General features: G+C 43.4%; 186 protein-coding genes and 1 pseudogene (1 of these 187 running past the window's edge). 113 read left to right on the plus strand and 74 right to left on the minus strand.

Annotated elements, in window-relative coordinates:
• The 16 genes from GZN30_RS17250 to GZN30_RS17325 all read left to right on the plus strand — a co-directional run.
• On the plus strand, positions 1-9,676 hold the 3' portion of the coding sequence (locus GZN30_RS17250) for a retention module-containing protein (protein ID WP_075648945.1). Its footprint begins 8,987 nt before the window's first position; only the last 9,676 of its 18,663 coding nucleotides appear in the window; the start codon falls outside the window, past its left edge; its stop codon occupies positions 9,674-9,676.
• 471 nt (positions 9,677-10,147) lie between these two features.
• Positions 10,148-10,357 (plus strand): Flp family type IVb pilin, encoded by a 210-nt coding sequence (locus GZN30_RS17255; RefSeq protein ID WP_075648946.1) that lies wholly within the window; start codon positions 10,148-10,150, stop codon positions 10,355-10,357.
• A gap of 13 nt (positions 10,358-10,370) precedes the next feature.
• Positions 10,371-10,799 carry a prepilin peptidase gene (locus tag GZN30_RS17260; RefSeq protein WP_075648974.1) on the plus strand — a complete coding sequence of 143 codons (429 nt, stop codon included), beginning with the start codon at positions 10,371-10,373 and terminating at the stop codon, positions 10,797-10,799.
• Between the two features lie 9 nt (positions 10,800-10,808).
• Positions 10,809-11,612, plus strand: a complete 804-nt coding sequence (gene cpaB / locus GZN30_RS17265) for a Flp pilus assembly protein CpaB (RefSeq protein WP_075648947.1) — start codon at positions 10,809-10,811, stop codon at positions 11,610-11,612.
• Positions 11,613-11,670: 58 nt separating this feature from the next.
• On the plus strand, positions 11,671-12,960 hold the full coding sequence (locus GZN30_RS17270) for a type II and III secretion system protein family protein (protein ID WP_075648948.1): 1,290 nt from the start codon (positions 11,671-11,673) through the stop codon (positions 12,958-12,960).
• Positions 12,957-13,448: a hypothetical protein gene (locus tag GZN30_RS17275; protein WP_075648949.1), complete on the plus strand. Its 492-nt coding sequence runs from the start codon at positions 12,957-12,959 to the stop codon at positions 13,446-13,448. The genes GZN30_RS17270 and GZN30_RS17275 overlap by 4 nt, the downstream gene beginning before the upstream one ends.
• A gap of 14 nt (positions 13,449-13,462) precedes the next feature.
• A complete protein-coding gene (locus tag GZN30_RS17280) occupies positions 13,463-14,689 on the plus strand; it encodes an AAA family ATPase (protein WP_075648950.1) in 1,227 nt (408 codons plus the stop codon).
• A 14-nt stretch (positions 14,690-14,703) separates the two neighbouring features.
• Positions 14,704-15,990: a CpaF family protein gene (locus tag GZN30_RS17285; protein WP_075648951.1), complete on the plus strand. Its 1,287-nt coding sequence runs from the start codon at positions 14,704-14,706 to the stop codon at positions 15,988-15,990.
• Position 15,991: 1 nt separating this feature from the next.
• A complete protein-coding gene (locus tag GZN30_RS17290; RefSeq protein WP_075648952.1) occupies positions 15,992-16,915 on the plus strand; it encodes a type II secretion system F family protein in 924 nt (307 codons plus the stop codon).
• Positions 16,912-17,787: a type II secretion system F family protein gene (locus tag GZN30_RS17295; RefSeq protein WP_075648953.1), complete on the plus strand. Its 876-nt coding sequence runs from the start codon at positions 16,912-16,914 to the stop codon at positions 17,785-17,787. The genes GZN30_RS17290 and GZN30_RS17295 overlap by 4 nt, the downstream gene beginning before the upstream one ends.
• Positions 17,780-18,706, plus strand: a complete 927-nt coding sequence (locus GZN30_RS17300) for a tetratricopeptide repeat protein (RefSeq protein ID WP_139312230.1) — start codon at positions 17,780-17,782, stop codon at positions 18,704-18,706. Before GZN30_RS17295 ends, GZN30_RS17300 begins: the two co-directional genes overlap by 8 nt.
• The gene (locus GZN30_RS21345) at positions 18,693-19,343 is read left to right on the plus strand and encodes a TadE/TadG family type IV pilus assembly protein (protein WP_174855909.1); all 651 of its coding nucleotides are present in this window, start codon (positions 18,693-18,695) and stop codon (positions 19,341-19,343) included. The genes GZN30_RS17300 and GZN30_RS21345 overlap by 14 nt, the downstream gene beginning before the upstream one ends.
• Entirely contained in the window at positions 19,318-19,863 is a 546-nt protein-coding gene (gene tadF, locus GZN30_RS17310) for a tight adherence pilus pseudopilin TadF (RefSeq protein WP_139312231.1), read from the plus strand. The genes GZN30_RS21345 and tadF overlap by 26 nt, the downstream gene beginning before the upstream one ends.
• Positions 19,864-19,865: 2 nt before the next feature.
• A complete protein-coding gene (locus GZN30_RS17315; RefSeq protein ID WP_075648957.1) occupies positions 19,866-21,434 on the plus strand; it encodes a TadE/TadG family type IV pilus assembly protein in 1,569 nt (522 codons plus the stop codon).
• A 14-nt stretch (positions 21,435-21,448) separates the two neighbouring features.
• Positions 21,449-22,066 (plus strand): OmpA family protein, encoded by a 618-nt coding sequence (locus GZN30_RS17320; RefSeq protein WP_083627152.1) that lies wholly within the window; start codon positions 21,449-21,451, stop codon positions 22,064-22,066.
• 176 nt (positions 22,067-22,242) lie between these two features.
• Positions 22,243-23,526 (plus strand): DEAD/DEAH box helicase, encoded by a 1,284-nt coding sequence (locus GZN30_RS17325; protein ID WP_075648959.1) that lies wholly within the window; start codon positions 22,243-22,245, stop codon positions 23,524-23,526.
• Between the two features lie 71 nt (positions 23,527-23,597).
• Here GZN30_RS17325 and GZN30_RS17330 read toward each other — a convergent pair whose 3' ends face one another.
• Positions 23,598-24,119 (minus strand): DUF2058 domain-containing protein, encoded by a 522-nt coding sequence (locus GZN30_RS17330; protein ID WP_075648960.1) that lies wholly within the window; start codon positions 24,117-24,119, stop codon positions 23,598-23,600.
• Between the two features lie 287 nt (positions 24,120-24,406).
• Between GZN30_RS17330 and GZN30_RS17335 the strand changes: the two genes are divergently transcribed.
• Positions 24,407-24,715: a DUF2834 domain-containing protein gene (locus tag GZN30_RS17335; RefSeq protein ID WP_075648961.1), complete on the plus strand. Its 309-nt coding sequence runs from the start codon at positions 24,407-24,409 to the stop codon at positions 24,713-24,715.
• A gap of 2 nt (positions 24,716-24,717) precedes the next feature.
• Here the strand turns inward: GZN30_RS17335 and GZN30_RS17340 are convergent, their stop codons facing one another.
• Positions 24,718-25,542, minus strand: coding sequence for a GGDEF domain-containing protein (locus GZN30_RS17340; protein WP_161987099.1), 825 nt, complete (start codon positions 25,540-25,542; stop codon positions 24,718-24,720).
• Between the two features lie 574 nt (positions 25,543-26,116).
• Between GZN30_RS17340 and GZN30_RS17345 the strand changes: the two genes are divergently transcribed.
• A complete protein-coding gene (locus tag GZN30_RS17345) occupies positions 26,117-26,374 on the plus strand; it encodes a hypothetical protein (protein WP_075648963.1) in 258 nt (85 codons plus the stop codon).
• A 57-nt stretch (positions 26,375-26,431) separates the two neighbouring features.
• Here the strand turns inward: GZN30_RS17345 and GZN30_RS21330 are convergent, their stop codons facing one another.
• From GZN30_RS21330 to zwf, 4 genes are all read right to left on the minus strand, one after another.
• Positions 26,432-26,575, minus strand: coding sequence for a hypothetical protein (locus GZN30_RS21330; protein ID WP_167521320.1), 144 nt, complete (start codon positions 26,573-26,575; stop codon positions 26,432-26,434).
• Positions 26,576-26,797: 222 nt separating this feature from the next.
• Complete coding sequence (gene gnd / locus GZN30_RS17350) at positions 26,798-28,246, minus strand: decarboxylating NADP(+)-dependent phosphogluconate dehydrogenase (protein ID WP_075648964.1); 1,449 nt, start codon at positions 28,244-28,246, stop codon at positions 26,798-26,800.
• Between the two features lie 34 nt (positions 28,247-28,280).
• Complete coding sequence (gene pgl, locus GZN30_RS17355) at positions 28,281-28,997, minus strand: 6-phosphogluconolactonase (protein ID WP_075648965.1); 717 nt, start codon at positions 28,995-28,997, stop codon at positions 28,281-28,283.
• Positions 28,994-30,496: a glucose-6-phosphate dehydrogenase gene (gene zwf, locus GZN30_RS17360; protein ID WP_075648966.1), complete on the minus strand. Its 1,503-nt coding sequence runs from the start codon at positions 30,494-30,496 to the stop codon at positions 28,994-28,996. The genes pgl and zwf overlap by 4 nt, the downstream gene beginning before the upstream one ends.
• A 564-nt stretch (positions 30,497-31,060) precedes the next feature.
• Here zwf and GZN30_RS17365 point away from each other — a divergent pair.
• The 3 genes from GZN30_RS17365 to GZN30_RS17375 all read left to right on the plus strand — a co-directional run bounded on the left by GZN30_RS17365 (position 31,061) and on the right by GZN30_RS17375 (position 32,741).
• On the plus strand, positions 31,061-31,444 hold the full coding sequence (locus tag GZN30_RS17365; RefSeq protein WP_232060521.1) for a cytochrome b562: 384 nt from the start codon (positions 31,061-31,063) through the stop codon (positions 31,442-31,444).
• A gap of 97 nt (positions 31,445-31,541) precedes the next feature.
• Entirely contained in the window at positions 31,542-32,048 is a 507-nt protein-coding gene (locus GZN30_RS17370; RefSeq protein WP_075648967.1) for an opioid growth factor receptor-related protein, read from the plus strand.
• Between the two features lie 42 nt (positions 32,049-32,090).
• On the plus strand, positions 32,091-32,741 hold the full coding sequence (locus tag GZN30_RS17375; RefSeq protein ID WP_075648968.1) for a Qnr family pentapeptide repeat protein: 651 nt from the start codon (positions 32,091-32,093) through the stop codon (positions 32,739-32,741).
• 69 nt (positions 32,742-32,810) lie between these two features.
• On the opposite strand, the gene msrB is transcribed toward GZN30_RS17375, so the two are convergent.
• A complete protein-coding gene (gene msrB / locus GZN30_RS17380) occupies positions 32,811-33,947 on the minus strand; it encodes a peptide-methionine (R)-S-oxide reductase MsrB (protein WP_075648969.1) in 1,137 nt (378 codons plus the stop codon).
• Between the two features lie 217 nt (positions 33,948-34,164).
• On the opposite strand from msrB, the gene GZN30_RS17385 reads away from it, so the two are divergent.
• Entirely contained in the window at positions 34,165-34,884 is a 720-nt protein-coding gene (locus GZN30_RS17385; protein WP_075648970.1) for a class I SAM-dependent methyltransferase, read from the plus strand.
• 92 nt (positions 34,885-34,976) lie between these two features.
• Here GZN30_RS17385 and GZN30_RS17390 read toward each other — a convergent pair whose 3' ends face one another.
• From GZN30_RS17390 to GZN30_RS17400, 3 genes are all read right to left on the minus strand, one after another.
• Positions 34,977-36,725 (minus strand): formate--tetrahydrofolate ligase, encoded by a 1,749-nt coding sequence (locus GZN30_RS17390; protein WP_075648971.1) that lies wholly within the window; start codon positions 36,723-36,725, stop codon positions 34,977-34,979.
• A 215-nt stretch (positions 36,726-36,940) separates the two neighbouring features.
• Positions 36,941-37,126, minus strand: a complete 186-nt coding sequence (locus tag GZN30_RS17395; RefSeq protein WP_075648972.1) for a hypothetical protein — start codon at positions 37,124-37,126, stop codon at positions 36,941-36,943.
• Positions 37,127-37,164: 38 nt separating this feature from the next.
• Positions 37,165-39,522 carry a fatty acid cis/trans isomerase gene (locus tag GZN30_RS17400; protein WP_075648973.1) on the minus strand — a complete coding sequence of 786 codons (2,358 nt, stop codon included), beginning with the start codon at positions 39,520-39,522 and terminating at the stop codon, positions 37,165-37,167.
• Between the two features lie 714 nt (positions 39,523-40,236).
• On the opposite strand from GZN30_RS17400, the gene GZN30_RS17405 reads away from it, so the two are divergent.
• Together GZN30_RS17405 and GZN30_RS17410 are read left to right on the plus strand one after the other, a co-directional pair.
• Entirely contained in the window at positions 40,237-41,178 is a 942-nt protein-coding gene (locus GZN30_RS17405) for a porin (RefSeq protein ID WP_075652818.1), read from the plus strand.
• Positions 41,179-41,263: 85 nt separating this feature from the next.
• A complete protein-coding gene (locus GZN30_RS17410) occupies positions 41,264-41,902 on the plus strand; it encodes a DUF2057 family protein (protein ID WP_075652817.1) in 639 nt (212 codons plus the stop codon).
• A 79-nt stretch (positions 41,903-41,981) separates the two neighbouring features.
• Here the strand turns inward: GZN30_RS17410 and GZN30_RS17415 are convergent, their stop codons facing one another.
• The 5 genes from GZN30_RS17415 to GZN30_RS17435 form a co-directional block, all read right to left on the minus strand.
• Positions 41,982-42,884 (minus strand): siderophore ABC transporter substrate-binding protein, encoded by a 903-nt coding sequence (locus tag GZN30_RS17415; protein ID WP_075652816.1) that lies wholly within the window; start codon positions 42,882-42,884, stop codon positions 41,982-41,984.
• A gap of 14 nt (positions 42,885-42,898) precedes the next feature.
• Positions 42,899-44,812 carry a TonB-dependent receptor domain-containing protein gene (locus GZN30_RS17420; RefSeq protein WP_075652815.1) on the minus strand — a complete coding sequence of 638 codons (1,914 nt, stop codon included), beginning with the start codon at positions 44,810-44,812 and terminating at the stop codon, positions 42,899-42,901.
• A gap of 140 nt (positions 44,813-44,952) precedes the next feature.
• The gene (locus tag GZN30_RS17425; RefSeq protein WP_075652814.1) at positions 44,953-46,296 is read right to left on the minus strand and encodes a HAMP domain-containing sensor histidine kinase; all 1,344 of its coding nucleotides are present in this window, start codon (positions 46,294-46,296) and stop codon (positions 44,953-44,955) included.
• Positions 46,293-47,051 (minus strand): response regulator transcription factor, encoded by a 759-nt coding sequence (locus GZN30_RS17430; protein ID WP_075652813.1) that lies wholly within the window; start codon positions 47,049-47,051, stop codon positions 46,293-46,295. Before GZN30_RS17430 ends, GZN30_RS17425 begins: the two co-directional genes overlap by 4 nt.
• 257 nt (positions 47,052-47,308) lie before the next feature.
• Positions 47,309-48,874, minus strand: a complete 1,566-nt coding sequence (locus tag GZN30_RS17435) for an arylsulfatase (protein ID WP_075652812.1) — start codon at positions 48,872-48,874, stop codon at positions 47,309-47,311.
• Between the two features lie 398 nt (positions 48,875-49,272).
• Here GZN30_RS17435 and GZN30_RS17440 point away from each other — a divergent pair, with 398 nt between their 5' ends.
• The 9 genes from GZN30_RS17440 to GZN30_RS17480 all read left to right on the plus strand — a co-directional run bounded on the left by GZN30_RS17440 (position 49,273) and on the right by GZN30_RS17480 (position 61,166).
• A complete protein-coding gene (locus tag GZN30_RS17440; RefSeq protein ID WP_075652811.1) occupies positions 49,273-50,820 on the plus strand; it encodes an arylsulfatase in 1,548 nt (515 codons plus the stop codon).
• A gap of 111 nt (positions 50,821-50,931) precedes the next feature.
• On the plus strand, positions 50,932-53,220 hold the full coding sequence (locus GZN30_RS17445) for a multiheme c-type cytochrome (protein WP_083627270.1): 2,289 nt from the start codon (positions 50,932-50,934) through the stop codon (positions 53,218-53,220).
• A 93-nt stretch (positions 53,221-53,313) separates the two neighbouring features.
• Positions 53,314-54,297: an AAA family ATPase gene (locus GZN30_RS17450; protein WP_075652810.1), complete on the plus strand. Its 984-nt coding sequence runs from the start codon at positions 53,314-53,316 to the stop codon at positions 54,295-54,297.
• 11 nt (positions 54,298-54,308) lie between these two features.
• Positions 54,309-55,271, plus strand: a complete 963-nt coding sequence (locus GZN30_RS17455; RefSeq protein WP_075652809.1) for a DUF58 domain-containing protein — start codon at positions 54,309-54,311, stop codon at positions 55,269-55,271.
• Complete coding sequence (locus GZN30_RS17460; protein ID WP_075652808.1) at positions 55,271-55,840, plus strand: DUF4381 domain-containing protein; 570 nt, start codon at positions 55,271-55,273, stop codon at positions 55,838-55,840. The genes GZN30_RS17455 and GZN30_RS17460 overlap by 1 nt, the downstream gene beginning before the upstream one ends.
• Before the next feature lie 2 nt (positions 55,841-55,842).
• Positions 55,843-56,970 (plus strand): vWA domain-containing protein, encoded by a 1,128-nt coding sequence (locus tag GZN30_RS17465; protein WP_075652807.1) that lies wholly within the window; start codon positions 55,843-55,845, stop codon positions 56,968-56,970.
• Positions 56,963-58,723, plus strand: a complete 1,761-nt coding sequence (locus GZN30_RS17470; protein WP_083627268.1) for a vWA domain-containing protein — start codon at positions 56,963-56,965, stop codon at positions 58,721-58,723. The genes GZN30_RS17465 and GZN30_RS17470 overlap by 8 nt, the downstream gene beginning before the upstream one ends.
• Positions 58,720-60,108 carry a BatD family protein gene (locus tag GZN30_RS17475; RefSeq protein ID WP_075652806.1) on the plus strand — a complete coding sequence of 463 codons (1,389 nt, stop codon included), beginning with the start codon at positions 58,720-58,722 and terminating at the stop codon, positions 60,106-60,108. The genes GZN30_RS17470 and GZN30_RS17475 overlap by 4 nt, the downstream gene beginning before the upstream one ends.
• Positions 60,109-60,263: 155 nt before the next feature.
• Entirely contained in the window at positions 60,264-61,166 is a 903-nt protein-coding gene (locus tag GZN30_RS17480) for a LysR family transcriptional regulator (RefSeq protein ID WP_075652805.1), read from the plus strand.
• Between the two features lie 116 nt (positions 61,167-61,282).
• Here GZN30_RS17480 and GZN30_RS17485 read toward each other — a convergent pair whose 3' ends face one another.
• The 3 genes from GZN30_RS17485 to GZN30_RS17495 all read right to left on the minus strand — a co-directional run bounded on the left by GZN30_RS17485 (position 61,283) and on the right by GZN30_RS17495 (position 63,622).
• Positions 61,283-61,624: a YgiW/YdeI family stress tolerance OB fold protein gene (locus GZN30_RS17485; RefSeq protein WP_075652804.1), complete on the minus strand. Its 342-nt coding sequence runs from the start codon at positions 61,622-61,624 to the stop codon at positions 61,283-61,285.
• Between the two features lie 261 nt (positions 61,625-61,885).
• The gene (locus tag GZN30_RS17490) at positions 61,886-62,866 is read right to left on the minus strand and encodes an HAD family hydrolase (protein WP_075652803.1); all 981 of its coding nucleotides are present in this window, start codon (positions 62,864-62,866) and stop codon (positions 61,886-61,888) included.
• Between the two features lie 87 nt (positions 62,867-62,953).
• Entirely contained in the window at positions 62,954-63,622 is a 669-nt protein-coding gene (locus GZN30_RS17495) for a formylglycine-generating enzyme family protein (RefSeq protein ID WP_408646843.1), read from the minus strand.
• Positions 63,623-63,915: 293 nt separating this feature from the next.
• Here GZN30_RS17495 and GZN30_RS17500 point away from each other — a divergent pair, with 293 nt between their 5' ends.
• Together GZN30_RS17500 and GZN30_RS17505 are read left to right on the plus strand one after the other, a co-directional pair.
• Positions 63,916-65,250 carry an anaerobic sulfatase maturase gene (locus GZN30_RS17500; RefSeq protein ID WP_075652802.1) on the plus strand — a complete coding sequence of 445 codons (1,335 nt, stop codon included), beginning with the start codon at positions 63,916-63,918 and terminating at the stop codon, positions 65,248-65,250.
• Between the two features lie 45 nt (positions 65,251-65,295).
• Positions 65,296-66,360 carry a tetratricopeptide repeat protein gene (locus GZN30_RS17505; protein WP_408646844.1) on the plus strand — a complete coding sequence of 355 codons (1,065 nt, stop codon included), beginning with the start codon at positions 65,296-65,298 and terminating at the stop codon, positions 66,358-66,360.
• A 395-nt stretch (positions 66,361-66,755) separates the two neighbouring features.
• Here GZN30_RS17505 and GZN30_RS17510 read toward each other — a convergent pair whose 3' ends face one another.
• Positions 66,756-68,438, minus strand: a complete 1,683-nt coding sequence (locus GZN30_RS17510) for a VRR-NUC domain-containing protein (protein ID WP_075652801.1) — start codon at positions 68,436-68,438, stop codon at positions 66,756-66,758.
• Positions 68,439-68,500: 62 nt separating this feature from the next.
• Complete coding sequence (locus tag GZN30_RS17515) at positions 68,501-69,733, minus strand: L-lactate MFS transporter (RefSeq protein WP_075652800.1); 1,233 nt, start codon at positions 69,731-69,733, stop codon at positions 68,501-68,503.
• Between the two features lie 392 nt (positions 69,734-70,125).
• Between GZN30_RS17515 and GZN30_RS17520 the strand changes: the two genes are divergently transcribed.
• Both GZN30_RS17520 and GZN30_RS17525 read left to right on the plus strand, forming a co-directional pair.
• Positions 70,126-70,665 (plus strand): DUF3332 domain-containing protein, encoded by a 540-nt coding sequence (locus GZN30_RS17520; protein WP_075652799.1) that lies wholly within the window; start codon positions 70,126-70,128, stop codon positions 70,663-70,665.
• 368 nt (positions 70,666-71,033) lie between these two features.
• Entirely contained in the window at positions 71,034-71,690 is a 657-nt protein-coding gene (locus GZN30_RS17525; protein ID WP_075652798.1) for a response regulator, read from the plus strand.
• A 13-nt stretch (positions 71,691-71,703) separates the two neighbouring features.
• On the opposite strand, the gene GZN30_RS17530 is transcribed toward GZN30_RS17525, so the two are convergent.
• The 3 genes from GZN30_RS17530 to exaC all read right to left on the minus strand — a co-directional run bounded on the left by GZN30_RS17530 (position 71,704) and on the right by exaC (position 77,349).
• Positions 71,704-74,277 (minus strand): NahK/ErcS family hybrid sensor histidine kinase/response regulator, encoded by a 2,574-nt coding sequence (locus GZN30_RS17530; protein ID WP_075652797.1) that lies wholly within the window; start codon positions 74,275-74,277, stop codon positions 71,704-71,706.
• Positions 74,270-75,424, minus strand: coding sequence for a nitric oxide-sensing protein NosP (gene nosP, locus GZN30_RS17535; protein ID WP_075652796.1), 1,155 nt, complete (start codon positions 75,422-75,424; stop codon positions 74,270-74,272). The genes GZN30_RS17530 and nosP overlap by 8 nt, the downstream gene beginning before the upstream one ends.
• Positions 75,425-75,828: 404 nt before the next feature.
• The gene (exaC, locus tag GZN30_RS17540; RefSeq protein WP_075652795.1) at positions 75,829-77,349 is read right to left on the minus strand and encodes an acetaldehyde dehydrogenase ExaC; all 1,521 of its coding nucleotides are present in this window, start codon (positions 77,347-77,349) and stop codon (positions 75,829-75,831) included.
• A 176-nt stretch (positions 77,350-77,525) separates the two neighbouring features.
• Between exaC and GZN30_RS17545 the strand changes: the two genes are divergently transcribed.
• The 19 genes from GZN30_RS17545 to GZN30_RS17635 all read left to right on the plus strand — a co-directional run bounded on the left by GZN30_RS17545 (position 77,526) and on the right by GZN30_RS17635 (position 104,614).
• Positions 77,526-77,684 (plus strand): hypothetical protein, encoded by a 159-nt coding sequence (locus GZN30_RS17545; protein WP_161987101.1) that lies wholly within the window; start codon positions 77,526-77,528, stop codon positions 77,682-77,684.
• Between the two features lie 726 nt (positions 77,685-78,410).
• The gene (gene tssB, locus GZN30_RS17550; RefSeq protein WP_075652794.1) at positions 78,411-78,914 is read left to right on the plus strand and encodes a type VI secretion system contractile sheath small subunit; all 504 of its coding nucleotides are present in this window, start codon (positions 78,411-78,413) and stop codon (positions 78,912-78,914) included.
• A 40-nt stretch (positions 78,915-78,954) separates the two neighbouring features.
• The gene (tssC, locus tag GZN30_RS17555) at positions 78,955-80,430 is read left to right on the plus strand and encodes a type VI secretion system contractile sheath large subunit (protein WP_075652793.1); all 1,476 of its coding nucleotides are present in this window, start codon (positions 78,955-78,957) and stop codon (positions 80,428-80,430) included.
• Between the two features lie 2 nt (positions 80,431-80,432).
• Positions 80,433-80,870 carry a type VI secretion system baseplate subunit TssE gene (gene tssE / locus GZN30_RS17560; RefSeq protein WP_075652792.1) on the plus strand — a complete coding sequence of 146 codons (438 nt, stop codon included), beginning with the start codon at positions 80,433-80,435 and terminating at the stop codon, positions 80,868-80,870.
• A gap of 4 nt (positions 80,871-80,874) precedes the next feature.
• Positions 80,875-82,644 (plus strand): type VI secretion system baseplate subunit TssF, encoded by a 1,770-nt coding sequence (gene tssF, locus GZN30_RS17565; RefSeq protein WP_075652791.1) that lies wholly within the window; start codon positions 80,875-80,877, stop codon positions 82,642-82,644.
• Positions 82,608-83,621 carry a type VI secretion system baseplate subunit TssG gene (gene tssG / locus GZN30_RS17570; RefSeq protein WP_075652790.1) on the plus strand — a complete coding sequence of 338 codons (1,014 nt, stop codon included), beginning with the start codon at positions 82,608-82,610 and terminating at the stop codon, positions 83,619-83,621. The genes tssF and tssG overlap by 37 nt, the downstream gene beginning before the upstream one ends.
• Before the next feature lie 3 nt (positions 83,622-83,624).
• Positions 83,625-85,097, plus strand: a complete 1,473-nt coding sequence (gene tagH, locus GZN30_RS17575; protein WP_075652789.1) for a type VI secretion system-associated FHA domain protein TagH — start codon at positions 83,625-83,627, stop codon at positions 85,095-85,097.
• 2 nt (positions 85,098-85,099) lie between these two features.
• The gene (tssJ, locus tag GZN30_RS17580; protein ID WP_075652788.1) at positions 85,100-85,585 is read left to right on the plus strand and encodes a type VI secretion system lipoprotein TssJ; all 486 of its coding nucleotides are present in this window, start codon (positions 85,100-85,102) and stop codon (positions 85,583-85,585) included.
• Positions 85,586-85,591: 6 nt separating this feature from the next.
• Positions 85,592-86,926: a type VI secretion system baseplate subunit TssK gene (gene tssK / locus GZN30_RS17585; protein ID WP_075652787.1), complete on the plus strand. Its 1,335-nt coding sequence runs from the start codon at positions 85,592-85,594 to the stop codon at positions 86,924-86,926.
• 2 nt (positions 86,927-86,928) lie between these two features.
• The gene (gene icmH, locus GZN30_RS17590; RefSeq protein ID WP_075652786.1) at positions 86,929-87,702 is read left to right on the plus strand and encodes a type IVB secretion system protein IcmH/DotU; all 774 of its coding nucleotides are present in this window, start codon (positions 86,929-86,931) and stop codon (positions 87,700-87,702) included.
• A 39-nt stretch (positions 87,703-87,741) separates the two neighbouring features.
• Positions 87,742-90,357 carry a type VI secretion system ATPase TssH gene (gene tssH / locus GZN30_RS17595; protein WP_075652785.1) on the plus strand — a complete coding sequence of 872 codons (2,616 nt, stop codon included), beginning with the start codon at positions 87,742-87,744 and terminating at the stop codon, positions 90,355-90,357.
• Between the two features lie 2 nt (positions 90,358-90,359).
• The gene (locus GZN30_RS17600) at positions 90,360-91,907 is read left to right on the plus strand and encodes a sigma-54 interaction domain-containing protein (protein ID WP_075652820.1); all 1,548 of its coding nucleotides are present in this window, start codon (positions 90,360-90,362) and stop codon (positions 91,905-91,907) included.
• Between the two features lie 8 nt (positions 91,908-91,915).
• Positions 91,916-92,554 carry a type VI secretion system-associated protein VasI gene (gene vasI, locus GZN30_RS17605; RefSeq protein ID WP_075652821.1) on the plus strand — a complete coding sequence of 213 codons (639 nt, stop codon included), beginning with the start codon at positions 91,916-91,918 and terminating at the stop codon, positions 92,552-92,554.
• A 10-nt stretch (positions 92,555-92,564) separates the two neighbouring features.
• Entirely contained in the window at positions 92,565-93,983 is a 1,419-nt protein-coding gene (tssA, locus tag GZN30_RS17610; protein ID WP_075652784.1) for a type VI secretion system protein TssA, read from the plus strand.
• Between the two features lie 15 nt (positions 93,984-93,998).
• The gene (tssM, locus tag GZN30_RS17615; RefSeq protein ID WP_075652783.1) at positions 93,999-97,544 is read left to right on the plus strand and encodes a type VI secretion system membrane subunit TssM; all 3,546 of its coding nucleotides are present in this window, start codon (positions 93,999-94,001) and stop codon (positions 97,542-97,544) included.
• Positions 97,545-97,661: 117 nt separating this feature from the next.
• Complete coding sequence (locus tag GZN30_RS17620) at positions 97,662-99,749, plus strand: type VI secretion system Vgr family protein (RefSeq protein ID WP_075652782.1); 2,088 nt, start codon at positions 97,662-97,664, stop codon at positions 99,747-99,749.
• The gene (locus GZN30_RS17625) at positions 99,737-100,543 is read left to right on the plus strand and encodes a DUF4123 domain-containing protein (RefSeq protein ID WP_075652781.1); all 807 of its coding nucleotides are present in this window, start codon (positions 99,737-99,739) and stop codon (positions 100,541-100,543) included. The genes GZN30_RS17620 and GZN30_RS17625 overlap by 13 nt, the downstream gene beginning before the upstream one ends.
• A gap of 130 nt (positions 100,544-100,673) precedes the next feature.
• On the plus strand, positions 100,674-103,616 hold the full coding sequence (locus GZN30_RS17630; RefSeq protein ID WP_139312294.1) for a hypothetical protein: 2,943 nt from the start codon (positions 100,674-100,676) through the stop codon (positions 103,614-103,616).
• Positions 103,613-104,614 carry a tetratricopeptide repeat protein gene (locus GZN30_RS17635; RefSeq protein ID WP_083627266.1) on the plus strand — a complete coding sequence of 334 codons (1,002 nt, stop codon included), beginning with the start codon at positions 103,613-103,615 and terminating at the stop codon, positions 104,612-104,614. Before GZN30_RS17630 ends, GZN30_RS17635 begins: the two co-directional genes overlap by 4 nt.
• A gap of 148 nt (positions 104,615-104,762) precedes the next feature.
• On the opposite strand, the gene GZN30_RS17640 is transcribed toward GZN30_RS17635, so the two are convergent.
• Complete coding sequence (locus tag GZN30_RS17640; protein ID WP_075652779.1) at positions 104,763-105,155, minus strand: VOC family protein; 393 nt, start codon at positions 105,153-105,155, stop codon at positions 104,763-104,765.
• Positions 105,156-105,592: 437 nt separating this feature from the next.
• Between GZN30_RS17640 and GZN30_RS17645 the strand changes: the two genes are divergently transcribed.
• Entirely contained in the window at positions 105,593-106,180 is a 588-nt protein-coding gene (locus GZN30_RS17645; RefSeq protein WP_075652778.1) for a hypothetical protein, read from the plus strand.
• A 61-nt stretch (positions 106,181-106,241) separates the two neighbouring features.
• Here GZN30_RS17645 and GZN30_RS17650 read toward each other — a convergent pair whose 3' ends face one another.
• From GZN30_RS17650 to GZN30_RS17685, 8 genes are all read right to left on the minus strand, one after another.
• Positions 106,242-106,577 (minus strand): zinc ribbon domain-containing protein YjdM, encoded by a 336-nt coding sequence (locus tag GZN30_RS17650; RefSeq protein ID WP_075652777.1) that lies wholly within the window; start codon positions 106,575-106,577, stop codon positions 106,242-106,244.
• Positions 106,578-106,742: 165 nt separating this feature from the next.
• Positions 106,743-109,043 carry a carboxypeptidase-like regulatory domain-containing protein gene (locus tag GZN30_RS17655; protein WP_083627264.1) on the minus strand — a complete coding sequence of 767 codons (2,301 nt, stop codon included), beginning with the start codon at positions 109,041-109,043 and terminating at the stop codon, positions 106,743-106,745.
• 128 nt (positions 109,044-109,171) lie between these two features.
• A complete protein-coding gene (locus tag GZN30_RS17660; RefSeq protein WP_075652775.1) occupies positions 109,172-109,861 on the minus strand; it encodes a fimbrial biogenesis chaperone in 690 nt (229 codons plus the stop codon).
• Positions 109,858-110,280: a DUF4402 domain-containing protein gene (locus tag GZN30_RS21490; RefSeq protein ID WP_075652774.1), complete on the minus strand. Its 423-nt coding sequence runs from the start codon at positions 110,278-110,280 to the stop codon at positions 109,858-109,860. Before GZN30_RS21490 ends, GZN30_RS17660 begins: the two co-directional genes overlap by 4 nt.
• 30 nt (positions 110,281-110,310) lie before the next feature.
• Positions 110,311-110,757, minus strand: a complete 447-nt coding sequence (locus GZN30_RS17670) for a DUF4402 domain-containing protein (RefSeq protein ID WP_075652773.1) — start codon at positions 110,755-110,757, stop codon at positions 110,311-110,313.
• A gap of 455 nt (positions 110,758-111,212) precedes the next feature.
• Entirely contained in the window at positions 111,213-112,268 is a 1,056-nt protein-coding gene (locus GZN30_RS17675; protein ID WP_075652772.1) for a porin, read from the minus strand.
• 1 nt (position 112,269) lies between these two features.
• The gene (locus GZN30_RS17680) at positions 112,270-112,749 is read right to left on the minus strand and encodes a hypothetical protein (RefSeq protein WP_075652771.1); all 480 of its coding nucleotides are present in this window, start codon (positions 112,747-112,749) and stop codon (positions 112,270-112,272) included.
• A gap of 16 nt (positions 112,750-112,765) precedes the next feature.
• Positions 112,766-115,849, minus strand: coding sequence for a response regulator (locus GZN30_RS17685; RefSeq protein ID WP_075652770.1), 3,084 nt, complete (start codon positions 115,847-115,849; stop codon positions 112,766-112,768).
• A gap of 302 nt (positions 115,850-116,151) precedes the next feature.
• On the opposite strand from GZN30_RS17685, the gene GZN30_RS17690 reads away from it, so the two are divergent.
• On the plus strand, positions 116,152-116,391 hold the full coding sequence (locus tag GZN30_RS17690) for a YdcH family protein (RefSeq protein ID WP_075652769.1): 240 nt from the start codon (positions 116,152-116,154) through the stop codon (positions 116,389-116,391).
• A gap of 65 nt (positions 116,392-116,456) precedes the next feature.
• Here GZN30_RS17690 and tkt read toward each other — a convergent pair whose 3' ends face one another.
• Positions 116,457-118,448, minus strand: a complete 1,992-nt coding sequence (gene tkt, locus GZN30_RS17695; protein ID WP_075652768.1) for a transketolase — start codon at positions 118,446-118,448, stop codon at positions 116,457-116,459.
• Positions 118,449-118,529: 81 nt separating this feature from the next.
• Positions 118,530-119,480, minus strand: a complete 951-nt coding sequence (gene tal, locus GZN30_RS17700; RefSeq protein ID WP_075652767.1) for a transaldolase — start codon at positions 119,478-119,480, stop codon at positions 118,530-118,532.
• A gap of 474 nt (positions 119,481-119,954) precedes the next feature.
• Here tal and GZN30_RS17705 point away from each other — a divergent pair, with 474 nt between their 5' ends.
• Positions 119,955-120,950 (plus strand): sugar-binding transcriptional regulator, encoded by a 996-nt coding sequence (locus tag GZN30_RS17705; protein ID WP_075652766.1) that lies wholly within the window; start codon positions 119,955-119,957, stop codon positions 120,948-120,950.
• Between the two features lie 82 nt (positions 120,951-121,032).
• On the opposite strand, the gene GZN30_RS17710 is transcribed toward GZN30_RS17705, so the two are convergent.
• The 4 genes from GZN30_RS17710 to moeA are packed head-to-tail and all read right to left on the minus strand — an operon-like array spanning position 121,033 to position 124,286.
• Positions 121,033-121,863, minus strand: coding sequence for a sulfurtransferase (locus GZN30_RS17710; protein WP_075652765.1), 831 nt, complete (start codon positions 121,861-121,863; stop codon positions 121,033-121,035).
• Positions 121,864-121,920: 57 nt separating this feature from the next.
• A complete protein-coding gene (locus GZN30_RS17715; RefSeq protein ID WP_075652764.1) occupies positions 121,921-122,241 on the minus strand; it encodes a hypothetical protein in 321 nt (106 codons plus the stop codon).
• 51 nt (positions 122,242-122,292) lie between these two features.
• Positions 122,293-123,042, minus strand: coding sequence for a molybdopterin-synthase adenylyltransferase MoeB (moeB, locus tag GZN30_RS17720; protein WP_075652763.1), 750 nt, complete (start codon positions 123,040-123,042; stop codon positions 122,293-122,295).
• Positions 123,043-123,050: 8 nt separating this feature from the next.
• Entirely contained in the window at positions 123,051-124,286 is a 1,236-nt protein-coding gene (gene moeA, locus GZN30_RS17725) for a molybdopterin molybdotransferase MoeA (RefSeq protein ID WP_075652762.1), read from the minus strand.
• Between the two features lie 181 nt (positions 124,287-124,467).
• Here moeA and folE point away from each other — a divergent pair, with 181 nt between their 5' ends.
• Complete coding sequence (folE, locus tag GZN30_RS17730) at positions 124,468-125,121, plus strand: GTP cyclohydrolase I FolE (RefSeq protein WP_075652761.1); 654 nt, start codon at positions 124,468-124,470, stop codon at positions 125,119-125,121.
• 139 nt (positions 125,122-125,260) lie between these two features.
• Positions 125,261-126,637: an ATP-dependent RNA helicase DbpA gene (gene dbpA, locus GZN30_RS17735; RefSeq protein WP_075652760.1), complete on the plus strand. Its 1,377-nt coding sequence runs from the start codon at positions 125,261-125,263 to the stop codon at positions 126,635-126,637.
• 112 nt (positions 126,638-126,749) lie between these two features.
• Here the strand turns inward: dbpA and dld are convergent, their stop codons facing one another.
• Together dld and GZN30_RS17745 are read right to left on the minus strand one after the other, a co-directional pair.
• Complete coding sequence (dld, locus tag GZN30_RS17740) at positions 126,750-128,456, minus strand: D-lactate dehydrogenase (protein ID WP_075652759.1); 1,707 nt, start codon at positions 128,454-128,456, stop codon at positions 126,750-126,752.
• 355 nt (positions 128,457-128,811) lie between these two features.
• Entirely contained in the window at positions 128,812-129,936 is a 1,125-nt protein-coding gene (locus tag GZN30_RS17745) for a fatty acid desaturase (RefSeq protein WP_075652758.1), read from the minus strand.
• Between the two features lie 178 nt (positions 129,937-130,114).
• Between GZN30_RS17745 and GZN30_RS17750 the strand changes: the two genes are divergently transcribed.
• The 4 genes from GZN30_RS17750 to GZN30_RS17765 all read left to right on the plus strand — a co-directional run bounded on the left by GZN30_RS17750 (position 130,115) and on the right by GZN30_RS17765 (position 135,684).
• The gene (locus GZN30_RS17750) at positions 130,115-130,663 is read left to right on the plus strand and encodes a GNAT family N-acetyltransferase (protein ID WP_075652757.1); all 549 of its coding nucleotides are present in this window, start codon (positions 130,115-130,117) and stop codon (positions 130,661-130,663) included.
• 123 nt (positions 130,664-130,786) lie between these two features.
• Positions 130,787-131,926 (plus strand): efflux RND transporter periplasmic adaptor subunit, encoded by a 1,140-nt coding sequence (locus GZN30_RS17755; RefSeq protein WP_075652756.1) that lies wholly within the window; start codon positions 130,787-130,789, stop codon positions 131,924-131,926.
• Positions 131,927-131,936: 10 nt separating this feature from the next.
• The gene (locus GZN30_RS17760) at positions 131,937-135,089 is read left to right on the plus strand and encodes an efflux RND transporter permease subunit (protein WP_075652755.1); all 3,153 of its coding nucleotides are present in this window, start codon (positions 131,937-131,939) and stop codon (positions 135,087-135,089) included.
• A gap of 229 nt (positions 135,090-135,318) precedes the next feature.
• Positions 135,319-135,684, plus strand: a complete 366-nt coding sequence (locus tag GZN30_RS17765; protein ID WP_075652754.1) for a HopJ type III effector protein — start codon at positions 135,319-135,321, stop codon at positions 135,682-135,684.
• 49 nt (positions 135,685-135,733) lie between these two features.
• On the opposite strand, the gene emrD is transcribed toward GZN30_RS17765, so the two are convergent.
• From emrD to GZN30_RS17785, 4 genes and pseudogenes are all read right to left on the minus strand, one after another.
• The gene (gene emrD / locus GZN30_RS17770) at positions 135,734-136,939 is read right to left on the minus strand and encodes a multidrug efflux MFS transporter EmrD (protein WP_075652753.1); all 1,206 of its coding nucleotides are present in this window, start codon (positions 136,937-136,939) and stop codon (positions 135,734-135,736) included.
• 186 nt (positions 136,940-137,125) lie between these two features.
• Entirely contained in the window at positions 137,126-137,434 is a 309-nt protein-coding gene (locus GZN30_RS17775; RefSeq protein WP_075652752.1) for a cysteine-rich CWC family protein, read from the minus strand.
• A gap of 162 nt (positions 137,435-137,596) precedes the next feature.
• Positions 137,597-138,073, minus strand: a complete 477-nt coding sequence (locus GZN30_RS17780) for a MarR family winged helix-turn-helix transcriptional regulator (RefSeq protein WP_075652751.1) — start codon at positions 138,071-138,073, stop codon at positions 137,597-137,599.
• A gap of 375 nt (positions 138,074-138,448) precedes the next feature.
• Positions 138,449-139,978, minus strand: a pseudogene (locus GZN30_RS17785) (IS3 family transposase).
• A 74-nt stretch (positions 139,979-140,052) separates the two neighbouring features.
• Between GZN30_RS17785 and GZN30_RS17790 the strand changes: the two are divergent.
• On the plus strand, positions 140,053-141,618 hold the full coding sequence (locus GZN30_RS17790; protein ID WP_075652539.1) for a BCCT family transporter: 1,566 nt from the start codon (positions 140,053-140,055) through the stop codon (positions 141,616-141,618).
• Positions 141,619-141,724: 106 nt separating this feature from the next.
• Here GZN30_RS17790 and GZN30_RS17795 read toward each other — a convergent pair whose 3' ends face one another.
• Both GZN30_RS17795 and GZN30_RS17800 read right to left on the minus strand, forming a co-directional pair.
• Complete coding sequence (locus GZN30_RS17795; protein WP_075652531.1) at positions 141,725-143,611, minus strand: DUF294 nucleotidyltransferase-like domain-containing protein; 1,887 nt, start codon at positions 143,609-143,611, stop codon at positions 141,725-141,727.
• Between the two features lie 106 nt (positions 143,612-143,717).
• Positions 143,718-144,914 carry an aromatic amino acid transport family protein gene (locus GZN30_RS17800; protein ID WP_075652532.1) on the minus strand — a complete coding sequence of 399 codons (1,197 nt, stop codon included), beginning with the start codon at positions 144,912-144,914 and terminating at the stop codon, positions 143,718-143,720.
• Positions 144,915-145,553: 639 nt separating this feature from the next.
• Here GZN30_RS17800 and GZN30_RS17805 point away from each other — a divergent pair.
• Positions 145,554-146,162 carry an acyl carrier protein phosphodiesterase gene (locus tag GZN30_RS17805; protein WP_075652533.1) on the plus strand — a complete coding sequence of 203 codons (609 nt, stop codon included), beginning with the start codon at positions 145,554-145,556 and terminating at the stop codon, positions 146,160-146,162.
• A 51-nt stretch (positions 146,163-146,213) separates the two neighbouring features.
• Complete coding sequence (locus tag GZN30_RS17810) at positions 146,214-147,473, plus strand: DEAD/DEAH box helicase (protein WP_075652534.1); 1,260 nt, start codon at positions 146,214-146,216, stop codon at positions 147,471-147,473.
• 57 nt (positions 147,474-147,530) lie between these two features.
• On the opposite strand, the gene GZN30_RS17815 is transcribed toward GZN30_RS17810, so the two are convergent.
• Positions 147,531-148,241 (minus strand): TetR/AcrR family transcriptional regulator, encoded by a 711-nt coding sequence (locus tag GZN30_RS17815; protein WP_075652535.1) that lies wholly within the window; start codon positions 148,239-148,241, stop codon positions 147,531-147,533.
• A 156-nt stretch (positions 148,242-148,397) separates the two neighbouring features.
• On the opposite strand from GZN30_RS17815, the gene GZN30_RS17820 reads away from it, so the two are divergent.
• The 14 genes from GZN30_RS17820 to GZN30_RS17885 all read left to right on the plus strand — a co-directional run bounded on the left by GZN30_RS17820 (position 148,398) and on the right by GZN30_RS17885 (position 167,054).
• Positions 148,398-149,474: an efflux RND transporter periplasmic adaptor subunit gene (locus GZN30_RS17820; protein ID WP_083627239.1), complete on the plus strand. Its 1,077-nt coding sequence runs from the start codon at positions 148,398-148,400 to the stop codon at positions 149,472-149,474.
• Between the two features lies 1 nt (position 149,475).
• Positions 149,476-150,531: an efflux RND transporter periplasmic adaptor subunit gene (locus GZN30_RS17825; RefSeq protein ID WP_075652537.1), complete on the plus strand. Its 1,056-nt coding sequence runs from the start codon at positions 149,476-149,478 to the stop codon at positions 150,529-150,531.
• A complete protein-coding gene (locus GZN30_RS17830) occupies positions 150,528-153,587 on the plus strand; it encodes an efflux RND transporter permease subunit (RefSeq protein WP_075652538.1) in 3,060 nt (1,019 codons plus the stop codon). The genes GZN30_RS17825 and GZN30_RS17830 overlap by 4 nt, the downstream gene beginning before the upstream one ends.
• A 603-nt stretch (positions 153,588-154,190) precedes the next feature.
• Positions 154,191-154,931 (plus strand): SDR family oxidoreductase, encoded by a 741-nt coding sequence (locus GZN30_RS17835; RefSeq protein WP_075652552.1) that lies wholly within the window; start codon positions 154,191-154,193, stop codon positions 154,929-154,931.
• 10 nt (positions 154,932-154,941) lie between these two features.
• The gene (locus GZN30_RS17840; protein WP_075652647.1) at positions 154,942-156,156 is read left to right on the plus strand and encodes an acetyl-CoA C-acetyltransferase; all 1,215 of its coding nucleotides are present in this window, start codon (positions 154,942-154,944) and stop codon (positions 156,154-156,156) included.
• Between the two features lie 24 nt (positions 156,157-156,180).
• A complete protein-coding gene (locus GZN30_RS17845) occupies positions 156,181-156,528 on the plus strand; it encodes a phasin family protein (RefSeq protein ID WP_075652553.1) in 348 nt (115 codons plus the stop codon).
• A gap of 60 nt (positions 156,529-156,588) precedes the next feature.
• Positions 156,589-158,388 (plus strand): class I poly(R)-hydroxyalkanoic acid synthase, encoded by a 1,800-nt coding sequence (phaC, locus tag GZN30_RS17850; protein ID WP_075652554.1) that lies wholly within the window; start codon positions 156,589-156,591, stop codon positions 158,386-158,388.
• 259 nt (positions 158,389-158,647) lie between these two features.
• Entirely contained in the window at positions 158,648-159,163 is a 516-nt protein-coding gene (locus GZN30_RS17855; RefSeq protein ID WP_075652555.1) for a lipocalin family protein, read from the plus strand.
• A gap of 160 nt (positions 159,164-159,323) precedes the next feature.
• Entirely contained in the window at positions 159,324-160,391 is a 1,068-nt protein-coding gene (locus tag GZN30_RS17860; RefSeq protein ID WP_075652556.1) for a S41 family peptidase, read from the plus strand.
• A 524-nt stretch (positions 160,392-160,915) separates the two neighbouring features.
• On the plus strand, positions 160,916-161,176 hold the full coding sequence (locus tag GZN30_RS17865; protein WP_075652557.1) for a FeoA family protein: 261 nt from the start codon (positions 160,916-160,918) through the stop codon (positions 161,174-161,176).
• A 161-nt stretch (positions 161,177-161,337) separates the two neighbouring features.
• Complete coding sequence (gene feoB, locus GZN30_RS17870; RefSeq protein ID WP_075652558.1) at positions 161,338-163,341, plus strand: ferrous iron transporter B; 2,004 nt, start codon at positions 161,338-161,340, stop codon at positions 163,339-163,341.
• Between the two features lie 9 nt (positions 163,342-163,350).
• The gene (locus GZN30_RS17875) at positions 163,351-163,494 is read left to right on the plus strand and encodes a FeoB-associated Cys-rich membrane protein (RefSeq protein ID WP_139312291.1); all 144 of its coding nucleotides are present in this window, start codon (positions 163,351-163,353) and stop codon (positions 163,492-163,494) included.
• Positions 163,495-163,636: 142 nt separating this feature from the next.
• A complete protein-coding gene (locus GZN30_RS17880; RefSeq protein ID WP_075652559.1) occupies positions 163,637-164,065 on the plus strand; it encodes an EamA family transporter in 429 nt (142 codons plus the stop codon).
• Positions 164,066-164,561: 496 nt separating this feature from the next.
• Positions 164,562-167,054: a sensor domain-containing phosphodiesterase gene (locus tag GZN30_RS17885; protein WP_075652560.1), complete on the plus strand. Its 2,493-nt coding sequence runs from the start codon at positions 164,562-164,564 to the stop codon at positions 167,052-167,054.
• A gap of 72 nt (positions 167,055-167,126) precedes the next feature.
• On the opposite strand, the gene GZN30_RS17890 is transcribed toward GZN30_RS17885, so the two are convergent.
• Positions 167,127-168,830 (minus strand): FAD-dependent oxidoreductase, encoded by a 1,704-nt coding sequence (locus GZN30_RS17890; RefSeq protein WP_075652561.1) that lies wholly within the window; start codon positions 168,828-168,830, stop codon positions 167,127-167,129.
• Positions 168,831-169,039: 209 nt separating this feature from the next.
• Between GZN30_RS17890 and GZN30_RS17895 the strand changes: the two genes are divergently transcribed.
• The 3 genes from GZN30_RS17895 to GZN30_RS17905 are packed head-to-tail and all read left to right on the plus strand — an operon-like array spanning position 169,040 to position 170,233.
• Complete coding sequence (locus GZN30_RS17895) at positions 169,040-169,363, plus strand: ArsR/SmtB family transcription factor (RefSeq protein ID WP_075652562.1); 324 nt, start codon at positions 169,040-169,042, stop codon at positions 169,361-169,363.
• Positions 169,360-169,779 carry a YeeE/YedE family protein gene (locus GZN30_RS17900; protein WP_075652563.1) on the plus strand — a complete coding sequence of 140 codons (420 nt, stop codon included), beginning with the start codon at positions 169,360-169,362 and terminating at the stop codon, positions 169,777-169,779. Before GZN30_RS17895 ends, GZN30_RS17900 begins: the two co-directional genes overlap by 4 nt.
• A 10-nt stretch (positions 169,780-169,789) precedes the next feature.
• Positions 169,790-170,233, plus strand: coding sequence for a YeeE/YedE family protein (locus GZN30_RS17905; protein ID WP_075652564.1), 444 nt, complete (start codon positions 169,790-169,792; stop codon positions 170,231-170,233).
• Positions 170,234-170,291: 58 nt separating this feature from the next.
• Here GZN30_RS17905 and GZN30_RS17910 read toward each other — a convergent pair whose 3' ends face one another.
• Positions 170,292-171,203 carry an endonuclease/exonuclease/phosphatase family protein gene (locus GZN30_RS17910; RefSeq protein WP_171972076.1) on the minus strand — a complete coding sequence of 304 codons (912 nt, stop codon included), beginning with the start codon at positions 171,201-171,203 and terminating at the stop codon, positions 170,292-170,294.
• 275 nt (positions 171,204-171,478) lie between these two features.
• Between GZN30_RS17910 and nrdD the strand changes: the two genes are divergently transcribed.
• From nrdD to GZN30_RS17930, 4 genes are all read left to right on the plus strand, one after another.
• Positions 171,479-173,599, plus strand: a complete 2,121-nt coding sequence (gene nrdD / locus GZN30_RS17915; protein ID WP_075652566.1) for an anaerobic ribonucleoside-triphosphate reductase — start codon at positions 171,479-171,481, stop codon at positions 173,597-173,599.
• A gap of 69 nt (positions 173,600-173,668) precedes the next feature.
• Positions 173,669-174,136, plus strand: a complete 468-nt coding sequence (gene nrdG / locus GZN30_RS17920; protein ID WP_075652567.1) for an anaerobic ribonucleoside-triphosphate reductase-activating protein — start codon at positions 173,669-173,671, stop codon at positions 174,134-174,136.
• Positions 174,137-174,409: 273 nt separating this feature from the next.
• Complete coding sequence (locus GZN30_RS17925) at positions 174,410-175,591, plus strand: amino acid aminotransferase (RefSeq protein ID WP_075652568.1); 1,182 nt, start codon at positions 174,410-174,412, stop codon at positions 175,589-175,591.
• Positions 175,592-175,649: 58 nt separating this feature from the next.
• Entirely contained in the window at positions 175,650-176,303 is a 654-nt protein-coding gene (locus tag GZN30_RS17930; RefSeq protein ID WP_075652569.1) for a putative ATP-dependent zinc protease, read from the plus strand.
• 69 nt (positions 176,304-176,372) lie between these two features.
• Here GZN30_RS17930 and GZN30_RS17935 read toward each other — a convergent pair whose 3' ends face one another.
• Both GZN30_RS17935 and GZN30_RS17940 read right to left on the minus strand, forming a co-directional pair.
• On the minus strand, positions 176,373-176,846 hold the full coding sequence (locus tag GZN30_RS17935) for an FKBP-type peptidyl-prolyl cis-trans isomerase (RefSeq protein WP_075652570.1): 474 nt from the start codon (positions 176,844-176,846) through the stop codon (positions 176,373-176,375).
• 17 nt (positions 176,847-176,863) lie between these two features.
• Positions 176,864-177,481, minus strand: coding sequence for a thiol:disulfide interchange protein DsbA/DsbL (locus GZN30_RS17940; RefSeq protein ID WP_075652571.1), 618 nt, complete (start codon positions 177,479-177,481; stop codon positions 176,864-176,866).
• A 228-nt stretch (positions 177,482-177,709) separates the two neighbouring features.
• Between GZN30_RS17940 and GZN30_RS17945 the strand changes: the two genes are divergently transcribed.
• Both GZN30_RS17945 and glpK read left to right on the plus strand, forming a co-directional pair.
• A complete protein-coding gene (locus GZN30_RS17945) occupies positions 177,710-178,333 on the plus strand; it encodes an OmpA family protein (RefSeq protein ID WP_075652648.1) in 624 nt (207 codons plus the stop codon).
• A gap of 182 nt (positions 178,334-178,515) precedes the next feature.
• A complete protein-coding gene (gene glpK / locus GZN30_RS17950; RefSeq protein WP_075652649.1) occupies positions 178,516-180,018 on the plus strand; it encodes a glycerol kinase GlpK in 1,503 nt (500 codons plus the stop codon).
• Positions 180,019-180,124: 106 nt separating this feature from the next.
• Here the strand turns inward: glpK and elbB are convergent, their stop codons facing one another.
• The 4 genes from elbB to GZN30_RS17965 form a co-directional block, all read right to left on the minus strand.
• Positions 180,125-180,775, minus strand: coding sequence for an isoprenoid biosynthesis glyoxalase ElbB (elbB, locus tag GZN30_RS17955; protein ID WP_075652572.1), 651 nt, complete (start codon positions 180,773-180,775; stop codon positions 180,125-180,127).
• 97 nt (positions 180,776-180,872) lie between these two features.
• Positions 180,873-181,049: a hypothetical protein gene (locus tag GZN30_RS21335; RefSeq protein WP_167521321.1), complete on the minus strand. Its 177-nt coding sequence runs from the start codon at positions 181,047-181,049 to the stop codon at positions 180,873-180,875.
• 155 nt (positions 181,050-181,204) lie between these two features.
• On the minus strand, positions 181,205-181,456 hold the full coding sequence (locus tag GZN30_RS17960) for a YgjV family protein (RefSeq protein WP_075652573.1): 252 nt from the start codon (positions 181,454-181,456) through the stop codon (positions 181,205-181,207).
• 272 nt (positions 181,457-181,728) lie between these two features.
• Positions 181,729-182,049 (minus strand): DUF496 family protein, encoded by a 321-nt coding sequence (locus GZN30_RS17965; RefSeq protein WP_075652574.1) that lies wholly within the window; start codon positions 182,047-182,049, stop codon positions 181,729-181,731.
• A 188-nt stretch (positions 182,050-182,237) separates the two neighbouring features.
• Here GZN30_RS17965 and GZN30_RS17970 point away from each other — a divergent pair, with 188 nt between their 5' ends.
• From GZN30_RS17970 to luxQ, 5 genes are all read left to right on the plus strand, one after another.
• A complete protein-coding gene (locus tag GZN30_RS17970; RefSeq protein WP_075652575.1) occupies positions 182,238-182,432 on the plus strand; it encodes a hypothetical protein in 195 nt (64 codons plus the stop codon).
• Between the two features lie 28 nt (positions 182,433-182,460).
• Positions 182,461-183,117: a YceH family protein gene (locus tag GZN30_RS17975; protein ID WP_075652576.1), complete on the plus strand. Its 657-nt coding sequence runs from the start codon at positions 182,461-182,463 to the stop codon at positions 183,115-183,117.
• Positions 183,104-183,424, plus strand: a complete 321-nt coding sequence (locus GZN30_RS17980) for a GIY-YIG nuclease family protein (protein WP_075652577.1) — start codon at positions 183,104-183,106, stop codon at positions 183,422-183,424. Before GZN30_RS17975 ends, GZN30_RS17980 begins: the two co-directional genes overlap by 14 nt.
• A gap of 79 nt (positions 183,425-183,503) precedes the next feature.
• Positions 183,504-184,610: an autoinducer 2-binding periplasmic protein LuxP gene (locus GZN30_RS17985; RefSeq protein ID WP_075652578.1), complete on the plus strand. Its 1,107-nt coding sequence runs from the start codon at positions 183,504-183,506 to the stop codon at positions 184,608-184,610.
• Positions 184,610-187,156, plus strand: a complete 2,547-nt coding sequence (gene luxQ / locus GZN30_RS17990; RefSeq protein ID WP_075652579.1) for a quorum-sensing autoinducer 2 sensor kinase/phosphatase LuxQ — start codon at positions 184,610-184,612, stop codon at positions 187,154-187,156. The genes GZN30_RS17985 and luxQ overlap by 1 nt, the downstream gene beginning before the upstream one ends.
• A gap of 108 nt (positions 187,157-187,264) precedes the next feature.
• Here the strand turns inward: luxQ and glpD are convergent, their stop codons facing one another.
• From glpD to yccS, 3 genes are all read right to left on the minus strand, one after another.
• Positions 187,265-188,752, minus strand: a complete 1,488-nt coding sequence (gene glpD / locus GZN30_RS17995; protein WP_075652580.1) for a glycerol-3-phosphate dehydrogenase — start codon at positions 188,750-188,752, stop codon at positions 187,265-187,267.
• A 94-nt stretch (positions 188,753-188,846) separates the two neighbouring features.
• On the minus strand, positions 188,847-189,068 hold the full coding sequence (locus GZN30_RS18000; protein WP_075652581.1) for a hypothetical protein: 222 nt from the start codon (positions 189,066-189,068) through the stop codon (positions 188,847-188,849).
• A gap of 113 nt (positions 189,069-189,181) precedes the next feature.
• Positions 189,182-191,353, minus strand: coding sequence for a YccS family putative transporter (gene yccS / locus GZN30_RS18005; protein WP_075652582.1), 2,172 nt, complete (start codon positions 191,351-191,353; stop codon positions 189,182-189,184).
• Between the two features lie 273 nt (positions 191,354-191,626).
• On the opposite strand from yccS, the gene helD reads away from it, so the two are divergent.
• Positions 191,627-193,696, plus strand: coding sequence for a DNA helicase IV (gene helD / locus GZN30_RS18010; protein WP_075652583.1), 2,070 nt, complete (start codon positions 191,627-191,629; stop codon positions 193,694-193,696).
• A gap of 63 nt (positions 193,697-193,759) precedes the next feature.
• Here the strand turns inward: helD and GZN30_RS18015 are convergent, their stop codons facing one another.
• Together GZN30_RS18015 and torT are read right to left on the minus strand one after the other, a co-directional pair.
• Positions 193,760-194,215: a methylglyoxal synthase gene (locus GZN30_RS18015; RefSeq protein ID WP_075652584.1), complete on the minus strand. Its 456-nt coding sequence runs from the start codon at positions 194,213-194,215 to the stop codon at positions 193,760-193,762.
• A gap of 9 nt (positions 194,216-194,224) precedes the next feature.
• Entirely contained in the window at positions 194,225-195,229 is a 1,005-nt protein-coding gene (gene torT, locus GZN30_RS18020; RefSeq protein ID WP_075652585.1) for a TMAO reductase system periplasmic protein TorT, read from the minus strand.
• Between the two features lie 80 nt (positions 195,230-195,309).
• Here torT and torS point away from each other — a divergent pair, with 80 nt between their 5' ends.
• Positions 195,310-198,210, plus strand: coding sequence for a TMAO reductase system sensor histidine kinase/response regulator TorS (torS, locus tag GZN30_RS18025; protein WP_075652586.1), 2,901 nt, complete (start codon positions 195,310-195,312; stop codon positions 198,208-198,210).
• A gap of 28 nt (positions 198,211-198,238) precedes the next feature.
• On the opposite strand, the gene GZN30_RS18030 is transcribed toward torS, so the two are convergent.
• From GZN30_RS18030 to fruB, 6 genes are all read right to left on the minus strand, one after another.
• The gene (locus GZN30_RS18030; RefSeq protein ID WP_075652587.1) at positions 198,239-198,868 is read right to left on the minus strand and encodes a lysoplasmalogenase; all 630 of its coding nucleotides are present in this window, start codon (positions 198,866-198,868) and stop codon (positions 198,239-198,241) included.
• Positions 198,869-199,142: 274 nt separating this feature from the next.
• Positions 199,143-200,291, minus strand: a complete 1,149-nt coding sequence (locus tag GZN30_RS18035; protein WP_075652650.1) for an iron-containing alcohol dehydrogenase — start codon at positions 200,289-200,291, stop codon at positions 199,143-199,145.
• Between the two features lie 338 nt (positions 200,292-200,629).
• A complete protein-coding gene (gene glgC / locus GZN30_RS18040) occupies positions 200,630-201,847 on the minus strand; it encodes a glucose-1-phosphate adenylyltransferase (protein ID WP_075652588.1) in 1,218 nt (405 codons plus the stop codon).
• Between the two features lie 387 nt (positions 201,848-202,234).
• Positions 202,235-203,959, minus strand: coding sequence for a PTS fructose transporter subunit IIBC (fruA, locus tag GZN30_RS18045; RefSeq protein WP_075652589.1), 1,725 nt, complete (start codon positions 203,957-203,959; stop codon positions 202,235-202,237).
• Positions 203,960-203,987: 28 nt separating this feature from the next.
• Entirely contained in the window at positions 203,988-204,941 is a 954-nt protein-coding gene (pfkB, locus tag GZN30_RS18050) for a 1-phosphofructokinase (RefSeq protein WP_075652590.1), read from the minus strand.
• 9 nt (positions 204,942-204,950) lie between these two features.
• Positions 204,951-206,105: a fused PTS fructose transporter subunit IIA/HPr protein gene (fruB, locus tag GZN30_RS18055; RefSeq protein WP_075652591.1), complete on the minus strand. Its 1,155-nt coding sequence runs from the start codon at positions 206,103-206,105 to the stop codon at positions 204,951-204,953.
• A gap of 229 nt (positions 206,106-206,334) precedes the next feature.
• Here fruB and cra point away from each other — a divergent pair, with 229 nt between their 5' ends.
• Positions 206,335-207,315, plus strand: coding sequence for a catabolite repressor/activator (cra, locus tag GZN30_RS18060; protein WP_075652592.1), 981 nt, complete (start codon positions 206,335-206,337; stop codon positions 207,313-207,315).
• A 91-nt stretch (positions 207,316-207,406) separates the two neighbouring features.
• Here the strand turns inward: cra and GZN30_RS18065 are convergent, their stop codons facing one another.
• The 4 genes from GZN30_RS18065 to GZN30_RS18080 all read right to left on the minus strand — a co-directional run bounded on the left by GZN30_RS18065 (position 207,407) and on the right by GZN30_RS18080 (position 212,629).
• Positions 207,407-209,287 carry a methyl-accepting chemotaxis protein gene (locus GZN30_RS18065; RefSeq protein ID WP_075652593.1) on the minus strand — a complete coding sequence of 627 codons (1,881 nt, stop codon included), beginning with the start codon at positions 209,285-209,287 and terminating at the stop codon, positions 207,407-207,409.
• A 319-nt stretch (positions 209,288-209,606) separates the two neighbouring features.
• The gene (locus GZN30_RS18070) at positions 209,607-211,487 is read right to left on the minus strand and encodes a methyl-accepting chemotaxis protein (RefSeq protein ID WP_075652594.1); all 1,881 of its coding nucleotides are present in this window, start codon (positions 211,485-211,487) and stop codon (positions 209,607-209,609) included.
• A gap of 166 nt (positions 211,488-211,653) precedes the next feature.
• Positions 211,654-212,172, minus strand: a complete 519-nt coding sequence (locus GZN30_RS18075; protein WP_075652651.1) for a hypothetical protein — start codon at positions 212,170-212,172, stop codon at positions 211,654-211,656.
• A gap of 88 nt (positions 212,173-212,260) precedes the next feature.
• On the minus strand, positions 212,261-212,629 hold the full coding sequence (locus tag GZN30_RS18080; RefSeq protein ID WP_075652595.1) for a YgiW/YdeI family stress tolerance OB fold protein: 369 nt from the start codon (positions 212,627-212,629) through the stop codon (positions 212,261-212,263).
• Between the two features lie 251 nt (positions 212,630-212,880).
• Here GZN30_RS18080 and GZN30_RS18085 point away from each other — a divergent pair, with 251 nt between their 5' ends.
• From GZN30_RS18085 to modC, 4 genes are read left to right on the plus strand one after another with little or no spacing between them, the layout of a single operon-like run.
• The gene (locus GZN30_RS18085; protein WP_075652596.1) at positions 212,881-214,344 is read left to right on the plus strand and encodes a cobyric acid synthase; all 1,464 of its coding nucleotides are present in this window, start codon (positions 212,881-212,883) and stop codon (positions 214,342-214,344) included.
• 5 nt (positions 214,345-214,349) lie between these two features.
• Positions 214,350-215,117: a molybdate ABC transporter substrate-binding protein gene (gene modA / locus GZN30_RS18090; RefSeq protein WP_075652597.1), complete on the plus strand. Its 768-nt coding sequence runs from the start codon at positions 214,350-214,352 to the stop codon at positions 215,115-215,117.
• Between the two features lie 4 nt (positions 215,118-215,121).
• Entirely contained in the window at positions 215,122-215,820 is a 699-nt protein-coding gene (gene modB, locus GZN30_RS18095; protein WP_075652598.1) for a molybdate ABC transporter permease subunit, read from the plus strand.
• Positions 215,817-216,923 (plus strand): molybdenum ABC transporter ATP-binding protein ModC, encoded by a 1,107-nt coding sequence (modC, locus tag GZN30_RS18100; RefSeq protein ID WP_075652599.1) that lies wholly within the window; start codon positions 215,817-215,819, stop codon positions 216,921-216,923. Before modB ends, modC begins: the two co-directional genes overlap by 4 nt.
• A gap of 87 nt (positions 216,924-217,010) precedes the next feature.
• Here the strand turns inward: modC and GZN30_RS18105 are convergent, their stop codons facing one another.
• Complete coding sequence (locus tag GZN30_RS18105; RefSeq protein WP_075652600.1) at positions 217,011-217,448, minus strand: DUF3069 domain-containing protein; 438 nt, start codon at positions 217,446-217,448, stop codon at positions 217,011-217,013.
• Positions 217,449-217,611: 163 nt separating this feature from the next.
• Between GZN30_RS18105 and GZN30_RS18110 the strand changes: the two genes are divergently transcribed.
• Positions 217,612-218,568 carry a GGDEF domain-containing response regulator gene (locus tag GZN30_RS18110; protein WP_075652601.1) on the plus strand — a complete coding sequence of 319 codons (957 nt, stop codon included), beginning with the start codon at positions 217,612-217,614 and terminating at the stop codon, positions 218,566-218,568.
• 70 nt (positions 218,569-218,638) lie between these two features.
• Here the strand turns inward: GZN30_RS18110 and GZN30_RS18115 are convergent, their stop codons facing one another.
• On the minus strand, positions 218,639-219,922 hold the full coding sequence (locus tag GZN30_RS18115) for a GGDEF domain-containing protein (protein ID WP_075652602.1): 1,284 nt from the start codon (positions 219,920-219,922) through the stop codon (positions 218,639-218,641).
• 268 nt (positions 219,923-220,190) lie between these two features.
• Here GZN30_RS18115 and GZN30_RS18120 point away from each other — a divergent pair, with 268 nt between their 5' ends.
• The 9 genes from GZN30_RS18120 to GZN30_RS18160 all read left to right on the plus strand — a co-directional run bounded on the left by GZN30_RS18120 (position 220,191) and on the right by GZN30_RS18160 (position 228,839).
• Positions 220,191-220,553 (plus strand): late competence development ComFB family protein, encoded by a 363-nt coding sequence (locus GZN30_RS18120; RefSeq protein WP_075652603.1) that lies wholly within the window; start codon positions 220,191-220,193, stop codon positions 220,551-220,553.
• A gap of 9 nt (positions 220,554-220,562) precedes the next feature.
• The gene (locus GZN30_RS18125) at positions 220,563-220,844 is read left to right on the plus strand and encodes an HlyU family transcriptional regulator (protein WP_075652604.1); all 282 of its coding nucleotides are present in this window, start codon (positions 220,563-220,565) and stop codon (positions 220,842-220,844) included.
• A 294-nt stretch (positions 220,845-221,138) separates the two neighbouring features.
• Positions 221,139-222,695 carry a Re/Si-specific NAD(P)(+) transhydrogenase subunit alpha gene (locus GZN30_RS18130; RefSeq protein WP_161987104.1) on the plus strand — a complete coding sequence of 519 codons (1,557 nt, stop codon included), beginning with the start codon at positions 221,139-221,141 and terminating at the stop codon, positions 222,693-222,695.
• A gap of 12 nt (positions 222,696-222,707) precedes the next feature.
• Positions 222,708-224,102 (plus strand): Re/Si-specific NAD(P)(+) transhydrogenase subunit beta, encoded by a 1,395-nt coding sequence (gene pntB / locus GZN30_RS18135; RefSeq protein ID WP_075652606.1) that lies wholly within the window; start codon positions 222,708-222,710, stop codon positions 224,100-224,102.
• Between the two features lie 383 nt (positions 224,103-224,485).
• On the plus strand, positions 224,486-225,940 hold the full coding sequence (gene vxrA / locus GZN30_RS18140; RefSeq protein ID WP_075652607.1) for a sensor histidine kinase VxrA: 1,455 nt from the start codon (positions 224,486-224,488) through the stop codon (positions 225,938-225,940).
• Positions 225,915-226,574, plus strand: coding sequence for a response regulator transcription factor VxrB (gene vxrB / locus GZN30_RS18145; RefSeq protein WP_075652608.1), 660 nt, complete (start codon positions 225,915-225,917; stop codon positions 226,572-226,574). The genes vxrA and vxrB overlap by 26 nt, the downstream gene beginning before the upstream one ends.
• Positions 226,571-227,446 (plus strand): DUF2861 family protein, encoded by an 876-nt coding sequence (locus tag GZN30_RS18150; RefSeq protein ID WP_161987106.1) that lies wholly within the window; start codon positions 226,571-226,573, stop codon positions 227,444-227,446. The genes vxrB and GZN30_RS18150 overlap by 4 nt, the downstream gene beginning before the upstream one ends.
• A 59-nt stretch (positions 227,447-227,505) precedes the next feature.
• Positions 227,506-228,636 (plus strand): conjugal transfer protein TraF, encoded by a 1,131-nt coding sequence (locus GZN30_RS18155; protein ID WP_075652610.1) that lies wholly within the window; start codon positions 227,506-227,508, stop codon positions 228,634-228,636.
• A 53-nt stretch (positions 228,637-228,689) separates the two neighbouring features.
• Positions 228,690-228,839: a YoaH family protein gene (locus GZN30_RS18160; RefSeq protein ID WP_075652611.1), complete on the plus strand. Its 150-nt coding sequence runs from the start codon at positions 228,690-228,692 to the stop codon at positions 228,837-228,839.
• A gap of 623 nt (positions 228,840-229,462) precedes the next feature.
• Here the strand turns inward: GZN30_RS18160 and GZN30_RS18165 are convergent.
• Both GZN30_RS18165 and GZN30_RS18170 read right to left on the minus strand, forming a co-directional pair.
• Positions 229,463-230,005, minus strand: a complete 543-nt coding sequence (locus tag GZN30_RS18165) for a DUF2726 domain-containing protein (RefSeq protein WP_075652612.1) — start codon at positions 230,003-230,005, stop codon at positions 229,463-229,465.
• 103 nt (positions 230,006-230,108) lie between these two features.
• On the minus strand, positions 230,109-230,324 hold the full coding sequence (locus tag GZN30_RS18170; protein ID WP_075652613.1) for a hypothetical protein: 216 nt from the start codon (positions 230,322-230,324) through the stop codon (positions 230,109-230,111).
• Between the last annotated feature and the right edge of the window lie 362 nt (positions 230,325-230,686).

The following is a 230,686-nucleotide window of genomic DNA, read 5'->3' on the forward strand; positions in this document are numbered from 1 at the left end:
GCAGTTTGAGCAGACCAGTAACGGTTTAATTGGTTTTATCGGTAGCGGTGATAGCAAGGAAACGGTGTTTGAAGCCACAGTTAATTCCGACTATACCAGTAATGATTTCGGCAAAGTGACGTTCACCTTACTTAAAGAGGTCGACCATCCAAATGCTGGCACAGATGCGCTGGTACTCAAACTGCCAATTATGGCAACAGACTTTGATGGCGACACAAGCCAGACAGGGGCTCAGCAAGCCTATGTTACTGTCAATCTGATTGATGATGTTTCTACTCTTAACGCGTCGATTCTATTCGATGACATTAATGAACCCACACTAGGCACTCAGGGCAGCACAACCGAGGTGAAAAACATCTTTGCTGATGTGAGTAAAGACGGCGATCAAGTGACTCATATCGTTTACGACAATAAGAGTTATGACTTGGATGACTACACGCCAGATGGTCAGGGTGTGTATGCAATTGCACTTGACGCCAAAGGTGCGGATGACAACGGTATCGGCACAGTGTACATCACTCGAGATGGCGATATCTCATTTAAGCCAAACTCCGATATTTTGCACACCGATGCGACTTCAGCAATGGATGTTCTCACTGCCAAGCTAGAAGTACACACCAAAGATGGTGACAACGATGTCGATTCCGTTGATGTGACCTTGAAAATCAAAGACGGCACGGATATTGGTTTTGCAGGTAAACTTGATGTTGCATGGACTGAAGTTAGTGCAATTAAGACCATTACTACCGATAGTGAGGGTGAAACACTTAACGTCAGTTTAACCAGTGGTAGTGACCATCTGGCGAGTCTCAAATTTGTCGCAGACAGCGACACTAATTCTGTACTGAATAATATCACTGTCGATGAAGCAGAGACTTTTGTCCATATTATCAATGGTGGCGATAGTATTGTCGTCTCTACCAACCAAAACCAGCCACTCAATGTTGCTGACTACATTTTGCAAGCGACGCTGAGCAAAGATACGCAAGGCAATGCCAACGGTGAGTACAGCATCACTCAATATAAACCGTTTGACCAAGCTCAGTCACCGATAGATGCTGCCGTTATACTGTTGCCACTAGTCGCAACAGATACTGATGGCGATCCAACCCCGGCAGAAATCAAGCTGACGGTTACAGATGGTCAAGATATCACTGTGGGTAACAGTACATCGTCAGTGCAACTTAATGAGACATTAACGCTTGATGGAACGGAAGAGAATGCGATCAGTCAACATGATAGCGTAAGTTTTGTCGCTGGCGTTGATGGTATTGACTCGGTTAAATGGCAAGATGATGCGGCGTTGCGAACTCTGTTGGATGGTATTACGACACAAGGCAAAGAGACCAAGTACAGCGTGAGCGATGATACGTTACGCGTGTATCTAGAAGATGGTGCTCAGGGACAAGATGTAATCACCTTTGTGCTAGATAGTGGCATCGGTGGTGGCTACACAGTCAAGCAGTACCTACCTATTGATAACGCCAACGATGACACGACCAATATCGACATACTTAATTTGGCAATTGTAGCGACGGATAAAGATGGTGACGATACGGTAGCTCCAATTAAAGTGAATCTCAAAGATGGCGTGAACACCACAATGAGTGACGCGTCTGAAGAGTGGACAGAAACCGATACTATTGCTGATGAGTTTGTCGTGGTAACTGAAAATGGCAACGTCAATCTTGCCCTAGGTTCTGATGGCGTGGAAACGCTTAAGGTGAATCTGACCACTGCGGATATAAACGCGATTGAGACTAATTGGACTAGCCAAGGCAAAGCGCTAGCGGTTGATTTTGATTCTGGTACCAACACGTACACCTTGGTTTATAAAGATAATCCTGCGACAGTAGTGCTGGAGTTCAAGCTAGATAGCAATGGCAGTTATGAAGTGAAACAATCACTTCCGTTAGATCAAGCAGGCGAGAAGAGCACCATAGTATTTAATATTATTGCCTCTTCAACCGATGATGCTGACGTGACGGCTAAAGTGACGTTAAACATCAAGGATGGCGTTGATACCACCATTCAAGATAGTACTGAAGCGCTAACTGAAACATTAGATGGTGATGGTAACTTTACCAGTTCAACCGTCAGTGGTGATACCCAACTAGACCCAGGTCCTGATGGTCACCAAACCACCATATCTCTTAAAAACTACGATGAAGTGCATGGTACCGCAGCCAATCAATTTAAAGGTTGGAGCAGTAATGGCAACGATATTGAAGTGACGGAAACGGATACAACGGTCACTTTGACGGACAAAGTCACCGGCGAGAAAGTGCTGGAGTTAACCTACTACCCAGAGGATGTGGGTGTATTTGGCGATGCCAATTTTAAAGCGGCGGGTACTTATGATGTGACTCAGTTTAGAGCCATAGACCAACCAGAAGATAATATTAGCCAGTTGCAAGTGACGGTTACCAGCCGTTCAACCGATGATACGCCGAAAACGGCGCAAATAACCATCAACATTACTGATGGTACTACCCCTACTATTATCGCAAATAACGATGCAAGTTTGACCGAAACGGTCGATATGGCTGCCAACACGCCAGCTAATGATTCCTTCACACAAATGTTGGATATTGATAGCGGCACTGATGCTGTTGATACCGTGATATTTGATTTAGCGGATAGCAGTGTTTATCAGCTTGCGGATTTAACCAGTAGTGGTCAAGAGTTAGTGGTACAAAGCCAAGATAGCTCTTACTCGCTGTTTATTAAAGGTACGACAACCGAGGTGCTCAACATCGCAGTGAATAAGGCGAATGGTGATGTAACGGTTGAGCAATATCAGCCACTGGATAACCCGTTAAGCAACGATATTGTGCTGACGCTTAACGCAACAGTGACAGATACTGATGGCGACAGTGCCTCAGACTCGTTTGATTTGACCCTAACTGATGGCATGGATCCGCGTATTGAAGGCATTGGTTCGATTAAAGTCAACGAGTATGGGATTGGTCACGGTAATCGAGGCGAATTTGGTTCAGCGACGATTACACTTGAACCAAGCTCAGACAATATTGAAAAATTTGAGATAGATACCACTGCGATTAGCGTGGCGGATAAAGATGGTAACCCAGTCAGCCCGTTAACGTCGGGCAACAAGTTAGTGCAATATGAGGAGATCAGTGGCGGATACCGTGGCTTTATTGAAAATGGCAACAAGAAGCTAACGGTATTTGAAGTGAAGATTAATTCTGATTACACCTCAGATGATCTTGGCAAGGTAGATTTCAAATTAGTGCGTGGAATAGATCATCCAGATGCAGGTACCGATTCGCTATTTTTAACGCTGCCTGTCATTGCATCTGACTTTGATGGTGATAGTAGTCCAGCGCAAGGTCTTAATGTCGAAATCAAAGACTACTTCTCCGATGCCAAAAATGTCACCATCAATTTAGTTGAAGGTAGCTCAACTTCGAATAACGGTTATACCGTTGTGAATTATAAGCAGGGCGACCGCTTAGATAACCTAGAAATCGAAGTTCCTGTTGACCAGCAAGGTAAATTTGCTTTCGGTGATATTGACAATCCAAGCAGTAAGTTTGATTTGGACACACTCGGTACTGGCAATGGTATTGCGGTATTAGCCAAAAACTCCAATGACCAATGGGCGGAAGTCGGTACGATAACTCTCATCACCAAGGGCAGTAATGTCCGAGTTAAATTTAGCGCGGCAGATAGCGTCGATCACCTTGATGGTCCGCTTAGCACCACATTTACGATGACGGCGATTGATAACGATGGTGATCAAGACAGTTCGAACCTGAACCTAACTATTCGAGATAAAGAGTCGAAGCTTGTCATCGACCCTGTTCGCGGTGATGAAGATACCGATATTGCTGTGACAATTGAAATAGACTTACATGATGCCGATGGCGAAGAGATTCAATCGCTGCTACTTGGCAATCCAGCAGGGGGCAGTTTTTACTACATTGATCCTAATGGTGGCGCGAAAATAGAAGTAAGTGGCAGGTTATCAAAAGATAAACTGGATGTTTCGGGAACCGATGTTCTTTCTATTAATAACATTTTCTACCAACCAGATGATCATTATTCAACTGATGCAAATGGCTTTGAAGTCAATGCTCAAGTTAAAGTTGAACGAGAGGGGCACCCAGTCGAAACGCGCAATGGCAGAATTGGCATTGTGGTGGACGGTATTGCCGATAAACCAGAGTTTTCTGACTCCTCTATTGCAGAAGCAAGCGGTGATGAAGACAGTTTAATCAAACTCGACTTTGCCTTTGAGACTGATGACCAGTCTGACGCCAGCGCAGAAACTATCACTTACGAGCTTACGTTTAACGATGCTAACGCAGTGGCAGAACATCAATTGGTTAAAGCGAATGGTTCAGTAATTACCCCTGATAATGATGGTGTGTACCACTTTACCAGTGCAGAAATTGGTAACGTGTATTTGGCAGCAAAAGGTGATTTCAGTGGTTCAGTGTTGGTGGATGTTAAAGCCACTTCCCATGAACCGTTTACCGATAGCACCAACTCTAGTGAAACCACGCTGACAGTCGATGTCGCACCAATTGTTGACGATATTACTTATCAAGTTGAGCGTGTGCGCGTAAATGAAGATACGGAGTTTAAGCTTAAAGATCATATCCAAGTGAATGATCTAAAAGACAGTGATGGCTCAGAAAATCGTTTTGTTTACATCAAAGATTTACCTAACGGCACCATTATTACTCATTTTAATGCTGATGGTGACAACGCGGTTATTCTAAATGGGGAAGCGTACTTGATAGTTGATCCTGATGATTACGCAACTGCCACTCTCATTGTATTGGATGATCCAGCGGACAAGAGTATCGATGCTGACGTTGACCTGATTGTCGATTACGCGCTGATTCAATCTGGTACAACCGGCATCATTCCTCCTAAAGACAGCAATGCTGACTTTGACTTTAAAGTTGAAGTTAAAGTGGTCGACACTGCAACTTACGCAGATGGTGAAGTGGTGTATGACAGCCAATCCATGGGCAATGATCAAACCATCGCGGTTGATATCAAAGGTATTGCTGACGCACCAATGATGGATGCTGATAACAACGACGTGTGGCAAGTTGTTACTGACAATCAAGGGGCGATCAGCGGTATTAAAACCACCACACCGATTGACGAAAACAGTTCCATCATGCTCGACTTCTCCGTGTTTAGTGGTGAGACTGGTTACGACAAATCTGGTCCTGATGGTTCAGAAACGGTTACGGTCGTGCTTTATGCGGAGAGTGGCAATCTAGCTGAGTACAAAATAGAAGACACCGATGGTAATGAAATCAGCTTGACCTACACCGGAATGAAAAACGGTCAAGCGCAATATGAGGCGGATATCGGTCAAGCTGATATTAAGATCACGCCGAAAACGAACAATACCGAAGATATTCAACTTAAAGCTAAAATTATTGTCACCGAAAATGACGGTAATGAGTTGGTTACGGAAAAAGATATCTTTATTGAAGTTAATCCAGTTATTTCAGGCTTTAATGATAACTTTATTGTCAATAGTAACGATAACAACTACACGCCACTCGAAGATCAGGTCAATAACGTTAAGTGGTATCCGGGCAAACTCACTGATCGCGAATCTGGCGGTGACCATGAGTTTGTTAGCAAATTAGTTATTTCCGGTAATGAGGCAGAGAGTAACGCTGAACTTAGCGACATTGCGCTTACTATTGAGGCGAACAGTGCCATAGCGCAAGTCTTAATTGATGGTGTTGCAACAGGTCTAGATGCAGGTAAGTACCGCTTTGATGCCACAAATGAAGTGACGATTATCGCCGCTGATGGTGCAGAACTGACAGCGGGTAATGTAGAAATTTCTGCATTGGTCACTCCAGAAGATTCGAGTGCAGACTTTGTGCTAGATAGCACGGTTTCTGTCACAGAAGTTGATGTGGATTCTAATTCAGGCTTTAGTAAAACCGTCGATTATAGCGGTAAACTTAATATCGATATCCAGCCAGTTGTGGAAGATGACGGTGAGCTGAATATTATTGATGGCGATGATGTAGGTATTGAAGCAACTCAAACCAATACCGCGGGCTCAGTGAGCTTTACCATCAATAAAGAGGCGAAAGGCGGCAGCTTTGCTAACGACAGTAATAACTCCGATTATTCGATTAACTTTATCGACCTTGACGCGGACTCCACTGGCGCACCGAACCCAGAAAATAACCAAGATGAGCGAGTGAGTCATGTCGTTATTGAGTTCGCAGGTGCAAGCCAAAACGTACTCGATCAGCTTTATGTACAAGGTGCGCTCAATAATGGTGACGGTACTTGGACGGTGACCAATGAAGATTCATTTATCGTGTTTGCACCCAATGGTGTCAATGAAACCGTGACCGTCAAGGTACATGCATTAGTGATAGACCGTGGTGAAGATGGCGAAGATAGTATCAATGAAAGCGAAGTCAGTTACGCGGTTAGAGATACTCAGTCGTTCCAAATTACCTTTGATGACCCGGAACCAAGCGGAACGGTCAGCGGAGAGGCGGCTTCTGCCAGCATAGATAACACGCAAGCCATCGAGGGAACAGAAGATACGAAAGTTCGATTGGATGATACCTTGCGCGAGAAGCTTATCTTTAGTGAGTTAGCGAATTTGGATGACAGCTCAACTAACGATCAAATTACCATCGTGTTTGATGTATCCAATATCCATGAGATCAAGCGAGTCACATCCGGTACAGGTGAAGAAAACTTCGTTAACGGCAAGTATGCCTTCACCATTGATGCCGAGGATGTTAACGACGACGGCAGTCTAAAAGAGGGGGCTTTGGGTAATGCCGCCATTACTTTAATTGAAGATTTTGCTGGTGATTTCACTATCCCTATTTCAGTAGTGATTACTGACATGGACAGTGGCGATGAAAATGTGGTTACTCAGCAAGTCAACTTTGAGATTACGCCAGTTGTCGATGGGGTAACTAAAGATAATGGTGTGGTGGTGCAAACTGTTGAGGCTGCGGACTTTACCGCAGGTGAGGAGTCGCCAAGCTCAATTCAAGCCAACACCGCGTATGAAGATAGCCAAGTAACTCTCAATCTGAACCGATTTAGCTTTAAAGATGAAGACACCGACTTATCGCAAGGCGTCGAATCGTTTGCCGCTATAGAGATCAGTTCAACTGTTGGTGCTGTCACCGCTGGTACAGTGTATAGCGGTGTCGAGGAAAAAGAGGATGGCACCCTTAGTATCACAGCGGCGCAATTACCAAATGGGGTCACGGTCGAGCAAGTGCTTGCTGAAGTGGTGTTCACGCCGAGCAAAGACTTTTCCGGCAAGGTAACGATTACTCTCGATGGCACCATCATTGATCAAACCGACAATGTTGGTTCGGTTACAGCACCGTTTAAACAAACATTTGATATCGACGTTAAATCGATAGTGGATGGTGTCACGACGCAATCGTTGGGCGACAAGGTGATTGATGGCAGTGAAGATACGCCAATGTCATTGTCAGTACTTGATTTCACCCTTGATGATAGTGATGGTTCAGAAGAGTTTGTATCGTTTAAATTGACGGATGTACCACAAGACTTCTTAGTTTCTTCCACTTCCGGTGATTTTGCAGTCAGCAATAATGGTAGTGGTGTATGGAGCATTAAAATTGCACAACCGGTCGGTGAAACGGTCGATTTGAGCGATATTCAAATTACGCCAGCAGAGAACTTTAGTGGCAGTGCCAATATTGGTTACGTGGTTTACACCCAAGAAGAAGCAGACAAACAGCCGAAACAGCAGGGTGGACGTATCACGCTTAATATTGCCCCAGAGGGCGACGAAATTGATACGCGAATTGATCAACATGCAACCGGCGCGGAACATAGTGGGGCAGATAGCGGGCTAGTGGATATTAAGATTGATGCTCGTATTTTGGATAAAGCTGATTCGATAAGCGCAGGGGCTCATAGCGAAAATAGTCCAGAAACGGTTTACATTAAGGTTGAAAACATCCCAGATGGAGTGTCGATTTTACTGCCTGAATATACCAAAGGTGCTGACCTAGCCAGCGGTGATTATATCGCCTATCAAGAGCTGGATAATGGCGTGTATACCGGTAATTGGATTGTAGAAACCAACTTGCAGCAGGTAGAAAACATCCAGTTAGACTTAACGGGTACCGATTACAATAGTGATTCTTGGCGTGGTGATAACCCGCAAATCACCCTTAAAGTGAGCTCTAACGACAATGGATCACTAGGTCCTGTTGCCGAGCAAATCGTATCTTTGGAAATTACACCTGACAACGATAAACCAGCCGTAGTTGCTCAAACATCATACTCTGTTGATGAAGACGTTCAGCTATCCATTAGCAGCATTCAAATTTCTGATGCGGATGTGATTGATGATCCTGATGCAAACATGACTGTTACTATTAGTCATACTACGGGTAACTTGTCGTTTGGTACCGAGTCGATTCAGTATGCCAATGACAACAACATTACGATTGGCAGTGATAGCGATGGCAATATCGTGCTCGATGGAACGATTGAGTCGATAAACAAACTACTTAGTGGCAGCGAGGTTACAACGGATAAAGGTCTGCTGTTTATTGGCGATGAAAATAGCCACGTTGATTCGCAGATCCAAGTGCAAGTAACTGATAACGGGAATAATGGCGATGTTAATGGTGACGGTACTATCGACATTAACGATGCATTAACCAGCGACCAGATCACCGTCGATGTTAAGGTGAATCCAATCAGTGATAAACCGACATTAGAGGCTGAGCGCAATCGCTACTTAGTGGCAGTCAATGATGCGCAACTGGCAGTGATACCATTGTTAGGCTTAATTCCGGCGTTAGCGGTGGCAGATGAGAGCCTATCTGTGCAGTTTGATAATGTACCTGCTGGCACCACTATTAAAGTGGGCGGCGTTACGGCAACGCTCAATGGTGATGGTCTGTTCCAAGCCGATGTTCCGCAAGGTGGTGATACGGATATCACCATTGAGGTGCCAGCTGGAATTACCGTTTCAGATACGGCTATCGAAATCAGAGCGGTCTCTACTGATGGTGATGCAGATCCTGCCTTGTCCGACCCGGTCACTATTAACGTCACAGCTGATTCTAGCCAATCAATTTTGGGTACGGTAGGGAACGACTACTTATTTAATCTTGATGATAGCGATGGAATCACTTTATCTGGCGGTGCTGGGGACGACATTATCATTGGCAGCGACGGGGCTGATATCCTCGAAGGTGGCGCGGGAGATGATCAAATCCTCGCAGGTGATGGCGACGATATAGTCCAAGGCGGTTTAGGGAGTGATATTCTGACCGGTGGTGGCGGGCAAGATATCTTTGTCTGGACAGCTGCAGATATTGATTTGACTAATCCACAAGTAGATAAAATTACCGACTTCAACGCGGATAAGTCCCTTGGGGCTGAGAAAGATATGATAGATCTATCTGAGGTATTCGAGAGTGATGATTCGATGGAAGATATTCTTAGTCGTCTAACTGCGGAGAAAGATGGCGATAAGATCAATATCGAAATTCTCGCCCAAGAGGGTGGAGAGACTGTGCAAACCATCGTTTTGGAAAACCAAGCGGGCTATACACTCGATGGAGGCAGTGCAAGTCTAATGGATGATTTGATTAATAATGAGTTTATTAAACTAACCAATCCAGATTAGTTTGATACATCTATTTCATACAAGCCCTATCAAAAACGATAGGGCTTTTTCTTTTAAGTAAGCAAAATAATCTCAGTATTGGTACTAAGTATTGTATTTGAGATGTTTTTAGGTTGTTGCAAGATAATAATGAAGACATTTCAATGAATTGTTTATTATGGTTTTCATGAATTAGTGATGCTCGTCGATTCGTTGATTTTAATTTTTTTGTTTCTAATTGTGTAGTGTGTCTATTTTTAAATGAACGTTGCATTTGGTTTTCTTTTCGTCGTGATGTTAATCAATATGTTTTGAGTGCATTATATGACAATGTGTTTTGTTTGTGAGAAATTAGTCTTTAGTTTGCAAGTTAAATAAGTTTTCCTGTCGTTCCGTTTAGATTGACTTAATTTCTTTGGCGAATAATATTTTTTGTGCTCGCACAGAAACGATAAGTCGAGCATGTCTAATCAGAATAACTAGGAGTAAACAATGTTTAATCAAATTTGCGTCAAGGCAAAAGTCGGCTTTGATAACTTTATGAACGATCAGAAAGGTGTAACAGCAATTGAATACGCAATTGTTGGTGTGGCAATTTCAGCAATCGTACTGGGTGTCGTAAGTACTAGCGACACTGGATTAGGTGGCGCTTTACAAGCTGCATTTGATCGAATCATTACCAATGTTAGACCTACACCATAATCTAACTTTATTCATGCACTTAGGATGGCTAATTTTAGCCGTCCTAGTTATGGTTGTGTCTGTTACAGATATTAGATTTAGATTAATTCCAAATAAAGTGTGCATACTAATTTTCTTTGTTTCTTTGGTTATAGGTTTTAAAAATATCTCATTGGCGTGGGGTATTAAATCGTTAGTGTTATCGATGTTTTTTGTGACTGTCTATATATTTTCAGTTTGGTCAGCAGGTGACGCAAAACTCGCAATGGCAATGATTCCAGCTATGTCTGAACATTATATTCTGGATTACCTATTGATGATTGGTCTCTTTGGTGGAGTCTTGGCAGTTATCTACTTGGTGATTGGATTGTTTAAAGGAATGGAGTTGGTTAAAACAAGAGGGTTACCTTTTGGCGTCTCTATTTCATTGGCAGGATTATTGATTTCACTAGTTTCATTGTAGGAAATTATTATGCGTTCTAAATTATTATTGGTGGTTGCCTTCATTGCTATTGGAATTGGAGTGGTTGGTGTATTTTGGTCTCAAGAAGAACCAGCGCCGCAACCAGTTAAGGTTGAAGAGAAACCAGTAGAGGAAGAAGTTTTAGTTAAAGCTTATGTGATTAATGGAACTTCAGTGGCTAAAGGGCAAAGTGTTCATCGTAGTGACTTCAAAGTGATAACGTTAACCGAAAGTCAGGCGAACGAGAGAGGACTTTTTGAAGATGAATTATTTGAGTTTGCCAATGGTTCAGTTTATCTCAATGATATGAAAGATAATCAGTTGGTATTTTTCTCCGATATTATCCAACCAACGGATAATGAATACGTTAATCTAGTGATTAATAAAAAATATGTTCCGTATCCAATAAAAGTTTCTCCAACATCAATTATTGGTGGCGTTATCAATCCAGGCTCTTATGTAGATGTGCTTGCATTGACAGGTGCTGAAAAAAGAATTGGTGAACTTTCAAGTAATAAACGAGAAAAAGTTTCTCTATCGCCAATACTAACCAATGTAAAGGTACTCAAAGTAGAGGTGAGTCAATCTGAATCACCGTACGAGTCGGAAATGATATCAAGAAACTATCTGGTATTAGAACTCGATAGAAAACAAGTGGCAATTCTAAAAGTAGCTGAAAATGTTTCGCAAATTGAGATACATAAATCGGTAGGGGACTATCCGGTAACGGAGTTAACCGCAGATGCTGGTGATGTACTGCCAAATTTTAAGGCAATAAAAGAGATGAGAGCCGAGAAGGTTGCGATTAATTAATCGATGAAGGTTGAATGTTATGCTTCGATTTATCTGTAGGTGGCTAGCTATAGTCGCAATGACAAGTTTTGTGACAGCAACACTGGCAAGTGATTTGATGTTTATTAAAGAGGGAGAAGCAAAACCTGTTTCGACCGACTCCGATGTAGATACCGTATTTATTTCCGATCCCGAAGTCGCAGACTATCAAGTTATTGATCGTCAAAAGGTAGTCGTGTTCGGGAAAAAAATGGGCACAGCGACTTTTATGTTGTTTGACGAGAATGCAAAAACATTAGTTAACCGACAACTAGTGGTAAATCGTAGTTTTACCGATATATCACAGCAAGTGAAGCTCCATTATCCTCACGCTAATGTCACCATCAGCAACATTGGTGAGCAAGTCGTCTTAACCGGTTTTGTATCTAGTGAAGCAGAAAAAGATGGGATTAACGATCTCGTTGGTGAAATGTTATTAAAAGACGTTGAAAAGCATCAATACACTTGGGTAAGAGAACTTCGTGATGATGAAGTTATTGACTTTATGACTAAGCGAGAATATCGAGGAATAGTTAACCAGATCGAAGTAAAAACGACAAAACAAGTCAATGTTAAGATTTCGATTGCTGAAGTTTCTCAGAGTTTTATGGAAAGTTTGGGGATTGAATACGGCACTGAAGCAGGCGAAGGCGTGTATGTTAATCCGATCCTCAATTTTAGTGCAGATAACATTCTAACTAGAATCAGTGCGTTGGGTGATGACACTATCGGGCAGGTATTAGCAGAACCAAATCTCTCTGTTATTTCAGGTGAAAATGCGTCGTTTTTGGTAGGTGGTGAAATACCCGTCGTGACCATAGTTGACGGTGGAACCAATGTACTGTTTAAAGAGTTTGGTATTCGTCTCGATCTCGTCGCCAAGGTGTTGCGCGATGACAAAATCAAATTATCGCTGCAGCCAGAAGTAAGTTCTTTAGATGCGCAATATGCTAATGAAAGGTATAGCCTGCCTGGGCTGAAGACACGACGCGCTAAGACTACCATTGAGCTTGCCAGTGGACAAAGTTTTATCTTAGGAGGCTTACTCAGTTCAGAGGATGTTGAGAGTCTTAGTAAAGTGCCGCTAATCGGTGATGTACCAATTTTAGGCGCCCTGTTTCGTCATACCGAAACATCTCGGACTAAGACCGAACTAGTCATAGTTGCGACAGTGAACCTGGTTAAACCGGTATCTCCTCACGTTGTTCAATTGCCTTCGATGACGAGAACTTCAAATTTATCACGCCTTTTTAATATCGATCAAAAAACTAATCCAGTGGTAATCAGACGAGCCAATGACATTCTCGCGACAGGAGGTTTTAAGAAATGAAGAAAGTAATCTTAATAACTTTAGTCATGATATTAGGTGTTGGTTGTGCTCCGAAAGGTTACGAAAATCAAAGTATCGATATTGATGTCTACCCTGTGCGTTATCAAATGTCGCTTATTGCTGACAAGAAACATTCGGCAAAAGTGAGTGATAAATGGAACCAATTTTACGCGAAAAATTCCGCGGAGTTGCTAAACCGTCCAGTCACTATTTTTTACAGTTCTTCGGCTGGAAAAAAAGTGGCGAAGCATTGGCTCGATTTATTGGTTGAAGGAGGGGCAAGAAAAAGCAATCTCAACCTTGAAGCCTCGGATGACTTAGGCGAGTTTGATGTTGCGATAGAAATTACAAAGTATAAAGTTGTCAGTCCAACTTGTGAATCAGTGAGTGTTGAGCGCTATATGCATCGCCCGATTGGTTGTGCGGTTAATAGTAACCTTTGGCACTCAATGTCTTATCCGGAAGATGCGTTGTTTTCAACCGACTAGACTAGGAATAAAGAATGCTGGATATCTTAGATTCTCTGAGCAAGGTCGAACACAAAAAACGAGAAGTTGTTAGTTTTTCGTGTGCCGCTTTTATTCAGACTAAAGCTTGCCGTGAGCAGTTAGAAGAAGCATTTCGGTTTGAAGGTATTACCTTGCCAAGTTTTGCGGTCAACCGTGATGATGCAATCAAAGAGTATGTGCGAGAGAAAGAAGTTGATATCGCCATTGTTGAACTAAGCAAGTCGCTGGATGTGTCGGCGGACATGCGTAGAATTAGCCCGCTGCTACCCAATGACTCTTCTGTAATTGTGATTGGACAAGAAGATGCAATTTCAACAATTCGCAACCTGAAAAATATGGGCTTTTACTATTTGTTCTGGCCTGCATCTAAGCAAGAAGTTGTCGATTTCATAAAAAATGTCTACAGAAATCGAGAGCAAATGAATGGCTTGGGTAAAAAGCGTGATGCTAAAAAAGTGGCAATTTGGGGATGCAGTGGCGGTACTGGTGCGTCAATGATTGCCTCAGAACTCTCTCTTTATCTCTCAAGAAAACGAGATGCTAAGTGTTTACTGGTTGATCATGATTACCATGCTGGCAACCTCGATATCATGCTCAAATTAGAAGGTTTTGAAAAGCGCGAGGCCTCTATTTCTGCGGTTGAAACCGAGTTAGATGAAACTTTTGCAGGAAGCATGACCCGAAAAGTGAATGATCTCCTGTCGGTACTTGCATTGACGTCTGATGAACATTCTAGTTATGAGCTCAAAGAATATACACGAGTGCTCGAAGGCTTACTGAGCGAGCAAAACAATTTTATTGTGTCTGACCTGTCTAAAGGGAGTCAAACCAGTTCTGATTATAAATATTTATTGGAGATGGTAGACACAGTCGTCCTCGTGTTTAGTCCAGCAGTATCAAGCGTGCGCCAATTAAAGAAAGTTTCCGAGCGTCTTACTGCACATGCACCGGAAGTGAGACAAATTGTTGTACTAAATAATGTGCAACCACCCAAAGCGACCGTACTAAATAGTAAAGATCTAAGGGACTTCTTGGGCAAGGACGTGGATATCGAGATTAGCTTTGATGCTGGTATTCTCAAACATATTATTAACGATGGTTATTTGGCTGATTCACGCCTCCCAGTGGCCAGCAGTCTTCAAGGCTTAGCCTCTATTGTACTCGGAGAAAACCGAGTCAGTAGTAAACAAGCAGTGAAAAGATGGTTCTCATTTGGATAGAGGGTACTTAACTTATGGTTAAAGTCCAGGCTAAAGGCGTTTATGTTGAGTTAAGGCAGCAGATCTACGAGGCTTTGGAAGCTGACGTCATCAATAACTTAACTCGTGAGCAGCTGACGGAACAGGTTAGTGGTGCTGTTGATGTGTTGATTAAACACAACGACTATTCTGTAGCGGCGGTCGTTCGTAGAGAGTACGTAAAAAGTATTATTGATGAGCTGTTAGGGTTAGGTCCGCTGCAACCACTGATGGATGATGAGTCCATTTCAGATGTTATGATCAATGGTTGTGAGAACGTTTTTATTGAACGTAATGGCTTGGTCGAAAAATCCAATGTTACCTTCATTGATGAAAAGCAGTTACTACAAACAGCAAAACGTATAGCAGCACGCGTTGGGCGCCGTGTTGATGATTCATCGCCAACTTGTGATGCCCGACTTGCAGATGGTAGCCGTGTCAATATCGTAATCCCACCGATCGCGATTGATGGAACTTCGATTTCAATACGTAAGTTTAAAAAGCAAAGCATAGATTTAGAGAAGCTTGTCGAATTTGGTGCCATGAGTACAGACATGGCAAAACTGCTGATGATTGCAGCTCGTTGCCGACTCAATATATTGATATCAGGTGGTACAGGTTCCGGTAAGACAACAATGCTTAATGCCCTCACTCAATTTGTTTCGGAAAAGGAGCGAATAGTTACGATAGAGGATGCTGCAGAACTTAAGCTGCTCCAACCACATGTGGTGCGATTAGAGACCCGAACTTCAGGCATTGAGGGTACTGGCGCAATCACCCAAAGGGAGCTCGTGATAAATTCGCTCCGTATGCGCCCAGATAGAATCATTGTCGGTGAGTGTCGTGGAGGCGAAGCATTTGAAATGCTTCAGGCGATGAATACGGGTCATGATGGCTCAATGTCAACTCTTCACGCTAATACGCCACGAGATGCGTTAGCTCGTGTTGAAGCCATGGTTATGATGGCAAACAACAACCTCCCACTTGAAGCCATTAGACGTACGATAGTTAGTGCAGTGGATTTAGTTATTCAAATAAGTCGTTTGCATGATGGCTCGAGAAAGGTGATGAGTATTTCTGAAGTGGTTGGTCTGGAAGGTCCCAATGTCGTGATGGAAGAGATATTTCGTTTCAATGCTAAATCAGGCAGCGGTCAAGATGGAAAGGTGAAAGGTGCATTTTCTACTGCTGGGCTAATGAAACGCTCAGTATTAGTGGAAAAAGCGCGCTTTTTTGGCTTAGAGAGCAACTTACAATCTCTGTTTGGAATTCAAGGGGAGTAATATGGCTTGGCTTAGTTTGGTCATTGGTGGGGTGCTACTACTATATCTTGCGAGGGGTGAAGATAAGAAGCAGTTGCTGCAGTTACTAGACAAAGATAAGGATGCCTATACAAGTAAAGAAACATTGCAGTTAGAGAATGCGATTAACCTAAGTTCACTAAATAAACAGTCGATAAAGCTAAAAATTCGTCGTTTTAAAAGAAACTTAATGACTCGCTTGGGTGATGGTGCGCCATATAAGTTACTGGTGTTTGTTTTTTTGCTGGCAGCGATATCTCTCTATATTAATGCTAATTTTTTTAGAGGGAATAGTTGGTTAGTATTACTTGTAACCGAAGTGTTCGGGTTGTTCATCCTTACTGTTTGGTTGAGAAATAAGGCACAAAAAGATTTCGAAGCTGCATTTCCTGATGCTTTAACAATGTTGACTAGTGCAGTAAGTTCCGGTGAAAGTTTAATGCATGCGATTATCTATGTTGGTAACACATTAGATAGTGAGGTAGGCAAAGAATTTAAATTGATGGGTGAAAGATTACAGATGGGCGAAGCACCTGAATCTGTATTTACTAAGTCCGCTAGGCGCTTCCCTTACGCTTCATTTAACTTTTTTATTATCACTATGAATGCCAACATTCAGCGAGGTGGACAACTAAAAGATGTAATGACACGATTGAATCGAATAATGTTTGATGCACGAGCGGTGGAAAAGAAGAAGTTTGCATTGACTTCAGAAGCGCGAATATCCGCTAAAATAGTCGGCGCTATTCCATTTATTTTTCTCTTTATCTTGCAATATCTGAGCCCTGAAAATTTTGAGTTTGTGATGACAGACCCTACAGGGAGATACGTTCTCTATTATGTTCTGGCAAGTGAATTTATTGGCATTTTTATTGTTTGGAGACTAATGAAAGGAGTGACTTCATGAGGAATGAGCTTCTTTTATTTTCATCATTAATGCTAATCGTTGGAGCGATTATATTTGTTGTGTATTTATATCAGTCTGGTCATAAGAAAAATATAGCCAAGTACATAAAGAATGACAAAAAGAAATCGAATAGTAAAAAGATCATAAAGGATTTCTTAGACATAATTGTACCATCATCGATTGTCATGAATGACCGTGAGATTAGCGATAAAATCGTTAGTGCGGGTTATTATACTTTTCAGTATGCGCATTTATACCTACCGATTAAGTACGTATTGCTAGTACTTGGGGCGATAGTTTTAGTTCTGATTTCATACTCTTCCTATTCCTCTATGACGATAGTTGCGATAGTCGCCAGCTGGACAGTGATTGTTTTGATTATTCCTGATGCGATTTTAGCGACTCGCATTAAGGCTTATCGCTCCCATGTCAGTAAGCAGTTGCCATATATAATTGACTTATTAGCGGTTTGTGTTCAGACCGGTATGACGATAGAAGCTTCACTGTCTTATCTAGCGAAAGAGATGGAGTCATTTGAACCGAAGTCATCGCTACTATTAAAAAGGCTAAACGACAGAGCCGCTATTGTGGGTATGAACGAAGCACTTGAGGAACTATATTCACATATTCCTACTTCTGAAATGCGTAGTTTTGTTATGACACTTAAACAAAGCCTACAGTATGGTGCTTCAATCTATCAGACGTTAACGGTTCTTTCTGCAGATATACGAAAAGTATCAATGCTCTTGGTTGAGGAAAGAATAGGGAAGTTAGCTGCAAAAATGTCGGTGCCACTAATTCTATTTATTATGATGCCGATCGTTATATTAATTACAGTTCCTGGAATATTGAGGTTGATGAGTGGTGCGTAAGTTAATCGTAATCTTATTTGGTTTTTTATCTCTTTCGTTAGTTGGCTGTAACTCGACAAAGATGGCTAACAACACCTCAATGAGCGGTAGTGAGGTAATTAAGCAAGAAAAAATACTTAATGCAATCAACAATAACGACAAGTTGATTGAGTTTTATAAGCAGCAACTAAAGAAAGAAGAAAGTGTTGAGTATCGTATCAAACTTGCTAACGCTTACATCGAAGCGATGGATGCTGAATCAGCTTTGTTTGTTATGCGACCGCTACTAGATAAACCTCGTATGTCGTATGAAGGTGCGTTGGTTGTCGCTAAAGCTTATTTAGAGTTGGTCGATTATGATCAAGCGCGCAAGTCGTTAAATACAGCAAAGTTCCTTCAACCAAAAAGTGGTGAAGTACATAACCTGTTAGGTATCGTTTATGTAAATCTTGGTGATTTGGATAAAGCTAGAAATATGTTTGAGAAATCGCGAGAATATTTTTACGATGACGTTAAAGTAAAAAATAATCTGGCGCTTTTAGATACCATAGAAGGTGACTATTATAGCGCGCTGAATAGGATTACATCCCTTACTCAAGAGCAGTTAAAAGACCAACAGATTAACTCTAATTTAATTCTAATAATGGCGAAAAATTCACATAAGCAATATGTGCTAGATGCCCTGTCATCTGATATATCTGAGTATCAGAAAGAACTTATTTACAGCGCATTGCGCAAAACTAATTATCAACGCTTGGCGAAAAGCGGTGACGGTGTGGCAGTTGTTTCAACATCAGAATCAACGGTGAAAGAAAAACCGTTAGCTATCGCAAATAATGAGAGTGAAACAGACCAGTTAAGGTCAGAAATAGAGCAATACAAGGAAAGTAATCTACAGCTCTCGCTAACGACAGGAAGTTCCGGTGATGAAAGTCAATAAACAACAAAGAGGTGTGGTAACGATAGAGTTCGCACTTGGATTTATCATATTTTGGTGGCTTTGTATTGCTTGGGTTGAAACGAGTTATATGTCCTATATTTCATCGGTTTCCGATCTAGTAGTAAGTGAGGCTTCTAGGAGTGCAAGACTCGAGCGTGCCGTGCATGAGCAGTGCAACAACAATAATAACAACAATAATAACAACGGTAATGCTAACGGTATTGGTAATGGTAACGCTAATGGAATTGGTAACGGCAATGGCAATGGCAACGGCAATGGTAACGGTAACGGCAATGCTCAAGCAATATGTGACCAAGACTACTTGTCCTTTTTTAAGCGGAGTATTCAAGACAACAACTCCATCTGGGCGAATTTAGTCGATATAAACAATTTCACGTTTACTGTTCAGTATTTAGAGGATGAGCAACAATTAAAGAATTTAGCTGTTGATTACTGTTCTCTAGCGCCAGGAGAGAGACAGAAAGCATGTGGAAACTCGCAGCACAGTGCTATCGCGGTTTACCGAATTAACTATAAATATCAACCGATGTTTAATTATTTTATTAACTCAGAGCAGTTATTTGCACGCGAGGTGATAGTAATACAGGAGTATGAGCGTGATAAATTTGCCATCTAAGCAAGCTGGGTCATATATGGTTGAACTTTCATTAGTTGCCATGGTATTTGCAATGTTATTTGTTTTCAGTGGTGATTTGACCATCAAACTAGGCTATCAAGGGAAATTGGATAGGTTGGCGTATTCAATGGCGAATATCGTTCGAGAGCGTACGCAGTTATATGATACCGATATGGCTTTAAATCAAGAGCAAGCTTTGACTATTGGGGGGATCGCCGAGTCATCGTTAGCGCGTACAGTGGCAGGATTTGACCCTAGCTTGTTTGGCTATGTTATTGAGTCACTACAGTTTGATGATGAAGGTGTCTCAACGTCAGCTGCGTTTCAATCCTCTCAGTCTGCATGTGTACTTAATGGCAATATATCTTCATTGGAACACATTTCTAAAATGACATCATGGGAGCGCCGAGCAACATTGTATCGCGTAACTTTATGTTATGAGACAGATAACTGGTTTGGCTCGCTATTCGGTGGTGGATTTAGAACCATTCAGTCAGATGCAATAACGTTGGGGAGATAGCTTTGAAACATCGTATTTATCGCCAAAAGGGTGTTGCGGGCATCATGTTTGTCCTGATGGTGCCGGTGTTGTTTGGAGTGTTTGCACTGGGGAGTGATGGTGCCAAAGTTTTGCAGCATCAAGCTCGTATTCAAGATGCTGCTGAAGTCGCCGCATTGGCACTTTCCGCTCATGCAGACCCGAACCTACTTAGTGAATCAGCAGTTCAAGCAAACAAATCGGCGGATTATGGTAGTGAGGTAAACCGAAAGATTGTTGCTGACATCTTTGCAGCCTATTTCCCAAAGCAAAACATAGTCACAGCAAATGATCTAAAAACACTTACGATAGAAAGAACAACATGTGAGAGTTGTGGCGCAAATTACTCAAAAGCAATGGAGTATAACGTCAAAGTTAGTTTGGATTTTGATACTTGGTTTCCGAGTAATAGTAGTAGTGCGGGTTTTACTGAAACCGTGGATATAGGAGGGCAAGCCACGTCAGAGAAATACGAAAGCCAACCCGTAGATTTAATGTTGGTAGCAGATTATTCAGGTTCTATGCTAGAGCCACATGATGATGAAAATATTCTTCCACGGTATAGGAGGCTTCAGAATATCGTAAAAGATGTGTTGACGGAGCTGGATATTAGTAACAATAACTATCGTATATTTAATGTGGAAGACAGAAACAGGGTTGGAATCGTTCCTTTCAACCACTATGCCCATCGTAGATATGCTGATGCGTTAGGGTGTGATGTTATACAGGCGTATCAACCATCAGGGTTGAATGAACAGTTAGTTAATATCGAGCATGTTGTGTTCGATAATAATGGCTACCTATTTGATAGAAGTGGAGGTAATGCCGATGGGGGGAGTATTGTCGCCGGGGATAACTCTTTTGTTAGTACAGTGAATAATATAGATGTGACTTTTGAAACAGATACGATCGCTGACGCTAATAGTGCTTTAAATCAATCAGAGAGTGTGTGTGCAAATCGAGACGAAAGTTATCTTACTAATTTCTATAGTATGGCATTGACTGATAATTTGGTCCCGCCTCGGAATGGGCAGCAGGCAACTAATACCTCTCTAGAGAGGCGATTCTCGGCGTTTTTGCCACAAGGTGGGACGGCAGCCTATCAAGGTCTCATTGAGGGGTATAAGCTATTAAAAAATGGTGTCAATAAGAAAAGGCTGCTCGTTATTCTATCAGATGGTGAAGATTCACCTGAACACTCTCCTGAAGGAGGGGGAGGTCCTGTCTCAACCACAAGTGATTCAGATTCAGACTCAGAATCAGGTGACTCTGAAGCAATACTTTCCTCATATCAACGCATCGGTGAAAAATTAATCAATGAATATGGGCTTTGCCGGGAAATAAAGGCTGGTTTGAGTGAAGGCGGTTATGACACGACATTGTACTTTATCGCGTTTGACTATCAGATTGATCCAACTTCTGGTCACGTAAATAGGAACAATGCGCTTGAAAACTGTGTAGGACCAGGGAATGTGATTTATGAAACCAGTGAGGATGTGATTAAAAAAACGATTCTTTCCCTAGTGAGTGAAGAAATTGGTCATCTTAAATAAGGCGGAATGTAATGATGAAAAAGCAACTAATTAATATGGTGCTCGTGGGTGCTTGCACAGTATGTTTACCAAATTTTGCCTTGGCTGATAATGACCTTGTAAGTATTTGTGGCAAATCTGACTTTAGCGTTAAAGAGCAAGTAACCGTTGAGACATCAAGACGTGTTTCGATACTTCAAGGTGGCATGCACCGTATTGAAGGCGAGGGTGAATTGGCTACAGACGCGCTACTAAAAACTGAAATGATGAATATTGGCGTGTCTAAAGAATGTGCTGAGTATTTTGTTTCTAAGGGAGAGCAGGGCGAAACGAACGGACGAGTATACTTTAAGTTTGATCGTTCCTCGTTGACACCTGCTTCTATAACCGTCTTGGATGCCATGCTAGACAAAATTCGAAATACCGAGAATAAGATTGTTTTAGAAGGTCACACTGACTCGATTGGCAGCGACGAGTACAATTTTGCATTGGGTATGAAGCGTTCATTGGCTGTTCAAGCATTTTTTACTGATAATCAGATAAATGAAAATAACATTGAGTCGGTGAGTTTTGGTGAGAAGCAACCTGTAGCCAGCAACAGTACAGCTGATGGTCGACAGCTTAATCGCCGAGTTGAAATCAAAGGCTTATAGACCTTAGCCCGTACAATTTTGGTAACATATACGAGAGTTTGTCTGAGTGACAAGCTCCCGGTGTTACCTAAACCAATAAATTAGTCCCATCCTCTGGCTACTTCGACTATAATCACCGGTCAAGTTTTTGGTAATGCCACGTTTTTGCATTCCCCGGTCGTTTTTAGGAACAAGTAATGTCATTTGCATCACAAAATTTTTCACCAGAAGTCGTTAAGGCATTAACAGAATGCGGTTACGAGAAATTAACCCCAATTCAGCAAAAAGCGATCCCGCTGGCTCGTCGTGGTCATGATATTCTCGCAAATGCGCAAACAGGTACAGGTAAAACTGCAGCCTTTGCATTACCGATTGTGCAAAATATTTTGGATAAGCCTAAAAATTCGAATCGTCACCAAACTCGCGCGGTAATTCTAGCTCCGACTCGCGAACTGGCAGCTCAAATTGCGCAGAATATTCAGGATTATACCAAGTACACCGAGTTGAAAACTGTCGCGGTATACGGTGGTGCCAAGATGGCATCGCAGGAGAAGGCTCTGCAAGCAGGTGTCGATATTCTAGTTGCAACGCCTGGTCGCTTGATTGAGCACCTAGAAATGAACAATGTATCACTCGCGAATCTTGAGTTTCTCGTATTTGATGAAGCTGACCGTATGCTTGATATGGGCTTCATTTCAGCGATTGAAAAGATCATGTCTGGTGTAACGACTAAGCCACAAACAATGCTGTTTTCGGCGACTTTCTCTTCTCAAATGAATACGCTAGCGGGCAAGATTCTTCGTCAGCCAAAACGCATTGCGATTTCACGCGAGAATGTTACCGCTGACACTATTGCGCACGTAGTATACCCAGTAGAGCAAGAGCGTAAACGTGAGCTGCTTTCTGAACTTATTGGTCGTAAAAACTGGCAACAAGTGTTGGTTTTTGTGAACTACAAAGAAACCGCGAACGAACTACTCAAAGAGTTAAAATTGGATGGTATTAAAGCGGTGCTCTGCCACGGTGACAAAGCGCAAAGTGCACGTCGTCGCGCGCTTGATGAATTTAAGCAAGGTAAAGCTCGAGTAATGATTGCGACAGACGTAGCAGCTCGTGGTCTAGATATTCAGAACTTACCTCATGTAGTCAACTTTGATATGCCTTTCCTAGCTGAAGACTATGTGCACCGTATTGGTCGTACAGGTCGTGCGGGACAAAAAGGTCATGCGGTATCTTTTGTTAACCGTGAAGAAGAGTTGACGTTGCAGCAGGTCGAATCTTTGATTGGTCAGCGTATTTATCGCAAAGAGTTGGAAGGTTATGAGCCGAAAAACCGTGATGCGCTTTTAGATAAGATGCATTCTAAACCAGCCTTTAAGAATCGTCGCTCACGTATGAATAATCCGAGCGATTCAAACCAAGGTGATGCAGAACGTCGCAGCCGCCTTTACCGCATGATCAAAGCGAAAAACGGTAAGTAGTTGAAGTAGCGAGAATAAAAAGAGCGAAGCATTGTCGGCTTCGCTCTTTTTTTATCTAGTAAGTGAATTGATTACCACATTAGATCATCAGGAACGACGAAGTCAGCGTATGGATCGTCTTCATCTACAATGTCTGCTTGCTTATCTTTCTGGTCAATAATGGCGTCTTCATCACGTTGGGCGATTTTATTAGCAACCGCACTTGGGATAACAACGTAGTTTTCTCCAGAGCGTGCAATGGCTAGAATACCTTTTGCTAACTGGTCACGTATAACTTGTTCAACATAAATCGCTTTGACAAGTGTGCCGTCAGTGAAGTTATATTTAATTTCACCATCACCTAGATCAATTTTATTCATTTCAATCAGTTGTTTGATTTGAGATTGAATTTCTTTGTTTAGGCGTTGCTCATTTTGTTGCGCGCTTAGTTCCTTATCACGTTCTTGCTGTAGGCGTTTGTTTTCTTCAACCGCAGCTTTCACTTCTCTTGCTTGGACGCGAGATTTCTTTGAACCTTTTTTTGCCTTTTTTAGCTTCTTTTCGTTAACTAAGCCCGCTTTGAGCATCTGCTCTTGAAGTGTCAGTTTTGCCATGATGTATCCGATTCAACCACAATTATATGTTTAATCTAAGCCCTCATTAGAGAGGCTTAGAGAGTTTAAGTCTTGTTATTCTACTCAGTAGGGTAGCGCAAATAAAGTAATACCTAGCCTTTGTGTCAATGAATGCAGAGTTCTATGGAGCCATCACTACCTTTGAGGATGATGGTTTTCGTTACTTTTGTCTTTTCGACTGGGTTACACGGTTGAGTTTTACATGTTATTTGGTAAGGTAATAAATGATTTTATAAAATAATTGAAATTTCACATAAGGAGGAGTGATGCTTAAATTTTATTTAATTTTGGCTATTGTTGGAACATTATTTCCATATGGTTTTTTTCTACCTTGGTTGTACGCTAACGGTCTAGATTTTCAGCGACTATTTAGTGATATTACTGTAAATGATTTGAGTACCTTTGCTTGGGTTGATGTGCTAATTGCAGCCATTGCTTTAATTGGTTTTATATTAGTTGATGGTAAAAAACATCAAGTCACAGGGCGATGGTTAGCGATATTTACGACTCTATCTATTGGTGTTTCATGTGGGTTGCCACTATATTTATACTTTAAGGAAAAGCAAATTACTTAAGATTAGACTTGAATGTTGTAGGGATACTGCGAATCTTTAAATTTCTTCATTTCATAGAGGTTTTCATCTGCATCACGAATCGCTTTATCGAAATTGTTGTCCTCGCAAAGCGCAGTGCCATAACTGAATTGGATATTTTCGATTTTACATGCTTGAGTAAATGTGTTGATGAATGATTCTGCTTTTTCCAAATCGACGATAGCAATAAACTCATCGCCACCGACACGAAACGCATAACCTAAATTGTCACAACAACGTATAAGTCTACGACCAAAAATAGTCAAAACGCGGTCACCAATGTTGTGTCCTTGCACGTCATTTATTTGCTTGAATTTATCAAGATCCAGATAGAAAAGTTGATAACTATTTTTGGGAATGAGTTTTAGCGCAGAGCGTGTATAGCATTGAGTTAGATTATCTGTAAGCGAAAGCTTGTTTATCTGGCTTAGATGATTGTATAGACCGATGATGATACAACCGTACGCGATGATAAGTATCGCTTCGTCAAGCAGGGCATCGGCAAAAGGGTAACGATTACTGACTATTCTTTCAAAGTACATGATCTCGGTGATCGCATCATAAGTACCGTTAAAAATAGCTAGCGCCAGTCCTAACCGAATTATTTTCGAATCGGCAATCCGTTCTGTAAAAGAAGCTAGGATAATGACAAAATAAAGGCGTGTTACTTCCAAAATATAATCATATACAGACTCCAGTTCAATTTGTAACGCAAATACTGGTGCCAGCGCTAAGATTGGTACAACGGAAAATTTTAACGCGCTGCGGGAAAGTTCATGGGTAATTTGATTGTTGAAGAGCGTTCTCATTTTATAGACCCGTCCGGTTATACCGCTTGTGATTATATCATGGAGATTTAAATGGTCATTGTATTAATTGCGTGGTTGTAAAATAAATATTTAGGTGACACAAATAAATGTGAGTTTACTTTAGCTTTTCACAAGTTTTTTATAAAAAGCTAAACATGAAGTAAGTGTTTTCTTACCTGATTAACTATGGAGGGGTTGAATTATAATCAATGTTGTCACTATTCTCACTAGGGGGAGGGACTTAAGCATCGTACTGTAAAATTATGGTCTATTGGGGTGGGCATCAGATCAACAATGTCATGATTGTAAAAAATAGAAATGACTGCGAATTAAGTTGGAGGTATTGACTAGATGAATTCCATAATGAAGTGTAGATGACTAAGTCTTCGCTTTGTACTTAGCGTACTTGATTGAGAAAATTATTCCGGCGAGTGTTAGGGTTCGTCCTGAATAATATAGATTTGTAATGGTAGGCGATATTGTGTGCAGTTAGGTGCATTTGGCTAAGTTTTTCTAGCAGAAAAGCGAGCTAAGGAATACAATTCTGTTTTTCCACTTTGTAGTATTTTGTTACATGAATAGAGCAAATGTTGCAGGGACAATCGTAGCCTTAACGGGCTTTGCGGCGTTTCTATTTTTATTTGCATCGGGAACCCATGTTCCAGTGATGTATTGGCCAAACGAAGCGTTGCAGGGACTTGCATTTACCTTCGCTTGGGGGTTAGGTGTACCGAGTTATTTAGCCTATGCATTGTCGATTGGTTTGATGGCGGCAGTGTTTTATAGTTTCTTTCGTATCGGGAAACGCTTGACCCAACTATTACTCAAGTAACTACGCTTAAGTAGCGATTATGATTAGAAAAGCCCAACTGAAAAGTTGGGCTTTTTGCTAGTTTTTAATCTCGCTCGCCTTTTGAGCTTGCTTAACGAGAGCTTGGCGTTCAGCTTCCTTGCCTGAAATCATTTGATTGTCCTTCGTTTCCTCTGCCTCAATGTGCTGAGGAGCAAATACATAGTATTTATTCACGATCATAAACAACCTCTATAGTGGCTTGTTGCTTGTATAGCTGAGAACCTTAATAGTTCGTGATGCTGACGATAGGCGATGTTGCAGAGCTATACATCATCCCCATGATATAAATTTTAGGCGTAGATCACAGGTTTAGATAGGGCGTCGGGGGGAGGAGATTTGATTGAAATGAGCAATAAAAAAGGCTGATATTCAATATCAGCCTTTGAATCGGTAACTTAACGGTTATACATCGTAAGTTGTTGAAGCAGTGTTACCACCAGTACCAGTCCAGTTAGTGTGGAAGAATTCACCACGTGCACGGTCTGTACGTTCGTAAGTGTGAGCACCGAAGTAGTCACGTTGAGCTTGCAGCAAGTTAGCTGGTAGACGTGCAGTCGTGTAACCATCTAGGAAGGTTAGTGCAGAAGTCGTACATGGCATTGGGATGCCGTTTTCTAGTGACTTAGCTGCCACTTTACGCCATGCGTTTAGGCTGCTTTGTAGGATGTTTTTGAAGTACTCATCTGAACCTAGGAATGCAAGTTCTGGGTTCGCTTCGTACGCATCACGGATGTTACCTAGGAATGCGCTGCGGATGATACAACCACCACGCCACATTAGTGCTACGTTACCGTAGTTTAGGTCCCAACCATTTTCGTTTGAAGCTTCACGCATTAGCATAAAGCCTTGTGCGTAAGAGATGATCTTAGACGCAAGTAGCGCTTGGCGTAGAGCGTCAACCCACTCTTGCTTATCACCTTCAACTGGCGCAATAGTCTTACCGAATAGTTGCTCAGCTTCAACACGCTGGTCTTTCAGCGCAGATAGGCAACGTGCGAATACTGACTCAGAGATAAGCGTTAGTGGAATGCCTAGGTCAAGTGCGTTGATACCTGTCCATTTGCCGGTACCTTTTTGGCCCGCTGTATCTAGGATCTTCTCAACTAGCGCTTCGCCGTCTTCATCTTTGTAGCCAAGGATGTCAGCAGTGATTTCTACAAGGTAGCTGTTTAGCTCAGTTTGGTTCCATTCAGCAAACACAGCCTGCATCTCATCAGCAGACATACCCAGACCATCTTTCATGAACTGGTAAGCTTCAGTGATAAGCTGCATGTCGCCGTATTCGATACCGTTGTGTACCATTTTAACGAAGTGACCAGCGCCATCGTTACCAACCCAGTCACAGCAAGGCTCGCCAGCATCAGTTTTTGCTGAGATAGCTTGGAAGATAGGCTTAACCGCTTCCCAAGCTTCAGGTGCGCCGCCAGGCATGATAGAAGGACCAAAGCGAGCACCTTCTTCACCACCAGACACGCCCGTACCGATAAAGTGGATGCCTTTCTCGCGAAGCGCTGCAACGCGACGGTTTGTGTCAGGGTAGTTAGTGTTACCACCATCAATGATGATGTCGCCTTTGTCTAGTAGCGGAGTTAGTGCGTCGATAAATGCATCAACAACGTCACCAGCGCGAACCATAAGCATCACTTTACGTGGTGTTTCTAGCTTCTCTACTAATTCTTCTAGTGAGTATGCGCCAACGATGTTGGTATCTTTCGCTGGACCTTCTAGAAACTCGTCTACTTTCGCAGCTGTACGGTTATGAGCTACCACTTTAAAGCCGTGGTCGTTCATGTTTAGGATAAGGTTTTGACCCATAACTGCTAGGCCAATTACACCGATATCACCTTTCATTGTCTTTCTCCAATTGTGTCGTACGACGCTCGCCTTACGCGATTTTTGCTGCTGCGTCTGAATCTAAGTACCACTCGGTTGCGCCAGCGTTAGACTGGATTTTTGCTGCAGGGTAAGGCAGCTCACTCGCCGGAGTAGTGTGAATTTCGTTTACGATGTCAACTTTACCTGCGCCAAGCACGAGGTAGCTGATGCGTTTCGCCGCTTCTAAAACCTTAGCCGTTTTTGAAACGCGGATTTGACCAGATTCTGGATGAGAAGCCAGTACTGATAGATTCTCATCTTGGTAGTTAGTTACGCCAGGGAACAGTGATGCTGTATGACCATCTGCACCAACACCAAGTAAGATCCAATCAAATACAGGCGTACCATTTTCGCATGGGATAACCGCTGCCATCTCCTGCGCAAAGCGCTCTGCTTCTACTTCAGGCTGTTCTTCACCGCGAATACGGTGAATGTTTTCAGCAGGAATAGCCACTTGGCTAAACAGGAGCGTGTTAGCTTCGCCGTAGTTGCTTTCAGCGTCATCCGGCGCAACACAGCGCTCATCACCCCACCAGAAGTGTAGGTTTTGCCACTGAATAGATTCAGCGTATGGCTGGCTTGCAAGCAGCTTAAACAGCATTTTTGGCGTGCTGCCACCTGATAGAGAAATATGCACTGGGCGACTTTGTTCGCTGTATGCTTTCATATCGTTTGCTAGGCTTTCAACAACCTGCTCGGCAGTATCAAAGATCTTATGGTTGATCATAGTTCACAGTAATCCGTGTCTGTAAGGTTTTTACAAGGGTAGCGCCACGCGCGTCCATCTCTTTGTAGTAAATCGTCGGACTCTTTTGGTCCCCAAGTACCACAAGCGTAACCAAATAGCGATTGTGGATCTTGTTTGAAATCGAGAATCGGCTGAACGTACTTCCAACAAGCTTCTACCGCGTCGCTACGTGCAAATAGAGTTGCATCACCGTTTAGTGCATCGAGCAATAGACGCTCGTACGCAGTCAGCATTTGCGTTTCTTGTAGATCCGCGTAGTGGAAGTTCATCTTCACTTCTTTCGCTTTGAAGCCCGCCCCCGGTTGTTTGAGACCAAAGCTCATTTGAATGCCTTCATCTGGCTGAATACGGATGATGAGTTTGTTCTCAGGTGCGTCCTGACCAAATACTGGGTGCGGCGTGTTCTTAAAGTGGATAACCACTTCAGTCACGCGAGTAGGTAAGCGTTTACCAGTGCGCACATAGAAAGGAACACCGTTCCAACGCCAGTTGTTGATATACGCTTTCAAGCCAACATAGGTTTCAGTACGAGAGTCTTCAGCAACACCTGGCTCTTCACGGTAGCCAACTAAGTGTTGACCACGGACATCAGAGGCGGTGTATTGACCCAGTACAAGGTTGTTGCGTAGGTCGTGCTCATCTAACGGTTTTAGACATTGCAGCACTTTAACCACTTCATCACGCATTGAATCAGCGTTGATTTGTGCTGGCGGTTCCATACCGACCATGGCAAGTACTTGCAGTAGGTGGTTTTGGAACATGTCACGCATCGCGCCAGAACCGTCGTAGTAACCGCCACGCTCTTCAACGCCTAAGAATTCAGCGCCAGTGATTTCAACGTAATCAATAAAGTTACGGTTCCACAGTGGCTCAAACATCGCGTTAGAGAAACGGAAAACAAGCAGGTTTTGAACCGTTTCTTTACCTAGATAATGGTCGATGCGGTAAATTTGGTGCTCTTGGAAGTGTTCGTGGATATCTTTATCCAACTGACGAGCCGACTCTAAGTCATAGCCGAATGGTTTTTCGATGATGATGCGTTTCCAGCCATCTTCTTCGCTGTTTAGACCGTGTGCGGCTAGGCTTGCAGGAATAACGCTGTAAAGGCTTGGTGGTGTCGCAAGGTAGAACAAAGTATTGCGTTGTTCGAATGCGTATTCGTTGCCAATTTCGTCTAGGCGTGCGGTTAGCTTGCTGTAATCAGCGCTATCCGAAGTGTTAATTGCTTGGTAATGCAGGTGATTAATAAAAGCGTCGAGTGTTGCAGGTTCGGTTTTTTCCATTTCCTGCAGAGAATGCTTTAGTTTTTCACGGTAAGACTCGTCGCTGTATTCAGTGCGGCTTACGCCTAAAATAGCGAAGTTGTCAGGAAGCTGCTTGTTCGCGTAGAGGTGGTATAAGGCTGGGATCAACTTACGGTATGTTAAGTCGCCCGAAGCACCAAAAATTACGATGCTACTGTTTTCTGGAATTACCATCATCTTTCCCTTAAAACGAGGTAGTAACTGCGTGCCTAAGATGGCTTTCTTATTCAAATTTCTAGGAAAGCAACCCTATCAACGACACCTCAAAATTGATAATCGATGATACCTATATGATTGATAGGTAAAACCGAATCGAATTGAGTCATCACTCAATCCGGCGCTGTATTGTCTACGACTATTTGATTTACATCAACTACCTAGCAATCAATTGGTCAATATATGACAGTTCTTTTTGCCTAGGTTTTTGACGGGCAAAAAATACCTTTTTATTATCAGTTAATTAGAACACGTCCAACCTGTACAAACGATTGCTCATATTTTGTATAAAAGAGTAATCTGTTGGTTAGTATAGGTAGAGCAAGGGCAATTATCTGCTTTAGTTTGGTGGTTAAAGCACATAATAAATAGGGTTATTGCAGGGGGGCAGACCAATTTTGAAACAATTGGGTGGTCGCTTTGTGGTGCGGAATTGTCTTTCTTTCCGGTAGAATTGTGTCCAATACGTTAACAAATACACCAAGTTTTCGAACATAAGCCCTTTAAGTAAAGGAATACACAATGATAAGAAAAATCGTATTGCTCTCCGCGTTATTTACCAGTCAAGCATTTGCCGCCGATTATGATTTAAAATCGGCAATGAAACAGATGAAGCTCGACTTTAAACAAGCGGCAGAGGCGCAAAGTGTTGAAGAGATGCAAACGGCTATCGACAGTTTTTCCCGTTTGATTACTCAATCTCAATCGGCTGCTTACCCACCAGAAAAGCAAAACTTATACATAGAGGGCTTTAATAAGCTTTCCTTATCAATCGAGGCTATCAATCAAGAGTTACAACAGGGTGATTTAAAAGGCGCGAAGCAAGAGCTTAAGGTAATCGATGGACTTCGTGAAGAGTACCACGATAAGCGCAACCCAAGTATTTGGAGCAAGATTTTTGGCTAAATCGCCCATATTTCATAGATTTAACCTGCGATGATTGCTTTTAGTTTTAAGTAGAGAGAATATCACAAGTTAATCTCTCTACTTTTTAGGTTATATCGTGGGCGAAATCGCAGCTTTTATGCTCGGCTTAAAGCAAGATAACTTGGGACGATCGATCAGCGATCTGCAAAGTTATAATTACTTTTGGCTTGAGCACGATCATAAATTTATCCAAGTTCTTTTCCCTATCGATCAAGGACATAAGTTCAACCGCCATGCGCCGTTAGTTGCAGATGCAGATATAGCAGAATTTGCCAGCAATCAAAATGCCAGAGAGGCTCATCTCGTCTCGCTTGATATGATGCTCGACTACTATGGCTTTATAAGAGAGGGTGCGCAGGTTCGCGTTCGCGATGAGTTAACTTTAGCTCGTCACGAGTGGCCTAAGCCGAAAAACCATAATCAGCTGCGTATCACACGCATACTTCGTAGTTTGTATTTACTTGGCAACCAAGAGACGGCGCACTCTTTCTATCAGGCTTTAGTTTCGGCGGCCAAGCAGTTTGACACTATTGACGATGTGGTTTTAGGGCATTGGTCTAGTGCGATTGAGCTAACCGATTAACCCAGAGCAATTTCGAGAAAGTTCCGACCAGAGAAAAACGCGATGAATTATCAAGAACAGATCTTTCAAAATCACAGCTTCGCCAGCCAAGATTTGAGCCAATACACGTTTGTGAAATGCAAATTCTTCAATTGTGACTTTAGCCGAGCACAATTGGTTGAAACTCAGTTTGAACAGTGTAGTTTCATTGAATCAGGTGAAGTTGAAGGGTGTAATTTCCGTTATGCCAATTTACAAGAAGCGAGCTTTAAAAACTGCCAATTGGCGATGAGTGAATTCGTTGGTAGTAACTGTTTTGGTATCGAGTTTCGCCAGTGCGACTTAAAGGGAACTAACTTTGCACAAGCGCAGTTTGCCAATCAGATCAGCCATAATGTTTATTTTTGTTCTGCCTACATTACCGGTTGCAACTTGTCGTACGCTAACTTTGAACGCGCGGTGCTTGAAAAATGTGACTTATTTGAAAATCGTTGGATAGATACCAATTTACAAGGTGCTTCGCTGAGAGGTTCTGATTTAAGTAACGGTGAGTTCTCCAGTGAGCTTTGGGGAGATTTCATTGTGCAGGATTGCGATTTATCAGATTGTGATCTAACAGGTTTAAACCCAAAGGAAGTGAATTTAACAGGGGTCAAGATTGCAACTTGGCAGCAGTCACAACTACTAGAGCAATTGGGAATCATTGTTTTGTAACATCAAAGTAAAGCCCAACATAGAGTTGGGCTTAAGCTTAGTTGCATTCGTTATCCCTAGCTGAAAGGGTTACCCTTCAAAAAGGTAGAGGTACTCCTGGTAGCCTTCTTTGGTTAAATCTTCTTTAGCGATAAAGCGCATCGCGGCAGAGTTCATGCAGTAGCGTAAACCGGTTGGCTTCGGACCATCTTTAAATACATGTCCCAAGTGTGAATCACCAAAACGGCTGCGTACTTCTGTTCTTGGATACACTAGCTTGTAATCGGTTTGAGTGACCACAAATGCATCGTTGATTGGTTTAGTAAAGCTTGGCCAGCCAGTGCCTGAGCGGTATTTGTCAGTCGATGAAAACAGGGGCTCGCCAGTTACCACATCGACATAGATACCTTCCGCTTTATTATCCCAATATTCGTTATCAAACGCGCGCTCAGTACCGTCTTTTTGAGTGACATAATATTGTAGTTCTGTGAGTGAGTTACGCAGTTCTGCATCGCTAGGTTTCGTGTAGATTTTGCCTTGCGTGAGTACTTTGTTGTCATCGATCATTTTCCGTAATGTCACAGGGTTAGCATTGCGTTCAGAGCCAAAGATTTCATCGAGATACGAATCACGACCCGACGAGTAACGGTAATATTTGTAGCGCACTGAATTACGCTTGTAATAGTCTTGGTGATAATCTTCCGCGAGCCAGAAGGTTTGGAATGGGCGCAGTTCTGTTTTCAACGGCTTTTTAAATACTCCAAGTGCTTCAATTTCAGTCATAAAGCTTTGAGCCACTTGTTGTTGCTCTGGGGTATGATAGAAAATCGCAGGGCGATACTGAGGACCGCGATCGACAAATGAGCCTTTATCATCCGTTGGGTCGATATGGCGGAAGAACTGATCCAACACTTGCTCATAGCTCACTTGCTCAGGATCGAACGTAACTTGTATGACTTCAATGTGATTGGTTTTTCCTGACGCAACCTGTTTGTAACTAGGGTTTTCAAGCGTTCCGCCTGAGTAGCCGGAGACCACATCTAACACGCCTGGCAATTTCTCAAGATCTGATTCTGTACACCAAAAACAACCGCCTGCGAGGGTGGCGATTTCCGTTTTTCCGCTGGCTTTTGCTTTTGACATTTCACTGTCTGCGTGACCAAAAAACGATGCGGCAATGAGTAATATTGCCAGTAGGGGGAGTATTAGCGATAGTTTATGTCTCATACCAACCTCTATGTTTGTTCCTATCTGTTACATCAGAACGGTCCAGTTAAGAAAAAATTTCCGCAACTTGTTAATTTATTGTTTATAGGGTGAGAGTAGGGGAAAAGATCTTAGAGAATTGAGAATTGAGAATTGAGAATTGAGAATTGAGAATTGAGAATTGAGAATTGAGAGGCGATAATCGCGACCAGCTTAATTTTACAAGAGTCGCACCAAGATGAAATCGCCAATGTATTCCACTTTCGCCAACCAGTATAACGAAGTGATTCAAGACAATATTTATAACGCCTACTTAGAGCGACCAAGTTTACAAGCCTTATTACCTGAATTAGCTGGGCTCAAAGTACTCGATCTGGGTTGTGGCTCGGGCGTTTATATGCAATATCTGTGTGAACATGGCGCCGCAGAAGTGACGTGTATTGATTATTCACCACAAATGGTGGATATCGTTAAGAGCAAAGCAACTCAGTTGGGAGCCGATGAACGTGTTAACGCGTACGCGCAAGACTTAAAAACAGGTTTGCCTGCTGAGCATGATAACAGTTTTGATTTGGTGATTTCACCCCTGATGATTCACTATCTTGACGATCTTAACCCATTGTTTAAAGATGTGTATCGCGTGCTCAAAAAAGGGGGACGCTTTGTGTTTTCGACTCATCACCCGTTTGCAGATTTTGAGTGTTCGACATCAGGTAACTATTTCTCCTGTGAGCAAGTTAAAGAAAAGTGGAATACCATTGGTGAACCTGTAGAAGTTACATTTTATCGACGTTCGCTGACAGAAATTACTCACGCTTTGACTCAACATGGTTTAGTTATCACTGCGCTTTCAGAAGGACAGGTGTCAGAGCAAGTGAAACAGATGGATGCAGAGCGATTTGAGTATCTGTCCAAGAATCCTAATTTCATTTTTATTCAGTGTCAGAAGATAGGCTAGGGCATTGGATTCGATGTAAAAAAGCCGAGATTTTTCATCTCGGCGGTTTAAATTAGTTCTCGTTTATGACTATGTCTAATTTAAGTTTTTTATTAGCTAAGCCCAATGATATTACCTTCATCATCTAAGTCTAAGTTCATGAAGGCAGGCCTCTCAGGTAAACCCGGCATGGTCATTACATTGCCACACAGAGCGTAGATAAAGCCAGCTCCTGCGCAGAGTTTGAGCTCGCGAATTGGAACATTAAATTGGCTTGGTGCACCTTTGACGCTGCCGTCGGTCGAGATCGAAAGCGGTGTTTTTGCTAGGCAAACAGCAAGGTTGTCAAAACCTTGCTTTTGATATTCTTCCAACTGGTGCCTTGCTTGGTAACTAAGTGTGACGCTGGATGCACCGTAGCCCACTTCTGCCACCGCCATTAGTTTCTCTTCGGTAGTTTGTGAGAAATTGTAGAGCGGCTTAAAGCTGCTTTCCTGTTCGCATTGCTTAATAACTTTGCTCGCAAGCTCGAGCGTACCTTCTCCGCCTTTTGCGAATCCTTCACTTAATGCGACTTCAACATTATGCGGTAAAGCCTCAATCATAGTGCGTAATTGTGCTAATTCAGCTTCGCTATCTTGTGGGAAGCGGTTGATGGCAACCACTGCTGGCACGCCATACTTGGCAACATTTTCAATATGCCACTTCAGGTTGGAAAAACCGGCTTCCAATGCATTAGCATCATCTTCAAACAGTGAGTCTGGAATCGCTTGCCCCGGCTTTAAGTCATATAAACCTGAGTTGGCTTTTAAGCCGCGTAGTGTCGCGACGATGACCGCACAATCAGGCGCTTTGCCTGCAACTTGTGCTTTGATGTTACACGCTTTCTCAAAGCCCATATCAGAGCCGAAACCGCCTTCTGTGACGGTGTAGTCAGCAAGATGTGTCGCGATATTGTCCGCGATAATCGATGAGTTACCATGAGCGATATTGGCAAAAGGTCCGGCGTGAATAAGAGTGGGTACTCCTTCCAGCGTTTGCATCAGCGTTGGCTCTATCGCGTCACGCATGCTTACTGCCATGGCGCCAGCTACTTGTAAGTCTTCGGTAGTAACAGGTTCGCCATCGAGTGAATAGGCGACCACTACACGACCAATGCGTTGACGCAGATCTTTAAGATCTGACGACAGTGCGAGAATCGCCATAAGTTCAGAAGCGGCAGAAATATCAAAGCCATCTTCGCGTTCGAAACCGTTAATGTCTTTGCCAAGCTCGTTTTTGCCCACTGTTACCATGCGCAAAGCGCGGTCGTTATGGTCCATCACACGCTTCCAAACCACGCGCTTATGGTCGATTTTTAGAGCCTTTAAGCCGCTACGGGCTTCAAAGTCATCATAACCATTGCGTTGCTCGTGGTAGATACGGGCATCGATCGCCGCTGCGGCTAGATTGTGTGCGGCTGTGACAGCATGAATGTCACCGGTTAGGTGGAGATTAAGCTCTTCCATTGGAGCGACTTGTGAATAGCCACCGCCTGCCGCGCCACCTTTAACGCCAAATACAGGCCCCATAGATGGTTGACGGATACACGCCATGACTAAGTGATTGAGTTTGGCAAGCCCCTGAGCTAAACCAATGGTTGTCACCGTTTTACCTTCACCTAATGGTGTAGGAGTGATAGCGGTCACCACGATTAATTTACCACTGCGGTTTTGATTAATACGTTTTAAGCAGTGAAGTGAAACTTTAGCTTTGTGTTTACCTTGGCTGTGAAATTCGTCTGGCAGTAAACCAGCGCGCAAGGCGATGTCATTAATTGGTGATAATGACGTAGTACGGCAAATATCTATATCCGACAGCATAAAACCCTCGATTATGCGAAAAACATGGACACGAAAACGTTTGCGCAAGAATGATAGCGCCAAAAAGTGCTTTGTAAAGGATTAGTTTGTAGCACACTGTCCAGTAAGGATGGCTACTATGCTCGGGAAATGGTGTTTATACAAGTCAAAAGTGAATAAGGGGTAAAACAAAAGCCCCTGGCGGGGCTTTTCATTACAGTGCGAGTAAGACGAGTTTACCACTCATCGTCGGGGAAAAGTTTTCCCTCTGGCGCGTAGGGGTCATCGTCAAAAGGGTGCTCCGCTTTAGTGCGTAGCATTTCTAACTGATGCTCGAGCATGTTGACTGTGTCGTAATCACCTTCGGAGCAAGCAACGTAAATCTGTTGCTCAAGGTTTCGCATTGTCTCTTTGCTGTTCATACACACCTCCTGAATTAGGATAGAAGGGTTAAAGATTTCTACCTATTCTCAAATCTATTGTAGTCAAGCAAACCAAATTCGATAGGTTGATCTTGCTGATACCAACGATGAACGTTATCGCTAAAAGACCAGAACTCTGGATTACTACGGCGAATCGCGAATGTATCCAACAACTTGACGTAATCTTCTTCGCCACGCATGTTTTTTAGCAAATTGACCAACAGTGGAATTTGATTCTCTTCGAGTGATAAATACGCGGCTGGATAACTACCGATCACTCCACGAACCAAAGTGAGATCGTCATGTTTGTAATCACGATTGCTCTCTTCGTCGAATAGGCTTGTAATGTTGGTATGCGCGTTGTTGTGTAGCAGAGTAAACAACTGCTGCTTGCCATTTTCTGATTCAATCATCAGCATCATGATTTGTGGAATTGGACGAAGTCCTTCTCCTTTGATTGCAGCGATTTGGCGCAAGAGCATTTCGTTTTCCTGCTTAAATCCACTATCAACAATGTCAAAGCGGTTATTGAGAACGGGTTCCAATTTGTCGCGCAAAATGTCATACAACTCGGCCTTTGGATTCGCCGTTGTGTAAGGAACCTGTGTTGGCTGGTCAAATGGCTTTACATTGCGTTGCAAGAAGTCGCTTAACTGAGTGCTTTGGTTTTGATACCAACTCGATTGCTCTTTATGGCGGACATCTCTTGGTAGCAGAGCAACGAAGTTACTCTCACCCTCAAGGCGCAAAAAGTCCATAAACATGCGAGTGATCAGCTGGTGACCAAAGTTACCATAGACATCAAACCCAGCCACCAACAGATAATGGATGCGCTCAAGAAGTGCATAATCAAGGATCCACGCAGTTTTAGGTGGGGTACCGACCATGCCTCGCACCACGGATGCACTATCAAAGTGACGGAAGATAGTTAAGGCTGCATTTGGGTTAGTGCCATTACCATCCCAGATAAGACCAGTATCGAGATGTTCACCATTCTTAAATGTAGCGTTAATGAACTCAGACTTGGCTTCTAAGTAGCGTGCCTGCTGGCGAGAATATTTAACCCAGTTAGTGACAGGTAGAGTATTGCTTTCTAGTTCACCAGGCAGCTTTAAATTGTCGGCTTGGCTACGATAGAAGTCGTTAACCTCAGGAATATCACTTTTGTCTGGATCAAGGAAGAATACCCAAAAGCGGTCATTAATCACATTAAGTGCCAATTGCCCTCGACATACCGGACCTTTGATATAGGCCGCGATGGTATTTTGAGCGTTATCCAGCATAAATTTAAAGCGCGATTTAACGGGCAAATCGATAAATGCTGTCATTGGGTTTGCTGCAACTTCAGGAGCGTAGCTTGGTAGTTGCTTAACTTGGTACTCGGTGTTGAAAAACCATTGTTGCCAATCGTTCATGCGTTTTTTGCTCAGTGCAAAAGGCATATGGGTCTTATCAACAATCGTTCCTTGCTCTGGAATGATTCGGTAGTAAACACGCTCAACCATCGGATCGTCATAGGGGCGTCTTGTTGCTATGCGCTTAACCGGCTCACCTGGTGGCGTGGCTGAACGAACCAGAGTAAAGAAGCGTGGTGTTGGTGTTTTTAAATCAGAGAAATAGAGGTGAGATAAAAACAGATGCTCATAGACATAGCGCGCCACCAATTGGTGTTTAAAGCTCTCTCCATTAAACAGAGCCTCATATTCATTGACCATGGCTTGCTGTTCAATCGTTAGAGGGATCTGCTTGTTCATCACGGCACCATCTTCTAACCAACTGAGCAGTGTGTTGTACTCTTGGTTGTTTAGATTTGGCATACCATAAGGCATCCCCCAAGTTGGGTAATCTTGTTGGTATTGATCCAGCTCTTCAATCGTCGGGCAAACTTGTTCACGATCGATCGAGAAATCAAACCCCTCAAGCTGAACTTGTTCAGGTAGCGGGTGTTGATCCTTCTGTATTAATAACCGAGCGACAAGACCCGCCTCCATATTTGCAGTCGGTGTCTGATTACGCTCGTTGAGTACTGGGTGAAAGCCTAACGCTCGCCATTCTTCAGTGGTCTGTGCATCTTCAAATAAGCGAGTTGGCGTTGCCGCGGTTAATCGCGTGCCTTCGTAGACCAATGCTTTAGTTGCACCGCGATCAATCCCCTCAACAGAAGTCATTTTCAATTGACAAGGGGCGTCATAACAGGCGTGGCAGACTACACAGCGGTTATCAATAATGGGTTTAACTGTTTCAAGAAAATCGACGCTTTGTTGCGAAACTAATTCGACACGGCGGTCACGTACTTGCTGCTCACCAAACAGTTGATCGTAGTTTAGACCGGCGTAGGTGGCACAACCAGCGAAGATGGAAACAAGGATTAGTAGAAGTATTGTTTTTAATTGCATTACTTATTTGATTTTTGGATTGAGCTGTAAGTATATACCGAACTGGCATCATATTGCGGCGTTTAAAGCATAGCGCTCTATAAAAACAGATGGTGTGGCAGGATTTTGAGGCGGTGACTAGGTGTGCACTTGCCTTTATAAGCAACCTCGGAACACAAGTCGTTCTGTCTATTTAATGTTTTATAGAATATTGGAAAATTCCGTAAGCCTCAGAATTTTGCGATTGAATTCACTAATAAAAACAGCTCTAGCCATCCTAACTCGCTCTTTTTTAGAACGAATAAATAAAAAAATCCTTGAACTAGCTCGAATTTATCACGCTTATAAATGAAAAAAGTCCAAATTTGATGGTTGGTTTTTTTATCTAACAATTATCTTTTTACTGAATTAATAATCTAAATTTACCCATTCCAGTTTTAATATCAAGCAAATAATTTTGTTTACAATTCGTTTACAGAATTCTAGTTCGTTAATCTGAAATCAGCTTATTTATGTTGATTTTCCTCGCAAAAAAATTGCAAGTCATTGTTTTTGTTTGGTTTTAACTCTCTTATTCTGAAATTGAACTAAATTGACACTTGTTATGTCGTTTTGTAATTCTAAATAGGAACCACAGGGGATGGGGAGCGTAAGTTCATCAAATCGTTGGGGTTTTTAATTCCAAATTTTGGAATCCAGGTAGGGGTTCCCTTTTAACAAGGTTGTAATAAATATATGAAAAAAACACTATTAGCATTGACAGTTGCAGCAGTGGCAACTTCAGCGCAAGCAAAAATCGAATTGTACAAAGACGACGTGAAATCAGTATCTCTTTCGGGTGAAGCTGAGGTTACTTTAAAACTGATTGATGAAAAAGATTCAAAAGTCAAAGCTGACCAGTATGATAATGATTACCATGTCGATACTACTGGTTCGATTGCTTTTGAAGGTACGCGTGTACTAACTGATGATATTACTGCTTTTGCTAGTTTCGGTGTAGAAAGAACAGATTCTCATGCCGAATTTAACGCAATCAAAGTAGGTGTTGAAGGTGACTTTGGTAAGATTTCTGGTGGTGACACTGGTAACTCTCTAGGTGAAGTTGCTGATATGACCAGCGACAACTGGGATAGCGTAAATGAGGATGACCGAGGTATCCGTTACGAGAAAAGCTTCGATGGTCTTTACCTATCTGCAGACATGCAGACTCAATCTGAAGATGAAACAGATGAAGTATGGAACCTAGGTGCTTCTTACTCATTCGACCATGTTAAATTAGCGGCAGCGTACTCTAATGCGGGTAAAACAGACGGTGTGACATCAGAACTAATCGGTGTTGGTGCTCAGGTTGAAATCAGCGACCTAACTCTTGGCGCTATTTACGCGGAATTTGATGCTGCAGATTCTGTGAATGCAGGTAAATATTCTACGTTCGCAAAAGGTGATTTATACAGCTTTAAAGCTAACTACCAATTTACTGACGAATTTAATGCTTATGCTTCAGTATTGGTTGCTTCACCAGACAGTTCTACAGATGAACTAAATATTAACTTGGCTGGTGTTAAATACGCAATTAATGAAGAGTTCAGTGTAGCTGCAGAATATAAAGAAACATCTTACGACTTAAATGATGTGGAAATTGTTACTGCAGAAGTTAGCGCAACATACACGTTCTAATTTAGCGGATAGCTAATTTCAAATTTCATACTGCCTAAAGCCAGCTAGTTAAGCTGGCTTTTATCGCTTTACAACAGGAGGATATATGGTTAAGTGGTTAACGACTGTGTTATTGGCGGTGTCTTCTTCAAGTTTTGCCACTCAAGTAGAACTGACCCGTGGTGTAGAGTTTAGTGTATTGAATCAACAGGATGTGGAAGGTAAAGATTCGGTATCCTTAGTTAATGGTGACAACCAATTAGTGATTCGGCTGGATAGAAGCTTTGGTGAGGGCGATAATCGACAAAAGATTTTAACGCCTCCTTTTCTTGTGACCATTCCAGCGCAAGCCAATACTCAATTGTTAGAAATTGGTTTGGTTTCAACCAAAGAGCGCAAGCTGCATAAGTTGATCAAGACTAATCAATCGGTTTTTACGATTAATTTAGATGGTCAAGAAATCGAGCATAGATTAGTTGAACTGCCGGGTAAAAATGGCTTTATGCCTTATGGTGATTTAGTTGGTTTGACGAAAAAGTATAATCAAGAAAATGGTTTGATCTATGAAACTGGTACGTTGCGAGACCTAAAACAAGAACTCAAAACCGTAAGTGAGGGTTCTTCTGATATCTCGACGGGTAATGAAAGCGAGGCAAGTTTGCAGCTAAAAATTTGGTTTAGCCGTGCGAGCGAAAAAGAGAAGAAACAGCATTTAGAATGGGTAATGTCTCAGCTCATTAACTGATAATTTCGCTATATCAACAATAGATAAAAATAGCCTGTCAAATAGATGACAGGCTATTTTTGCTATAACGCAATTTGATCTATTGAAGTGCCTTGGTCATATCTTCAATCATGATATTGGTTGCAGTAATGCCGCTTGCCGAGATATACCAAGCTTGAGAGTCTAATTCGGTGATACGGTCATTTCTCGCCGCATCTGTTTGCTTAATCAGAGCATTGTTAAAGCCTTTTTTGGCTTCGCCGGAATCTCGTCCTATTGCTTTATCACGATCCATAACCAGAAGGTATTCTGGGTTGGCTTTGGCAATAAATTCAAAGCTGATTAAATCACCGTGTGCTAGCGCTTTCTCATTGTGGACCAGTTGGGTAAAACCGAACTCATCAAAAATGGCGTTATAGCGTGAACCTAAGCCGTAGGTTGCGACATTACCACCATTAGTCATGACCATTAGCGCTTTGGCGTTCTTTGCCTGAGCTTTACTTTTCACTGATTCGATTTTTATCGAGGTCTGTGTGATTAGATCTTCGATCTTACTTTCAACGCCAAAGATTTCACCAAACATTCGCCAGCCTTGCTGAGTCGTTTCCCAAAACTTTTGGGAGTCAGCCATAAATACCACAGTAGGCGCTATTTTCTGTAGTTCATCATAAGCTCTTGAGCTGCGGTTGCTAGCAATAATTAAATCGGGTTTCAGAGAGAAAATTTTCTCGAAATCAGGCTCATGCAGTGTGCCAACGCTGGTGTATTTATCATCTTTATATTGAGTCAGATAATCAGGGATAGGTCTTTTGACCACGCCTACAGGCTCGATGTTTAAATGATCTAAGATATCTAATGTATCCATGCCCAGTACCACTACTCGTTCAGGTTTAGTCTCCAGTTTGGTTGAACCGAGTGGGTGCTCTACAGTAATTGTTTCGGCATGGGCTGTGAGTGAAACGGCCATAATAGTGCCAACGAGCCATTGTTTAAGATTTAGCATTTATGATCTCCATATTAAAATGCGTAACTTACGTTGAAGCGGAAGTCGCGACCAGGTGCTGCAAGCCCAGTTGTGTAGTCATATCCTACATACTTGGCATAGGTACCGTGGTCTTGATAATATTTGTCGAAAATGTTTTTGATAGAGAGGGTCAAGATTAAGTCTTCATTACTAAGCGGTAACCACTGAGCATATAGGTCATGCACTGCATATCCCGGTTTCTCTGAAGATACCGTTGGGTCTGAAATGTCGGTCATTCGTTCAACAAATGTTGAGGTCCATCCCAAGCTTAGGGCGCCATTCAAATCATAGTCGGTAGTTAGTACCCATGTGTCACCAATGGTTGTACCTAAAGATCGGTTCTCATCGCTTAGATACTCACCATTTAATTTTGGAGAGGATGAGTTGTAGCTTAGGTTGGCATCGAGACTATCGTATGATAAGCCAAAGAACGCGCTAATGCCTTTATTCTCGAGGGTGCCTCTGTTGCCGTAGACGCGGTTTGAACGAGACGATGTGATAACATTGTCAATCTCAGAGTGGAAGACAGTAATTCCCGCGTTAAAGATAGAACTACTAAACGTTGTACCAAATTCGAAATTCTCGGCTTCTTCTTTTTTCAGATCGCTAGCTGTTCCATAGCGATAAAGGTCAAATAACTGTTTTGTAACAGGACCTCTAATAGCTTCAGCATAGCTGGTGAACAATTTGATATTGTTTGTCAGAGCAATTTCTAAACCCACGTTGGGACTGAAACCAGACATTTCTATTTTTTTGCCATCATTGGAGTCTAATGAGTACCAATCATATCGACCACCGAATGAGAGTAATAGTCGTTCGATTGGCTGCCAATCGTTTTGCAGATAGACGCCCCAAACTGTTCCTTGCTCTGGGTAATCGACGCCACTAGTAGTAAAAATCACTTCGTCTTTACGATAGTCAGTGCCTGCAATCAGGGTTAGATTGCCAATTGTCGAGGTGTTTTGTAAGAATCCACCGAAAGTGTCAGTATCACCATAGCTGTGTCCATAATCTGGGTGTTTATGAGATATCGTTGACTTTGTCTGGTAGAGCGTCGTTTCTATATTAAGCTTTTCACTTTCGGAATATTTGTAGTTTGCTGTTGCAGTGTAACGATCCATTTCTTGATCAAAGGCTGGATTATAGAACCCATCGACAGACGGTGCCCATTCAGGGCGATGTGCTCGTTCATTGTGGTCGACATATACGTCGTAGGCTAGAGAAATATAATTCTTACTATCTAGCTGACCAGATAGTTTGATTAATGCAGATGTTTGTTCAAGAGCCGTTTTTTCATGAGTATCACCATTACCATCTACAAGGTCTCCCTGATCTAAATAGGAAAGTGTGCCCAATAATCCGAGACCTTCGGATATTTCACCATAAAGACTTACGTTTCCAGTGTACCCATCAGAGTTGCTTAAATAGCCTGTTTTAACTTGAGCACCAAATTTTTCGCTACCATTTAACAGGTCATGAGCGTCTTTAGTTTTAAATTTGATTGAACCACCCAAGGCACCTGGACCATTTGTCGCTCGACCCGCGCCGGCACTTACTTCTACCTGTTTCAGTAAATCAGGATCGACGGTAAGTCTGCCTTGGTGGTGGAAAAGTCGACCTGATTGTAGAGCGCCATCGATATAAATGTTGAGTAAAGAATCTTCTAAGCCTCTGACATAAAGCTTTTGTGTTGCTGGTGTCGCGCCACCTACAGTCACTTCGGGTGTTTTCCTGAAGATATCGTTTAAGTCTTGCGCTTGTTGCTTATCTAAGTCGTCAGTGGTGATGACAGCGTCAACGCCACTCAAAACCTGACCAGTGATCTCTATCACTTCAGGTTGTTCAGCGAGAGCTGAGAACGTAACAATAGCCAAAGCTACGGGGCTTAATTTAAAAACGGCGTCCATTTACCGTTACTCCTTTGGTAATGAGAATGATTATCAAAGGAATTCTGCTTATTTTAACCTAATCAGTAAATTGATTTTACAACTGTTACATTTGATTAGTTGGAGAGGGATATTTTTCTCCAACTAATAGAGTTTAAAGGTTAATTCTTTGGTTGTGGCAGGGTGATTATCATGTCTAGTCCCTGATATTTTCGATTGCTCGCGCTGATTGAACCTTTAATTGCTTCGATATGTCGTTTAGCCAACGCAAGGCCGACGCCAAATCCTTTGCGAGAGTGAGTTTGATTGTCGGCTTTAAAGAATGGTTTGAAGATCGATTCAGTTAAAGTTGGGTCGAGGCCCGGACCTGAATCTGAAATCGTGATGACCCAGGTGTTTTCTTGTTTGCACGCCCTTATAACAAGCGCTTCGTTGCTTGGTGTAAAGCGCAGGCCATTGCGGATGATATTCTCAAACGCTTGGGAGAGCGCTCGTTGATTGGAGGAGGTTAGTAACAATGATTCGGGGATCTCACTGACGATAATTCTATCTGGAAATTCGAACTGAGCATCATCAATGATTGCATCAAGTAGTTCGGTTAAATCAAATGACTCGGTGCACAGATTAGGTTGTTCGTTTTCGAGCCAAGCTAAAGTCAATGTATCTTCGGCCATTTGACGCATATTACTGACTTCAATACGAATTCTATCAATCATACTTTCTTTGTCTAAGCCATTAGCGGCGCAATCAGTGGCCATTTCGATTCTGGCAAGAGGTGTTCTGATTTCATGAGACATTTCGGCAATAAGATTACGATTATGTTGGATAACATTCGCGGTTCTCTCGGCCATTTTGTCGAAGGTCTTGGCGACTTGGCTGAGTTCATCATTACCTAGTGCGGTATGATCGCTAATTCGAGCTTGATAATTACCTTGGCTGAATTCCTTTGCGGTAATAGAAAAACTATTCATTGGTTTCATTACGTAACGGTAAATGAAAATTGTCAGCGTCAGTAAGGCAATAAAAGGGATGACGACACGGAATGTCCAAAAAGCATGAGACATATAAGTACCGGGTCTCATTCGATCAGGTAAGATTATTAGAAAATGATAGTTTGAAGGTGTTAAGGCGACTTCCATGATTGGGTTATTTGGAAAATCGAGATGAATCTTCCATTCAACACTTCGACCAATCCCATAGCCAGACCAAAAGCGCTCAGTTAACTCATTCCCGCCAATCACTTTAATGTTCGATTCAACTAACGTGACCCAAGTATCTTCTTTTTCTGCTAGAGCATTAAGCCAAGCATTCAGTTCATTCCTATCACCATTTTCAAGCAATGTTTGCGCTTGATTACCCCAATCTAAAATTTCTTGTTGATGAGCCTTCTTTAAATAGCTCATTTTCTCACTGGATAAGATAGCAACACTATGCAGTAGCGAGAAAAAGATAACCCCACCTAGAGCTAACGCAACAAACAGTCGCCAAAATAAAATCTTTTTCATTTGAGTAAATACCCTTTGCCGTGAACGGTTTTGATTCGTTCCTTGTCCATGCCATTTTGGGTTAGTGTTTTGCGAATACGGCTCAAATGCATATCGAGGGAGCGATCGTAAAGACTGAATTCACGCTCCAAGACGGCTTGGTAAAGGTAAGGTTTATTTTGTATTACGCCATGATTCTTGGTTAAAACCCAAAGCAATTGAAACTGTGTCGCTGTAAGAGTGATCACTTGTTTGCCGAGATTACCGTTGACCATAACTTCTTGGCGTTGTTTGTCTAAGGTAAGTTCCTTATATTCCAAGTAGCGTACAGATATTGAGTTTTGGTTCTGAGTTCTCCTCAATACCGCTTCAATTCTTAAACTCACTTCTTCAAAATTACACGGTTTACTTATGTAATCATCCGCACCAAATCGCAGCCCTTGTATGCGGTGCTCTTCAGCGCCAAACGCGGTGAGCATAATTGTGGGGGTGGTGGAGTAGGATCGGATATAGCTTAAGAGCTCAAAGCCATCAATATTCGGTAAGTTTATATCCAATATTATCAGGTCAAAATGTTGTTGCTTTAGGGTATTGAGAGCTTCTGAACCGCAGCGGAGAGTCATTACTCGGTAATGTCGGTTGCGCAACAAAATGGTTAGCTGATGGCTAAGGGTTGCATCGTCCTCGACGAGTAAGATCGATGCTTCACGTTCATAAACTGACGTGCCCATATCTTTAGTTGATAAGTAACTGTTACTGCTGCCTACATCAAACATATTAAATATTCACAATAATGATAAGAGTTATCATTATCAATAAATTTATCTATGTTTCAAATTTGTTACCTTCATAAACTATAACATTTTGTTTCGATGAATGATTTTGCGGTCGCTGTTGTTTTTTTTTGTTTCTATTGGTTGAATTTTGCGTAAATGATTATGTCTGGGTTTATTTTTCTATTGGGTTCCATGCGTAAGTGTAGAAAATTAAAGCCACCCAAAGTAGGTGGCTTTAATGCTGGATTAAGCAGTGCTTATTGCATGGAATTCACTTGTTGTTTCAACTGCTCAAGTTGTTGCATCTTACCTTGTAAACCAAGTGACTGGTAATTGATTGAAGCAGGATTCATGGTTTGACCTTGCTGCATTGGATAGTCAGGCAATGTTTGGAAGAAATCCCCCAGTACATCTTGGATTGGGACAAATAGCCACATGTTGTCAGCCATCCAGCGCAGGTACATACCAGACTCATGCGGTGCTCGCTCAAACGGGTCAGCACGTAGATGGATGATTTGCGGCCAGTTTGGTGAGAAGCGAACCGCATCAGAGATGTTGCCTTCTAGCGTGGCGAAGTTGAGTTTCCAATCATGCCAGCGTACCGCGTTTAGTTCACCATTCGCCGTGAAGTAGAGCAGCGACTCTCTTGGACCTTGCTCTTGTTTGCCTTCAAAATAAGGTTTGAAGTTGTAACCATCAATATGAACGCGCCATTCTTTGCCATTGGCTTGGTAGCCTTCAGCCAGTTTTTCTTTCACATCAGGAACGCCTGCCGCAGCCATGAGTGTTGGCAACCAATCTTGGTGTGCCATCATCTCATTGATCTTTGTACCTGGTTCAATCACGCCCGGCCAACGAACTAATTGAGGAACGCGCATACCGCCTTCCCAAGTTGTGCCTTTTTCACCATGGAATGGAGTTGCGCCACCATCTGGCCAAGACACTGTTTCAGCACCATTGTCGGTCGAGTAGATCACGATAGTATTATCAGCTACACCAAGCTCATCCAGTTTATCGAGCAATACGCCGACATGGTCATCATGCTCTAACATACCGTCGGCATAGATGCTGACGCCAGACTGACCTTGGTATTTCTCTTGTAAACGAGTCCATACGTGCATACGCGTCGTGTTATGCCAGATAAAGAAAGGCTTGTCGTCTTTAACCGCTTTTTCCATAAAGGCGAGTGAGGATTCTAAGAACTCCTCATCAGCGGTTTCCATGCGTTTGCGCGTCATTGGACCGGTATCTTCGATTTTGCCATCCGCATAGGACTTGATAACACCGCGCGGGCCGTATTTCTGACGAAACTCAGGATCTTTTGGATAGTAGTAAGTTTCAGGTTCTTCCTCGGCGTTCAAGTGATAAAGGTTGCCAAAGAATTCATCAAAACCGTGGTTGGTCGGTAAGTGTTGATCTTGGTCGCCTAAGTGGTTTTTACCGAACTGCGCCGTTACGTAGCCTTGGTCTTTAAGCAAATCGGCAATGGTGGGTGCCCAATCCGGTATCCCGTGGGTTGATCCCGGCATGCCAATCGTCAGCAAACCAGTACGAAATGGCTCTTGACCTGTGATAAAGGACGCACGTCCTGCCGTACACGATTGCTGACCATAGTGGTCAGTAAATAGTGCGCCTTCATTGGCGATGCGGTCGATATTCGGGGTTTCGTATCCCATCATGCCTTGGTTATAAGCACTGATATTCCAGTAACCGACATCGTCGCCAAAAATAGCGAGGATATTGGGTTTGTCGGCAGCAACAGCGACGGATGATGTGGCAAGCACACCAACGCCAACAGCCAGTTTGGTTAATTGATTAGCCATAAAAGCTCCAAAGTTAGTTAACAGTCTGGTTTGATGGACAAATTTATTGTGCAATTAACTTAACGAACCTGAAGCTAAGTGTCGCTTTATAGTCAATATAACCCTTAGTTATGTTGATAACGTATCGCCATGATTTTTCAACAATAGTTATCTTTACTCTCGGTTAATTAATCGATTTATGAGAGTGATGCGTATCACATTTTGTCGGGTGCTTAATGGCTAATAACCCGATGTTTTGTAGGCAAAACGATAGTCGTGAAAATATGGCTAACAATTCGCATTCGCTTAGTTTGTGAACTATATGTTTGTCTGCAGGATGCATAAGTTCTCATATCGGTTTAGACGGGCAAGAGTTAAGTAAGTGTCCATATTGATCGGTATCACAACAAGAGGTTTCTATGAAAGCGAATCATGGTGCTAAGCGCCGATTAGCGATTCTTGCAGCGGCTCTGATGGGCTTTGCAAGTAGCAGTATCGCAGCAGAAAAACCAAACATTTTAGTCATATGGGGTGACGACATTGGCCAATCAAACGTGAGTGCATACACTTTTGGTTTGATGGGATACCAAACGCCAAACATCGACTCTATCGCCAAAGAAGGCATGATGTTTACCGACTATTACGGTGAACAATCTTGTACAGCCGGGCGTTCTACTTTTATCACTGGTCAAACCGTACTTCGCACTGGCTTGAGTAAAGTCGGTTTGCCGGGAGCAGATCTCGGCTTGAAAGAAGAAGACGTCACCATTGCTGAACTTCTCAAACCAATGGGCTACATGACAGGGCAATTTGGTAAGAATCACCTCGGTGATAAAGACGAACACTTACCGACTAACCACGGATTCGACGAATTTTTTGGCAACCTTTATCATTTGAACGCTGAGGAAGAACCTGAAAATGTCGACTACCCAAGCGACCCAGAGTTTCGTAAGAAGTTTGGTCCGCGTGGCGTGATCAAGTCTTATGCGGACGGTAAAATTGAAGATACCGGCCCGCTCACCCGCAAGCGTATGGAAACGGTTGATGCAGAGACACTCGATGCGGCGCTCGATTTTATGGATCGCGCAGTCAAAGCAGACAAGCCATTTTTCGTTTGGTGGAACTCCACTCGCATGCATTTCCGCACTCACGTGAAGGAAGAAAATCTCGGCAAAACCGGGATCAGTTTTTATGCCGATGCCATGGTTGAGCATGATAATCACGTTGGACAGCTGCTGAAAAAAGTGGATGATTTAGGCATTAAAGACAACACGATTGTGTTCTACTCAACCGATAATGGTCCACATATGAACACCTGGCCAGATGCTGGCTTAACGCCTTTCCGTGGCGAGAAAAACACCAACTGGGAAGGGGCATATCGTGTGCCAGCGATGGTACGTTGGCCAGGCAAAATCGAGGCCGGTACGGTTTCCAATGAAATCATGCACCATCTGGATTGGATGCCGACTTTCGTTGCAGCCGCGGGCGACGCTGATGTGAAAGAGAAACTATTGGAAGGTTTCCAAGTAGGTGATACTAACTACAAACTTCATCTTGATGGTTATAACTTCTTGCCTTATCTAACGGGTGAGACGGAAGCCGCACCACGTGAGGAGATTTTCTACTTCTCTGATGATGGTGATCTCACAGCGCTTCGTTACAACAATTGGAAAATTGTCTTTATGGAGCAGCGTGCAGAGGGAACCTTGCGCATTTGGGCAGAACCGTTTACTGAACTGCGTTTACCGAAAATCTTTAACTTACGTATGGACCCATACGAAGTGGCAGATATTACCTCCAACACTTACTATGACTGGATGATTGACCGCGCCTATATGTTGGTACCGGCGCAAGCCTACGTGGGCAAATTCTTAGAGACATTCCAAGAGTACCCACCAAGGCAAAAACCCGCCAGTTTCTCTCTCGAGCAAGTGATGGAGAAGCTGCAAGAAAATCCAAACAAGTAATCGGAAACTGACTCAGGGCTCTACGGAGCCCTTTTTGCTAATTGTTTGTATAAAAAGGCAAAGCTGCCTATCTTTTTACATACAGCATCGATAAAAATAACAAGGAATGTTATGCAATGGACGTTGGCAGTCAGATGGATAGGTTTACTTTTTTGGCTACTCGCTACCGGGCTTGCAAATGCTGAGAGCGTGAATGCTCAGCCACAAGCTAATCAATATGTTGGATCTGAAGTGTGTCGTGATTGTCATCAAGAGCAAGCAGAGGCTTGGCAAGGGTCACACCATGATATGGCGATGAAGCATGCAGACCCTCTATCGGTACGGGGCGATTTTGCTGACGCGACGGTTAAGTTCAAAAACCAAGACAACCGCTTTTTCATGCGCGGTGACGAGTATTGGGTCAATATTCAAGGTCCTGATGGTCAATATCGTGATTATCAAATTCTCTATACCTTCGGTTGGGAGCCGCTGCAGCAATACATGGTCCAGTTTGAGGATGGGCGAGTGCAAGTGATACCGTTTGCATGGGACACTAGAGAGAAACAAAAAGGCGGGCAGCGATGGTTTCATCTATATCCCGAGACCACGCCGACAGATGAGTTTTATTGGACCAACAGCGGGCAGAACTGGAATTTTATGTGCGCAGATTGTCACTCGACCAATTTATCAAAGAATTATGATGCTACGACCAATACGTACAATACCCGGTGGTCTGAGATCAACGTCGGGTGCGAAGCCTGCCATGGGGCAGCAAGTCAGCATGTTGAGCGGGTAAAAAACGCACAATTAGCTGACAAAAAACAAGCGCACGTCGGTTTAACCCGCGATCTTGCTCAAGCGGTGAATGAGTGGGTATTTAAACAAGGCAGCACAACCATGCAGCCCAAAGCGATTCATCCAACTGATCAACTGCAGACTTGCGCTCAATGTCATAGCCGACGAACACAACTTAATGAAACAGCAGATCATGTTAAAGGTTCATTTCTTGATAAGTACCGTTTGAGCCTTATCACGCCAGAGCTTTATCATCATGATGGTCAAATTTATGATGAAAACTATGTCTATGGTTCATTTTTACAATCGGCAATGGCAGAAAAAGGCGTAACTTGTACCAACTGTCATGATCCTCACAGTGCAAAACTCAAAGTGGCTGAAGAAGCCATTTGCAGCCAATGCCATTTAGCCAGCGAATATACCCCTGAGAAACATACTTTCCACCAGCCTGACACTGAAGCGTCGCAATGTACGACCTGTCATATGCCGAAAACCACTTATATGCAGGTGGATCCAAGGCGTGACCACAGCTGGCATGTGCCACGCGCCGACATAAGCCAGCATATTAACACCCCTAATGTGTGTACTTCCTGCCATGAGGATAAAACTGCGCAGTGGGCGGATAAGCAAGTAGCGAAATGGTTCCCTAATTCAAAATATCGTAATCAGCAGCACTTTTCGGTCGCGTTTTATGCCGATTCGATTGGTCATAGTGGTGCGGCCGACGCGTTGGCTTATTCGGCGCAAGATTCATCCTTAAGCGACATCATTCGCGGCTCTGCGTTGGAGCGAATGGGGGGCAATACTGGCAAGAATACTTTGGTCGCGCTTGCACGGGCGGTCAAACATGAGTCTGAGCTGATTCGCTTAGGTGCGATAGAAGGCAGTGCCGGTTATGAATTGAATGATCGATGGCAGATTTTGGTGTCATTACTAAGTGATCCAGTGTTATCGATTCGCGCTGAAACCGCAGCCGCTTTGGTTAGCCGTTATAGCGAAATGAGTGATGCTCAAAGGATGCTAATTAATGATCCATTAAATGAATACCTCGAGATTCAGCGCTTTAATTCTGATCGCGGCTTTGGTTTGGTTAATTTAGCCAATGTTCAGCGTGACATGGGTGATTTAGCGGATGCGGAACAGCTTTACTTAAGCGCGATCGAAATCGAGCCCTATTTTGAAAACAGTTACGCCAATCTCGCCGATTTGTATCGCTCTCAAGGTAAGGAAGCGTCTGCATTAGCCGTTTTGCAACAAGGCATGCAGGCGCAGCCTAAGTCCAGCGCACTGCCCTATAGCATGGGGCTCGCCTTATTAAGGGCAGATCAAAGTGATCAAGCAGTGAATTACTTACGACAAGCGGCGCAAACCGCTGAGAGCAACGCACAATATTGGTATGTCTATGGATTGGCATTGGAGCATCGAGATTTGTTGGCAGCAAGTAACGCGCTTTACCAAGCCTATCGCGTCGGTGGTAATCCACAACATCTTTATGCGCAGTGCGAAGTGTTGGCAAGAAACCTAAGTGCCGGAAAGGTTAAAGCGCCATTTCAACAGTGTCTGGCTGAATTAAGCCAAGTCGCGCCGCCGCAAGTTATCGAGCAGCTGAAAAGCAAAATACGCTGACGCCTGAGTAAGTAAAGCTATAGGCGGTATAACTAATAGTTATTGGGGAAGTCAGTAGTATTTCAAAGTAAATCAACCTACTGAGGGCAGAATATGAACACTGCACAGCAAGCCATTAACCAACTTATTGCACAAACAGAGCAGAGTGTCATCGGTCAAAGTCATGTGGTGCAAGCTTTGGTGATCGGGCTGTTAACCAACGGGCATATTCTGCTAGAAGGCTTACCGGGTACGGCGAAAACACGTTCGGTAAAGTCATTGGCAAATTTACTCAACACCAGTTTCGGTCGTATTCAGTTTACGCCCGATTTGCTGCCTTCTGATGTCACTGGTACAGAGGTGTATCAGGAAGTTGAGGGCAAGCCACAATTGCATTTTCAGCCGGGTCCTATTTTCAACAGTATTGTATTGGCAGATGAAGTAAACCGCGCGCCAGCCAAAGTTCAAGCCGCTTTGCTTGAGGCGATGGCAGAAGGCACGATTACGGTTGGCGATAAAACCCATCAACTGCCCGATCTCTTCATGGTGCTTGCGACGCAAAACCCCGTAGAGCAAGAGGGGACTTATCCACTGCCTGAAGCACAGATGGATCGTTTTATTATGAAAGTGACGGTGGACTATCCGCACGACGAAGCTGAGCGCGATATTATTCGTTTAGTACGCAGTGAGGAGTTAGGCGCGCTAAGCGAAGCTAGCCAAGCAGAGAGACAATTTATTGAGCCGGAACTGGTGCTTGAAGCGAGGCGACAACTCCCGCATATCAGCGTCTCTGACTTGGTCGAAAAATACATCGTGGCGTTAGTCATGGCGACGCGACAACCTGAGCGATACCCAGAGAGTCAGTTACATGCATGGATAGAAATTGGCGCCAGCCCACGCGCTTCTATCGCGTTGGATAAATGTTCTCGCGCTTATGCTTGGCTACAAGGACGTGACCACGTTACGCCTGATGATGTAAGAGCGATGGTGCCTTTTGTCTTGGGGCATCGCTTTTCGCTCTCTTATGATGCGCTTGCCGATGGTGTGAATCATCTTGGTGTCGTCAATGAGTTACTTGATCATGTAGAAATCGCATAAGTGGAGGCGCTATGGCAAAGCCAACACTGGTTCCTCAATCTCAACAACTCGACTCGAGGCTTTATTGTGACTATGCGCGCTTGGTGAGGTTACAAGCGCAAGCTGAGTCGTTTTCACTCCTACCGCATTTAAAAGCTGGCAGTGTTTTATCTGGTCGACACAACTCGCTTTTTCGTGGGCGTGGTCTGAATTTTGAAGAGTTACGCCATTATCAACTGGGTGATGATATTCGTAATCTAGACTGGAAGGTGACACTGCGCACGGGTAAACCGCATGTGCGCAGCTATACCGAAGAAAAAGATCGCAATGTCATCATATGTATTGATCAACGCAGCGCGATGTTCTTTGCCTCTGACAAGGTAATGAAATCGGTAGTGGCGGCGGAGAGTGCCGCTGTGTGTGCTTGGCGAGTACTCAAAGATGGCGACCGCGTAGGTTTTGTTGTTGCGACGCCACAGCGCATATTGCATAGCAAACCACAACGCTCACAACACCATTTACTTGCACAGTTAAAGCAGTTAGCGCAGTTTAACCAAGCGTTAAATGTTAACTCTCGAGACAGTGAACAGGTCAGTTTTAAGTCTTGGATAGAGTTAATTAAACGCATGCGTCCCAAGCAATCAACGTTGATCTTCATTAGCGACTGGCGAGATTGCCAAGCCAAGGATTTAGATCAGCTCAAGCAATTGCAGCAACATAATGATGTGTTGGCGATAACGGTCAATGATGCGTTTGAACACTCTTTGCCGCAGCATTTGGCTAACGCCAACTGGGTAGTGGGTGATGGTCAATATCAGCTGAATCTAGATACACACAGCAAAGTCGACCTCGCGAGTAATGAGTTGCGGCAGCAAAGCCAAATGCAACGTCATGCGCTGGTGAAGTTAATGGCAATGAAGCATTTGCCACATATCGAGTTGGATACCGCAGGGCAACATATTAGTCAGCTGCAAAAAATGGTTGGGGGGCGTTAATGTCAGTCGAACATACACCGCCAAGCACTTATATATTGCGTGAACTGCATGATGTGGGGGTACCTGAGAGCATCAGTTGGATGCCGCAGACCATCGGATGGCAACTGCTAGCGCTGCTGGTGTTATTACTATTGCTTATGTTGTTGGTAAAGCGCGCACGCCATTGGTGGTTAAATCGATATCGCAGCGAAGCCATCAATGCGCTCGAGCAGCTAGATATTAACCACGCCATACAACCTTATCAGGTGTTTTCTATTCTCAAGATTGTGCTAGTGCATCTCAATGCGCGCCACCGTTCACTTCATGATATCGCTTTTTTACAGGTGCTTGATGACTTGATGCCAAGTGAACGGGACTTTTCCGCTAGTTTCCCTGCTAACTGGTTAGCGAGCCTAAATGATCCCAATAGCAATTTGGATGCAGCCGAGAGGGAGATCTTAGTTACGCAAGCCAAACGCTGGGTTTTACAGCACAGCAACGCTGATTTAATTCCTCAATCTAATTGGACGAGTTTGCTGCAGAGAGTCGGGTTAAAAAGCCGTTTTGAAAAGTCAGGGGATAAGAAATGAGCATGAATAGCGTTTTATCATCTATCCACTGGAGCAGCGTTGAATTGGCACATCCGATGTGGCTAGTTATTTTACCTTTACCACTGGTTGTTTATTGGCTTGTTCCTGCTTATCGCACGAAACAGACGGCGATAAAAGTGCCGTTTTTTGGTCAACTTGTCGCAGCCATAGGTGAGTCGCCAACTCATGGTGCAAGTCAACTAAGTCCAAGTTGGTGGCAGCGTGCAACCTTAGTGGTTTCATGGCTTTTGGTGGTGTTGGCGCTCGCAAAACCTACTGTATTGGGTGAGCCACAAGTGCGTGAAAGTTTAGGTCGTGATGTGATGGTGTTGGTCGACTTGTCTGGCTCTATGGCTGAGCAGGATTTTACCTCGAAAAACGGCGACAAAGTTTCTCGTTTAGAGGCGGCGAAAGAAGTGTTAGGCGAATTTGTCCAAACCCGTAAGGGGGACAGGTTAGGGCTTATTTTGTTTGGCGATGCTGCCTTTGTGCAAACGCCGTTTACTGCCGATCAGAAAGTCTGGCTGGAGCTCCTACAACAAACAGATGTGGCGATGGCAGGGCAAAGTACGCATCTTGGTGACGCGATAGGTTTAGCCATAAAAGTATTTGAGCAAAGTAAGCAAAGCCGTAATGACGTTGGTGATGTTAACTCACCGCAGCAAGTAGCAATAGTGCTAACCGATGGCAATGACACCGGGAGTTTTGTCGAGCCAATTGATGCGGCAAAAGTAGCCAAAGCGAAAGATGTGCGTATCCATGTGATAGCGATGGGCGATCCGCTCACGGTTGGCGAGGTGGCATTGGATACAGAAACGATGGATCGAATTGCAGAAGAATCTGGCGGCGAGTCTTTTCAAGCGCTGAACCGTGATGAGTTGGCACAGGCTTACCAAGCGATCGGTGAGCTTGAGCCTCAGTTATACGAAAGCACCACCTATCGCCCCAAACAGAGTTTACATCATTATCTGATCGCAATTGTGGTGGTGATCTATTTGGCGGCGTTTAGTTTGGCGACGCTGAAACGTCGGATGTTTGCCACGACTATGAAAATAAGCACTCCGAAAACAAGCACCACGAAAGCGAGTACTCAGCCCACCAACCAATCACAAGGAGAACATGATGTTTGATTCTCTTACGTGGCTAACAGGTGCTTGGCTAACAGAAGGTTGGCTAGCGGAGCTAAGCCAATTTCACTTTATTCGCCCGCTATGGTTACTCGCGTTCTTGCCGATGGCGTTGTTGATATGGTTGAGATGGCGAGAAGACAATAAACCGAGTTGGAAAGATGTACTGCCAGCGCATCTGCGCGAGGCACTCACCATTGGCGAGCGCGGTTGGCGCAAGCAATTACCCCTTAAATTGCTTATGGCGATTGTGTCTGTCGCGATTGTGATTTGTGCAGGTCCTAGTTGGCAACGAGAAGCCTCACCATTTGGTGAAGACCAAGCGTCATTGCTGGTGGTTTTGGACAACAGTGATTCTATGTTGGCGACCGACATTGCGCCAAGTCGTTTGGAGCGTGCTAAACATAAGATACGCGATTTGCTGAAAGCGAGAAAAGGAGGGCGCACAGGGTTGGCTGTTTACGCGGGTTCTGCGCATGTCGCGATGCCTATTACCCAAGACAGTAAAGTGTTTGAGCCCTTTTTAGCGGCGATTGAGCCACAAATAATGCCCATTGCAGGCAAACAAGCAGAGCAAGCGTTGCCGCTGATTAAACAACAACTGTCTGACCAAATAGGTGCGAGCGTGTTGTTGGTAAGCGATGGTGTTAATCCAACCACTGTTGAAGCCTATCAACGTTTTTTCGCGCAAAGCGAACATCAGCTTTTGATACTCGCGGCAGGTAATCGTAACGTAGTCAGTAACAATCCTATCGATATCGACTCACTACAAAATTTGGCGTCTGCGACCGGAGGCAAGGTGGTGGAGATCAGTGTCGATGATAGCGATATTCAACAACTCAATCGTATGATTGAGCGAAATATGCAGCTTAATGGTGAATCGTCCATGCCGTGGAAAGATATGGGCTATTACTTGCTGATCCCCATGGCATTGGTGATGTTAGTCTGGTTTAGAAAAGGTTGGCTGGTGCAATGGTGTGTCTCGGCGTTGTTGGTTGCTCAGTTAGCGTTTGTGCCGCCAGTCCAAGCAGAGACGGTGGCGACTAAGGCAGAGCAAGTGACGGTATTAGAAACGCGCTCAAACTGGGACAAGTTTGCCCAGTGGTGGTGGGATTTATGGTTAACGCCAAATCAGCAAGGTCAGCGCTGTTTCAACCAACAAGAGTATTTACAAGCGGCGAAACATTTTGTTGATCCACTGAGAAAAGGCACCGCTTACTACTATGCCGGCGAATACAAACTTGCTCATAGTGCCTTTCTTGAGATGCTCAACGACCCAGATCCTGATGTGGTTAATTATGGTTTGTATAACGCTGCAAGTGCCTTAGCCAGACAGCGAGAGTACTTAGCTGCGCGAGAACTATTGCAAAATCTCGCTGACGACGAGCAGCTTCATCCGGCATTAAGGACAGACGTTGAGCACAACCTGGCAGTGATTGCCGGTATCGTCGAAGAGATAAACCGCACCAGTGAAAGCCAAGCGGGCACGACAGATGGACCAGAAGAGTCCTTTGAGCTTGATGATGATAAACCGCGCACAGCGGATGGGGCTGACGAAGAAACAGTGGCGGAACTTATGCTCAAAGAAACGTTAAACGCCAATGAAATTCTCGGTAGCGAAGAGTTAGCCGATAAGTGGCTTAAGCGTGTTGAAGCTGACCCTAAATATTTCTTGCGTGCCAAGTTTCAAATTCAACTGCGTGAAGCATCGAATCTTGTGTCGGAGCCAACCGCTGAGAGTGAGGATAAACAATGAAAGTAAACCGCGTTCCCACCGTTGTTTGGCTGGCGTTGATTGGCTCACTGTTTTTTAGTTCCCTGCTTTTTAGCACAGTGAGTGTAGCGCAAGAGAATCAGGGATTATCCATCTATGATCTGCAAGCAAGTCAAGATGTGGCGATTTCTGCTTGGGTAGGTGACAAATCCAATCCGGCGTCGAGCGCTACGTTTAGCGTCAACCAGCAGGTCATCCTCAATATTGAGGTTGCTACGCCGCGCTGGTTTACCGGCGGTACGCGTATTGGCAGTGTCGAAATCCCAAATGTGATCGCTAAGCAGCGTAACCAACTGGCGACCAACTATACCGAGCGCAAAGATGGCAAAACGTGGTCAAGGCAGCGTTGGGAAGTCACCCTATATCCGCAAGAGTCGGGTGAGTTTGTCGTTCCGCCAATTGCGGTAAGGGTTCAGGTATCCGCCCCTGATGGCAGTAATGTATCAGGCACACTCTATACAGAGCCTGTGCGTTTTTCTGCTCAATTACCGTCGGGCTTGCTTAGCGATAAAGCGAACTGGTTTGCAGCAACGAACGTAACGGTTGATCAGCAGTGGTTAACCTCCAATGACGATCTGCAAGTTGGTGATTCTGTTACGCGCGCGATTACTATCCAAGCACAAGATAGCTTATCGATACTGTTACCGGACTTATTACAAGCATCTGCAGAGTTATCAGCAGAAGCTAAGAAAAATGCTGAAGGGCAACCATCGACACGTTTATATCAAGTCTATCCGATGCCAAATCGTCTTACGGACTCTCAAAGCCGAGGAGACTATCAATCCAGCCGCGAAGAGCAATCGGTCTATGTGTTGCAACAAGGGGGCGAGATTGTTTTCCCAGAGTTAACATTTCAGTGGTGGAATACACAAAAAAACCGTTTAGAAACGATGACAATGGAAGGGCGTCGGTTTGAGGTTCAACATACCGTGAAATCGTTTGTCACTATGTATGCAAAAGGTTTGTCGATAGCCGCGACGCTACTATTGTTGATTGTTTTAAGTGTGTATGCGATTAAACGTTATTTTAAACATCGCGCAAAGCCAGCTTGGCTTATATTACATCAACTAATTAAGCAAAGAGAGTGGGGGAAAATCCGATTATTTATCTACCGTCAGTTGAGAATGACCAATGGCGATTTGGAGTTGGCTAAATTTAAACCCGATGACCAGTGGCGTGAGAGCAGTCAGCGATTTCAAGCGGGGGAGCAAGATAGTCATTTAGCGCGAAAATTGTGGCGAACGATTGGAAATAAGCGAAAAACCAATCAATCTAAACGTGGATTCCGAGGTTCAATACCACCGGCGTTACCCGAACTTGAACGTTTGCTCAATACTATCAATAGCACAAGTAAAGCAGACAAATAAACCGCGCAGAGACCAGATCAAAATCGCAATTATTTAACGCGCCACTAACTTAATTATCGAAGAAGTTCCTATACTATCAGTAACTTTGGTCATTGTTACTGTGGTTGTAAGTACTTTAGTAATATGTACTTTGGTAATAAGTGCTGTGGAGCGTTATGAAAAATACTGATCTCAACTTGGTCCCAATTTTTGTCGCTATCTATGAGGAACAAAATCTCTCTAAAGCCGCTGTGCGGCTGGAGATCAGTCAGCCTGCGGTGAGTAAAGCGTTAGCGCGATTAAGAGATATATACGACGAGCCGCTTTTTCATCGCTCACCTAATGGTGTCGAACCGACCGCTTTTGCGATGGATATCTACCCCGCAATGGGCGCGGCATTAAAGAACTTTACTTCCACACTCTCAGCATCACGAGACTTTGATCCTACTATCGCCAATAAAACTTTTTCAATTGCCTGTGTCTCGGTGGCGAGTTATGAACTTATGCCTCAATTGTTCAAGCAAATCCGTCAGATTGCACCGCACATCAGTTTAGAAATCCATCCACTTTTTACTGAAGACCATGAAAGTGATCTTCGTCTGCAACGTTACGATCTTATCGTTGATATGGCGCCAAGAGGGCGAACGATGCTCAAGTTTGAAACGATATTTTCTGAGCGTTTGATGGTGGTGTGCAGTGAGCACCATCCAAGAATCAAGGGCTCAATTACGGTGGAGCAATTTCTCGCAGAGCAACATGTGGTGGTATCACGTTGGCAAAGCAGACAAAGTCTGATGGATGAAGACGATATTGCCGAACTGAACAAGCGAGACATCGTTTATCGCGCGTCTGGTGCGCTGGAAATGCTGCCAGTCATTCACGATAGTGAACTGATCGGTATGTTACCAGAATCGACCATCAAAGCCTTCTCAGATGCTTACCAAATCAAAGGCGTACCATTACCATTTAGCGACAAAATCCATGATTTGTGTGCGATATGGCATCCAAGTAGAAGTAATGAGAGTGCGCATATTTGGTTGAGAAATCAGCTTAAATTGGCGGGTAAGACGATGTCTTAACGGGATAAATAATTAAACTTGAGTATTATGGCGAGTGTGAAATCGCGAGTCATTAGCTCAGTAATGCTCGCGAATTCACAGGCTAGAACCGGTGGTTTCTAACGGTGGTATCTAACTTAGATTTTTTGTACTGAATCGACGTCGATTTTAGGCGTGCTCCACTCTGAATCAACTTCACCACGGATCACGACGCGATCGTTTGGTGTTACATCGACACCCATCCAATCTTCATCATCGATTTCAATTTGAATTTGCCCAGTCTCATCTTTAAACAGGTAAGTTTCGTTACCAATAGATTCGATGATATTACCTGTTAGTAGGACAGCACTATCATCAGCAGCATCATTCGCTTGTTTAACGGTATTCACTGCAGCGGTTTCAGGACCTTTGAAAGCAGCAAAAGCAGGAGCAGTAATCACTGAGCAAGCGACAACAATAGCTAGGAGTGTTTTTTTCATTTTAGTTTTCCTATTTAGGTGACTCAGTCATAACCGCTAGGATAGTCAGTCATGATTGAGTTCTGAACTCTATACAACGGATTATGCGCCTGGTTGTGTGAAGTGATCGTGAAGAAAACAAAGAATGCAGAATTAGTGTGATGTGTCAGGTGTGATGAAAAAGATTTGATATGTAAGGTGCGAGTGATAAAAAGCCCCACAGCGTGATTTCTCCGCGGTGAGGCTTAGTAATGGAACGCTTCGCTTATCCGATGATGGGGGCTAGTAGATCGTGCACCATTCGTTTTTCATGTCGATCAGATGCCAATTGTAACGTTGGTTTGCTTCATCCATCGCTTTATCAAGATGACCGACACTGGATTTTCTATCGTACTGCCACTCTCGCTCGGCGTCAGTGTGGTGGACAATCATTGCCATTGAGTTGGGTTGGCTCGTTGCCCATTGCATCATCGCGTGGTCGCCATCCGAGTTACCGACCGCGAGTACCGGCTTCTTACCGATGATGTGTTGAATGTTTTCAACTTTACCGGCTTTGTCGTCAATGGTCAGGATCTCGCCGAGTTTAATCACTTGCGGTTGACCATCGTTGTAGTCGTATTGGTATTTTAGCGCGCTGCCAATAATTTGCTCCGCAGGGATGTTATACACCTCAGGCGCCCATGCGCGCATAAAGTCGACACCACCACCTGAAACGATGTAGGTTTTGAAGTCGTTCGCCTGTAAATAAGCAAGCATTTCTTTCATCGGTTGGTAAGTTAGCTCGGTGTAGGCTTTTTCAAAGCGAGGATCTTTTGCAGCGGCAATCCAATTTGTAACTGTGGCTTGGTATTCTTCTACCGTCATACCACTGTGGGTTGCGGTGACTATCTCAAGTAGCGCTTCTTCACCGCCCGCGAGAACGCTTTTTACATCATCTTCGAGCACAAACTTAAACGGTTCTTGAGTTTTCCATTCAGGATGCTGCTCCGCCATATTCTTTACTTGGTCAAATGCGTAAGCGAGTTGAAAGTAATAAGGTTTTTCTGACCAAAGTGTGCCGTCGTTATCGAATACCGCGATGCGTTCAGCAACGGGAACGAATGAATCCTTGCGCTCATCAGTCGAGTTTTCGACATAGTTTAAAAGCGCGGTTTTACTACTACCATCTTTCCATGAGGGTAGCAGGTTAGGGTCACAATCAACCGCCATCGCGGAGAATGAGAGAGTTGATAAGATTGCTAGAGCACAGAGGTTTGTTTTCATAGTTGTTGTTACCCATTGTTAAGTAAGAGTGGATTCAATCATGTACTGCTAGGGGGCTAACCTTGCCCATCTGTAAAGAGAACGTGGTCATCGGTCTTTGGCTAAACGTAATCCCATGTCAGACATAATTATAGATTGGCTAGCAAAATCACGACGGAAATTTTCCGACTGTTCAGCATCATAGGCGAAGCTTCCACCTCGTACTGACTTGTGTGCTAAACCAGAATCGCTGTGTTGTTGATTGGTTGGATTATCATTGCCACCCCAGCGATAGAATGTGTCGTCAAACGCATCCGAGACGAACTCACCTACGTTGCCCGTCATGTCATATAGCCCTAGCTCGTTGGGCTGTTTCTGTCCGACGGGATGAGCGCGGTTTTGCGCGTTACCAGCATACCAAGCGACATCATCAATGTTGTTCGAGCCCGAGTAGATGAAACCTTGGCTTTTATTGCCTCCTTGGGCGGCAAATTCCCACTCGGCTTCGGTCGGTAAGCGATAGGTTTCGCCAGTTAATTGATTGAGTTGTTCGACAAAGTAGTTCGCTTGCTGCCAGCTTAAATTGTTGACCGGAATATCATCGCCCGGGAAGTAACTGAGAGAAGAACCCATCACGCTTTCAAACAACGCTTGTGTGACCTCAAACTTGGCTATGTAGAAACTATCTACACGCACTTCTCTTGCTGGCGTCTCTGCTTTGCTGGCAACGTTTTGCTCTGAGCCCATTACAAAGTGACCGCCTTCAACGAGCACCATCTCTTGATTGATTTGCAGTGCAATAGGATGAGGTGTATCGGCACTGCAACCATTGAGCAGGGCTAATAAGCTAAAGATTGAGATAATCTTTATCGGCGAACGGTTAACTGGTGTCATAGGGCGGCTCTCGCTAGTAAGTTCACCATCAACACTAGCAATAAACGCCATGAAAAAAGGTTATATACGCTATAACAAGCACCGGTTAAGGCGAGGATTTATGATGTGGTTATTCCATAGTTAGCCCAGGTCGATGGTTAGCTCAACCATCAATTCGCTCAACGATTAGGTGACTTATGCATATTACTCAAGGTCCACAGTTTAACGGTAAAGCTTCCAAGCGTTTACATGTCATGGCTAAGCCAATAGGGGCTGCATGCAACATCGACTGCACCTATTGCTACTATCTAAGTAAACAGGAGTTACTTGAGTACAAAAAAGGGTGTTCACCAGTGATGAGTGACGACACCTTAGAGACATACATTCGTCAGTATATTGAGGGACAAAATACCCCGGAGATCATTTTTTCATGGCAAGGTGGTGAGCCGACTATGTTGGGCGTGGATTACTTTCGTCGCATTGTCGAGTTACAACAGAAGTACTGTCCTGAAGGGGTGAGTATTGCCAATGATTTACAAACCAATGGTACTTTGCTGACCGACGAATGGTGCCAATTTTTAAAGCAGCATAACTTTCTGGTTGGGTTAAGTATTGATGGACCAGAGATGCTGCACAATGCCTACCGAACCAATAAGGCAGGACGCGGCACATTTAAGCAAGTGATGAATGCAGTCGAGTTGCTGCATAAGCACCAAGTGAACTTCGCGACCTTGACTTGCGTGAACAATCTGACTAGTTGTAACCCTTTAGCAGTGTACCGATTCTTACGTGATGAAGTGCGCTCACCGCAAATGCAGTTTATTCCCATTGTGGAACAAAAGAGTTTTCGTAGTACTGCGCCACAAACATGGTCTGCAACTGAACAATTAAAGCAGGGCGACAAGCGTTTAATTCCTGGCAATAAAGACTCAATCATGGAGCCTTGGTGCGTGTCCGATCAAGCGTGGGGTAATTTCCTTATTACGATATTTGATGAATGGATTGCAAACGACATCGGTAAGGTCTTCGTTCAGTATTTTGAAGCGAGTGTCGAGCGCTGGATGGGGCGTGCGAACCCGCTTTGCACATTGGGTGAAATCTGCGGTAAAGGGTTAGCCATGGAGCCAAATGGTGACGTCTACATATGCGATCATTACGTCTATCCCGAGTATCAGACTGGTAACATCCATAAGCAACCTCTCGAGAGTTTAGCTTACAGCGCGCAGCAACAGAAATTTGGTTACGCCAAGACGCGCAATCTTACTGAGCAATGCAAAGCGTGTGACTATCAGTTTGCCTGCAATGGAGAGTGTCCGAAAAATCGTTTTATTCGCACACCAGCTGGCGAACCTGGGCTGAATTACCTGTGTGCGGGTTGGCATAAGTTCTTTGCTCACGCAGATAAATCACTGGCTTATATTCTCCGTGCGATGGGGAACCCGGTCGCTTTTGGTAAATTTAGCGACGAGCAGTTAAAGCAACATTTACAGCAGCGCCAAGTCTCGAGTGCTGGCTTTGCAACGCGATTTTAAGTGAGGTTTGATATGAAGCGATTCACGATAAGAAAAGTTGCGTTGATGTTAACGCTTGTGTCTGCAGCACCGACTTTTGCTCAAACAAGTGCCGAAACAGGTACTCAAATAAGCGCCCAAGCGAATAATGGGTCACTATCCAGTACTCAAGCCGGTAGTCCAGTTGCACAAGCGCCCAACACAAGCACTAGCCAGTCGTTAAGTCAGCACATTGCAGATTTGTCTTATCAGGCGCAAGATAAAACACTCGATTCTGCCCAACGCGCGAAAGCGTTACGAGAGTTAGCTCAGTACCCGAGCCAAAATGCCTTGGTTGCAGTGGCGCGAGGGTTGAAAGACCAAGATGCAAAGATTAGAGAGGCGGCGGTGATCGCAGCAGAGCCCTACGGCATTGAATATCGTTGGCGTTTGTTATCACCACTGCTTGACGACGCCAACCATTCAGTAAGAGTCACCAGTGCGGCGAATTTAGTCCGTGATTACCAACAGTTAGAGCCCGTTCAGCAGCAACAGATGAACCGTCCTATTGCGGAGTTGATTGATTACCTAAAACTTCAGCAGGAGAGTTCGTCACGGTTGTTGCTGGCTGATGTCTATCGTTGGCAAGGGCAATGGCAACAAGCTGATATAATCTATCAAGCATTATTAGCCAAACTGCCGGATAATCGACAAATATGGTTAAGTTTAGCCGATAACTATCGAGCGCAAGAGCAAGATAAGGCGGCGCTGGAAACGCTGAATATCGCAATTCACAGAGTCCCTGCAAATGCCTTGGGAAATGCCCCTCTGCATTATTCAAAAGCATTAACGCTTGTACGTTTAGAGCGTCCAGAAGAAGCGGCGCAGGAAATGGCGATCGCAGCAAGTTCGGCAAAAGACAATAGCTACTATTGGTATTTAAATGGCGTGTTGCAAGAGCCTATCAACGTGAAAACTGCCACCAGTTCGTTTGAAAAAGCTTACTTAATTTCAGGTGCCCCGGAGCAGTTGTATGCCTTATGTGATATTTACCTTCGCCACGATAACGCAAAGGGCGCGCAGTGTTTGGCTGAGCTAGAGAAGATTGCGCCGCCTTATGTGATAGAGGAGTTGAAAGGGAAGGGATCTTAGAGAATTGAGAGCTGAGAAACTGAGAAACTGAGAAATTAGAATTGAGAAGCTGAGAAGTGAGAAAACAAGGGGAATTACATTCAGTTGTGCGATTAACACCTCGCTTTGTTGCTGTCATTGGGTAGGGGGATTTTGCTAACGTAATCCGGCTATTTCCCTATTCAATAAAGAGAGAGTCACTATGTTTCAATGCCCCAATTGTTATGCTAAATCGATCTCTCTGATGGCGAAAATAACAGCAAAATCGAGACAATCTTATCCGTGTAAGATGTGCAATAAAAAGTGGCAAGTGTCCACCTATATTCATTTTGCTGGTGTTATGTTGCCGCCACTGTTTCTGATTCTTTCAACTGGCTTTGGTTGGCTGTCTCTTGATATCGCGACTCTCATCGCCGTCACGTTTTGGGTTTGTGTCGTGTTGCTTCAACCGCTTCGCAAGTCCTATTAGTGTCAGGGTTGTTATCAACGTAACAGACGGAAAAAGGCACGCCTAGGCGGCTAAACTGTTTGAACCAGCGAATTTGGTTATCTTGCAGTTTGTCTCCGGGACCTTTGACTTCAATCCACTCAAATTGCCCATCTTTAAATGCGATAAGATCGGGCATACCATTTCGATACAGTTTTAAATCACTGAGTTGTACTTTGATTAAATTGACCAAAATCTCAGGTTTTAACGCATTTAACGTTAAGTTAAGCAGTTCCTCTGTGAAATGGCTCCAAACGACGAATGGATTGCTTATCCCTAATTTGTTGTGGTAGTTGTCGATAATAAATTGATGATTGCCTTGCGCGATTTTCTCAAGCGCTTGGTTGACTTGCTCGGAGCGTTTGGCGTCAAAATCTTTATGGTATAAATCTAGTGGTTTGAATTGATAGGCGTTGATGAATGCACCTTCAACTGGGGCAAATATTGCGTCCCAAAGCGCTAAGCCCATGACGCCATTGAGCAGTGCGTTTTCACTGTAAAATACTTGCCAACCTCGGTTTTCAAAATGCTGTTTCACCGCAAGCTCTACTCGTTGCTGCGATAAGTCTAAGGCTAAGTGACGCTCTTTATATGTTGGTTTTGCTACGCGAGGAATTTTGACTCCTTGTTTACGTAGCAGGCGTTGCTCAAGCTTTTGACCGATTTCAAGCTCAGACATGTCGCTGGGTTGGTTTAAAATTAATGTGACAGTGTCACTAAGTTTGTCGTTTTGCTCAAGCTTGTCATAAATCCTTGCTTGTCGCTCTCTGCTTGGTGGTAGTGAAGTTTGCTTAAATAGGTTTAATGCCGTTTCAAACTCTCCAAGGCGTTCACAGTCACGTGCGATATCATTGATTAGGTGTTGACGCTTTCTTTCTATATATGGGTGAGCAAGGACGGCGGGAATTGCATCGACAAACTGTTTCACTACTTCTAGTTGTTTTCTATCGGCATTCCAATAGCTATCCGCTAACTTACTCAGTACCAGCAGTTGTTCGACTTCGTCGCGATGGTTGAAAAATCGGCGTTCGATACTGAGTTGATAATTCTCAAACTGATGTAAACCCAGATCATCGAGAACAAATTGGGTTAAGTCTTGATGCGTGTTGGCAAAAAATAGCGCTAATAGCAGGTCAATCATCTCAGCGAAGTGCAGCTTAATCACAACAAAACTGAGCTCGTTAAATCGCTCAAAAGGTTCATCCGTGAGCAGTTCTACCATTTGTGGTTTTTTCAGTGAGCGTGTTTGACCGACAAATCGCTTTGGAAATAGGGGAGTTAACTCGGTTTTAGTCAGCAGAGTTTGAGCTAACTGCTGCTCGCTAATAGCAGGGCTTAGTGAGACAAAGCCTTTGGCTTCTAATTGCTCCAGAGCGAGTGGAATGGATGGAATTTCGTTGTAGTTGAGTTTGTCACTGCGAAACAAGGATCCCTTGCGGCTATATAAGCGCACCAGCAGACATTGACTGGCTTTATCGAGTGAGCGATAGGCGGATATCCACTCCAGTTCTGAAGGGTGGAGTATATTGTTATACCAAGCTTGAGCGTGTTCAATCAGGCGATTGAAATTAGCGAGGTAATAGTCTTCGGCGAGTTGTACTTGAGATTCCATAACGCACACATACAAAAAAGGCTTACCACAAGGGTAAGCCTTTTTACTTTCAATTCAAGCTATTAAGCGTTTTTCAGTTCAGCAACTTTTGCTTCTGAAAGTGGCTTAGTGATGAATGCTAGAACGATACACACTGCCATCATTACTGCAGAGATTGTGTACGCTAGAGTGTAGCCTTCACCGTTAGTCATTGAGAAACCAACAACTGCTGCGCCGATTGCACCACCGATACCCCATGCAGTGTAAAGTACACCGTAGTTTGTACCGTAGTTTTTCAGACCGTAGAACTCAGCAGTTAGAGTAGGGAATACCGCTAGTAGAGTACCGTAACCAACCGCAGCAATTGCTGTACCGATGATTAGTGTTACTTCTGACTTGAACGTTGCAAATAGCACCATGTTAATGCCTTGCAGTACGAATGCGATTAGTAGAGTGCGAACACCACCAATTTTATCAGCAAGCATACCAGCAGCAACACGACCGCCTGAGTTAAATACCGCTAGAAGAGATGCTAGGTAAACTGCGTTTGGCAGGTTAGCTTGCACGCTTGCGATCGTTGTGATGTTACCGATGATCATTAGACCAACAGAAGCTGCGAACGCGTACATGATCCATAGAGAGTAGAACTGAGGCGTTTTAAGCATCGCTTTCCAAGTTAGGTCTTCAGACTTACTTGCAGCTTTTGGTGCTGCACCTGCTTTTAGCGCTGGCTCAGCTGGAGAGTAACCTGCTGGTGGGTTGTTGATTGTTGCCGCTAGTGGAACTGCGATAGCAAGAATACCAACACCAAGAATCATAAAGCTTGTTTGGATGCCCATGCTTTCGATTAGCGCAGAAGTTACTGGCGCTAGGTAGATAGCTGCAAGACCGAAACCTGCTGCGATGATGCCGTTAACCATACCTTTCTTAGAAGAGTGGAACCACTTCATTGCAGATGGCGCAAGACACGCGTAACCAAAGCCGATACCAGCACCTGTGATCACACCAAAAGTGATGTTTAGCATCATTGGTGAATTAACAAAGCCAGAAGCGATCATGCCAAGACCCGTTAGGATAGTACCTAGGATCAGGATCATACGTGGACCCATGCGGTCTTGAAGGATACCTGCAACTAAAAGACAGATAGAGAAAGTGATTGTTGCAGTTGCGTAAGGTGCAGATGCTTCAGCTGCACTCCAGCCTGACTCAGTCACAAGCGCTTTGTTAAATACACTCCAAGCATACAGGATGCCAAGACAAAGGTTGATACAGAATCCTGCTAGCAGAATGCGCATAGCTTTATCAATCTTGCTCATTTTATTTCTCAGTTTCCCTCTAAAGAAGAGGATGGTTTAACACACGATTTATTCAAAATTTGTTTGCGTTTATCAACATAAAGCGCAATGGGCGCGAATTATAACCAAATAAAATGTGATTGGAATCTCTTTTTCCACTTATTGTAAAAATAAACTTAGTTTTTAAACGATTGCGTAGAGCGTCAAACCAACAAACATCCCAAAACGCTTGCGATCGAACAGAATTTAGCCATGTTTTAGGCTGCAATGTCGCTAAGCTATAGCCATTAATTCCGAAAACTAAGATTTAATGCCCAAGTCGAGTAAGTTTTTTGTCAATTAAGTATGTATGGGATTCCAAAGCCAAACGAGGGAGGTTAGCATGCGCGCAAATTTTCTTAAGGTAGTAATCAATGAAATTCAAAGCTGTAAAAATTGCTGTAGTGGCAGCACTGGGCGCGTCTTCTCTAACCGGTTGTATGGGGCAAATGGCAACGACAGGTCTAGTTTCTAAATTCAACCTAGAGATCGTGGATAACCGTTATGCACGTGAAGGTATGTTCTTACTATTGTCACCAGTATACGGCTTAGCGGGTACTGTCGACCTATTCATTTTTAACTCTATTGAGTTCTGGACAGGTACTAACCCGATTTCTGGCAAATCACCAGCTGTGGTTGATACACCAACTAAAAACTACATCAAGGTAAATGGTCAACTGGATCCATCTTTAACTACGGTTCCACTATCAAATAATAGTGATATCGATAAAGCAATCATGCAGCAAATCGACGAGAACACGCTGCAAATGGAAATCACTTACCTAAATGGTGAGCAGAAAGTTCTGCGTGGTGAGAAGGGTGCAGATTCGGTAGACTTCTATTTAAATGATGAGTTAGTAACTACAGTTTCAAACCAAGAACTAACTAATTACATTGAATCGGCAAGCATCTAATTTACCTTAGTTGCTGAACTCTTACCTACATGGTAAGCCGAGTAGGTAAGAGTTATCAATGTGTCTATCGTCAGTCACCAGCATGGCTTGAATTGATATCATGATGGTACGAGGCATAATCCAAGCTCTACCAATCTAATCGTTCGCTCTCTTTTTCCTTCTTAGCAATCTATAACGCTTATTCGGCGCTCTCACCGAGTTAAAAGCTTCGTTACCACTCTCGTAAACACGATTGGATTACAACTATCATTCCAGAGTTTGATCTTGCTCTCTTGATTTACGACTAATGGATTACAGCAATGCGCTTGTATCAGCAGGTCTATCCGTTAAGCTAATCTTGTGTCTATTTAAGAGAAAGAGGCTCTGTCATGCACAAGGTCTTAATTGCTGATGACCACCCATTGTTTAGAGATGCGATTGTCCACATATTGACTAGTCAATTCGCGGGCTGTTCAACTTTTGAAACCGAAGATATTGCTGAAACTATCTCTTTTGCCAAACAGAACGAAGATCTTGACCTGATCATGCTGGATTTGAATATGCCAGGTATGTCAGGGCTAGACGGTTTGCTTGACCTGATTAATGAATGTCCAACGATTCCAGTGGTCGTTGTTTCGGCAGAAAATAATAAGCAAGTAATACTGCAGACAATGACTTATGGAGCGGTTGGTTTTATTGCAAAATCTTCAAGTAAAGACGAGATATCAACCGCTATAGCGACCGTTTTAGAAGGAAGCGTGTATCTTCCTGCCGATATTCTCCGCGCTAAGGTTGCTCCTCAAAGTAGGAATGAGCCGCCCATTTTACCTGATATGCTCGCATCGTTGACTAGACGCCAATTGATGGTACTCAAGTGTATGACAAAAGGCGAAGCAAACAAGCAGATTGCTTACAACCTCAATGTATCAGAAACTACTGTAAAATCGCATGTTTCTTCTATCCTGAAAAAATTGGGTGTGAGCAATCGAGTTCAGGCAGTATTAGGTTGCAGTGGTATTGATTTCAATCATTATCTAAAGCGTTGAGTTTACTGATTTGCTAACGATGGACACGATTGATTAAGTAACCTATCGACGTTCTTAATTTCATAGGTTTTACCGGTTTATGCAATAACATAATTCCACGTGTGTTAGCTTGGTTTTTTAGTTGTTCACTATAGTTCGCAGTGATCATTAACGTTGGGAGCTTCCTGTTTGCGTTTATTTTAGACGCGACATTTAGTCCATTTTGGTTATCGTTTAAGTGGTAATCTACAATCAACACGTCAACTGAGTCTGAGTTAACATCCACCTTTTGTTGAAGGTCCTCAAAGCTTGTTGCGATGACGATATCACATTGCCAATTGGCTAATAGCCTTTCCATCGCTTCGCATACAGCAAGATCGTTATCGATGAGCCAGACTCTACATCCGGACAAGTCACTTGCGTTTAAACGGTTAGTCAATGGCGCGGGGGAGGGACTAATGCTGTTTGTCTCTCCGAGTGGCACTGTCACTGAAAACATCGATCCTTTGCCTGGTTGTGAGTGCACTTCTATTGCGTGTTCTAAAACTTTTGCCAACTTGTCGACAATGGCTAGCCCTAATCCTAAACCATTGCGAAAGGTTTTTTTTGAGCTTTCAAGTCGTTTGAACTCTTTAAAGATGTCATTTAACTGATCTTTTTCAATGCCACTGCCACTATCCCACACTTGTATTGATAGCGTATTGTTAACACGTCGACAGCCGAGCAGTACTTTGCCTTTCTCCGTATAACGAAAAGCATTGGAGAGTAGGTTCCTTAAGATGCGCGCTAGTAACACGCTATCTGAATGAATAACGGTATTACACGGAACGTATCTGAATTCGATATTATATTGGCTCGATTGATGAGTGTATTCTCGTGCAAGATTGTCGAATAGTTCATTGAGAGGAAAACTGTGTTTATCAGCTCTAACTACACCTGCATCAAGCTTTGAAATATCGATTAAACTGCCAATTAGATTTTCTAAGTCGTCGAGAGAGCCAGCAATAGAATCGAGCAGTTGTAGGTTTTGCTGATCACGTATTTCTTCTTTAAGGGAGCTAGTAAAAAGTTGAGCAGCGTTTAGCGGCTGAAGTAAATCATGGCTGACCGCGGCAACAAACTTTGTTTTAGACACATTGGCTTGTTCGGCTGCTTTTTTTGCTTGAGTCAGATTTAGTTGGGCTAGTCGTCGCTCCTCGATTTCTCGATTTAATGCGTTGTTAAGCTGCTGAAGGTCTGCGGTTCGTTGATTAACTCGCAGTTCTAGTGAGTCGTATGCTTTTTGCAGCGTTAGGGCATTTTGAATCCGGATGGTAATGTCTCTGATTAAGACGAAAAAACCTAAAATAGCGCCATTACTGTCGATATTGGGCACATAAGATTTGTGGAGGTATACCGCTTCGCCGTTTTGATTAGTTTCTTCAACTTCAAAGCTCACACTCTCTCCGTTTAGCACTCGCGCAACGTAGGGTTGAATCGGTGAGTCGCTCAACGAAACACGTCTGTTTTTGAGGTCAACACCAAACTCATCACCACGCTCTCTTCCATACCATTGTTGATACACTCGATTAGTAAATTGGAAGGTTAGATCTGCTGAGACATAGGCGATCATCGCTGGAATATTATCAGTGATTAACCTTAGCCGGTGTTCGCTCTCACGTAGAGATTGCGCATAATGATGTGCAGACGTAATGTCGGTATAAGTTTTGATGATCTTGCCGTTAGTAAGATAATGGTTACGAACTTCGATAACCGTCCCGTTGGCAAGAGTTTGTACTGAATATGCTTGATTGTTATGACTTTGTTTGAGAGACAAATCCAATTCAGTAGACGATTCAAGATTTTCAAGAAAAGGACTCGAACGAAGCCGACCAACGGAGATCCCACTCATGGAAACAAATTGTTTATTCCAAACTTCAATTTGCCCATTGCCACTGATCAAGATGACGCCTTGAGATAAATTGTCGACTAAGTTCTGGAGTAGCTTTGATTTTTGCGCCATACCGTGCTCGTAGCGCGCTGTCTCTGCAACCTTTAATGCCGTGATATCGGTGTAGAGCATCACCCAGCCACCCTCGCGAGTCCGCCTTTCGGTGACTTGAAACCAACGATTATCTGCGAGTTTATATACCGTATTGTTATTCTCATCACCTGGGTAAGCATGTGAAATGATTCCCCTGGCTTTCGCGAGTGTTTTGAAGTCATTGAGATGGGTTCCGTGCCCAACTTTTAAGCCCACGTTATGCCAATAATTTGAGAATTGGCGGTTTTGCAGGATAATTCTTCCATCGCGATCAAGCAGTACGAAAGCATCAGAAATGCTCTCAATTGCGTCAATAAAGCGTTGTTTGAAAATGTTAGCTTGATAGTTTGCTTTTTCCAGTGCGCGGTTACTGCATTCAAGTTCCGCTAAGGTTTGATTAAGGACTCGAGTCTTCTCTTGTACTTGATCAGATAAATGAACTGAGTGCTCAAACATTGCATACGGTAGGTTACTTTGACCTCCAATACCCTCGATCCTCTGCATCAAGACTCGATTAATCTTTTTTAATTTTTGGTTTTCAGCTTTGAGCTGGTCAAGCTCTTGTTGTAAATCCGTTTCATTCATAACATTCTCCGGATATATAAACACCAGTGAATGTTTGATTTAGATGAACGCCGTTCAAGTGTTCGCCATAAGTATTGAAGCCAAACACTTTGAACTTTTGTTGTAAGCGAGCCATATCCATCATTTGATCTTTTTGCTCTATCTCAAGACGGCGTAAGACGCAGTCACAGGCGAGCACGGTTTCTGGGTATAAGTGCCGTTGTTGTAAATCGTATAAGGTTGTCTCTAGTGAGGTCACGATATCACGCATTTCGACGGTGTTAAGTACAATGCCAATGTCTACGGCACAGTAGAATGATAAGCTGAGATCTTCTGGGTTTACTTTTTGAATTGATCTCGAGTAATAACGATCGCCAATCTTTACCGCTAGCGGATGGAGGGCGAAGGTCTCCGGCGTTAGTTCCTCTACTGATATGCCTAAGAAATTAGCATACTCTTTCGCTGCTGGCTCAGAGTTGAGTTCATAAACAATGCGCGAATGAGGATCGGCATCGGTAACCACCATTTTATGCTTACTATTACTGATATGGTGGCTTTGGAAAACTTCAAACCTGCACCGGCTATGAACCATTACAACCACAGCTGCATTGTGAATGAAGGTTCCATGGTGAAAAACATGGGTATTTGCGAGATTAATATCGTCACCCGCAGAGCCGCCAAAGTGGGGTATACCATTTGCGGCTGAATTTAGAGTATTGAGGAACTTTTCTTCTTGAGCTGACAAGCCATCGATTAAAGTTATCAGGAAAGGTTTCGCCGCGCCAAAGTTAACGATACTGGTTGCGCACTCTTCACGTAGTTGGTTAATTTGACGTTGGGCTGTGATTAAGTCGAAGTCTTCTATCGACATGACGACTGAACTACTGATGGAAAAGAAATCAGGATTAAACCAGATTGCTACAATTGAATGTTGATGATAACCATGTCTAGTGGTTTCTCCAGCGGTAGTGCAACCTGCAAGCTCCACATCTATGAACTGCTTTTTTAGCGCCTTTCCCAGATCTAATAGGGGATAGGCTGCCGAACAGTAGAATAGAACAAACCCTGATCGAGGTGCGCCTAGTTGATGGTAGAGTTCCAAGCTTGCTTGATAAGCTGATTGATTATGGCTGATAGCCTGTATTGTTTTAACTTCCACTATGTTCATCCCTGTAACCAACGGCTAGCGATTCGATAACCAAAACAGTTAGTATGTATCGGTTTATTACACAATTGCTTTGGTAAATGGTGAGCTAAATAGTTTTACACGCGATAATAATCCGTCGGTTCTACGCGTAAATTGTTTGCTCGTCTTGGATTCATTTTGCGAGCTTATTGAATGTTAACATAGCGTTAAATGTATAATGATGCTGATCTATTTATCATATATGAGTGTTGAAGCGGCACAAACTAACGACTAGTTAGCGATTTTGCATGCAAGTTAATGTTGGATAGACAGGAAAGTGTGTCTGTACACCAAATGAATGGTGCTCTCAGGTGGTTACGACGACTATATTGTCTACAGACAGAATAAGCGGTCATTGCGTGGGGCTGCAATGACCGCTAGGGGGGTTAGAAGAAACCTAGAGGGCTGGTGCTATAACTCACTAGTAAGTTTTTAGTCTGTTGATAATGATCGAGCATCATTTTGTGAGTTTCACGACCGATTCCAGACTTTTTGTAGCCACCAAACGCCGCGTGTGCAGGATATAAATGGTAACAGTTAGTCCATATACGTCCCGCTTCGATTCCGCGTCCCATACGATACGCTCGGTTCATATCACGTGTCCATACACCAGCACCCAAGCCGTAGGACGAGTCGTTGGCTAGTGCAAGTGCTTCGGCTTCATCTTTGAATGTCGTTACCGCGATAACGGGACCAAAAATTTCTTCTTGGAAGATACGCATTGAGTTATCGCCTTGGAGAATCGTTGGTTGGATGTAGTAGCCATTATTCAGTGCATCACCTAGGTTTTCTTGATCGCCGCCACTTAGGACTTTGGCGCCTTCATTACGTCCGATATCCAGGTATCCCATGATTTTGTCGAATTGTTCTTGAGAAGCTTGTGCACCAACCATGGTTGTTGTGTCGAGAGGGTTGCCACGAACAATTTGTTTCGTCTTTTCAAGCACTTTAGCCATGAACTCATCAAAAATGTCTTCTTGAATCAGAGCGCGAGATGGGCAGGTACATACTTCACCTTGGTTAAAGAAACCAAGCACGAAACCTTCAGCACATTTGTCTAGATAGTCGTCTTCATGTTGTGTGACATCGTTAAAGTAGATGTTAGGCGATTTACCACCAAGTTCGACAGTCGAAGGAATGAGGTTCTCAGCCGCACATTTCAAAATATGGTGACCAACAGAGGTAGAACCGGTAAACGCTAACTTACCAATACGTGTGCTCGTTGCTAGTGCTTCTCCCGCTTCTTGACCTAATCCATTGACTACGTTGAGAACACCAGCAGGTAACAAGTCCTCTATTAACTCAACCAATAATAAGATACTGGCTGGAGTTTGCTCTGCTGGTTTAAGAACTATACAGTTACCAGCCGCTAATGCTGGTGCTATTTTCCATGCCGCCATTAGTAGCGGAAAATTCCAAGGAATGATTTGACCAACAACACCGATTGGTTCATGAAAGTGATAAGCGACGGTACCGTTATCGATCTCCGATGCACTACCTTCTTGAGCGCGAATACAGCCTGCAAAATAACGGAAGTGGTCAGAACTTAGAGGAATGTCTGCAGCAAGAGTTTCGCGCACTGGTTTGCCATTATCCCATGTTTCAGCAACGGCAAGCGCCTCAAGGTTTTGGTCAATGCGATCAGCAATTTTTAGCAAGATATTAGAGCGCTCTTGCACTGATGTCGCTCCCCAAGCTTGTTTGGCTGCATGGGCTGCGTCCAAAGCGAGTTCGATATCTTGAGCACATGAGCGAGGTATACGACAAAACTCTTCGCCGGTCACTGGCGTAGAATTTGAAAAATATTGTCCTTTTACAGGTGGTACCCATTTACCACCGATGAAGTTTTCATACTGCGCTTTAAAAGATACAACGGAGTCGTCGCTACCAGGAATTGCATAGATCATATGTCACCTCAGAGTGAAACCAAAAAAACACTTACGTTATCCTTGGTTATGTTGCTATCTGCTTTGATATAGCCAAAGCACCTTGATGACTCAATACTACGAGTAATGATTAGTTGGAGATATTCTGCCTTAGCAGTAAAAGCTTCCTACTTTAGGATGAGAAATGAAACAAGCATTTGGCAGAGAATTGGAGAGGTGATGAGGAACAATTTTTAGGAAAATGGCGAGAAAATAAAGATTATCAAAGAATGATATATATTGAACAAATTTGTTGTTGGGATACTAATGATGAAAATTTTAAAAGAGATTCTCAAAAGCTAGATACCTTGCCTTAAAGTAATCATTATTCCTGTTTTTGGATTTGTGTCGTATTTTTATGGTGATTGTTTTTATTTTGTTGTGTTCCAATTTTATACGCGTCGATTAATTTAAGTTTGGTATTGGGCTTATTTATTGTGATGTCTCAAATGTTGAACGGTAGGCTTAGTTTTTGAGGCGAGTTTACTATCTCTGTGAAAATTAATGTATATAAGTTGATGTTATAAGAAGCTGTCACATTGTTGGACTCTTAGTTAATGTTAGGTATAAGAAAAAATAATCCTAAAGTTTATATCTCTGTTAATGGTTAACTAAGGTATTTCTTTGTCATTGATGTATTTGTCATTTACACAAATTACTTTACGGCTTTATTTTACGGGGTTGGTGTTATTTTTGAGAGCGGGTATATTGAATGTTGATCTCTATTTAAACTAGTTATTTAGTATTAGAATAATTTATGTTTTGAAATTGTTTTATCTTAATTGCATTGCTCTGACAAAGGTGGATATTTGTCTATATACGATTAGAATGCTCGTTGAAGTATGTTTTTAAGTTGAAGATTTATTCAAAATGAAAAAATGAAATTGGCGTAGCAAAAATGAGAGCATTAATTTTGGTTATGTCAGTTTAAAGTTCGTATCTATTGAAAGGTAACTTATTTTCTTCAGCGGGTTTTATTTACCTTGTTTGTTGTTTCGTTAATAACAAATGTAGCAGTTGGCTTAATGTGTGGAGATTTAAATATGTCTAAAGAGGGAAGCGTTGCTCCTAAAGAAAGGATCAATATTAAATATATTCCGGCTACGGGAAGTGACCAAACGGAAGTTGAACTTCCGCTAAAGACCCTGGTCGTCGGAGATTTTAAAGGGTATGCAGAAGATACACCTTTAGAAGAGCGTTCAACAATTAGCGTAGATAAAACTAACTTTTCAGCAGTGATGCGAGAAAGCAACCTGGGTCTTACTACAACGGTTAAGAATAAATTAGGCGATGATCAGGGGGCTGACCTTCCCGTCGAGCTTAAATTTAGTTCTTTAGAAGATTTCAGTCCAGATCAAGTTGCACAGCAAGTTCCTGAACTAAAGAAGTTAATTGAATTACGTGAGGCTTTAGTTGCATTGAAAGGTCCATTAGGGAATGTACCGGCTTTTCGTGAACGTTTGGAGGCGATATTAAATTCAGCTGAGTCACGAGAGAAGCTACTTTCTGAGCTCAATTTAATCAGCGAAGAGCAAAAGCAGGCTTAATGAGTCTGGGTTAACGTCTAATCACGATAGGAAATAATTAATGTCTACTACTGAACAAGTATTGGAAACTCAGCATTCAACAGAGGGCAGTCTTCTTGATGAGATCATGGAGCAGACGCGTATAGCTCCAAGTGAAGATGGTTATGAAATAGCCAAAAAAGGTATTGCAGCATTTATAGAAAACTTAATTGCGACTCCTTCAGGTACAGAGTCGGTTAATAAAGCACTCGTCGACCAAATGTTGGTTGAATTAGATAAGAAAGTCAGCGCTCAGATGGATGAGATTCTTCACAATGAAGAGCTACAGAAAATGGAGTCGTCTTGGCGTAGTTTGAAACTATTTGTCGACCGCACAGATTTTCGTGAAAACAATAAAGTCGAATTGCTTAACGTGACGCGTGAAGAGCTACTGGAAGACTTTGAATATTCGCCAGAAATGAGTCAGTCAGGTTTGTATAAACATGTTTACTCTGCAGGTTATGGTCAATTTGGTGGTGAACCTGTCGGTGCTATCGTTGGGAATTTTGCGTTTACTCCGTCGTCGCAAGATATGAAATTGCTCAAATTTATGGGCTCGCTGGGAGCGATGGCGCACGCACCGTTTATTTCTAGTGTTGCTCCGGAATTCTTTGGCGTTGATTCATTTGAAGACCTACCTAATATCAAGGATCTAAAATCGACATTTGAAAGCCCTAAATATGCGAAGTGGCGTGCGTTGAGAGAATCAGAAGACGCACGCTATATTGGCTTAACAGCACCACGCTTTTTGCTTCGAGTCCCATACAGCCCAACGGATAACCCGGTTAAGTCATTCAATTACAGTGAAAACGTAAGTTCTAATCACGATCACTACCTTTGGGGAAATACGGCGTTCGCATTTGCTACTCGTCTAACAGATAGTTTTGCTAAATATCGTTGGTGTCCAAATATCATAGGTCCGCAAAGCGGTGGCGCGGTTGATGACCTGCCGGTGCACGTTTATGAATCGCTTGGTGCATTGCAAAATAAAATTCCAACCGAAGTTTTGATCACAGATCGTAAAGAGTTTGAATTAGCAGATGAAGGCTTTATTGCATTAACCATGCGTAAAGGCTCAGACAACGCAGCGTTTTTCTCCGCGAACTCAATTCAGAAACCTAAGGTATTTCCAAATACCAAAGAGGGTAAACAGGCCGAAGTTAACTATAAGTTAGGCACTCAGATACCTTATATGATGATTATCAACCGCCTGGCGCATTATTTGAAGGTACTGCAGCGTGAACAAATCGGGTCTTGGAAAGAACGACAAGATCTTGAGCGAGAGCTTAACACATGGATTAAGCAGTTTGTCGCTGATCAGGAAAACCCGCCAGCGGATGTACGTAGTCGACGTCCGTTGCGCTCTGCCCGTGTCGAAGTTGCGGATGTGGAAGGAAATCCTGGTTGGTATCAAGTCTCGCTTGCTGTTCGACCGCATTTCAAATACATGGGGGCAAACTTTGAGTTGTCTCTAGTGGGTCGATTGGATCAGTCATAATTATGTCATACATCGCACCAGAAGAGGCGGTCTTTGGCGTCGGTCTTTTTGAACGATTAGTCGCAGACGCCAAACCTATGTCCTTAACGGCGGGACCCGATGCTTTAGATGTGCTCGAGTCTATTAAACGCAATGTGTCGAATGTATTGAACTCAAGGCTAGGTGGCGCGCAGAGCGCCCCTATGCTGGGGCTACTTGATTTCAACGATGCTACATTGGAAACGATCGATTTATCAGTCAGGGTTAAGCTCGCAATTAAAGGTTGTCTGGAAGCGTATGAACCGCGATTAACCAATGTTGTCGTCAGCGCCAGTCCGGATGATTTCAATCCGTTATCGCTTCGATTTCAGATCATCGCACAGATAAATAGTGAATTAATACACGAGAAGGTTCAGTTCAGTCTGTTGCTGGACCAGAATAGACAGTATCAAGTGTTGTAATTTTATGAGTCAAGATAAGTATTTCAGAGAAGAGCTCGCTTTTTTAAAAGAGCAAGGAAAAGAATTTACTGAAATTCATCCTCAGCTTTCGCGGTTTTTGCATGGTCGCAATAGTGATCCGGATGTAGAACGTCTGCTCGAAGGGTTTGCATTTCTTACGGCTAGGCTGCGTCAGAAAGTCGAGGATGAGTTTCCTGAGCTTACTCACTCACTTATCAATATGTTATGGCCAAACTATTTGAGACCTATTCCTAGTATGAGCGTGGTCGCCTTTAAGCCAGATAAAGGCGTTAGCCAAAAGCACGTTATAGCCAAAGATATCCAGCTAGACAGTAAGACTGTTCTTGATACTACTTGTCATTTTCGTACTTGTAGAGAGGTAACGCTGTATCCTATTGAGTGTACAGATGTGCATGCAGAACATTCGCGCGAAGCATCAATTATCGATATTCAGCTCAATCTAATTGGTGATGTGACTGCGGGTGAAACTCAGCTTGATGAGTTGCGCTTTTATTTAGGCGGTGAACAACATAGTTCGCAAGCGCTATATCTCTGGTTCCATCATTATTTGGAAAAAATCACAGTTGATGTCGAAGGTGTCGAGTTTACTTTGCCAAAGCAAGCTTTTTCATCGGTTGGATTCAGTAGCGAACAGTCGATTTTACCGTACCCTAAGAATGTTTATGATGGCTATCGTGTTCTACAAGAATACCTTTCTTTTCCAGAAGCATTTCACTTTATAGACATTAAACACTTGGCAGATGTGTTGCCAAAATCCGTCACAGGTGTGTTTTCAATTAAGGTCTATTTCTCTAAAACGCTACCAACGGAAACCAGAATTAGGAGAAACAGTTTTCAACTTTATTGTACTCCGGTGATTAATCTTTTTGAGCATGATGCCGATCCAATTGATTTAAATGGTCGACGTGCCGAATACAGAATTTTCCCATCAAATCGGTATCCAGCCCACTATGAAATATTTAGTGTTGATAAAGTTGTAGGTTGGCAAGATTCAGAGCTCGAAGGGAAGCGAGTAAGAGGAGCAAAACGAGTCTATGAACCATTTGAAAGCTTTCAGCACGAAGTCGAACGAGTTCGTCACCGTCAGGCGCTTTACTATCGAACGCGTGTTAAGGAGAGCATTCGCAACGATGGATTTGACTCCTTTATTTCGTTCGTTCGAGGTGACGAAACAACGTCAGTGGGGATCGATGAAGCAGTATCGATAAAGCTAACTTGTACTAATCGACTACTGCCCTTAGAGCTCGGCATCGGTGACATATGTGTGCCAACAGACAGTTCTCCGCCATTTGCAACGTTTAAAAATATTACTGTGCCATCACAGTCACTACGCCCGGTACTAGACGGTAGTTTGTTGTGGACTTTGATCTCTAACTTGTCACTCAATTATCTTTCTCTGCTATCTAAAGAAGCACTGAGTTGTGTATTACGTGCTTATGATTTTAGAGCACTGGTTGATCGACAAGCGGAGCGAGTTGCCAAGAAGCGACTGGAAGCGATCGTCAAAGTCGACTCTCAGCCCATCGATAAAATTTTGCGAGGATTACCGGTTAGAGGTCTGCGATCGACGCTACATATCGATCAAAATGGTTTTGCATCCGAAGGCGACTTATTCCTATTTGGAACCGTACTGAGTCACTTTTTCTCTCTCTATGCCAGCATCAACTCTTTTCATGAGCTGGTCGTGGTTAACGTTACTAATCAAGAGAAATACACATGGGGAATGCAGAGTGGAATGCAGCCGTTGATCTAGATGATGATGGAATATATTCACCGATGACAGGGTTAACAGATAAAATCCGTGAGTATAACTTTTATCAACTGGTTGAATTGCTGCAAAAGCTAAATGAGATTAATCCTGAATCGGAAGATTGGGAACGACAGTGCCGTTTAGTGTTTAGTGGTAACCCGAGTTTGGGATTTTCACCGAGTGACGTTAACCAACTCACGATCCGAGATGACGACAAACAGGTACTGTTAACCAACTTTTTCGGTTTGTCAGGCGCGCAGTCGCCTTTACCTGGCTTTATTTTGGAACAATTGGCAACGGAAGGGGATGATGGATTCAAACAGCCATTTCTGGATTTTTTTAACAATCGCTTAATCAACTTGGTGTATCGAGTTTGGCGTAAGTATCGATACTACGTTCGCTTTCAACCGGGAGCGCAAGACCAATTTTCGGTTCAACTCTTTGCTTTGGTTGGCTTAACAGACCAAGACTTGCGAGGAGAGACACCAATCAACTGGTGCAAAATGTTGGCCTACTCAGGAACATTGGCTGGGCGCAGTCGGTCACCCCAAATCGTGGCAGGCATTATTGCCCACTGTTTTGATCTTAAAGACGTGAGTATTCGACAGTGGGTCAAACGAACAGTGCCCATAGATCAAAGCCAGCAATTTTCACTGGGAGGGGGAAATTCAGCACTAGGTCTCGACACAGTGATTGGAAGTACTGTCGTCGATTGTAGTAGCAAATTTACAGTTTGTCTCAGTGGCTTATCAAGACATCGTTTTAACGATTTTCTTCCATCAGGAAAAGAGTATGAGCCACTTTGCAAGTTAGTCGAATTTATTATGCGAGAACAAATGGCTTATGACTTGGAGCTAACCATTGAAGAAAGCGAAGCGCCTACATTTTGCTTAGATGCGCAACATGGCATTGAACTAGGTTGGACATCCTTTTTGGGTGGTTCAGAAGCAAAGCAAGTATTGATTCAAGTAAGGCAATAATTAATGAAAACAACGAGTTTACCCGTTTTAACATTAGTCGTTACTAATGCCCAGCGCCTGGAGTCAGGTTTATCAGTTCAGCATTCGTTTTATCATGATGGTGGAAAAATAGGCTCCTCTCCGCTGGCCGATTGGCAACTAAAAGCTCCGAGTGAAGAGGTGTATTCACAACATTGTGAAATAGTGGTGGTTGATGGCGCGTATTGTCTAAAAGACTTAAGTGGTTTTACGTATGTCAATGGAGCGCAACTACCAATTGGCAAAGGCTGTCTAGCAAAATTGAGAGAGCAAGATGAGATTCAGCTCGGTCCTTATCAGTTGCGTGTTTTATTTGATAAAAGTCATGCCAATGATCCACACCTAGCAACATTGAATAATTTGTTTTTTGCCACTGATAACGATCTCATCAACGGAACTGGTGCAGAGTCAATTGATGAGGTTGATGAAGAGGATACGGATGCAGAACCTCTTAACGCGTTAGATGGCTTGATGTCCGATCCACTCTCCTTGGAAGCAGAGTCTAATGTTGACCAAACCGTTCATGAAAACTCGTTGATACCGAAAAATGAAAGTGAACTGCAAAGTGAGACCCCAACATTAGACACCGATAGTGAACAAGACGTTACCTCATCAATTCGATTGAAGAAGATCTTAGGTTTTGGCTTCTGGAAATCAAAGCAAGCCGCTCCAGAAAATAAAGGTGCTTGTCAGCCTATGGTAACAGCACCAATAACACCAGCATTGACCACTAATGCGCATAGCGATCAGAAAGAATTAGGAGATATCCGCATGGATGAAAAAGATTTAGACCTTTTGGAGCAAGAAATGGCAAGAGGTTTTCAATCTAGCAACGATTTTCACGCTGAGCCTGAAGGGCGTTCAAACCACTTAGTGACGGGACCTGTGCTTGATGGTTTGGGTGTTGATTTAAGTGATGAAGATGACATGACTCGAATGCATGTACTATCGCAAGAAATGGGCGAATCACTTCAGGCTTGTGTAAGAGGTCTACTTGAGCTTCATCAGCAAGTTAGTGAAGGAAGATTTGGAACATTAAATCGAAACCTACAACCGATTGAAGATAACCCTTTACGACTTGGGTTATCTTACGATGAAACAATACGCACTTTATATGATGCCGATAAAAGCTTAGTGCATTTGTCTGCTCCTGCTGCAATTACCGAAAGCTTAAAAACCATACGTGACCATAATGAGGCAATGCAACACGCAACATCTGAAGCACTCACACAGGTCTTAAATGCGTTTGACCCAGAGACTATGTTGCGTCGATTCCAGCACTACAAGCGCCGTTATGACACAAGCCAAACGACCACTGAGGGGTGGGCATGGCATATGTACTGTAATTATTACAAAGAGCTTACTTCAAGTCGCCAACGTGGGTTCGAGAAATTGTTTTGGGAAATATTTGAGCAGTCTTACGACAGAAAGCTCCGTGAAAAACAAAAGGAATTGTAATTATGAAAAATTTCATATGGGTAGTGAGTTGTGCATTAGTTTTGACAGCTTGTGCGAGTAAGCCTGAGGTAGTCGAAGAACCTAAAGGAGATAGGCAAACGACGGTGACATTTAGTTTAGTGAGCGATGATAACGTTAACCCGAATTTGTTGGGGGACGCGGCACCTCTAGAAATACAAGTATTTGAATTAGAAGACGACTCCATGTTCATGTCGGCAGACTATGACCAGCTTAAAAAAGACCAGAAGAGTACGTTACGAAGTAACTACGTGACGAGCTACGATTATGTATTAACGCCAGGGCAATTTAAGTTCGTGGACGCTTTTGAGGTTTCGGAGGAAACCAATTATATCGGTGTGATGGCTCATTTCTCTGACCCAGAAATCAGTGATTGGAAAAAGGCAGTAAAGGTTCTAAATAAGAATCGCCAGTACCATTTACTCATGAAGTTTAGCGAATACCAAGTTCAACTGGACAAGGTGGAATAATAAACGATGTTTGTTCGTAATCGTGTAATTTGGAAGGAAGGCTCGTTTATTAAGCCGCAGCACTTCCAACAACAACAAAGATATACCGAGTATTGTATTGATGAGCGAGTCAGCGCAGTCAGTCGTTACTTATTTGGTATCTCTGAATTGTCTCTCAATCCAGAATATCTATCATTTGGTCGTATCGCATTGGAACGTGCCGTTGGCGTAATGCCTGATGGAACCGTGTTTCGAGTTCCTCAGGAAGACCAGATCCCCGATGCGCTAGAGATTGATGATGCTTCGTTAGCGAACCAAATTGTTTACCTAGCGGTCGCATTAAGAAGTGACTCACTGATGGAGATCAATTGGCCAGAAGAGCGAGGAACGGGACGCTACACTAGTCGTCGTCAAGAAGTAAAAGATGTGCATACCATACAAGGTGATATAACCACGCTTGAGGTTTCTCCCGCTCGTTTACAATTGATGTTAGAGCGCGAAGATCGAAGCGCCTATGCATCAATTGCGATAGCACGAATTTTGGAGAAACGGCCTGACGGTAGCATAGTGCTTGATCCTGAGTTTATACCTTGTCACCACAACGTTGCAGGAATTCCCGCTTTACATAGATTTATCAATGAAATGTCGGGTTTGATGAGAGAGCGAGCAAAAAATATTGCTCAAAGAATAAGCTCTCCTTCTCAAGGCGGCGTCGCAGACGTATCCGACTTTATGTTGCTGCAGTCTTTAAATCGTTTGCAGCCGCAGATGAAACATTTAGCCGAATTACGCAGTCTGCACCCTGAACGATTGTTTGAGTGCTTGTCGATTGTTTGTGGGGAGCTTGCCACCTTTACTGATGAAAGCCGTTTACCTGCGAGCTTGCCAACTTATAACCACGAGTTGCCGAGTGAATCATTTAAACCTCTGATCAGAAATTTACGTCAAAGCTTGAGTGTGGTGCTTGAACCAAGAGCAATGTCTATTCAACTAGAAAAGCGTAAATATGGTCTGATGGTAGCGCCAATACACGATTCGACACTGATGAACGACGCAGAATTTATTATTGCAGTTAAAGCACGTATGCCACTTAATGATCTGCGCCGCCTGTTTACTCAACAAACAAAAGTATCCTCCGTAGAGAAGATCAGAGAGTTGATCTCACTGCAGTTATCTGGAATCCCACTCGTTGCATTACCTGTAGCCCCTCGCCAGTTACCTTATCATGCCGGTTATACCTACTATCAGCTTGATAAGACCAGTCCTGCTTGGGCAACACTCAATCATTCGAGTGGGTTTGCGTTTCATGTCGCGGGTGAATTTGAAGATCTTGATCTGCAATTTTGGGCTATCAGGAGTTAAGTATGAATGTAAGCAAAAAAGACTCTCCTTTGTCAAAGTTGCTGTTTGACGACGTAGAAAAAATAAATCTCGATCAGGACTACTGGTTTCAGTTACGCGGTGATAATTCCAATCCACTGATTGATGCAGCAACGCCTTTGTTTGGGCTTTCGCTGAGAGTTCGCTCACTAACTTCGTGCGCGAACATCGAAAAAATTTACAACCAAACTATTGAAGAAATTAAAGCGATAGAAGTAGAGCTTACCGAGCAAGGTTATGACCATGCCATTATGGTGGCTTATCGATACGTGCTTTGCGCAAGTTTGGATGAAGCGGTGATGGGGACAGAATGGGGCGCCTCAAGTGTATGGGCTGAGCACTCAATGTTAACCCGTTTTCACAATGAAACCTGGGGCGGAGAGAAAGTATTTTCTATCCTAAGTCGCCTCGAAGGAGAGCCCGAGCGGTATCAAGAACTGTTAGCGTTTATTTATCACTGCTTGATCCTCGGCTTTGAAGGTAAATACCGAGTCATGGAAGGGGGGGCACTGGAAAGAGAACGAATTATTAGTCGTTTGTTCAGCCTTCTTAATGATTTAGACAATGAAGAGAACAGAAAACTGACTCGTCCAGAAAAGCAAGTAGTGAACTCTAAATACAAAGTCGTGCGTCAAACATCCGTTTGGTCGGTAATGCTTGGCTTTTTAGTGTTTTGGATAGCGTTATTTTGGGGTTACTTCCATGTCCTAGAAACAAAGTCACAAGACGTATTAACGCAGTTAAACCAATTACTTTAAATCAGATAATTAGAAACATAGAAGGCTAGGTGGCACAAAGTGATCCGAATTGAATTACCAACACTAATTGCAAAACTTAACGCGCAAAGTAAATTAGCTTTAGAGCAAGCTGCATCGCTATGTATTGAGCGACAGCACCCGGAAGTGTCATTAGAGCACTATTTAGATGTATTGCTTGATAATCCATTATCCGATGTGCGATTGATTCTTAAACAAGCAAGTATCGAAGTCGCTTTAGTAAAACAGACTATTACGGCAAGCTACAGTCGAGAGCAGTCAAACAATACCTATCCGGCGTTCTCCCCTTTACTAGTAGAACTACTTCAAGAAGCATGGTTATTGTCGACTACAGAGTTAGATGAGAAAGAACTTCGCTCTGGTGCTATTTTCCTAGCAGCCCTAACTCGAAGCGAGCGTTATATGACACCATCGCTCGTTCAACTGTTTGAATCTATTAATCGGGAAAATTACAAAAAAGAGTTTGTTAGCTTGCTAAGTGAATCAGCAGAAACGGCTGTGATTAGCGAGAAAGACTGCGCATCCAATACACTACAGCAACAAGCTGATACGCCTCTAAGCAAATATTGCTCGAATATCACAGATCAAGCGCGCAACAATGAGCTTGACCCGGTGCTTTGTCGCGAAAATGAACTTAATTTAATGGTCGATATTCTATGCCGCCGTCGCAAAAATAATCCGATTGTTGTCGGTGATGCTGGCGTGGGTAAAAGTGCAATGATAGAAGGTCTCGCACTACGTGTAGTGGCAGGTGATGTACCGAACCAACTGAAAGATGTTGAATTGTATTCGCTTGATTTGGGGCGTCTCCAAGCTGGTGCATCAGTGAAAGGCGAATTTGAAAAGCGATTAAAAGGTGTGATTGATGCGATTAAGCAATCAAACAGACCGATCATACTATTTATTGATGAAGCGCATACGCTAATAGGGTCCGGTAATCAGGAGGGAGGAAGCGATGCGGCGAACTTACTCAAACCAGCTCTTGCACGCGGTGAATTAAGTACAGTAGCCGCGACGACGTGGAAAGAGTACAAAAAATACTTTGAGAAAGACCCAGCACTGACCCGTCGTTTCCAGCTGGTTAAACTAGACGAGCCCAGTATCGAGCAAGCCGTTGATATTTTGCGAGGTCTTAACCATGTTTATGAAAAGGCGCACAATGTACTTATTAGTGACGATGCGCTAAAAGCGGCGGCAGAACTTTCAGCTCGTTATCTATCAGGAAGGCAACTCCCGGATAAAGCTATTGACGTGTTAGATACGGCATGTGCGCGCATAGCGATAAACCTGACCACGCCGCCTAAACGTCTTTCGCTATTAAAAACTCAGTGTCGTCAGCGCCAGCTAGAGATTCACACCCTTGAGAGAGCGCAACATCTTGGTCAAACGGTTGATTTGGAGCGTCTTGATGTCCTTAAAATTCAGGAAATTGAAGATCAACAAGAAGAGCAATCATTGACAGCGGCTTGGCGTCGGCAAAAAGAATTGATTGAATCGATCATCACTTCGCGTTCAGAGTTACTGTCGTTGTTAGATGAGTTTGAATACGATTCAGAATCTGAGCGATATCAACAAGCCTATTCAGACCTTCAAGAAAAGTATCAAGCACTTAATACAATTGATTTGGACCAACGATTAATTCACCCAGAAGTTGACGCGGAACAAGTGGCAGAAGTTATTGCTGATTGGACCGGTGTGCCCGTTGATCAAATGAATACGAATGAGCTAACGAAAATTACTCAGTTAACGGAAACATTAGGTGCAGCGATCAAAGGTCAAGATATCGCTATTGAACGTATTCATCGACACATGCTTACTGCTCGTGCTGATCTAAGACGACCTGGTCGTCCCAAAGGGGCTTTTTTGCTGGTTGGACCGAGTGGTGTAGGTAAAACTGAAACGGTCGTTCAATTAGCAGAACAGCTATATGGTGGAAAGCAGTTCTTGACCACAATTAATATGTCTGAATATCAGGAAAAGCATACAGTTTCGCGACTCATTGGCTCCCCTCCGGGATATGTTGGCTTCGGTGAAGGGGGTATATTGACAGAGGCAATTCGCAAGATGCCTTACTCAGTGGTGCTATTAGACGAAGTAGAAAAAGCACACCCCGAAGTGTTGAATATTTTTTATCAAGCATTCGATAAAGGTGAGTTAGCGGATGGTGAGGGACGTTTAATTGACTGCCAAAATGTGGTGTTTTTCTTGACGTCAAACTTGGGATACCAAACGATTGTTGACTATGCCGATAATGCAGAAGAAATGGATAAGCATTTGTATCCAGAACTTGCGTCTTTCTTTAAGCCTGCGCTTTTGGCGCGCATGGAAACTATTCCTTATCTGCCGCTGAGCGGTGAGGTCTTAGCACAGATAGTGCGCGGTAAATTGATGCGTTTGGAAGCATTATTTAAACAGCGTTACGGTGCAGAAGTCGTCATAGAAGATGGTCTAATTGAAGAAATCTTAACCAGAGCCACTCGCAGTGAGAATGGTGCTCGAATGTTGGAAGCTATCATTGATGGTCAGTTATTACCGCCAGTCTCTCTTTCGTTGTTGAATAAGTTGGCAACGCGCGAGCCGATCACTCGAATTCGCCTCGCGAGCAAGGATGGTGAGTTTATTGGTGAGGTTGAATAGTGGTGAGTCAATGGCTTACATCGTCTACCAGGTTGGTGGGGATTCGAAATTCTCACCATTTGGCGACGCTATTTTTACAATTGTTGAAAGAAGGGATGCAGCTCAGTGATAGCTTACTATTGTTGCCTTCTACAGATGGTCGCTACCTCGAGTCTCACGAACGTGATGATAAATTCTGTTGGTCAGTGGTTGATTTTGACACGCCTTTTGCTCACGTGTTGCAATCCGGTCAGCCGATGGCATTAACGGCTGATGAAATGGTATTTTGGCGTTCAAATCGTAGCTTTTCTCTTTTAGGCGAACAAGTTGGTATGTTTGATCAGCTAAGATTGCAACCGCTGCCAATGCAGGGTGACCAGGTTCAATCAATGCTCGTATTGGTTGGAGATAAAGAGCGGCTTAATCAGGCGTTTAATGATGAGCAGTTTGCTGTTTTCTTAGAAGTATTTATTCAGCAATGGTCATTGCTCAGCGAAATGCAGAATAAAGAGCAAACGCGATTAACCATGAAAGATTCACTTTCTGACATGGAGCAAGTAACAGAGCAGCAAGATCGCTTGAGCCAATTATCTAATCGGCTGATTGGCGATAGTCAAGTGATGCACAAACTGCGCAAACAAATTTTAGCCGCAGCGAGCTCAGGGCTTTCTGTCATAGTTCAAGGTGAAACGGGAACAGGTAAAGAATTAGTCGCTGAAGCGATACATGCTTTTTCTGCTCGTAATCAGCAGCCATTTGTTGCACTTAATTGTGCTGCGATACCAGAGCATTTGCTAGAAAGCGAGCTATTTGGTTACTGCAAAGGGGCATTTTCCGGTGCCGACAGTGATAAGCAAGGTCTGATAGCTCAAGCTGATGGGGGAACCTTATTTCTCGACGAAATAGGCGATATGCCCCTTATGCTGCAAGCTAAGCTTTTGCGCGTCCTGGAAGCAAAAACATTTCGACCGCTTGGTGGTAAGCAAGAGTTTAAATCAGATTTTCGCTTGGTATCTGCGACGCACGTTAATCTGCATGAACGGGTGAAAAGCAAACAATTTCGGCAAGATCTCTATTATCGACTTTTGCAGTATCCCATTCGTCTCCCAAAGCTCGCGGAGCGAATGGAAGATCTTGCGAGTTTGTGTGAATTTTTTATTAGTGACTATAACCAGCAGAACAGTACTTATATCCGCGGCATTCATTATCGAGCGATTGATGCTTTAGAGCAGTATGACTTTCCTGGCAATGTGCGGGAACTTAAGCACTTAATTGAGTTTAGCTGTGTACAAACTAAAGATAACACGGAAATTCATCTTGAGAGTTTCTCAACCAGACTAGAGATGTTTGGTGAGGCTATATCGTCAATAGGCAGTGAGCAAGGCTCTACTTCAACTTTAAATCGACCTGTAGTCGATAACTTAAAGCAAGCGGTGAATGATTTCGAAGCGCAAATAATCACTGAACGCTTGGCGCGTTTTGACGGTGATAGAGCTAAAACAGCGGAAAGTCTTGGAATACCAAAGCGGACTTTGGCCTATAAATGTCAGAAGTTGGAGATTGAAGCATGAAACGAAGCATGGGTGTTCTATTCGTAATATGTTCATGGTTAGTGTCGATGGGGGGCGCGAAGGGAGAGACAGCAGAACAAACAGTACAAATGGCGCAGCAGTGTCGAGACATTCAAGTTCGCTTAGAACGTTTGGCATGCTTTGACCTAGTGTTCAAAACGCCGGTAGAAGTGGTACCAAAAACTAAGATGGCATATTACTCACCGCAATGGAACCATGCGATGAAGGCAAGAAAAAGCCTAACAGCCGAACAAGGGTGGACGTTGGAAGCGGAGTTAGGCGATAAGGGCAATGCCTGGATCGCATTGCCTGCAACAAACGTCAATATGACAGAAGAACAACGGCCGGTATTACTGCTTAGCTGCATTAAAAATATCAGCCGTGTTGAGTTGGCATTACCAGAACAAGTTAAAGACGCGCGAATCCAAGTCTCAATTCGAAAAGCAACTCAAGTATGGCGCAGTGATGATTATGGCGTGTTGTTCTCCTCTGGACGCGGTATCCCTGCCATAGAAATGATGAAGAGTTTAACCAAGAGCTCGCATTTAACTTTACGTTCAAATGCTCGATTTGCCGATGGTTTGCAGTTTAATACCCTCAATTTGGAACAAGGATTGTCGGTATTAAAGGAAAGATGTAGTTGGTAGGACAGCCAGAATGGGAATAGCACAATATCCGCAATGTATTGCGAAACCGATTAATAGTGAAAATTTAGTTGGTGAAAAACTCGATGATGATCCTCAGTTTGATTTTATTGAAGATGAAATGATGAAAGTCGGTTCTTTATCTCACTCTACAGTTGAGTGGGATAAAGTGGAGCAAACCACGGTGAAACTGCTAAGTACTCAGAGTAAAGATATTCGATTACTTGCTTATTTATTACAGTGTTTACATGCTCAGCCGACACCGCTTAAAGTCATAACCTCGTTTCAAATAATGAAGGAGTTTTTGTCGCTATATTGGCTAGAGAGTTACCCGATCCCGGGGCAAAAAGGTAAAAAACTGCGCAGTAAACTGTTTGAGCAAATGGCCCAACGTTTTCAAATGTTGACAGAAAAGTATGATTTCAGTCGTCTTGATGATGCTCAATGTAAGGCTCTGCTTCGGGGCGTGGAAGAGTGGTATCAAGCAACGGTGGAGCAGAGCATTGACAGTGATGCTGTTGACTCGGTCACTAGACGTATTCGGCTAGAAATATCATCGATTCAAGAAAGAGCTAAGTTGACACAAGCTCAAACACCATCAAATCCTGTTGTACCAGTTGCGAGCTCTAATGAAGTGACACAAGAGCCGAATATTATCGTCGATCACTCAAGTGATAAGGCCTCTAAGCAAACGCTGCTTAAGGTAGCGGATTTTATCGGTGAGCACCAAAGTGGTATGGCACTTTCTATTAGACTGCGCCGTTTCGCAGTATGGGAATCAATCAACTCACTACCTGATCATAAACCTGATGGCGAAACCATGTTACGCGGGATGCAAAGCGATAGGGTAAAAGACTATCAGGATCAAATGCGAGAGCCAGATCATACGTTATGGCGCAAGGTGGAGCAGAGTTTAACCCTAGCACCTTTTTGGTTTGACGGGCAGCTAATGAGTTACAACATTGCCAGTCATCTAGGGGAGTCTCAAGCTTGTATCGCGATTGTTGAACAAACCGAATCATTTTTGCAACGCATGCCTTCTTTGCTAAATCTTAAGTTTAAAGGCGGTACGCCTTTTGTATCAGAGCAGGTTCAACAGTGGTTAGAAGATGTTTCTCCCACTCGCTCATCGACTAGCAGTGCTGTCGGTGAGGGCTGGGATGAAATACGTAAAGAGGCACTGCAAATTGCAGAAGAAAACAGTTTAGAAACAGCATTAACGATGCTCAATCAAGGTTTAACTTCTGCCAAAGAAACCAGAGACCAGTTTTATTGGCGCCTACTCACCGCTGATATTTTACGTACTCATGACCTGGGTGCCATGGCGGAGCAACATTATCAGATACTAAACCAGCAAGTTAGTGCTTTGTCGGTTCCTGAGTGGGAGCCAAGCTTAGTAGAACAAATTAGAAAATACACGACGTCAGAGTAAACAAGGACACGACACATGTGGAACTATATTTTTAGGGCAGCGAGAGCGCTAAAGCCAGGATTTGCAGCGGCAGCGCCGATATTGCTATTCACCGCATTTATTTTAATCAATATTGCGATTTGGTGGGCGGGTCCTTGGCTGGAGATGAGAGGAGGTTACCCTCTTGAGACAGTATCCGCTCGGGCGATTGCTTGTGGACTGTTTACATTCGGCAGTTTGACTGTTTGGGGTGTCATTCAATGGCATCGACTCCAAGGTTTTAAAAGCCAACAAGTGCGGGAAGAACAATTAAGAGATGATCCGATAAAGATTCTTGAAGAACGTCAAGAGAATGAACTCAATCATGTTATGACCAACATGAAGGAGAGCTTAGGATCATCAAACTACCTATATTCACTGCCTTGGTACTTGGTACTCGGACTTGAAAACGCGGGCAAGACCAGTTTGATCAACCGTTCTGGACAAAGCTTTACTTTTTCGACCGTAATGCGAGCTTCGGGACAGAAAAGTGGCAACCCTTATTCTTTTGACTGGTGGGTCGGGGAAGATTCCGTGCTCATTGATCCGGATGGCGAGTTGCTAACCCAAGGAACACGCAGTACTGCTAATAATGGTGAAATGGAAAGGCGGCTTTGGCTTCATTTCGTCAAGTGGTTAGGACGTACGCGCAGTCGACGTCCATTAAACGGCATTGTGCTGGCCTTGGACATTTCACATCTCGCTACCGCGACAACATCAGAAAGAAAAGCGTATGCTCACCTGCTAAGAGCACGTTTAAAAGAATTAACAGATACTTTATCTACAAGGGTTCCGGTCTATATCACACTGACTAAGCTTGACCTTTTATACGGCTTTGAACCTTTTTTTAAGCACTACTCTAAAAGCGAACGTGAAGAAGTACTTGGTTTTACTTTCTCATTGGAATCCGTCAAGAACCCAGACTTTTGGCTCGAAGAATTGATGGTAGAGTATAGTGAGTTTGTAGAACGAATTAATCGACTTTTGCCGCATGCAACATCTACGTCGATGAGTTTAGAAGAGCGAAATGCAATTTATAGCTTTACTCGCCAGATGGCGGGGATTAAAGATATCTTGAATCAGTTTTTCCAAGAGTCCTTGGCGAGCGATAAATACTCGATCGCGACGTTAGTTCGTGGAGTCTATTTTACTTCTGTCTACCAACAAGGTGTCCCAACTAACGCGTTTGATGACGCCGCATCGCGCAGATATGGGTTATCCCATGCGATTAATACCGCACAGAGAGCCAAAAATTCAACGGTATATTTTACCGAACAGTTATTTGCGAAAATAATTTATCCAGAAGCGGGAATTGCGACAGACAATAGTCGAGTGGCTAAAAGTTCGAGACGAGTGATGGGACTTACACTGTTGGTATGCAGTATTGCCACCGCTCTGATTGTTGGAACTTGGCACAAAAATTACCTTAAAAATGTCGAGCGTGCTGATAACGTATTAACTAAAGTCAACCAGTACAAGACTCAAGTCGATAATCAGCCGAATATCACTTCACAGCGACAAGCGCTCAATCAGCTCAATCAGATCCGAGAAGCGATGCTAGAATTCGGCTATTTCCGTGACAAAGCGAAGTATGTGACTGATTTTGGTCTTTATCAAGGACACACCATCGGGCCTAAGGTCGAAGAAACATACTTAGGTCTTTTGAAATCACAATTTCTTCCGTTGTTAATGGCGGACCTAGTGAATGAGCTTAATCTGGCGAAGAGTGATGAAGAAAAGCTCGCTGTACTGCGAATCTACCGCATGTTGGTAGATAGGAGTGGGCGTCATGAGAGTTATATTTACGACTATTTCTCTAAGCGTTGGCAGAGATCTTTTGCTGGTCAAAAAACCGTACAAGATGAGTTGTATACACATCTTAAATATGCGTTAAGTCATACTGATCTTCATGGTGAGAGATTGCGCGGAGACCAAGTCGCGGACGTTACTTTGAGTCCGTATGATAGCACGATTAGACAAGCTCAATATCAACTCAGTATTATGCCTGTTGCACAGCGCGTGTATCGAAACTTAAAGCTTAATTCTCAAAGCTTGCTAGGACCTTCGGCCAGTTTACGTAGTTTAGTTGGTCCTGTTTTTGATGTGGTTTTCGAAGAAAATCAGATCAATAGTGATAGTCTGTATATACCACAAATGCTGACAAAACGTGGGTTTGAAGAGTTTTTGATTCCGCAATCAGAGTCGGTGTCGGAATTAGCACTAATTGATACTTGGGTTCTCGGTCTATCAAAAACAGCACAGTTCAGCGAGGCAGATAAAAAAGCGCTGCGTGATGAAATTCGTCAATTATATATCACTGATTATACCCAAACTTGGCGTGCGGCGATAAATAGCCTTGATGTGAAATACTTTAACGATATTAGTGAAGCCGTTGCCGTGTTGGATAATATCACTAGCAATACGGAGCCAATGCAACGCTTGCTGCGTACTTTAGATACCAACACCCATTTGTTTGCTAATCTGCCCAATGATAGTGAGGCGCAAAAGGCTTTATTGAAAAGTTCCAAGTATCAGGTGGCATCTCAGATTGAGGCTCCGTTTTCTGATTTAAACAATATGTTGCAGTCGGTAGGGGGTAAACCAGCCTACATACAGGAAGTGCTCACCACTGTTGATGAACTCAAAAACTACATGACGGCAATTAAAACTTCCCCGGATGTCGGAATGGCCGCCCTAAATGCCACAAAAGCGAGAACAAAACTCATCAATGCCGATCCAATATACACATTGAACCGCATTTCTTCAGGACTGCCAGCTCCTTTGGACCGTATGTTTGCTAAGCTCGCTAATGAAAGTTGGTACGTGGTGAAGCAAGAGGCATTGGAGCAGTTGGAAATACGCTGGGCTCAAGATGTTTATCGACCATTTCAAACAAAACTCGCTGGACGTTACCCGTTTAATCAGGAATCCCGTAAAGATGTATCACTAAAGGATTTTGAAAGTTTTTTTGCTCCTAATGGACGATTAGACCGATTTTATAATGATCAGTTGAAACTGTTTGTTGAAGAAAAAATTCCAAGTTCTGAGGGTGAAGCGCAGCAGCCATTGATACGTCCTGCGATACTCGCTCAAATTCGACAAGCTAAGAAAATTCGTGAAGCATTCTTTAATCGAAAAGGTGTGCTGGATGTTAGTTTCTCTGTTGAACCACTCAGCCTAACGAGTAATAAACGCCGTAGTTTACTTAACATTGACGGTCAGTTTTTGGCATACAGTCATGGACCAAGAGAGACAGTGGAGCTTATTTGGCCTAATACGCTAAGGGACTCAGCGGTGTCAAAAGTGACGCTCATTCCGACTAAGAATAACCGTTCACCGCGAAGTGTCCAACTTCAAGGACCATGGGCATTTTTCCGTTTACTTGATCAAGCCGCTGTGACTGGAGCCAGTCCTACATCGGTTGACTACAAGTTTAAAGTTGCCGGTGGTGAGATGATTTACCGAATTAACTCTGAAGCAGATGCAAACCCATTTACCGAGCGATTATTTAAGTCGTTTAGATTATCAAGAGCCCTTTACTGATGGTTGACCAGAGTGTGTTGCTGGACACTCTGGCTACCAATTATTGGTTAGGGATTGAATCAATAAACGACTAGCAAAACGGTTTGAAGACGAAAAGAATTGAAAAAGGCACATTGGATGGCAAAGCTAACATTTACTCTTAGTGTAGAAGGGTTACCGGAGGAAACGTTCGTCGTTACTGGTTACACTGGTAAAGAATGTTTATCTCAATCTGATTGGGGAAACGGCGAACCCTATTTTGGCTTTCGTTATAACATTGAACTCGGTAGTAGACAGTCAAGCATCACAGCCGAGCAGGTGGTGGATAAAGCGGCCCACTTGATCATCTATGTTAATGGTCAAGCGGTTCAACATGTACACGGCATAGTGAGGCAATTTGCTCAAGGCGAAATCGGTCATCACCACACCCTTTATTCGCTAGTGTTAGTTCCCGCATTGGAGCGATTATCGCTGAGGCAAAATAGCCGTACATTCCAGCACAAAACTGTTCCTGAGATGATGACTTTGCTATTGCAAGAGATGGGCATTGAGGATTTCAGTTTTGCCTTAAAGGGGGCGTCAGTACCGCGTGAGTTTTGTGTGCAGTATCGAGAAACCGATCTCGACTTTATTCAGCGTTTAGCTGCCGAAGAAGGGATTAGCTATTTTATCGAACAAACGGACGCGAAACATACGGTAATTTTTTCCGATGATAGTGCGTTGATAGTAAAATATCCTCAACCTATCACTCATAACAGCATGGCAAGTGGTGCGATTGATGAGCCTTATGTCTCTCAGTTTTCGATTGCCCATAAAACTGAGCCTAGTCATTTAGAACTAAAAGATTACAGTTTTAAAAAACCAAGTTATGGCTTTGCTCAAGCGCAAACTGGTGCCGATCTTAGTTTTCAGCATAGCCAATATGAACACTATGATTTTCCTGGGCGATATAAAGAAGAGGGTTCAGGTCAAGCCTTTAGCCAGTACCGGTTGGAATACCTCAGACGTGATTCTCATGTTGCTGTTGGTAAAAGTAACCATCCTGCTTTACAGGCAGGAATTAAATTCGACCTCATTGAAAATCTTGAAGCCGCTGCGAACCGTGATTGGTTAGTGGTTGAAGTGACGCATCGTGGTACACAGCCTCAAGCTTTAGAAGAGGAAGGCGGCAGTGGCGCAACTACCTACAGCAATCAGTTTAAGGTGATCCCAGCGAATAAGAGTTGGCGTCCGCAGCCACAACCTAAGCCACAGGTTGATGGACCGATGGTTGCTATCGTTGTTGGACCTGAAGGCGAGGAGATTTATTGTGATGAACATGGACGAGTGAAAGTACATTTCCCTTGGGATCGCTACTCACCAGGCAATGAACAAAGCTCATGTTGGATACGTGTATCGCAAGGCTGGGCTGGCTCTCAGTATGGCTTTATGGCTATTCCACGCATTGGTCATGAGGTGATTGTGTCATTTTTGCATGGCGACCCTGATCAACCGATCATTACGGGTCGGACTTACCATGCGACCAACGCGCCACCTTATACGTTACCCGATCATAAAACCAAGACGGTGCTGCGTAGTGAAACGCATCAAGGTGAGGGCTTCAATGAACTGAGTTTTGAAGACCAAGTGGATACTGAAAAAGTGTATCTTCATGCGCAAAAAGACTTTGCTGCTGATGTGCTCAATGACCATAGCACTCACATCAAACATGATAAGCACTTAGTCGTCGAAAACGATTGCTTTACACAGGTGGATAATAACCAGCACTTGGTGGTAACTGGCGAAAGCTGCGCCCAAATTAAAGCCGATAAAACGGAAGTGATTGACGGTAGCGCACACCAAAAAATCGGAAAGCTTTATGCTCTGCAATCGGGTAATGAAGTGCATATTAAGAGTGGCGCTAAGGTAGTGATTGAGGCAGGTAGCGAACAAACCTTTAAAGTCGGAGGTAATTTCATTCGAGTTGACGCTGGGGGTATTCACGTTGTCGGCTCAATGATCAACCTCAATTCCGGAGGCAGTGCAGGTAGTGGTAGCGGGTTTGGTGGGAAAATGGCGGCATTGCCTAATGGCGTTGAATCACCTCCACTACCATTGTCAGTAACTCCAAATTTTGCGGAAGCGATCATGCGTTCAGTTCAGGTAGGGGCGTACATAGTGCCTATTTGCGGTCAACAAGATGACGGTACCTGCACATTAGGAGATGAGTGTCGATGCAAAAAATAAACACGGAGCAGCTATTGTGCACGGCAAGTCGTGGGCGAACGCTATTCTTGCTATTGGATATTAACCAATATAGTGAGCCTCTAAAATGGTTCAAACAGCTTGAAGGGTTAGAAGTGCGACATTTGTTTGTGGATACAGTTTTCAGACAGTTAATAATGCAAAGTCCTAAACTCGTCCAACTGAACCGAAATTGCGCTGATCTGATAAACGATGTATTTCGCAGGCATACAGGGTGTATTGTTGCAAGCAACCTTTCTATTGATGAGCTAAACCATGCGCTCGGAAAGATGTTAATTGCAGAGCACGAAACCCAAGGTAAGGTTTATTTTCGGTTTTTCTCGCCAGCAGTAGCCAGAGCGATAGTAGGGCTAGAAGAAGGGGGGCATTGTTGGTCTCACTGTTCTCATTTGTATTTACCGGGATATAGAACTGAGCAGTGGAGTGAATTTGAACTTAACGAAAACGTTGAGGATAAAACTTTTTTTGTAAGCCAACAGAGTGAACTAGAAATTAAGGCTGAACATTTCACCTATCATTTAGCGAAAATGGAATCATGGCTTGATAAACCGATTGAGACGGTACAGCAAGCAATGAACTCTCTAGCTCGATTATGCTTGTTGGATGCGCTCACATCGAGAGAGTTAATTCAGTGGTCAGAGTTAATCGCAAATCGCCCTGAATTACTTAACCATAAATCTTGGTCTTCCCTAATACGCCAACCGATACCCAAGCAGGACAAACTAAATGCGGCAGTAGCGTTGAATAATACCGAAAGAGAGTTAACACATGTCTGAGAATACTATTAGGTTACCTAACTGTGATGCAATGAAAGCGATCCCTGCAAACCCACTAAATTCGCAAGTACCTGTTGAAGTATGTCGACCATCGCAAGTTCCAAAAAAGTATAAAGATGTCGCCTATTTTATGGGCACCAAGAAGCTCTATCTACTATCGGAAGATGCATGTGGTTTTCTCGACGAGGCGGAAAAGGGTCTTGCCCAAGTAATTGAAAGTCATGGAAAAGATAATCTAATGGTTGCACTGGCTCAGGCTGGTGTGATTGATGGTTTGGCAGAAGTTAACCCAGCGAGTTTTCTCTTTGGTGAAGATAGAGATGAATATGAGCGAGTTAAAGCGTGGTTAGACAACATAGAGACTCATTACCTAGAGTTCCGTGAAAAGAACCTCCATGATACTTACGCAAATCGTATTAAATGGGCAAAAATCAAGCTTCCCTATGAGACTACCCATCGAGATTTAGTCGACAAGGGGCGTAACGCAGCGGTTGGCGCTGGGTACTTGTGGGATAGCGGTCGGCTATATTCTCCGAGAGAAGCGAAGATCAAAAAGTATATTGCGCAATATAAAGAGGCCAAAAAAGCGTTCTATGACAATCGTGAAGTGACACCTCAGGAGCAAGTGGAAAAATTAAAGCAGCGCATAGATGTGATTAAGGCGCTCATTCAAACCACGTTTCGCGCTTATCACATTAAAGATGCAGCAGAATATCACCTACAGGATAAACAACAAGAATTAGCTGAAAAAGAGCCGCAACTAAATAAGCTGCTAGAATCTATCAAATACTTAGCGATAGCTGGTGTTGCTACACCAGAGTATGCTTTAGGTCAAATTGAGGGCGAAGATGGGCATGCATTATTGGCTGAATACCACCAATACTTGATTGATGCCGAAAAATTTAACCAACACTTACGCGATAGGTTAATGTCTTTGAGCCGCTCATCGGATCATTACTCCATCCCACCTCAAGATATTTTAAGTGAAGAATATGAGCAAATTAGGCAGCTTAGAAGGCAAGCCAAAAAACTTCACCAAAGTGCTCAGGTTGTAGTGCTTGAGATGGATAACCCTTGCTTTTTACTGTGGAATACCGGTGATTACAAAGCAAAACCGGATGACCGAGTGTATACCGCGAAGTTTCCGCTACGAGAGTATGTAAGAGGTGAGGAAAATCCAAAATTTAGTTTGGGCAAGTTTGCAGGGTTACGCTATTTCAGTTTGACATATCTCGGCGTGCCGAAAGACAGTGACAGCCACCTACAGCCCAATTGGAGCCCCCTCAAAGATCCTGATGAGGCTTTTTATGCTGCGATGCACCAATATGTCGATGTTATCCCAGTAGAAGATACTTGGTTTAGTGAAAATGGACTGCTTAATTATGACAATCTAAAAAAAGCCTTAGCGAACAGAGGGATTCATATAGAGTCATTGGGCGAAGACTATAGCCAAGCACCTCAATGGCAAGAAACACTTGAGAACATACTTTATTCTGAGGAGCTTGAAAAACGGATTGAGCCTTTCGATAGCTCGCTACAAGCGCAGTTTTTCCGTTTTGCGGCTATGGAAGTGAGTGCAGCAGCTGAATACAGTGAAAAGACAGAGTTTGCGATTGATTTATTGCCCGGTGAAAATGGCAAGCGGGAAAGCCAAGGCGTTCAAGAACGTAAAATAGAACTAAAAGCTGAAGCGGTGCTGGCGAAAGGCGAAATAAACATTATTGAAATGGCAACGGGGCGTAAGTACCTTTATTACCCAGCAGCATCAGACCTTGAACCAGACTTAGAGATACCGATTCGTTATTTTGATAACAGCCAGCGACAAGAGACTAATTTCTGCTTTGGCGCGTTGCAAACTCGCATGGGAGTAAAGGCTTATGGGTTTGCTGGTGCTAATTTTTCGCTCGCTGGTGCTGTGACTAAAGATGGCGTTGGATTTAAGCTGCCGGAACTATACGAAACATCTGCTATTTCTGACAATGTAAATGTAGGTGCGGGAGACAATGCAAGTGAGGGTCAAGGGCTATTTCCAAGCTTTATTGAAATGAAAGCAGAAGCCCATCTTGGTGTTGAAATATCTTGCTATATCGATTGGCATTTACCAAGTGGCGACTATACGATTCCAGAATATGTGTTAGAGGAACAGTCTGGCCCGGTCACGTTAGTAAAAATTGCAGGTAAAGCGGAAATCGCGAAAGAAATTCACGCACCTGTCTATTTAAGAGTGAAAGACAAAAAAGTACGCATTGGTATTCAAGTTAATAATGGTGCAGTTAAGTTTACTGTCGAAGGTGATATTAACCCCGATGCTTTGAGCGCTTGGGTATGGCAATTTCAGCGTCTTCTACGCAAATGTAATTATCGTCGTATGGAAATTGTTGATAATGAAACATTTGAAATGATGAGTAAATTTAGCCGTTGCATGTTATACGCCCAAGTTGAAATTGGTGTGTTCTTAGCAACTTGGAAAGACGCGCTCGACAACGTATTGAGCATCTTTGATACCGACCGAGCCGGCATGGTGGCTTATACCCTGTATACAGGGCAGGAAAAATATCTCATGGAATGGATTCGATATATGCCACCCGAAGGGCTAGGGCCTCTGATAGGGACTTTGTTGGAAGACCCGAAATCGACAAAGATTGCAAAAGATCGTGGTACACCAATAGAGTACACGAGAGATGAAATATTAGCGATGCAGCAAATTGCTTTAGCTAAAATTTTCAAATGGTTGGCAACTGACTTGGATAGGCGAACCATTGAGCGCTTGGTCGAAGAAGCTTTTGCTCGTACTACAAACCATCCATATTTAATATTCAAAGAATGGCGTTTACTGGAGTTTGTAAGGGTTAGGGACAAAATATCTGAGTTTTTGAATGTAAAATGTGATTTGGATATGTCCACCAACTTAGGTCGAGATTGGTCTGATTCATTGATGTACTTTAAGCGAAACTTCGATGCAGTAACGCATCAACTCTATGAAAAGGTGAGTAATGATGAAGCCATGTATAAACAAGATTTGTTATTAAAAACGCAAACTGATATTACCCAAGGATGGAGGGTACAACCTTGATTAAATTTCCTCAATCGAAGCAATTCTTAGTATTTTGGTTTGTAGTGACTTTGGCGTTACTCTCAAGCAACATTGTGAGCGCACAGCCTAAAACTTCTCCTCAAGAATCCTATGACCGCGGAATTCTACTTTATCAACAAAATAAATATACCGAAGCGAGACCATTTTTAACTATAGCTTTGGAACATGGTTACCCAGCGGCAGGTTTAATGCTTGCGGATACATACAAGACAAATATCTTCGCTCAAACGAAGAAAGAAGCAAAATACTTATTAAAAGCTGCTGAATTAGGAAATTTCATCGCTATGTTTCGATTAGGAGGGTCGCGCTCAATACACGCAAATAGGCAAGATTGGGATGCCATCGTGATACCTGAGATAAAAAGATTAGCAAAGCGAGATTATCCTTATGCGATGCGCTTAATGCATGCGTTATCAGTTGATGATTCAGAGTCTGATCAATGGCTAGAAAGAGCTGCAAATTCAGGGGACCCATTCTCGCAACATAAATTAGCCAAACGATATAAGAATGGTTACGACTGGTTTCTAATTCCCGGCAAAAGAGAGCGCGAGTTAGAGCGGCTTTTAAAAGCGGCTTCTGACTCCGGCTATCGAGAAGGAATGTTAGCTTATGCCAAGTTGCTGAAGAAAAATGGTGACATTCAAGGTTATCAAAAAATTATAGATGAATTGGTTGTATTGGGAGATGCAGAGACAATAAGGACGCTGGGGGCTATCTATGAACACGAAGGTGATTTAATTAACGCAGCGTATTACAACCAAATATTCTTAAACTCAATGGGCAATGAAAGTCATAACGACCCCTATAAAACAGTTGAAAATTTTCAAAATAGAATTGTTGCCAATCTTACAGAACAAGAGTTGGCTGAGATTGATTCCAAAGTAGCAGAGTACCTCGCCACCCACACCGTCCATTACCAAAAACGCATTGAAGAATATGAATACACGCTGGAGTCATTAAGACAGCAAACAAAGTAATGACTCGAAGTGAGTAGGCACAAAAAATTCTATTTTGGCTCCGTTTTTGCTTTGAAATTTCCTTCGAAGCACGCGTCTTTGTGTTAATACAGATTGTATAAGAAAACGAAGCGAACCATTTGTCCCCTTCGTTTGTTCTAGCGTAGTTTTAGTTAGCTAAGGCACAGGCTAGCCACCACAGGTTACCCCATTGATCTTGGATACAAGCGAGGCGCTCGCCCTCGGTGTTAGTTTCAGGTTGTTGTGTTAGCGTTGCATTTTGTTTTACAGCGTTGGCAATAACGGTTTCGATATCGGCTACATACATAAGCAGCGAGCTTGTCGTTGGCTGACGGGTATCGCTCTTCTGCTGTGCTGTGATAATCGCATTTTCAATGCGAAGGCTGACGTTAATATAATTGCCTTGAGCATCTTTACACTCTTTAACAATTTGTCCATTAAGAGTAGTTTGAACGAAAGCAACGAAAGCAGTTAGGTTATCTAATACTAAAAAGTTAGAAACGATAGGTGTATTTGGCGGCAAGTAGTCTTTGGTAATCATAAAGCGATCTCATGGAGATAGAGTTTCTCATCCAAAATGGCTAAGAAAAAATTTGTAAATCCACCTAATCTACCAGAAGAATGTAAAGTTCTTCTAGGTAAGGTACAGAGCCGATTACATCTACTTTGGGTAAGCAGAAACGAGCTTGCTTACTGACTTGTACTGTCGAGGGCTCAATAAAAATATATCTGCTTCCACATTATTAACTTTGATGAACATCAAAATTTTAAAGTGACTCGACAACAAGATTTAGAGGCTTTCTTATCGGCTGATAAAACCGCTTCAAAGTGCAAAAATAACAGTATTTTGTGCGTTCAAATTTTGCTCTAGTTCTGTCTTGATATGCAATAAATTTAGTTTGCGAGTTCGCTTACACTTGCGATAATAAATCTCTAAACATTGTTAAAAGTAAACTTAAAGTTATGGAAGAAGTGTGAATGTCCGATACATTTGAAGATGAATTTGACCAAGTAAGAATTGGTGTCTCGGCATCGAATTCAATTGAGTGCTTGGATGAGCATTTTTTCTCATTTGCGCAGTTAACTGGTGACATGATCCGTAGTGAAAGGCTCGACTTGCTGTTTGTTCTTGGTGCTTCACCGTTGCAAACAGCGTTAGTCAAATCATGGTGTGACGAAACTTGCTGTGTTGCCGCGTGTGTAGAAGGCGATAGTATAGAAAATAACAGTGCTGAAATAGTTGCAGTGAACATTAAGAGAAAGTTAGAAGGAAATGAGTTTCCGAATAACGTTGATGTCTCTGATGTACGTCGTCTCGCTGCCGATGATAATCAACTTATTGCTTTCACCGATAAGGCTGGTTTACTTGAATTTCTTAATGGACCAGCACATGAGTCTATTAGAGCAATATTGTACTTAATGCATGGCGAGTTTTGCGTGGATAGATTTCGTGATGAATCTCAAGCGCTCAAAGATGGGTTGTCTGGTAACGCTACACTTTATTACAGCTATTTGTCTGGTGGAGAGGGGGAGTGCACGGCTCTGGTTGCAGTGCATCGTCGCTAGTACAGATTAGTCTATTTTCACAGACCAATCTGCGTTGATATCATTCGTAAATGGTTAATCGTTAGGCTTTTTTAACGAATGCAGCCGTCACCATCATTTCCCCAGCGCCGTCAACTTTACAGTCAAGTTGGTGGTCTTTACCATCAACAATTCGGCGAATAACGGCTTTGGTGCCAATTTTAAGTACTAGTGAGCTACCTTTAACTTTTAAATCTTTTGCCAAGGTGATTTTGTCACCCTCTAGCAGTAAGGTGCCGTTGGCATCTTTTACGCTAGGCGTATCAGTATCGCTTGTATCTGAAGGGTTCCATTCATAGGCGCACTCAGGACAAACGTAATTCGCTAAGTCTTGATAAACATACTCAGAATTGCATTGTGGGCAAGGGGGGAATGACATTGATTTACTTCCAAATTGGTTTTCTAGTAGTTTATACCTAATGGCGTCTAAGAAGCTAGAATGAGTTTAAGTACAATAGCGCACTGGGTCGGCAATTGGATGGTTAAGTAATTCTAACGTTTATTTTAACTTTTTTGAGAAAATGATGGCATTACCTTGGCTTACTCACAACGATTCGCTTTCGACAGGTTCAAAATCATCAAGGTCAAAATTTAAATCACTAATCCAGAAATCGCTATCGAGAGTCATAGATTTAACGTACTCGTTGCCATCGACTTCTAATGTAACCATATAGTGACCTTCGACTAAACCCTCTACCATATAGAACCCATCTTCTTCTACAACGCTGGCATATTCTTCTCTCTTATTGAGATGCTTGAAATAGATATAGGCAGTCTCTCCAGATTTAATGTTAACAAATCCATCAATGCCAAATGTTTTGTTCAATATAATATTTACTGTCGTAGATGATATTTCACGAGTATTGAGTAACACAGGGTTGTCTTTTGTCGTTAGACTCAGATCCAGTGAGCTCTCATCAATGGTTAATGGAATCTTTTTGCGAGCAGGAATATGATCGAATTGATAGTATCCATTGTTGTCTGTGCGCGCATTTTGGTTCAGCAGTTTGAGTTTAACGTTTGCGATGGGGTTTCCTTCTTGGTCAGTTACCCTACCTTCCACTTTTGAGTAGCTATATTCATCCCAGAGAACTCGGTCCGTGAACGCTTGGGTTAGGTTTGTTTGACCGGCTAGCTTAAGTTCGACTGTAAACTCAAAACTCTCATCATTGCCGGAGAGGTTTAGTGAAACATGAGGGTTTAACGCGAGTATGAATGAGCTATACCAATTGAATGAAGAAATTGTGTCATCGTACATCATACTTATACTCGTTGTGAGATTGGTGTTTTCACTGAAGTAGCAGGCTTTTGAACAATCACCACGCAGGCGCAGGCTTGTTGTTTGATGCCTGCCTAAATTGTCAAATCTACTAGTCACGCCCCATGATAAATCGCTTATACCGCTGTTAGTTAACTCGAACTCATGATGAGTTTTGCTGTAATTGCTAACATCGAAATATTGATATTCTGGCCGATAGGATAGGTAAATATTATCAGTTATTTTTTTACCGATATTTGACGAAACTGTATGTCCAAATTCGTCAGTGATGACATTAAGATTAAGTGATGCAAATGGACCGTACCAACTGTAGCCAAGGCGGTGATAAATTGTGCTTTTAGGGTCCAAGCTATCGGTCTTGTTTAGCTCTAGTGCAAGTGATTGGTGTCGGCTAAATAGCATGTCCACTTCGACTGGCCAGAGTTCTAATTCTGGCAACCAACCCAAACTAGTTGATAACCAATGTGTTGCGAGTATTTGATTTTGCAAACCGATGAAATTATCAGCGTCTGTTTTAAAAAAAGACGCTCCAACAGTAACATACTCTCCTAGGCCGTAAGAGAGTTGTGTCGCACCTGATTTGCCACTTTCTAGGTCTACATATACTTTGGATAGCCATTCTCCTTTTGGAAGATACTGCTCATTAATGCCAGCTACAATGAGATCCTCTTCTGACCAAAGCCCTTCACCTAGATAATAGCGAAAAGTAAGCGTATCCCCTGGTGAGATATTTTGTTCGTCAATAGTAAAGCGACCAAATGAGTCGGAATTGTATGTGTTGCGATAAATTCCATTGACTAGCAAGTCAATTTCAATGTTTGGTTTAGTGTTATTTTGGATTTTGACTGAGCCAAAGCTAGTCTGTTTATGACGGTTGGTATAATAGAAACCATGATTAAACTGCCAACTATCAGAAAAAATACTGCCATCAACAAGAACGTTGCCAATTTGCGCGGTGCCTTGTCCGTCATCGGTTTGGTAGGCGAGATTATAGTAATCAAGGATATCTTCATTACGTGAGTCAATTGAAATTTGGGTAAGAGTATTTGAGTTGCTGATGAGTGAATCTGACAGGACATATGTTTTAGATTTTTCAATATTATCATATCCAAGTGCAACTAATGCTCTAGATGAAAATCCCCATTCTTCAGAGGGTAGATAGACTTGAGGTTGCATCTTTGATGCTATAGCTAGAGCTTCGTCTCGAGCATCTTTTTTCATTTTTTGAATTTTTTTCTCAAGCTCTGCAAGCGTTTTAAACAATTTGGTTAGTGTCAGTTTGTACTCGTCTAGGTTCCAGTGGACTCGAATAGGCAAGCACTCTTCTAAAGACTGCCAGTGGATATAGGTCTCTTGCTCAAAGATAATTGAACGTAATTTTGATGTTTTTTCATCGGAAAAGCGGCATTCAGAGGTGTTTAGATTGAAATAGTAAGGTGGCTTCTCTAATCCTATGTCATCCGGTAAATGGAAACGACACACATTGTTTATGCACTGACCTTGTAAGGATAGAAGATAAAGAGCAACATTCTCGACATTAAGGAATGGCTCTTCATCTTCATCCATGATCACTCGATAAAAGTTGTCTCTCTCACTAACAGAATCAATTTCAACGTAAGCAGAGAAAAGTTCCTCTGCAAATACTGTTTGTAGCAGAGTTAACTGGACAAGTATGAGTGCAACGAGAGCTCTTGTTACAAGCACTTAAATAAAATATCGTCGTCTACAGATACAGTCAGTGTCTCATCATGTTTTTTTGTTTTGGTTTGTGTGGATTCTCTCAACAGAACAATTTTTTGTTTGCGGTTATGTGAGCTTTCAATCCAGGCATTGAATTGGAATTTGTCAGTGTTCTCAATGACGAGTTTATCTTTGCTACAGGTAAACTCTACTTGTTGTTTAGGTTGTCCATTTTGCAAATAAATTGGAATAAATGACTCCACTGCAAAATGTAAATCCAAGTGTATGCCCTCTGAGTCTGTGTTGCTGATAGAGTTTTTTACTTTTTTTTCGGTTGGCGAAAACCGTAGGTACGTACGATATTCACCTTCAGCGAGTGAATCATCAGTAGATATCTGAACGCGGATTGTTCGACGCTGATCTGGTTTAAGGTTGCGAATGACAGGCGGTGAAATACGTATTCTGTCTGATATATCTTCGATGCTGTGAATGGTTGGGTGGTTTCTCACTACTTCAGTATTTGAAATTGGCTTATATACCGAGTCTATTTCCAACCGAATAGGATTGTTAGAGGTGTTCTCTACGATGAATTCTTCGGTTGTTGTGCGTGTGTCATCAACAACTAATCGAGTCGGTGCGATAATTAGTTGACCGAAGCATTGGAAAGAAAATACCACTAAGCATAGAGAGAAAATGTGCCTCATAAATAGGTAACCTTTATATAAATGTGATTATTATAGTTGCCGGGACTGAGTCGAGACTTGGTCGTTATCTTTGCCCCAATGCAGAGTTCTTTGCTGTATCCGTTCGGTTGTATGGTAGATATTCCAAGGTTTGATAGGGCACAACCAAATGTAAAATTTAAGAAATGGAGGTTATTTTCATTTAAGTTTGAATGTTGCTTGTTTGGCAGTGATACTTGAAAAGTTTTACCTGGTTCCCCTTTAACTTTAAAAATAAAAGACTCGTGTTTTGTTAGCTGTCGCTTTATTGCATTAACATTGTTGTGATTTGTGATGATATTATTGAAATGTATTCCGTTAGTATTTTTTATTATCTCGAGTGGACTCGAAAAAGTGAGTCCACTCCATAATATCGCTACAACGGTACTAACTAACTTCATAGCCCAATAAGCAAAACATTCACAGATGATTTACTGATATGTGACTTTTACGTTGATTGCGTTTGCGGTGTATGTCCCTGAAGGGATAGGTCCGTTGTTGAGGAAGTCAACTTCACCACCGATTCTTAACTCAGTATCGCCACTTATCGTCAGCGTTGGATCTGTGAGAAAGCTCAATGCATATGAGTCTGAGCCATTCGTTACGTTGGTGTTTGCAACTTCAACGTCAACTATATTGTTTTCTTCACCTGTCACCGTGAAAACAGCTGCAGTGGCATCAGCAGCATTGACCGTTACTTTGCCTGTTTGAGTGCTGTATACTTTTGGAAATGTGAGATCCTGAGTTTTTGCAATTTCAAGAGCTTGAACAACTTGAATACTGGCATTGAAAGTTGTGCTTGCCGTATTTGAAGCGATAACATTTGATGTAGATAGAGCGATTGCAGAAGCTGCCACTACTTTAACTAGATTTTTCATAGTAAATCCCTTTGTTTAGACCAATAGAAAGGGTTGTTTCTAGGTCATGTTATTGAGCTATGTATGTGCGCCAATATGATGATTAAAAAGTTTAATTTTGCGCTTTTTTTTAGTGATTAAGTTTACTAATCGACTTGAACGTTACGGTAAGTTTAAATTTGTATCAATTTCTACAATATTGCAGCGTGTCGTTGTGCGACCAATAACAAATAAATTTGTGCTTATTTGATGAAAATAGGTGCTGTTTTTAATATTTTTCTCATTAGTAAGACGAATAATTACTTTTAAGATTTTATAAGTCTCTAGATTATTGATTTGAATTACGAAATTCAGAAAATGTCCGCGTTACTTATAAGGTTTATATTAGAGGGAGGTTGGTTGACTTTCGGTTTCTAAGTGGCTTGAAGAGTATATAAAGTATGATGCCCATGTGAATGGGCAATCATCAATTATCATTAAAATACGAAATTAATCATGATAGTAAATAACTGAGCGTGATTTTTTGAATTCGGTGTGTCAATGAATGAGCCATTTTGATCTTCTTCTGCATTGAAGTACTGCCACTCGGCATTTAAAGATACATTGTAAAGTAGATCGTATCTGGTTCCGAGTAGAACACTATCACCGTCTAATTTGTGGTCATCATTGTATTGCTGCGCATAGGACAGATAGGGTTTGAATGAATTAAGTTGTATAGCACTCATCAGATACCATGAGTAAGTTCGGTCATTTTTTTGCGCTTCTGCGGTAAGGGTAACATTATCAAATTCGTATTCAGCACCCAGTGAGAAAAGCTCAATTGTATTGTCTTTTTCTTCCGGTAATGAAAAGTTAAACAAAGTGACTTTTTGGTCATACTTTGATTTTAAATAAGATAAATTCCATCTTGAATTGTCATTCGACAGCGTGAAATTTAAACCCAGCATATTGTGAGTGTTCAATTCCAATAACGTTACGTCATTTAGCTGAATCTTTTTGTTGTCTTCTAACCCAAAAAAGGGCGTGATAGCTAAAGAATATTCTTCCGCAAAATCATAGGTGTAAGTAAGACTGCCCCCTTCATAGAAAGTGATACCAAGTATACTGTTGTAGACTTCACCAGGCGGTCTTGCTGGCGTGTAAGCTTGCCCGACGTAATAGTATTCTGAGTAAAGGAACAGCGGATTGCGTAGACGCCCAAGCTGCACTGTCCACGGTCCATTGTTGTAGCCTACATATGCCCATTCTAGTTCGGGGTTACTCCAATCGTCTTGTGGTCGCTTAACGAGTTGTGCAGAGGCTTTAAACGCTTCGTAGTAGATATCTAACTGCAATCCAAGCGTTGTATCACAGTCAAAGCAACTTGAATCAGAGATATCGCGATTGATTAACAATGGCATCTCATTGTTGCTCTTTGCCCATGACGTAGAGCCGAACCCACTTAATGCCACGTTATCGGTGATGTCATAGTTGGCACCCGCATAAGGAGCGATAAGCAAAGAACCGATCAGAACGGGAAGAGATCGTGACATATTAATTTTCCTCACTTACAACGAAAAGGACATTGGCATTAATTGGAATTGCATCAACAGGCGCATAGCCGATACGGTTAGGTTTCTCTTCCATCCACTGAATTAAACTTTCTATTTCTGAATCTGAAATCTCCTTTGGTGGTCGTGCTTTACCTGAAAAAGAGAGCGCCGCCCAGTGTGCATTCATCTGTGCTGTGTTTTTTCCGAGTAAGTAGCGGTAGAACTCCTCTCGTTCCGTGCTATTGGCAGGCCAGTCAGCAAGTTCAAAGCGTTGCCCATTGATTGACTTTGCTTTGCCTCGATAGAGCTTGCGAGCTTTTAATACCGACATTTGCCCAATGGAGTCATTCAAGGTGAAAATCGCGTATTGCTCTGCAGCCAAAGCGTGGCAGGGGAGCGAAACACCTAAAGTGACTAGGTATAGAATGGCGCTACCGACATACGCAGAAATATTTCTGTGGCTTTTTGTTAAAAGTTCCATTTCACATGTCCTAGCTCTAAACGAGACTCTCAATTTTATCGATAAGGTTTTTCTTACGCACAGGCTTGGCTAAATACGCATCCATACCGGAGTCAAAACAGCGCTGAATATCATCATCAATAACGCTTGCGGTTAATGCAATAATGGGCGTTTTATCCAGTCCCTGCTTTTGTTCCAACCTGCGGATTTCTCTCGTGGCTTCAAACCCATCTTTTACTGGCATCATACAATCCATAAGGATGAGGTGATAACCATTTTCTTTGCGATACATATCGACGGCGATCTGACCATTCTCGGCGATATCGTACTGATAGCCAGCTTTTTCGAGAATGAGGGATGCAACTTTCTGATTAACAGAATTATCTTCAACCAGCAGAATTTTGCTGCTGTCTTGTGATATCGATTCTTTGGTTGTTTCTGCTTCAACTGGGTAGTTTTCGATATCAGCACTAGGAAGCGCAGGTTCTACTTGTGTGTATTGACAAACTTTGATGATTAATGCGTCCCCTTTGAAGGGTTTTGCCAAATAATCATTCATACCCACGCTATAACATTGTTCTATGTCCTCATCGAGAATACTTGCCGTTAGCGCAATAATAGGGACTTGTTTAACCGCGCTACTTTCAAACTGACGAATTTGCTTTGTGGCTTCGAATCCGTCCATGATCGGCATCATGCAATCCATCAGGATCAACGAGTATTTCTCTGGATGAGAGGTATACATTTGTACCGCTTCCGCGCCGTCATGCGCGACTTCATAATTGATACCAGCATTGGATAAGTGCAACCCGGTAATTTTCCTATTCACCGCGTTATCCTCAACCACGAGCACGGATTTTTCTGCACTGTTTTCAGCGAGTAGTTCGCCTTCAACTTGAACTACATCAATGGTTCGAGAAGTAACGGCATTGAAGAGACGCTGACCATATAAAGGCTGAGTAACGACTGAGTGGATCTCGGAAGAAAATTCAAACGGCACACTATTGAACAAGCGAGCAATACACACATGCTTTTGTTGCGCGATGGCTTTGAGGTCTTGCTGACAAGACATTAAATTGATGGTCTCGGACTCAACGAATATAACCACGTGATCAGCTCGTGGTGACTTCTCGTTATATTCATCCAGTGAAGAATAGTTACCGATGATTGTTTGACGATAGAACTCTAGCTCATGAATTAAATCGGATTTAGATTCAACTGCTGTGCCGATCAGGCAAATATTATTTTGTTTGCTCGTGTCCTGATAGTTTTGCTGTTCAACAGCGACTTGTAGCGTGAACGAGAAGCGACTGCCAATGCCTTTTTCAGACTTTAGTTGGATTGCTCCTCCCATCATTTCAACCAGTTGAGTGCTGATTGCTAGACCCAGACCTGTACCGCCAAACTTTCTTGTGGTTGATTCATCTTCCTGAGCGAATGGCTTAAATATTTGCTCTTGCTTTTCCGCATCGATACCGACACCTGAATCAGTGACGGCAAACTCTAAATTAACTTGTTCACTCGTCGTTCCCTTAACCGCTACCGAGATTTCCACATATCCATTGCTGGTGAACTTGACTGCATTGGACATAAAGTTCATTAGCGTTTGGCGAAGGCGATGATCGTCTACCAATACTTTATGTGGGATATTTGATTCGATGGATACACGCAGTTGCAGACCTTTCTCTTTAATCTTAGGCGCAACAATTGCTGCGACGTCATACACTACCTCACGAATGGATGTAGAGTGCTGGTTAATCAGTAACATGCCAGACTCAATTTTGGAGAAGTCGAGAATGTCATTGATTAAGCTAAGTAAGAGTTGGGATGAAGTTTCGATAGTATCGACATAGTCTCGTTGTGAAGCCGTGAGTTGTGTTTCAGACAACACTTCAGAAATACCGATCACACCATTTAACGGAGTGCGAATTTCATGTGACATATTGGCGAGAAAGCTGCTTTTGGCGCGATTTGCCCGAACCGCGGCATCTTTGGCATTCTCCGCATCGACTTTGGCTTGGGTTAAGCGCTCATTAGCGAGTTTACGTTCTATCGTAATGCGCTCGACTTCACGCGCGAAGCGACCTAATTCGTCTTTGCCGTGAATTGATTTACTCAGTTGAATAAGATTCTTGTCGTCATCACACTTCAAATACTCGACGACCATATTGAGGTTTTGAGTAATGTGTCTTGTCAGTTTAAAGGCAACAAAGATGACCAGTGCGGTCAATAGAGAGACCAGACCAATATAGAGATTTCGCTCAAAATGAGCTTGTTGGATAGATTGCTCAATGCTGCTGGTAATCTGAAATTCAATCGTATCACCAACGTTGTTCAATAGGTCTAAGCGAGTATTCATCGCTTCAATACCCAGTTGGGTCATTTGGCTATTGAGTGAGGCGAGGTTACTCAAGCTCGCTAAGTTTTGTCGAAATTTTTGGCTGTGCGAAAAAGCGGAATTACTAAACGCCTGCATCATCAATTTGACTTGCTCAGGGTTAGCATTCAGATTAACAAATCGTTCTATGAAAAGTTGTTGTCTTTCGATAAGGGTGTTTATTTGGTCACGTATATCTTGGTCGTACTCGCCATAGTTTTGGAAAGCGCTGATCAGAATATTACTTAATTGATTTTCTTCATTAGCCCAAAATACCATCCATTCAAGTTGGATTAGTGCTTGAATGTTACTACGAACATCCTCAGGTAAGTTGGCAAACTCTTTCTTTTCGAGACTAAGCAATAATTGATGGTAGAGCTCAGCCTGCCACTCGAAGTTATCGAGCCTATCCTCGATACTCAGATCTTGTAAGAGCTGTTGTTTGGTCGAAATAAGGTTTTGCACTATATCTCTGACATCATCTGCTGACTGTGAAGGATATACTTTGGGTATCAGAAGATTAAGAGACGAAGCAGAAAGCGATGTGTCAGATGGCGAGTAGACGCTAGATACCCCGCGAAGAAAGCTGGTAGTGTCTGTCGCCTCTATGAGTGATTTTGTACTGTTGTTGATAGTTTTAATCTGTAACATTGCAAGATAAATCAGCAATGCAATAGGCAACAACACCAAGCCATAAAGCTTGTATTTAAGCGATATGTTCTGCCAAGAACTCCAATTTATCATTATTAAATATATCCAAACCAAGCCAACTAATATGAAAAGTGTAGAACAGCCATTGGTTTAGTCTAGTGTAACAAAGTGATCTAAATATGATTTTTTGACAATGTGAGATCTGGCTCCTAATGAGTAAAGGCGATGTTGCACATTGGAAAAAGAGCGAAATGTGTGACCAAAAATATTTACACATTCTAGAAAGGCTGAATCTGAGGCTCATCAGCAGTGATGAATAATGCCAACTACACTTAGAGGTAATGCTCGATAGAGCAGGTTGTGTATGTAACTAGGCTTAGATTCAAGGAGTTGTTATGTTAGGAGAAGATCATTCCCTTTTAAATGAGTTTCCAGAGCATGGAGAAGTTATTCATAAATTAAGTCAAAGTGACTTATCTTTTGCTAATGATGTAAAAGAATACAATTCGCTAGATAAAGAGATACGGGTTCTCGAGTTGCGAGGCGCGCCGATTGATGATGCAGAAATGAATAAACTGAAACACAGTAGGGCAGTTCTGAAAGACTCACTCTACCAGCGAATAACTCCTAAATAGTAACTAGGTTTCCATCAATACAAAAACACCCGCGAGATGCGGGTGTTTTATTTATATGAGACTAATTACGCGAGTAATTCTTCGGCGGTGTTGATAACGTTTTCTACTGTGAAGCCAAACATTTCAAACAGCTGGTCAGCTGGTGCTGACTCACCAAAGGTAGTCATACCGATGATGCGACCATCAAAGCCAACGTACTTGTACCAGAAGTCAGCAATACCGGCTTCAATTGCGATACGTGCAGTCACATCTGATGGCAGTACTGACTCACGGTAAGCGGCGTCTTGCTTATCAAATGCATCAGTAGCAGGCATAGATACAACGCGTACTGCTTTACCCGCTGCTGTTAGCTCTTCTGCCGCTTTCACTGCAAGTTCAACTTCAGAACCTGTTGCGATTAGGATTAGCTCAGGTTTGCCTGCGCAATCTTTAAGGATGTAACCACCCTTAGCGATGTCAGCCACTTGCTCAGCAGAGCGTGGTTGCTGCGCTAGGTTTTGACGTGAGAAGATCAGTGCTGATGGACCATCTTTACGCTCAATCGCCAGTTTCCAAGCTACTGCTGACTCAACTTGGTCACATGGACGCCATGTGCTCATGTTTGGTGTTAGACGTAGAGACGCGATTTGCTCAACCGGTTGGTGAGTTGGACCGTCTTCGCCAAGACCGATAGAGTCGTGCGTGTAAACTTGGATGTTCTGAATTTTCATCAGAGCAGCCATGCGCATTGCGTTACGTGCGTATTCCATGAACATTAGGAAGGTTGCACCGTAAGGAACAAAACCGCCGTGTAGCGCGATACCGTTCATGATCGCGGTCATACCGAATTCACGTACGCCGTAGTGAATGTAGTTACCAGAGAAGTCGTTTGCTTCTAGAGACTTAGAACCCGACCACATGGTTAGGTTAGAAGGCGCTAGGTCAGCAGAGCCGCCCATAAATTCTGGTAGCATTTGACCAAATGCTTCTAGTGCATTTTGCGATGCTTTACGTGATGCGATATTCGCAGGGTTTGCTTGAAGGTCAGCAATGATTTGGCTTGCTTTCTCTTCCCACTCAGCAGGCAGTTCGCCGTTGATACGACGCTTAAGCTCTGCCGCTTCTGCAGGGTATGCCGCTGCGTACGCGTCAAATTTTGCGTTCCAAGCCGCTTCTTTGTCAGCGCCTGCTGCTTTTGCATCCCATTGCGAGTATACGTCAGCTGGGATTTCAAATGCTGGGTGTTCCCAACCTAGGAATTCGCGCGCTGCTGCGATTTCTTCTGCGCCTAGTGGTGCACCGTGGCAGTCGTGTGAACCTGATTTGTTTGGCGAGCCAAAACCGATGATGGTTTTAGTACAGATTAACGTTGGGCGTGGGTCTGCTTTCGCAGCGATGATTGCAGCATTGATCGCTTCTGCATCGTGACCATCAACCGCTGGGATTACGTGCCAGCCGTACGCTTCAAAGCGTTTCGGTGTATCATCTGAGAACCAACCTTCTACGTGACCATCGATAGAGATACCGTTGTCATCCCAGAATGCGATTAGCTTACCAAGACCAAGTGTACCTGCTAGAGAACATGCCTCATGCGAGATACCTTCCATTAGACAGCCGTCACCCATGAACACGTAAGTATGGTGGTCAACAATGTCGTGACCTTCTTTATTGAACTGAGCAGCCAGTGCTTTTTCAGCCATTGCCATACCAACTGCGTTGGTGATGCCTTGACCTAGAGGACCCGTGGTTGTTTCGATACCTGGTGCGTAACCATACTCAGGGTGACCTGGCGTCTTAGAGTGCAATTGACGGAAGTTTTTCAGATCGTCAATAGATAGCTCGTAACCACTTAGGTGTAGTAGTGAGTAAATTAGCATTGAGCCGTGACCGTTAGACAGCACGAAACGGTCGCGATCAGCCCATTCTGGGTTTGCTGGGTTATGGTTTAGGTGAGAGCGCCAAAGAACTTCAGCGATGTCCGCCATACCCATAGGTGCGCCTGGGTGACCAGAGTTTGCTTGTTGTACACCGTCCATGCTTAGCGCACGGATTGCATTAGCTAAATGTTTACGATCCATAATAAATACCAGATAGGGTTAATTTCTAAATAGGGAAAAGAAGAGGGGAACGCAAACGTTCCCCTTATTTTATTCGTTGGATTACAGCTTAGCTGCGATCATCTCTTCAAGTTTGCCTTGGTCTACCGCGAAGTTGCGGATGCCTTCTGCCAGTTTCTCAACTGCCATTGCATCTTGGTTGTGGTCCCATAGGAATTCAGCGTGAGTCATTGCCGCTGGACGCTCTGATGCGCCTTTAGAGTCAATCAGTTTCTCAACCACTTCGCCTTCAGCCGCTTCTAGTTCAGCAAGAAGCGCAGGGGCAATAGTTAGACGGTCACAGCCAGCAAGTTCAAGAATTTCGCCGATGTTACGGAAGCTTGCACCCATTACAACCGTGTTGTAGCCGTATTCTTTGTAGTAGTTGTAGATAGTGGTTACAGATAGTACGCCTGGATCTTCTTGTGCTTCGAAATCACGACCTTCTTTCGCTTTGTACCAGTCCATGATGCGACCGACGAAAGGAGAAATTAGGAATACGCCGGCTTCAGCACAAGCACGCGCTTGAGCAAATGAGAATAGTAGTGTCAGGTTACAGTTGATGCCTTCTTTCTCTAGGATTTCTGCCGCGCGGATACCTTCCCAAGTTGACGCTAGTTTGATCAGAATGCGATCGTTAGTGATACCCGCATCGTTGTACATCTTAATAAGTTGGCGAGCTTTCGCAACGCTCGCTTCGGTGTCGTAAGAAAGACGCGCATCTACTTCTGTAGAGATGCGACCTGGAATAGTCGTCAGGATTTCTTTACCGATATTTACTGCAAGCATGTCACAAGCATCTTGTACTTGTTGCGCTTTGTCAGAACTTTGAGTTTTCGCGTATGCGATAGCTTGGTCGATAAGTGGTGCGTACTCAGCAATTTGAGCCGCTTTTAGAATTAGAGATGGGTTGGTTGTCGCATCTTCTGGCTGGTACTTTTTAATTGCGTCAATTTCGCCAGTATCTGCAACAACTGTGGTTAGCTTACGAAGTTGCTCTAATTTATTGCTCATAATCGATCATCCTATTTCTTTGTCAGTGCTCAATCTTGAGTTAGCCCTGACATTTGCAAGCGAGTTAACGAATAGTTCATGGTTAAAAATAGACCGTCTCTAATCGTTAGCAGAAATCTTTCTATCGGAAGAGCATTTGCTTTGAGCATTTGTTCTTGCGATGAGTAAATGATGGATTCATATTTATCTTAATGAGCGATAAAGTCAATCAGGTAGTGCTAAATTAGGTGACGTAAATCAAGATTAATTTCGCCAATTTGTTTTGCTAAATGAATTAAACGTTTGCCTTTGCACAGCAACGCCTAGCGGGAAGCTAAAGTAGAAAACAAAAACTGTGAGCAGGTGTCATTGTGTTGAGCAAAAGTTCGGGTAAAATGCGAGTGTTACATATGCTAAGTCAATGAGCGGTTGCTCATGTTTGCGTACAATCAATATCAGCAAACTGCTTATCTTTTTTAAGAGTATTTAAAGTTTATGGCGAACATTAACCAAGACAGTTCCTTAGATAGCACTGACTTGCTTACCGAAATCTCGGTGGCTTACTACCAAGATGGTGCAACGCAAGAAGAGATCTCAAAGAAGTTTTCAATTTCTCGAGCCAAAGTAGGGCGACTGCTCAAACAAGCTCGCGATGAAGGTATTGTCGAAATTACTGTGAAATATCACCCGGTATTTAGCGCTAAGATTGAACAGCGCTTGATTGATCGCTTTGGTGTTAAGCGTGCATTGGTGGCTTTAGATCAGCCAAGCGAAGAGCAACAACGACTTCAAGTGGCAGGTTTAGTATCAAAATACCTTGCGAGTACACTACAAAATGGCACGGTAATGACGGTTGGGCAGGGAAGAAACGTGTCGGCAGTGGCGCACCATGTTGGTGTTATCCCGCAGAAAGATGTCAAATTTGTTTGTGGTATCGGTGGTATTCACCCGCGAGGCGGCATGTTTAATGCTGACCATATTTGTCGCCAATTTGCGAAGAGTTATGGCGGCAGTTCTGAAACACTTTATGCTCCCGCTTATGCGGAAAACCGCGAACAGAAACTCGCATTTATGCAAAATGCGACGGTTAAGCAAACATTAGACTTAGCACGTAAAGCCGATGTTGCTTTGGTTGGTATTGGCGACATGAGCGAGAATAGCTACATGGTGGATTTAGGATGGTTTACCGCAGACGAAGTTGTTCAGTCGCGTATGTTACAAGGCGTAGTGGGTGATTTTGCCGGTTATGACTTCTTTGATATTCACGGCGTAGCGGCATCAACGGTGATGAGTGATCGTGTGATTGGCTTGGGCATTGATGAGTTTAAATCGATTTCCGAAGTGATCGCGATAGCGGCTGAAAATAGTAAACCGCTGGCATTGCTTGGAGCACTGCGAACCGGAGCGATTGACGTGATTGCAACCAGCGTAAGTAATGCATTGACAGTGCTAAACCTAGATGAACAAATCGCAGACAGTAAGCTGTCATAATTGCTGCTGCTTTGAACTAAAGAACCCCAAGCTTATGTTGGGGTTTTTGTTATATGCGGACCACGCAATGCAGCGATGAACCTTATTCGATAGGGAGATCGACGCGTTGTCCCCATTCAGTCCAAGAGCCATCATAAACGGATAATTTCTGATAGCCGCAAATATACGCCGCAAGTAATAAGATAGCGGCAGTCACGCCTGAACCACAGCTAAAAATAAACTGCTTATCTTTATCCCCAAGCGCAGACTCAATAATAGGTTGTAGCTGTTCAACGCTCTTAACTCGAGTGTCTTGAATGAGCTCGGCAAAGGGTAGACAAACGGAATTAGGAATATGACCGCTGCGCACACCTTGGCGCGGCTCAGGGACTTCTTTGTTAAAGCGCGCTTTTGAGCGAGCATCGACCGTTAAGCTTTGGCTGTTATCAATCTCTGCGAGTACTTGCTCTGCGGACAAAAAGCCGCTTGGGTTGAGCTGACCGTCAAAATTTCCGATTGCGCTCGGCGCTGCGTATTCCGTTGTAGTGGCAAAGCCTGCCTGTTTCCACGCTGGTAGCCCACCATCAAGAATAACCACTTGGTTATGTCCCATTGTTTTGAGCATCCACCATGCGCGCGGCGCGGCTAGTGTACCGCTGTTATCGTAAACCACGATCGTTGACTCATTGTTTAAACCCAATGCGCGAGCTTGTTGATTAAAATGCGTTTGTGTCGGCATCATATGAGGCAGTGGTGAGTTTTGGTCGCAGAACACTTTGTCATAGTCAAAGCGCAGTGCGCCAGGAATTTTGTTTATTTTATCTTTCTCACCTTCTGCTGGGATTTGGAATTCAATACTTGCATCAAGGATGACAACTTGCGCATTTTGCTCTTTCAGCTGAGCTAATTGTTCGGCGGTGATGAGTGGAAACATAACAGTCCTTTATCGTGTGTTTATCGTTAAGATAAAAATGTGGTGACAATGTCACGTTTATTGGTTTGGCTGTTTGGGATAACACGCTTTAAAGCGGTAGCTTTTATCACGTTGCAATAATGTACTTTCGACATCGAGTTCCACAGTGGAACCTAGCGGACAATCGATTTGAGCTGGAGAGGTGACCAGTAGTGAGCGTTGCTCAGACGTAATGACGTTAAGATAACGTCGATGACCATCGAGCGACTGAGTTAATGTCTGCGAGGTTACAGTGGCTTGGATCGTTTGTGTCGTCTGCTTGGTTTTTAGTAGCAATAAACTGGCTAGCAGTAGGCAAGCAAACAAAAAAGCGATAAGAAAAATTTTCGGGTTATTCATTCCTTGCCTTTCTCCTTATCGCTTTTGCTTGAATCTAATCCAACGGATTATTTAGCGACATACTGAGCAGTTCGGCATCTTCATTAATCCCATGTCACGCCATGACATTGTCATCGCATCGAGGATCAAAATTTTGCCTTGTTTAGGTGTGCCGTAGTTGGCAATCACCTTAATTGCTTCCATCGCCTGCATTGCGCCGATGATGCCAACGACAGGTGCCATTACACCCGCTTCAACGCAACTTAAAGCGCCGCCACCAAATAGGCTACTCAAACATTGGTAGCAAGGGGCGTTTTCATCTTGGTAGGTAAATACGCTAATTTGACCTTCCATACGAATCGCCGCACCGGAAACCAATGGTGTTTTACTTTGGTAACATAAGCGGTTGAGTTGATTGCGGGTATCAACGTTATCTGAAGCATCGAGCACCAAAGTGTGCGCTTCAATCAGTACACGTAGTTCATCATCATTTAAGCGTCTACCAATGGTATCCACTTGAATAAATGGATTAAGCAGTTTTAATGACTCTGCAGCTGATTGAACTTTCTTTTTGCCAATATCCGCATCATGATGAAGTACCTGACGCTGCAAGTTTGATAACTCTACGATATCATCATCAATAAGCGTCAATTTACCAATACCAGCAGTCGCGAGATACTGGCTCGATGCACATCCGAGACCGCCAGCGCCAAGAATCAAAATAGAGGCTTGCTTTAACGCTTCTTGTCCTTCGAAATCAAACTGCTTGAGTACAATCTGACGGTTGTACCTTAGCATTTCTTGATCAGATAAGATCTCCACCAGCGCTCCTAGTACAACGTCGAATTAAACAGTTGAATTTGGACAGTTTCGCCAACTTCTACACGACCACGTTCACGCTCTAGAACCACGAAACAGTTAGCTAGGCTCATAGAACGGAAGGCGCCAGAGCTTTGGTTACCTGTGGTTTCAACCACAAATTTGCCATCTTCTAACGAGTAGATACCACGTTGGTAATCGGTACGTCCCGGCGCTTTTTTGAACGCGGTTTTGGTTGTGGCTGGAATCGATTCTGGCGCTTTCCATTCAGTGTGACCCGCAAGTTTGGCAAGCATTGGCTGCACTAAAACATACATGGTCAGTACCGCAGAAACCGGGTTGCCTGGCAGTCCACAGAACCAAGCGGTAGAGAGCTTACCAAATGCAAAAGGTTTACCCGGTTTAATCGCCAGTTTCCAAAAGCCGATTTCACCAAGTTCTTCAAGAATATCTTTGGTGTAGTCAGCTTCGCCAACACTTACGCCACCAGATGTCACTACCACATCGGCAAGCATTTGCGCTTGTTCAAATGTCTCTTTCAGTGTTTGTGGGCAATCAGGAATAATGCCTAAGTCAATTGGCTCACAACCGAAGTTCTCGATCAATGGCTTAATGCCATAGCGGTTGCTGTCGTAAATTTGACCATCAGCCAGCGGTTCACCAAGAGGCTTAAGCTCGTCACCAGTCGAGAAGAAGGCAACTTTTGGTTTACGTACCACCACAACATGGCTTACGCCAAGTGACGCAATCATCGGGATATCGCGTGGAGACAGGCGAGCGCCTTTAGGCAATACGATATCGCCTTGCTTAATGTCATCACCGGTTGGGCGAATATTGCTCTGAGGTTTGACTTCTTCTTGCAGAAATAGAATACCTTGCTCGGTGACCTGGGTATTTTCTTGCATGATAACCGCATCACAACCTTCAGGGATTTTTGCTCCCGTCATGATACGCACGCACGTACCTTGCGCCCATTCACCTTCAAACGGTTGTCCGGCAAAAGATTTACCAGCAAGAGGCAGGGTGTTTGACTCTGCAAGATCGTTGATGCGAACAGCGTAGCCATCCATTGCAGAGTTATCAAAAGGTGGCACGAAAATAGGAGAGAGAATATCTTCGGCTAAAACATAACCTAACGCCTCAGCAAGCGGCAATTGTAGGGTAGTTTGAATCGGTTTAATGCGCGATAGCATTTTATCCATCGCTTCTTCGATTGGCATCAAGCCCGGAGCGTCACAGCAACCCATGTATGAATCCTAATGTCTTTCTAGTTTTGGCTAACTTTACCATACTTTCGACGCGACAATAAGAAGGCTGTAACGTTGGATCGCCCGCAAACCAATGCCCACGCTTAAAATAGGGGTGTAATTGCCCTCAAATCCGAGTATCCTTGTCAGCCATCCGCGAGGAGTAATAAGAGGAAGTGGAATGTCAGGTCTTAGCGAATCAGCGAAGTTAGTAAAAGATGCGCTTGAAAGCCGTGGACTCGAGACACCTATGGTGCCGAGCGAGTTCAGTCGAGAAGAAAAAAAGGAAAAAATTCAATATCATATGAGAGAGATTTTATCTCTACTCGATCTTGACCTTACTGACGACAGTTTAGAAGAAACGCCGCATCGTATTGCGAAGATGTATGTCGATGAAATCTTCTCTGGTTTGGACTATCAAAACTTCCCGAAAATCACGGTCATTGAGAACAAAATGAATGTGAGTGAGATGGTGAGAGTTAAAGATATTACGTTGACCAGTACTTGTGAACATCACCTTGTTACTATTGATGGTAAGGCGGCAGTAGCGTATATTCCGCGCGGAAAGATTATTGGTTTGTCAAAAATTAACCGCATCGTACGCTTTTTCTCTCAACGCCCACAGGTACAAGAGCGTTTGACTCAGCAGATCTTAGTTGCTCTACAGACATTATTAGAGTCAGATGACGTAGCGGTGACTATCGATGCGACGCATTACTGCGTGAAATCTCGTGGTGTGATGGATGCAACCAGTGAAACGACAACCACTGCGCTAGGTGGGATCTTTAAATCCAACCCAGCAACACGAGCAGAATTTTTGCACGGTTTACGATAACCTAGGTTATCCCCAGATTACGGAAAACCGCTTCGTATGAGGCGGTTTTTTTATTTAGCCATTTTTAGCTTGCTGCATAATGCTTGGCACATACGAATAGCGATAGTTATGCAGATAGCAATTTCGACGAGAAGAGATTGTGACAGATTCATTTAAAACCCTGCCACTGAGAAACGAACTGCTGACCACACTAGACACATTGGGCTACACCACAATGACGCCAATTCAAGCTCAGAGCTTGCCTGCGTTATTGGAAGGTAAAGATGTGATTGGTCAGGGTAAAACGGGCTCAGGTAAAACCGCAACGTTTTCACTTGCACTGCTAAGCAACCTAAACGTTAAGCGTTTTCGTGTACAGTCATTGGTGCTTTGTCCAACCCGTGAACTTGCTGACCAAGTAGCGAAAGAGATCCGTACGCTTGCACGCGGTATTCATAACATCAAAGTACTGACTTTGTGTGGCGGTATGCCGATGGGACCACAAATTGGTTCACTTGAACATGGCGCGCATATTTTAGTTGGTACGCCTGGTCGTATTCTTGATCACCTAAGCAAAGGTCGCATCAATCTAGATGAGCTAAACACGCTGGTACTAGACGAAGCGGACCGCATGCTTGAAATGGGCTTCCAAGAAGCATTAGATGCGGTTATCGAGCAGGCACCGAAGCAACGCCAAACGCTGCTGTTTAGTGCAACTTTCCCTAAACAAATTGAAGCGATTGCTAGCCGCATTACCAAAACACCACTGATGGTGAAAGTAGAGTCGACCCACCAAACGTCAACCATTGAGCAGTCATTCTATAAGCTAGATACCACGCAAGAGCGTGATGACGCGTTAGAAGCTTTGCTATTAACTCACCGCCCACAATCGTCTGTAGTGTTCTGTAACACTAAGAAAGAAGTGATGAATGTAACGGATGAGCTAACTCACCGTGGCTTTAGTGTGGTTGAGCTGCATGGTGACATGGAGCAACGCGAGCGCGATCAAGCGTTAACCATGTTTGCTAACAAGAGTATCTCGATTCTAGTTGCGACTGACGTAGCAGCACGTGGTCTAGACGTTGAGAACCTAGATGCAGTATTTAACTTTGAGCTTTCTCGCGATCCAGAAGTACACGTACATCGCATTGGTCGTACTGGTCGTGCGGGTGCGAAAGGTCAAGCATTTAGCTTCTATGGCGAAAAAGACGGTTACCGTGTTGCGCTGATTGAAGAGTACATGGATATCGAAGTTAGCCCGGTAGTCGCGCCTAGCAAACCAAACAGTGAACCTTTCTACGCAGAGATGACGACGATTCAAATTCTTGGCGGTAAGAAAATGAAGGTACGTGCTGGTGATATTATGGGTGCACTGACTAAGCAAGCAGGCATTGATGGTAAGCGCATCGGTAAGATTAACATTATGGCAATGGTCTCTTACGTGGCGGTTGAAAACAGTGTAGCGAAAATTGCACTTAAACAACTGCAAAACGGTAAGATGAAAGGCAAAGCGTTTAAAGCGCGCATTATGAAATAATGCTTAACTAGCGACCTTATATTAGAGCCCGAGCAATAAAATGCTCGGGCTTTTTCTATCGCCTATTTATCAACTAAAGTTGTATCGCTGGTAGAGTTTTTATTAAAGCTGGTTAACCACAGCAACTACAGTTGCGCTTATACTTGCTCATCTTGCCGATACCAGGGTTAAAGGTATTGGTTGGATCAAGAGAATGGTAGAAGGCTTGCAGTTGCTTTTCTGCTTCATAAAGGTGCCCAACATTATGCTCAGCTGGGTATTTTGCGCCTTTCTCTGTGAGCAGTTTTAGCATCAATGATTTGATTTTCTTGGTATCGGCGCCTTTTTTGAAAATATAGTCTTGGTGGAACACGTGACACATAAAGTGACCGTAATACAAACCCATCACCATATCTTTAGTAATTTCGTCAGGTAGCTTTTCAACCCAGTCGATATCATTGCGGCGCAGGGCAATATCAAGTGCCAAAATATCTTCCACTTCTTTGGCGTGTACCGCTTCATAACGTATCGCGGCACCCGCGGCGGCAAAGCGATGTAGCAGGGCTTTTTTACCTTCCTCGGCACTGCATTCAAAGTACTCACACTCTTGTTGCTTTGACCAAATCTCAGCAAGATACTGCTTAGCCTCATCAATACCGTCATCACTCATCTTTAAGATCAAGTGGTGCTCGTATTTGTCGCGATATTCGAGCATTCGCTTAGGTAAGTGTTGCGGGAAGAGTTTACTTAACCAGTAGAGGGTAATGTCTGGTAAATCTTTTGAGACAAAAGGAATTCGCTTAAGTATGGTTTCGACTTTTGCTTTAAGCGCAAAAAACTTGGGCAGGTTATCTGTGCCGAGGTGATTGATCGAAAGGAAGACGTCTTTACCGTACTTTTCTGCCAAGTTAAAAATGTCGCGGTGCATGTATTCGCCCATTTCCGGCAAATTTTTAAACTGACTTAACATGTCACGGCGCAGCATAGTGAGCTTAGCTGGATCGTTACAGCCGATGTAGAACAGCTGTTCTTTGTCGGGAACAGGATACGTATCGACGCGAACAGCAAATACGGCTAATTTTCCGGCACAACCACTTGCTTCAAACAGTCGACGTGAATCAGCATTAAAACGAGAAGGCGTTTCAGCGTCGACATCTCGTACTCGTTGATCGTATTCGCGATCAGAAGCCATCGCTTGTGTGTGCTGAATTTGATCAGGGCTAAAGTTGCCTTTCTCAACGTTGGCGAGGATTTCTTCTGGCGTGTCACCAAGTCCATCAATGCCAAGGTGATTCACCAGTTCGAGTTTGCCTTCTTTGGTGACTTGCCCAAATAAGGCGAGCTCTGTATAAGCTGGACCACGTTTGACCAATGCGCCACCCGAGTTGTTGGCAATACCGCCGACCACGGTTGCGCCAATTGAAGAAGAGCCAATCACCGAATGAGGCGCGCGTTTAACTTGATCGAGCTGTTTACTTAGTTGGTGCAAACTCACCCCAGGTAGACTGACGATTTGTTTACCACCATCAATAAGGTGGAGTGTTTTAATTCGGGTAATGTTGATGATCACCACTTCGCGGTCGTAGTCTTCACCACTTGGTGCTGAACCCTCGGTTAAACCGGTTTTGGCAGCCTGCATGATGATAATACAATTGGCATCAACAGCAGCTTGCAGCAAGCGCCATTGTTCGACTAGCGTGGACGGGAAGAGCACGGCGAGCGCTTTGCCTTTACCAGAGCGAAAACCAGAGCGATAGTATTCCGTCTTGTTCTCTTGGGTTAAGACATTGTCTTTACCGACAATTTGTTCGAATTGGTTAATCAATGCTTGGTTATTCATGGGCTTCCTGCGTTTACGTTTCTTGGCGCTAAGAGGTGAGGCTAACTAACAGATCTTTGTCTGAAATAATTGCTTTACAGTCTAATAACATTCAATGGTCGAGACTAGAGAGGGTGATCATGGTTTGGTTAGAAATGAGTGGTTTGATTTGCGCAAAATCGAACGAATTATAATTATTTCAGTGATATAGCGAGATTGGATTTGTCTATTAATTCTAAAAATAAACAGCACTAATTCCAAAAATGATATAAAACATTTGGCGGTAGACTGATGGGCTCGGGAATTAAGTGTGATTTCGTTCAAGAAAAAGGGAGCGACAATGCGCTCCCAAATAGGTTTAAACGATAAAACAGCACTAGCAATGCGTCAGGATGGCGTTCCAGCTCTTTTGCTGAGACTTAAATTCTGCTTTCATTTCTTGATAGCGCATAAGTAGCAATGAGCGCTCATATTTTTCCACTAAGCTACTTTTCTTTTGCTCAACCAGCTGTTTTTTCAACGAGTAAAAATCGTTGAGCTTTTTCATCATCAAATCAAATTCATGCTGTAAGCTTTGTTTTAACATCAGCTTTTCAGGATTGTGTTCAATTCGTGCCATCGCTTGTTTTAGCGCTTGTTTAGCTTTGGCTTGTTCAATTTTTAAGTATGGTGTTTCTCTCAGTTTTTCCGCTAAGCCTAGCCATTGAAATGACTTGATCATCCATTTCGTTGGGTCGTATTGCCACCAATAAATGCCATTGCGGTAGTCATTCTCGAATATATGGTGGTAATTATGGTATCCCTCACCAAAGGTAAAAAACGCCAATACACCATTATCACGTGCGGTATTTTTGTCGGTATAAGGTTGGCTTCCCCAAATGTGCGCCAGAGAGTTAATAAAGAAGGTGGTGTGATGGCTCAGTACCAGACGCAGTGCGCCGACAACTAGCAGCATGCCCCAGATATCCCCGTATATTACGCCTAGTAACAGAGGGAAACCTAGGTTAGTTAGGAACGCCAGTAATAAGTAATGTTTGTGTTGCCACATCACCACAGAATCTTTTTGTAAATCGCGGCAATTGGTGTAGTCGCTGTACGTATCTTGGTTGTAGTTACGCAGCATCCAACCGATGTGAGAAAACCAGAATCCACGTTTTGCCGAATAAGGATCTTTGTCATTGTTGTCGACATGCTTGTGATGCACGCGATGATCGGAACTCCAGTGCAACGCACTATTTTGTAGCGCAAAAGCCCCGCCGATAGCAAAAACGTAACGAAGGAAGGGATGAGCTTGGTACGCTTTATGTGACCATAAGCGGTGATAGCCTGCGGTAATAGAGAGGTTACAAAACGAGAATGCAACAATCAGCCATACCCAATGCTCAATACTGTATCCATAGTGATATCCGTACCAAGGTGTGACGATAACAGCAAAAACAAAACTGATCAGAAATAATGAAACATTTAGCCAAATCAGGGGTGGCTTTTCGGCAGAACGCATTGATTTATCCTTTAAGCGAACAAGTGTGCGCTAGAATATCAGCGTACACTTGTAAGTCAAACTGCTAGTGTTGCAATTTGTGAACGAGAATTTCTTTTGGATTTTTTTGCTTTTTTTTTGTTAATGAATAGTATGGATAATGGATTGAATCCTTACAGGAAGTAAAAAGGAAAGGGCAATGGAAATAAGAATAGCCGAATATAATGACTACGAAAGAATTGCGAGCCTGCATGCTCAAAGTTGGCAGACTTTTTATCAAGGCATACTTGGTGATGAGTATCTTCGCAATGAAGTGGTCGATGACCGCTTGCTGATCTGGCAAACTCGACTTATCAACCCACCATATAACCAACATGTACTTATTGCTGAAAATAATGGCGAACTGTGCGGTTTTATTTGTGCGTTTGGTAACCATGATTTTGAAAAAGGCACCATGATTGATGCGCTTCATGTTGACGCTCGTTATAGAAGTAAGGGCGTTGGGCGTGCTTTGGTCGCTGAGACGGCGAAATGGATTGAACAGCACTTTTCAGACGGTGGTGTCTATCTAGAAGTTCTCAAAGGAAACCAACAAGGTATCGATTTTTACCAAAACCTTGGTGGAACGAATTCACTCGAACGTATTTGGAATTCACCATGCGGGAATAAGTTGACTGAATTGGTTTATACGTGGAATTCGCCAGGTGAATTATTAAATAGTGCGAGTACTAGGCAATTAGCTTATTAAACCTAAATCATTAGAGCTCGAAACAGATTGATACAATTTGTGAGTGAGTTCTGATAGTTTTCGGACATAGAACACAATACCGTTGGTTAAGTTTCTGTTATTAAATTAGCTAACGGTATGTTTATGAAAAAAACTTTGCTAGCCACCCTCATGACGGGCAGCCTTTTATTGGTGGGGTGCGGTGAATCCACTCCGAGTAATCTTCAAGGACAAGCACCTCTTGTTGTTGCTCAACCCGCCCAGGTAACGACTCACCAACAAAGCAAATCTTACATTGGTCGTGTCGAAGCGGTTGAAGATACCAATATTACCGCTCAAGTATCGGGCTATCTGCAGCAACGCCATTTTGAAGAAGGGCAAATGGTTGAAGCGGGTCAGTTGTTGTACACGATTGAACCGTCGTCATTTGAGGCTCAACTATCAGCCGCGAAAGCAAGTCTTGCGCAAGCTAATGCAACGCTTAAAAAATCCCAACTTGATTTTAATCGTGGTAAGAATTTGTTACCCAAGGGCAGTATTTCACAGTCTGAATTCGATCATTTGACAGCGGCGCTACTGGGCGCAGAAGCTCAAGTCGAGTCAGCTAAAGCGCAACTAAACCTTGCACAAGTAAACCTCTCTTACACCGAAATTCGTGCACCATTCTCTGGACGAATCAGTGCTAGTCAAGTCAGCACGGGCGATCTGGTATCACCACAGTCTGGAATTTTAACCACTTTAGTCAGTCTTGACCCTGTTCATACGGGTTTCAGTGTCAGTGAGCGAGAACGCTTGGATTTAGGGCTGGATAAATATCAAGGTGATGGCGCCGATGATACCGAAGCTGCGGAAGTACAGTTAATACTTGAGAATGGTCAGCCGTTTGAACATCTGGGTGCGTTAGATTATTTAGGTAACCGAATTGATTTGGATACGGGCACCATCGCGATGCGCGCGGTCGTACCAAACCCAGATTATCGTCTATTACCAGGGCAACATATTCGAGTTGAACTGCGTGAGAAGGCATCGACCGAAGTCGTTGTGGTTCCTCGTCGCGCAGTACAAACAGACCTGGAAGGTCATTTTGTGATGCTGGTGGCGGAAGGCAATGTTGCAGAAAGACGCAATGTTGAACTTGGTCGTCAGCTTGAGCAAGGCATTATTATCCAATCGGGTATCTCAGCAGGGGATAGTGTCATCACCCAAGGGTTGCAACGCATTCGTAATGGCGTGCCGGTGCGCATTGATTCAGACAGTGCCGATACAACTGTGACGTCGGAATAAAGGGGGCGTAATGCTTAGTCGTTTCTTTATCCAACGTCCTAAATTTGCGTTGGTAATCTCAATTATTCTGACTTTGGCGGGGGCGATCTCTTTAGCCATTCTGCCTGTGGCAGAGTACCCAAAAATTAGCCCGCCTTCGGTGAGTGTGAACGCTTATTACACAGGTGCGAGCGCAGAAGTTGTTGAGCAAGCCATTGCCGACCCGTTAGAGGCGGCGGTCAATGGTGTTGAAGATATGATCTATATGTCTTCAAAGAGTGCCAATGATGGCTCTTACAGCCTTAATGTGACTTTTGATGTTGGTACTGACCCAGATATGGCTCAGGTTAACGTTCAAAACCGCGTCTCACAGATCGAATCAAAGCTTCCCCAAGAAGTGCGCATGGTCGGTATTACGGTGAAAAAGCGTTCGCCGGACTTGCTGATGGTGCTCAATTTCTATTCACCTGACGGCAAGTACGATGATCAGTTTCTTATTAACTACATCAACCTTAACGTCAAAGATCAACTTGCCCGAGTTAAAGGGATCAGTGAAGTTAACGTGATTGGTGGCGGTGAATACGCGATGCGTGTTTGGCTTGATCCTGAGAAGATGGCGAATTTAAAACTCACCACCAGTGATGTTTACTCGGCTTTGGCTGAGCAGAACGTACAGGTCGCTGCAGGTCGTGTGGGCGCCGCGCCTTACAATAACGCTCAGGAAGTGCAGTTTAACTTAGTGACCAAGGGGCGACTGGAATCTGTTGGTGAGTTTGAGAACGTTGTTTTGCGGGCGAATAGCGACGGCTCCACAGTTTACCTCAAAGATGTAGCGCGAGTAGAATTGGGTAAAAAGTTCTACGACGGTAGTGGTCTGTTTAGAGGTCAAGACGCTTCAATTGTTGCGCTTTCATTGCAATCTGACGCTAATGCGCTGGAAAGCGGTCAAGCGGTCATGGACTTGCTGGAGAAGCTAAGCGTCAACTTCCCTGAAGGCATGAGTTATGAAACCAGTTATGACACCACGGTTTTTGTCGCTGAATCAATTAAAGGGGTAGTAAAAACGCTGATTGAAGCGATCTTGCTGGTTATTGCAGTAACCTATCTATTCCTAGGTAGTGCACGTGCAACCCTGATTCCAGTCGTAGCTATTCCTGTTTCTTTGATAGGCACCTTTGCAGTGATGCAAATGACCGGTTTTACCATCAATACCGTCACGCTGTTTGGCTTGATTCTAGCAATTGGTATCGTTGTAGACGATGCGATTCTAGTGATTGAAAACGTCGATACTACTATGGCGAAAGATCCGAGTATTTCGCCGCGTAAAGCGACATTAATTGCGATGAAAGAGGTAACAGGACCGATCATTACCTCGACTTTAGTACTGCTAGCCGTGTTCTTACCTGTTGCCATGCTACCGGGCATTACCGGTATCATGTATCGACAGTTTGCGCTGACTATCTGTATTTCGGTTGTTATCTCATCTATTAACGCGCTAACGCTTTCACCGGCACTTTGTTCACTGGTGCTTAAGCAAGGTGGAGGCAATACGGCTCGTTGGTTCCAAGCTTTCAACCGAGGTCTCGATGCCGTCACGGCTCGCTATGGTCAAATAGCAGGCTTCTTAGTGAAGAAAACTGTGCTATTGGTTGGTTTTTTCATTGTCGCGGTGGCGGCAGTAAGTCTGTTTGCTAAAACGACGTCTACTGCGTTTGTACCACAAGAAGACAAAGGTATCTTGCTGGTTAACGTTCAATTGCCGGACTCTGCTTCTTTATCACGTACTGAGGAAGTGACAGAAGAACTGGTAAAAATGGTGGAACAAGAACCTGGGGTTGATGGCGTTACGGTTGCCAACGGTTTTGCGTTTATGACGGGTGCTGCGGCATCGAATGGCGCATCGCTGTTTATCAAACTGCACGATTGGGATGAGCGCAATGCTTTAAGTGGTGAACACTCGGCAGCTGCGATTGCGCAGAGAATTAATGGACGCGCGGCAATGCAGTTACCACAAGCTGTTGTGTTTGCGATGGGACCACCTGCGGTACCTGGTATGGGCGCCGCATCGGGTTTTGAATTTGTCTTAGAGGATGCCTTAGGTCGTAGTCGTACCGATCTAGCGATGGTGATGAATCAGTTGATAGAAGAGGCGAAGAAGCAACCTGAAATTGGTTTTGCGTTTTCGACCTTCCGAGCCAATGTTCCTCACTATTATGTGGATATTGATAGAGAGAAAGCGCAGCAATTAGGCATTCCTTTATCCAGTATCTTCCAAACGTTACAAGGTAACCTGGGCTCGCTCTACGTCAATGACTTTACCATGTTTGGTAAAAATTTCCGTGTGACTATGCAGGCAGATGCGGAGCATCGTAGCAGCATGGATGACTTAGAGCGTTTCCACTTACGTTCATCAAGTGGCAAGATGGTTCCACTGAGTACGTTGGTCACTTACGAGCAGATTTTCGAACCGGATGTTGCATGGCGATATAACATGTATCGTAGTGCGGTGATTCAAGGTCAACCAGCTCCGGGTTACTCTAGTGGTGACGCAATTGCTGCGATGGAGCGGGTTGCGGCAGATATTCTACCTCAGGGCTATCAATACGAATGGACAGGGATGGCATACCAAGAGGTGCTAGCGGGTAATCAAGCGATCTATGCGTTTGCGCTTGCTTTGATCTTTATCTACTTGTTTATGGTGGCTCAATATGAGAGTTGGAGTATTCCTCTGGCTATCATACTGGTGGTTCCGATTGCCACACTGGGTTCCTTCTTAGCGCTTAATCTAACCGGGACACCATTGAATCTTTACGCACAAATAGGTCTGGTGTTGCTGATAGCACTAGCTGCCAAGAACGCGATACTGATTGTTGAATTCGCCAAAGTGGAACGTGAGGAAAAAGATATCGCCATTGATGAAGCGGCGGTTCATGGTGGTAAGTTACGTTTTCGTGCGGTGAATATGACTTCATGGTCATTTATCTTAGGCATTTTCCCACTAATATTTGCATCTGGAGCAGGGCACATAAGTCAAAACTCATTGGGTATTTCACTCATTGGTGGCTTATTGTGTGTACTACTTGCGGGTACCTTCTTGATTCCAGGCTTTTATGCCATGGTGCAGCGCCAGCGCGAAAAGGCGCATGGTGGTAATACCAAACTCGTGAATATCGATGATGAGTAAGTTGTAGAATTAAGCGCCGGAGATAACCTCCGGCGTTTTTGTATACGTTGGTCACATCGCCTGATTCGATTAAAAAACAAGAAATTAATCAGTGTATTGGGACAAAGTCAGGCTGAAATTATGTTTCTTAGGTCGAAAAAGAGAGTCAAAAGCAACTGGAGCAATGCTTCTATGTTCAGTAAACTGTGTTTTTAATTAATTAATTAATTAACTTAAGTGACTTGTTCATATGGAATTGAAATCTTTTCTAACTCAACTTGAATCGTCTCCTACAACGATCGAGTTTAGTGAATCCATCGCTGTGATTGATGCGAACTACACCTTTACCCCTGCGGCATTTAGCAATGGTACGATGCGAAATCCTGCGGGTGAGAATAATGGTTCATGCAAAATACTTGCGTTTGGGCAGGTTCATAAACTTAGTGAAGAGCACACCCTAGCAATGTTTGGCGATTTTTATCGTAAAGACGTGCTTGGCAATCCTGATGGCAATGATCATCAAAATATCCGCAACTTTATCGCACATGGCTGGAATGGCATCAAGTTTGAAGGTCAAGCATTAGAAGCAATAGTAACGGAAGCTCAAGCGTCGTAAACACATCGCCGATTGAAATAAGAAAAGGAGCCAACAGGCTCCTTTTTTGCTAAATGGTCAATGGTAAGTCATTAGTCTCGTCTGGACATCGATTTACACGGACCAAACCATAGGCTGCAACTAGTGCCATCACTAACATGAATATCCCTAGAGGTAATTGGTTAGGCGCAGGAACAAGAGAGGCAAGCAGTGTCGCCAAACCCGCAACTAAGTTCTGCATACCACCAAGTACAGCGCCGCCTGTCCCTGCATGGTGAGGGATTGGGGTAATCGCCCCTGTGGTGGCGGAAGGATAGACGATGCCAGTTCCTAAGAAATACATCGCGGCACCACCAACCAAAGCAATTGCCGACGTTTCGCCCATTAAGCCAGGGATCAAGATGAACACTGCGCCCAAAGTGATTGCCGCAAGCCCAAAGTTCAAAATACCATTGGTTGTATAGCGGTTTGATAGTGCGCCAGAAATTGCAGAACCCACTAAATAGCCAGGGATCGGCAGAATGAATAGAATACTGACGGTTGTTGCTGGCAGTTTAAGTACACCACCGAGTAGCACACCTGCTGCGGCTTCAAATATTGCCAAGCCAGAAAATGTCGCGACCAGACAAATTAAATAGCCTTGAAAGCGTTTATTTGAAAGGACGAATTTGTAGCTTTGGCTCACTTTTTCACAGCGGCGGTTTTCTTTTGGTAATGTCTCAGTGAAGCTGGTCATCATTGTGATAACAACAGCTAGACCAAACAACGCTAAAAATAGGTAACTTGAACGCCAACCAAAGTTTTCTGCCAACACACCACCTAAAACAGGGGCAAGCAGTGGAGAGAAAACAATGCTCATGCTGATGTAGCTATTTACTTTGTGTAGTTCAGGACCAGAGTAGCAGTCTCGACCTAAGGTGCGAGACATAGCGCCACCACAGCCAATACCTAAGCCTTGCACAAAGCTGCCGATTAAAAATAGCGCATAGCTTGGCGCGAATAGGGCAACTAGCGTCCCAAGTACATAGAGTACAAGACCAAAAACGATAATTGGCTTACGACCGAGACGATCGGATATCGGACCATAGACAAACTGTGATAACCCATAAGGAATTAGGTAGCACGCCATAACCGCTTGTAAGCTACCTGGTGAAACAGCAAATTCTTGAGCCATTTGCCCAATTGATGGTACATACATTGTTTGCGTCATTTGACCCACTGCTGCCAAGATCGCAATAGTAAATGTAAGTTTAATCAGCTTTGAGTAAGCAGACATATATCAATACCTGAAAAAAGGACGAACAACCCCCGCCGAGCCATAGCTCAGCTAATTAAAAAATATAATGGGGATACAATACTGTTTATTATATTAGTGAGTTCGTATCTTGCAGGCAATCAAAACCATCTCGATCAATCAAGATTAATTTCTATAATTCGGATTAGTTTTTCTAAGGCTAATTTTTTATTCAATAGGCAGTGAAGATAAGCAGCGTCGGCACATACATAGATTGGCTTTAGGCGAGTTGGTTAGGTCACGTTTTTCAATGTCAAAACACCAGCAGTGGTCTTTACCTGCACTAATGTCACAAAAGCTTGCTTCACCACAGCTTGGACAGTGGTGGGTAGAGTGTTGACCACGAATTTGGCTGATTTTGTTTATCTGCACTTTTTCGTCTAGGTGACGCCATTGGGTGATCTCGTTGATTGTTCTTAGGCAACCTGAGCAGATGCCGCCATTGTTTTTGCAAACCGCAATACAAGGTGTTTTCAATTGGATCTCCGTATATTAAGCAAGGATTGTGATTACGCGATGAGGCTCGGTGGGAGTATATCACTGATGAGCGCAAAAATAGCCGAAGTTGATTGTCCGAGAGGAGAGGCTTGCTAAGCCACACAAATAAAAAGGCTCTCATTGGAATGAGAGCCTAAGTGTCTAGTCTGCTTTTGTGATGCTGCCGAGTTCTAGAACGGGTGCTACATCGATGTCTTCTGCATTCATCATTGCAGAGAGGCGCTGTACAGAAGAAAGCAATAGTGTTTGTTCCCAGTCATCTAAACGTTGGAACTTGTTGATAAAGCTCTGTTGCAGCGGCAGAGGAGCTTGCTCTAAGCGTTCACGTCCTTGCTCGGTCAGAACCGCATGAACTTTTCGTTTGTCAGTCTCACTGCGTTTACGCTCGATCAAGCCATTTTTCTGTAGTCTATCGAGAATGATAGTAGCGGTTGCTTGGCTCATGTTGGTGTGATTAGAAAGCTGTTTAATCGTGACTTCACCAAGTTCTCTTATCGATCTCATTAAGATAAGTTGAGGGGCAGTTAGCCCTGACTCTTTACTCAGTTTCTTTGAGTGTAAGTCGATTGCGCGGATTATTTGTCTTAACGACACTAGTACTTCTTCGTGCTTTTCCAAGATAAACCCTTAAAACGTCGCTACTTTTTGAAGAACATAACCTAAATTCATCATGAATAGAAGTGTAAACAGACAAAATTTACAGCCAATAATATCATTAGACTACAAAATATAACCATCCCTTTTTATATAAGGGATTTGGCTAGGTAAAACCGTTTTTACACTAATATTATTGAGTTAACAGGTAAATGTGATGAATAAGTTTGCATAAATTGGCATTTTTTACTGCAAAGCGTACAATATTAACTAATTGCTTAATAGGTAATTGTATCTCAAATCGTTTATAGCTCTAAGCGATAGGTCAAAGAGAAGTAAAACTAGAGAGATTCTATGACTCGGCGTTTTTCAAGGTTGTTGTCATCATTCGCTTAGTTATTAAGCGGCTTCTCTTTCTGGATTTAGATGAACCTCACCAACGGGTTCACAGTTCCTAATTTTGCCTGACCAACGCGCAGGGTGTCGTTTTCTTGCTATCGACAATACATCAGAACGACGCCTTAAAATCTCGCTATCTTTACCACTGTGACGCTCTGATGGCGTAACGTAATTTAACTTACTGTGCTTGTGCTCGGTGTTGTACCAACGCACGAACGCCTCAACCCAACTACGACTTGCATCGAGTTGTTCAAAGCCTTTGTTTACCATGGGCATGTACTTCACTGTGCGGAACAGCGACTCAACATACGGGTTATCATCACTGACTCTCGGGCGACTGTATGATGAAGTAATACCAAGCTCATCCATTTTCGCTCTGAACGTCAGTGACTTCATTGGCGCACCATTGTCCGAGTGAAGTACCAGTGACTGATTAAAGCACTGCTCGCGCATCAGCGTCCGCTGTAATAACTGTGATGCTAACTCACCGCATTCACATTCATAAACATCGTAACCAACGATTTTTCGGCTATAAATATCTTCAATCACGTAGAGATAATAGTGCTGACCGCGAACCCTAGATGGCAAGTAAGTAATGTCCCATGTGTACACTTGATTGGGACCTGTTGCCGTATAACTTGTTGGCTTAGCCTGCCTTTGTCGACTTCGCTGACGACCTCGGGGATGAAGTTGACCTTCCGCTTTCAAAACCCGATAGTAGCTCGACTCCGAAGCGATATACTCACCATTATCAAGCAACGTCGGAACAATTTGAGTTGGTGGTAAACTCGCGTATTCAGGGCGGTTGCACACCTCGATAATCGCATCACGTTCTTGCTGTGAGAGTTTGTTAGCAGGCGCAGGTCTGGTGCATGTCGGTCTTTTGTCTGCCCTTATTTCACCTTGCTGATACCAGCGTCGATACGTCCTCAAGTCGATTTGAACCTCATGGCAAGCGTACTCCAATCGGCAACCACTTTGCTGAGCGTCGTGGATAAGAGTGACCAAGTAGTGCCTTTCATCGGTTGAGGTTAATCTTCCTCTGGCTCTTCCCCGTAAAAGGCTCTCAGCTTTTTCGCAGAACCAAGAGTGCTGCGGTTTCAGCTAACGCTTTTTCTTTAAAGCGTAACTCTTTTTCAGCTCTTTAATTTCAAGCTTGTCAGCTTTAGCTTGTTTCTTGGCTTCAGCCTCACGCTCTTTAACAGACATAAACCCTTGCATACACTCACTTCGCCAATCTTGCACTTGTTCAGGGAACAAGCCTTTCTCGCGACAATACTGACTGAGTTCATTCTCCGTCATCGAGTAGGTTTCAGCGACAATGGCGAGTTTAGTTTGAGCAGACCACTGCTCTGATGAAGTATTACTATTTGGCACAGCGGCTCCTGAACGTCTAAGTTGCTGCCGCCAATGATACAGGGTTGCTGGGCTAATACCTTCCTCTTTTGCTACTTGGCTTACAGACATTGAATAAGGAGGTAGTAGCTTCTTCAATATGGCTTCTTTTCTTTCTGTTGGAATGCGATTCAAAACTCACTCATTACCACCCAAACTGGTTAAATTTTAACAGTGACAACAATCCTGCCAGAGGGGGGACTAAAGGAATTGATAAATACAGTATAGACAGTACTGACTATACAATCGGTCAAGACAATGTACAGAAGTGGGGTTTTGACGTTCATAATCCGGTTTTCGGTATCAGTGCTGGCTTTATTGCGTTGTTTTTAATTGGCGCTCTTGTGCTTGATGCTCATACAGCTAAATCTGTGTTGGATGGTATTAAGTGGAGCATTATTGGTAGCTTCGACTGGCTGTTTATTTGGTCTGGCAACCTATTTGTGGTTTTCTGCTTGGGTCTGATTGTGAGCCCGATGGGTAAAATTCGATTAGGGGGCGAAGGCGCTACAGCAGATTATTCATTCATTTCATGGCTATCGATGCTGTTTGCAGCTGGTATGGGTATTGGCTTGATGTTTTGGAGTGTAGCTGAACCGGTTGCTTACTATACCGGTTGGTATGAAACACCGCTTGGTGTGGAAGCTAACACTCCAGAAGCGGCAAGGCTTGCCATGGGTGCAACTATGTATCACTGGGGGCTTCACCCATGGGCAATCTATGGCGTGGTCGCACTTTCATTAGCATTCTTTGCCTACAATAAAGGTTTACCGCTTTCTATTCGCTCTATTTTCTACCCGTTGCTGGGGGATCGTGCTTGGGGTTGGGCTGGTCATATTGTGGATATTTTGGCGGTACTAGCCACACTGTTTGGTTTGGCGACCTCTTTGGGATTGGGTGCGCAACAAGCGGCAAGTGGTATTCATCACGTATTTGGTGTTGAAGCAGGGCTTGGTCTGCAGATCGTGGTTATCACCGTAGTGACATTACTCGCTGTTGTGTCGGTTATTCGGGGCATCGACGGTGGTGTGAAGGTCATTAGTAACATCAATATGATTGTTGCGTTCCTTCTGCTGATTTTGGTTGCTTTGATTGGTTGGGCGGTTGCGCTTGGTAATATTCCAACCACATTCATGGCTTATATCGAAAACCTTATCCCTTTAAGTAACCCACATGGTCGAACTGATGAGGCGTGGTTCCAAGGTTGGACAGTGTTCTATTGGGCTTGGTGGATCTCATGGTCACCATTCGTGGGCATGTTTATTGCGCGAGTTTCCAGAGGTAGAACGGTACGCGAATTTATTACGGCAGTACTGATTGTCCCAACCTCGGTGACTTTGATTTGGATGTCGGTGTTCGGTGGACTGGCGATTGATCAAGTGGTTAATAATGTCGGTCAGTTGGGCAGTAAAGGGTTAACCGATGTATCACTGGCAATGTTCGAGATGTTTGATGTGTTACCTATGGGGAATATCTTGTCGATTATTGCCGTTGTGCTTGTGCTGGTGTTTTTTATCACCTCATCGGACTCTGGCTCACTTGTTATCGATAGTATTACTGCTGGTGGTAAAGTCGATGCCCCTGTGCTTCAACGTGTCTTCTGGGCATTTATGGAAGGTGCAATTGCAGTCGCGTTGTTATGGATTGGTGGTACGGAGGCGATTCAGGCGCTACAAGCTGGGGCGATATCAACTGCGCTACCTTTCACCATTGTTCTACTGCTTATGTGCGTCAGCTTAATTATGGGTATGCGCACCGAGAAATACAGCAAGTAGTCGTTGCACGAAATATTACTGTTTATTGAACCAAGGGATGCGATATCGCATCCCTTTTTACATTGGATTCTTTTTAATTTAAACAGCAGAAATTCATTCTGAAGGATTAAAGCCCACTATTGGCATGGTAACGGAACTTCAAAAAGTTTTGTGAATTACTCAATACTAAAAATGCGTCTTTCAGATTACGCCGTTCAAATTCGGATAAGTTTTCCGGTTCGATGTTGTTGTCTGGTTCAATTTCATTTTCAACGTCGTAAGCTTGGTGGCGAATTCGCACCATAGAGATAAATTCGAGCGCATCACGTAGCGCATGCGCCTTACCTTTGGGTAGTATTCCCGCTTCGTAAATGTCATCTAAACGCTCAAATGAATTTTGAGCGCGTGAACCCACAGCTAGGGCATGGACACGGACCAAATCCGCCAGTGGTGCCGTACCACGGCGTTTAAGGTTGATCGAGTTCTTGTGTTGACCATCTTTCTCTACCACGAAGTCTTTAAAGAAGCCAAGTGGTGGGGTTCGGTTGAGGGCATTTCTCGCTAGGCAGGCTAAAAAGCGATTATTTTTTCGGGCACGACGGACTATAAAACCATTGAGCTGCTCTGCCCATTTTAAACGACCATAGACGCCATCAAGATCAAAGAATATGGAGGCGTTGAGTAAGGCTTTCGGGTTAGGGTCATCAATCCAATCGGCAAAGCACTCTTCCCACTCCGTGCGAGTCATGCGCCAATCAGGATTGGTTGCCATGATATCGCCAGTGCAATAGCTATATCCGCAGCGAGCTAGTCCATCACAAACAAATGTGGCGAGTTGCGCGAAATAATCTCCATGCAACTCAGCTTGGTAACCGTTATCAAGAATAATTGCATTGTCTTGATCGGTGACCAGCAGTTGTTCATCTCGTCCCATGGAGCCAAGAGCAAGAAAGCAGTATGGAATAGGAGGTGATCCCAATTTCTCTTCCGCTAACTCAATGATACGTTGCTTGAAACTTCTACCGATTACCGACATAGCGCTACCCACCATATGGGAGTTCGCGTCCTCATTAACTAGGCGAACGAAACAATCTTTAACCTGCTCGGAAAGTAGCGCGAGATCGTCAATGGTTTGTTGCTGGAAAATGCTGCTAACTAATAACAAGGAATTTTGTGATTCATAGCGAACGATTTCAGTAGTTTCAATGACGCCAATCGGATAGCCGTCTTTCAGTACTGGTAAGTGGTGTACGTTGTAACGCAGCATAGTCAGCATTGCTTCGTATACATAGGCATTATGGTCAAGTGAAATAACTTCGTGGGTCATGACCTCTGTGACTGGGTTGCTTGGATCCAGTCCCGTTGCTAAAACTCGGGTACAAAGATCTCGGTCAGTAATGATGCCGACGAGATTTGAGTTCTCTTCCGATTCATCAGTTTCAATTTCTGTATCGATAACCAGCAATGAGGAAACATTATCGTTTGCCATCTTCATTGCGGCATTTTGTATTGTGTCATGGGCGTTGATGAATGGCGCTTCGCCGCTGAGTAGGGTTCTGACTTTAGAGGTTGTAAGATCGTTTTCTTCATGAGTTGCTGAAACTGCTTGTCTTAAGCGAGTGTTATGCTCCACTTCAACAAAGTCAGCGAATGGTTCCTGACTTTCATACAACTCAACAAATATCGCTTCCGGGATGCAGTAGATGAGCGTGTCTCTAACCGCTTTGGCTGGAAAGCGTACTTTGTTGTTGGTGAGTAAACCCATTTGACCAAACAGACCACCACTATCAAGGCGATTATAGAGCTCGCCATTGCGACGATAAATTTCTACAACGCCACTTCTCACTAGATAGAGGTCGTGGATCTGATCGCCGAAATTAATAATCGAGGAGCCTTCCCGGTAGTATGCGACTTCGACACTCTGCGCGATGCGGTCGAGCACGTCTTCATCTAGCTCATCAAACGGAGGGTGTTGAACAATGAATGATTTGACTTCGAGTTGTTCAGCTTCCATGACGCTACCTTAATCATTGATTGGTCTTTAAAGCGTATAACAACTTGGCGTGTAAAACGAAAAAGGCTTGGAATTAACCAAGCCTTTTTGATGCCATAAAGCGAATTTAACCAAGGGCAGGTAAGACGCCTGCGGTAATCAGCAACTGTGCACTAACGATGATGACACCAGCAAAGGCACACGCCATGACGCCAGCTTTGCCACCCGCTACCTGGTAGTTAGCGTCAGTGTATGCAGTGCGAGCTTTCAAAACCATGACCACTGGCAGAAAGATAGCCAAAATTGCTAGGGCAATTGCAGCGTAGCCGAGTGCCGTGATGAAACCTTGCGGGTAGAAAAGTGCAAAGCCCATTGGCGGCAGAAAGGTCACTAAGCCAGTTACGATACGTGATGAGTGCTTCTTGCTCATAGAGTCACCCAAAAACTCGAACAAACCTAAGCTTACGCCTAAGAAAGAGGTTAAAAGAGCGAGATCCGCAAAGATACCGATAGCTTGAGCAATGCTTGATTGCTGAACTGTGGTTGAAAGTTGTCCAATAAGTGCTGACAACCCTTGATTCTCAAGCAGTTCTGACTGACTAACCACGCCCAACGTAACCAACTGCCAGAAAACATAAATAACCAGTGGGATTGCAGAGCCAATAACAATCGCTTTACGCAGCGAGATAGTATCGCCATCTAAGTAGCGAACAATTGCTGGGATACTGCCGTGAAAACCAAACGAGGTAAAAATGACAGGAATAGCCGCGACAACTAAGCCTTGTTCGATAGGCATGCTTAGCAAGTATGACTGAGTCACGTTAGGGGCTAAGAAAAGTAACACGCTCGCCATAGCAATTAACTTAAGGGTGAAGAGAACGCGGTTTACTTTATCTACCGTAGCAGTACCAATGACCACCACCGCAGCAACAATGGCAGTGAATAACACTGTGCCAGAAGCGCCGGTCATTTCAATCCCAGTCCACTGGGCAACACGTTGACCAAACTGCGCGCCGCCACCTGCAATGTAAGCAGCGCAAAGTGAGTAGAACAAAAACAACATTGCGAAACTAGCCAGCCATTTGCCGCGTTTTCCTAAGATCTGCATTGCAAGCGTATGTAACGTCGCTTGGCTATCTGCGTGTTGATGAAGTTCGACCATCATAAGCGCGGTATACGCCATTAGTGCCCATAAAAACACCATAATGACTAATGATGTTGAAAAGCCAATCCCTGCTGATGCTAGCGGCAATGCCAGCATACCTGCACCAATCGTAGTACCTGCAATAATCAAAGTACTACCCATTACCTTTGATTTACTCATGTGTATATTTTTCTTTACGCTATGTTGTTGTGGTTGCGAATAAAGTGTCTATTAATCGCTCAAATCTAGTCCTATAGGCTAGCTGATGCTCAGTTTGTAATATTGAAAACTAAATATCAAGCTAAATGTACAATTTAATTTGCATGGTGTAATTAATTGTTTACACCTAATGGGCTGGAGTCGCCTGCAAACGTTTGCTGGTGCTCTGGTTCATAAATGGTGACGCTGTCGCTTTTGCCTTTCAAAAAAATGTCATATAAAGTCGTATACCCAAGTGACTTCAAGATGCAGGATTCAGAGCGTTGTTATCGATTTGAGTTCAAGGAAAACGCCGCAGCGAAATAGTGAACTATTTCCAAGGTTACTTGGTTTTATAAGGAATAACCCCAATGCAAAAGCAGAAGGGTAGATACATGAAGTAAGGAGGTCTTATGTGTGACCAGTCTTTAAATGACGAAAGCTTAGAGCTACTTGATGCGTTAGAAATCGGCATTAATTTAGCCGAGTACCCAACCAATGCTGAAGAGAGCATTGAAGAAGCGTAAGCGTATAAATTAATACCCTTCAACTCGATAGCCAGTGCAATAGCGCTGGCTTTGTGCTTTTATAAGAGAAGCATTCGTTACTGATACTACTGTTATGAACTTTCTCGCCCACCTTCACATCGCCCACGTGTCGAACTCTAGTCTTATGGGAAATTTACTGGGTGATTTCGTTAAAGGTGATCCTGATAAGCAATATTCGCATATTGTTAGTCAAGGCATTCGCTTGCACCGCTTTGTCGATAGCTATACAGACTCGCACTCTGTAATGCGAGAAGCAAAGTCCTATTTTTCACCTGAGACAAGGCGTTTCGCCGGTATCGCGTTAGATGTGATGTGGGACCATTATTTAGCTACCAATTGGAAGTTGTATCACGATCGCCCCTTAAACGATTTTTGCCGTTTCGCTGAACGAGAAGTGAAATTAGAGCAGCATCAATCGGCGACAATTTCTGAATTGCCAAATCGATACTTACAAATGACGACGAGAATGTGGCAAGGGCAATGGTTGCAATCTTATCAAACGCTAGAAAACATCGAGTTTGCTTTACAAAGGATGTCACTCCGCTCACCAAGAATGGCACCGTTAGCCGAGTGTTTTGCGCCTTTATCTGCGCATTATGCTGAACTCGAGTCTTTATTCGTTGATTTTTACCCTGAGTTGCTTCAAGTCAGTAGAGATTTTACCTTTAGTTCTGGTAAGTAACGGGCGCTTGAGTATAGAATCGCAGCCGTTGAAATAATAGGTAACGAAACTATGTCAAAAGCATTTGCAAACCTTGGCTTGGCTACATCATTAGTCGAGACGTTAGTTAAGCTCGGATTTGAAACACCGACAGACGTCCAACAGCAGGCAATTCCTTACGTTCTAGAAGGGCGCGATGTGCTAGCTGGCGCGCAAACTGGTACCGGCAAGACGGCAGCTTTTGGTTTACCTATTATTCACCGTCTTCTTGAGCAAGGTATCGAGCGCGATTCTCAACGCAATGATGCATTGGCACTGGTGTTGGTACCGACACGCGAGTTGGCGCAACAAGTATTTGATAACCTGAGTGCTTATGCGCAAAACACTGAGCTTAAAATAGTGACGGCTTATGGCGGCACTAGCATGGGTGTGCAAGTCAAGAATCTACAAGGTGGTTGCGATATTCTGATCGCGACACCGGGTCGATTGCTTGACCATATGTTCTGTAAAAATGTCTCTTTGCAGAAAACACACACCTTAGTGCTTGATGAAGCCGACCGCATGCTAGATATGGGCTTTTGGCCTGATCTAAAGCGCATTCTGGCGAAAATGAGCAGTGAGCGCCAAACGTTGTTTTTCTCAGCGACGTTCGATAAAAAAATCAAAGATATCGCCTATCGTATGATGAATGAACCGCAAGAGGTTCAAGTTGCCGCTGAAAACAGTACCGCAGAAACGGTAGAGCAGATGGTCTATCCAGTAGACAAGAAGCGCAAAGCGGAACTACTCGCGTATTTGATTGGCTCTCGTAACTGGCAGCAAGTTCTAGTTTTTACTAAGACCAAACAAGGTAGTGATGCATTAGCCGCTGAGCTTAAGTTAGATGGGATTAAAGCGGTTTCAATTAACGGGGATAAAAGCCAAGGTGCTCGCCAGAAAGCGCTCGATGATTTTAAAGCAGGCAAAGTACGCGCTTTAATTGCGACAGATGTAGCGGCTCGCGGTTTAGACATCAACCAACTTGAGCAAGTGGTTAACTTTGATATGCCATTTAAAGCCGAAGATTATGTTCATCGTATTGGGCGTACAGGACGTGCAGGTAAAAGTGGTCTTGCTGTGTCTCTAATGAGCCGTGACGAAGAGTATCTATTAGAGGCGATTGAGCGATTACTGGATACTCGTTTACCACAGCAATGGCTGGAAGGCTATGAGCCGAGTTTAATTGAAGAAATTGTTGATGACAGAACGCCAGCGAAAAAAAGTCGCTCTTCTGAAAAACGCCGAATGAAAGCAAAAATGAAAATTCATGCGAATCGCGGTAAACGTCGTTAAACGGATAAAGAAAAGCCAGCAACTGCTGGCTTTATTGTCAAATTAGCTGGCATGTGACTAGATATCACACTGAGTAGGGTAAACCAGTTCTGCGATAGATTTTTCTGGATTTAATACCTTACTTGCGTCTACTTGAAGACGGGCCGCCATGATTTTATTGAACATCTGCCAATGATTGAGTAGGCACTGTTCTTTGTCTGTTGTTTCATCAGACCAAGTTTGCTGCAAAAATGGCGATAAACTAGCGGCGCCGTGCGCATACATTAGCATTTGCCACTTGATCTCCCACACTTTAATCGGTGTATCAGGGTGCTCTCGGTTGTATTCATCAGCGATACTGTCGACGATGGTTTGGATTTTACCCGACTGGTCTACAAAATAGTCAAAAAGGGCATCTTCTTGGCGAACGGCATCAGCAATAAGCTGGATAGGCTGCTTGTTTAGCAGCATATGCGCAAGTAGACGAACAGCAAAGATGTACAATTTTTCATTTGCTGGAAGCTTTTCAGGCATATTTTCAATGATGGTATGAATATATCCAACCATATATTCCTGTAAACCATCACTGATTGCATACCAAATCTTCTCTTTGCTACCAAAGTGATGACGAATCAAACTGTGCGATACACCTGCGCGTTCACTGATCTGTCGAAGAGATACTCTTTCATAACCGAGTTCGCAAAACATGTCTGCGGCGACTCTCAATATCTCACCTTTCGTTTTTACGGCATCCTGTGCGCTTCTACGCCCTTGTTTTCTTTCGATCATTTGAAATACCAACCCTTAATTACCCGGTCTTTTTACCAGAAACGCTGAAAACTTTCATCTATATTGTTTATTGCACGCTTGGAAAATAAACGTTGATCTCAATTCTAGTTTATTTATACTGCACATGCGTGTAATAAAACCGAATGAGTTACAGAGATGAATAACAGGAAGTTATACAATAGAGGTTGGGTGAGTTCACTTGCGATCAGTAGCATCAGTTTGTTCCTTGTTGGATGTAATCAAGCCAATTCGGAAGAGACGAATGTGGTAATAAAACCGGTAAAACTTTTTGAGGTACCCGATTTCGCATCTAACAAAGCCGATTGGTTTATCGCCGAAATTGATGCCACAGAGCGTGCCGCTTTGTCGTTTCAAGTGTCTGGTGAAATTAGGCGAGTTTTAGTCAAAATGGGGCAACAAGTAGAGAAAGGTCAAATCCTGGCGGAACTCGATCCTACGGATTACCAACTTGCAGTCGATGCCAGAAGTGCAGAGTATGAATTAGCGAAAACAGCCTATGATCGCGCGAGTGCGCTTTATGAAAAGCAGTTGATCAGTACCGATACCTACGACCAACACGAGAGTCAATTTAAAGTATCAAAGGCGGCGTTAGAACAAGCAAAAACGGATTTGGCTTACACAAAGATTAAAGCACCTTTTGAAGGCGTTATTTCACTTTCTCATGTCAAAGAACACCAAGTGATTGCGGCTAGTCAACCGGTTGTTAATTTAATCAACAACGATGTGATGGACGTGGTATTTAGCCTTCCAGTGAGTTACGTCGATAGATATGGCTTAGCGCATATCTCAGACGCAAAACTCTCGGTAGCAATGGATATCAATAAAGCGTTCTCAATCCCCGCTAAGTTTAAAGAGATTTCGACCCGACCAGATAGTGAAATCAACAGTTACCGCGCTCGAGTAACGATTGAGCGACCTGAGTTTATGAACTTATTTTCCGGTATGACAGGTCATGTCCAGTTACCAAATAATCAATCTCATCAAGGAGTTACTTTGGTAGAGACCGCCTGGATATCTAAAGAGAATGGTCAAGGAGAGCTTTTCAAGTTTATTCCTGAGACACAATTGATTGAAAGTGTTCAAGTGTCGCTTAATGACCAAGGTGAGGTGATCAGTGGTATCGAGAGCGGTGATTTTATTGTTGAAACAGGCGTATCTCAGTTAACAGAAGGTCAGCAGGTTAAAGCGTGGGTTAAAGAGGCAGGGATCTAGCATGATATTACGCAAATATTCATCACTTTTTCTTACCGTAGCAGCCTTATCGGGATGTGGAATAGAAACCGAACACCGTCCAAAGCCAAGTTTGACCGTTGATGTGTTGACGTTAGATGCTCCTATTTCGGAACAACATCGAGTGTTTAACGGGGTGGTAGAGGCTGCGGATTTAACCCCACTTGCGTTTCGCATTGAAGGGGAGTTAACCCAGATTTTAGTTAAAGAAGGTGATGCGATTGCATCAGGACAGCCTATTGCACTGTTGAATAATCAAAAGTATCAACAAAATTTGAATAATGCTCAAGCTCGCTTCGATCTTGCCTCTAAGCAACTAGAGCGGGCAAAAGATCTCTATCGCCAAGCGATGATTTCTAAAGCGCAGTTTGATGAGTTGTCAGCGACATTCAAGTTGGCGAAAGCGCAACGTGATACCGCTAAAACAATGCTCTCTTATACGCGGCTTAATGCCCCGTTTGATGGTGTTATTTCCTCTGTAGAAAAACAAAGTCATGAGAGTGTGACTCCGGGAGAGGTGGTGGTGACTTTGTACCGACCGGATCAGTTGCACGTTAAGATCAATATTTCTGACACTATCCTCGCCTTAATGGACCCGACAGGGAAAAATAGAACCTACCAACCATATGTCGCATTTGCTGGCAGTCAAAAACGTCATCCGATGCAGTACTTAGAACATACCACCGAACTTCATCCTCAAAGTCGCTCTTATGAGTTTTGGCTATCAAGAGAGCAGCTTGCAACCCCCGTATTACCTGGGTCAAGTGCGATTGTTTATGTGGATATGACAGCTGCAGGTATGGGAACTCATCAAGGTTATCTCATTCCAATGACTGCCTTGGATGCTGGTCAGAAGCAAGGGCAGTTCTATATTTGGAAGCTGCAAGATGAGCGAGCATATCGATATCCGATTACCGTGGATGAAATTTTAGGTAATGGAGCGATTGTCTCTTTGGGTGTTGATCAAGGTGATGTGATTATTAGTTCGAATATTCGCAAGCTAAGAGAAGGTATGGAAATCAAAGGAGTTCAGCTGTGAATATTGCAGAGTATTCGATTAAAAATAAAGTGATCAGTTGGCTGTTCTTAGTCATCTTAACCGTTGGTGGCGTCACCTCTTTTCTGGATTTGGGGCGACTAGAAGATCCTGCATTCACGATTAAAGAAGCGATGATTATTTCGAGCTACCCCGGAGCGACCTCACAAGAGGTAGAGGAGGAGCTGACTTACCCACTCGAACAAGAAATCCGCAAATTACCCTATATCGATAAGATTGTGTCAACGTCGTCCAATGGATTGTCGCAAATCATGGTTACCATGGAAATGACCTACGGTCCTGACGAGTTACCACAGATTTGGGATGAGATGCGCCGTAAGATTAATGACTTGCAACCTAAGCTACCAAGCGGTGTCAATTCAATCCAAATCATGGATGATTTCGGTGACGTATACGGCATTATGCTGATGCTCACTGGTGACGGTTATGATTACGTTGAACTAAAACGTTATGCTGATTATTTACGTCGTGATCTTGAACTCGTCGATGGCGTTGGCAAAGTATCCATTGCTGGTGAGCAACAAGAACAGTTGTTTGTCGAGGTCTCTCTAGAGCAGATGGCTGCGTTTAACCTCGATATGTCAACAGTTGTCGGTTTGTTAAGTCGACAAAATAGTATCCAATCATCGGGTGAGGTAATGGTTAATGGCGAGAACTTAGTTATTCGCCCGAGTGGGACCATGACCAGTGAACAACAACTGGAAGACCTAATTATCCATGGTCGTGATACTGGTAATTTAATCCGCTTAAAAGATGTGGCAACGGTCTCTCGTGGCATACAAGAAAAGCCTGGCAACATTATTACTTACAATGGCGAACCGGCGATTAATTTAGCGATTTCTTTTGCGTCGAGCGTCAACGTGGTCGAAGTGGGTAAGGCCTTAGAGGCGAAAATAGACGAGCTAGAGTCAATCAAACCCGCAGGTATTAATCTGCACTATTTCTATAATCAGTCGGCTGAAGTTGATAAGTCAGTGTTTGATTTTGTGATTAGCTTGGTTGAAGCCGTTGCAATAGTCATTGTTGTCTTGCTATTTACGATGGGAGTTCGTAGTGGGCTGATTATCGGTATCGTATTGCTGTTAACAGTATTTGGTACCTTCATTTTGATGAACCAGTTTGCGATAGAGCTACATCGAATATCTCTAGGTGCTTTGATTATCGCCTTGGGTATGCTGGTGGACAACGCGATTGTTGTGGTTGAAGGCATTTTGGTCGGGATGAAAAAAGGTCAAACCAAATTGCAAGCTTCAAAGGATATCGTAAAACAAACGCAATGGCCGTTACTCGGCGCGACAATCATTGCTATCACTGCTTTTGCTCCAATTGGCTTGTCAGAAGACGCGACGGGCGAGTTTATGGGGTCGCTATTTTGGGTTCTTTGCTTCTCGTTATTTTTAAGTTGGATTACCGCGATAACCTTGACGCCTTTTCTTGCTGACTTGTTATTTAAAGATGAAAAACTTGATGATGGTGAGGAAGTTGCGGATCCATATAAAGGCGTATTATTCACGGTCTTTGGTGGAGTACTTACGTTTGCGCTGAGATTTAGATGGTTAACCATTGCCACTATGGTTGCGTTACTTGTTGCGGCAGTGGCTGGGTTTGGTATGGTGAAACAATCCTTCTTCCCGCCTTCAAATACGCCAATGTTTTATGTCGATCTCTGGATGCCTGAAGGTACGGATATCCGCCAAACGGTAAAACAAGTGAAACAAGTTGAACGCTTCATTCGTTCGAAAGACAATGTTGAGTTTGTGACATCTTCTACTGGTCAAGGTTTACAACGTTTTGCTCTAACTTATCAACCAGAAAAAAGCTACGAAGCGTACGCGCAATTACAGATTCGGACGGTTGATCGTGAGTCAATGTTTGACGTGTTATATCAACTTGATCAAGAGCTTCCAAGTCAGTTCAATCAGGCGACATTTCAGATCAAGTTAATGGAGTTTGGACCTTCACCAGCATCGAAAATTGAGGCGCGAATCACGGGCTCAGATCCTCAAATATTGCGAGAGATCGCCACACAAGTTGAGGACATACTGTTAACTGACCCTGGTGCACGTAACGTCCGTCATGATTGGCGTGAAAGAACCAAAGAAATTGTGCCGGTGTTTAATGAATCCAAGGCGCGCAGATTAGGTATTTCTAAACAGGATCTGTCTGAAACATTGCAGATGGCATTTGGGGGGACACCCATTGGTCTGCTTCGTGATGGTACGCATATGTTACCGATAGTCGCCCGTCTTCCGGAACAAGAGCGCGTGGATTATGAATCACTTGCTAACGCTAAATTATGGAGCCCGACATTACAAATATACGTGCCATTAGAGCAAGTTATTGATGGTGTTGAATTGGCATGGCAAGAGCCTTTAATTCAACGCAGAGACAGAAAGCGCACGCTAACAGTACTGGCGGACCATGACGTGTTAGGTGATGAAACGGCAGATGCACTATTCAAACGTGTGAAACCGCAGGTAGAACAGCTCGAATTACCTGAAGGTTACCGTATCTCTTGGGGAGGAGAATATGAATCCTCTAAAGAGGCACAAGAGGCGCTCTTTGGCTCTTTGCCTATGGGTTATTTACTGATGTTCATTATTACCATGCTCTTATTTAACTCATTCCGTAAGCCTTTCGTGATATGGATGACTGTGCCACTTTCTATCATTGGTGTAGCAATTGGTTTGCTGGCAACCAACATGCCGTTTAGCTTTACAGCATTCTTGGGGCTATTGAGCTTGAGTGGAATGATTTTGAAAAATGGCATTGTTCTGCTCGACCAAATTAACATTGAGTTGAGCTCAGGAAAACCTAAATACCAAGCGGTTTATGACAGTGCTATATCAAGGGTAAGACCTGTGAGTATGGCAGCGATTACCACCATCCTGGGTATGTTACCTTTGGTATTTGATGCATTTTTTGGCTCAATGGCGATTACCATCATGGCGGGTCTCGGTTTTGCAACGATACTGACACTGATCGTCGTCCCCGTTTTGTTCGCTATCGTCTATCGAATAGACCCTGTCACTGCATAAAAGGGATATTCGACTTTGCCAAACCCAGCCTACCTGCTGGGTTTTTTTATCTATTATTTTTCTTTTCCCATATTTTCTCAGCACAGCAATGTCAAAACGAACAAATAGTGAAATCAGCAAATAAACCAGGTATTTATCTAATGCTATAAATATGATGAATTTGTCATTAAGCGCTGTTATTTACGCTGCACCAAAACTGATAGCAATATCAGTAGTTGCATTGTATTGGTGCAATAGCAGTGAATTAATCTATGTATTGATGAAATAAAATAGTTTCAGATTAATCTTATTTAAAACAATCACTTACAATTCTGGTCTTAGCAGTGATTGGCTTGGTTGTTCTTTGAAATCAATAAGTTGCATAAATTTAACCTTTGAGTAACATTTCATGTTAATGAGACTTGGCGCAAATTTGCACACATTGATTGTAATTAATATTTGAAGTGTAACAATTGCCTATTAGTTTTAAATATAAAGAAGTTGATAAAAATATATCGACATAAAAAGTTTTTAAAGATTACGTGTAAGTATATTTCACAGACCTAATATGGTTTTGGAAAATATATGCGTTTTTTTAACTTGCTGTACGACATGGAGTCATAAATGGAAAAAATCGCTTTGATCACTGGATCAAAAGGCGGGATTGGTTCTGCAATTACCTCTCAATTAGTGGAAGATGGTTACAGAGTTATCGCCACTCATTCACCGGGCAAACGAGAATGCGCGCAAAAATGGTTTGAGGAGAATAATTACTCAACGGATAAGGTACGTCTATTTGAGCTTGATGTTACTGATACCGAGCAATGTGCGGAGCGTTTAACGCAACTTCTAGTCGAAGAAGGTACGGTAGATGTAGTTATCAATAACGCAGGTATCACCAAAGACGGAGTATTCAAGAAGATGACCGCGCAAGCATGGAAAGATGTCATCGATACCAATTTGAATAGTGTGTTCAATGTAACCCAACCGCTCTTCGCTGCAATGTGCGAAAAAGGTGGTGGTCGAGTCATCAATATCTCTTCGGTAAATGGAATTAAAGGTCAGTTTGGTCAAACAAATTACAGTGCAGCGAAGGCGGGTATGATTGGCTTTACGAAAGCACTTGCGGCAGAAGGTGCGCGCAGTGGTGTGACCGTTAACGCTGTTGCACCAGGCTACACCATGACACCAATGGTGGAGCTAATGAAGCCAGAAACACTTGATTTCATCAAAGGTCAAATTCCAATGGGGCGTTTGGCTGAGTCTGTCGAAATCGCTAAATCGGTCAGCTTTTTAGTCAGTGATGCAGGGGCTTACATTACAGGTGAAACATTATCTGTAAATGGCGGCTTGCACATGCAATAAGGAGATGGCTGTGGAAAAAGTTTATATCGTTTCTGCTAAACGCACGCCTATCGGAGCGTTTGGTGGAACACTAAAAAACGTCAGTGCGGGTGATTTAGCTGCAGTTGCAATTAAATCCGCTTTGCAAGAGGGTAGCGTGGCTCCAGGGCTTGTTGATGAGGTAATCGTCGGTAACGTTATTGGTGCAGGTCAAGGCATGAGCGTTGGTCGACAAGCGGCTATCTACGCAGGCATTCCTGAAACTACACCGGCATATTCGCTGAATATGGTTTGTGGCAGTGGCATGAAAACGGTTATGGATGCTGTTAGCCATATTCGATCTGGGGATGGTGAAATCATCGTTGCGGCGGGTGTTGAAGTCATGTCTCAGATCCCATTTACGGTTCCAGCGCAAGTGCGTGATGGGCATAAAATGGGCAACTTGGCACTCACTGACCTACTAATTAATGACGGGTTAACCGATGTTTTTAATCAGTACCACATGGGTGTGACTGCTGAAAACGTGGTTAAAGAAGTCGGTTTAACTAGAGAGCAGCAAGACCACTATGCACTAGAGAGCCAGAAGAAGGCTGTGGCGGCAATTGAGGCGGGTAAGTTTGCAGCAGAGATTGCGCCTGTTGAAGTTAAGCAGCGACGAGAAATCGTGCTGTTTGATACCGATGAATATCCGAAAGATAACGCAACGCTTGAAGGGCTGCAAAAACTACGCCCGGCTTTCGATAAAGAAGGTAGCGTAACGGCGGGTAATGCTTCGGGCATCAATGATGGTGCCAGTGCGATTATTCTTGCCAGCGAGTCAGCAGTACAAAAACACAATTTGCGTCCTATTGCTGAAGTTGTGAGTTACGCTCAGGCTGGTATTGATCCAAAGATTATGGGGTTGGGACCTGTCCCAGCGGTAACCAAAGCACTTACCAAAGCAGAGATCAGCGCTAAAGACATCGACGTCTACGAACTTAATGAAGCGTTCGCTGGACAAGCGCTTGGTGTCATTCACCAACTCGCTGACGAGCATGGGCTTGCGGTGACAGAAATTTTAGATAAAGCCAATAAGAATGGTGGCGCGATTGCATTGGGTCATCCACTTGGGGCTTCTGGTAACCGCATTTTGGTTACTCTAATTCATGAACTAAATCGAAGTAGCGGCCAGTACGGCGTTGCCTCGCTATGTGTTGGCGGGGGTATGGGCACCGCTGTAATCGTTAAATCAATCGAATGGAATTAATTTAAATAACTAGGAGTTATCGTCATGTACACTGATTTTTTTAAGAATTTTAACGACCAAACTGAGAAGCAACTTGAACCGTACATCAAATTTAATAAGTTAGTGACGAAAAATGTTGAAGTCGTTACTGAACTACAACTAAATGCAATGAAGACCTACAGTGAAATGGGTCTAACTCAAATGAAAGCAGCGAGTGAGATTAAAGACGCGACTTCGCTGGCAACCTTCAACTCGCAGCAGTTGACAGTATTATCTAAACTATCTCAGCAAATGGTTGACGATAGCAACAAGCTACAAAGCATTGCCAAAGAATTTAAGGATGATGTTGAAAAACTTACCTCGGAAAATCTAAAGACAGTCAATCCAGCGTAACCACTGACTAAACATGCCGCCTATTCCTAGGCGGCTTTTTTCCGATCTAAGGAGTAACCTATGTTTCAACACTTCTTTTCGGATTACCTTGTTAAGCTCCAAGAAACCAATCAAAAGTGGTGGGAAGATCTAGAACTCAACAGGGCGTCCGTCAACACTCCATTGAACAAAGCGATGCAAGAGGTTAATTTTGAAGACACTGCATTGCTATTTGAAAAAGCAGCTAACCAACCCGCCGCACTGATGGAAGTACAAGCTCAGTGGTGGAAGCAACAATTGGAGATCTGGCAAAACGTTGTTTTAGCGGGCAATACCGATTGTATTGTTAGTGCAGAAAGCGGTGACAAACGTTTTAGCAACGAGAGCTGGCGTAATGAACTGGTGTTCAATTTCATTAAGCAGTCGTATTTACTATTTGGCAAAACTTATCTCGATACTATTAATAGTATTGAAGGTGTGGATGAAAAGACTAAAGAACGCTTAGCATTCTTTTCTCGCCAAGCAATTAATGCTTTGTCACCCAGCAATTTTATTGCCACAAATCCGGAGTTGCTCAAATTAACCATTGAACGCAATGGTGAAAACTTACTCGCTGGTCTCGACCAGCTTAAGCAAGATCTGGATGCCAGTTCAGATATTCTCAAAGTTCGTATGACGAACAACAACGCATTTCGCGTTGGGGAAGATGTGGCAAATACAGCGGGTGATGTTGTTTTTGAAAACGAGCTATTTGAGTTGATTCAATATCGACCTTTAACTGAAAAAGTTCATCAAACTCCACTACTCATCGTTCCTCCTTTTGTTAATAAGTACTATATCCTTGATCTTCGTGAGAAGAACTCAATGGTACGCTGGTTACTAGAGCAAGGTCATAGTGTATTTATGATCTCTTGGCGTAATCCTGGCGCAGAACAGCGTCAAGTAGAGTTCGGTGATTACGTTACAGAAGGTGTCGTCAAGGCGGTCTCTGCGATAGAAGACATTACAGGGCAGCCACAGATCAATGCGGCTGGTTATTGCATTGGCGGTACAGTATTGGCGTCAACGGTTGCTTATTACGCTGCAAAGCGTATGAAGAAGCGCATTAAGAGTGCGACATTCTTTACAACCTTGTTAGATTTCTCTCAACCTGGTGAAGTTGGCGCATACATCAATGAGCCGATAATAAATGCTATTGAGATGCAAAACAATGCAAAAGGTTATATGGATGGACGCTCACTAAGCGTGACGTTCAGTTTGCTAAGAGAAAACAGTCTCTACTGGAATTACTACGTTGATAATTATCTAAAAGGGCAGAGCCCGGTTGATTTCGATCTTTTGTATTGGAACAGTGACAGTACCAACGTATCTGCTCCAACTCATAATTTTATGCTGCGTGAGCTCTACTTGGAAAATAAGTTAGTAGAGGAAAAAGGAGTGAAGATTGGTGGTGTCTGGATTGACCTAGATAAGATCAAGATTCCGAGTTATTTCATCTCAACCAAAGAAGATCACATTGCCCTTTGGCAAGGTACTTATCGAGGTGCATTGAAAGTAGGGGGCAATAAGACTTTTGTCCTCGGTGAATCCGGTCACATTGCGGGTATCGTTAACCATCCGAGTAAAAATAAATATGGTTACTGGGTGAATGATAACTTAGAGGATTCAGCTGAAGATTGGATGAGTTCTGCAAACCATCAAGAAGGCTCTTGGTGGGGACACTGGAATCAGTGGTTGATCGGTGCTAATCCTGCAGAGCAAGTTGATCCTCTCAGTCAAGGAAATGAAAACTATCCAGTGCTAAGAACTGCGCCAGGTAGATATGTAAAGCAAGTACTTCCGGTAGAAGTAGAAAGTGAAGCGACTGAGGCAACAACCTAGTCATAAGTTGATTAAGCAATCTATATAGAGGAACCTAACTAGGTTCCTCTTATTTTAGAAGGGAGAGTGCCTTTTGCTCTTGAGTGATACTTAGATCTCAAATACATATCAAAAACCAGAAATAATACCCACCAACAAACACCTTAACGTATAAAGTAATTTGATTAGATTGTGCTGTCTTGCCTTGTTTTGTCTTTCTGAACAGCAGATTTGAGTCAGTGATAACATTAGAACGCTGCGAGGTGTTTGGGAGTAGTTTATGAAATGGATTTTAGTTTTATGTTCACTACTGTGGTTAACGGGATGTCTAGGAATGCCAGAAACCGTGAAGCCGGTAGATAAATTTGAATTGGAACGCTACACCGGAAAGTGGTACGAGATTGCGCGGCTGAACCATTCTTTTGAAGAGGGGCTAGAGCAAGTGACAGCTGAATATATTGCAACAGAGAATGAAGGAATTGTCGTCATAAACCGAGGCTTTGATCCGATAGAAAGTGAGTGGCAACAAGCAGAAGGTAAAGCTTTTATGGTTAGCCATAGTGACATCGGACATTTGCAAGTGTCATTTTTCGGACCTTTTTATAGTTCTTACGTTATCTTCGGTCTGGACAAAGAAAACTATCAGTATGCTTATGTCTCTGGCCCTACGGAAGATTATTTGTGGTTGCTCGCAAGAACACCCAAAGTTGAAACAAAAATCATTGAGCGATTTGTTAAAAGCGCACAATCTAGGGGGTTTGATACGCAGCAACTTATTTACGTAGCACATGATTGACGTAAGAGATGAAAAAATAATTCATCGAGAAAAAAACATTAACTAAGTGTAAATAAATGTCAATATAAGCGATATCAATAATATCTCTGTGCAAACCAGATGTTATAGTAGTTGCATATTAAGGGTTATAGAACGTATGTCGTGAGTTGATGGGGAGAGAATGTTTAAAGCTTCTGGATTGTTTTGTTTTTGTCTATTGATTTATTCATCTAAAGCGTCAGCTGACCATGTTCAATGTGAACATGTGTTGGAAGTACTTGCTAATAAAGTCGAAGATAACTATGCCGGTTATGCGGACAACAATCGAGAAAACCTAAATGTGGTGAGAAGCCAACTTAGTGAGCGTATGAGCGGTCAACCTCACAGTAATTGCTTAGACTTTTTGTCTCAGTGGTTGAGCTCATTTTCTGACCCAAGTTTGAATATATCTTTTATGCCTGCTCATGCTGATGAATTCGCCATACCAGATCATGCAAGCCATAACGATGAGCCACAACTAACTTGGTTATCATCAACTGTTGCTTTGTTGGAACTACCATCCTTCGAAACTGAGTTAGCGACGTCGATCAAGCAATTGATTAGCGACAACTATACGGCACTGGAATCAGCACAAGGATTAATTGTGGATTTACGAGGTAATAACGATGGTAGCTTTTCTCCAATGTATTCAGTACTTGAACTCATCGGAGCTAACGGTTTCCAATCTATGTGGCATGTCCTCGCGTCTGCTGACAATACTCAATATTATCGCCGACAATTAACCGATGATCTGAGAATCCAGAGTCCATCGGTGTTTGACTCAGTCACAGAATTAGTCGCATCTATGAGTGCTTATCCAAATACGTGGGTGGAATACTCGTGGCCAAAGGTTGGTGGGGAAAAAAATTTAGCGGCCCTTAAAGAGATCTTTATTATTCAAAATCATTCTGTGGGCTTTAGTGGCGAGGAGTTTATCCTGGCAGCTAAGCGCAATCATAAAGTCAAAACATTTGGCAGCAAAACGTTGGGGCAACTTGACTACGCAGAGCCCGTCCCGCACACGATCCTTGATAGCTATATCGTATATATTCCATCCCAAAAACGGGTATGGTTACAGCAGTCACCGATTAACAATATAGGTTTAGTGCCAGATGTTAAGCTTCATGTCGCTGAGGAGGAGGTTGTTGAATACCTTCATGATTTAATGCGGCTTAAATTGAAGGTTCCATCGATGAGTTCAAGCATTTAGTCTTTGCTTCAGTATACTAATGTTTGTACCAAGGTGATTCTCGTTCGTTGCGCCAAGTATATATATTGGCACTGTATGCGACTCTAGTTTAGAAACAATACTTAGATTTCGTTAAGTTGTTGTTGATTAGAGTAGAGAATTCCCCCCGATAATGGTGAGTTAATCGTTATCAATGTTATTAAATTCCACTTTTTTATTCCAATATGCGATATATGATCTGTCAGGATTATGATGTTTGACGCACATTTTTCTGCTTTCTCGCTCAATTCCATCGAGAATTGATTTCGCTCAACTTTTTATCCTTTCTCTTATTGGACAATATACTGTAATAACAATGATTCTCATTTGTATGGTGGGTTCTGAGAGTTATTTACATGCATGTCTGAGGGCATCAAGTAAGCAATAACGATGAAATTATACTCTCATGTCCTACGAGTCTCAGTACAACTGGGAATGATTATAATTTGAGCTTTTATTATCAAGCGTAAGTTACAAAAAAGCCTCGTTTAATTTAGGAAGAATGTATGTTTTGGTTTAGTAAAAAAAATAAAACTCAAAAATCGACTAGTAATACCTTAGCAGGCGCTGAGGTAAATAAAGAATATACGATAAAAAGTATTGTTCAAGATGATAAAGAGATGGCGCATTTTTTAAGCACGTTAGGTTGTTTTGCTGGAGAAAGCATTACCGTCATCTCCGTACTTTCAGATACTTATGTTATTTCGGTAAAGGATGCTCGTTATAGCATCGATTCTGATTTAGCAAACACGGTGATTTTAAATTAACAAGCGTTCTAAACGGTTAATTTTTCGTAAGCCCTCAACTTGAGATTTGGATTATATCGCGAAAGAACGATTGTCTTAGATGCGTAGAAAGACCGCGTGAGGCTTTTTGGGCTTAGCTAATCAATTTTTTGTTGTAGGGAACATGTCATGGAGATAGAGCATTGAAAATTTCATTAGCAGGTAACCCAAATAGTGGCAAAACCACACTATTTAATGCGTTAACTGGAAGGTTGGAAAAAGTGGGTAACTGGGCTGGTGTGACAATCAGCAAAAAAGAAGCTCCTTTACGTAAGGAATTAGCGATTGCGAATGGTGAGGCGACAATTGTTGATCTTCCAGGAGCATATTCAATGTCTCCATTTACGTTAGAAGAGAGTATTACTCGCGATTTTATTAAGCGTGAGAATCCAGATGTGATTCTTAATGTTGTCGACGCCACAAACCTAAACCGAAGCCTATTTTTCACTACACAACTTTTAGAGTTAGGTATTCCAGTTGTTGTTGCGCTTAACAAGAGTGATTTAAACAAAAGTAGAAAGCTTACTATTGATGTAACTCAACTTAGTCAACAACTTGGCTGTCCAGTCGTTGAAACGGTTGCAGCAGATAACTCGGTGGCGGGCCTAACTGAACTGGTGAGTAAAGTTGTTGCAAGTAAAGATCAGCAACAAGTCGCTCCGTTTACTCAAGAATATTCAGAGATCAAACAAGCAGAAGAAGTGCAAGCGTTTGACGCTGAGCGTTTTAGTTTTGTTAAACAACTTGTCGCAAAAGTAGAAACTCGTCAGGTCAGCAGTTCAGAACAAACGATTCACGATAAAGTGGATAAAGTTTTGGCGCATAAGTGGTTTGGCTTACCAATATTTGCCGTGATCATGTGGTGCGTGTTCTCCATTTCTCAAACGCACGTTGGTCCGCTTTTCGCTGATACTTTAGTCGGTTGGATTGATAGCTTCTACGGAATGGTAGAAGGAATGATGGGAGATGACGTATCTCCGTTGCTTAGTGCGCTACTGCTTGATGGTATTATCGGTGGTGTGGGTGCGGTTGTCGGTTTCCTACCTTTGATTATGGTTTTGTTCTTCATGTTGGCGTTACTTGAAGATAGCGGTTACATGGCACGTGTCGCGATCATTATGGATAGATTCTTCAAGAAAGTGGGTCTTTCTGGTAAGTCGATTATCCCGATGATTATTGGTACCGGTTGTGCGATACCAGGTATCATGGCAACGCGTACCATTCAAAATGAAAGACAGCGCCGCACAACTGCAATGCTGACTCCATTTATGCCTTGTGGCGCCAAGTTGCCGGTTATTGCTTTGTTTGCTGGTGTGTTCTTCCAAGATTCTGCATGGGTAGGCACGAGCATGTACTTTGCAGGTATCGGTCTTATCATTCTTGGTGCAATGCTGATTGTTCGAATTACAGGTGAGAAAAGTACACGTTCATTCTTTATCTTAGAAATGCCTGAATATCGCGTACCAAGCTTGAAACTAGCGATGAACTCGACGTTGTCTCGCGCAAAAGCGTTCATCATCAAAGCGGGTACTATCATTCTATTGTGTAATGCTGCGGTCCAAATTATGCAGACATTCACATGGGGATTTGAGATTGTTCCAGAAGGTGCTGAGAGCACGAGTATTCTTGCTGGTCTAGCTTCACCATTTGCTTTCTTGCTTATCCCTCTAGGTTTTGGTGTATGGCAATTGGCAGCTGCTGCAATTACCGGCTTTATCGCTAAAGAAAACGTGGTTGGTACGTTAGCGGTTGTATACGGCATCACTAACTTTATTGATACCGAAGAACTGGCGCTTGTATCGGGCAGTGCTGATGTTGCAACAGTGATGGGCTTGTCCTCAGTCGCTGCACTGGCTTACTTGATGTTTAACCTGTTTACACCGCCATGTTTTGCTGCCATTGGTGCGATGAATGCCGAATTAGAAAACAAAAAATGGTTAATGGGTGGCATTGGTCTACAACTTGGTATCGCTTACGTTACCGCATTTGTTATCTATCAAGTGGGTACATTCGCGACCACTGGTGCGCTAGGTGAAGGTTTTGTTTTTGGTCTTATCGTGTGCGCTGCGTTGATTGGTTATTTATTTACACTACTCAAAAAAGGATCACTTAAAGAGCAAGAGAAACTGGGTCTTAGCCTACAGTAAGGAGATGACATGACGAATCTAATTGTTTCGCTGTGTATCGTTGCTATCGTTGGTGGCGCAATCTATAAAATAGTAGCAATGAAACGAAAAGGTGGGGCATGTGCGGGTTGCTCACAGAGTAGCGGATGTACGACTAAGAAAAATGGGTGTTAGTTATCCCTTCTAAAAGGAAACGATAAAGTGAGCATAGTGCTCACTTTATCTTTTTAATCAAAGAGAACTAAAATCATTAGCAATTGAGTCGTAATAAAAATAGACTCAAGTTTCTTGTTTAATTGACTACAGAAACGATTGTATGTTTCAAACATCATGGCTTAGTTGGGCCCTTCTATCTGCAATTTTTGCCGCTTTAACCGCAGTTTTCACGAAATTGGGCGTGAATACCATTAACTCCGATTTTGCAACATTTATCCGTACTTGCGTGATATTGATTTTGGTTGGTGGTATCGCTTTTTTCACTCAAAAATTTCAACCAATAAGTGAGGTTTCTAGTAAAGGTTTATTATTTATCGTCTTATCAGGTCTTGCTACGGGCGCATCGTGGCTTTGCTACTTTCGCGCTATGAGCTTAGGTCAAGCTTCTCAAGTTGCCCCCATCGATAAATTAAGTGTCGTGTTCGTTGCGGTATTCGGGGTGTTAGTGCTTGGAGAGAATTTGAGTTTGACCAATTGGCTTGGTGTTGTTCTGATCACTTTGGGCATCATTCTAGTAGCGTGGCAGTGATTCGGTGCGATTGTGTGAATGTCCGTTATTTTTCTAAGTTTCAAATTATTTTATAAAAAAGCACAATCTATTGCTTATCCTCGATGTTTTTATCCTGCTAACTCACAGTATCGTTTGTTATTTATTCTTGGGTATCAGAGCGATTTGTCGCCACCAATAGGGTAAAAAGATGACCTACTTATCTAATTTTCAAAATAAACTTTGTAATTGAATTGTTATCGATATTAACATACTAAAGTGCTACTTATGTGTTGTGAGTGAGTTATCATTCAGAAGAACATAAAGTAGACATAGATAAGAATAACAAAGATGAGTGCGGATGAACGCACCTGTAATACCTGAGTAATTTTGTAATGTTGTCGGAAATATAAGTTATCAACGAACCTTTGGCATCAATGGTTTGACTTCGCTCAGCCAGTTAAGTTCATGGATGGTTAAAACACGGTTATGTGTTGTTTTGTCGATAACTATATGAATCAGAAGGATTGGATTTTTAATGGACGTATTGGTTAATGAGGTCATTCGGGCTAAAGACGAAGATGATCTTTATTGGCGTTGCCTGAGAGAAATCTACACTCAATACCAACCTACGCACGGTTTTATCGCGGAGTTTAACTCTGCACGCAGTGAGGCAAGTACATTAGCCTACTTATACGATGGTAAGCCTTTAGATAACTTTACCTATGACCTTGCCGGTACGCCTTGTGCTAATGTGTTGCATGACAAAGAAATTTGCCGCTATGCAGATAACGTGCAACAACACTTTCCTCATGATATAGCTTTAGTAGAGTTAGGCGCGGAGAGTTATATTGGCGTTCCTTTACAGAATCAAGATGGCGATATTGTTGGGGTTTTGGCTCTGCTCTATTCTAAACCTTTGGCTGAACGCTCCTTTGATGACGCCTGGTTATTGGCTGCGGGTTTTTTAATTGGTAAGACCATAGTGCAACAACGCCTAACGCGCGAAAAAAACCAGTTATTGGCGCAATTTGAGCGTTCTGAGCAAATCACGGAATCCTGTTCATGGCACTGGGACGTGGCGACTGATCGCTTTAGCTATTCCAAGAATTTGAAATCGATGTTTGACATATCAGACTCGGTAGACTTGAGCTTTGATGATTTCTTTTCAAATCATATCTTTTGCTCACCACAGCGTTACGCACAGTTCCTCTCCGGGGCATTTTCTCCTTGCTCGATAAGTAAAGTTGTCATTGATAAGGAGCAGACGAAATGCGGTCTCGCACTTGAGTTAACTTTCTTTAAGCACTACAGCGCACAAGGAGCACTGCGCCGCATTGAAGGTAACTTAAAAAATATCACCGATTACTCACTGTTAGAAAATAACCATCTAATCGCAACGAAAGTTATCGAGCTATCTAATAACGGCGTTCTTGTCACTGATGAAGAAAACCGAATTCGACATATGAATGCTAAAGCTGAGCAGATCACAGGCTTTACGTTTGAAGAAGCCCAGGGGCACACACCGGGCATATTTCGCTCTGATATTCATGATAATAAGTTCTATGGTTCGATGTGGCATCAAATTAATCGAACCGGTCATTGGTCTGGCGAAGTGTGGAATAAGACCAAATCGGGCGCTGTTTATCCTGAAGTTCTGTCTATTTCTGCGGTGAAAGATAGAAATGGCATCGTTAAGAATTACATTGGTATTTTCGATGACATTAGCGATCGGAAGTTGATGGAAAGCGAGTTACTTAAGTATAAGAACAAGCAAGACTTTACGGGGTTACAAACTCGAACCAAGTTTATGCAGTATTTTGAGCAGCATAAAGACTTGATAGTGGTGTTGTTAGACATTCATCGTTTCTCGACGATCAACAATTTGTATGGCGAAAGCTTTGGTAACAAAGTGCTCCGTTACGTTGGGTTATTGCTTTATCGTAATTTTAGAGGCGGTACGGTTAGCGTTTGTCGCTACGCAGCGGATCAATTTGCGTTATCTTGGCATGTCGATGATTTAGATGATATTGATACCTTAATTGATGAGATTCGCAGTCGAGTTGAAAAAGAGTTCTACATTGATGGACGACTCGTTAAGCTCAGCATTAATATGGGTTATGCACTTCCTGGTAAGTCGCCAAATAGTACTCATTTGATGGCTAAGGCATATTACGCGTTAGATTCAGCAAAATCTCAGTCCCATCCAAGCACCGTCCGTTACTCGGCATATTTAGAAAAAAACATTGGTAGGAGAGAGCAGTTAGGCATAAAGCTTAAACGGGCAATTGATGAATCCTTACTGCACGTTGAGTACCAGCCAATCTATGATTTGAATCTAGGTAAAGTGGTTAAGTTTGAAGCGCTAGCGAGATGGATAGATGATGGCAACAGTATCTCGCCTTTTGAGTTTATTCCGATTGCCGAAGAGCTTGGCTATATTAGCCAACTTGGTAATCTTATCCTGACTAAAGTTTGCCAAGACTTAAATCAATTAAAGCGCCTAGGGCACAATGACATAAAAGTGTCTGTTAACCGTTCGATTGATGAGTTAACTGATGAGAATATTGATAACTGCTCGATCTTAAAAACGTTAGCTATGTATGGGCTGAGCACCTCAGATATTATTATCGAAATTACCGAATCGGTTCCGTTGGAAGATAAGCCAGAAGTACAAGAGCTGTTACATCAATTGCGCGGTAAAGGGCTTAAGTTGGCACTTGACGACTTTGGAACTGGATTTGCCTCCTTTTCTAACTTAATGAAAAATACCGTTGATATCCTCAAGATTGACCGTTCCTTTATTCGGAATATCGAAACAGACAAAAACAATGCGGTGTTGGCACAGTCGGTTACTTTACTAGCCACCCAATTAGGGCTCGACGTTATCGCTGAAGGGGTTGAGACAAAAGAACAGTTAACAATATTGAGAGATATGGGGTGTCGATATATCCAAGGTTATTACATTAGTAAGCCAGTTCCGTTCTCACAAGCGATAGGTTTTCTTCAGCCTGAGCACTGTTTAGCTTGATAGCAAAAGAGGAGCAACTAAAGCTCCTCTTTGTAATTCAACCCTTAGTAATTAAGCCAAGCAAACGTGCGGTTATGCTTTGGCAAACTTATATGTTCTATAACCACCGATTAGGTTACGCGCTTTGAAGCCATTGTTGACCAGTTGTCGGTAGGCGACATTCCCACGCAGACCAACTTGACAGTAGAGCACAATCTCTTTGTCTTTTGGTAGTTCGCCCATACGTTGACGTAGTTGATCGACCGGAATATTGATATCACCGCTTAAGTGATTGTCGTTTTCTCGTTCACCCGGATTACGCACATCAAGCAGTATCTGTTCATCTGACAGATTGTCAATCTGATCAAAATGAATTGGAGTTGCGTCGCCTTGAATGATGTTATTAGCAACAAATGCAGCTTGGTTGATAACGTCTTTTGCCGAGCCATACGGTGGTGCATAAGTTAACTCTAGGTGTTGTAGTTGTTCAACCGTCATGCCCGCACGTTGGGCAACTGCCATGACATCAATACGTTTATCGACACCATCTTTACCTACTGCTTGAGCGCCTAAGATTTTGCCTGTATTAGGGTCAAACAGCATCTTGAACGACACAATTTCAGCGCCAGGGTAGTAACTCGCATGGCTTGCTGTGTGCACGTAGACTTTTTCATAAGTGATGTTGTCACGTTTTAATTGTTTCTCATTTTTACCTGTAGATGCTACGGCTAAATCAAAGATCTTACAGATCGCGGTGCCTTGTGTACCCTGATAAGTCTCTTTACGACCAAGCATGTTGTCTGCAGCCATACGACCTTGGCGGTTGGCAGGTCCAGCGAGTGGAACAAGGGTTTGTTCGCCTGTTACAAAGTCTTTTTCCTCAACGGCATCACCTACCGCGTAAATAGCTGGATCGCTGGTTTGCATATATTCATTGGTGTAAATACCACCCAGTGCACCAAGTTGTAATCCTGCTTGTTGAGCAAGCGCTGTTTCAGGACGAACACCAATCGCCATGATCAATAGATCGGTTTTTAGCTGCTCTTCATTGCTGAGTGTTAATACTAGGTGTCCGTTTAAATGCTGGTGGTGATTGCTTTCGCCGGCATCCTGATTGGCGACATGCGTTTCAGGAATGTATTCCACACTGCTAAGCGCGGTACTTAGGCGTAGGTCAATGCCATGATTACGGATTTCGTCGTGGGCAAACCCCGCCATTTCGCGATCAACAGGAGTCATCACTTGGTCTGATAACTCAAGTAGCGTGGTTTTGATGCCAAGTTGATGGAACGCTTCCATCATTTCTAAGCCAATAAAACCGCCACCGACAACCGTAGCATGCTCAACATTATTCATCTTGATGGTCTGGATGATTTTATCCATATCTGGAATATTGCGCAGCGAATGGGTGAGTGGGTTGTCTACCCCTGGGATGGGTGGGACAACAGGTGCTGCGCCCGGGCTTAATAGCAAGAAATCATATTCTTGTTGGTATTCACTGCCATCAAGTAAATTCTTTACTGTCACGGTTTTATCGTGGCGATTGATGGCGGTAACTTCGTTCATCACGCGCACGTCGACATTAAAACGGGCTAAGAAACTTTCAGGTGTTTGTAGGAGTAACTTACTGCGTTCTTGAATATCGCCACCAATATGATAAGGCAATCCGCAGTTAGCAAATGAGACAAATGGTCCGCGCTCAAACATAATGATCTGTGCATCTTCGCTTAAACGTCGTGCTCTCGCCGCCGCAGAAGCGCCGCCCGCGACACCACCGATAATTACAATCTTCGTCATAGTTACTCCTAGATTTCCTTGTATTTGCGTTTATTGCAATCGCTGATAGTGCAGTCGATCTGCAAGCTTAACATTCAATAACTGCTACTATAATGAACTATATTAGTTATGTCTAATTTTAAATAATCTAAATGTGATTTCACTAAATTAGAATTGACTAATGTTAATTTATGGTTAGAATCTAAACAAAATGGTAGCGGGACGGAATAATGAGTGAAACGCAATTTGACATGATGCAGATGCAAAAAAATGCAACGCAAGCAGCGGAATTACTGAAAGTAATGGCGCATCCAGAGCGCCTGATGGTGATTTGCCAACTGACGCAAGGTGAAGTTGGCGTAGGCTCCTTACAAGAGAACTCAACACTTAGCCAATCCGCATTGTCGCAACATCTAAGCGTGTTGCGTAAACACAATATCATCAAAGCGCGCAAGGAGTCTCAGCAGGTATTTTACTCGCTCGCGGATTCGAGAGTGGAGGTAATGATGAAGTCACTACACTGCGTATTTTGCGCAAACAAGGAGGATTTATGATTGATGCCATTCCATGGAATGCACTCATAGGCGGGATGTTACTCGGCTGTTCTGCCACATTGCTTTTACTGTTTAACGGTAAAGTTGCGGGTATAAGTGGCATAGTGAATGGTCTCTTCGCTCGAGTGCGAGGTGACGTTGCTTGGCGATTGGTTTTCGTTATTGGCATGGTATTCGGTGGTGGCAGTGCTATCCGTTTATTCACTATCAATGTTCCCGATACTCAGAACATTTCTTTAGTTGCGTTTGCGGTAGCTGGTTTACTGGTGGGCGTTGGTACAAGGCTTGGCAATGGTTGTACGAGTGGTCATGGTATTTGCGGTATTGGGCGTTTATCTAAACGTTCTATAGTGGCAACAGTCACATTTATGCTGGTGGCGGGCATTACCGTGTTTATCCGTCTTCATGTGATTTAGGAGTCATGCTATGAATCTATTTGTTGCAGCGTTAAGTGGTCTGTTATTTGGTTTAGGCATGGCAGTATCAGGCATGATTGATCCTGCCAAAGTGATTGGTTTTCTTGATGTCGCCGGAAATTGGGACCCGAGTTTGGCGTTTGTGATGGGCGGAGCCCTAGCGGTATTTATGCCTGCGTATTTTGTGTTGATAAAACCACGTGCACATTCGGTGTCGGGCGCTGAGTATTGCTTACCAACCAACAACACTATTGATAAGCGCTTGGTTATTGGTGCAGCGCTGTTTGGTGTCGGTTGGGGAGTAGCAGGTGTTTGTCCGGGTCCTGCGGTAGCCAGTCTCAGTTACGGTAATGTGGGGATTTGGATTTTTATTGCCACCATGTTGCTGGGCTCGCTGCTAACTCAATCACTGAGTTCTTCTAAAACACACCTCAACAAGTTGTCTGCAAAATAATTGTTCCAATTCAAGTGAATATGCGCTGACTGACATTGTTCAGCGCATAATGGTGGACTTATTTGAACGTTGCCGTGATTGGGCAGTGGTCACTGAGTTGATAGTCCAGTACATCTTGCGATTGGTAAAGGTTCTGTCTTATCTCAATAATGTCTATATCACGGCTGGTTACAATATGGTCGATTAATGAACGGAACTGATGAGTTCGGTTTGGATTTTTACGGCTACGTACCTTACATTCTGCGTTGACATGACGTGTCGCCAGCACAGCATCTGTCGACTTGCTCAATGATTGCCAAAACCAATCTCGATTGAAGGAGAGGTTATGATTGAAGTCACCCACTATCATATAGCGCTCAACATTGGCTTCACGTTCTTTAATCCAATGATTTAATGCTTCGCCCTGCAATTTAAGAGTTTGACACGCTTTATTGTTTTCATAGCGTCCGCTGCAACGCGCTTTTAAATGAACGTTGAGTAAATGAATGGGTGAGTCACTGTAAGGCTCAACAATGATGTAGCTTGCAAAACGCAGCTTGTCATGGCGTTGCGCGGGTAGGAGTGAGAAGTCATCGACATCTTGTACCGCGATACTGTTTCGTACTGCGAACCCCGTATACTGGTTGATGTCATCGTATTGGAGCTGGCTATTCATCGCTAGCGCGCGATCGGACATATATAGGGTATATTTGTCGCCAATGAGCCGCCTTAATGCCGCTGCGTCCCCAACTTCTTGGAACGCGAGAATAGGGGTATCGAGTTTATTGAAATAGTGCGCCATTTTGTAAAAATCATCGTTATTGCGCAACGAAGGTGCAAAACGTTCATTTCCCTCAGAAACAAACCATTCCATATTCCATGTCGAAACTTTGAACGATTGTCCTGCTTGTGTCTGAAATGTAGTCAATACCACTATATATAGAAAAATGAGAGGTTTTGACCGTAAAATAAGCAGCGTATTTTTTACCATTAGCGTTGAACCTTTGTCTCGTAAGCCTTCGCAAAAAATCAAGTTTAAAAGCTGAAATTTTGCAATTTTCATTGTTTTATTTGTATCTGGGAGCTATGCCAATAAGATCGTTTCGTTATTGTACTGTAACCTAGTTTTATTGATCTAAATCAATACTTTTGGGGTGCGCTTTGGAGTCTAATACGCCACAACATCTAGTGTCAGTCAAAAAAATAACAACCCTATATAGTGTGTTTGTGGATAACTCTGTGAGTATGCTGGGGTAAGGAGAAAAGGTGAAACCAATCGTAATCAAGCGTGACGGCTCAAGAGCTCCGTTTAGCAGGGATCGTATTCAAGCAGCAGTGGAAGCAGCAGCAGAGCACGTGAACAACGAGATTGCTATCTATGCCTTAAATGTGGCATTGGCAGTAGAGCTGCAGCTAAAAGATCACGATGAAGTACACATCAACGAAATCCAAACCCTAGTTGAAAATGAGCTAATGCAAGGACCATATAAGTCACTAGCACGCTCATACATCGAATACCGTCATGATCGTGACATCGCTCGTGAGAAGCAAAGTGCGCTTACTCGTGAAATCGAAGGTCTGATCGAAGAGAGCAACGTTGACCTAATCAACGAAAACGCTAACAAAGACGGTAAAGTAATTCCGACACAACGTGACCTGCTTGCAGGTATCGTGGCTAAACACTATGCGAAAACTCACATTCTGCCACGTGACGTAGTACAAGCACACGATGAAGGTGACTTACACTACCACGACCTAGATTACGCACCATTCTTCCCGATGTTTAACTGTATGCTTATCGATCTTAAAGGCATGCTGACACACGGCTTTAAAATGGGTAATGCTGAAATTGACACTCCAAAGTCAATTTCGACAGCAACAGCAGTAACTGCACAGATCATTGCGCAAGTAGCAAGCCATATCTACGGTGGTACAACCATCAACCGTATTGATGAAGTACTTGAACCGTATGTACAGGCAAGCTACGAGAAACACCTTTCTATCGCAAAAGAGTGGGATATCCACAACCCAGAAGCTTTTGCTATCGCTCGCACAGAGAAAGAGTGTTACGACGCATTCCAATCTTTAGAGTATGAAGTAAACACGCTGCATACTGCAAATGGTCAAACACCATTTGTGACCTTTGGTTTTGGTTTAGGCACAAGTTGGGCATCACGTCTAATTCAAGAGTCAATCTTGAAAAACCGTATTGCGGGTCTTGGTAAGAACCGTAAAACAGCGGTGTTCCCAAAACTTGTGTTTGCGATTAAAGATGGCTTGAACCATAAAGAGCAAGATCCGAACTACGACATTAAGAAGCTTGCACTAGAATGTGCTTCTAAGCGTATGTACCCAGATATTCTTAACTACGACAAAGTGGTTGAAGTAACAGGTTCATTCAAAACCCCAATGGGCTGCCGTAGTTTCCTAAATACTTATGAAGAAAACGGTGAACTTATCCATGAAGGTCGTAATAACCTTGGTGTAGTAAGTTTGAACCTGCCTCGTATCGCAATCCGAGCAAACGGCAGCGAAGAAGAGTTCTTCAAAATCCTAGATGAGAAACTAGTCGTGGCACGCCGTGCACTAGAAACGCGTATCTCTCGTCTAGAAAACGTTAAAGCTCGCGTTGCGCCAATTCTATACATGGAAGGTGCATGTGGTGTTCGTCTAAAAGCAGACGACTCAATTGCTGATATCTTTAAAAATGGTCGCGCGTCTATTTCTCTTGGTTACATTGGTATCCATGAGATGGTTAACGCACTATACGGTACTTCAGAACACGTATACGACAATGACGAGCTGCGTGAGAAAGCACTGAATATCGTTAAGTACCTGAAGAAACACGTAGAGCAATGGACCGAAGAAACAGGTTATGGCTTCAGCCTATACGGCACGCCAAGTGAAAACCTATGTAGCCGTTTCTGCCGTATCGACACTAAAGAGTTTGGTGTGATTGAAGGCGTGACTGACAAAGGTTACTACACCAACAGCTTCCACTTAGATGTTGAGAAGAAGGTAAACCCATACGATAAGATTGACTTTGAGATGCCATACCCCCATATCTCAAGCGGTGGCTTTATCTGTTATGGTGAATTCCCGAACATGCAACGTAACGTTGAAGCTCTGGAAAACGTATGGGACTACAGCTACACCCGCGTACCTTACTACGGCACCAATACACCAATCGATGAGTGTTATGAGTGTGGTTACACCGGTGAGTTTGACTGTACGAGCAAAGGCTTTACTTGCCCAAGCTGCGGCAACCACGATTCAAGCAAAGTATCAGTAACTCGACGTGTATGTGGTTACTTAGGTAGCCCAGACGCTCGTCCATTTAACTTCGGTAAGCAAGAAGAAGTTAAGCGTCGCGTTAAGCACCTATAATTGAACCTGTAAGTATCATTCACCAGCTCGCTCTGCTTTAAGGCGGGCTGGTTTTTTCGTTTTGGAACTATGAACTACCATCAATACTACCCAATCGACGTTGTAAATGGTCCCGGCACTCGCGTGACTTTGTTTGTTTCTGGCTGCGAACATAAGTGTCGCGGCTGCTATAACAAGACAACTTGGCGCGTAGACAGTGGTCATCCGTTCACGCAGCAGCTTGAAGATCAAATCATTGCCGACCTAAACGATACGCGCATCAAACGTAAAGGTTTATCGCTGTCAGGGGGCGATCCGCTTCATCCCTCGAATGTGGCTGATGTATTGCGTTTAGTAAAACGCGTACGTGCTGAATGCCCTAACAAAGATATCTGGCTATGGTCTGGCTATACTCTGGGCGAGTTGAGTGAAGCGCAAAAAGAGATTGTGGATCTTATTGATGTGCTGGTCGATGGTAAGTTCGAGCAAGAGAAGCGTGATTTGAACCTCGAATGGCGCGGCAGTTCTAATCAGGTGATACATTACTTTAAGCTATGAGTTTTTAGCTATAGGCTTTAAGTTCTCAGCTTCAAACTTTGATTAAAGGCAGCATTGGCTGCCTTTTTTGATCCTTCAATTTGATCAATATGTTGGTCGCAAGCTTAATGCTTTGATAAGTGGTATGAAAGGGGATGAATAGAGTGATAAGTTTAGTCAATCGCTCTTACAGAAAAATTTCATCGAGAAGTTGTTTAATTGTCGATATTTACGAAAACTAGTGTTAATTTGAATAACACTATCAACAATGAATTTCAAAGGGTTGTGACTTTCATGTTCTCTCATTTACCTGAACCAAAACTAGATCCAATACTTTCTCTTTCTGTCGCTTATAGGAATGATCCGCGCGAAGAAAAAGTGGATTTGGGTATAGGTGTGTATAAAAGCAGTACGGGTGAAACCCCGATTATGCAGGCGATTGACCTTGCACAACAAAAAGTTGTGGCAACACAAAAAACCAAGTCATATGTTGGACTTGCTGGTTGTGAAGAGTTTAATCAGTCGATGATTGACTTGGTATTAGGACAGTCATCAGTATTAGAGCGTGTATCTGCGATTCAAACGCCGGGTGCAAGTGGCGCACTGCGCATGCTAGGCGATCTGATTAAAGTGGCTCAACCTAACACAACGGTTTGGTTATCAAACCCCAGTTATGTTAACCATCAGCCAGTTATGGAAGCGGCGGGGCTAAAGGTTAAGCATTACAGCTATTTTTGTCCGGTGACTAAGCAAGTCGACAAAGCACGCATGTTAGAAGAAATCTCTCAAGCAGGCAAAGATGATGTCGTCTTGCTGCATGGTTGCTGCCATAACCCAACCGGCGCTGATATTGATTTTGATACTTGGCAACAAGTGACTCGATTAGCGCAAGAGAAGGGCTTTACCCCATTTGTTGACCTGGCATACCAAGGCTTTGGCGACGGTATTGAAGAAGATGCTGCGGGATTACGTTACATGGCGGAACGCGTCGAAGAGATGATGATCACTACATCTTGTTCAAAAAACTTCGGTTTGTACCGCGAACGCACGGGTGCGGCGATCGTTTTAGGTCGTTCAGCGCAAGATGCCCAAAACGCAAAAGGCAAGTTGCTCACTATGGCGCGTGCAACCTACACGATGCCGCCCGATCACGGTGCAGCCTTGGTCAAAACTATTATGCAGGATGCAGAATTAACGACCATCTGGCGTAACGAGTTAGATACCATGCGTAATCGTCTCGTGTCATTGCGCGCTTCACTGTGTGAAGAGCTTAGAACAACACATAACACTTCTGAGTTTGATTTTATCCAATCGCACAAAGGCATGTTTACTGTGCTAGGCTTTAGTCAAGACCAGATGGCACGTTTACGAGAAGAATTCGGTATTTACGGTGTCGGCGATGGTCGAATTAACATTGCTGGCTTAACGGAAAAGGATATTCCTTACGTCGCGGATGCAATCTTGAAAGTGTCATAAATTAAAGGCTCGTAAGAGCCTTTTTTATCCAATTCAGTTATCAATTCGGGGGGATTGAATGAGAAAGAACTGGCAAACCACTTGTTTGGTGATCTTGTCTACCACGCTAGCGGCATGCGCTAGTCAAACTAGCGTACTAGAGCAACCAGTTAAACCAGAACAGCCACCAGTTGAGCTACCAAGTGTAGAGACTCCAGAAAAACCAGTCGAGAAACCAAAAGTTGAACCGGAAGTCACTCCTGACCAAAAACCTTTGCCACCTGTTGTTGAACCGGACAGAAAGACCACAGACGGTAAGCTCATTTTAGGGGAGAAAGAGTGGGTTTATATTCCTGGGTTAGAAGAGTCGTTCAGGGCTCGAATCGATACTGGTGCGACAACATCCTCCATTAGTGCCGTTGACATTAAGCCTTTTGAACGCGACGGAAAAGATTGGGTGAAATTTAAAATGGAACACGACGGAGTGAGCAGTAAAGAGATTTCTTTACCTGTTGAGCGTTGGGTTAAGATTAAACAGTCTAGTGCCGAAGGTTCACAACGCCGCGCAGTGGTGCATGCTTGGATCCAAATTGGTGACCTTAAAGAGAAAACCGAGTTTACCCTTGCAGACCGAACCCATTTGTCGTTCCCAGTATTGCTAGGACGAAGTTTCTTTAGAGATGTGGCTGTGGTTGATGTCAGCCGAAAGTACGTGCAAAAGAAACACGATTGATAGCAGAATCAGTTTTAGGTAATAAAAAAACCGCTCAATTGAAATTGAGCGGTTTTTTCTTAACGGTGATTATTGAACGTCGAGCAACTCAACGTCAAAAATTAGTGTCGCAGCTGGTGGGATAGGACCCGTGCCGCTTTTGCCATAAGCTAGGTTGCTTGGAATGAATAGGCGGAATTTATCACCTACGGTCATGTATGTTAGACCTTCCTGCCAGCCAGCGATCACTTGACCAAGACCAAAAGTGATTGGCTCACCACGGTCGACCGAGCTATCAAATACAGTGCCGTCGATCAAAGTACCGTGGTAATGTACTTTTACCTTGTTGCTCTTCGTCGGATGAACTGTACCTTCGCCTTTTTCAAGTACTAGGTATTGCAGACCACTTTCAGTGGTTACCACTCCCTCTTTTTGTCCATTTTCAGCAAGGAATGCCTGCCCTTGTTGGAAGTTCACGTCTGCCGTTTTATGGTTAGTCCAAGTACGGTAGATCATAAAGCCAGCGAGAATGACAACAACAATCGGGATAATAATTTTAGTCATGAATCCTTTCCAATAAGTTACTTTTTAATCAGGTAGTTAATCGTGTTCGCGATTTCTTCAATGGTTTCGTGCCCAGCAGTAATAATTTCATATTTACCGTTGACGATAAACGTTGGAACACCATTGATTTCGCCTTTTGTGATGATTTCATCAGCAATTTGCATTGCTTGGAACAACTGGTTTTGTTGTTCTTCAGTAATGTCGTATGGAGAAACTAAGCCACGGCTTTTAAACGCGTTGTCAATTTGACCTTTTTTCTCAGCTAATGTTGCACCATCGCCCATTTGTGCTGCGTTAAACAGGTCAAGCATCATCTCATGATCTGGCTTTTTACCCAGTTGCATCTCTGCACTGTAGTAAATCATGGCACCAATTTGTGCGCTCTCGTTGAAAGTTACATGAACCTTGCCCACACTTTGGTCGATAAGCTTTTCTAGTTTAGGAAGCTGAGACTCCATTTGTTTACAGTGACCACAGTTGAGTGAGAACACTTCTGTCACTTGTGGTAAACGGTATGTTGCTAGGTTGTTTGATAGAGTTCGGTATTGCTTACCTTCTACAGGGGTAGAGCTTTCTGAGCAACCCACCATAAGCGTAGAAATAGCGACAAGAAATAGAGCGATCATTTTTTTCATAAATTTATCTCTTTAGGAACGCATGTTAGCGAGTCAAAAGTGAAGCAGAGTTTACCGTTAACAGTGCTTGAAACAAACGGTTATCTCAGCTTGATTAGTAAATTTTAACAACTTCTATCGAGATTGGTAAAAATTTGAGCGTTTGAATCAAAATCGACGTGTAAAGCTAAAGCTTTGCGTCAACTGAACGATATAAATTAGGTAATCGGATCAATGAATGGTGAGGCAATGAGATTTTTAGCCATAGGTTTAACAACAGCAGTGCTCGCGTTAAGTGGATGCGGCACGGTACCGACAGATATGCTTACTCGCGATATGTTGCTAATCGCACCGCAAGACGAGTCAGAATTATTGCATCCAGAATGGGGCGACGCGACGATAGTGGCGCGTTCGGGTGTTCAAGGTCCCTATGGTGAAAAAAATGCGTACCAACCTCACTCTTTAGAGAGTTTTCTCGCCAAGCATAACCTAGACTACGAAGTACTGCCTGGTGGCTACAAGATGATTAGGCTGACGGACACCATTAAGTTTCAAACTGGCTCATCGCAAATTTCGAATCAATCCTCTTATTGGTTGCAAACGATCGGTCGTTATATCGCCTCGCAACCGGGTATTGATATTGTGATTGATGGTCATGCGGATAGCACTGGTGCGATGCAGTTTAACGACTCGTTATCCGTTAAACGTGCTGAAGCAGTGAAACAGCAATTAGTGAGAAATCACGTCAATAAGCAGATGATTTTTACCCGAGGCTATGGGGAGTCAGCCCCGGCTTGCAGCAATGCTACAGCCAGTGGCAAAGCGTGTAACCGCAGAGCAGAACTGCGTTTTATTCTCTCGACCGATTATTAGCTCCATTATTAACCACTCATTTGATGCAGAACGAGAATAGTGACCAAATCACTATTCTCGTTTTTTTATATGTTTATACTTACTACAACAGTGACAACCTGCAACGCCACACTCACTCAGTTAAGTTTGGTGAACAATGTAGGGTTGTGAGCAATTATTCAGAAACAAATAGGAACATGTCGTTGGAACAGAAGACGTACATCGTAGCCCTTGACCAAGGCACCACTAGTTCACGCGCGATAGTATTTGATCAGAGCGCGACCATTATCAGTTCGTCACAAAGGGAATTTGCCCAGATATACCCTAAGGCGGGGTGGGTCGAGCATGATCCTCTGGAAATTTACGCCACCCAAAGTGCAACTTTGTCAGAGGCAATAGCCAAAGCCGAGATTAGCAGTGAGCAGATCGCCGCTATTGGGATCACCAATCAGCGCGAGACGACGGTGGTTTGGAATAAACACACAGGTAAGCCCGTTTACAATGCGATTGTTTGGCAGTGTCGCCGCACCACTGAAGTGTGTGACCGCCTGACCGCAGAAGGGCATGAGCCAGTCATCAGAGAAAAAACCGGCTTAGTGCTCGACCCATACTTTTCTGCTTCAAAGATCCAATGGATTTTGGACAACGTGCCAAATGCCCGTCAGCAAGCAGAAAAGGGTAATTTACTGTTCGGCACTATCGACACTTGGTTAATGTGGAAGATGACCAAAGGTGCAGTCCATGCCACGGACTACACCAATGCGTCACGCACTATGCTATTTAATATCAATACCAAGCAGTGGGATGAAGAATTGCTTGAGCTGTTTGATATCCCTGTTTCGATGATGCCTGAAGTAAAACTGTCTTCCACTTTTTACGGCAACGCCCATATAGGCGGTGCAGTTGTACCAATTACTGGCGTTGCTGGCGATCAACAAGCGGCATTGTTTGGGCAAAAATGTATCAGTGAAGGGCAAGCCAAAAACACCTATGGTACCGGCTGCTTTTTGTTAATGAACACTGGCGAAAATAAAGTAACGTCAACTCATGGCTTATTAACAACCTTGGCATGTAATCAGGTTGGTGAGCCGGTTTACGCTTTAGAAGGCTCAGTATTTATGGGCGGCGCATCCATTCAGTGGTTGCGTGATGAACTTGAACTGATCAGTGATGCGCAGCAGTCAGAGCAGTTGGCAACCCAAGTCGAGTCGTCGAATGGTGTTTATGTTGTGCCTGCATTCACTGGTCTTGGTGCGCCTTATTGGGATGCCCATGCTAGAGGCACGATTGTAGGCTTAACTCGTGGTGTAAACGCCAAACATATTGTGCGTGCAACCTTAGAGAGTATCGCTTATCAATCGAAAGACGTGTTAGATGCAATGCTGGCAGACGCGAAAGTTTCACTCGCAGGCTTGAAAGTGGATGGTGGCGCAGTAGCGAACAATTTTTTAATGCAGTTTCAAGCGGATGTGCTGCAAACAGAAGTTCACCGACCGCAAGCAAGAGAAACCACTGCGATGGGGGCAGCGTATTTAGCGGGATTAGGCATCGGATTTTGGTCAAGTCTTGAAGCGATTCGGAGCCAAACAATGGCAGATGATTGCTTTGTACCGAGCAACGATATCGAAAAACAAACACAACGCTATAAAGGTTGGAAGCGCGCAGTAAGGTGTGCTCAAGTTTGGGCTGACATGGATAATGAGTGACAGTGTCACTAATTTGTGTTTAATAAAGCGCCTCGCTGGGGAAGACAGCGAAGGCGCTTATTTCTATCGGTAAGTTGGTTTTCAGCGATATCGCGCTGGTGTTCGTTTACGCTAAGCTAATTAACTGTTTTACCAGTTTGTTTATGCCGCTCGCCGCCTCACTCACCGATTGAGCGAGCATATAGGCTGGCGTAGACAATACGTTGTGCTTTTGATCGAAGACCACTTCATCAACATTACAAGTGACATGCTCACCACCCGCCACCGTAAAGGCTGACGCAGTATCAACGTCATTACCAATAGTGCCTTGTACGCCACTGGTGTAAATCAGTGGGATCAGGGCAGGAGCGATACATACGTATCCGGCGGGTTTACCTAATTCAGCGAACTGTTTACAAGCTTGCGCAACGGCGGGGTTGATCGTGGCATCTGCGCCTTTAAATGCGAATTCAGAGAGGTTTTTCGCTACCCCGAATCCGCCTGGAAGAAGTAGGGCATCATATTCTTCGGCATTTAAGTTTGTCACATCTTGTATATTGCCTCGCGCAATTCGTGCTGACTCTACCAGTACGTTGCGGCTTTCATTCATTTCTTCGCCAGTGATGTGATTCAGAACATGATGTTGGTTTACATTGGGTGCAAAGCAATGCCAAGAGGCGTCATTTTGCTCGATAGCAAGTAAGCAAAGCACCGATTCATGAATCTCGGCACCATCGAATACACCGCATCCACTTAATATGACTGCTACTTTTTTCATCCGTTTGATCTCCTAGTCAAAATCGCTAAGGCGCGGTTAAATTCAACGCGATATGTGTTGTATCAACTCAGCCTTTAGTTTGATGTTAGTAAAGCACTTAATCTTGTTGTTTAAAACGATCAGAGTCGTGATCTTGGTTGTTGTGGTTGCGCTCTGAATTTGAATTTGATGGCGAAGAGATAGGGTCTGATTTGACGGCATATTCTTCTTGCTCAGGATAAGGTTTAACTAAGAACGGAGTGAGCATAATGGTGGAAGGGAAAAAACGCTTCATTGATTGCACCTCAATTGAAAAGATTGGTTAGCAAAATGGTAACGTCAGGATAGCAATAGGAAATGGTTAAAATCTTATTTTTCTGAAAGTTATGAGTGGTTGGTAGGTTCCGGATTCACAAAAAGCAAAACCCCAGCGTGGCTGGGGTTTGAAATTTAGGCTGCTGAGCTTAATTTAGCGGTTTTTTTTTCTTGCTGCATTTTTACTAGGAAGTATACGTTTACGCAGGCGATGAATCCGTTAGTCAAAACCACAGGCCATGAGTCAATCATCAAACCGTAAGCAGTAAATAGCGCACAGCCGATAAAGTTTAGTACTCGCAGTTTAACAATGTCTTTCATCGTTAAAGAGATCGCAACCATAATTGATGCTGCGTAACCTAAGATTTCAACCATATTCATATCCATTAAGTGACCCTCTAAATTATATCGGTGTTAACCGATGACCATCTTCTCATCTTGAGATTCGTGAGGATTTTCCTTGCCTCGAAAGGTCTTGTTTATCTACTTAAAAATATAGCAGGGGAAATTCTGTGATTAAACCCCCAATTTTATGAAGATTGAAGGTTAGCGATTACGCAAACGTTTTGGTTAAAATTGTGATGATTTTGCTGAGAGGTTGTGAAATAAAAAAGCTCACGACTGGAGCGTGAGCTTAGGAAATCTACTTAAAGGGCTAATTATTTTTTAGCGCCTTTTTGAACTTGCTTGTCTTCTTCAGTCAGTTCGCGGATACGACGGCTGATGTCACGACGCTCTTTAGAAATCTCAGCGCTTTTGATGATGTGGTCATCTACACGGTCTTCGTAGTCAGCTTTCATGTTTTTAATGATGCCTACGATTTCATCGTGTGTCATGTCTGGCTTGATATAGTCAATCAGGTTCTCTAGTAGATCCACACGTTTGCGGTTATCACGAACTTTCTTCTCGTTATCTAGCAGCTCACGCTTTAGCTTATTTTTGCGACGAGCTTGAGATACGATTTCAAATACACCACTCATAGGTTCCTTTCCTAGTCTTAACATAAACTGACAATGATTAAATCATAACAAAGCTAGCGATAACAGTACTAAGATCAATCATTACGCCAGTTGGCGCTTTTCTGTTCAAATCGTCGCGCAAGTGATTGAGCAGACGAATAGAACGATATATGATTTTGCTAAATCATTAGTTAATTCAAGACTTAGTAATGCGTAATTCAGCTATTGTCATCCCCAAACAAGAAAAAACCAAGGTACAGTCGAAGTGCCGTAAACTGGTCAAGGCTTATAAGTTCGAACGTTCTCAGCAAGAAATTACTGAAGTTGAGTTGAATCGAGCTAAAATTGTCATGGTTGATGAAAATGGCAATATGAGACGCATTCCAATTTTAGCCGAGCATTAACAAAATATAATTACATAAGGAAGTCCCTATGAACATTGAGCTAACTCCAATTGAAGCGCGCGTAATCGGTTGTTTGATTGAAAAAGAAGTGACCACACCAGATTACTACCCGCTAACACTCAATAGTTTGACCTCGGCTTGTAATCAGAAAAGTAACCGTGAGCCGGTGATGAATCTTTCTGATAGTGAAGTACAAGAAGCCGTGGATAGTTTGATTGCTCGTAGACTGGTGAGTGATGAGAGCAGTTTCAATAGTCGTGCGAGTAAGTTTCAGCACCGTTTTTGCAATACTGAGTTTGGCGACCTAAAACTGACAGCGCAAGAAAAGGCAATCGTATGTTGCTTGCTATTACGTGGTGCTCAAACGCCAGGAGAGCTGCGCACACGCACTAACCGTCTTGCTGAGTTTACTGACGTTAAAGAGGTAGAGGCAGTGTTAGAGACGATGAGCAATCATAGTTCAGGGACGCTAGTAGTTAAACTTCCTCGCGAAGCTGGCAAACGTGAGTCGCGCTACCAGCACCTGTTCAGTGGTGAGGTTGATCTAGAAAGTTACCAAACGGCAGCAGCAAGTTCGGTACATAGTTCAAGCAAAGTAGAGCAATTGGAAGAAGAGTTAATCGCACTTAAGGAAGAAGTACAAGAATTAAGAGCACTAATCGAACAACTTAATGAGCGAATCTAACCCCTCTATTTGGAGCGTGTACTTTGTACGTACGCGCTCTAATTCACTTTATTGTGGTATTACTACCGACGTTGCCAGACGATTTGAGCAGCACGCAACGGGTAAAGGTGCCAAAGCACTTAAAGGCAAAGGTCCTCTCATCCTTGAATGGCATTGTAGCCTTAATCACAGTCGTAGCCTCGCGTCAAAAGTAGAATATCACCTAAAACAACAAACTAAATCAACGAAAGAAGCGTTAATCAGAGGTAACGTTAGCCTAAATGACGTTATACATGATGATTTATATGCGGAAATATACAGTTTGTGATGAAAGTGTATTACTCTTAAACGATAGCAATATACAAACGAAACAATACACAAATAGAACAATAATATAGAGATTTAATATGCTCAAAACAGCGTTGGCTTCGCTTATTGCCTTTACCACTACCTTTTCGGCGATAGCTTCTGCACAAACTCCCCAAGTTTTAAATGGTTACTGGCAATATGAAGAGTATCTTCAGGCTAACCCTAAACAAAAAGTCCTCACTGAGCAGTTGGTACGAGCAGTAAGAAATACGCCAGTGCCTCTCAAAATCAAGCAATCGAAGCCGATTTTGATCTCTGTGGTTTATCCAGGGCAGCAGATTTCCGATTACTGGGTGCGCAATATCAAAGCCTTTGAAGCGCGCTTGGATGAGCTTGATATTGAATATGAGTTGAATCAGGTCTTTACTCGCCCAAGTCTTGATGCAAGGCAGCAAAGCTTATCGTTACTTGAAGCGGTGCAAAATAACACCAATTATCTAATTTTTACCTTAGATACCACACGACACCGTAAATTCATCGAGCATGTACTTAGTTCAACCGACACTAAGCTGATCCTGCAAAATATTACGACACCAGTCAAAGCATGGTCTGAGCAGCAGCCGTTTATGTATGTTGGTTTCGATCATGTGATGGGCACCCAAGCACTGGAAGGGTTTTACAAACAGAATACTGCGGTAGGGGGTAAGTATTCGGTCCTCTATTTCTCTGAAGGATATGTTAGTGATGCCCGCGGTGATACTTTTATCGAAGATATGACGCATCATGATAACTATCAGTTAGTCTCTTCTTTCTACACCAAAGCGGATCGCGAGTCAGGCTATAAAGCAGCGCTCAATGCGGTAAAAAAAGACCCGGACATCGACTTTATCTACGCTTGCTCAACAGATGTGGCTCTTGGTGCGGTTAAAGCGCTCAAGGAACTCAATCGCACTGATATTCTGATCAACGGTTGGGGCGGTGGTACAGCTGAGCTAGAGGCGATCGAACGCGGTGAAATTGATGTCACGGTTATGCGTATGAACGATGATACGGGTATTGCAATGGCAGAAGCCATTAAGTGGGATTTAGAAGGCAAATCTGTACCTATTGTCTATTCGGGCGATTTTGAAGTTGTGACAACGGAAGACGGTCAAGAAAAAATTGAGCGTTTGAAACAGCGCGCATTTAGATACTCGGATCGTTAATGAATTTGTGGAATAAACGCGGGACCAATTACCGCTTCGCAACCATACTCACGCGTTCGTTGTTCGTTACGATTTGTGCAATTACGTTGTTGGTTTTGCTGCAAAACTTTCAAGTTAACCGTCAAGTGGTTGCTCAAGAGGTCGCACGTTCTAAACAACAAACGGCGAGCCTTGTTCAAGAAATATTTAACTTTCGTCTCCAGTCTATTGAGATTCAACAAGACAGTTACAGCCGCAGTCAGTCGTTGATTAAAGAACTGCGTGTAGAAAATTGCGATAACATTAATTTATTCTTTGACAGTATTGATCAAAATGATCCGGATATTTCACCGGATTTCCGTTTCATTGCCAAAGATGGTGAAATATTCTGGAACAATGAAAATCATCGATTTTATGGGATCGATGATTCGCAACTTTTTGAGTTAAGCAAACATCTGGTGACAGGTAATCATTGGTATATATCTCAAGCTCCGTCATCGATGGGGACACGTTACCTTATGGTTCGCCGCACTTCGATGATTGCGCTTGATACTGGTGAGGTCGTTGGCGACTTTTTTGTTGGGGTAGTACTTAACAATAACTTCTCGCTCGTCAAGGCGTTGCTTGATGGCAGTAACGTCGATGAATTAGCGTTGGCGGTAGGCAGTGAAGTTATCGCCTCGAGTATCAAGAGTGATGACCATAACGTTGAGTGGTTTAAACAGTATTCGCCGAATTTGAATTCAAATGAATTTATGATCTCAAAAGTGGATCTCACCATTAATGGTGTCGCGACGTACTTATCTGTTTATACCATTCAGAATAACTCCCATGTCGTGTTACTGATGCGTGGTCACTATTTGTGGATGGGAGCGATTGCCTTCGTGGTAGTCGTCATCACCTTGTACAGCCGTTATTGGTTAGGTCGACGTATATCCAACGAGTTAAAAAACTTGATGCGTTACACTGAGCAAAGCACAGAATCTGAACAAGTAGATAAATTTGCCGGTTCGACGATTTCTGAGTTCAACAAAATAGGGCAATCCTTTCATCGTTCGTTTAAGCGACTGCGTGAACAAGAAAAGCAATTTGCTGACTTATTTAACTTTGCACTTTCGCCGATCATCTTATGGGATACGCAGGGTAATTTGTTAAGAATGAACCCCGCGGCAGAACGCAGTTTTCATTGCAAAGAAAACGGCACAGATCTCTACCAGTCGATGTGTGAGTCATTGTTGCCACAAGTTTTAATGAGTGCGCAGGGCGTATCACTTACCGGCGTTAATATGGCAATAGGCAGCAAAACCTATCGCTGGAACTTTTCACCGATCATCCTTGATAACAAGACGCGAAACATCATTGCACAAGGTCAGGATGTCACTAGCTTTATTGAAGCAGAAAAACAAAGCCAGACCGCCCGCCAGGAAGCCGAGCAGCTTGCTAGTGCGCGTGCCGATTTCTTAGCCAAAATGAGCCATGAGCTTCGCACGCCGCTTAATGGTATCATCGGCATGTCGCAACTTTTACGTGAACATCTCACGAGTAAACGTGAAATTGAACATATTGATGTGCTGATTAATAGTGGTGAGCATCTGCTGGCGGTACTTAATGACATCCTCGATTTTTCTAAAATTGAGCAAGGGATGTTCCATATCCAGCATGCTGAGTTCCATATAAAAGAACTGGTGACGACGGTTGAGAAGATCTACCGCCCACTGTGTAATGAAAAGGGCGTGCAGTTAATTGTTAGCAGCAATATTGCCGACAACCAGACGGTATTTAGTGACAAAGTACGTCTAAATCAGATTTTGTTTAATTTGGTGAGCAACGCAACTAAGTTTACTCATCATGGGCAAATCGCTATCGATTTAAATCTTGAGCAGAAACAGATCAATTACGAGCTAACCATTACGATTGAAGATACTGGCATTGGTATCGATCGCAGTCGGATTCAGCATATTTTTGAACCTTTTGTCCAAGCTGACAGTACCACCGCACGCGAATACGGCGGCAGTGGCTTAGGTTTAGCGATTGTTTATAGTTTAGTGGAGCTTTTTGATGGCTCAATAGAGGTTGATAGTGAACTGGGTATCGGCACAAGGTTTATCGTTAGACTGATGATAGATGGTTTGATTGATAGCGAACTGATGCAAAACCAGTTACAAATGGTTGAGCCCGCCACGATGTTCGATCGTAATATTGAGGTACTACTTGTTGAAGACAACCAAACTAACGCATTTATTGCTAAGGCGTTTTGTGAAAAATATGGGATGAAAGTTACCTGGGTGCAAGACGGTTATAATGCGATCGATCACCTTAAGCATCATCACCAATTTGATTTGGTATTAATGGATAACCAGTTACCCAATCTTGGCGGTATCGAAACAACGAAAATCATACGTGATGAACTGATGCTCGATATTCCAATTTATGCATGTACTGCCGATGGTATGGCTGACACCAAACAGTCTTTTATTGATGCAGGTGCTGATTTCGTGATTGTAAAACCGCTCAAAGAAATCACTTTAAACCAAGCATTTCAGCACTTTCGTGTTCATTACCTGTAATTAGGTGTACTAACTTAATTGACTATAGGTTGGCAATGGTTCTTGGTTGGTTTACGCAAATGTATACGTAGACCAACCAATCCATTGTGTGACTTGAATTTTGTTCATTTAAGCCAAGTATTTTGCAATTACCTCTCGCTCGGCAGCGGTGGTTTGATAACAAAGCTTGGTTCTGCGATAAAAAATATCTTCCACGCAAAGCGCCCATTCATTTTGCACGAGATAGTCGATTTCACCCTGATAGACATCAGCGATGAGCGGTGCTTCATTATCGTTGATTGCGTTCAGTACCTGCCAGACCTCAACACCGTAGAGATCTATCAAGCGTGTAATTGTCTCTGTTGCAAGCGATGGGAATTGAGTGGCAACTTGGCGTTGCAGCAGGTTGCAATCAAGACCATCCGCCTCATTAAATACCGTGTGTTCGCTATTACTGGGACTAAGCCTGGTAAAGAATGGTTTAAGTTGATCAACCGCTTTCTGTGCTAGTTTGCGGTAAGTGGTAAGCTTACCTCCGTAGACAGTAAGTAGCGGCAGATTAGTTTCAATGCTAGACACCAACTGATAATCCCGGCTCTGATTTTGCGCATCAACACCAGAGTCACCAAATAGTGGTCTCACACCGGAAAAACTACTGATAACGTCTGGCGGTGAGAGCTGGATAGAAAAATTCTGGTTGCAGACATCAAGTAAGTATTCAATTTCTTGATCGGATGTCGTGACTTGATACGGGTCACCACTAAATGGGATATCCGTAGTGCCGATCATAGTGTATTTATCTAAGTAAGGGATGACGAAGACAACACGTTTATCTGGGCTTTGTAAAATATAGGCTTCTTCACCAGCGTAGAGTTTGTCCACAATTAAATGGGAGCCTTTAACTAGCTGCATCTGATAAGGGCTGTTGTCTTCACTTCGCTGTTCTAGAAATTGCGCTGCCCAAGGACCAGTTGCATTGACCACTGCGCGGCAGTGACGAATCGCCTTACTTTTTAACCGAGAGTCGTACAACTCAACGTGCCATAAATCGCCATCGCGACGAACACTGAGCACTTCACAATAATTCCTCACTTCTGCACCGTATTGATGGGCTTGCTTGACGTTCGCTATCACGAGTCGTGAATCGTCGACCCAACAATCAGAATATTCAAATGCGGTAGAGAGTGAGGGCTGTAAGCCATGCTCTCTGTTGAGTTGTATAGTTTTACTTGGTTTTAAAATGCTTCGTCTTGCGAGGTGGTCATAGAGAAACAAGCCGGTTTTAATCAACCATTTTGGACGTAGGGCAGAATGGTGCGGTAAACGGAAGCGCATCGGTTTTATGATATGTGATGCTTTATTGAGTAGTATTTCACGTTCCGCTAGTGCTTCTCTGACTAAACGGAATTTAAATTGCTCTAAATACCTAAGTCCACCGTGAATGAGTTTGGAACTTGCAGAAGAAGTGGCAACAGCAAAATCTTTGGCTTCATAGAGCCCAACTGTTAAACCTCGACTCGCGGCTTCACTGGCGATTCCTGCGCCATTGATACCACCACCGATGACGATAACGTCGAGTGGCGCGGAGATAGTAGGAAACTCGTCATGATTGACCATACTCGTCCTCGTGGTAAATCAAACTGCAATAGTGCGATTTATCAAGAGTATAGCTGACATTTCGAAGGTTAGGTTTAACCTTGCAAAAGTGAGATCAGAACAAGTTACGCAAAAAGGCATGCTCTTCATCACTGATCACCGCCTTGGGCTGATAATCTAACTTGGCATCAATTGCGCCTCTTAGTTCAGCCAGTTGATGAGGCGTCAGTTTATGAAGTTGCGCTTTCAACATATCTAAGCGTGAGACGGTTGGTTGTTGTCCCGCATCTTGAGGTTGATAGTTAACAGAATAGTTTACTGTGCTGTTGCGGTTCATAAATCCTCCGATTTCCAGACCAATCCAGAATAGAAGATCTGTGCTGAGTAATGTCCGTGCAATGTCAGAGGAAAGCGAGAAGTCGGTGAAACCAACTTCTCGTGCTACAAGGCTTATTGAGGCGTATTCTGGTTGGTAGAAATGCGCACGGCGCACTTGCTTGCCAGAGAGTGCAGTTCAGGCAGCATACGGTAGATGAGATATAATTGTTGCAATACAAACCTTGCTGAAGAATCGTCTTCTTCTCGCCATTCTGCCAATCTAGACTCCAGTGCAGGGTCATCAATGTCAGAAGTATCACACTCAATGCATTGATCATGTAACTGGGTATAAAGTACATCAAGATGACGATGGATCACTCGGTGTGACTGTAAGACAAGTTGATGGGTTGTGTCGTTTTCAATTCGCTGGCGATGCGCGCCCATTGCTGACACATAACTAAGCAGCGCATGGCTTAATGTCAGCAAGCGGAAGCTTTCATCGACAGCGCCACGATATTTACCTGGCTCTACTAGCATTGAGCTTACTGCAGTTGATAAATTGGCATCTTGGTTGTGTGCGTTTCGACGTGCAATGCGATAGGCGAGGCTATCGTTTTTTCCGATGCGATATTGCCCGATGATTTGTGCAAGATAGTCTTTGTTGGCTTTAACCGCTTCCGCCATGACTTTATGTAAGCGTTTAGACTGCCAATCTGGAAAAATGAACGTTACCGCGGCTACCGCGAGACCACAGCCGACTAGGGTATCCGCTAAGCGCGGCAGAACAACAGCAAAACCCTCACCCAGCTGATTAAAGCAGAACAAGACTAATAAGGTGATAAACCCGGTGGCGTAACCATAATTAGCAATCCTAAACGCGAAGAAAGCGACGCCGGAAAGAACGATAAAAAACAACTGACTCTCTTGTGATGGAAACATTGCGAGTAACGGTGCACCAATCAGTAAGCCTGCTAATGTGCCCGCAACACGCGCGACGAGCTTTTGCTTCGTGGCACTGTAGTTAGGCTGACAGACGAATAGGGTGGTGAGTAAGATCCAATAACCTCGCTCTATATCGAACAACTGAATGATGCCGTAACCAATGGTTAGCGCTAACGACATGCGTACCGCATGGCGAAATAGCATCGAATCCTTATTGAGATTGGCTTTAACGCGTTGCCACATCACCTTAGGTGTATGTGCGTCTGTATCGTCCAGTACCCCTTCTTCAAGGCGGTTAGCATCTGGGTTATTTATATTGCTTAGCTGCTTATCAACAGTGGCTAAGTTATTAAACAGGTAACTAAGTTGTACCAGCAATAGACGCCACTGTGGGTTTTGCTGCTCTTGTAAGAAGCTAATTGAGGACTGTAATTCATCAAGCGCTAAAATAGAGTCATCATATTGATAGTTATTACCTAAACGGATCGCGTTGGCGATCTCGCGGCACGCTTTACTTTGCACTTCGAGCAAATGCTTAAAACGGAACAATACATCGGAACGACCAAAATGCTCGGCTAACTCTTGATAGCGATAGTGGCTGGAACTTAGGCGTTCATGGATATCTTGAGCAAGGAAATAGATACTCAAGAATCGGTCGCTGGCACCATCAACATGACCACGTTTAGAGCGATTCAGTAATGTGAGTTTACATTGGTTTAGCGCAGACACTGTGGCCGCATTAAGGTTGGCTTCGCGGATGCGATATGGTTGTGGATTGAGGTCGACAACAGGATAGAAAAGCTCACTTTTTGCATCTAAGTAATCGGCCAATGCTAGGAACACATTAGCCAATCCTTGTTGTACCGGTTGCATCGGCCAGAACATATGCCACAGCATCGACATAAAGAAGTACCAAATGGCACCGGTAAGTAGCATTAATGGCTGAAACCATAAGTTGGTGCTTTCATGCGCGCCAAGCATGGTGTAGATGGCAATCAACAGCGAGCCAAATGCAATACTGGCGTAGCGTGGACCGATTGAGCCCAGCATAATAAAGCCAAACGTCGAGATAAACAGACCAATAGCAAACAAAGGTGGGTGGTCGAAGAGCAGCTCTATCGAAAATGAAGCGAAGGCAAAACAGATTAGGGTTAACGTTACCGACTTAATCCGACCGGTAAAACTGTCGTCACTTTCTGCCAACGCAGCCGCAATCACCCCAAGAATAAGAGGAATAATCAGCGTGTTGAGTTGGTAATACCATGCGGGAAGAACAACGCCAAGTAGGGTTGTTAAGATCAGTAAGCTGTAATTGAAGGTTTTGTTTGTCCAATAATTACGTAATTGACTTAGAAAGTGCACAAAGTATCCAACATCCGTTTTATTCGAAACATTATAGTATCAAACAATCTTCTCTTAGCATCTGACCTAGATAAATATATTGCACTGATTGGTGTTATTTTGCGCAGCCGATACTCAAAAATGCTATCAATCTGAAAATCATCACAAATCACATCACTTAACGGTTAATTGTTGGTCCAATAGTTAGGATTGACAGGGAATTTTCAAAACATTTTTTAAATCAATTTACCGATGCGGTATGATGGCGGTAACGGAATCTACAGGCTTTATCGAATGCAGCTAATAGCGAATAAGACTGCAAAGTTTTTTATTCAAAATGAATACCACCATGTGTCGATTGATAATGATTATCTCGTTTTATGCTCTGACACGAGTGAAGAGAGAATTCCTTTTAATATATGGAACGGTAATGTTGAAATTAAGCGCGGCTTATTTTGGGGCGCTTTGCAGTTTTTTGCTCATCCTGAAGAAGGTAAACAACAGTCATGGTTAGTACAAGGCTTGCCTTGGCTACACTGTCGTCAATTTGCCCGTTATGCAATTAAGCATTATCAACAGTGGCATGAGCAGCAATGTACTCAATTAGTTGAGCACTTACCTCGTTGGGAAGAGCGTGTATACGCATTAGAGAAAGCGCAGCATTTTGTGCCCCACTCAGAACTGGAATCTTGGTTGAATCTAGCCACGAGTGACTTTGAAAAGATGTCGATGACACTTTTTGAGGCAAGCCATCGTTTACCAACGCGTATGGCAAAAATTGTCCCTTGGATTGAAAATGCGCAAGAGACGTTACAAAAGCGTAATAATGATTGGATTATCAATGAATTAGATAATTGGGAAGTGCTATTTTCTCAAATCGAATCTTCGCCTTTGAATTTGAGCCAAAAGCAAGCTGTGCTGCTTAACGACAATAATAACCTAGTATTGGCTGGTGCGGGCTCAGGTAAAACCAGTGTATTAACTGCGCGTGTTGCTTATCTGTTACAAAGCCATATGGCAAAAGCTGATCAAATTTTAATGCTAGCCTTTGGTCGTGATGCCGCTGATGAGATGAAACAGCGTTTACTTGGTAAAGTTGGTCCTTCAACTGAGCAGGTTCGAGTCAATACATTCCACCAACTTGGTTTATATATTCTTCGTCAGGTCGAAGGCGAACAAGTAAAAATGTCTCAGATTGCGTTGGACGACAATCTACGACAAGCTTGGTGCACAGATTGGCTCAAGCGCCATTGGATGACACCAACCAGCTATAAACGTTGGCAAAAGCACTTGGCTAAATGGCCGATAGCGTATATTGCTGGTGATGATGAGCTCGGCAGCCATGTTGAAAACCCGAAATTGATTGCTTGGCTGGAAAAGCAGGTAATGCAATTAGCGGCGATGGGCTGCAGCAAAAAAGAAGTTCAAGAGCAAATTGTTAATCACGATGAATATAGTCGTTTAAATAGCGAATTAGCATTAGTCTGGCCTTGTTATCAAGCGTGGCAAGATATGTTGAAAGAGCAAGGCGAAATTGATTTTAACACTATGATAAGCCGTGCCCATCAGTACGTGGTTAAAGGTAAATTCAGTGCGCCTTGGAAGTTCATCATGATCGATGAGTACCAAGATATTTCCCCGCAACGTCTGGCTTTGATTGAAGCGCTTTGCGCGAATAATCGTAACGAAAACTGCGTATTGTTTGGTGTGGGTGATGATTGGCAGTCGATTTATCAATTTGCTGGTTCAGACGTGGATTTGACCACCGGTTTCAGTCAGCGATTCCCAAATTCGACATTGCATTATCTTGATACTACTTACCGCTTTAACAATCAGTTGGGGCTGGTCGCGAATCAGTTCGTGCAGCAAAACCCGAACCAACTTGCTAAGCAACTAAACAGCCATAAAGAACACAAAGCGAAAGCGGTGTCGCTAATCCCGATGGCTAATGTTGAGAAGATTCTCGATCAGATTGATCGTAAATCTAAGGGACGTGCTCAAGTTTTGTTGTTAGGGCGTAATCATTACCATAAACCAGAACTGTTTGATGATTGGCAGAAACAGTTTAAGCAACTCGATATTAAGTTCATGACGTGTCATGCGAGTAAAGGGCGAGAAGCGGATTATGTGGTGGTGTTAAATGTTGATGAAGGGCAATTCCCTTCCCGGGTTAAGATGCTCCACCTCGACGGAGTGCTAACCAGTTCGAAAGATGTTTTTCCACATGCGGAAGAGCGCCGTCTGTTTTATGTCGCATTAACTCGTGCTAAGAAGAAGGTTTGGGTGGCGTATAACGGCAGTGGCTCTTGCTTTGTCAAAGAGTTACTAGAAGGGGACTACCCAATTCAGCACACGGCTAAGTAGTTTTCATTTCGACCAAATAAAAAACCGAAGCTTTGACTTCGGTTTTTTTGTTCGATTAATCGCTTATGTGCGGTCAGCTAAATAAGCTTGATAGTCAGGGATCTCAATATCCACTTCTTGTTCAATCAGTTCTGATTCGAATAAGAATTTCGCAGTTGCGCGGTTGGTTGCTACTGGGATATTCCAAACGCTTGCAATACGAAGCAGCGCTTTTACATCAGGATCATGCGGAACTGCGTTTAGTGGATCCCAGAAGAAAATCAACACATCGATTTGCCCTTCAGAAATCAAAGCGCCTAACTGCTGATCGCCACCCATTGGACCGCTAATCAGAGATTTGATCGCCAGACCGGTCTCTTTACTTAACATGTTACCAGTGGTGCCTGTCGCGTACAGGAAGTGTTTTTGTAGTTTTTCTTTGTTCTCTTTTACCCAACGCAATAGCTCAGGCTTGCAGTTGTCATGTGCGACAAGCGCAACGTGTTTGTGAGCTGGCATGGTACGCGTAGTTTTTTGCATCTAATAATCCTAATTATGAACGTAAAACGTAGGGCGATACTCTGACGGAGACAGAGACTCAGCGATCACTTTAGGGCTGAGTTTATGTGGTGTCAAAGCTTCTATAATTGGGGCTTCAATTTTTTCATAAGGCGTCCCATTCAAGAAGGCGATCGCTTGCCTTAGCGAAAGACGACCTTGAAGTACCATCTTATCGGTTGGGGCAAATTCAACGCGATTTCGCAGCAGACCGCGGTATACGCCATGACTGAGATAGGTTGAGACTAAACTAATCTCGCCGGTTTTTCCGGCAGAACGAAGTTCACTGATCGCAGCTTCAATGGCAACCGCGCTACCGACAATGTAGTCAATGTCGTGTGACTCAATCGCTTTTTGTACTAGGTTGCGTTGCAGTTCTTTATCATTATCTGCCCAATAGGTATCGACCACTCTAATATCACTGCCACGAATTGCGGATAGTAGACCTTGGATAACGGGTTTTGTACCACCGCTAGATTGAGGTCCTGGGAGTAACGCAATGTTTGTGATGCCTGAACCTTTAGGGTGTTTATGCTTTAAGTACTCACCAGTGTAATAACCCATCCAATACCAATCTACTCCAACCACGCCTTTTAGCACTGAAGCATTGTCTTTATTGACATCGAGTTGGTTTACAGTAGCAAAGACAGGGATGGATGCGGACGCTTTATTCAGTGATGAATAGAACATATCAGGCGCCACGGTACCTAAGATGATCGCATCGGCGTTCCATTTGATACACAGATCCAATTGCTCTTTTTGCTTGTCTTGGTTCGGATAGCCGCCTGCCTCCAAAACGCGCAGTTCAACGCCTTGTTTTCGAGCCTCATCAACCATGCCATAGTTGACGGAAAGCCAGTAAGAATCCTTGAGATGCGGATAGAGAGCACAAATGCGCAACGGTTCCTTCGCTAGCGCGGAGCTTGAAAATAACAAGCCCAGTAAAATGGTGCAGCATAACTTGATGCTAATCGTTGGGAATGAAGGAAATAACATGACGCTTTTCGTTGGATAAAATAGTCTAAACATTGCAGAATATAGCGCATTATCTCAGAGTTAAGAAGTGATCAATCTGAATGTTACTTGCTAAAGCCAGTATTGGGCGCAAGCTACTGTTTGCTTTTCTCGCCATGGCACTGTTAGTGCTTATGTCTTCGTTTATAGGTGTGTTTGGTTTTTCGTCGGTTGCCAAGACGGAAAGAAACGTGGTGAATTCGGCAATTCCGTCAATGATTGAGGCTCGTCAAGTTGCGGAGCTAAGCTCTCGCATCATCTCATCGGTACAAACATTAACCAGCGCCAAAACTGAACATCAAAGACAGCAAGCGGGCAAAGTACTGTTTGATCAATTAAGTGCATTACTGACTCATATTAAGCAGTTAGGCTCCGATTCTTTTGATTCGCAACTATTGTCTACCTTAGAGTCTGACGTACAGAAGATTATCGATACCTTGGGCAAATTGGGTATCGGAGTAGAGAAAAAACTGTTCTTAGAGAAAGATATCGCGCAGCGTACAGAGGATATGCGTAACCTTGCTCTCGAATTAGAGCAGTTAACTCGGACGCAGGTTGCGAATACCAGCACCATAGCCGTTGCAAACGTTACCCATATCTATGATTTGTTGGCTCGTAAACAGACCGAAAAGGCGTATCAAGCACTGGATGCTCTAGTTGAAGTCGACTTGGACTTATCTGAACGTCTGCACGAGTTGCATTTACTTGCGTTTCAATTACTCAACCAAATAGAAGAAATCCGCACTATCAGCGACTCATCGCGACTGAGCGATATTCGCAAGCAATTTGATCATAACTTACTGATCATGAAGCGACGAGTTCAGGCAGTAGAAGACCCGACGCGTTCTGTGCAGATGTCTGATCTCTTGGTGCAATTAGAAAAAAGAGACGTGGTTTTTGATGCCGTGTTACAGCGTCACCAAAATGAGCGTGACACGCAGAGCCTGATGCAAGATACGTTAACTCAACTGAGTGCGCTCAATACCACCATTAACAAGCTGGTGGATGATTCAAACCGCGCAACGACTAAAGCGGTCGAAGAGCTGAAAACCACGCTCAATTACGCTCAGTTAACCCTGACAATTCTAACCGTGCTTGGCTTGGTCATTGTGGTGCTGATTGTTTGGAAAGTGGTGTATGTATCGGTACTTAAGCGTTTAGCTGAGTATTCATCCGCGTTACTGTCAATCGCACAAGGTCAGTTAAAAGTCGATATTACCGTTAAAGGCAATGACGAACTTGCGCATATGGGACAAGCGATCATCACTGCGCGAAATACTGCGCAAGCGTTAAAAGTAGTGGCAGAGAGTGAAATTGAAGCCAAGCGCCAATTGGAAGAGCACAAAGAGCGACTCGAAGAATTGGTTACAGAGCGAACGGTACAATTACAAGATACCAATAAACGACTCAACAACGAGGTGCTTAACCACGCTAAAGCTCGCCAACAGGCGGAACAAGCCAGCCGAGCGAAATCAGCATTCTTGGCGACCATGAGCCATGAAATCCGTACTCCAATGAATGGTGTATTGGGTACCGCACGCTTGCTAAAAGATGCGGGTTTGAATTCTCAACAAGCTTACTATGTCGATATTATTAACCGCAGTGGTAAAACGCTGCTGGCGATTCTCAATGACGTATTAGATTATTCGAAGATCGAAGCGGGGCACTTAGAAATTCGTCCTGTGGACTTTAATTTGCACTACATGGTTGATGACGTGAATCAACTCATGCAGGGGCGTGCGCAAGAGAAACACCTTGAGTTGAGCTGTTTGATTGAAAGTGATGTGTCACCGTTCTGGTTAGGGGATGTGACTCGTATTAGCCAGGTGCTAACCAATTTGGTTGGCAACGCAATTAAGTTCACGGAGTCGGGTTATGTTGATATTTACGTCTCTCTTGAGGATGAGTATTACGTTACCTTTGAAGTTTCCGATTCAGGGATTGGGATTTCTGAGAAAGAGATGGAAACCTTGTTTGATGCCTTTACTCAAGCTGAAGGCGGCTTAAGCAGCAAAGGCGGTACTGGACTCGGTTTAGCGATCAGTAAACGAATCGTCGAAGCGATGGGCGGCTCTCTTGGTGTCGAATCGGAGGTCGGACAGGGCAGTCGATTCTGGTTTACCTTGCCACTTAAATTGGGTAACGAGGTGGTTAAAAAAGAGCAGCCGGTTCATAACTCGGTGCAAGCGAAAGTGTTATTGGTTGAAGACAATCCAGTCAACTGCATTGTAGCCGAGGGCTTCTTGACCAGTTTAGGTCACCAAGTTGTGATTGCTGAAGATGGCGCAGCAGCGCGCGCGCTTTTCTCACAACAAAGATTTGATATTGCACTATTAGATATTAACTTACCTGACTGTGATGGACGAGATCTGCTAGAGGAATTGCGTGTCATTCAAGATAGCTTCGAGTTGAGCGATGATGAGAAAGCGCCGTTTATTGCTGTATCTGCTCATGTGTTTAGTGAAGAGGTTGAGAGTTACTTATCAGCAGGCTTTGATGGCTATCTAGCCAAACCGCTGGATAAAGATGCACTTTGTTGCTTAATACAGAACCGCCTTGATGGCAAAAGTTTATTGCTTGAGCAAGGTCTAAAGCCTCAGGCTTCAATGGTAGAGAACATGATGAAAGCAGAAGCGATTATTAATAAAAAAGTAATTGAAGATGATATGCAAGTGCTTGGCAAAGAGAAGATGTTGCAGATAGCAGGTCTATTTGTTCAAGGCAGCAATGAGATACTGTCACTGCTTGAGCAAGCCAGCAGTCAAGGTTCAGACAATGACGTTAAGCAATTGGTTCATAAACTAAAAGGTTCAGCCGGTAGTATGGGGCTGTTGGCGCTCTACCAGTTATGCCAATCGATTGAAGCATCAAGCGAACCGAATCAAACTTATGTTACGGCAAAAACCGAACTTAATGATTTGGTCGAGAAATCGATTGAAGAAGTGATGGCACTACTGGCTTAAAACGAGTCGATATTCATGATTGGGCAGCTTAGGCTGCCCAAATTACAGAGAGAGCAAACAATGCTTGAGCGGTGTAGTAGGTAAACATGACTACATGGCGCGAAAATGCTGAACTGGCTCTAAAGCGATCAATCGCAAGAACCAAATCAGACATAATGAAAATATACGCTCCAATCATTGCCATGCCAGCTAGAGGGGTAGCCTCTTGCAGCCAAGCCATCGTCGCGTTGTTTGCCATAAATAGAATACTGACAAAATAAAAACCCACATACCATTTATCTTTGCCAATGCTTGGCAGCAGTAGCAAATAGACAATCACGCCAATTGCTATCAATAGTATGGTTAGCCAAAGCGGCTGGAAATCAGACATTTTGGTAAAAAACGCATGACCATAAGCGAACTGGGCGAGCAGAAAGCAGACTAATCCATGACGAAACTTATCTTTCGGCAACATTAAGAAAATATCGCCAATGGCGGAAAGCGCTAGACCTAAGGCTATATAGATTGTGTATTCAGGATACGTATTTGAGGGCGATAGCAACACCAACACTGACAAGAGCGCGGCAGGCAAGGGTTTTGTGCTATAAAACAGCCAGCGCGGACCGTGGCTTATCGAATAGATGTGTACTAAACATAAACTAACAATTACTAGCCACATAAATATATTCGGTTCACCTTAGGTTTAGAACTATGTCAGAGTTGTGTAAGCGTAGAGATGTTATCTGATTTTTTTCTTTCGTGCAGAACTTTTTCTCGCCTGAAGGCAAAGTTGTTATTTTGATGCTAAGTCTGATTAGGTTTAGTTACCGCGTAACAAGTTTTGGTGATGGAATACTGTCGACGTATTTCTAACTCATTGGTTAGATGCGTGATTTACGAAAAAGGCAGTGTCATGACACTGCCTTTGAACCAGATAGTAAATGGTACTTCGATTAAGCGATAGCAGATTCTAGAATCTTGCGGCTTTGTTCGATAGTGATCGCTTGGTTCTCACCAAGCGCAACCATGCCATGTTTGTTCAACTGTTCGATAACATTATCGATAGCCGTTTGCTTGTCCGTAGCATACTCAGTCAGTTGAGTCGCGACATCTAAACTGTTGTAAAGTGCTTCAATCGCATCGATTGTACGTTCAGCAAGATCGCTACCTATTTCAAGACGGAACACTTCCGTACCCAATTTCTCTAACTTAGCGCGTTTATGCTCGATCTGATTACGCAGCAGTGATGGTTGTACGATTGCTAGTGAGCGCGCATGATCAACGTGCCAAAGTGCCGTCAACTCGTGACCAATCATATGCGTTGCCCAATCATGCGGCACACCTGAACCAATTAAACCATTCAGAGCTTGGTTAGCTGTCCACATTAAGTTTGCACGCCATTCATCGCTGTCGCGTTGGTCGAACTGTTCCGCTAGTTGCTTCAAGTTACGCAGCAAGACTTCAGCGTAGCCATCTTGCACCATGTGACCATGATTATAAGTCAGATACTGTTCACACACGTGCACCCAAGCGTCAACCAAACCATTCACTAATTGGCGATCAGGTAGAGACTTCATTACATCCGGATCCATTACTGCAAATGCAGGTTGAACAAACGGAGATAGAAACGCCAGTTTATCTTGAGTTGATGCTTTGGTAATGACCGCGCCAGAGTTGGATTCAGAACCAGTTGCAGGAAGAGTCAAAATCGCGCCAATTGGCGTTGCAGAGCTCACTTGGTGGCTGCCAGTTAAAATATCCCAGCCATCGCCGTCATAGTGCGCAGCAGCTGCAATGTATTTACAACCGTCGATTACTGAGCCGCCACCAACAGCAAGGATAAAATCAATATGATCAGCTTTTACGATTTCAACAGCTTTGTCTAATGTTTCCTTGGTAGGGTTTGGCTCTACACCTGAAAACTCTTGCCATTGATGGTTAGCTAACGCATTCACTACTTGATCGTAAACGCCGTTGTTTTTGATTGAACCGCCCCCGTATACGACCAATACGCGGTTATCGGTAGGGATAACTTTAGCGATTGCTTCAATCTGTCCTTGTCCAAACAGAATTTGTGTAGCGTTTTGATATGCAAATTTCATCGACATTCATGCTTCCTCTTTGTATGAGAGTTCGAATAATTGTAGTAGCGTGACAGCAAGTCCGATCACACAATTTGAAATGGGGACAGCTAGCGGGGATTACAAGCGCGATTTTGACTATTTAGTCAAAACAAAGTGTAAAGATATTTTTCTGTAAAAATAAAGATTTACGTTTAGTAACGCTGGATAAAATGGGAAAAGAGAGTTTACAAATTTACCGTTTTTCTTTTGATAAGTTTGGGTAATACTAAAAGCCCCTATAGGAGATCTAGTCAATCTCTCAAAACACCCTCCATTGCGAGGGTGTTTTTCTTTGTCGCGATTGGGACTAGCGGCTATCAATCAAATTGGTAACTCTCAGGCACTACCACAATGCCATTGGGCGAAATGCGAAAACGCTTGGCATCTTCGACTTCGTTGTAGCCAATGGTGGTATTTGCTGGAATCGATACATGTTTATCAATGATGCAATTTTTGAGTTGGCAGCCTTCACCGACGTGAACATGGTTGAGCAAAATGCTGTCCGCAACTGTCGCACCATCATTAATATAAACGCAAGGTGAAATGATCGATCGCTGCACAGAACCGCCGGAATTCACTACGCCATCAGCGATGATTGAGTTAATGAAAATCCCTTCATTGCCGGTTGCGGAGGATACGGTGCGAGCCGGTGGATATTGTGGCTCGTAGGTGCGAATTGCCCAGTCTCGTTGATAAAGATTCATCGGCGGAACCGGTTCTAATAGATCCATGTTTGCTTGGTAGTACGAGTCTATGGTTCCCACGTCGCGCCAATAACAGTCTTTGGCTACACGACCCAACTCACCGCAGAAGTGGTAAGCGAAGACATCGCGGCTCTCAATCAGCTTTGGAATAACATCTTTACCAAAATCATGGCTCGAATTTTCGCGGCTGGCATCGTCTTGAAGACACTCTTTGAGTACATCCGCATCAAACACATAGATTCCCATCGAAGCGAGGCTAAAACCCGGTTTACCCGGCATAGTGGGCGGATCAATCGGCTTTTCAATAAAGTGGCTAATTTCACGTGATTCTTCGACATCAACCACACCAAACTGGTGCGCTTCATTTTGCGGTACTTCCATACAGGCAATAGTCAGTTTTGCACCAGTGCGTTTGTGCTCTTTGATCATCGCTGCGTAGTCCATGCGGTAAATGTGATCCCCCGATAACACCACCACATACTTCGCCGAGCTGCGTTCTATCAGCCATAAATTGTGATAGATGGCATCGGCGGTGCCTTCATACCATTTTCCACCACCACGCATTTGAGGTGGCACGACTGAAATAAATTCGCCGAGTTCGGGGTTAAATAGTGACCAACCATCGCGAAGATGTTTTTGCAGAGAATGAGATTTGTATTGAGTAAGGACTAAAATTCGTCTTAGCCCTGAGTGAAGACAGTTGGTAAGGGTGAAATCAATAATGCGATATTTTCCCCCAAATGGTACCGCAGGTTTTGCTCTATCGTCAGTTAATGGGCTTAGGCGCGATCCTACGCCTCCAGCGAGTACCACAGTCAGTGTATCTTGCATAATAATTCCTTAATGCGCCAGCATATCTAGACGTTGTGCCTAGCAAAGGTTAGTACAAGAAATAAGCCAAGTTGTAATCCCTTGTTTTACAACAATTACCGAAAAAATAAGGACTGAATTTGACTTGTTTAAGTGCAAACGAAAAAGATAATGCACCAAGCTGGTGAACTATCAGTCATATCCTATTAAACCGTATGAACCGAGTATAATAATGTTTGGCTATAAGCACACATAGGGTTGATTATAAGCATTCAAGTGCTTATTTGAGGGGTGTGTGGGTGATTGCTCCGGTGATAGATCAATTCATCCTTCAAGTTGATCAAACAGTAGAATAAAAAAAGCGCTTCAATTGAAGCGCTTATATAGTGGGGGTAGGAGCTAACGAAATTACGCGGTTGCGGTTACTTTGTTATCGCGGCTTTTTAGGAACGCATAGGTAAAGCCTGTTAACGCTGTACCTGCAGCGATAGCAACCAAGTACATCAGTACTGGCGTAATCGCATTTGGGATAAGAAGAACAAATAGACCGCCGTGTGGTGCCATCAATTTCGCCCCAAACAGCATAGATAGTGCACCCGTTAACGCACCACCAGCCATACAAGACGGGATAACACGCATTGGATCTTTCGCCGCAAATGGAATCGCACCTTCAGAGATAAAGCATAGACCGAGAACAAACGATGCTTTGCCTGCTTCGCGCTCACTTGCTTCAAATTTCTCTTTCGCAAGGAAAGTGGCTAGACCCATACCCAGAGCAGGAACCATACCTGCCGCCATGATTGCAGCCATTGGTGCGTAAGTTTGTGATGCTAGTAGACCCACGCCAAAGGTGTAAGCCGCTTTGTTGATTGGACCACCAAGGTCAAAACACATCATAGCACCGAGAATCACACCAAGTAGTACTGCGTTAGCTGAACCCATGTTATTTAGGAACTCAGTCATCGCCGCCATGATGCCAGATACAGGACCACCAACGATGTAGATCATCACTAAGCCAGTAAATAAACTCGCAACAAACGGAATGATCAAAATAGGTTTGAGTGCTTCCATTGATTGCGGCAATTGCACTTTATCGGCAATGAATTTAGCGGCGTAACCGGCGATAAAACCAGCCGCGATACCACCAAGGAAGCCCGCACCGGTCGAGCTTGCCAACATACCACCGATTAGACCCGGAGCTAGACCTGGGCGATCTGCGATAGAGAAGGCGATAAAGCCAGCCAAAACTGGAATCATTAGGGCGAATGCTGAACCGCCACCAATGGTCATCAGTGCTGCAGCCAGTGTGCCTTCTTCTTTAAACGCTTCGATACCAAAAACGAATGAAAGCGCGATAATCAAACCACCAGCAACCACCACAGGTAACATGTGCGATACACCGGTCATTAGGTGTTTGTAGACCCCTTTCTTCTCTTCGGTGTTATTGGCTGCACTTGATGCGCCAGAATGTTGGTACACGGTCGCTTGTTCAAACGCTTTATCCATCTCTTCAGAGGTTTTCTTTAGCGCTGGACCGGTTTTAGTGCGGTAAAGTTTTTTGCCGTTGAAGCGCTCAAGTGGCACTTCGATATCCGCGGCAATGATGACCAAATCGGCATCGGCAATTTCTTGGTCAGTCAGTTGGTTTTTAGCTCCAACAGAACCGCGCGTCTCTACTTTAATTTGGTGACCACGACGCTTACCTTCGTCTTCTAACGCTTCCGCAGCCATAAAGGTGTGGGCAACGCCTGTTGGACAAGCGGTGATAGCGACAATCTTTTTCGCGCTAGTATTCGCACCTTCTGTTACCGTGTCACTTACCTCAAGTGTCTGAGCGGTATCCGCACTCTGTTTTATAACCAGTTCCGCATTATCAATGACTTGCTCAATCGATACGCGAGCCAGTTTTTTACCCACGAAACGGGAATCGTCAACGGCACGGTTGGCTGCAATCAAGACAAAATCGCTTTGTTCGATTTGTTCTTGGCTAACAGGTGTCGCGTCAATTACTTCTGACTGACATTCAATATGGGCTGTCCAACCCAGTGACTGTGCGGCTTTTTCAAGAAGTCCGGCAGCGATGATGCTGTTGGCAACACCACTTGGACAAGCTGTAATAATGGTTACGTTCATAACATCGACCTTTTGTTATTCGAGTAATTTATTCATCGTCTAGAGACGAAATTGGATTAAGCTCAGTTTTGTTTATAAGTTGTTGTAGTGCAGATAAATCGTTAATGCCGACACCAACTTGGCTTACCGCCATGGCAGAAAGTGCAGTAGCGAATTGCAGCAGTTGGGGGTTGTCCATTTGCTGCATATGACCCCAGCACATACCTGCGACGAGCGTATCGCCAGCGCCTACGGTACTTACCACCTCCATTTTTGGTGGTTGAGCAGAGAGCCATTCTGATTGGTTAAGCCACATCACGCCTTTAGCACCCAGCGAAACCACAACATTTTCAATGCCAGTGCGGCTTAGCTCTTCAGCAACTTCGATGATCTCTTGGCGCGTATTGATGTCACGACCAATAAATTCAGCCAATTCTTCATCATTCGGTTTGATTAGCCATGGTGTTGCGCTTAAACCGGCTTTCAGTGCTGCACGACTTGAATCAAACAACACTTTTTTGCCGCGCTGCTGTAAAAACTCAATCCACTGAGCGCATTGTTCTGGTGTCACACCTTGCGGTAGGCTGCCAGCAAAAACGAAGTATTCATGTTGCTGGCAAAGTGTCTCTAGCGTCTTTTCAAACGCTTCAATGGCTTGCGCGTCAACAGCTACACCCGGGAAGTTGATATCGCTTACTGTGCCATCTTGCTCGACGAGTTTTACATTGATGCGAGTTGAGCCTTTTACACGCACGAAATGATCATTTGCGTTGATTTGCTCAAACAGTTGGCAAAATAGCTCTTGGTTGTCTTCACCAAGAAACCCGGTAACAGTTACTTGAGCGCCAAGATCTGATAATACTTTAGCAACGTTCACACCTTTACCTGCGGCATGAAAATCACTGCGGTTCACGAGACTGACACTGCCGGTATTGAGCGTATTTAGTGAGCCAGTGAGATCGAGCGCCGGGTTTAGTGTGATAGTAACGACTTTATTATTCATATCCGTTCCTTAACCTTCACCAAGACCAGATTGAATTGCACTGCCAATCGCTTCTAGCGCTAAGCCCGCGTCGTCACCGTTGGCAATAAACTCAAGTTGGTGACCATGTTTGACGCCAAGACCAATCACTTTCATTAGACTTTTTGCGTTAACAGGTTTGCTGTCGCTATCTAAGTTGCGCACGGTAATCGCACTGTCGAATTTCTTGGCACAAGCAACCAGCATTGCGCCTGGACGAGCGTGCAGACCGTGTGCGTTACGAATCTTAAATACCGCTGAATTGGCTGCCGTCTCTTCATTTGTTTGCGTCGCCACGTCAATGCCAGTTTCGGCATCAGGCGTGAATAGGGCGATCAAATCATTCGCAGACTTACCGATTAGTGACGCAATATTCTTGTTGGCGACGAGTTCAGTAACAATACCAAGTTGTTTACGGTGCGCATCGTTACAGCCGGCAAAGGTGATTAACGCGCTGACACTCTTGTCATCTAGCTGGCACTGATTAGCCGTAGTGACAAAAGCCATACCGGTTTTATTCACACCTTTGTTGGAGCTAACCAGCCAAACGCCTTGACCAAGATGCGTCGGTGTTTTTGCAACGATGTCGGCAACGAACTCAGTGCCAACACTACCGGAGTTCTTCAACAAACCTGCTGACACTGCTGCCATTTGGATCATGTCGCTAGCAGGGAAGTCTAATTGGATGTGGCTTGCATCAAAGTCGATGTTGAACTGGGTTTCACCATTCAACAGTGAGATGATTTGTACCGCACTTTTGGCATTTTGCAGAGCCTGTTCAACGCCATCGTCACCAAGCACTTTTGTTAACTGTTTTAGGATGCCTAAGTGCTCATCACTTTTCGCAGCAATACCAATCGCAAGGTAAACCGTATTGCCATCGCCCCAATCAACGCCATTAGGAAAGTGCGCAATCGCAACGCCCGTTTGCTTAACTAAATCACGGGTATCTGTAGTGCCATGTGGAATAGCAATACCGTTGCCAAGAAACGTTGAGTTTTGTGCTTCGCGCGCTTGCATGCCTGATAAGTAATTTGATTCAACCAAACCTTTGTTGGTCAACTGATCTGCAAGGAATGCAATAGCTGATTGCTTGTCCTGATGTGCTTGATTAAGCGTAATGTCTTGGATGGAAAGCTTTAGCATATGAGCCTCGTTATCTGTGTATTCGACATAAGCTGAACCGATTCAGCTTTAACTTAAAAAAATTCAGCAAACGCTGGTAAGTTTAGTAGAAGTTGCGACAACCACTACATTTTGCAACTTTGCTGAATCCTTTCATCTTTTATGCTGTATCGATTCAGCATATAATGCAAATAAGTTAGCGATCATCGTTTTTAAACTTTGATCTAATCCACAGAATATCGGATCGATCATGACCTTAGATGAAATTGCCAAGTTAGCGGGCGTTTCAAAAACAACTGCAAGCTATGTCATAAACGGCAAGGCTCAGCAGTACCGCATTAGCCAGAAAACCCAGCAGAAAGTGATGGCAGTTGTAGAACAGTATAACTACCGACCAGATGTCGCTGCGAGTTCGTTACGTGTCGGTAGTAGTCGATCATTTGGATTGATAATTCCGGATCTCGAAAACACCAGTTATGCACGATTGGCGAAATTGCTTGAACAGAACTCCCGTAAAGCCGGGTATCAAATCTTGATAGCGTGTTCAGATGACGATGCTGACATTGAACGTTCAGTTGTTGAGGCATTAGTCAGTCGTAAAGTAGACGCGCTATTTGTCGCCAGCAGTATTCCGGACGCCAATGAGTTCTATCTCGCATTACAGCAGCGCGGCACGCCAGTGGTTGCGATAGACCGTCCTTTAGATGATGAACACTTCTGCTGTGTAATGAGCGAAGATTTTGATGGTGCTTATGAGCTTGCTCAATCGATAGTGTCTGAGCGAGTATCTACCATAGGTATTATTGGCGCTTTGCCTGAATTGACTATTTCGACGGTTCGAGAGCAAGGTATTCGCTCTGTCGCAAAAGAGCAGGGGCTCGAGGTTCAAGTGGGCTATGGCGACCACTTTAATCGCGAAGAAGGCAAACGTATCTTTGCTGATTGGGTGAGCCAAGGTAAGGTCCCTGAGGCGGTGATCACTACGTCCTATACCTTGCTAGAGGGCGTACTGGATGAATTGCTCAAGCATCCAGAGCTAACTACAAAGATTAAGCTTGCAACGTTTGGTGACAATCGTTTGTTAGATTTCTTACCCTTCAAAGTGAACTCATTGTCACAACAGTTCGAAATCATCGCCGATAGTGCTTTGGCATTGGCATTAAATGCAGCCGCTAAACGCTACGAAGCAGGTGTCGAGTTGGTGCCAAGGCATCTCAACGTGCGCGAATAACGCTTTTATATAGCATTCATACAGAACTAATCGTTCAGTAAAAGATAGCCCCGCATAAAGCGGGGCTTGTGTTTAGGCTAAGGTGCAAGGATTAGTGTTTAAACATATGCACTTGTTCATTGAGACGCACCGCAATCTGGCGTAAATCTTCAGAGAGTGAGCGAGAGTTATGCGCTTCTTGGCTGAGGTGGGTAGAAATATCGCTCACTTGCTGAATATTTTTGCTCACTTCTTCCGTTACTGTTCGTTGCTCTGAAGCGGCATTGGAAATGTGTGATGCCATCTCAGATATCTGTTGAATCGAAATGGTGATTTTCTCAAGCGCTTCAGTGGCGTCGTTAGCATCTTCAACGCTAGAAGAAGCTAAGTCGCGGCTACGAGTCATCGAATCGACCGCTTCAACACTGTTTTTCTGCAAGCTTTCGATCATTTCACGAATTTCAACCGTTGAGCTGTGGGTGCGTTGCGATAATACGCGTACCTCATCCGCCACTACGGCAAAGCCGCGACCTTGATCACCTGCTCGAGCGGCTTCAATCGCTGCGTTCAGTGCTAGCAAGTTAGTTTGCTCGGCGATATCACTGATGGTTGATGTGATGGTGTTAATGTCTTGAGCATTCTTCTCCAATTGACCAATCACTTTCGCTGCATTCTCAAGTTGAGAGGCGAGGTTAGTAATAGAGTCCTGGTTACGGCGAATCACTCGTTTACCTTGGTCGCAGTGCTCGGTAGAGCTTAGTGCAGAATCGGCGGTTTGTTTTGCGTTGCTCGCCACTTCTTCTGCCGCTGCAGACATTTCGTGTACCGCGGTGGCAATTTGAGAGACTTCGTTTAGTTGCGTCGCCAACGAGTCACTTAAACCAATCGCTTGTTTGGTGCTCACTTCAGATTGATTACCTAAATTCTTCGAAGAATTTGAAATATCTTGAACAATCTCTTGAAGTTTAGCGATAAAGGCATTGACTTGCTCTGCTAATATACCAATCTCATCCTTCGTTTTGACTTCAATACGCTTGGTTAAATCCCCGTTGCCTTCAGCAAGATCTTTCATCGAATTGCTGAGGTTATTCAGTGGCGATAGAGCTTTCTTAACAATAACCAATGCGATGATCGCAATAAGTAAAACTTGCACTAACCCCATAATAATTAATTGACCAAGTAGTTCTTCTTGTGAAGCAAAAGCATGTTGCTTGTCAATCACGATGGTGTAGTACCAGTCGGTATTTGGTACGGATTCGGATGTGATTAATACGTCTTTATCAGAAATAATGGTTTCAACAAGTTCGCGACTTTGAGCCAATTTCGTAATTTGGCTTGCGCTTAAATCTGGCGAGATATTTTCAATACCTTTTAAGGTTAAATCGTGATTTTTGTGCGCAACGATTTTACCTTTACTATTGGTAATAAACGCTTCAACCCCCGGCTGTTTTAAATCAACTACGTCACTGACGAGGTTGTCAATTTCAACGTCGGCACCCAGCACGCCCCCCACTTTACCTTCGGTAAATGGCAGAGCAATGGTCATGATTAGGCGGTTCGATTGAACGTCAAAGTAGGGCTCGGTGATATTTAGACCGTTGATACGCATGGTGTCTTTGTACCAGTCGCGTTCACGCGGGTCGTAGCCTTCTGGTACACCGAGGTCAATACCAAGAATGAATTGAGCGTCATTGAGACCCGCGTAGGCAACACGGAAATCTCCCGCTTTTGAAGCGGTGGCAAGATAAGCTTTTGCTTGAGTCGGATCGATAAAAGCGTCAGAGGTAGACCGTACAACATTGATTTTAGCTTTTATCCATTGATCCATGCTCGTGACACTGCCATTGAGCAAAGTCGAAGCATATTGATTAATAGAGCGGGTTGTCTCATCAAATATTTGTTTGCCCGTTATATAAGTTTGGGCAGTAGTCATCAGCAGAATAGCGAGAACAAAAGCGATAGTAAGTTTATTTTTTATTGATAGCGCAGACATAGGTATTTTCCAATACTCGACAGGTAATCGGTGTGAGAATATCAGAGGCTAAAAAGCTACCTGTAGGAAATTTCTTATATGTATGATCGTACTCCCAATAATGTTTCTGGCTTATGGCTCGCAAAGTGTAAAGATAAATATTTTTACACTGTAGTACCGAGTTTGATTGAATTTATAAAAGATGTGGCTGTTTTTTTATATGCAACGAACGGAAAATGAAATAATAAAAAATAACTGATAACAATTTACATAATAGAAACAATAGTTACCCTAGATATAAAAAAGCCCTGCATTGCAGGGCTCGTTGAGTGTAAAAATTTTAGTACTTAAACAAATTTACTTGCTGATTGAGTTGCATCGCAATTTGGCGTAAATCTTGAGAGAGATTGCGAGAGTTTTGTGCCTCTTCAGAAAGGGTAGAAGAGATATCATTCGCTTGTTGGATATTCTTACTTACTTCATCGGTCACTGTGCGTTGCTCGGAAGCTGCATTTGAGATTTGTAGTGCCATGTCTGAGATTTCTTGAATCGAAACGGTGATCTTCTCTAAAGCTTCAGTTGCGCTATTGGCATCATCAACACTTGAACCAGCTAAGTCACGACTTTGTGTCATTGAGCTAACCGCTTCTAGGCTATTTTTTTGCAAACTTTCGATCATTTGACGAATTTCAACCGTAGAGCTGTGTGTTCTTTGTGAAAGCACGCGAACCTCGTCTGCAACGACGGCGAAGCCACGACCCTGTTCTCCGGCGCGCGCAGCTTCAATCGCGGCGTTAAGCGCAAGTAAGTTCGTTTGTTCGGCAATTTCACTAATCGTTGAAATAATGGTGTTGATGTCTTGAGCGTTACGTTCCAACTGAGTGACCACACTCGCGGCATTATCCAGTTGACTCGCTAACGTGGTAATCGAATCTTGGTTGCGGCGAATCACTCGTTTACCTTGTTCACAATGTTCGGTTGAGTTTAACGCTGATTCTGCCGTCATTTTGGCATTACTTGCGACTTCTTCTGCGGCGGCTGACATTTCATGGACCGCGGTCGCGATTTGTGAAATTTCGTTTAATTGCGCAGAAAGGGAATCACTAATTTCACTCGCTAGCTTAGTGCTGACTTCGGAACGGCTATCGAGGTTTTTCGACGAGTCTGAAATATCATGCACAATTTCTTGTAGTTTACTGATGAAAGCATTGACTTGAGTGGCAAGCGAACCGATTTCGTCTTTAGTTTTCACTTCAATGCGTTTGGTTAAATCACCATTACCTTGTGCTAGATCGCGCATAGAGTCAGTCAGATTGTTTAATGGCGCTAGCGCACGCTTAACGATAACTAGAGCAATGACTGCGATGATCAATACTTGGGCTAAGCCCATTAGCATGGATTGTCCAATTAAGTCGTAGTGAGATTGGAAAGCAAAGTCTTTATCGATAACGATAGTGTAAAACCAATCGGTATTGGCAATCGCTTTAGAGGTAATTAATACCTCTTTACCAGAGATTACCGCGTCTACTAACTGTGTCGTTTTAGACAGTTTTTCAATGGTCTGGGTATTGAGATCGGGTGAGATCAACTCGATGCCTTTTAATGCCAGCGAGTGGTTTTCATGGGCGACAATTTTCCCTTTGCTGTTGGTGACAAATGCCGTCACACCTTGATCTTCTAATTGTACGGCGTTGTTGACCAGAGTATCGATTTCAACATCCGCGCCTAGGACACCTTTAACATTTCCTGCTGAGAAAGGTTCGGCGACGGTAACGACGAGCTTGTTTGAAGATGCATCGATGTAAGGTTCAGTAACATTAACACTGCCTTTAGCCATGGTATCGATATACCAACCACGAGTACGAGGGTCGAAACCTGGCGGTAATTCAATATCGACACCCATAATAAATTGCCCGTCGGTTAACGCAGCATAGATAATACGTAAATCACCCGATTTGGTGGCTTGGGCAAGATAAGTTTGTGGCGCCCCCTGATTGATGAAAGCATCAGAGGAAGAACGCAGTACATTGATTTTGGTGTTGATCCACTGGTCCATGCTGGCAACTCTGCCATCAAGCAAGGTATTGCCGTATTGTGTAATCGAACGTTGAGTTTCATCGAAAATTTGTCTACTGGTCAAATAAGTTTGCGCAGCAGTCATGATGAGAATGGCAAGCACGAAGGCGAGGGTGAGCTTATTTTTTATTGATAGCGCTGACATATACAGGTTTTCCTTACTTCACATATGAGCGCGAGCAGGATAACAGGATGACACTCTGTATCAGGCATATTTATCATTAGAAGTGTGACATTTATCCCACTAATGCCCGCTATTAAAACTACCCCTAGATAGCAGAGGAAAATGATAATAATAGCGGGATAATGGTCTAGTACTGGAAACGTACCGACATAGTGATTTGTGGTCCGTAAATACCGTAGTTACGCGTTTCAGCCGAGAGCGAAAGTTGAGATGTAGAATGGAAGCGTAAACCGGCGTGGAACACTGATCTTTCGTCTAGCGAACCAACACGTGTTGTCGCTTCTAGCTGGTCGGTTAACCACATACGTAAACCAATATTGAACTCTGGCAAGGTATCGCGATCTTTATGGTCGTAATCTGGGTACGTAATACTGTGAACCAGTGCTTGACCGAAAACATCAACGAATTGGTTGATTGGACCGTTAAAACCGATACCTGCGGCTAAATCTGAATCACCTTCAAATTGACTGTCGGCGCGAGCAAGCACATGAATGTTCTCTGCGACCATAAGGCTAAATTCAGCACCAGAGAAACGAGGGTCAATGGCTGTGCGAAATTCAAGATAGTTATAATTAAAGTTATTGGCTAATGCTGCAGGCGCCAATAGTGAGGCGGCTAAAGCAGTGACTATCACATGTTTCTTCAAAGTGTTTCTCCAACGTACAGCAACAAACATGAAAAGGTCTGCATAGGCAGACCTTACGTTGGGTAGTTTAAACTTAAATCTCAGTGATTTATAGCACTTGAATACGATCAACTTCGATCTCAGGCGTGCTGCCGCCTTCAAATTCACCAAATAGACGGACTTGGGTGGTTGCATCTAGTGGTTGAGTCAGCACGATATCGTCATCAAGTTCTACTTGTACTTCTGCTTTACCGTCGCTAAATACAAATTTTTCATGGTTAATTTGGCGCACAAGCTTGCCTTCAACAACCACTTTTTGTTCAGTAAACATAGTGCTGTCTGCAAGTAAGCCACTTAGGTTGGTCAGTTCTACAGGACCTTTGTATTGTACAGCGTTACGCGTTTCGTGATGGTCACCACCAGCTAGAGCAATAGTTGGTGCTAGGATAAGTGCAGCTGCTACGATAAATTTTTTCATGGTGTTTCCTTTATATATTGTTGTTAGGCTCTGTGCCCTTGCTTGATGGTGCTATTAAACAATACCTAAAGTGAACCAATGCTGATTAGTACATTCATTTTCCGTTCATCTATATGCCATCTTGTTATAAGGTAGTCAGACAGTAGAAAAAACATCGTGTACGTGGCAGTGATTAAACGCAAGCACAGTAGTATTGAAGTACTAAACTAGATATGATTCTTCTAACATAATCAACGAGATAACTGGTTAAAATGCAATCACCTTTAAAAGCGTTAATGGTACAAGGAACGACATCAGATGCGGGCAAGAGTGTTTTGGTCGCAGGCTTATGTCGAGTATTGGCGAGAAAGGGAGTCAAAGTCGCGCCATTCAAGCCGCAAAATATGGCATTAAATAGTGCTGTGACGAAAGATGGTGGCGAGATTGGGCGTGCTCAGGCAGTGCAAGCGGCAGCGTGTAATATTGAACCAAGCGTTCATATGAATCCGGTCTTGTTAAAACCTAATTCAGATACTGGCGCACAAGTTATTTTACAAGGTAAAGCCTTAACTAATATGGAAGCCACCGGTTATCATGATTATAAGTTAGTTGCGATGAACACCGTGATGGATTCATTTTCGCGTCTGCAAAATGAATATGAATCGGTAATGATCGAAGGTGCTGGTAGCCCTGCTGAAATAAATTTGAGAGCCAATGACATTGCTAATATGGGGTTTGCTGAAAACGCCGATGTACCGGTGATCATTGTGGCAGATATTGATCGTGGTGGTGTATTCGCCCATTTATATGGCACATTAGAATTGCTGTCACAGTCAGAGCAAGACCGAGTGATTGGTTTTGTGATTAACCGCTTTAGAGGCGACATCGCACTGTTAGAGTCAGGGCTTGATTGGTTAGAAGAAAAAACCGGTAAGCCGGTCATTGGTGTTTTGCCTTACTTACACGGTTTTGATCTCGAAGCGGAAGATGCGATTGATAGCCAGCAGCAACTGGGCGATCAAGCCAAATTGGTGGTGAAAGTGCCAGTATTTACTCGTATAAGTAATCACACTGATTTTGATGCACTGCGCCAAAACCCGGATATCGATCTTCAATATGTAGGCAAAGGGCAATCACTGTCTGGTGCAGATGTGATTATTCTGCCTGGTTCAAAATCTACTCGCGCCGATCTTGAATATCTTCGTAGCCAAGGTTGGGATAAAGAACTGGCTAAACATTTACGTTTTGGCGGCAAGGTGATCGGTATTTGTGGCGGTTTTCAAATGCTAGGGCAAAGTGTTGCTGATCCTTTGGGCATTGAGGGGGAACCGGGTGTTACACAAGGTTTAGGTTACCTCGATGTCACCACGACTATGACAGAAAACAAAAAACTAAACCGTGTTAGTGGTACTCTTGAACTGTGTGGTAAGCAAGCTCATGTCACTGGCTATGAAATTCACGCTGGGGAGAGTAAGGTATTAGAACGACAACCTATTCAACTCAGTGATGGGCATTTCGATGGTGCCCTGAGTGAGTGTGGGCAAGTTTTCGGTACCTATTTACATGGTGTGTTTGACGATGCTGAGGCATTATCCTTACTGTGTGAGTGGATGGGCTTTGCTAATGTAACTACGGTTGACCACCAAGCCAATCAAGAGCGGGCAATCAATAGAATTGCCGATGCGATTGAAGAGCACATGAAACTAGAACTACTTTGGCCTGAATTAGGCAAATAAAATTAATGCTTAAAATTACAACAACACCTTTACTGATTTCTTTGCTTGCAGGCAGTGCACTGTTTTCGACGACAGTGCACGCCGATGATAACGCGACGATACGAGTTTATGCCGCATCATCGCTAACCAACGTGCTTAATCAGCTGATTTCTGATTATGAAAATACACATTCAGTCGATATTGTGCCTATTTATGGGGGTTCTTCCTCGCTAGCTCGTCAAATTGAGCGTGGAGCGCCAGCCGATATGTTTATTTCTGCCAATGAGCAATGGGTGACGCATCTTGAAAAACAAGGTGTGGCTAATAAGCAGAACATCTATGACTTTACGCACAATCAGTTGGTCGTGATTGCACCGCAACAGAGTGAGATTGCTCTAAATATTACGGAGCCAAAATCGTGGTTAAGTGCTATCGGTGACAGTCGCTTGGCTATCGGTCAGCCGAATGCGGTTCCTGCCGGTATCTATGCAAAACAATCTTTGCAATCGCTCAATCTATGGCAATCATTGAGCAAGCATCTCGCGCCAACAAAGAATGTGCGTGTTGCGTTAACACTGGTTGAACGCGCTGAAGCACCACTTGGCATCGTCTATAAATCGGATGCGGTGGTGTCTAGCAAGGTGCAAGTGATTCATACCTTTGCAGCTTCAAGCCATGACCCAATTCGCTATCCAATGGTCACAATAACCGATTCTGCAGATGTCGCGCAATTTACTCAATACTTAATGAGTGAACCAGCGAAACAGGCATTAAGTCGATTTGGATTCGATTAACGATATGGACTTGTTGTCAGAATACGAATATCAAGCGCTGATTCTTAGTCTAAAAGTCTCGTTTTATGCGATTGTTTGGCTAATTCCGATCGGTATCTGTCTTGCTTGGTTACTTGCGAAAAAACAGTTTGTTGGCAAATCACTGATTGATAGTCTTATTCACCTACCTTTGGTGTTACCACCCGTAGTGATAGGTTATCTGTTACTTGTGATGATGGGACGTCAAGGTGTGGTAGGACAGTGGTTGTATCAGACTTTTGGGCTCTCTTTTGCGTTTAACTGGAAAGGCGCGGTCTTAGCGAGCGTCGTGGTCGCTTTACCCTTAATGGTCAGAGCGGTACGACTGAGTTTTGAGAGTGTTGATTCAAAACTGGAACAAGCTGCCTCAACGCTCGGCGCTTCTCCACTTAAAGTCTTCTTCACTATTACGCTGCCTTTAACCCTCCCTGGTGTCATTACTGGCACTATGTTGGCATTTGCGCGTAGCCTTGGCGAGTTTGGCGCGACAATCAGTTTTGTTTCAAACATTCCGGGCGAAACACAAACTATCCCTCTTGCTATGTACACCTTTATTGAAACGCCGGGTTCAGAAATGGAAGCAATGCGCCTTTGCATTATCTCTATCGCGATTGCTCTCGGTTCATTATTGATTTCCGAATGGCTTGCGCGTCAATGTGCCCGACGTTTGGGGGCAAAACAATGAGCAAATTAGCCATTGCATTTAAACAGACCCTCGGAGACACGGCATTTGATATCAATGTTGAATTACCTTCACGCGGTATTACTGCCATCTTTGGTCGCTCTGGGGCTGGAAAAACATCATTAATTAATGCCGTTGCAGGGTTAACCCAACCAGATAGCGGTCATATAGAAATCGATGACCACGTTCTGTTCAGTGATAAACAGGGCATTAATGTCCCAACTCGAGATAGACGCGTCGGCTACGTGTTTCAAGAGTCGCGCTTATTTCCTCACTATCGAGTAAAAGGCAATCTGCTCTATGGAGTAAAAAAAACGGATGATCTTTACTTCAAGCAAATCGTCGAGTTGTTAGCACTAGACGATCTGTTGGTGCGCTATCCGATTGAGTTGTCGGGCGGTGAAAAACAACGCGTCGCGATTGGCAGAGCACTGTTGTCCAAACCCGATATTTTACTCATGGATGAGCCGTTAGCCTCTTTGGACTTACCGCGTAAACGTGAGGTGTTGCCGTTTCTCGAGCATTTAGCCAACAACGTCAATATTCCAATCTTGTACGTGACTCATAGCTTAAATGAAATTATTCGCTTAGCGGAGCATATTGTGGTTGTGGAAAACGGCACAGTAGTGACGACTGGCGCGATAGACCAAGTATGGGCATCGAAAGCGATGCGCCCTTGGCAATCATTCGCGGGGCAAAGTTCATTGTTTGAAGCTAAGTTGATTGATCAGATTGAAGAATATGCCTTATCAGGGCTTCAGCTTGCGCCGGATGTGGTACTTTGGGTTCAGAAAGTGGAAGCTGACATGGATAGCAAAGTACGACTGCAAGTTCGTGCCAACGACGTGTCAATTAGTCTTGATAAGCCGCAAAGAACGTCAATTCGAAATATCTTGCACGCTGAAATAACCGATCTTGAAACGCAAAGTTATGGCACACATCGCCAAAGTGTATCGGTTAAATTGAAGTTGGCAGACAACTGTTTTTTGTGGGCAACCATCACTGCCTGGGCGAAGGAAGAGTTGCAACTGGAAGTGGGTATGGAAGTTTACGCTCAAATTAAAGGTGTCAGTGTTACGCAACGTGATATTGCTCTTTCACACTAATCCTTCAGGGTTTGCTTAGAGACGTGATAAGAAAAAGGCCGCTAGTCAGCGGCCTTCTCATTACTATGTAGATACCAATTGAGGTAATTACTTAGCAAATACGTCCGTGAAGTCACGTTTAAGAATTGGATCACGACGTGCTTTTTTGATTTGCTTAACCATATCTTTCACGCAGTTGTGAAGTACTTGGTCTAGCAGAGAAGCACGGTAATCGTTTTTCTGTTCTTCAGTCATATCTTGTGGCAGGTTTAGAGTCGGGAACTCTTCCATCACATTTAGACCAGCGAATGCCTGGCTAACTGAAACTAGTGCATGAAACTGTTCGAAGTTATCTAGAATGTTTTGCGCACTTTTTGGTAACTCATTCCATGATTCACGTACCGCTTCTTCTGATACTTCATGGATAGATGTAACCATCTCGTACATTGCTTCTGGTACACCGTCAAATTCGATTACTTGGCGTAGTTCCGCTGAAACAGTAGATAGATCGATGGTTTTTTTCTCAGTTGGAGTCACGTCAGACATAGTCTTTTCTCTTTACGTAATATATGCCGCGTTATGCTAATTTTTCTACGATAAATGTCAACCTTAGTGGAGGATTTGCGGCGCTTAAAGTATGCTTATTTTTAAATAACTGATTTATTGAACAGTTTGAACGTTTGTAGAGCCGGGAAAAGCAGGGACAACAATGAAAATATTGCTGGTGGACGATATTCAAATTGAACGGATGCAGTTGGCGATTCGTTTAAAGCAGCAGGGGCATATTGTGGAGATGGCGGAATCGGGCATGCATGCTTTGAAGCTCTATCCTGAATTTGAACCTGATTTAGTGTTGCTCGATATCACCATGCCAGAAATGGATGGTTTTGAAGTGGCGTGTAAGATTAGAGAGCTCTATCCCGAATGGATTCCGATCATCTTTCTAAGTTCTCACGACGCACCCGAAATCATTGCTAGTGCGATAGAATCTGGCGGCGACGACTATTTGATTAAGCCAGTTGATAAGCTGGTCCTGCGGGCGAAATTAACCGCGATGCAGCGTATTGCCTTCATGCGAAATCAACTCAATAACAAAACCGCAGCATTGGCTCGAGTGAACCAAGAGCTGGAAAAGTTAGCCAGTGAAGATGGTTTAACCAAGGTACGTAACCGTCGTGACGTAGATAAAAAACTCAAAGAGATGATTTCGGTTCATGGTCGTCATTCGATGGCGTTGACGGTTATTCTACTCGATGTGGATTTTTTCAAACTGTATAACGATAACTATGGTCACATACAAGGCGATCAATGTTTGATCCAAATCGCTTCAACTCTCGATGAACTTTTTTCTCGTAATGGTGAAGTGGTTGGTCGATATGGTGGTGAAGAGTTTGTTATCTTGCTCGGTCACAGTGATGTTTATCAGGCAGAACTGCATGCAGAAAGGGTTAAAGAGGCGCTTGGTGAATTATCGATTTTGCATGAGCATAGTCAAGTTGCGAATTGCGTGACCGTGTCACAAGGGGTGGTCAGTATTCAACCGAATGGTAGGGAAACACCAGATCAACTTTATCACATGGCGGATAAGGCGCTTTATCAAGCTAAGCGGCAAGGGCGCAATCGATACGTGATCTACGATCCGTCAATGGAATTTCAAGAGTCCTAGTGAAAGATATAAGAAAGCCACTCGTCGGAGTGGCTTTTTAGTATCAAGCTATTTTGATTGATGAGGCGTTTTAAGAAATATATTTGGCGCAGTTGCCTTTAAAGTCCTTGGTTAACTGACGAGCCGCAATGGTGCAGTTTCTACCATTGCCTTTAGCCTCGTATAGAGCTTGGTCAGCAGCCTTAATGATTCGATTAACGTCTTTCTCATCATAGCTATCGGCTAATCCAATACTGATGGTCAATGAAACGGTACTTTTATCGTTTTTCGCGCCACGTTTCTTGGTGCCTTTGCGATGACTGCGTGGACGCTGGCTGATATTTCTAATTGTCAGTTCATACTCCGCTATGTCACGACGCAAATCCTCTAGGTGATCAAGCGCTTCTTCAGCAAGCTTTCCTTTAAACAGAATCGTGAACTCCTCACCGCCATATCGATAAACTCGTGCTCCGCCGCGCACCTTGCGTAGTTTACTGGCGACTAATTTAAGCACGTCATCGCCAGTATCATGACCGTAGGTATCATTAAATGATTTAAAGTGGTCAATATCTAGCATCGCCAGAGAGTATTTCCGACCTAAGTGTTTGAGATCAGATTCAAGTGCTAAACGACCTGGAATGCCGGTGAGGCGGTCGTTAAACGCTAACTCATAACTAGCGGAAAGCAGATAGACAAGCAGCAATAGACCCGCAAGACTAAACAACACACTTGAAACATAACTGACATGGAAGAAGATAAGCGTAATAGAACCAAGCAGCAAAGATGAATACACTGCAGTGTCGACAATGCGGTTATTCTTCAACAATAAAATGGCGCATAACAGAACCAGCACGGTTAAATAGAGAACGAGAACGACGGGCAAACGTGACAGTTTATCTTCAATAAAGAAAACGGGATGCTCAAAAATTAGGAAGTTGGATTCAACCAAGTACTTTAGGGTTAGTTGGCTCCACAATACCAGCAAAGCGAGAACCACTAAATAACCGACAAAACCAGGGCTGCGCACGGCGCTGTCTTTAAACATGTAAATGGCAAAGCAGGCGGCTGGGAGAGCAAAAGCAAGTAAACAAAGTTCTAGCAGAGTCGTTCCGGTGGTCAGCGAACTCTGGAGATAATTTTGAATAACCCAATAAGTGAGCAGCATGGCACTGGCTATCATGGCGCAGCGGCTATGTTTAAATACATGACTAAGGATGATTGCCACTGAAAACAGAATATAGGGCAAACTCATGCTTAGACTGGTATTGGCAATAATGATAGATGTGACAGTATCTTGTAGAGGCGTAAGTAAAGCTACCAATCCAATAGGTAAGAGGAATCGAAACCAACTAGCTGTAACGATTGAAAAAGACATTAAATTGATAAGCCCTAGGTATGAAGTAACTACCGCGCCCTAGAGGATAACGTTATAAAATGATTTTCCAAGTGTTTTTCGTAAATTGTTTGTTGAAAAATGCGGAATAACATCAACATTTGCGAATCATTTGTTTCGAATCAGAGATGCTTCTATTAAATTTGATATGAACTCGCTTGTTTTCACAGCCAATAAACCATACTTAATTTGTGGGGATAAGTTAGTTTTCAGCGTTAGCTTGGCAAAGTTTTATAAGGAGTATTTAAGCGTGCAGATTAGTGAAGATGTTCATAATTATATGGAAAATTTAGTCGGTCAGGTGTTAGGTCGTCCGGAATACACCGATCACTTTAATCATGATCAGCTTGCTGATCTCGCTTGTTTAGCGCTTATTCAGTTAAGACCTGTTTATATACGCCATGATGTTGATTTTCTTGCGACCCTTTCTGAGCAGCGTTTGATGACTTTAAAGGGTTATGCAGAAACGGCGGTTGAATCGGCGAAAGGCATGATTCTTGACGATCGACGCCAAAACCGACAAGACGAATTTCCGGTATTGTTTACAAAACCTCGCTTTGATGAAGATGCTGAGTTAGAGTGGTTTGAGAAGCCAATTCTTAATAAAAAATAAGGTGACCAGGTGGGATTTTTCTCTCGTTTGTTTGGTTCAAGTAAGCCAGACACAAAAAAAGTGACCGTAGAACCAGTTGAATACAACGGTTTTCTTATTTATCAGGAAGCGATCGAAGAAGGCGGGCAATATCGCATTGCGGGTAGAATCGAGAAGGAAATCGACGGTGAAATAAAATCACACCGTTTTATTCGTTCAGATGTACTTTCTAGTCGTGCGGATGCGGATGATTTCATGCTTAAAAAGGCGCAAATGTTTATCGACCAGATGAACGGTAAAATTTTCGATTAGTCTTAGCTGAATTGATAGATGTCATAAAACTGAGAACCATTAGCAGTTATGCTGATGGTTCTTTTTTTGTACATAAGATGTTTAATCTACTGTTTTTTATGAATGTTTTTCGTCGATTTGAAGATATTTAAGCAAGTAAAAAATGTAGTTCTATTACATCGAAAATTACAGAAATACGAGACAGATCTATCTGGCGCGAAGGAATATCTGTATTTTTATTACAAAATGCTTGAAATTTAGGCGTCCGTTAGTTTAAAAAAGAATAATCATTGTGCCAATAGTCAAGGAATAGCTATGCAAATTGGTGTGCCAAAAGAAATACTCGCTGGAGAAACGCGAGTAGCTGCCTCTCCGAAATCGGTAGAGCAGTTAATAAAATTGGGATTTGACGTCGTTGTTGAATCGCAAGCAGGGGAATTGGCGAGTTTCGACAATGCCTCTTTTGAAGCCTCGGGAGCGAAAGTTGTATCTAAGGATGAAGCTTGGAATTCCGATATTATTTTTAAAGTGAATGCACCCATTGTCGACAACGAAAATGGTGTGGACGAAATTGCGCAACTTAATGACGGCGCAACATTAGTTAGCTTTATTTGGCCTGCACAAAACCCAGAGTTGATGGAACAACTTTCGAGTAAAAACATCAATGTAATGGCAATGGATGCCGTGCCACGTATCTCTCGCGCACAAGCTCTTGATGCGCTTTCATCTATGGCAAACATCGCAGGTTACCGTGCGGTTGTAGAAGCGGCCCATGAGTTTGGTCGTTTCTTCACTGGTCAAATTACCGCTGCAGGTAAAGTGCCACCAGCAAAAGTATTGGTTGCTGGTGCGGGTGTGGCAGGTCTTGCTGCAATCGGTGCGGCTGGTAGTCTTGGTGCGATTGTGCGTGCTTTCGACGTGCGTCCAGAAGTAAAAGAGCAAGTCCAATCTATGGGTGCTGAGTTCTTGGAAGTGGATTTTCAAGAAAATTCAGGCTCAGGTGATGGTTACGCTAAAGAGATGTCTGATGAATTCAATAAGAAAGCGGCTGAGCTATACGCCGAGCAAGCCAAAGACGTTGATATCATCGTTACTACAGCACTGATCCCAGGTCGTCCTGCACCTAAGCTGATCACCAAAGAAATGGTAGATAGCATGAAGGCGGGTAGTGTGATTGTTGACTTGGCTGCGGCGAACGGCGGTAACTGTGAATACACAGTGGCAGATCAAGTTATCACAACGGCAAATGGCGTAAAAGTGGTGGGTTACACAGACATGGTGGGGCGTCTACCTACGCAGTCTTCTCAACTTTATGCGACTAACCTCGTCAACTTAATGAAGCTACTTTGCAAAGAAAAAGATGGCAACATCGACATCGATTTTGAAGATGTTGTACTGCGTGGCGTTACGGTCGTTAAAGAAGGTGAAGTCACATGGCCTGCGCCACCAATTCAAGTGTCTGCACAGCCTGAGCAAAAACCACAACCCGCACCTGCACCAGAAAAGAAAGTGGATGAACCCGTTTCACCGGTTAAGAAACTTATCGGTCTTGGCGTAGCGGTGACTGCATTCGGTTGGGTTGCATCGGTTGCTCCTGCTGCATTCCTTGCGCACTTTACTGTTTTTGTATTGGCTTGTGTTGTGGGTTACTACGTTGTATGGAACGTTACACACGCGCTTCATACTCCACTTATGTCAGTAACTAACGCAATTTCCGGCATTATCGTTGTCGGCGCGCTGCTACAGATTGGTCAAGGAAACGGTGTGGTGACGTTCTTGTCATTCATCGCGGTATTGATCGCAAGCATTAACATCTTTGGCGGATTTACAGTCACCAAGCGCATGCTTGAAATGTTCCGTAAAGATCGATAGGAGTAACAGGGAATGTCTGCAGGACTAGTACAAGCAGCTTACATTGTTGCTGCTATATTTTTCATTTTAAGTTTGGCTGGTTTATCTAAGCAAGAATCGGCTCGTTCCGGTAACTACTACGGTATTGCGGGTATGGCGATCGCATTGATCGCAACGATCTTTAGCCCAGATGCACAAGGCTTTGCATGGATCATCGTCGCGATGGCGATCGGTGGTGCGATTGGTATTTTCTACGCAAAGAAAGTAGAAATGACCGAGATGCCAGAGCTTGTTGCAATCCTACACAGTTTTGTAGGTTTGGCGGCGGTTCTTGTTGGTTACAACAGTTACCTCGCGCCACCACCGCCAGTGTCTCTTGACCCTGCGGGTATTCACGCAGAGCACGTTATCCACTTAGTTGAAGTGTTCTTAGGTGTGTTTATCGGTGCGGTAACGTTCACAGGTTCTATTGTTGCTTTCGGTAAATTACGTGGTGTGATTTCTTCATCACCGCTGAATCTACCACACAAGCATAAAATGAACTTAGCGGCGATTGTGGTTTCAACATTACTGATGATCTACTTCGTTAAGGCTGATGGCAGTATGTTCGCTCTAATCGTGATGACGTTGATTGCTTTTGCTTTTGGTTACCACCTAGTAGCATCAATCGGCGGCGCGGACATGCCAGTGGTTGTCTCAATGCTGAACTCTTACTCAGGTTGGGCAGCAGCGGCAGCTGGTTTTATGCTGGCAAACGATCTATTGATCGTAACCGGTGCGCTAGTTGGTTCGTCAGGTGCGATTCTGTCGTACATCATGTGTAAAGCAATGAACCGTTCTTTTGTGAGTGTTATTGCTGGTGGCTTTGGTCAGGAAGTGGTTATCTCCGGTGACGAAGAGTACGGTGAGCACCGCGAAACTAATGCCGAAGACGTTGCTGATATGCTGAAAAATGCCAAATCAGTCATCATCACTCCTGGATACGGCATGGCGGTAGCGCAAGCACAATACCCAGTGCATGAGATTACAGAAAAACTACGCGCACAAGGTGTCGAAGTTCGTTTCGGTATTCACCCAGTAGCGGGGCGTCTCCCTGGGCACATGAACGTATTGTTGGCTGAGGCGAAAGTGCCTTACGATATCGTGCTAGAAATGGACGAAATCAATGATGATTTCCCAGAGACCGATGTTGTGCTCGTTATCGGTGCGAACGATACGGTTAACCCTGCGGCACTTGAAGATCCAAATAGTCCAATTGCGGGTATGCCAGTATTGGAAGTTTGGAATGCCAAAGAAGTTATCGTATTCAAGCGTTCAATGAATACCGGTTACGCTGGTGTACAAAACCCATTGTTCTTTAAAGAGAACACGCAGATGTTGTTCGGTGATGCTAAACAGAGTTGTTTAGACATTAGTGCACATATCTAAGTTGAAAGGCGCCGCAGGGCGCCTTTTTTATTAGCTTGTATCTTAGCTATGCTAAGTGCTGTTGCTTTTAGAGTTGGCAACTCGCTCTAGACGCTAAGTACAAAGCAATATAAGCTTAGTTAACCTATTGAAAGGTCGGCAATTTGCTGACCTTTTCTGTTAGAAACGCTGTAGAGCGTTTACATCTGATTGTATAGCAGTCGATTTCAACCCTATTTCATTGCTGACTCGCTTAGAGTAAGTTTAAGCGATAGGAAATGAGTCATTTGTCTGATTTAGCTACAATTAGATATATTTAATTGACATGAATATTACACTTTTCGCGTCTAGAGTTGTCATAATGGTGATTCTGGTGGTAAGTAACTGATTTAGTAAGATTTGCCTTGAAACTAACAAAATTAAAGATTTGGGTATGTTTATTCAGCTTTGCATCAGCAGGAGCGAGCGCCGACACGCTGCCAGAGCGTATTGATAAATTTGTAAATTTATTCAAAACGTCAGAAGCATCGGTGTCATATGATGTGCGTGTATTGCAATCTGATTACCCAACTCGTTTATTGACTCCCCAGTCAATGTTACCCCAGACATCGAGTTATCCATTAGAAGACATTCAGCGGTTGTATAAACTGTCGGTCTCTTGTACGGGGAAATTGCCTCTGAGCCCTTTGGTTACTGAGCCACTGGTTTTTACGCGAGCGATGTGTAAAGGCACTAAACTGAGTCCCACTTGGTTTGCGCGTAGTGCTCTGATTCACCCGGGAGGGGGAACATACGCCAACCGTTACATTGTCACTCATCCTGATATGGTAACGTCGTTAGAGCAGTATATGCACATCAAAGAACGACCATTGGCAAACCAAAAAACTTTGCTTGGTCGTTTGCAACGCATGGGCGAGGAGACCATGACGTCGCTTATATCAGGGGCGAGCATGTTCCTCGAAGGGGAAGACTTGTGGCTACGTAAAAATGATAGTTACTATATCTACCCAGAAGCGATTTGGAGCAAAAACGTCACGGAAGCGGGGCTTAGCTTTACCCTAGGCGCGGATTCTGGCGCGTGTTTTGTCCAACGAGGCAATATTTGTTGGGATGTAGAAGATCATGCTGATTTTCTAAAAATTAGCATGGTCGGTTTGGTTATTGCTAACATATTACTGGTAATTGGTTGGTCTATTTACCGTTGGAATACAAAACGCAAAGAAATGAAGAGTCGCATGTTGGTATTGCAGATCCTCACTCACGAGTTGCGTACGCCAATAGCGAGTTTATCATTAACAGTAGAAGGTTTTCGTCGGGAGTTTGAGGAGTTACCCGAATCTGTTTATGATGAATTTCGGCGACTTTGCGAAGACTCGCGCCGTCTAAGACAATTAGCGGAAGCGAGTAAAGACTACTTGCAGTCAGACAATAAGCCGCTTGCTTCTGAATGGGTACCGTCAGTAGAAGATTGGTTAACATTCAAGATTGAAGAGGAATTTGATAATGAAGTCGAATTTGCTATCAATGCTGATGTGGCGGCAAAACTTAATGTATATTGGTTAGGCACATGCCTAGACAATTTAGTTAGAAACGCGGTGAAATATGGAGTTAAGCCGGTTACGTTAGATGTGAAAACATCTAATCAAAAAATTACGTTCAGCGTTATTGACCAAGGACAACTAACACAAAAAGACTGGCGTCATTTACGCAAGCCATTTGTTAGTAAGAGTGGTTTAGGCCTGGGCTTAACTATCGTTGATTCGATGGTGGGCAGAATGGGAGGCAAGATGAGCCTCATCGGTCCACCAACAACGTTTATTTTGGAGATACCTTGTGAAACAGACACTGCTTCTCGTTGAAGACGACAAAAACTTAGCGGATGGTTTGCTAGTGAGCCTTGAACAGGCTGGTTACGAATGTTTCCACGCTGAAACCATCGCTGAGGTAGAGCAGTATTGGGCGAAGTCCGATCTTGTAATTCTTGATCGTCAATTACCCGATGGTGATTCGGTTTCGCATATTACACAATGGAAAGCGATCAAAGAGATCCCTGTGATCTTATTGACCGCTTTAGTGACAGTAAAAGATAAAGTTGCTGGTCTAGATTCAGGTGCAAATGATTACCTCACGAAACCATTTGCAGAAGCCGAGCTGTTTGCTCGTATTCGTGCACAACTGCGCACGCCTGATAGCATCGAAGAAGACGACAGCAAAGTACGTACTGAGAATCTGCTGATTGATAAAAGCACACGCGAAGTGTTCTTCAATGAACAGCAAATCACTCTAACGCGTACAGAGTTTGACCTTTTATTGTTCCTTGCGAGCAATCTAGGTCGCGTGTTTACTCGTGACGAGTTGCTTGACCATGTTTGGGGTTACAACCATTTCCCAACAACGCGTACTGTAGACACACACGTTCTTCAGCTTCGTCAGAAACTGCCAGGTCTTGAAATCGAAACACTCCGTGGTGTTGGTTATAAGATGAAAGCATGATCAAACAATCATTGATGATCGCAGGTGTGCTAATTAGCACACCTGTTGCCTCGGAAGGCGTCACTTGGTTTGAAAGTAACTCACCATTAACTCAAACCCACAAACACCTGCTCAATAACGATCTGCCTGCTATGTTTTCTTCGTTGGTAGAGGTTTGGCAACTGGAACAAAGCCCAGCACTTGCGCCTCACTTAAATGATTTGTTAGTTCAATCATTTGAAGTTGACTGCGGGAAAGGCTTGGCAAGTAAAGAGTTTCCAGAATGGTTGAAAGGAGTGCTCGTTCAACGTTCTGAAATACAAAGCCCAGGGCGTGATGCATTTCGAGCAACGGTTGAAGTCCAATCGACACTGCCTATTTCTGATATCAGCTTAACGCGTTGGGTTGACAAAAGTGTCTCCAATGACAACACTTTGGAATTAGTTCGCGAAAACAATTCAGGGATTCTCACTTACTCAAAACGTTACAACGTAAGTAATAAGCTAACGATGGGTTTGTACCGTATTGATATTGTGAGTGAAAATAATGAGTCATGGAGCTCATGGCTAATCCTTGGTGATCCAAAAACATACATGACGGTTCGCTGGGCATCAAAAGACCACTGGCAAGTGGAACAGAATGCATTGCTGAATCAACACTGTCCTTTACCAAAACTCAATGCCGCACTCTATGATTATGTCGAAGGTACATACAATCAAGTATGGAGTGGCAGCTTCGAATCCGATTATCCAACGTCTTTACCATTAGAAGAAATTGATGCTGGACGCTATGTTCTTGCGGTAACGATGGCTCATCGTCGCTGGCAAGGTAAGATAGTTGTGGAGCAAGCGCAAATAATTAGCAAAACATATGACGTTTCACTAGAGGAATAAGTAAAGTTTAGCGACAATCAGCCGATATAATACAAAATAAATATGTATTCAGTCCTGATATGAAAAACGTATACAAACTTCTTCCTCTGGTTGCTGCAATGTCTGTTGGCTCAGTACATGCAGCAAATTACGCTATCGAAGCTCGCGGTGAAGCAATGGGTGGTGTAGGAGTTGTCTCTGCAAGTTTCCTAACCGCACCTTTTTATAACCCTGCATTGACAGCTATCTATCGTCGAAACGATGATGTGGGTATGATCACGCCTAGTTTTGGTTTGGATTATACTGATACTGGCGATTTTGTAGATGGCTTAGATAATGTTGAAAAGCTGATTAAAGCGAATGATTATGTTGGTGCTCAAAAAGCACTTAACGACTTGAAAGGCGATCAATTAAACGTTGAAATGGGTGGTGTGGTTGCATTCGCAATTCCCAACCGTTTTGTAGCTGCGAACGCGTTCGGTAAACTTTATACAGAGTCTTTTGCCACCACAAACATCAAAACCGATGGTACTGATGCTGAAAACGCACTGGGTAGTTCCGTTCGAGCGGTAAGTGTCGGTGTCGCCGAAGCGGGTTTGTCATTAGCAAAATACCAAACCTTTATGGGGCAACATATCTCATTTGGTGTTACGCCTAAATTGCAACGCGTCTATACCTATGTCTATGAAGCAAACCTAGTCAACTATGACTTAACGGATCTGCGTGACAATGGACAAGGCGAAACCATGTTCAATATGGATGCTGGTTTCTTATGGTTTTATGGTCCGTTTAGAGCTGGTATCTCAGCAACTAACTTGATCTCGCGCGATATTCAGACGCAAAGTATTACTTCAATCGATGGTTCAACCATTTCATACGCATATGAAATGTCACCACAATATACAGTGGGTGCGGGTATCGTCGCTGATTACTTCACTCTAAGTGTTGATTACGACCTAAAAGAGCAAGAGCGATATATTGGCTTTGATGACAATACGCAAATGCTTCGTGTTGGTGCTGAATTAGATTTGTTGCGCCAACTTAAGTTGCGAGCAGGTTGGAAGAAAAACCTAGCTTATGACGATACCGATGGCACGGTCACTGCCGGTATTGGTCTATCACCATTGAATCTATTCCAGTTGGATATTGGTGCTAGCTACACCAACGAAAATTCAATGGGAGGTTACGTTAACTTCCTAACGAGTTACTAGTAATCAGCAGCAAATCATAATATAGTCGGCTCCTAAAATTAGGAGCCTTTTTTATGTTTGATGATTTAAGCCTAAGCCACGAAGAACAACAGAAAGCTGTTGAAGAAATCCAAAAGCTAATGACGCAGGGCATTAGTACTGCAGAAGCAATCAAGATTGTAGCGACACAAATTCGCGAAAATGCTAAAAAGCAAGAGCAATAAGAAAGGGCAGGTAACTGCCTTTTTTATCACCTGGCTAATGCACTATAACTAAACTTTGCTATGCAAAAACGATATCGCGCTTTGTTTGATAAACGTGACATATCGATAAAACCTCAAAATGTCAGGTTAGGCAATAGGCAATAAACTCCTATTAATCGATTTAAATTATTATAAATCAGCGGTTTAATGCAGAATAATCAACTAACGTCGTACGGGTTAGGTTGGTTTTGTAATTTTATTACAAAGTTAGTGGGTGGTGATTTTTACAGGCTATATAGCCAGTTATTTATCCTGCTCGGTTATCTTGTCACTTGTATCGAAGGCTAAAAAGACCAAATACTCTCGCGTGCTTTATTATTTGCGTAAGTAACTGTTCATCAAAATGACACTGTCACGTCTTAAAGGGGATTGGATGTGGAATGTCGAAATCGTATAAGCTGAGTGGTTAAAGCGAGGGGAATGTTAGATTTGTAAGCAGAATAATAAACGTTATCCTGTCACTCAATGTATCGAAAAGTGAAGCTTTGTTTGTAGCGGTTAGTCGCGATTCTTTCAGCACTCTAGTTTTAAAAGTGCTGAAAGCGGATACGCCAATACTGAGTGATAAAAATAGGTTAGATATTCTATGCCTGTTGCATAAGTTCATCGCTAAGGTCTGGAGCTAAATTCAACTCGAAATCCAAAACCGTAACAATTTCATTAACGTCATAATCACGCTTTGCTTGGAAACGAATCAGTTTGTGATTACCGCTTAATGCTCCGTTGACATATTCATCGCGTTTTTGTCGCTTCTCTCGCTGATGACTTTTGTCATCTAGTTCAATTACTGCGATAACCTTGGTGTCGTTATCAGTGATAACAAAGTCCATGCGCTTCGCCCAGGTTCGCGAGAAATTCTTGCGGTCTATAGGTTGAACTAGCGCCATTAGCGAAGTTTGGCAATGAATCATGTATCGGTTTGGTAGAGCAAGTCTTAAAGCAGAATGAAACTTGCGTTCGTTCTCTGTGGTTAAGTACTCAAACTTCTTGTGCGGTACGGTTGGTTCTAGCGTAGTTTGATCCGACGTGACATCTTGGTCCCGTCCACGGCGTTTATTTTTGTTCGATGGCATAAGTTTTATAACGATGACACCTAAGCAGATTGCGATAACTGCGATTTCTAACATCTCGATATCTCTCCATGTTTATATCAAACCAAAAGCATATCTGCTTTCAATTGCCTGGGAAAGATGATGCTAAGTGTTTTACTGTGCGCGGTTCTCATTAATGTTAGAGAAGCTTTAATTCTTGAAGATAAGCGCGTAGGGCATGGCGAATCTGATTTTGCTGTTCTTCCGTTGCGGTCTTATACAGGTCAGATAATTCTTTGCATTCAGTTGAAATAGCCGAGACTAATCGGACATTTTCTGTCGGTAAACCTTTCTTACGTCCAGACCCTTCGCGTTTACCACCATGCGTTTTTTGATCATCTATTTGTTGCTGCATGCAGACACCCAGTAGTTAAAGTACTCATTATTTGCAGAATTTAGATTGTACACTATTAGCTTGAAATGAGTAACATAAATCAAGTTTTAGCGATCAATTTGAGAATAAAACGATAAATAGGCGAGTTATTAATCATTATTCGCTCCTTTGAACTGAATTTCGATACTTGAAAAGTGTTACACAATTCATGTATAGGTGGATTCGAACAATAAATACAGCCGTTTATCCATTTTTCGTGATTTGTTGTTTCACCACATAGGAAATCGTAGCGGCAACTATGAAGACTAACTGCCAGTATTTATCACTGCGTCTTTCAAACCAATCATGGTGTGAACCATCGATTTGGATGAGCTCACCTAGAC

This window comes from Vibrio ponticus (assembly GCF_009938225.1).
GTDB lineage: Bacteria > Pseudomonadota > Gammaproteobacteria > Enterobacterales > Vibrionaceae > Vibrio > Vibrio ponticus.

What these genes read in the sequence shown, in the direction of transcription:
- GZN30_RS17255 (WP_075648946.1), top strand. Translation starts at nt 10,148, where the DNA reads ATGTTTAATCAAATTTGCGTCAAGGCAAAAGTCGGCTTTGATAACTTT.
- GZN30_RS17260 (WP_075648974.1), top strand. Translation starts at nt 10,371, where the DNA reads ATGCACTTAGGATGGCTAATTTTAGCCGTCCTAGTTATGGTTGTGTCT.
- cpaB (WP_075648947.1), top strand. Translation starts at nt 10,809, where the DNA reads ATGCGTTCTAAATTATTATTGGTGGTTGCCTTCATTGCTATTGGAATT.
- GZN30_RS17270 (WP_075648948.1), top strand. Translation starts at nt 11,671, where the DNA reads ATGACAAGTTTTGTGACAGCAACACTGGCAAGTGATTTGATGTTTATT.
- GZN30_RS17275 (WP_075648949.1), top strand. Translation starts at nt 12,957, where the DNA reads ATGAAGAAAGTAATCTTAATAACTTTAGTCATGATATTAGGTGTTGGT.
- GZN30_RS17280 (WP_075648950.1), top strand. Translation starts at nt 13,463, where the DNA reads ATGCTGGATATCTTAGATTCTCTGAGCAAGGTCGAACACAAAAAACGA.
- GZN30_RS17285 (WP_075648951.1), top strand. Translation starts at nt 14,704, where the DNA reads ATGGTTAAAGTCCAGGCTAAAGGCGTTTATGTTGAGTTAAGGCAGCAG.
- GZN30_RS17290 (WP_075648952.1), top strand. Translation starts at nt 15,992, where the DNA reads ATGGCTTGGCTTAGTTTGGTCATTGGTGGGGTGCTACTACTATATCTT.
- GZN30_RS17295 (WP_075648953.1), top strand. Translation starts at nt 16,912, where the DNA reads ATGAGGAATGAGCTTCTTTTATTTTCATCATTAATGCTAATCGTTGGA.
- GZN30_RS21345 (WP_174855909.1), top strand. Translation starts at nt 18,693, where the DNA reads ATGAAAGTCAATAAACAACAAAGAGGTGTGGTAACGATAGAGTTCGCA.
- tadF (WP_139312231.1), top strand. Translation starts at nt 19,318, where the DNA reads ATGAGCGTGATAAATTTGCCATCTAAGCAAGCTGGGTCATATATGGTT.
- GZN30_RS17320 (WP_083627152.1), top strand. Translation starts at nt 21,449, where the DNA reads ATGAAAAAGCAACTAATTAATATGGTGCTCGTGGGTGCTTGCACAGTA.
- GZN30_RS17325 (WP_075648959.1), top strand. Translation starts at nt 22,243, where the DNA reads ATGTCATTTGCATCACAAAATTTTTCACCAGAAGTCGTTAAGGCATTA.
- GZN30_RS17330 (WP_075648960.1), bottom strand. Translation starts at nt 24,119, where the DNA reads ATGGCAAAACTGACACTTCAAGAGCAGATGCTCAAAGCGGGCTTAGTT.
- GZN30_RS17335 (WP_075648961.1), top strand. Translation starts at nt 24,407, where the DNA reads ATGCTTAAATTTTATTTAATTTTGGCTATTGTTGGAACATTATTTCCA.
- GZN30_RS17340 (WP_161987099.1), bottom strand. Translation starts at nt 25,542, where the DNA reads ATGAGAACGCTCTTCAACAATCAAATTACCCATGAACTTTCCCGCAGC.
- GZN30_RS17345 (WP_075648963.1), top strand. Translation starts at nt 26,117, where the DNA reads ATGAATAGAGCAAATGTTGCAGGGACAATCGTAGCCTTAACGGGCTTT.
- GZN30_RS21330 (WP_167521320.1), bottom strand. Translation starts at nt 26,575, where the DNA reads ATGATCGTGAATAAATACTATGTATTTGCTCCTCAGCACATTGAGGCA.
- gnd (WP_075648964.1), bottom strand. Translation starts at nt 28,246, where the DNA reads ATGAAAGGTGATATCGGTGTAATTGGCCTAGCAGTTATGGGTCAAAAC.
- pgl (WP_075648965.1), bottom strand. Translation starts at nt 28,997, where the DNA reads ATGATCAACCATAAGATCTTTGATACTGCCGAGCAGGTTGTTGAAAGC.
- zwf (WP_075648966.1), bottom strand. Translation starts at nt 30,496, where the DNA reads ATGGTAATTCCAGAAAACAGTAGCATCGTAATTTTTGGTGCTTCGGGC.
- GZN30_RS17365 (WP_232060521.1), top strand. Translation starts at nt 31,061, where the DNA reads ATGATAAGAAAAATCGTATTGCTCTCCGCGTTATTTACCAGTCAAGCA.
- GZN30_RS17375 (WP_075648968.1), top strand. Translation starts at nt 32,091, where the DNA reads ATGAATTATCAAGAACAGATCTTTCAAAATCACAGCTTCGCCAGCCAA.
- msrB (WP_075648969.1), bottom strand. Translation starts at nt 33,947, where the DNA reads ATGAGACATAAACTATCGCTAATACTCCCCCTACTGGCAATATTACTC.
- GZN30_RS17385 (WP_075648970.1), top strand. Translation starts at nt 34,165, where the DNA reads ATGAAATCGCCAATGTATTCCACTTTCGCCAACCAGTATAACGAAGTG.
- GZN30_RS17390 (WP_075648971.1), bottom strand. Translation starts at nt 36,725, where the DNA reads ATGCTGTCGGATATAGATATTTGCCGTACTACGTCATTATCACCAATT.
- GZN30_RS17395 (WP_075648972.1), bottom strand. Translation starts at nt 37,126, where the DNA reads ATGAACAGCAAAGAGACAATGCGAAACCTTGAGCAACAGATTTACGTT.
- GZN30_RS17400 (WP_075648973.1), bottom strand. Translation starts at nt 39,522, where the DNA reads ATGCAATTAAAAACAATACTTCTACTAATCCTTGTTTCCATCTTCGCT.
- GZN30_RS17405 (WP_075652818.1), top strand. Translation starts at nt 40,237, where the DNA reads ATGAAAAAAACACTATTAGCATTGACAGTTGCAGCAGTGGCAACTTCA.
- GZN30_RS17410 (WP_075652817.1), top strand. Translation starts at nt 41,264, where the DNA reads ATGGTTAAGTGGTTAACGACTGTGTTATTGGCGGTGTCTTCTTCAAGT.
- GZN30_RS17415 (WP_075652816.1), bottom strand. Translation starts at nt 42,884, where the DNA reads ATGCTAAATCTTAAACAATGGCTCGTTGGCACTATTATGGCCGTTTCA.
- GZN30_RS17420 (WP_075652815.1), bottom strand. Translation starts at nt 44,812, where the DNA reads ATGGACGCCGTTTTTAAATTAAGCCCCGTAGCTTTGGCTATTGTTACG.
- GZN30_RS17425 (WP_075652814.1), bottom strand. Translation starts at nt 46,296, where the DNA reads ATGAAAAAGATTTTATTTTGGCGACTGTTTGTTGCGTTAGCTCTAGGT.
- GZN30_RS17430 (WP_075652813.1), bottom strand. Translation starts at nt 47,051, where the DNA reads ATGTTTGATGTAGGCAGCAGTAACAGTTACTTATCAACTAAAGATATG.
- GZN30_RS17435 (WP_075652812.1), bottom strand. Translation starts at nt 48,874, where the DNA reads ATGGCTAATCAATTAACCAAACTGGCTGTTGGCGTTGGTGTGCTTGCC.
- GZN30_RS17440 (WP_075652811.1), top strand. Translation starts at nt 49,273, where the DNA reads ATGAAAGCGAATCATGGTGCTAAGCGCCGATTAGCGATTCTTGCAGCG.
- GZN30_RS17445 (WP_083627270.1), top strand. Translation starts at nt 50,932, where the DNA reads ATGCAATGGACGTTGGCAGTCAGATGGATAGGTTTACTTTTTTGGCTA.
- GZN30_RS17450 (WP_075652810.1), top strand. Translation starts at nt 53,314, where the DNA reads ATGAACACTGCACAGCAAGCCATTAACCAACTTATTGCACAAACAGAG.
- GZN30_RS17455 (WP_075652809.1), top strand. Translation starts at nt 54,309, where the DNA reads ATGGCAAAGCCAACACTGGTTCCTCAATCTCAACAACTCGACTCGAGG.
- GZN30_RS17460 (WP_075652808.1), top strand. Translation starts at nt 55,271, where the DNA reads ATGTCAGTCGAACATACACCGCCAAGCACTTATATATTGCGTGAACTG.
- GZN30_RS17465 (WP_075652807.1), top strand. Translation starts at nt 55,843, where the DNA reads ATGAATAGCGTTTTATCATCTATCCACTGGAGCAGCGTTGAATTGGCA.
- GZN30_RS17470 (WP_083627268.1), top strand. Translation starts at nt 56,963, where the DNA reads ATGTTTGATTCTCTTACGTGGCTAACAGGTGCTTGGCTAACAGAAGGT.
- GZN30_RS17475 (WP_075652806.1), top strand. Translation starts at nt 58,720, where the DNA reads ATGAAAGTAAACCGCGTTCCCACCGTTGTTTGGCTGGCGTTGATTGGC.
- GZN30_RS17480 (WP_075652805.1), top strand. Translation starts at nt 60,264, where the DNA reads ATGAAAAATACTGATCTCAACTTGGTCCCAATTTTTGTCGCTATCTAT.
- GZN30_RS17485 (WP_075652804.1), bottom strand. Translation starts at nt 61,624, where the DNA reads ATGAAAAAAACACTCCTAGCTATTGTTGTCGCTTGCTCAGTGATTACT.
- GZN30_RS17490 (WP_075652803.1), bottom strand. Translation starts at nt 62,866, where the DNA reads ATGAAAACAAACCTCTGTGCTCTAGCAATCTTATCAACTCTCTCATTC.
- GZN30_RS17495 (WP_408646843.1), bottom strand. Translation starts at nt 63,622, where the DNA reads ATGGTGCTCGTTGAAGGCGGTCACTTTGTAATGGGCTCAGAGCAAAAC.
- GZN30_RS17500 (WP_075652802.1), top strand. Translation starts at nt 63,916, where the DNA reads ATGCATATTACTCAAGGTCCACAGTTTAACGGTAAAGCTTCCAAGCGT.
- GZN30_RS17505 (WP_408646844.1), top strand. Translation starts at nt 65,296, where the DNA reads ATGTTAACGCTTGTGTCTGCAGCACCGACTTTTGCTCAAACAAGTGCC.
- GZN30_RS17510 (WP_075652801.1), bottom strand. Translation starts at nt 68,438, where the DNA reads ATGGAATCTCAAGTACAACTCGCCGAAGACTATTACCTCGCTAATTTC.
- GZN30_RS17515 (WP_075652800.1), bottom strand. Translation starts at nt 69,733, where the DNA reads ATGAGCAAGATTGATAAAGCTATGCGCATTCTGCTAGCAGGATTCTGT.
- GZN30_RS17520 (WP_075652799.1), top strand. Translation starts at nt 70,126, where the DNA reads ATGAAATTCAAAGCTGTAAAAATTGCTGTAGTGGCAGCACTGGGCGCG.
- GZN30_RS17525 (WP_075652798.1), top strand. Translation starts at nt 71,034, where the DNA reads ATGCACAAGGTCTTAATTGCTGATGACCACCCATTGTTTAGAGATGCG.
- GZN30_RS17530 (WP_075652797.1), bottom strand. Translation starts at nt 74,277, where the DNA reads ATGAATGAAACGGATTTACAACAAGAGCTTGACCAGCTCAAAGCTGAA.
- nosP (WP_075652796.1), bottom strand. Translation starts at nt 75,424, where the DNA reads ATGAACATAGTGGAAGTTAAAACAATACAGGCTATCAGCCATAATCAA.
- exaC (WP_075652795.1), bottom strand. Translation starts at nt 77,349, where the DNA reads ATGATCTATGCAATTCCTGGTAGCGACGACTCCGTTGTATCTTTTAAA.
- tssB (WP_075652794.1), top strand. Translation starts at nt 78,411, where the DNA reads ATGTCTAAAGAGGGAAGCGTTGCTCCTAAAGAAAGGATCAATATTAAA.
- tssC (WP_075652793.1), top strand. Translation starts at nt 78,955, where the DNA reads ATGTCTACTACTGAACAAGTATTGGAAACTCAGCATTCAACAGAGGGC.
- tssE (WP_075652792.1), top strand. Translation starts at nt 80,433, where the DNA reads ATGTCATACATCGCACCAGAAGAGGCGGTCTTTGGCGTCGGTCTTTTT.
- tssF (WP_075652791.1), top strand. Translation starts at nt 80,875, where the DNA reads ATGAGTCAAGATAAGTATTTCAGAGAAGAGCTCGCTTTTTTAAAAGAG.
- tssG (WP_075652790.1), top strand. Translation starts at nt 82,608, where the DNA reads ATGGGGAATGCAGAGTGGAATGCAGCCGTTGATCTAGATGATGATGGA.
- tagH (WP_075652789.1), top strand. Translation starts at nt 83,625, where the DNA reads ATGAAAACAACGAGTTTACCCGTTTTAACATTAGTCGTTACTAATGCC.
- tssJ (WP_075652788.1), top strand. Translation starts at nt 85,100, where the DNA reads ATGAAAAATTTCATATGGGTAGTGAGTTGTGCATTAGTTTTGACAGCT.
- tssK (WP_075652787.1), top strand. Translation starts at nt 85,592, where the DNA reads ATGTTTGTTCGTAATCGTGTAATTTGGAAGGAAGGCTCGTTTATTAAG.
- icmH (WP_075652786.1), top strand. Translation starts at nt 86,929, where the DNA reads ATGAATGTAAGCAAAAAAGACTCTCCTTTGTCAAAGTTGCTGTTTGAC.
- vasI (WP_075652821.1), top strand. Translation starts at nt 91,916, where the DNA reads ATGGGTGTTCTATTCGTAATATGTTCATGGTTAGTGTCGATGGGGGGC.
- tssA (WP_075652784.1), top strand. Translation starts at nt 92,565, where the DNA reads ATGGGAATAGCACAATATCCGCAATGTATTGCGAAACCGATTAATAGT.
- tssM (WP_075652783.1), top strand. Translation starts at nt 93,999, where the DNA reads ATGTGGAACTATATTTTTAGGGCAGCGAGAGCGCTAAAGCCAGGATTT.
- GZN30_RS17620 (WP_075652782.1), top strand. Translation starts at nt 97,662, where the DNA reads ATGGCAAAGCTAACATTTACTCTTAGTGTAGAAGGGTTACCGGAGGAA.
- GZN30_RS17625 (WP_075652781.1), top strand. Translation starts at nt 99,737, where the DNA reads ATGCAAAAAATAAACACGGAGCAGCTATTGTGCACGGCAAGTCGTGGG.
- GZN30_RS17630 (WP_139312294.1), top strand. Translation starts at nt 100,674, where the DNA reads ATGGGCACCAAGAAGCTCTATCTACTATCGGAAGATGCATGTGGTTTT.
- GZN30_RS17640 (WP_075652779.1), bottom strand. Translation starts at nt 105,155, where the DNA reads ATGATTACCAAAGACTACTTGCCGCCAAATACACCTATCGTTTCTAAC.
- GZN30_RS17645 (WP_075652778.1), top strand. Translation starts at nt 105,593, where the DNA reads ATGTCCGATACATTTGAAGATGAATTTGACCAAGTAAGAATTGGTGTC.
- GZN30_RS17650 (WP_075652777.1), bottom strand. Translation starts at nt 106,577, where the DNA reads ATGTCATTCCCCCCTTGCCCACAATGCAATTCTGAGTATGTTTATCAA.
- GZN30_RS17655 (WP_083627264.1), bottom strand. Translation starts at nt 109,043, where the DNA reads ATGGATGAAGATGAAGAGCCATTCCTTAATGTCGAGAATGTTGCTCTT.
- GZN30_RS17660 (WP_075652775.1), bottom strand. Translation starts at nt 109,861, where the DNA reads ATGAGGCACATTTTCTCTCTATGCTTAGTGGTATTTTCTTTCCAATGC.
- GZN30_RS21490 (WP_075652774.1), bottom strand. Translation starts at nt 110,280, where the DNA reads ATGAAGTTAGTTAGTACCGTTGTAGCGATATTATGGAGTGGACTCACT.
- GZN30_RS17670 (WP_075652773.1), bottom strand. Translation starts at nt 110,757, where the DNA reads ATGAAAAATCTAGTTAAAGTAGTGGCAGCTTCTGCAATCGCTCTATCT.
- GZN30_RS17675 (WP_075652772.1), bottom strand. Translation starts at nt 112,268, where the DNA reads ATGTCACGATCTCTTCCCGTTCTGATCGGTTCTTTGCTTATCGCTCCT.
- GZN30_RS17680 (WP_075652771.1), bottom strand. Translation starts at nt 112,749, where the DNA reads ATGGAACTTTTAACAAAAAGCCACAGAAATATTTCTGCGTATGTCGGT.
- GZN30_RS17685 (WP_075652770.1), bottom strand. Translation starts at nt 115,849, where the DNA reads ATGATAAATTGGAGTTCTTGGCAGAACATATCGCTTAAATACAAGCTT.
- GZN30_RS17690 (WP_075652769.1), top strand. Translation starts at nt 116,152, where the DNA reads ATGTTAGGAGAAGATCATTCCCTTTTAAATGAGTTTCCAGAGCATGGA.
- tkt (WP_075652768.1), bottom strand. Translation starts at nt 118,448, where the DNA reads ATGGATCGTAAACATTTAGCTAATGCAATCCGTGCGCTAAGCATGGAC.
- tal (WP_075652767.1), bottom strand. Translation starts at nt 119,480, where the DNA reads ATGAGCAATAAATTAGAGCAACTTCGTAAGCTAACCACAGTTGTTGCA.
- GZN30_RS17705 (WP_075652766.1), top strand. Translation starts at nt 119,955, where the DNA reads ATGGCGAACATTAACCAAGACAGTTCCTTAGATAGCACTGACTTGCTT.
- GZN30_RS17710 (WP_075652765.1), bottom strand. Translation starts at nt 121,863, where the DNA reads ATGTTTCCACTCATCACCGCCGAACAATTAGCTCAGCTGAAAGAGCAA.
- GZN30_RS17715 (WP_075652764.1), bottom strand. Translation starts at nt 122,241, where the DNA reads ATGAATAACCCGAAAATTTTTCTTATCGCTTTTTTGTTTGCTTGCCTA.
- moeA (WP_075652762.1), bottom strand. Translation starts at nt 124,286, where the DNA reads ATGGGTTGCTGTGACGCTCCGGGCTTGATGCCAATCGAAGAAGCGATG.
- folE (WP_075652761.1), top strand. Translation starts at nt 124,468, where the DNA reads ATGTCAGGTCTTAGCGAATCAGCGAAGTTAGTAAAAGATGCGCTTGAA.
- dld (WP_075652759.1), bottom strand. Translation starts at nt 128,456, where the DNA reads ATGAATAACCAAGCATTGATTAACCAATTCGAACAAATTGTCGGTAAA.
- GZN30_RS17745 (WP_075652758.1), bottom strand. Translation starts at nt 129,936, where the DNA reads ATGCGTTCTGCCGAAAAGCCACCCCTGATTTGGCTAAATGTTTCATTA.
- GZN30_RS17750 (WP_075652757.1), top strand. Translation starts at nt 130,115, where the DNA reads ATGGAAATAAGAATAGCCGAATATAATGACTACGAAAGAATTGCGAGC.
- GZN30_RS17755 (WP_075652756.1), top strand. Translation starts at nt 130,787, where the DNA reads ATGAAAAAAACTTTGCTAGCCACCCTCATGACGGGCAGCCTTTTATTG.
- GZN30_RS17760 (WP_075652755.1), top strand. Translation starts at nt 131,937, where the DNA reads ATGCTTAGTCGTTTCTTTATCCAACGTCCTAAATTTGCGTTGGTAATC.
- GZN30_RS17765 (WP_075652754.1), top strand. Translation starts at nt 135,319, where the DNA reads ATGGAATTGAAATCTTTTCTAACTCAACTTGAATCGTCTCCTACAACG.
- emrD (WP_075652753.1), bottom strand. Translation starts at nt 136,939, where the DNA reads ATGTCTGCTTACTCAAAGCTGATTAAACTTACATTTACTATTGCGATC.
- GZN30_RS17795 (WP_075652531.1), bottom strand. Translation starts at nt 143,611, where the DNA reads ATGGAAGCTGAACAACTCGAAGTCAAATCATTCATTGTTCAACACCCT.
- GZN30_RS17800 (WP_075652532.1), bottom strand. Translation starts at nt 144,914, where the DNA reads ATGAGTAAATCAAAGGTAATGGGTAGTACTTTGATTATTGCAGGTACT.
- GZN30_RS17805 (WP_075652533.1), top strand. Translation starts at nt 145,554, where the DNA reads ATGAACTTTCTCGCCCACCTTCACATCGCCCACGTGTCGAACTCTAGT.
- GZN30_RS17810 (WP_075652534.1), top strand. Translation starts at nt 146,214, where the DNA reads ATGTCAAAAGCATTTGCAAACCTTGGCTTGGCTACATCATTAGTCGAG.
- GZN30_RS17815 (WP_075652535.1), bottom strand. Translation starts at nt 148,241, where the DNA reads ATGATCGAAAGAAAACAAGGGCGTAGAAGCGCACAGGATGCCGTAAAA.
- GZN30_RS17820 (WP_083627239.1), top strand. Translation starts at nt 148,398, where the DNA reads ATGAATAACAGGAAGTTATACAATAGAGGTTGGGTGAGTTCACTTGCG.
- GZN30_RS17825 (WP_075652537.1), top strand. Translation starts at nt 149,476, where the DNA reads ATGATATTACGCAAATATTCATCACTTTTTCTTACCGTAGCAGCCTTA.
- GZN30_RS17835 (WP_075652552.1), top strand. Translation starts at nt 154,191, where the DNA reads ATGGAAAAAATCGCTTTGATCACTGGATCAAAAGGCGGGATTGGTTCT.
- GZN30_RS17845 (WP_075652553.1), top strand. Translation starts at nt 156,181, where the DNA reads ATGTACACTGATTTTTTTAAGAATTTTAACGACCAAACTGAGAAGCAA.
- phaC (WP_075652554.1), top strand. Translation starts at nt 156,589, where the DNA reads ATGTTTCAACACTTCTTTTCGGATTACCTTGTTAAGCTCCAAGAAACC.
- GZN30_RS17855 (WP_075652555.1), top strand. Translation starts at nt 158,648, where the DNA reads ATGAAATGGATTTTAGTTTTATGTTCACTACTGTGGTTAACGGGATGT.
- GZN30_RS17860 (WP_075652556.1), top strand. Translation starts at nt 159,324, where the DNA reads ATGTTTAAAGCTTCTGGATTGTTTTGTTTTTGTCTATTGATTTATTCA.
- GZN30_RS17865 (WP_075652557.1), top strand. Translation starts at nt 160,916, where the DNA reads ATGTTTTGGTTTAGTAAAAAAAATAAAACTCAAAAATCGACTAGTAAT.
- GZN30_RS17875 (WP_139312291.1), top strand. Translation starts at nt 163,351, where the DNA reads ATGACGAATCTAATTGTTTCGCTGTGTATCGTTGCTATCGTTGGTGGC.
- GZN30_RS17880 (WP_075652559.1), top strand. Translation starts at nt 163,637, where the DNA reads ATGTTTCAAACATCATGGCTTAGTTGGGCCCTTCTATCTGCAATTTTT.
- GZN30_RS17885 (WP_075652560.1), top strand. Translation starts at nt 164,562, where the DNA reads ATGGACGTATTGGTTAATGAGGTCATTCGGGCTAAAGACGAAGATGAT.
- GZN30_RS17890 (WP_075652561.1), bottom strand. Translation starts at nt 168,830, where the DNA reads ATGACGAAGATTGTAATTATCGGTGGTGTCGCGGGCGGCGCTTCTGCG.
- GZN30_RS17895 (WP_075652562.1), top strand. Translation starts at nt 169,040, where the DNA reads ATGAGTGAAACGCAATTTGACATGATGCAGATGCAAAAAAATGCAACG.
- GZN30_RS17900 (WP_075652563.1), top strand. Translation starts at nt 169,360, where the DNA reads ATGATTGATGCCATTCCATGGAATGCACTCATAGGCGGGATGTTACTC.
- GZN30_RS17905 (WP_075652564.1), top strand. Translation starts at nt 169,790, where the DNA reads ATGAATCTATTTGTTGCAGCGTTAAGTGGTCTGTTATTTGGTTTAGGC.
- GZN30_RS17910 (WP_171972076.1), bottom strand. Translation starts at nt 171,203, where the DNA reads ATGGTAAAAAATACGCTGCTTATTTTACGGTCAAAACCTCTCATTTTT.
- nrdG (WP_075652567.1), top strand. Translation starts at nt 173,669, where the DNA reads ATGAACTACCATCAATACTACCCAATCGACGTTGTAAATGGTCCCGGC.
- GZN30_RS17925 (WP_075652568.1), top strand. Translation starts at nt 174,410, where the DNA reads ATGTTCTCTCATTTACCTGAACCAAAACTAGATCCAATACTTTCTCTT.
- GZN30_RS17930 (WP_075652569.1), top strand. Translation starts at nt 175,650, where the DNA reads ATGAGAAAGAACTGGCAAACCACTTGTTTGGTGATCTTGTCTACCACG.
- GZN30_RS17935 (WP_075652570.1), bottom strand. Translation starts at nt 176,846, where the DNA reads ATGACTAAAATTATTATCCCGATTGTTGTTGTCATTCTCGCTGGCTTT.
- GZN30_RS17940 (WP_075652571.1), bottom strand. Translation starts at nt 177,481, where the DNA reads ATGAAAAAAATGATCGCTCTATTTCTTGTCGCTATTTCTACGCTTATG.
- GZN30_RS17945 (WP_075652648.1), top strand. Translation starts at nt 177,710, where the DNA reads ATGAGATTTTTAGCCATAGGTTTAACAACAGCAGTGCTCGCGTTAAGT.
- elbB (WP_075652572.1), bottom strand. Translation starts at nt 180,775, where the DNA reads ATGAAAAAAGTAGCAGTCATATTAAGTGGATGCGGTGTATTCGATGGT.
- GZN30_RS21335 (WP_167521321.1), bottom strand. Translation starts at nt 181,049, where the DNA reads ATGAAGCGTTTTTTCCCTTCCACCATTATGCTCACTCCGTTCTTAGTT.
- GZN30_RS17960 (WP_075652573.1), bottom strand. Translation starts at nt 181,456, where the DNA reads ATGGATATGAATATGGTTGAAATCTTAGGTTACGCAGCATCAATTATG.
- GZN30_RS17965 (WP_075652574.1), bottom strand. Translation starts at nt 182,049, where the DNA reads ATGAGTGGTGTATTTGAAATCGTATCTCAAGCTCGTCGCAAAAATAAG.
- GZN30_RS17970 (WP_075652575.1), top strand. Translation starts at nt 182,238, where the DNA reads ATGCGTAATTCAGCTATTGTCATCCCCAAACAAGAAAAAACCAAGGTA.
- GZN30_RS17975 (WP_075652576.1), top strand. Translation starts at nt 182,461, where the DNA reads ATGAACATTGAGCTAACTCCAATTGAAGCGCGCGTAATCGGTTGTTTG.
- GZN30_RS17980 (WP_075652577.1), top strand. Translation starts at nt 183,104, where the DNA reads ATGAGCGAATCTAACCCCTCTATTTGGAGCGTGTACTTTGTACGTACG.
- GZN30_RS17985 (WP_075652578.1), top strand. Translation starts at nt 183,504, where the DNA reads ATGCTCAAAACAGCGTTGGCTTCGCTTATTGCCTTTACCACTACCTTT.
- luxQ (WP_075652579.1), top strand. Translation starts at nt 184,610, where the DNA reads ATGAATTTGTGGAATAAACGCGGGACCAATTACCGCTTCGCAACCATA.
- glpD (WP_075652580.1), bottom strand. Translation starts at nt 188,752, where the DNA reads ATGGTCAATCATGACGAGTTTCCTACTATCTCCGCGCCACTCGACGTT.
- GZN30_RS18000 (WP_075652581.1), bottom strand. Translation starts at nt 189,068, where the DNA reads ATGAACCGCAACAGCACAGTAAACTATTCTGTTAACTATCAACCTCAA.
- helD (WP_075652583.1), top strand. Translation starts at nt 191,627, where the DNA reads ATGCAGCTAATAGCGAATAAGACTGCAAAGTTTTTTATTCAAAATGAA.
- GZN30_RS18015 (WP_075652584.1), bottom strand. Translation starts at nt 194,215, where the DNA reads ATGCAAAAAACTACGCGTACCATGCCAGCTCACAAACACGTTGCGCTT.
- torT (WP_075652585.1), bottom strand. Translation starts at nt 195,229, where the DNA reads ATGTTATTTCCTTCATTCCCAACGATTAGCATCAAGTTATGCTGCACC.
- torS (WP_075652586.1), top strand. Translation starts at nt 195,310, where the DNA reads ATGTTACTTGCTAAAGCCAGTATTGGGCGCAAGCTACTGTTTGCTTTT.
- GZN30_RS18030 (WP_075652587.1), bottom strand. Translation starts at nt 198,868, where the DNA reads ATGTGGCTAGTAATTGTTAGTTTATGTTTAGTACACATCTATTCGATA.
- GZN30_RS18035 (WP_075652650.1), bottom strand. Translation starts at nt 200,291, where the DNA reads ATGAAATTTGCATATCAAAACGCTACACAAATTCTGTTTGGACAAGGA.
- glgC (WP_075652588.1), bottom strand. Translation starts at nt 201,847, where the DNA reads ATGCAAGATACACTGACTGTGGTACTCGCTGGAGGCGTAGGATCGCGC.
- fruA (WP_075652589.1), bottom strand. Translation starts at nt 203,959, where the DNA reads ATGAACGTAACCATTATTACAGCTTGTCCAAGTGGTGTTGCCAACAGC.
- pfkB (WP_075652590.1), bottom strand. Translation starts at nt 204,941, where the DNA reads ATGAATAATAAAGTCGTTACTATCACACTAAACCCGGCGCTCGATCTC.
- fruB (WP_075652591.1), bottom strand. Translation starts at nt 206,105, where the DNA reads ATGCTAAAGCTTTCCATCCAAGACATTACGCTTAATCAAGCACATCAG.
- cra (WP_075652592.1), top strand. Translation starts at nt 206,335, where the DNA reads ATGACCTTAGATGAAATTGCCAAGTTAGCGGGCGTTTCAAAAACAACT.
- GZN30_RS18065 (WP_075652593.1), bottom strand. Translation starts at nt 209,287, where the DNA reads ATGTCTGCGCTATCAATAAAAAATAAACTTACTATCGCTTTTGTTCTC.
- GZN30_RS18070 (WP_075652594.1), bottom strand. Translation starts at nt 211,487, where the DNA reads ATGTCAGCGCTATCAATAAAAAATAAGCTCACCCTCGCCTTCGTGCTT.
- GZN30_RS18080 (WP_075652595.1), bottom strand. Translation starts at nt 212,629, where the DNA reads ATGAAAAAATTTATCGTAGCAGCTGCACTTATCCTAGCACCAACTATT.
- GZN30_RS18085 (WP_075652596.1), top strand. Translation starts at nt 212,881, where the DNA reads ATGCAATCACCTTTAAAAGCGTTAATGGTACAAGGAACGACATCAGAT.
- modA (WP_075652597.1), top strand. Translation starts at nt 214,350, where the DNA reads ATGCTTAAAATTACAACAACACCTTTACTGATTTCTTTGCTTGCAGGC.
- modB (WP_075652598.1), top strand. Translation starts at nt 215,122, where the DNA reads ATGGACTTGTTGTCAGAATACGAATATCAAGCGCTGATTCTTAGTCTA.
- modC (WP_075652599.1), top strand. Translation starts at nt 215,817, where the DNA reads ATGAGCAAATTAGCCATTGCATTTAAACAGACCCTCGGAGACACGGCA.
- GZN30_RS18105 (WP_075652600.1), bottom strand. Translation starts at nt 217,448, where the DNA reads ATGTCTGACGTGACTCCAACTGAGAAAAAAACCATCGATCTATCTACT.
- GZN30_RS18110 (WP_075652601.1), top strand. Translation starts at nt 217,612, where the DNA reads ATGAAAATATTGCTGGTGGACGATATTCAAATTGAACGGATGCAGTTG.
- GZN30_RS18115 (WP_075652602.1), bottom strand. Translation starts at nt 219,922, where the DNA reads ATGTCTTTTTCAATCGTTACAGCTAGTTGGTTTCGATTCCTCTTACCT.
- GZN30_RS18130 (WP_161987104.1), top strand. Translation starts at nt 221,139, where the DNA reads ATGCAAATTGGTGTGCCAAAAGAAATACTCGCTGGAGAAACGCGAGTA.
- pntB (WP_075652606.1), top strand. Translation starts at nt 222,708, where the DNA reads ATGTCTGCAGGACTAGTACAAGCAGCTTACATTGTTGCTGCTATATTT.
- GZN30_RS18150 (WP_161987106.1), top strand. Translation starts at nt 226,571, where the DNA reads ATGATCAAACAATCATTGATGATCGCAGGTGTGCTAATTAGCACACCT.
- GZN30_RS18155 (WP_075652610.1), top strand. Translation starts at nt 227,506, where the DNA reads ATGAAAAACGTATACAAACTTCTTCCTCTGGTTGCTGCAATGTCTGTT.
- GZN30_RS18160 (WP_075652611.1), top strand. Translation starts at nt 228,690, where the DNA reads ATGTTTGATGATTTAAGCCTAAGCCACGAAGAACAACAGAAAGCTGTT.
- GZN30_RS18165 (WP_075652612.1), bottom strand. Translation starts at nt 230,005, where the DNA reads ATGTTAGAAATCGCAGTTATCGCAATCTGCTTAGGTGTCATCGTTATA.
- GZN30_RS18170 (WP_075652613.1), bottom strand. Translation starts at nt 230,324, where the DNA reads ATGCAGCAACAAATAGATGATCAAAAAACGCATGGTGGTAAACGCGAA.